Origin of the sequence: Nonomuraea sp. NPDC049486 (assembly GCF_040676925.1) — a bacterium.
In the GTDB taxonomy this organism is placed as follows: domain Bacteria; phylum Actinomycetota; class Actinomycetes; order Streptosporangiales; family Streptosporangiaceae; genus Nonomuraea; species Nonomuraea ferruginea.
Window position 1 is genome coordinate 110,810 of sequence record NZ_JBFAPV010000001.1, and the last position, 227,062, is coordinate 337,871.

Annotated in this window: 209 protein-coding genes and 1 pseudogene (2 of these 210 cut by a window edge); 114 read left to right on the forward strand and 96 right to left on the reverse strand. The window is 71.1% G+C overall.

Features of this window, described 5'->3' with window-relative positions; translation table 11 throughout:
* On the reverse strand, positions 1-313 hold the 5' portion of the coding sequence (locus tag AB0K05_RS00610) for a polysaccharide deacetylase family protein (protein WP_219545155.1). The gene continues 362 nt to the left of window position 1, outside the view; the window shows 313 of its 675 coding nt (coding positions 1-313); its start codon is at positions 311-313; its stop codon lies off the left edge, out of view.
* Between the two features lie 98 nt (positions 314-411).
* The gene (locus AB0K05_RS00615; RefSeq protein ID WP_364225294.1) at positions 412-1,593 is read right to left on the reverse strand and encodes an acyl-CoA reductase; all 1,182 of its coding nucleotides are present in this window, start codon (positions 1,591-1,593) and stop codon (positions 412-414) included.
* Between the two features lie 254 nt (positions 1,594-1,847).
* Between AB0K05_RS00615 and AB0K05_RS00620 the strand changes: the two genes are divergently transcribed.
* The 3 genes from AB0K05_RS00620 (at position 1,848) to AB0K05_RS00630 (ending at position 5,467) form a co-directional block, all read left to right on the forward strand.
* Positions 1,848-3,494, forward strand: coding sequence for a hypothetical protein (locus AB0K05_RS00620; RefSeq protein ID WP_364225297.1), 1,647 nt, complete (start codon positions 1,848-1,850; stop codon positions 3,492-3,494).
* A 98-nt stretch (positions 3,495-3,592) separates the two neighbouring features.
* Positions 3,593-4,399, forward strand: coding sequence for a CDP-alcohol phosphatidyltransferase family protein (locus AB0K05_RS00625; RefSeq protein WP_187281624.1), 807 nt, complete (start codon positions 3,593-3,595; stop codon positions 4,397-4,399).
* Positions 4,400-4,420: 21 nt separating this feature from the next.
* Positions 4,421-5,467: a sulfotransferase gene (locus tag AB0K05_RS00630; RefSeq protein ID WP_219545158.1), complete on the forward strand. Its 1,047-nt coding sequence runs from the start codon at positions 4,421-4,423 to the stop codon at positions 5,465-5,467.
* A gap of 80 nt (positions 5,468-5,547) precedes the next feature.
* On the opposite strand, the gene AB0K05_RS00635 is transcribed toward AB0K05_RS00630, so the two are convergent.
* The 8 genes from AB0K05_RS00635 to AB0K05_RS00670 form a co-directional block, all read right to left on the reverse strand.
* Complete coding sequence (locus tag AB0K05_RS00635) at positions 5,548-6,612, reverse strand: glycosyltransferase (RefSeq protein ID WP_364225301.1); 1,065 nt, start codon at positions 6,610-6,612, stop codon at positions 5,548-5,550.
* Positions 6,609-9,416, reverse strand: a complete 2,808-nt coding sequence (locus tag AB0K05_RS00640; RefSeq protein ID WP_364225304.1) for a CDP-glycerol glycerophosphotransferase family protein — start codon at positions 9,414-9,416, stop codon at positions 6,609-6,611. Before AB0K05_RS00640 ends, AB0K05_RS00635 begins: the two co-directional genes overlap by 4 nt.
* Positions 9,417-9,503: 87 nt before the next feature.
* The gene (locus tag AB0K05_RS00645) at positions 9,504-10,199 is read right to left on the reverse strand and encodes an SRPBCC family protein (protein ID WP_364225307.1); all 696 of its coding nucleotides are present in this window, start codon (positions 10,197-10,199) and stop codon (positions 9,504-9,506) included.
* A gap of 73 nt (positions 10,200-10,272) precedes the next feature.
* A complete protein-coding gene (locus AB0K05_RS00650; RefSeq protein WP_148036878.1) occupies positions 10,273-11,127 on the reverse strand; it encodes a xanthine dehydrogenase family protein subunit M in 855 nt (284 codons plus the stop codon).
* A complete protein-coding gene (locus AB0K05_RS00655; protein ID WP_364225311.1) occupies positions 11,124-13,451 on the reverse strand; it encodes a xanthine dehydrogenase family protein molybdopterin-binding subunit in 2,328 nt (775 codons plus the stop codon). The genes AB0K05_RS00650 and AB0K05_RS00655 overlap by 4 nt, the downstream gene beginning before the upstream one ends.
* Positions 13,448-13,930: a (2Fe-2S)-binding protein gene (locus AB0K05_RS00660; protein WP_148036880.1), complete on the reverse strand. Its 483-nt coding sequence runs from the start codon at positions 13,928-13,930 to the stop codon at positions 13,448-13,450. The genes AB0K05_RS00655 and AB0K05_RS00660 overlap by 4 nt, the downstream gene beginning before the upstream one ends.
* A gap of 75 nt (positions 13,931-14,005) precedes the next feature.
* Positions 14,006-14,209: a hypothetical protein gene (locus AB0K05_RS00665; protein ID WP_148036881.1), complete on the reverse strand. Its 204-nt coding sequence runs from the start codon at positions 14,207-14,209 to the stop codon at positions 14,006-14,008.
* Positions 14,199-16,367, reverse strand: a complete 2,169-nt coding sequence (locus AB0K05_RS00670; RefSeq protein ID WP_364225316.1) for a PspC domain-containing protein — start codon at positions 16,365-16,367, stop codon at positions 14,199-14,201. Before AB0K05_RS00670 ends, AB0K05_RS00665 begins: the two co-directional genes overlap by 11 nt.
* Positions 16,368-16,479: 112 nt before the next feature.
* Here AB0K05_RS00670 and AB0K05_RS00675 point away from each other — a divergent pair, with 112 nt between their 5' ends.
* From AB0K05_RS00675 to AB0K05_RS00715, 9 genes are all read left to right on the forward strand, one after another.
* A complete protein-coding gene (locus AB0K05_RS00675; RefSeq protein ID WP_148036883.1) occupies positions 16,480-17,688 on the forward strand; it encodes an ATP-binding protein in 1,209 nt (402 codons plus the stop codon).
* Complete coding sequence (locus tag AB0K05_RS00680; RefSeq protein WP_148036884.1) at positions 17,685-18,317, forward strand: response regulator transcription factor; 633 nt, start codon at positions 17,685-17,687, stop codon at positions 18,315-18,317. Before AB0K05_RS00675 ends, AB0K05_RS00680 begins: the two co-directional genes overlap by 4 nt.
* Positions 18,318-18,496: 179 nt before the next feature.
* On the forward strand, positions 18,497-19,960 hold the full coding sequence (locus AB0K05_RS00685; RefSeq protein ID WP_364225320.1) for a glutamate--cysteine ligase: 1,464 nt from the start codon (positions 18,497-18,499) through the stop codon (positions 19,958-19,960).
* 5 nt (positions 19,961-19,965) lie between these two features.
* Positions 19,966-20,619, forward strand: a complete 654-nt coding sequence (locus AB0K05_RS00690; protein WP_148036886.1) for a neutral zinc metallopeptidase — start codon at positions 19,966-19,968, stop codon at positions 20,617-20,619.
* 75 nt (positions 20,620-20,694) lie between these two features.
* On the forward strand, positions 20,695-20,952 hold the full coding sequence (locus AB0K05_RS00695; RefSeq protein ID WP_148036887.1) for a WhiB family transcriptional regulator: 258 nt from the start codon (positions 20,695-20,697) through the stop codon (positions 20,950-20,952).
* 43 nt (positions 20,953-20,995) lie between these two features.
* Entirely contained in the window at positions 20,996-21,706 is a 711-nt protein-coding gene (locus tag AB0K05_RS00700; protein ID WP_364225325.1) for a CPBP family intramembrane glutamic endopeptidase, read from the forward strand.
* A complete protein-coding gene (locus AB0K05_RS00705) occupies positions 21,706-22,692 on the forward strand; it encodes a DUF2804 domain-containing protein (RefSeq protein WP_148036889.1) in 987 nt (328 codons plus the stop codon). Before AB0K05_RS00700 ends, AB0K05_RS00705 begins: the two co-directional genes overlap by 1 nt.
* Positions 22,693-22,887: 195 nt before the next feature.
* Entirely contained in the window at positions 22,888-23,112 is a 225-nt protein-coding gene (locus AB0K05_RS00710) for a type II toxin-antitoxin system VapB family antitoxin (protein ID WP_148036890.1), read from the forward strand.
* The gene (locus tag AB0K05_RS00715; RefSeq protein WP_148036891.1) at positions 23,094-23,522 is read left to right on the forward strand and encodes a PIN domain nuclease; all 429 of its coding nucleotides are present in this window, start codon (positions 23,094-23,096) and stop codon (positions 23,520-23,522) included. The genes AB0K05_RS00710 and AB0K05_RS00715 overlap by 19 nt, the downstream gene beginning before the upstream one ends.
* 6 nt (positions 23,523-23,528) lie before the next feature.
* Here the strand turns inward: AB0K05_RS00715 and AB0K05_RS00720 are convergent, their stop codons facing one another.
* Positions 23,529-24,248 (reverse strand): PIG-L deacetylase family protein, encoded by a 720-nt coding sequence (locus AB0K05_RS00720; RefSeq protein WP_148036892.1) that lies wholly within the window; start codon positions 24,246-24,248, stop codon positions 23,529-23,531.
* Between the two features lie 124 nt (positions 24,249-24,372).
* On the opposite strand from AB0K05_RS00720, the gene pcrA reads away from it, so the two are divergent.
* Positions 24,373-26,595, forward strand: a complete 2,223-nt coding sequence (pcrA, locus tag AB0K05_RS00725) for a DNA helicase PcrA (protein WP_148037301.1) — start codon at positions 24,373-24,375, stop codon at positions 26,593-26,595.
* A gap of 9 nt (positions 26,596-26,604) precedes the next feature.
* On the opposite strand, the gene AB0K05_RS00730 is transcribed toward pcrA, so the two are convergent.
* Together AB0K05_RS00730 and AB0K05_RS00735 are read right to left on the reverse strand one after the other, a co-directional pair.
* Positions 26,605-27,564: a L,D-transpeptidase gene (locus tag AB0K05_RS00730; RefSeq protein ID WP_364225330.1), complete on the reverse strand. Its 960-nt coding sequence runs from the start codon at positions 27,562-27,564 to the stop codon at positions 26,605-26,607.
* A 350-nt stretch (positions 27,565-27,914) separates the two neighbouring features.
* Entirely contained in the window at positions 27,915-28,520 is a 606-nt protein-coding gene (locus AB0K05_RS00735) for a hypothetical protein (protein WP_271276623.1), read from the reverse strand.
* Positions 28,521-29,009: 489 nt separating this feature from the next.
* Here AB0K05_RS00735 and sucC point away from each other — a divergent pair, with 489 nt between their 5' ends.
* From sucC to AB0K05_RS00750, 3 genes are all read left to right on the forward strand, one after another.
* Positions 29,010-30,191: an ADP-forming succinate--CoA ligase subunit beta gene (gene sucC / locus AB0K05_RS00740; protein WP_148036896.1), complete on the forward strand. Its 1,182-nt coding sequence runs from the start codon at positions 29,010-29,012 to the stop codon at positions 30,189-30,191.
* 3 nt (positions 30,192-30,194) lie between these two features.
* Entirely contained in the window at positions 30,195-31,070 is an 876-nt protein-coding gene (gene sucD, locus AB0K05_RS00745; RefSeq protein ID WP_148036897.1) for a succinate--CoA ligase subunit alpha, read from the forward strand.
* A 163-nt stretch (positions 31,071-31,233) separates the two neighbouring features.
* On the forward strand, positions 31,234-32,859 hold the full coding sequence (locus AB0K05_RS00750; RefSeq protein WP_148036898.1) for a DUF6350 family protein: 1,626 nt from the start codon (positions 31,234-31,236) through the stop codon (positions 32,857-32,859).
* On the opposite strand, the gene AB0K05_RS00755 is transcribed toward AB0K05_RS00750, so the two are convergent.
* Positions 32,860-33,279: a hypothetical protein gene (locus AB0K05_RS00755; RefSeq protein ID WP_261809072.1), complete on the reverse strand. Its 420-nt coding sequence runs from the start codon at positions 33,277-33,279 to the stop codon at positions 32,860-32,862.
* Positions 33,280-33,355: 76 nt separating this feature from the next.
* On the opposite strand from AB0K05_RS00755, the gene purN reads away from it, so the two are divergent.
* The 3 genes from purN to AB0K05_RS00770 all read left to right on the forward strand — a co-directional run bounded on the left by purN (position 33,356) and on the right by AB0K05_RS00770 (position 35,824).
* Positions 33,356-33,985: a phosphoribosylglycinamide formyltransferase gene (purN, locus tag AB0K05_RS00760; RefSeq protein WP_261809073.1), complete on the forward strand. Its 630-nt coding sequence runs from the start codon at positions 33,356-33,358 to the stop codon at positions 33,983-33,985.
* The gene (gene purH, locus AB0K05_RS00765) at positions 33,982-35,523 is read left to right on the forward strand and encodes a bifunctional phosphoribosylaminoimidazolecarboxamide formyltransferase/IMP cyclohydrolase (RefSeq protein WP_148036900.1); all 1,542 of its coding nucleotides are present in this window, start codon (positions 33,982-33,984) and stop codon (positions 35,521-35,523) included. The genes purN and purH overlap by 4 nt, the downstream gene beginning before the upstream one ends.
* A gap of 118 nt (positions 35,524-35,641) precedes the next feature.
* Entirely contained in the window at positions 35,642-35,824 is a 183-nt protein-coding gene (locus AB0K05_RS00770) for a hypothetical protein (RefSeq protein WP_148036901.1), read from the forward strand.
* Here the strand turns inward: AB0K05_RS00770 and AB0K05_RS00775 are convergent.
* From AB0K05_RS00775 to AB0K05_RS00785, 3 genes are read right to left on the reverse strand one after another with little or no spacing between them, the layout of a single operon-like run.
* Positions 35,803-36,732 (reverse strand): ROK family protein, encoded by a 930-nt coding sequence (locus AB0K05_RS00775; RefSeq protein ID WP_364225338.1) that lies wholly within the window; start codon positions 36,730-36,732, stop codon positions 35,803-35,805. The two genes, AB0K05_RS00770 and AB0K05_RS00775, sit on opposite strands and share 22 nt — an antisense overlap.
* On the reverse strand, positions 36,729-37,517 hold the full coding sequence (locus AB0K05_RS00780) for a hypothetical protein (RefSeq protein ID WP_364225341.1): 789 nt from the start codon (positions 37,515-37,517) through the stop codon (positions 36,729-36,731). Before AB0K05_RS00780 ends, AB0K05_RS00775 begins: the two co-directional genes overlap by 4 nt.
* A complete protein-coding gene (locus AB0K05_RS00785; protein ID WP_364225344.1) occupies positions 37,514-41,905 on the reverse strand; it encodes a glycoside hydrolase family 38 C-terminal domain-containing protein in 4,392 nt (1,463 codons plus the stop codon). The genes AB0K05_RS00780 and AB0K05_RS00785 overlap by 4 nt, the downstream gene beginning before the upstream one ends.
* A gap of 115 nt (positions 41,906-42,020) precedes the next feature.
* Here AB0K05_RS00785 and AB0K05_RS00790 point away from each other — a divergent pair, with 115 nt between their 5' ends.
* The 3 genes from AB0K05_RS00790 to AB0K05_RS00800 all read left to right on the forward strand — a co-directional run bounded on the left by AB0K05_RS00790 (position 42,021) and on the right by AB0K05_RS00800 (position 44,856).
* The gene (locus tag AB0K05_RS00790; protein WP_148036905.1) at positions 42,021-42,872 is read left to right on the forward strand and encodes a bifunctional methylenetetrahydrofolate dehydrogenase/methenyltetrahydrofolate cyclohydrolase; all 852 of its coding nucleotides are present in this window, start codon (positions 42,021-42,023) and stop codon (positions 42,870-42,872) included.
* 129 nt (positions 42,873-43,001) lie between these two features.
* Positions 43,002-43,976, forward strand: a complete 975-nt coding sequence (locus tag AB0K05_RS00795) for a hypothetical protein (RefSeq protein ID WP_364225348.1) — start codon at positions 43,002-43,004, stop codon at positions 43,974-43,976.
* Positions 43,977-44,073: 97 nt separating this feature from the next.
* Complete coding sequence (locus AB0K05_RS00800; RefSeq protein ID WP_364225351.1) at positions 44,074-44,856, forward strand: IclR family transcriptional regulator; 783 nt, start codon at positions 44,074-44,076, stop codon at positions 44,854-44,856.
* A 20-nt stretch (positions 44,857-44,876) separates the two neighbouring features.
* Here AB0K05_RS00800 and AB0K05_RS00805 read toward each other — a convergent pair whose 3' ends face one another.
* On the reverse strand, positions 44,877-45,746 hold the full coding sequence (locus AB0K05_RS00805) for a MurR/RpiR family transcriptional regulator (protein WP_148036908.1): 870 nt from the start codon (positions 45,744-45,746) through the stop codon (positions 44,877-44,879).
* Entirely contained in the window at positions 45,743-47,173 is a 1,431-nt protein-coding gene (locus AB0K05_RS00810; RefSeq protein ID WP_364225355.1) for a glycoside hydrolase family 3 N-terminal domain-containing protein, read from the reverse strand. Before AB0K05_RS00810 ends, AB0K05_RS00805 begins: the two co-directional genes overlap by 4 nt.
* Before the next feature lie 88 nt (positions 47,174-47,261).
* Here AB0K05_RS00810 and AB0K05_RS00815 point away from each other — a divergent pair, with 88 nt between their 5' ends.
* Together AB0K05_RS00815 and AB0K05_RS00820 are read left to right on the forward strand one after the other, a co-directional pair.
* On the forward strand, positions 47,262-48,791 hold the full coding sequence (locus AB0K05_RS00815; RefSeq protein WP_364225358.1) for a family 10 glycosylhydrolase: 1,530 nt from the start codon (positions 47,262-47,264) through the stop codon (positions 48,789-48,791).
* Positions 48,792-48,795: 4 nt separating this feature from the next.
* A complete protein-coding gene (locus tag AB0K05_RS00820) occupies positions 48,796-49,917 on the forward strand; it encodes an anhydro-N-acetylmuramic acid kinase (RefSeq protein ID WP_364225361.1) in 1,122 nt (373 codons plus the stop codon).
* On the opposite strand, the gene AB0K05_RS00825 is transcribed toward AB0K05_RS00820, so the two are convergent.
* A complete protein-coding gene (locus tag AB0K05_RS00825) occupies positions 49,891-50,532 on the reverse strand; it encodes an FHA domain-containing protein (RefSeq protein ID WP_148036912.1) in 642 nt (213 codons plus the stop codon). The two genes, AB0K05_RS00820 and AB0K05_RS00825, sit on opposite strands and share 27 nt — an antisense overlap.
* Before the next feature lie 181 nt (positions 50,533-50,713).
* On the opposite strand from AB0K05_RS00825, the gene AB0K05_RS00830 reads away from it, so the two are divergent.
* From AB0K05_RS00830 to AB0K05_RS00845, 4 genes are all read left to right on the forward strand, one after another.
* Positions 50,714-51,835 (forward strand): citrate/2-methylcitrate synthase, encoded by a 1,122-nt coding sequence (locus AB0K05_RS00830; RefSeq protein ID WP_148036913.1) that lies wholly within the window; start codon positions 50,714-50,716, stop codon positions 51,833-51,835.
* Positions 51,832-52,137 carry a DUF3017 domain-containing protein gene (locus AB0K05_RS00835; RefSeq protein WP_148036914.1) on the forward strand — a complete coding sequence of 102 codons (306 nt, stop codon included), beginning with the start codon at positions 51,832-51,834 and terminating at the stop codon, positions 52,135-52,137. The genes AB0K05_RS00830 and AB0K05_RS00835 overlap by 4 nt, the downstream gene beginning before the upstream one ends.
* Positions 52,138-52,188: 51 nt before the next feature.
* Positions 52,189-53,403 carry an NADP-dependent isocitrate dehydrogenase gene (locus AB0K05_RS00840; RefSeq protein ID WP_148036915.1) on the forward strand — a complete coding sequence of 405 codons (1,215 nt, stop codon included), beginning with the start codon at positions 52,189-52,191 and terminating at the stop codon, positions 53,401-53,403.
* Between the two features lie 129 nt (positions 53,404-53,532).
* Positions 53,533-54,558, forward strand: coding sequence for a polysaccharide deacetylase family protein (locus tag AB0K05_RS00845; RefSeq protein ID WP_345483043.1), 1,026 nt, complete (start codon positions 53,533-53,535; stop codon positions 54,556-54,558).
* Here the strand turns inward: AB0K05_RS00845 and AB0K05_RS00850 are convergent.
* A complete protein-coding gene (locus AB0K05_RS00850) occupies positions 54,555-55,613 on the reverse strand; it encodes a hypothetical protein (RefSeq protein WP_364225367.1) in 1,059 nt (352 codons plus the stop codon). The genes AB0K05_RS00845 and AB0K05_RS00850 overlap by 4 nt on opposite strands.
* Positions 55,610-57,145, reverse strand: a complete 1,536-nt coding sequence (locus tag AB0K05_RS00855) for a hypothetical protein (protein ID WP_364225370.1) — start codon at positions 57,143-57,145, stop codon at positions 55,610-55,612. Before AB0K05_RS00855 ends, AB0K05_RS00850 begins: the two co-directional genes overlap by 4 nt.
* Positions 57,146-57,399: 254 nt before the next feature.
* Here AB0K05_RS00855 and AB0K05_RS00860 point away from each other — a divergent pair, with 254 nt between their 5' ends.
* The 3 genes from AB0K05_RS00860 to AB0K05_RS00870 all read left to right on the forward strand — a co-directional run bounded on the left by AB0K05_RS00860 (position 57,400) and on the right by AB0K05_RS00870 (position 61,153).
* Positions 57,400-57,942 carry a hypothetical protein gene (locus AB0K05_RS00860; protein ID WP_271276613.1) on the forward strand — a complete coding sequence of 181 codons (543 nt, stop codon included), beginning with the start codon at positions 57,400-57,402 and terminating at the stop codon, positions 57,940-57,942.
* Positions 57,943-58,050: 108 nt separating this feature from the next.
* A complete protein-coding gene (locus AB0K05_RS00865; protein ID WP_364225373.1) occupies positions 58,051-60,123 on the forward strand; it encodes a serine/threonine-protein kinase in 2,073 nt (690 codons plus the stop codon).
* Between the two features lie 55 nt (positions 60,124-60,178).
* The gene (locus tag AB0K05_RS00870) at positions 60,179-61,153 is read left to right on the forward strand and encodes a malate dehydrogenase (RefSeq protein ID WP_148036921.1); all 975 of its coding nucleotides are present in this window, start codon (positions 60,179-60,181) and stop codon (positions 61,151-61,153) included.
* 45 nt (positions 61,154-61,198) lie between these two features.
* Here the strand turns inward: AB0K05_RS00870 and AB0K05_RS00875 are convergent, their stop codons facing one another.
* Both AB0K05_RS00875 and galE read right to left on the reverse strand, forming a co-directional pair.
* Complete coding sequence (locus AB0K05_RS00875) at positions 61,199-61,336, reverse strand: hypothetical protein (RefSeq protein ID WP_364225377.1); 138 nt, start codon at positions 61,334-61,336, stop codon at positions 61,199-61,201.
* Between the two features lie 59 nt (positions 61,337-61,395).
* Complete coding sequence (galE, locus tag AB0K05_RS00880) at positions 61,396-62,343, reverse strand: UDP-glucose 4-epimerase GalE (RefSeq protein ID WP_271276610.1); 948 nt, start codon at positions 62,341-62,343, stop codon at positions 61,396-61,398.
* Between the two features lie 86 nt (positions 62,344-62,429).
* Here galE and AB0K05_RS00885 point away from each other — a divergent pair, with 86 nt between their 5' ends.
* On the forward strand, positions 62,430-63,743 hold the full coding sequence (locus AB0K05_RS00885) for a hemolysin family protein (protein WP_271276609.1): 1,314 nt from the start codon (positions 62,430-62,432) through the stop codon (positions 63,741-63,743).
* Between the two features lie 14 nt (positions 63,744-63,757).
* Positions 63,758-64,762 (forward strand): tryptophan--tRNA ligase, encoded by a 1,005-nt coding sequence (gene trpS / locus AB0K05_RS00890; RefSeq protein WP_364225382.1) that lies wholly within the window; start codon positions 63,758-63,760, stop codon positions 64,760-64,762.
* 482 nt (positions 64,763-65,244) lie between these two features.
* Here trpS and AB0K05_RS00895 read toward each other — a convergent pair whose 3' ends face one another.
* The 4 genes from AB0K05_RS00895 to AB0K05_RS00910 form a co-directional block, all read right to left on the reverse strand.
* Positions 65,245-65,385 (reverse strand): hypothetical protein, encoded by a 141-nt coding sequence (locus tag AB0K05_RS00895; protein ID WP_364225385.1) that lies wholly within the window; start codon positions 65,383-65,385, stop codon positions 65,245-65,247.
* A gap of 283 nt (positions 65,386-65,668) precedes the next feature.
* Positions 65,669-66,460, reverse strand: coding sequence for an SRPBCC domain-containing protein (locus AB0K05_RS00900; protein ID WP_271276607.1), 792 nt, complete (start codon positions 66,458-66,460; stop codon positions 65,669-65,671).
* On the reverse strand, positions 66,461-66,928 hold the full coding sequence (locus tag AB0K05_RS00905; protein ID WP_271276606.1) for an SRPBCC domain-containing protein: 468 nt from the start codon (positions 66,926-66,928) through the stop codon (positions 66,461-66,463). It lies immediately after the preceding gene.
* Positions 66,929-67,054: 126 nt separating this feature from the next.
* Positions 67,055-67,483 carry a MarR family winged helix-turn-helix transcriptional regulator gene (locus AB0K05_RS00910; protein WP_219545191.1) on the reverse strand — a complete coding sequence of 143 codons (429 nt, stop codon included), beginning with the start codon at positions 67,481-67,483 and terminating at the stop codon, positions 67,055-67,057.
* A gap of 279 nt (positions 67,484-67,762) precedes the next feature.
* Between AB0K05_RS00910 and AB0K05_RS00915 the strand changes: the two genes are divergently transcribed.
* The gene (locus AB0K05_RS00915; protein WP_364225390.1) at positions 67,763-68,713 is read left to right on the forward strand and encodes a YihY/virulence factor BrkB family protein; all 951 of its coding nucleotides are present in this window, start codon (positions 67,763-67,765) and stop codon (positions 68,711-68,713) included.
* Here the strand turns inward: AB0K05_RS00915 and AB0K05_RS00920 are convergent.
* Positions 68,708-69,829, reverse strand: a complete 1,122-nt coding sequence (locus tag AB0K05_RS00920; protein WP_261809075.1) for a D-alanyl-D-alanine carboxypeptidase — start codon at positions 69,827-69,829, stop codon at positions 68,708-68,710. The genes AB0K05_RS00915 and AB0K05_RS00920 overlap by 6 nt on opposite strands.
* An 89-nt stretch (positions 69,830-69,918) precedes the next feature.
* Here AB0K05_RS00920 and AB0K05_RS00925 point away from each other — a divergent pair, with 89 nt between their 5' ends.
* Positions 69,919-70,137 carry an SCO4848 family membrane protein gene (locus tag AB0K05_RS00925; protein WP_246639936.1) on the forward strand — a complete coding sequence of 73 codons (219 nt, stop codon included), beginning with the start codon at positions 69,919-69,921 and terminating at the stop codon, positions 70,135-70,137.
* Here the strand turns inward: AB0K05_RS00925 and AB0K05_RS00930 are convergent.
* Positions 70,114-71,460: a GAF domain-containing SpoIIE family protein phosphatase gene (locus AB0K05_RS00930; protein ID WP_364225394.1), complete on the reverse strand. Its 1,347-nt coding sequence runs from the start codon at positions 71,458-71,460 to the stop codon at positions 70,114-70,116. The two genes, AB0K05_RS00925 and AB0K05_RS00930, sit on opposite strands and share 24 nt — an antisense overlap.
* Positions 71,461-71,520: 60 nt before the next feature.
* The gene (locus AB0K05_RS00935; RefSeq protein WP_187281630.1) at positions 71,521-72,909 is read right to left on the reverse strand and encodes a peptide ligase PGM1-related protein; all 1,389 of its coding nucleotides are present in this window, start codon (positions 72,907-72,909) and stop codon (positions 71,521-71,523) included.
* Between the two features lie 506 nt (positions 72,910-73,415).
* On the opposite strand from AB0K05_RS00935, the gene AB0K05_RS00940 reads away from it, so the two are divergent.
* On the forward strand, positions 73,416-74,651 hold the full coding sequence (locus tag AB0K05_RS00940) for a M20 family metallopeptidase (RefSeq protein ID WP_148036932.1): 1,236 nt from the start codon (positions 73,416-73,418) through the stop codon (positions 74,649-74,651).
* A gap of 51 nt (positions 74,652-74,702) precedes the next feature.
* Here AB0K05_RS00940 and AB0K05_RS00945 read toward each other — a convergent pair whose 3' ends face one another.
* Entirely contained in the window at positions 74,703-76,589 is a 1,887-nt protein-coding gene (locus AB0K05_RS00945; RefSeq protein ID WP_364225398.1) for a Xaa-Pro dipeptidyl-peptidase, read from the reverse strand.
* Positions 76,590-76,866: 277 nt separating this feature from the next.
* Between AB0K05_RS00945 and AB0K05_RS00950 the strand changes: the two genes are divergently transcribed.
* The 6 genes from AB0K05_RS00950 to AB0K05_RS00975 all read left to right on the forward strand — a co-directional run bounded on the left by AB0K05_RS00950 (position 76,867) and on the right by AB0K05_RS00975 (position 83,636).
* On the forward strand, positions 76,867-77,940 hold the full coding sequence (locus AB0K05_RS00950; RefSeq protein WP_148036934.1) for a BMP family ABC transporter substrate-binding protein: 1,074 nt from the start codon (positions 76,867-76,869) through the stop codon (positions 77,938-77,940).
* Between the two features lie 87 nt (positions 77,941-78,027).
* Positions 78,028-79,572, forward strand: a complete 1,545-nt coding sequence (locus AB0K05_RS00955) for an ABC transporter ATP-binding protein (RefSeq protein ID WP_364225402.1) — start codon at positions 78,028-78,030, stop codon at positions 79,570-79,572.
* A complete protein-coding gene (locus AB0K05_RS00960; protein ID WP_148036936.1) occupies positions 79,572-80,711 on the forward strand; it encodes an ABC transporter permease in 1,140 nt (379 codons plus the stop codon). Before AB0K05_RS00955 ends, AB0K05_RS00960 begins: the two co-directional genes overlap by 1 nt.
* Positions 80,708-81,970, forward strand: coding sequence for an ABC transporter permease (locus AB0K05_RS00965; protein WP_364225406.1), 1,263 nt, complete (start codon positions 80,708-80,710; stop codon positions 81,968-81,970). The genes AB0K05_RS00960 and AB0K05_RS00965 overlap by 4 nt, the downstream gene beginning before the upstream one ends.
* The gene (locus tag AB0K05_RS00970; RefSeq protein WP_364225409.1) at positions 81,967-82,362 is read left to right on the forward strand and encodes a cytidine deaminase; all 396 of its coding nucleotides are present in this window, start codon (positions 81,967-81,969) and stop codon (positions 82,360-82,362) included. The genes AB0K05_RS00965 and AB0K05_RS00970 overlap by 4 nt, the downstream gene beginning before the upstream one ends.
* A complete protein-coding gene (locus AB0K05_RS00975) occupies positions 82,362-83,636 on the forward strand; it encodes a thymidine phosphorylase (RefSeq protein ID WP_364225412.1) in 1,275 nt (424 codons plus the stop codon). The genes AB0K05_RS00970 and AB0K05_RS00975 overlap by 1 nt, the downstream gene beginning before the upstream one ends.
* 78 nt (positions 83,637-83,714) lie before the next feature.
* Here AB0K05_RS00975 and AB0K05_RS00980 read toward each other — a convergent pair whose 3' ends face one another.
* Together AB0K05_RS00980 and AB0K05_RS00985 are read right to left on the reverse strand one after the other, a co-directional pair.
* A complete protein-coding gene (locus AB0K05_RS00980) occupies positions 83,715-84,713 on the reverse strand; it encodes a hypothetical protein (protein WP_148036940.1) in 999 nt (332 codons plus the stop codon).
* Positions 84,714-84,745: 32 nt separating this feature from the next.
* Complete coding sequence (locus tag AB0K05_RS00985; RefSeq protein WP_148036941.1) at positions 84,746-85,135, reverse strand: MarR family transcriptional regulator; 390 nt, start codon at positions 85,133-85,135, stop codon at positions 84,746-84,748.
* Between the two features lie 165 nt (positions 85,136-85,300).
* On the opposite strand from AB0K05_RS00985, the gene AB0K05_RS00990 reads away from it, so the two are divergent.
* From AB0K05_RS00990 to AB0K05_RS01025, 8 genes are all read left to right on the forward strand, one after another.
* The gene (locus AB0K05_RS00990; protein WP_364225417.1) at positions 85,301-85,876 is read left to right on the forward strand and encodes a hypothetical protein; all 576 of its coding nucleotides are present in this window, start codon (positions 85,301-85,303) and stop codon (positions 85,874-85,876) included.
* 4 nt (positions 85,877-85,880) lie between these two features.
* On the forward strand, positions 85,881-86,234 hold the full coding sequence (locus AB0K05_RS00995; RefSeq protein ID WP_148036943.1) for an AraC family ligand binding domain-containing protein: 354 nt from the start codon (positions 85,881-85,883) through the stop codon (positions 86,232-86,234).
* A gap of 16 nt (positions 86,235-86,250) precedes the next feature.
* On the forward strand, positions 86,251-87,324 hold the full coding sequence (locus tag AB0K05_RS01000) for an adenosine deaminase (RefSeq protein ID WP_271278908.1): 1,074 nt from the start codon (positions 86,251-86,253) through the stop codon (positions 87,322-87,324).
* Positions 87,321-87,932, forward strand: coding sequence for a hypothetical protein (locus tag AB0K05_RS01005; protein WP_271278907.1), 612 nt, complete (start codon positions 87,321-87,323; stop codon positions 87,930-87,932). Before AB0K05_RS01000 ends, AB0K05_RS01005 begins: the two co-directional genes overlap by 4 nt.
* 445 nt (positions 87,933-88,377) lie before the next feature.
* Positions 88,378-88,884, forward strand: a complete 507-nt coding sequence (locus AB0K05_RS01010; RefSeq protein ID WP_271278906.1) for a hypothetical protein — start codon at positions 88,378-88,380, stop codon at positions 88,882-88,884.
* 120 nt (positions 88,885-89,004) lie between these two features.
* Positions 89,005-89,850 carry a hypothetical protein gene (locus AB0K05_RS01015; protein ID WP_271278905.1) on the forward strand — a complete coding sequence of 282 codons (846 nt, stop codon included), beginning with the start codon at positions 89,005-89,007 and terminating at the stop codon, positions 89,848-89,850.
* 220 nt (positions 89,851-90,070) lie between these two features.
* Positions 90,071-90,739, forward strand: coding sequence for a DUF433 domain-containing protein (locus AB0K05_RS01020; RefSeq protein ID WP_148036948.1), 669 nt, complete (start codon positions 90,071-90,073; stop codon positions 90,737-90,739).
* Positions 90,672-91,160: a hypothetical protein gene (locus AB0K05_RS01025; protein ID WP_364225424.1), complete on the forward strand. Its 489-nt coding sequence runs from the start codon at positions 90,672-90,674 to the stop codon at positions 91,158-91,160. Before AB0K05_RS01020 ends, AB0K05_RS01025 begins: the two co-directional genes overlap by 68 nt.
* A gap of 97 nt (positions 91,161-91,257) precedes the next feature.
* On the opposite strand, the gene AB0K05_RS01030 is transcribed toward AB0K05_RS01025, so the two are convergent.
* The 6 genes from AB0K05_RS01030 to AB0K05_RS01055 all read right to left on the reverse strand — a co-directional run bounded on the left by AB0K05_RS01030 (position 91,258) and on the right by AB0K05_RS01055 (position 98,371).
* Positions 91,258-91,989: an enoyl-CoA hydratase/isomerase family protein gene (locus AB0K05_RS01030; RefSeq protein WP_271278904.1), complete on the reverse strand. Its 732-nt coding sequence runs from the start codon at positions 91,987-91,989 to the stop codon at positions 91,258-91,260.
* Positions 91,986-93,494, reverse strand: a complete 1,509-nt coding sequence (locus AB0K05_RS01035; protein ID WP_364225427.1) for an AMP-binding protein — start codon at positions 93,492-93,494, stop codon at positions 91,986-91,988. Before AB0K05_RS01035 ends, AB0K05_RS01030 begins: the two co-directional genes overlap by 4 nt.
* Positions 93,487-94,161, reverse strand: a complete 675-nt coding sequence (locus tag AB0K05_RS01040; protein ID WP_271278902.1) for a TetR/AcrR family transcriptional regulator — start codon at positions 94,159-94,161, stop codon at positions 93,487-93,489. The genes AB0K05_RS01035 and AB0K05_RS01040 overlap by 8 nt, the downstream gene beginning before the upstream one ends.
* Before the next feature lie 192 nt (positions 94,162-94,353).
* Entirely contained in the window at positions 94,354-95,763 is a 1,410-nt protein-coding gene (locus AB0K05_RS01045) for a DUF234 domain-containing protein (protein ID WP_364225430.1), read from the reverse strand.
* 173 nt (positions 95,764-95,936) lie between these two features.
* Positions 95,937-97,559 (reverse strand): phospho-sugar mutase, encoded by a 1,623-nt coding sequence (locus AB0K05_RS01050; RefSeq protein ID WP_271278900.1) that lies wholly within the window; start codon positions 97,557-97,559, stop codon positions 95,937-95,939.
* Between the two features lie 8 nt (positions 97,560-97,567).
* The gene (locus AB0K05_RS01055) at positions 97,568-98,371 is read right to left on the reverse strand and encodes a purine-nucleoside phosphorylase (RefSeq protein ID WP_364225433.1); all 804 of its coding nucleotides are present in this window, start codon (positions 98,369-98,371) and stop codon (positions 97,568-97,570) included.
* Between the two features lie 110 nt (positions 98,372-98,481).
* Between AB0K05_RS01055 and AB0K05_RS01060 the strand changes: the two genes are divergently transcribed.
* Positions 98,482-98,562 carry a helix-turn-helix domain-containing protein gene (locus AB0K05_RS01060; RefSeq protein ID WP_364226701.1) on the forward strand — a complete coding sequence of 27 codons (81 nt, stop codon included), beginning with the start codon at positions 98,482-98,484 and terminating at the stop codon, positions 98,560-98,562.
* A 72-nt stretch (positions 98,563-98,634) separates the two neighbouring features.
* A pseudogene (locus AB0K05_RS01065) lies at positions 98,635-99,675 on the forward strand (transposase); the annotation flags it as partial.
* Positions 99,676-99,719: 44 nt separating this feature from the next.
* Here AB0K05_RS01065 and AB0K05_RS01070 read toward each other — a convergent pair.
* A complete protein-coding gene (locus AB0K05_RS01070) occupies positions 99,720-101,024 on the reverse strand; it encodes a M20/M25/M40 family metallo-hydrolase (RefSeq protein ID WP_364225436.1) in 1,305 nt (434 codons plus the stop codon).
* 82 nt (positions 101,025-101,106) lie between these two features.
* Complete coding sequence (locus AB0K05_RS01075) at positions 101,107-101,559, reverse strand: gamma-glutamylcyclotransferase (RefSeq protein ID WP_148036953.1); 453 nt, start codon at positions 101,557-101,559, stop codon at positions 101,107-101,109.
* Between the two features lie 71 nt (positions 101,560-101,630).
* Between AB0K05_RS01075 and AB0K05_RS01080 the strand changes: the two genes are divergently transcribed.
* Together AB0K05_RS01080 and AB0K05_RS01085 are read left to right on the forward strand one after the other, a co-directional pair.
* The gene (locus tag AB0K05_RS01080; protein WP_148036954.1) at positions 101,631-103,025 is read left to right on the forward strand and encodes an NAD(P)H-quinone dehydrogenase; all 1,395 of its coding nucleotides are present in this window, start codon (positions 101,631-101,633) and stop codon (positions 103,023-103,025) included.
* A 52-nt stretch (positions 103,026-103,077) separates the two neighbouring features.
* Positions 103,078-103,650: a dihydrofolate reductase family protein gene (locus tag AB0K05_RS01085; protein ID WP_219543662.1), complete on the forward strand. Its 573-nt coding sequence runs from the start codon at positions 103,078-103,080 to the stop codon at positions 103,648-103,650.
* Here AB0K05_RS01085 and AB0K05_RS01090 read toward each other — a convergent pair.
* From AB0K05_RS01090 to AB0K05_RS01125, 8 genes are all read right to left on the reverse strand, one after another.
* On the reverse strand, positions 103,620-104,255 hold the full coding sequence (locus AB0K05_RS01090) for a methyltransferase domain-containing protein (protein ID WP_364225441.1): 636 nt from the start codon (positions 104,253-104,255) through the stop codon (positions 103,620-103,622). The two genes, AB0K05_RS01085 and AB0K05_RS01090, sit on opposite strands and share 31 nt — an antisense overlap.
* A gap of 17 nt (positions 104,256-104,272) precedes the next feature.
* Positions 104,273-105,247 carry an NAD(P)/FAD-dependent oxidoreductase gene (locus AB0K05_RS01095; protein WP_364225444.1) on the reverse strand — a complete coding sequence of 325 codons (975 nt, stop codon included), beginning with the start codon at positions 105,245-105,247 and terminating at the stop codon, positions 104,273-104,275.
* 90 nt (positions 105,248-105,337) lie between these two features.
* The gene (locus AB0K05_RS01100; protein ID WP_271278646.1) at positions 105,338-105,496 is read right to left on the reverse strand and encodes a hypothetical protein; all 159 of its coding nucleotides are present in this window, start codon (positions 105,494-105,496) and stop codon (positions 105,338-105,340) included.
* Positions 105,493-105,747, reverse strand: a complete 255-nt coding sequence (locus AB0K05_RS01105) for a dihydroxy-acid dehydratase (protein ID WP_148036958.1) — start codon at positions 105,745-105,747, stop codon at positions 105,493-105,495. The genes AB0K05_RS01100 and AB0K05_RS01105 overlap by 4 nt, the downstream gene beginning before the upstream one ends.
* Positions 105,650-107,137 (reverse strand): glucose-6-phosphate dehydrogenase, encoded by a 1,488-nt coding sequence (locus AB0K05_RS01110; RefSeq protein ID WP_271278647.1) that lies wholly within the window; start codon positions 107,135-107,137, stop codon positions 105,650-105,652. Before AB0K05_RS01110 ends, AB0K05_RS01105 begins: the two co-directional genes overlap by 98 nt.
* Positions 107,134-108,930 carry a glycoside hydrolase family 15 protein gene (locus tag AB0K05_RS01115; protein WP_271278648.1) on the reverse strand — a complete coding sequence of 599 codons (1,797 nt, stop codon included), beginning with the start codon at positions 108,928-108,930 and terminating at the stop codon, positions 107,134-107,136. Before AB0K05_RS01115 ends, AB0K05_RS01110 begins: the two co-directional genes overlap by 4 nt.
* 48 nt (positions 108,931-108,978) lie before the next feature.
* The gene (locus tag AB0K05_RS01120) at positions 108,979-109,989 is read right to left on the reverse strand and encodes an NAD(P)-dependent alcohol dehydrogenase (RefSeq protein WP_364225450.1); all 1,011 of its coding nucleotides are present in this window, start codon (positions 109,987-109,989) and stop codon (positions 108,979-108,981) included.
* A 392-nt stretch (positions 109,990-110,381) separates the two neighbouring features.
* Complete coding sequence (locus AB0K05_RS01125; RefSeq protein WP_364225453.1) at positions 110,382-111,383, reverse strand: hypothetical protein; 1,002 nt, start codon at positions 111,381-111,383, stop codon at positions 110,382-110,384.
* A gap of 102 nt (positions 111,384-111,485) precedes the next feature.
* Between AB0K05_RS01125 and AB0K05_RS01130 the strand changes: the two genes are divergently transcribed.
* Positions 111,486-112,100, forward strand: a complete 615-nt coding sequence (locus AB0K05_RS01130) for a TetR/AcrR family transcriptional regulator (RefSeq protein WP_308248813.1) — start codon at positions 111,486-111,488, stop codon at positions 112,098-112,100.
* Between the two features lie 20 nt (positions 112,101-112,120).
* Here the strand turns inward: AB0K05_RS01130 and AB0K05_RS01135 are convergent, their stop codons facing one another.
* Genes AB0K05_RS01135 through AB0K05_RS01145 form a run of 3 tightly spaced genes read right to left on the reverse strand, consistent with a single transcriptional unit; the run spans position 112,121 to position 113,540 of the window.
* The gene (locus AB0K05_RS01135) at positions 112,121-112,747 is read right to left on the reverse strand and encodes a dihydrofolate reductase family protein (protein WP_364225457.1); all 627 of its coding nucleotides are present in this window, start codon (positions 112,745-112,747) and stop codon (positions 112,121-112,123) included.
* Positions 112,744-113,214: an SRPBCC domain-containing protein gene (locus tag AB0K05_RS01140; protein WP_364225460.1), complete on the reverse strand. Its 471-nt coding sequence runs from the start codon at positions 113,212-113,214 to the stop codon at positions 112,744-112,746. Before AB0K05_RS01140 ends, AB0K05_RS01135 begins: the two co-directional genes overlap by 4 nt.
* Positions 113,211-113,540 carry a metalloregulator ArsR/SmtB family transcription factor gene (locus tag AB0K05_RS01145; protein ID WP_364225463.1) on the reverse strand — a complete coding sequence of 110 codons (330 nt, stop codon included), beginning with the start codon at positions 113,538-113,540 and terminating at the stop codon, positions 113,211-113,213. The genes AB0K05_RS01140 and AB0K05_RS01145 overlap by 4 nt, the downstream gene beginning before the upstream one ends.
* Positions 113,541-113,675: 135 nt before the next feature.
* On the opposite strand from AB0K05_RS01145, the gene AB0K05_RS01150 reads away from it, so the two are divergent.
* The 6 genes from AB0K05_RS01150 (at position 113,676) to AB0K05_RS01175 (ending at position 124,743) form a co-directional block, all read left to right on the forward strand.
* Entirely contained in the window at positions 113,676-115,973 is a 2,298-nt protein-coding gene (locus AB0K05_RS01150; protein ID WP_364225466.1) for a TIM-barrel domain-containing protein, read from the forward strand.
* Complete coding sequence (locus tag AB0K05_RS01155; RefSeq protein ID WP_219543654.1) at positions 115,970-117,271, forward strand: extracellular solute-binding protein; 1,302 nt, start codon at positions 115,970-115,972, stop codon at positions 117,269-117,271. The genes AB0K05_RS01150 and AB0K05_RS01155 overlap by 4 nt, the downstream gene beginning before the upstream one ends.
* Entirely contained in the window at positions 117,272-118,135 is an 864-nt protein-coding gene (locus AB0K05_RS01160; RefSeq protein WP_148036969.1) for a sugar ABC transporter permease, read from the forward strand.
* Positions 118,132-118,953, forward strand: a complete 822-nt coding sequence (locus tag AB0K05_RS01165; protein WP_364225470.1) for a carbohydrate ABC transporter permease — start codon at positions 118,132-118,134, stop codon at positions 118,951-118,953. Before AB0K05_RS01160 ends, AB0K05_RS01165 begins: the two co-directional genes overlap by 4 nt.
* Positions 118,954-118,977: 24 nt before the next feature.
* Positions 118,978-121,854 carry a glycoside hydrolase family 3 C-terminal domain-containing protein gene (locus AB0K05_RS01170; RefSeq protein WP_364225473.1) on the forward strand — a complete coding sequence of 959 codons (2,877 nt, stop codon included), beginning with the start codon at positions 118,978-118,980 and terminating at the stop codon, positions 121,852-121,854.
* Between the two features lie 222 nt (positions 121,855-122,076).
* Entirely contained in the window at positions 122,077-124,743 is a 2,667-nt protein-coding gene (locus AB0K05_RS01175; protein ID WP_364225476.1) for a cellulose binding domain-containing protein, read from the forward strand.
* 27 nt (positions 124,744-124,770) lie between these two features.
* Here the strand turns inward: AB0K05_RS01175 and AB0K05_RS01180 are convergent, their stop codons facing one another.
* From AB0K05_RS01180 to AB0K05_RS01190, 3 genes are read right to left on the reverse strand one after another with little or no spacing between them, the layout of a single operon-like run.
* A complete protein-coding gene (locus AB0K05_RS01180; protein ID WP_364225479.1) occupies positions 124,771-125,691 on the reverse strand; it encodes a carbohydrate ABC transporter permease in 921 nt (306 codons plus the stop codon).
* Positions 125,688-126,680: an ABC transporter permease subunit gene (locus AB0K05_RS01185; protein ID WP_261809080.1), complete on the reverse strand. Its 993-nt coding sequence runs from the start codon at positions 126,678-126,680 to the stop codon at positions 125,688-125,690. Before AB0K05_RS01185 ends, AB0K05_RS01180 begins: the two co-directional genes overlap by 4 nt.
* Complete coding sequence (locus AB0K05_RS01190; protein ID WP_364225482.1) at positions 126,677-128,317, reverse strand: extracellular solute-binding protein; 1,641 nt, start codon at positions 128,315-128,317, stop codon at positions 126,677-126,679. Before AB0K05_RS01190 ends, AB0K05_RS01185 begins: the two co-directional genes overlap by 4 nt.
* Positions 128,318-128,494: 177 nt before the next feature.
* Between AB0K05_RS01190 and AB0K05_RS01195 the strand changes: the two genes are divergently transcribed.
* The 3 genes from AB0K05_RS01195 (at position 128,495) to AB0K05_RS01205 (ending at position 133,579) form a co-directional block, all read left to right on the forward strand.
* Positions 128,495-129,709, forward strand: coding sequence for an ROK family transcriptional regulator (locus AB0K05_RS01195; RefSeq protein ID WP_148036976.1), 1,215 nt, complete (start codon positions 128,495-128,497; stop codon positions 129,707-129,709).
* Between the two features lie 106 nt (positions 129,710-129,815).
* Positions 129,816-132,578 carry a glycoside hydrolase family 3 C-terminal domain-containing protein gene (locus AB0K05_RS01200; RefSeq protein ID WP_364225486.1) on the forward strand — a complete coding sequence of 921 codons (2,763 nt, stop codon included), beginning with the start codon at positions 129,816-129,818 and terminating at the stop codon, positions 132,576-132,578.
* A complete protein-coding gene (locus AB0K05_RS01205; protein WP_219543646.1) occupies positions 132,575-133,579 on the forward strand; it encodes a LacI family DNA-binding transcriptional regulator in 1,005 nt (334 codons plus the stop codon). The genes AB0K05_RS01200 and AB0K05_RS01205 overlap by 4 nt, the downstream gene beginning before the upstream one ends.
* Before the next feature lie 2 nt (positions 133,580-133,581).
* Here the strand turns inward: AB0K05_RS01205 and AB0K05_RS01210 are convergent, their stop codons facing one another.
* From AB0K05_RS01210 to AB0K05_RS01220, 3 genes are all read right to left on the reverse strand, one after another.
* Positions 133,582-135,030 (reverse strand): serine hydrolase domain-containing protein, encoded by a 1,449-nt coding sequence (locus tag AB0K05_RS01210; RefSeq protein WP_364225490.1) that lies wholly within the window; start codon positions 135,028-135,030, stop codon positions 133,582-133,584.
* 105 nt (positions 135,031-135,135) lie between these two features.
* Positions 135,136-136,518 carry a hypothetical protein gene (locus AB0K05_RS01215; RefSeq protein WP_261809081.1) on the reverse strand — a complete coding sequence of 461 codons (1,383 nt, stop codon included), beginning with the start codon at positions 136,516-136,518 and terminating at the stop codon, positions 135,136-135,138.
* Between the two features lie 180 nt (positions 136,519-136,698).
* A complete protein-coding gene (locus tag AB0K05_RS01220; RefSeq protein ID WP_271279936.1) occupies positions 136,699-138,444 on the reverse strand; it encodes a biotin carboxylase N-terminal domain-containing protein in 1,746 nt (581 codons plus the stop codon).
* A 184-nt stretch (positions 138,445-138,628) separates the two neighbouring features.
* Here AB0K05_RS01220 and AB0K05_RS01225 point away from each other — a divergent pair, with 184 nt between their 5' ends.
* The 3 genes from AB0K05_RS01225 to AB0K05_RS01235 all read left to right on the forward strand — a co-directional run bounded on the left by AB0K05_RS01225 (position 138,629) and on the right by AB0K05_RS01235 (position 142,333).
* Positions 138,629-138,901 (forward strand): WXG100 family type VII secretion target, encoded by a 273-nt coding sequence (locus tag AB0K05_RS01225; protein WP_261809082.1) that lies wholly within the window; start codon positions 138,629-138,631, stop codon positions 138,899-138,901.
* 75 nt (positions 138,902-138,976) lie between these two features.
* Positions 138,977-140,122: a S8 family serine peptidase gene (locus tag AB0K05_RS01230; RefSeq protein WP_345482817.1), complete on the forward strand. Its 1,146-nt coding sequence runs from the start codon at positions 138,977-138,979 to the stop codon at positions 140,120-140,122.
* A gap of 102 nt (positions 140,123-140,224) precedes the next feature.
* Positions 140,225-142,333, forward strand: a complete 2,109-nt coding sequence (locus tag AB0K05_RS01235) for a serine/threonine protein kinase (protein WP_271279000.1) — start codon at positions 140,225-140,227, stop codon at positions 142,331-142,333.
* 171 nt (positions 142,334-142,504) lie between these two features.
* On the opposite strand, the gene AB0K05_RS01240 is transcribed toward AB0K05_RS01235, so the two are convergent.
* From AB0K05_RS01240 to eccCa, 5 genes are all read right to left on the reverse strand, one after another.
* Entirely contained in the window at positions 142,505-142,789 is a 285-nt protein-coding gene (locus AB0K05_RS01240) for a YbaB/EbfC family nucleoid-associated protein (RefSeq protein ID WP_246639401.1), read from the reverse strand.
* Positions 142,790-142,801: 12 nt separating this feature from the next.
* Complete coding sequence (locus tag AB0K05_RS01245) at positions 142,802-143,170, reverse strand: YbaB/EbfC family nucleoid-associated protein (RefSeq protein WP_271278999.1); 369 nt, start codon at positions 143,168-143,170, stop codon at positions 142,802-142,804.
* On the reverse strand, positions 143,170-144,006 hold the full coding sequence (locus tag AB0K05_RS01250; RefSeq protein WP_148036984.1) for a hypothetical protein: 837 nt from the start codon (positions 144,004-144,006) through the stop codon (positions 143,170-143,172). Before AB0K05_RS01250 ends, AB0K05_RS01245 begins: the two co-directional genes overlap by 1 nt.
* Before the next feature lie 6 nt (positions 144,007-144,012).
* The gene (locus AB0K05_RS01255) at positions 144,013-144,453 is read right to left on the reverse strand and encodes a hypothetical protein (RefSeq protein ID WP_148036985.1); all 441 of its coding nucleotides are present in this window, start codon (positions 144,451-144,453) and stop codon (positions 144,013-144,015) included.
* A 120-nt stretch (positions 144,454-144,573) separates the two neighbouring features.
* The gene (gene eccCa / locus AB0K05_RS01260) at positions 144,574-148,563 is read right to left on the reverse strand and encodes a type VII secretion protein EccCa (RefSeq protein ID WP_364225497.1); all 3,990 of its coding nucleotides are present in this window, start codon (positions 148,561-148,563) and stop codon (positions 144,574-144,576) included.
* Between the two features lie 149 nt (positions 148,564-148,712).
* Here eccCa and eccD point away from each other — a divergent pair, with 149 nt between their 5' ends.
* From eccD to AB0K05_RS01300, 8 genes are all read left to right on the forward strand, one after another.
* Positions 148,713-150,185, forward strand: a complete 1,473-nt coding sequence (gene eccD, locus AB0K05_RS01265) for a type VII secretion integral membrane protein EccD (RefSeq protein ID WP_148036987.1) — start codon at positions 148,713-148,715, stop codon at positions 150,183-150,185.
* Positions 150,186-150,207: 22 nt separating this feature from the next.
* On the forward strand, positions 150,208-150,651 hold the full coding sequence (locus AB0K05_RS01270) for a YbaB/EbfC family DNA-binding protein (RefSeq protein ID WP_148036988.1): 444 nt from the start codon (positions 150,208-150,210) through the stop codon (positions 150,649-150,651).
* 219 nt (positions 150,652-150,870) lie between these two features.
* Positions 150,871-151,218 carry a WXG100 family type VII secretion target gene (locus AB0K05_RS01275; protein WP_364225501.1) on the forward strand — a complete coding sequence of 116 codons (348 nt, stop codon included), beginning with the start codon at positions 150,871-150,873 and terminating at the stop codon, positions 151,216-151,218.
* A 17-nt stretch (positions 151,219-151,235) separates the two neighbouring features.
* Positions 151,236-151,541, forward strand: coding sequence for a WXG100 family type VII secretion target (locus tag AB0K05_RS01280; RefSeq protein ID WP_148036990.1), 306 nt, complete (start codon positions 151,236-151,238; stop codon positions 151,539-151,541).
* Between the two features lie 79 nt (positions 151,542-151,620).
* Positions 151,621-152,013: a hypothetical protein gene (locus AB0K05_RS01285; RefSeq protein WP_148036991.1), complete on the forward strand. Its 393-nt coding sequence runs from the start codon at positions 151,621-151,623 to the stop codon at positions 152,011-152,013.
* A 7-nt stretch (positions 152,014-152,020) separates the two neighbouring features.
* On the forward strand, positions 152,021-153,337 hold the full coding sequence (locus AB0K05_RS01290) for a hypothetical protein (protein ID WP_271278996.1): 1,317 nt from the start codon (positions 152,021-152,023) through the stop codon (positions 153,335-153,337).
* 4 nt (positions 153,338-153,341) lie between these two features.
* Positions 153,342-154,379, forward strand: coding sequence for a type VII secretion target (locus AB0K05_RS01295; protein WP_364225506.1), 1,038 nt, complete (start codon positions 153,342-153,344; stop codon positions 154,377-154,379).
* The gene (locus AB0K05_RS01300; protein ID WP_271278994.1) at positions 154,376-155,128 is read left to right on the forward strand and encodes a hypothetical protein; all 753 of its coding nucleotides are present in this window, start codon (positions 154,376-154,378) and stop codon (positions 155,126-155,128) included. The genes AB0K05_RS01295 and AB0K05_RS01300 overlap by 4 nt, the downstream gene beginning before the upstream one ends.
* A gap of 3 nt (positions 155,129-155,131) precedes the next feature.
* On the opposite strand, the gene eccB is transcribed toward AB0K05_RS01300, so the two are convergent.
* Positions 155,132-156,562 (reverse strand): type VII secretion protein EccB, encoded by a 1,431-nt coding sequence (gene eccB / locus AB0K05_RS01305; protein WP_219543635.1) that lies wholly within the window; start codon positions 156,560-156,562, stop codon positions 155,132-155,134.
* 98 nt (positions 156,563-156,660) lie between these two features.
* Between eccB and AB0K05_RS01310 the strand changes: the two genes are divergently transcribed.
* Both AB0K05_RS01310 and AB0K05_RS01315 read left to right on the forward strand, forming a co-directional pair.
* Positions 156,661-157,044, forward strand: a complete 384-nt coding sequence (locus AB0K05_RS01310; protein ID WP_148036996.1) for a hypothetical protein — start codon at positions 156,661-156,663, stop codon at positions 157,042-157,044.
* Between the two features lie 5 nt (positions 157,045-157,049).
* The gene (locus AB0K05_RS01315; protein WP_364225510.1) at positions 157,050-158,381 is read left to right on the forward strand and encodes a WXG100 family type VII secretion target; all 1,332 of its coding nucleotides are present in this window, start codon (positions 157,050-157,052) and stop codon (positions 158,379-158,381) included.
* 4 nt (positions 158,382-158,385) lie between these two features.
* Here the strand turns inward: AB0K05_RS01315 and AB0K05_RS01320 are convergent, their stop codons facing one another.
* Positions 158,386-163,047, reverse strand: a complete 4,662-nt coding sequence (locus AB0K05_RS01320) for an FtsK/SpoIIIE domain-containing protein (RefSeq protein WP_364225513.1) — start codon at positions 163,045-163,047, stop codon at positions 158,386-158,388.
* A gap of 1,189 nt (positions 163,048-164,236) precedes the next feature.
* On the opposite strand from AB0K05_RS01320, the gene AB0K05_RS01325 reads away from it, so the two are divergent.
* The 12 genes from AB0K05_RS01325 to AB0K05_RS01380 all read left to right on the forward strand — a co-directional run bounded on the left by AB0K05_RS01325 (position 164,237) and on the right by AB0K05_RS01380 (position 174,577).
* The gene (locus AB0K05_RS01325; RefSeq protein ID WP_219543632.1) at positions 164,237-164,899 is read left to right on the forward strand and encodes a hypothetical protein; all 663 of its coding nucleotides are present in this window, start codon (positions 164,237-164,239) and stop codon (positions 164,897-164,899) included.
* Position 164,900: 1 nt separating this feature from the next.
* Positions 164,901-165,614: a hypothetical protein gene (locus AB0K05_RS01330; protein ID WP_148036998.1), complete on the forward strand. Its 714-nt coding sequence runs from the start codon at positions 164,901-164,903 to the stop codon at positions 165,612-165,614.
* A complete protein-coding gene (locus AB0K05_RS01335; protein WP_148036999.1) occupies positions 165,611-166,906 on the forward strand; it encodes an ATPase, T2SS/T4P/T4SS family in 1,296 nt (431 codons plus the stop codon). Before AB0K05_RS01330 ends, AB0K05_RS01335 begins: the two co-directional genes overlap by 4 nt.
* Positions 166,907-166,908: 2 nt before the next feature.
* Complete coding sequence (locus AB0K05_RS01340) at positions 166,909-167,751, forward strand: type II secretion system F family protein (RefSeq protein ID WP_364226705.1); 843 nt, start codon at positions 166,909-166,911, stop codon at positions 167,749-167,751.
* Positions 167,744-168,664 (forward strand): type II secretion system protein, encoded by a 921-nt coding sequence (locus tag AB0K05_RS01345; protein ID WP_148037001.1) that lies wholly within the window; start codon positions 167,744-167,746, stop codon positions 168,662-168,664. The genes AB0K05_RS01340 and AB0K05_RS01345 overlap by 8 nt, the downstream gene beginning before the upstream one ends.
* Positions 168,665-168,901 carry a hypothetical protein gene (locus AB0K05_RS01350; protein WP_148037002.1) on the forward strand — a complete coding sequence of 79 codons (237 nt, stop codon included), beginning with the start codon at positions 168,665-168,667 and terminating at the stop codon, positions 168,899-168,901.
* Positions 168,898-169,320: a TadE/TadG family type IV pilus assembly protein gene (locus AB0K05_RS01355; protein ID WP_219543630.1), complete on the forward strand. Its 423-nt coding sequence runs from the start codon at positions 168,898-168,900 to the stop codon at positions 169,318-169,320. The genes AB0K05_RS01350 and AB0K05_RS01355 overlap by 4 nt, the downstream gene beginning before the upstream one ends.
* A complete protein-coding gene (locus tag AB0K05_RS01360) occupies positions 169,317-169,709 on the forward strand; it encodes a TadE family protein (protein WP_246639349.1) in 393 nt (130 codons plus the stop codon). Before AB0K05_RS01355 ends, AB0K05_RS01360 begins: the two co-directional genes overlap by 4 nt.
* Positions 169,706-170,116, forward strand: coding sequence for a pilus assembly protein TadG-related protein (locus tag AB0K05_RS01365; RefSeq protein WP_271280031.1), 411 nt, complete (start codon positions 169,706-169,708; stop codon positions 170,114-170,116). Before AB0K05_RS01360 ends, AB0K05_RS01365 begins: the two co-directional genes overlap by 4 nt.
* A 74-nt stretch (positions 170,117-170,190) precedes the next feature.
* Positions 170,191-173,031: a BTAD domain-containing putative transcriptional regulator gene (locus AB0K05_RS01370; protein ID WP_271280030.1), complete on the forward strand. Its 2,841-nt coding sequence runs from the start codon at positions 170,191-170,193 to the stop codon at positions 173,029-173,031.
* Positions 173,028-173,657, forward strand: a complete 630-nt coding sequence (locus tag AB0K05_RS01375; protein ID WP_345482815.1) for a hypothetical protein — start codon at positions 173,028-173,030, stop codon at positions 173,655-173,657. The genes AB0K05_RS01370 and AB0K05_RS01375 overlap by 4 nt, the downstream gene beginning before the upstream one ends.
* Positions 173,654-174,577 (forward strand): hypothetical protein, encoded by a 924-nt coding sequence (locus AB0K05_RS01380; RefSeq protein ID WP_271280474.1) that lies wholly within the window; start codon positions 173,654-173,656, stop codon positions 174,575-174,577. Before AB0K05_RS01375 ends, AB0K05_RS01380 begins: the two co-directional genes overlap by 4 nt.
* Positions 174,578-174,645: 68 nt before the next feature.
* Here AB0K05_RS01380 and AB0K05_RS01385 read toward each other — a convergent pair whose 3' ends face one another.
* The 5 genes from AB0K05_RS01385 to AB0K05_RS01405 all read right to left on the reverse strand — a co-directional run bounded on the left by AB0K05_RS01385 (position 174,646) and on the right by AB0K05_RS01405 (position 179,483).
* Positions 174,646-175,146, reverse strand: coding sequence for a methylated-DNA--[protein]-cysteine S-methyltransferase (locus tag AB0K05_RS01385; protein WP_364225523.1), 501 nt, complete (start codon positions 175,144-175,146; stop codon positions 174,646-174,648).
* Complete coding sequence (locus tag AB0K05_RS01390; RefSeq protein ID WP_364225526.1) at positions 175,143-176,567, reverse strand: DNA-3-methyladenine glycosylase 2 family protein; 1,425 nt, start codon at positions 176,565-176,567, stop codon at positions 175,143-175,145. Before AB0K05_RS01390 ends, AB0K05_RS01385 begins: the two co-directional genes overlap by 4 nt.
* Positions 176,568-176,638: 71 nt before the next feature.
* The gene (locus tag AB0K05_RS01395) at positions 176,639-177,580 is read right to left on the reverse strand and encodes an NYN domain-containing protein (protein ID WP_148037008.1); all 942 of its coding nucleotides are present in this window, start codon (positions 177,578-177,580) and stop codon (positions 176,639-176,641) included.
* A 107-nt stretch (positions 177,581-177,687) separates the two neighbouring features.
* Positions 177,688-177,900, reverse strand: coding sequence for an acyl-CoA carboxylase subunit epsilon (locus AB0K05_RS01400; RefSeq protein WP_148037009.1), 213 nt, complete (start codon positions 177,898-177,900; stop codon positions 177,688-177,690).
* Positions 177,897-179,483 carry an acyl-CoA carboxylase subunit beta gene (locus AB0K05_RS01405; RefSeq protein WP_271280399.1) on the reverse strand — a complete coding sequence of 529 codons (1,587 nt, stop codon included), beginning with the start codon at positions 179,481-179,483 and terminating at the stop codon, positions 177,897-177,899. Before AB0K05_RS01405 ends, AB0K05_RS01400 begins: the two co-directional genes overlap by 4 nt.
* Positions 179,484-179,519: 36 nt before the next feature.
* On the opposite strand from AB0K05_RS01405, the gene AB0K05_RS01410 reads away from it, so the two are divergent.
* The 3 genes from AB0K05_RS01410 to AB0K05_RS01420 all read left to right on the forward strand — a co-directional run bounded on the left by AB0K05_RS01410 (position 179,520) and on the right by AB0K05_RS01420 (position 184,533).
* Entirely contained in the window at positions 179,520-180,290 is a 771-nt protein-coding gene (locus tag AB0K05_RS01410) for an ABC transporter ATP-binding protein (RefSeq protein WP_148037011.1), read from the forward strand.
* Complete coding sequence (locus AB0K05_RS01415) at positions 180,287-181,849, forward strand: hypothetical protein (RefSeq protein WP_271280398.1); 1,563 nt, start codon at positions 180,287-180,289, stop codon at positions 181,847-181,849. The genes AB0K05_RS01410 and AB0K05_RS01415 overlap by 4 nt, the downstream gene beginning before the upstream one ends.
* Positions 181,850-181,917: 68 nt before the next feature.
* Positions 181,918-184,533 carry a phosphoenolpyruvate carboxylase gene (locus AB0K05_RS01420; RefSeq protein WP_148037013.1) on the forward strand — a complete coding sequence of 872 codons (2,616 nt, stop codon included), beginning with the start codon at positions 181,918-181,920 and terminating at the stop codon, positions 184,531-184,533.
* A 9-nt stretch (positions 184,534-184,542) separates the two neighbouring features.
* On the opposite strand, the gene AB0K05_RS01425 is transcribed toward AB0K05_RS01420, so the two are convergent.
* The 3 genes from AB0K05_RS01425 to AB0K05_RS01435 form a co-directional block, all read right to left on the reverse strand.
* Entirely contained in the window at positions 184,543-185,619 is a 1,077-nt protein-coding gene (locus tag AB0K05_RS01425; protein ID WP_364225533.1) for an epoxide hydrolase family protein, read from the reverse strand.
* 66 nt (positions 185,620-185,685) lie between these two features.
* Positions 185,686-186,525 (reverse strand): formate dehydrogenase accessory sulfurtransferase FdhD, encoded by an 840-nt coding sequence (gene fdhD, locus AB0K05_RS01430; RefSeq protein WP_271278365.1) that lies wholly within the window; start codon positions 186,523-186,525, stop codon positions 185,686-185,688.
* Positions 186,522-188,726 carry an FdhF/YdeP family oxidoreductase gene (locus AB0K05_RS01435; RefSeq protein WP_364225536.1) on the reverse strand — a complete coding sequence of 735 codons (2,205 nt, stop codon included), beginning with the start codon at positions 188,724-188,726 and terminating at the stop codon, positions 186,522-186,524. The genes fdhD and AB0K05_RS01435 overlap by 4 nt, the downstream gene beginning before the upstream one ends.
* An 81-nt stretch (positions 188,727-188,807) precedes the next feature.
* Here AB0K05_RS01435 and AB0K05_RS01440 point away from each other — a divergent pair, with 81 nt between their 5' ends.
* The 8 genes from AB0K05_RS01440 to AB0K05_RS01475 all read left to right on the forward strand — a co-directional run bounded on the left by AB0K05_RS01440 (position 188,808) and on the right by AB0K05_RS01475 (position 194,927).
* Positions 188,808-189,623, forward strand: a complete 816-nt coding sequence (locus tag AB0K05_RS01440; protein ID WP_364225539.1) for a biotin--[acetyl-CoA-carboxylase] ligase — start codon at positions 188,808-188,810, stop codon at positions 189,621-189,623.
* Between the two features lie 32 nt (positions 189,624-189,655).
* Complete coding sequence (locus AB0K05_RS01445; RefSeq protein ID WP_148037018.1) at positions 189,656-190,168, forward strand: PH domain-containing protein; 513 nt, start codon at positions 189,656-189,658, stop codon at positions 190,166-190,168.
* A gap of 97 nt (positions 190,169-190,265) precedes the next feature.
* Positions 190,266-191,351, forward strand: coding sequence for an S-(hydroxymethyl)mycothiol dehydrogenase (locus AB0K05_RS01450; protein WP_364225543.1), 1,086 nt, complete (start codon positions 190,266-190,268; stop codon positions 191,349-191,351).
* Positions 191,352-191,972, forward strand: a complete 621-nt coding sequence (locus AB0K05_RS01455) for an MBL fold metallo-hydrolase (protein ID WP_148037020.1) — start codon at positions 191,352-191,354, stop codon at positions 191,970-191,972. It begins immediately after the preceding gene.
* Between the two features lie 97 nt (positions 191,973-192,069).
* On the forward strand, positions 192,070-192,246 hold the full coding sequence (locus tag AB0K05_RS01460) for a (2Fe-2S)-binding protein (RefSeq protein ID WP_148037021.1): 177 nt from the start codon (positions 192,070-192,072) through the stop codon (positions 192,244-192,246).
* Between the two features lie 17 nt (positions 192,247-192,263).
* Positions 192,264-192,749, forward strand: a complete 486-nt coding sequence (gene bfr / locus AB0K05_RS01465; protein WP_148037022.1) for a bacterioferritin — start codon at positions 192,264-192,266, stop codon at positions 192,747-192,749.
* Between the two features lie 229 nt (positions 192,750-192,978).
* Positions 192,979-193,647, forward strand: coding sequence for a response regulator transcription factor (locus AB0K05_RS01470; RefSeq protein ID WP_012888073.1), 669 nt, complete (start codon positions 192,979-192,981; stop codon positions 193,645-193,647).
* Positions 193,648-193,649: 2 nt separating this feature from the next.
* On the forward strand, positions 193,650-194,927 hold the full coding sequence (locus AB0K05_RS01475) for an ATP-binding protein (RefSeq protein WP_148037023.1): 1,278 nt from the start codon (positions 193,650-193,652) through the stop codon (positions 194,925-194,927).
* Here the strand turns inward: AB0K05_RS01475 and AB0K05_RS01480 are convergent.
* On the reverse strand, positions 194,911-195,393 hold the full coding sequence (locus tag AB0K05_RS01480) for a GtrA family protein (RefSeq protein WP_148037024.1): 483 nt from the start codon (positions 195,391-195,393) through the stop codon (positions 194,911-194,913). The two genes, AB0K05_RS01475 and AB0K05_RS01480, sit on opposite strands and share 17 nt — an antisense overlap.
* A gap of 149 nt (positions 195,394-195,542) precedes the next feature.
* On the opposite strand from AB0K05_RS01480, the gene AB0K05_RS01485 reads away from it, so the two are divergent.
* Genes AB0K05_RS01485 through AB0K05_RS01495 form a run of 3 tightly spaced genes read left to right on the forward strand, consistent with a single transcriptional unit; the run spans position 195,543 to position 198,138 of the window.
* Positions 195,543-196,718, forward strand: a complete 1,176-nt coding sequence (locus AB0K05_RS01485) for a 5-(carboxyamino)imidazole ribonucleotide synthase (RefSeq protein ID WP_364225550.1) — start codon at positions 195,543-195,545, stop codon at positions 196,716-196,718.
* Positions 196,719-196,732: 14 nt separating this feature from the next.
* A complete protein-coding gene (gene purE, locus AB0K05_RS01490; protein WP_219543700.1) occupies positions 196,733-197,221 on the forward strand; it encodes a 5-(carboxyamino)imidazole ribonucleotide mutase in 489 nt (162 codons plus the stop codon).
* Between the two features lie 23 nt (positions 197,222-197,244).
* Positions 197,245-198,138: a GNAT family N-acetyltransferase gene (locus tag AB0K05_RS01495; protein ID WP_148037026.1), complete on the forward strand. Its 894-nt coding sequence runs from the start codon at positions 197,245-197,247 to the stop codon at positions 198,136-198,138.
* On the opposite strand, the gene AB0K05_RS01500 is transcribed toward AB0K05_RS01495, so the two are convergent.
* Positions 198,114-199,427, reverse strand: a complete 1,314-nt coding sequence (locus AB0K05_RS01500) for a UDP-glucose/GDP-mannose dehydrogenase family protein (protein WP_364225554.1) — start codon at positions 199,425-199,427, stop codon at positions 198,114-198,116. The genes AB0K05_RS01495 and AB0K05_RS01500 overlap by 25 nt on opposite strands.
* A gap of 126 nt (positions 199,428-199,553) precedes the next feature.
* Here AB0K05_RS01500 and AB0K05_RS01505 point away from each other — a divergent pair, with 126 nt between their 5' ends.
* Positions 199,554-200,717 (forward strand): acyl-CoA dehydrogenase family protein, encoded by a 1,164-nt coding sequence (locus AB0K05_RS01505; protein WP_148037028.1) that lies wholly within the window; start codon positions 199,554-199,556, stop codon positions 200,715-200,717.
* A gap of 79 nt (positions 200,718-200,796) precedes the next feature.
* Here the strand turns inward: AB0K05_RS01505 and AB0K05_RS01510 are convergent, their stop codons facing one another.
* The 4 genes from AB0K05_RS01510 to AB0K05_RS01525 form a co-directional block, all read right to left on the reverse strand.
* Positions 200,797-201,993 carry a hypothetical protein gene (locus tag AB0K05_RS01510; protein WP_364225558.1) on the reverse strand — a complete coding sequence of 399 codons (1,197 nt, stop codon included), beginning with the start codon at positions 201,991-201,993 and terminating at the stop codon, positions 200,797-200,799.
* Positions 201,990-202,511 (reverse strand): SigE family RNA polymerase sigma factor, encoded by a 522-nt coding sequence (locus AB0K05_RS01515; protein ID WP_148037030.1) that lies wholly within the window; start codon positions 202,509-202,511, stop codon positions 201,990-201,992. The genes AB0K05_RS01510 and AB0K05_RS01515 overlap by 4 nt, the downstream gene beginning before the upstream one ends.
* A 290-nt stretch (positions 202,512-202,801) precedes the next feature.
* On the reverse strand, positions 202,802-203,401 hold the full coding sequence (locus AB0K05_RS01520) for a hypothetical protein (RefSeq protein ID WP_364225562.1): 600 nt from the start codon (positions 203,399-203,401) through the stop codon (positions 202,802-202,804).
* A 170-nt stretch (positions 203,402-203,571) separates the two neighbouring features.
* On the reverse strand, positions 203,572-204,375 hold the full coding sequence (locus AB0K05_RS01525; RefSeq protein ID WP_364225565.1) for a hypothetical protein: 804 nt from the start codon (positions 204,373-204,375) through the stop codon (positions 203,572-203,574).
* Positions 204,376-204,751: 376 nt separating this feature from the next.
* On the opposite strand from AB0K05_RS01525, the gene AB0K05_RS01530 reads away from it, so the two are divergent.
* A complete protein-coding gene (locus AB0K05_RS01530; protein WP_364225568.1) occupies positions 204,752-206,128 on the forward strand; it encodes an IS1380 family transposase in 1,377 nt (458 codons plus the stop codon).
* Between the two features lie 463 nt (positions 206,129-206,591).
* On the opposite strand, the gene AB0K05_RS01535 is transcribed toward AB0K05_RS01530, so the two are convergent.
* Positions 206,592-207,854: an IS256 family transposase gene (locus tag AB0K05_RS01535; protein WP_364225571.1), complete on the reverse strand. Its 1,263-nt coding sequence runs from the start codon at positions 207,852-207,854 to the stop codon at positions 206,592-206,594.
* Between the two features lie 111 nt (positions 207,855-207,965).
* On the opposite strand from AB0K05_RS01535, the gene AB0K05_RS01540 reads away from it, so the two are divergent.
* Together AB0K05_RS01540 and AB0K05_RS01545 are read left to right on the forward strand one after the other, a co-directional pair.
* The gene (locus AB0K05_RS01540; RefSeq protein ID WP_364225574.1) at positions 207,966-208,634 is read left to right on the forward strand and encodes a hypothetical protein; all 669 of its coding nucleotides are present in this window, start codon (positions 207,966-207,968) and stop codon (positions 208,632-208,634) included.
* Positions 208,635-209,711: 1,077 nt separating this feature from the next.
* Positions 209,712-210,257, forward strand: coding sequence for a hypothetical protein (locus AB0K05_RS01545; RefSeq protein ID WP_364225577.1), 546 nt, complete (start codon positions 209,712-209,714; stop codon positions 210,255-210,257).
* A 248-nt stretch (positions 210,258-210,505) separates the two neighbouring features.
* Here the strand turns inward: AB0K05_RS01545 and AB0K05_RS01550 are convergent, their stop codons facing one another.
* Genes AB0K05_RS01550 through AB0K05_RS01560 form a run of 3 tightly spaced genes read right to left on the reverse strand, consistent with a single transcriptional unit; the run spans position 210,506 to position 212,655 of the window.
* Positions 210,506-211,153 carry a DivIVA domain-containing protein gene (locus AB0K05_RS01550; RefSeq protein WP_364225580.1) on the reverse strand — a complete coding sequence of 216 codons (648 nt, stop codon included), beginning with the start codon at positions 211,151-211,153 and terminating at the stop codon, positions 210,506-210,508.
* Positions 211,150-212,271 (reverse strand): globin domain-containing protein, encoded by a 1,122-nt coding sequence (locus tag AB0K05_RS01555; protein WP_148037035.1) that lies wholly within the window; start codon positions 212,269-212,271, stop codon positions 211,150-211,152. Before AB0K05_RS01555 ends, AB0K05_RS01550 begins: the two co-directional genes overlap by 4 nt.
* A complete protein-coding gene (locus AB0K05_RS01560; RefSeq protein WP_364225584.1) occupies positions 212,272-212,655 on the reverse strand; it encodes a group 1 truncated hemoglobin in 384 nt (127 codons plus the stop codon).
* A 519-nt stretch (positions 212,656-213,174) separates the two neighbouring features.
* Here AB0K05_RS01560 and AB0K05_RS01565 point away from each other — a divergent pair.
* The 3 genes from AB0K05_RS01565 (at position 213,175) to AB0K05_RS01575 (ending at position 215,829) form a co-directional block, all read left to right on the forward strand.
* Positions 213,175-214,188, forward strand: a complete 1,014-nt coding sequence (locus AB0K05_RS01565) for a DUF4331 family protein (protein WP_271278381.1) — start codon at positions 213,175-213,177, stop codon at positions 214,186-214,188.
* 63 nt (positions 214,189-214,251) lie between these two features.
* Entirely contained in the window at positions 214,252-215,229 is a 978-nt protein-coding gene (locus tag AB0K05_RS01570; RefSeq protein ID WP_271278382.1) for a YafY family protein, read from the forward strand.
* Positions 215,230-215,298: 69 nt separating this feature from the next.
* Positions 215,299-215,829 carry a VOC family protein gene (locus AB0K05_RS01575; RefSeq protein WP_364225589.1) on the forward strand — a complete coding sequence of 177 codons (531 nt, stop codon included), beginning with the start codon at positions 215,299-215,301 and terminating at the stop codon, positions 215,827-215,829.
* A 15-nt stretch (positions 215,830-215,844) separates the two neighbouring features.
* Here AB0K05_RS01575 and AB0K05_RS01580 read toward each other — a convergent pair whose 3' ends face one another.
* The 4 genes from AB0K05_RS01580 to AB0K05_RS01595 are packed head-to-tail and all read right to left on the reverse strand — an operon-like array spanning position 215,845 to position 218,537.
* The gene (locus AB0K05_RS01580) at positions 215,845-216,288 is read right to left on the reverse strand and encodes a hypothetical protein (protein ID WP_364225593.1); all 444 of its coding nucleotides are present in this window, start codon (positions 216,286-216,288) and stop codon (positions 215,845-215,847) included.
* Between the two features lie 21 nt (positions 216,289-216,309).
* Positions 216,310-216,576 (reverse strand): hypothetical protein, encoded by a 267-nt coding sequence (locus tag AB0K05_RS01585; protein ID WP_364225596.1) that lies wholly within the window; start codon positions 216,574-216,576, stop codon positions 216,310-216,312.
* A gap of 32 nt (positions 216,577-216,608) precedes the next feature.
* Positions 216,609-217,121, reverse strand: a complete 513-nt coding sequence (locus tag AB0K05_RS01590; RefSeq protein ID WP_364225599.1) for a pyridoxamine 5'-phosphate oxidase family protein — start codon at positions 217,119-217,121, stop codon at positions 216,609-216,611.
* Between the two features lie 3 nt (positions 217,122-217,124).
* Complete coding sequence (locus AB0K05_RS01595) at positions 217,125-218,537, reverse strand: MFS transporter (protein ID WP_364225602.1); 1,413 nt, start codon at positions 218,535-218,537, stop codon at positions 217,125-217,127.
* A 100-nt stretch (positions 218,538-218,637) separates the two neighbouring features.
* Here AB0K05_RS01595 and AB0K05_RS01600 point away from each other — a divergent pair, with 100 nt between their 5' ends.
* Positions 218,638-219,132 (forward strand): helix-turn-helix domain-containing protein, encoded by a 495-nt coding sequence (locus AB0K05_RS01600; protein WP_364225605.1) that lies wholly within the window; start codon positions 218,638-218,640, stop codon positions 219,130-219,132.
* A gap of 60 nt (positions 219,133-219,192) precedes the next feature.
* Positions 219,193-220,083: an aminoglycoside phosphotransferase family protein gene (locus AB0K05_RS01605; protein WP_364225608.1), complete on the forward strand. Its 891-nt coding sequence runs from the start codon at positions 219,193-219,195 to the stop codon at positions 220,081-220,083.
* Positions 220,084-220,087: 4 nt separating this feature from the next.
* On the opposite strand, the gene AB0K05_RS01610 is transcribed toward AB0K05_RS01605, so the two are convergent.
* Entirely contained in the window at positions 220,088-220,732 is a 645-nt protein-coding gene (locus AB0K05_RS01610) for a TetR/AcrR family transcriptional regulator (RefSeq protein ID WP_364225611.1), read from the reverse strand.
* Between the two features lie 95 nt (positions 220,733-220,827).
* Here AB0K05_RS01610 and AB0K05_RS01615 point away from each other — a divergent pair, with 95 nt between their 5' ends.
* On the forward strand, positions 220,828-221,631 hold the full coding sequence (locus tag AB0K05_RS01615) for an alpha/beta hydrolase (protein WP_364225614.1): 804 nt from the start codon (positions 220,828-220,830) through the stop codon (positions 221,629-221,631).
* Between the two features lie 11 nt (positions 221,632-221,642).
* Here the strand turns inward: AB0K05_RS01615 and AB0K05_RS01620 are convergent, their stop codons facing one another.
* Both AB0K05_RS01620 and AB0K05_RS01625 read right to left on the reverse strand, forming a co-directional pair.
* The gene (locus tag AB0K05_RS01620; RefSeq protein ID WP_148037048.1) at positions 221,643-222,080 is read right to left on the reverse strand and encodes a hotdog domain-containing protein; all 438 of its coding nucleotides are present in this window, start codon (positions 222,078-222,080) and stop codon (positions 221,643-221,645) included.
* Entirely contained in the window at positions 222,081-222,713 is a 633-nt protein-coding gene (locus AB0K05_RS01625; protein WP_271276925.1) for a TetR/AcrR family transcriptional regulator, read from the reverse strand.
* 118 nt (positions 222,714-222,831) lie between these two features.
* Here AB0K05_RS01625 and AB0K05_RS01630 point away from each other — a divergent pair, with 118 nt between their 5' ends.
* Positions 222,832-223,017: a hypothetical protein gene (locus AB0K05_RS01630; protein ID WP_148037050.1), complete on the forward strand. Its 186-nt coding sequence runs from the start codon at positions 222,832-222,834 to the stop codon at positions 223,015-223,017.
* A 28-nt stretch (positions 223,018-223,045) separates the two neighbouring features.
* Here AB0K05_RS01630 and AB0K05_RS01635 read toward each other — a convergent pair whose 3' ends face one another.
* The 5 genes from AB0K05_RS01635 to AB0K05_RS01655 form a co-directional block, all read right to left on the reverse strand.
* The gene (locus AB0K05_RS01635) at positions 223,046-223,780 is read right to left on the reverse strand and encodes a hypothetical protein (RefSeq protein ID WP_271276923.1); all 735 of its coding nucleotides are present in this window, start codon (positions 223,778-223,780) and stop codon (positions 223,046-223,048) included.
* Positions 223,781-223,867: 87 nt separating this feature from the next.
* Positions 223,868-224,701 carry an LLM class flavin-dependent oxidoreductase gene (locus tag AB0K05_RS01640; protein WP_364225619.1) on the reverse strand — a complete coding sequence of 278 codons (834 nt, stop codon included), beginning with the start codon at positions 224,699-224,701 and terminating at the stop codon, positions 223,868-223,870.
* Positions 224,698-225,558, reverse strand: a complete 861-nt coding sequence (locus AB0K05_RS01645; protein WP_364225622.1) for a GNAT family N-acetyltransferase — start codon at positions 225,556-225,558, stop codon at positions 224,698-224,700. The genes AB0K05_RS01640 and AB0K05_RS01645 overlap by 4 nt, the downstream gene beginning before the upstream one ends.
* A 47-nt stretch (positions 225,559-225,605) precedes the next feature.
* Positions 225,606-225,953 (reverse strand): STAS domain-containing protein, encoded by a 348-nt coding sequence (locus AB0K05_RS01650; RefSeq protein WP_271276920.1) that lies wholly within the window; start codon positions 225,951-225,953, stop codon positions 225,606-225,608.
* A 33-nt stretch (positions 225,954-225,986) separates the two neighbouring features.
* Positions 225,987-227,062, reverse strand: the 3' portion of a protein-coding gene (locus tag AB0K05_RS01655) for an LCP family protein (protein WP_271276919.1). Its footprint extends 367 nt past the window's final position; the window shows 1,076 of its 1,443 coding nt (coding positions 368-1,443); its start codon lies beyond the right edge, outside the window; it ends in the stop codon at positions 225,987-225,989.

The window sequence follows — 227,062 nt, forward strand, 5'->3', positions numbered from 1 at the left end:
CGAAGATCTCGTCGTCGAGCCGGGGCGTCAGGGAGAAGTGGGAGTAGGTGTGGTTGCCGATCGCGTGTCCTTCGGCGAGCGTCCGCTTCGCCAGCGCGGGGCGCTGGTCGACGTACTTGCCCGTCAGGAAGAACGTGGCCTTGGCGCGTTCCTTCTTGAGGATGCGCAGGAGCTTCGCCGTGCTCTTGCCCGGGCCGTCGTCGAAGGTCAGCGCCAGACACTTGACCTCGGCACAGTCGATCTTCGCCTGGGCGGTGGTGGCGGGGGTGCCGCTCAGCGCCAGCGACCCGGCGAGCAAGCCATGAATCAGCACAGCCAACACCCTACGGCCCGTGCCTCCACGTGTTCGATCATGCTCGGGAGAAGGCGCAGGTCGCGGACTCTTGGACCGTTTTTCGTTATCGACCCGTGTCAGGCGAACACCGTCACCAGACGGGTGAACTCGCTCGCGACGTCCATGCCGTCCCACACCCGGTGGAAGCTGAGCGCGTCGCCGAACGGCACCATGCGGTCGACGCCCCGCCCCGCCAGGGCGTGGGCCAGCTCCATCAGCTCCTCGCGGGAGAAGCCGAAGTGGGTCATCGTCTGGTCGCGCCGTCCCACCAGGGGGATCAGCTCGGCCAGGGAGCCGAGCCTGGCGTGCGCGAACGTGCCGGCGCCGAGCCAGCGCCGGGGCGCGGTGATCGCGGTGGCGAGCGCGAGGGCGTCGTCGTGGAGGTCGGCCGCCCGTTCGTAGGCGGCCACCCGCCGCTGCACCGCCACGGCCGCGTCGACCGCCCACCCGCGCCGCTCGACCGCGAGCGACAGGCAGGCGGCGAAGGCGGCGCGGGCCGCGTCGCAGTCGGCGCGCGACCCGACCCAGAACGCCGTGCGCGGCGAGGAGCAGGCCGCCTGGTCGAACCAGTAGGAGTCGTTCACGAACCCCTCCGCCACCGCCGCCCGCGTGGCGCGCGGCGCGCCCAGCCACGCCGAGGCCCGCACCACCGCGAACGACGACCGGTCGGGGAACGTCAGCTCCCGCGCGTGCGGGGCCAGCGGATGGCGGCGGATCTCGTGCGCCGCGCGGTCGCCGCCCCAGATGACGCGCAGGTCGCAGGCCGAGGAGAGGGCGGCCGTGATGGTGGGGGAGCGGTCGTAGCAGATGATCCGCTGGGTGGCGGCCACCACCGGGTCGGCGTCGTCGAGCGCCTCCTGCAGCGCGTCGACGATCGTGGCGGCCATGGGACCCGCGCGCGGGGACAGCCGCACGACGTTGCGGTTGCCGGTCAGCGCCGACAGCGCCCACGAGTAGACGAACACGGTGTCGACGTCGGCGGGCGGGACGTGGAACGCCAGGCCGCGCGGCATCCGTACATGATCACCGCGCAGCGCGTCGATCGTGCGCAGCAGCTCGCCGGGACGCAGGAAGGAGCCGAGCGTGCCGAGCTCGGGATGGCGGCGCGCGAGCGCCGGGCGCAGCAGCAGCCGGCCGAACGCGACCAGGAAGTCGAGGATCCGGTCGTCGCCCACGGACAGGCGGCTCCCGGCCATGACCTCGTCGAGCAGGTGGTCGACGGTGACGGGCGGACCGGCGGGGAACCTGACGTCGAGCATCACGTCACCGCCCGGCCGCTGACACCCACCACGTGCATGCACTCTCCGTGTTGAGAACGCAACAAAGTGTAGTTGAGCCAGGCGTCAACTGAAACCGCGTCCCCTGGGCGAGTAAGGGAAGCGTATAAGGACGCGTGGCGCTGATCGGCGACTGCGAAGGTTCGACGGGGCGCGCCAACCGCACGGAGGGACACCATGCACGATTCCAACCACTGGTACGGTCACTCCCGCGTTCCCGGCCGGAAGCGGGTCCGATGCGCGTGATCGACGGCGCCGAAGGCGTCGAGCTGAGGGCGGGCCCGGGTGAGGCGCCGGGCAACGTCCGGCTGATCGGCGGCGCGATGCTGCTGTGGTCGGACACGGGTGAGATCACCTGCTGGCGGGCCGCCGCGCTGGAGCTCCTGGACCGGTTGCTGCCCGCCGCCGCGCGGGTCCTGCTGGTCGGCCCGCACCCGATGGAGCTGGTCGACCGGGTGGCCGGGCGGGCCGTTTCGGTGGCGGCGGTGCTGCGTTCGTTCCCCGACGCGTGCGCGCTGGGCGAGCGGCATCCGGGCATCGACGTCCACTGCGGACGCCTGGATCTGCTCGACCCCGACGAGCCGTACGACCTGGTGCTGGCGCTGGACGGGCTGGCCCGCACGCACTCGGCCGAGGCGCCGGCCGTGCCGTGGCGACGGTCGCTGGCCGCGCTGGCCGGGCTCGCCGCCCCGGGCGGGCGGCTGGTGCTCGGGGTGCGCAACGACCTCGGGGTGGACCGGCTCCTCGACGCGCGCCCGCCGGACCGCGACGGCCAGTGGGAGCCGCACGGCTGCGACCCCACCTACCCGAGCGGGCCGGTCACCCTCGACGCCGCGCTGGCGTCGGCGGGGCTCCGCGCCGAACGCTGCTACGCGGCCTACCCCGACGGCCGGGCGCCCCGGGCCGTGCTCGCCCGCGAGCTGCTCGGCATGGAGCTGCCGGAGGCGCTCACCTTCCCGCTGAGCGGGAGCGAGGCGGAGCGGATGCCGGCGGCCGACCCGCTGCGGCTGACCCGGCTGGTGTTCCGCCACCGGCTGGGGGACGAGCTGGCCCCGCTCTGGCTGGCCGTGGCCACCCGGGGGGAGCCGTCGTCCGCGGACCTGCCGCTCGGCCTGGTCGAGGAGGGGGCGTCCGTGCACGAGCTGGTACGCGACGGCACGGGTCCGATGATCGCGCTGCGGCTGCCCGGCGGCGAGGCGCGGCCGGTGCCGGCGGGCCGGGTCGTGGAGGAGATGCTCGTGGAGGCCTGCGCCCGCGAGGACGTCCGGGCCGTCCGCGTGCTGCTCACCGCGCTCGCCCAGTGGGTGGAGGACGGCGGCGATGTCACCGCCACGGCCGACGCGCTGGTCTGGGACGGGGAGTCCTTCCATCCGGTCGCCCCCGGCCCCGTCCCGCCGCCCGGGGGCGCCGGGCCGCCGCCGGCCGTGGTGCTCTGCCGGATGCTGTGGCGGTTCGCGGTGCGGTTGCTGGCCGCCGGGCACCACCATCCGTGGCCGTGGCCGCTGGAGAGCGACCAGCTCACGCTCACGCTGTGCGGCATGGCGGGCAGGCCGTGCGACCGCGCCGAGCTGGAGCTGGCCCGCAGGCTCGACGCCGAGCTGGGCCCGCCCGCCGGGCCGGACGATCCGGCGCCGACGTACCGCGACCTGCTGCGCGCCAGGGACCGGCTCGCCGAGCAGCTCGCCGTCGCGCTGGCCAGGGTCTCCCGGCTGGAGAGCCGGCTCAAGCACCGCGAGCGCGCGCTGGCGAGGGCGCGTTCGCGCCTGCGGCGCAGCCGCCACAACGCCTCCGCCTACCGCAGGACGCTCGGCTACCGGCTGTCACGCGGGCTCTCCGGCCCCCGCCGGGCCGCTCGCCGGGTCATGCGCCTGTTGTACGGATGACGTCTGCGGCGGCAGATGGTCAAGAACAGGCATGGACATCCTCTAGTAGTAGCAGAGAGTAAAGATTCAAACACGGCAGGTCGTCATGCTGTTGGTCCATGAGGACCTATTCGCTCGATGACGTCCACGAGACACGCAAGCGGAGAGACTCCTGGTGGACGGTGTACTTCGTGGACCCGATCGCCTGCCGGGTCGCGCTCGTGGTCGCCAACCGTACCCAGATCACGCCCAACAACCTCACGGTGTTCTCGCTGGTCCTCGGCGCGGCGTCAGCCGTGTGCCTGGCGGCGGGCGAGCTGGCGGCCGGCGCGCTGCTCTTCTACCTGAGCTTCATGATCGACTGTGTCGACGGCAAGATCGCCAGGTTGAAGGGCACGGGGACGCCCTTCGGGCTCTGGCTCGACTACGTCGGCGACCGGGTGCGGGTGGTGCTGTGCGCCGCAGGGCTCGCCTACGGGCAGTACGAGCGCACGGGGGAGGTCGCGTACATCCTGCTCGGCGCCGCCGTGGCCGTGCTCGACCTGTTCAGGTACGTCAACGCGCCGCAGATGAAGCGGGTCCACGCCGCCATCAGGGGGGAGCGGAACGCCGAGGAGGCCCCGCCGGACCTGGTGCCGGCGCCGCGTGAGGAGGACGCCGAGGCGCCCGTGCCGACGGGCTTCCTGCAGCGGCTCAACGCGTTCCTGGCCCGCCACCGGGTGCGATCGCACCTGATCAGCGGGATCGAGTTCCACGCGGCCGTGTTCGTGATCGCGCCCCTGATCGGGGTGGTGGCGCTGATCCCGGTGGCGGCGGCGGCCAGTTTCCTGCTTCTCGCCAACGAGGTCTTCCTGGTTTACCGGATGTGGCTCTTCGCCCGCAGGCATGGAGCCGCTCAGGAGAGCCGAGAGCACGTTCTCGTCTAAGTTTTCGGGGGTTAGTACGAAATGTCTGACAGGCCGGTGTTCGTCATCGGGTGCCCGCGCTCCGGGACCACGATGCTCCAGCTCATGCTCCACTCCCACCCTCGGCTGGCGGTGGCGCCGGAGACGAAGTTCGTCCTTCCCGCCTACTACCGCCGCCGGGTCTTCGGCGACCTGCGGGACGCCGCCCGCCGCCGCCCGCTGGCCGAGTGGATCGCCGGCGACCGCAGCACCAAGTTCCGCGAGCTGAAGATCGCCAAGGCCGACTTCGTCCGCGAGGCCGTGGAAGGGCCGGGCTCGCTCGGCTCCGTCATCGGGACCGCCTTCCGCATGTACGCCGACCGCTTCGACAAGCCCCGCTGGGGCGACAAGCGGCCCAGCTACGTCAAGCACACCGACCTGCTGCTCAGGCTCTTCCCCGACGCCCAGTTCATCCACCTGATCAGGGACGGGCGCGACTGCGTCGCCTCGCTCAAGGAGATGCCCTGGTACACGGCCGACTCCTTTCACGCGATCGCCACCTGGGCCGAGGCCATGGACGCGGGGGAGCGGCTGCGCCGGACGCTGCCCGAGGACACCTACTTCGAGCTGCGGTACGAGGACCTCACCGACGATCCGGAGACCGAGCTCAAGAAGCTCTGCGTGTTCCTGGACGAGGACTTCTCGCCCGCCATGGTCTCGCCGCGCGAGGCGGCCAGCATGGCCGTGCCGGTGCACAAGGTCTGGCACAGCAACACGCACGGCGAGGTCACCCGCAGCAGGGTGGGGAGCTGGGCCAAGCGGCTGGACTCCTGGGAGATCTCGCTGTGCGAGCACGTGTTCGGCGAGCGCCTCGAAGCCAACGGCTACGAGCTGTCCGGCGCGCCCAGCGCGGCCAAGGAGCACGTGGCGGCCTGCAACAAGACGATGGCCAGGCGGCGTACCAGCCGGCTGCGCAAGGGCTTCCGCGACCGCATCAACAGGATGCGCGAGCCCAGCCCCGTGGCGGCCCTGCTCACCAGCGGCCAGCGGGTGCTGGCGGGCGTCCCGCAGCAGCGCAACGAGTCGCCCGAGCTGGCCGAGCACAACTGATCACCGACGGCGCCGGCGCGGGGGCGCGGCGCCGTCAGCACGAAGGGCCCGCCGGTCACCGCCGGCGGGCCCTGTGTGGTTCAGCGCTCCAGGTGCGCGAACAGGGACTCCCAGCGGTCCAGCACGCGGTCGAGGCGGAAGGCCTCGGCGCGCTCGCGGGCGGCGGCGCCCAGCCGGCGCCGCTCGCGGTCCGATCCGGTGAGCGAGCCCAGCCGCTCCGCCAGCGCGTCCACGTCACCGGGCGGCACGAGCACCGGTCGCGCCGAACGAACCCCGCCCGACACGTCGAACGCCACCGCCGGCACCCCGTGCGCGGCGGACTCCAGCAGCACGATCGGCAGCCCCTCGTGCTCGCTGCTCATCGCCAGGAGCGAGGCGGCGCGGTACTCGGCCGGCATCTCGCCGGCGGGCACCCGCCCGCGGAACACCACCCGGTCCGTCACCCCCTCCTGGGCGGCGTGCGCGCGCAACCGGTCCAGCTCCGCGCCGTCGCCGATCAGGTGCAGCTCCCACGGCGGCGGCGCGCCCGACCGGGCGAAGGCGGTGATCAGCCGGTCGAACCGCTTGACCCCTTCCAACCGTCCCACCCCCAGCACGCGCGGCGCCGAGAGCTCCGACACCCGGCGGGGCCAGTGCGCCAGCGGGTTCGGCAGCGTCCAGGCGTTGGGCAGCAGGGCCTGCTCCGAGAAGCGCCACGCGTCGTCCTCGCTGAGGAACGCCGCCTGCTCCAGCTCCGGGTAGTGCTTCTTGATCGAGCCCAGGTGCCAGCAGCCGCTCGCATGCTCGTACGAGCCGTGATACTGGCCGATCGCCCGCAGGCGCTCCGGCATCAGCCCGGCCGTCCTGGTGACCACTCCCGGCGAGGTGAGCACCGCGTAGCCGGGGCGCATCGTCCCCAGCAGCTCCCGCAGCCTGCGGCGGGACCGCCGGCGCGCGATCCCGCCCTCCTGCCCCACCTGCGCGCTGCTGACCAGGTGCCGGTGGTAGCGCGGGTGCTCGACGTAGGGGAAGGGCGACGCGGCCCGGTGCAGGCCGATGACGTGCACCTCGTGCCCGCGCCGCGCCAGGCCCTGGGCGAGGGTGTGCGTGACCTGCTGGATGCCGCCGAGCGTGTCGGCGTCCAGACACGCGAAGACGACGTTCATGCCGCGTTCCCCGCGGAATCCGCGTCCGGCGCGGGCCCGGCGTTCGCCGCGTCCGCGGGGGTGCCGAGGTTTCCGGATGAACTCGCGTACCCGGAGGAAGCGACGGGCCGGACGTTCCCGGACAGGCCCGCGTTCCCGGACGGGCTCGCGCTCCCGGACGGGCTCGCGTCCTTGGAAGGGCCCGCGGCGAAGAAGTCCGTGACGATTCTGGCGGCGGCGTCGCCGTGCTCGTCGGCGCACCACAGCTCGCGGAAGGCCGCGTACCGCGCGGCGTGGGCGGCGTGACCGGCGGGCAGGTCGCGGAGCCGGTCGACGAGCTCCTCCGTGGTGGTCACGCACGGTCCCGGCGCGATGGACGGCAGGTCGTGGTAGACGCCCCGTTCCGTGAGCCGGTACTCGTCCCAGTCGTCGATGAGGAAGAGCATCGGCTTGCCGGTGATCGCGTAGTCGCACATCACGGACGAGTAGTCCGTGAGCAGCGCGTCCGAGACCAGCATCAGGTCGTTGATCTCCGGGTACGTCGCGGCCGGCCGCACGAAGTGGAGCAGGTGCTCGGGCGGCCGGTACCGCTCGACCGGGTGGGTGCGCAGGATGACCACCCACTCGCCGGCCAGCTCCTCCGCCATGAGCTCCAGGTCCGCCCGGACCGAGCGGCCGCTGCTCTTGGCCCGGTCGCGGTACGTGGGCGCGTACAGCAGGACCTTCTTGCCGGCGGGCAGCTCCAGCCGCGTGCGCGGGTCACCGGCGAACTCGCCCCTGACCAGCGCGTCGCAGCGCGGCGTGCCGTGCCGGTAGACCGGGCCGGTGTAGCCGTTGGACGGGATGAAACGGCGGGAGAACTCGGCGCTGGGCGAGATCAGCGCGTCCCAGCGGGCGACCGCGGCCCGCCACCGCGCGCGCGGCCCGTCGAAGTCGCCGCGCAGGTCGGGCGCGTCGAAGCCGATGGACTTGATGCCCTGCCCGTGCCAGGTCTGCAGGTAGCGGGTGCCGCGCGGTTTGGGGTAGTCCAGCGGGAAGCCATGGCTGTCCACCCAGTAGCCGGCCCTGGCCAGCGTCCAGACGTACTTCCAGCCGCCGCGCCGGACCCCGCGCGCGCCGGTCGGCGCCTCGCCGCGGCCCTTGGCCACCGACCAGACCACCTCGACGGGCAGGCCGCGCCGGCGCAGCTCCTCGTACAGGGCCCTGGGGCTGCCGGTGCAACCCTTGCCGACGTCCGACTCGAACAGCGCGAGGTCGCGGCGCGGCCGCAGCACCTTGATCATCAGCTTGTACGCGCGCAGCTTCATCGCCGGGGTGCTGATCCTCCTGATGAGCGCCCGCTTGACCCGTCCGGGCAGCGCCCGCCGCCGGGCGGAGCGTCGCACGCGCAGGTAGGCGGCGTGGCCGTCGCAGCCGACCGTGGCTCCAGGCAGCTCGATCGGCGTCATCTTCGGGTCCACGATGAGCCGGTCGGTGGTGGTGAGGCCGTCGGCGAGCCGGGTGAAGCCGATGCGCGGCTCGCAGGAGCCGTCCGGGGTGAAGGTCACCTCGGTGACGTAGCCGCCGTCGCCGGACGGGTGCGGCCGGAGCGGGACCCGCCGCCCGCCGAGCTTCAGGAACGCCTCCCAGGCCACCGGCAGCACGCCGAAGGGATCGTACGTGCGCACGGTCATCCGCACCCGGCGGCCGTCGCCGGCGATCTCGGTGACCTCGTGCCGCAGCCGCGACGCCGAGAACGGCAGCTCGGCCAGGCGCAGCGGGGTGATGTCCAGGCCGGGTGAGACCGTGGTGCCCCAGTAGGTGCGCCCGCCGAGCTGCACGGCGGCGCGCGGCACGGCCCGCGGCCCGGTCAGGCATCCGGCGGCGACGCGCAGGTCCTCGGCCCGGTCGTCCATGATGAGCCGGCAGCACACCTTGACCAGCGGGTCCACCCGCTCGTACACCTCGGCCGGTATTCCCTCCAGGTACGGGCGGACGACGGCGGCGAACTCCTTGACCCACACCAGGTCCCTGGAGGGTAGCGGGTTGAGGTAGACGCACAGGTCCTGCCGGAGGAAGCGGTGCTGCCGCTCGGGCACCAGATCGGCGGCCCCGTGCCGGCGCAGCGCCTCGTCGCTCAGCCTGGCGGCGGTCACGCGGTGGCGGACGTTGTCCATCTCCTCGATCGACAGCGAGATGGACGAGGCGCCGCGGGCCCGGTGCCAGTGGTAGACCACCCACGGCACGATCGCGAACCGCCGCGCGTGCGCGTACAGCTCGGTGGCGAAGACGTGGTCCTCGTAGTGGATGTCCTCGGGGAAGCGCACCCCGCTCTCGCGCAGGAAGCGCACGTCGTACAGCTTGTTGGTGCTGAACGAGTCGAGGAACAGCTCCGGGTCCTCCCGGATGCCCTCGACCACGCGCCGCCGGGCGAACAGCGTCGGGTAGTACGGGCGCAGTCGCCCGTTCCACTCGTACAGCCGGGAGATCTGGCCGGACACGAAGTCGGCCCCGGTCCGCTCGATCTCGGCCAGCAGGCTCTTGCAGGCGTGCCGGGGCAGCTCGTCGTCGCTGTCGAGGAACATCACGTACGGGGCCGCGGCGGCGTCCAGGCCGTCGTTGCGCGGGGCGCCGCAGCCGCCGCTGTTGCGCTCTCTGCGCAGGTAGCGGACGCGCGGGTCGGACGCCGCCAGCCCGGCCGCGACCTCGGGGGTGTCGTCCGTGCTGGCGTCGTCGGAGATGATCACTTCGAGGTCGCGCAGTGTCTGGCCGAGCACCGAGCGGACCGCTCTGGGCAGCCGGGGGGCGTCGTTGTAGGTGATCACGACAACCGTGCAATCCGCCATGCCTACCCCCCGTGCGTCACGACGTGGGAGTAGGCATTCCCGGCACTTCAGGAGGTACGACCGAATGGCAGTGTTTTTTGCCCAAAATCATCGAATAAGGCGACGAATCACCCAAACAATGACAAGTAGCGCGGCGACTCCGCCCAGCACCGGCGCCAGCCGCTTGAGCAGCGGAGCGCCCGCGATGTCGAGCAGGTCGAGCGCCTCCTCGTCGGGCGTGCGGGACGTGCGCATGGTGCCCGCCGGATGGGCGTCCTCGCCGGGCGCCGGCACGGCGGCCAGGTGGCGCTCCGCCGGTTCCTCGGCGACGGCCTCCTGCTGCGACTCCTGCGCGGGCTCGGCGAACAGGTCGGCGAGGTTCGCCGCGAACCGGTCGATGAGCTTCGCCCCGACCTCGGCCATCACCCCGCGGCCGAACTGGGCGGGCCGCCCGGTCACGTTGAACGACGTCTCGACCGTCACGGACGTGCCGCCGTCGACCGGCGTCAGCCGCGCCTTGACCGTCGCGGCGGCGGTGCCGGAGCCGCGCGCCTCCTTGCCCGAGGCCTGGATGGTGAGCGTGTGGGAGTCCTTGTCGACGTCCTCGAACGCGGCCGAACCCCGATAGGTGACGGTGATCGGTCCGACCTTGACCTTCATCCTGCCCGTGAACTGCTGACCCTCGACGCTGTCGAGAGCCGCCCCCGGCAGGCACGGGGCCACTCGCTCGACATCCAGCAGGACCGCCCAGGCCTGCTCGATGGGGACCGGGACCGTGAACTCGTGCTCGAACCGCATCGCCATCGATTCGCTCCTTCCCGCTGCTGCGAGACTACGTGCCGCGGGGGCGCCCCGGAAGAGGGGCGCCCCCGCCTGATCAGGGCGCTCCGGCCGCGGTGCGGACCGCCCGGTGCGTCAGCACCCTGGCCAGATGCCGCCGGTAGTCCGGCTGCGCGTGCAGATCGGCGGGCGGCGAGGTGTCCGCCGCCGCCTCCTCGCACGCCTGCCGGAGCCCGTCACCCAGCTCCAGACCCTCCAGCGCGGTCTCGGCCGCCCGTGCCCGCACCGGTGTCGTCCCCATGTTGGTCAGCCCGATCCTGGCCTCCTGGATCGAGCCGTTGGAGCGCCTGACGGCCGCCGCCACGCCGACGATCGCCCACGCCTGAGCGGTGCGGTGGAACTTCTCGTAGTGGAAGCCCCAGCCGTCGCCCAGTTTCGGGATCTTCACGCCCACCAGGACCTCGCCCTGCCGCAGCGACGACTCCAGATAGTCGACGAAGAAGTCGGCCGCCGGGATCTCCCGCTCGCCCTGCGCAGAACGGGCCACCAGCACGCCCTCCAGCGCCAGCACCACCGCGGGCAGGTCGCCCGCCGGGTCGGCGTGCGCCAGCGACCCGCCGAACGTGCCCCGGTGCCGCACCGCCGGGTCCGCCACCATGGCGGTCGCCAGCGCGAGCAGCGGGGCGCCCGCGGCCACCACGCCGGAGCGCATCACCTCGTCGTGCGTGGTCATCGCGCCGATGAACACGTGGTCGCCGCGGTCGTGCACGCCTGCCAGCTCCGGCAGCCGCGCCACGTCGACCAGCTTCGTCGGGTACGCCAGCCGCAGCCGCAGCAGCGGCAGCAGCGACTGCCCGCCCGCGATCACCTTGGCGTCCTCGTCCGCCGCCAGCTCCTGGCAGGCCTCCGCCAGCGAGCCGGGGCGCACGTAGTCGAACGATGCCGGGATCATGCCCGCCCTCCTTCCAGCGCGCGCCACACCCGCTCGGGCGTGCACGGCATCTGCACGTCCCGCACGCCGTGCGGCCGGAGCGCGTCCACGATGGCGTTGACCACCGCGGGCGTCGAGGCGATGGTGCCCGCCTCGCCGACGCCCTTGGCGCCCAGCGGGTTGCTGGTGGCCGGCGTCTCGGTCCTGTCGGTCACGAAGTCCGGCAGGTCCGCCGCCGACGGCAGCAGGTAGTCGGCCAGCGTGGCGGTGAGCAGGTTGCCCTCCGCGTCGTAGACGGCCTCCTCGTACAGGGCCTGCCCGATGCCCTGCGCGATGCCGCCGTGCACCTGGCCCTCGACGATCAGCGGGTTGACCACCTTCCCCACGTCGTCGACCGCGACGTACGAGCGGATCTTGACGTGTCCGGTCTCCGTGTCCACCTCCACCGCCGTCAGGTGGGTGCCGTGCGGGAAGGAGTAGTTGACCGGGTCGAACGTGGCGTCCGAGTCCAGCCGGGCCTCCGCCCCCTCGGGCAGGTTGTGCGCGGCGAACGCGGCCAGCGCCAGCTCCTGGATCGTCGTCTGGGAGTCGGTGCCCTTCACCTTGAACGCGCCGTCGGCGAAGTCGAGGTCGTCCGGCGAGCACTCCAGGAGGTGCGCGGCCAGCTTGCGTGCCTTCTCGCGCACCTTCTCGCACGCCTGCAGCACCGCGACCCCGCCGACCACCAGCGAGCGCGAGCCGTAGGTGTCCATGCCCTTGTGCGAGATCGCGGTGTCGCCGTGCACCACCGTGACGTCCTCGAACGGGACGCCGAGCGCGTCGGCCGCGATCTGGCTCCACGACGTCACGTGGCCCTGCCCGTGCGGCGACGTGCCGGTGACGACCTCCACCTTGCCGGTCGGCAGCATCCGCACCGACGCGTGCTCCCAGCCGCCCGCGCCGTAGTTCGCCTCGCCCAGCATCCGCGACGGGGCCAGCCCGCACATCTCGGTGAACGTGCTGACGCCGATGCCGAGCTGCACCGGGTCGCCACGGTCACGCCGGTCGGCCTGTTCGGCGCGCAGCTTGTCGTAGCCGAACAACTGCAGCGCCTTGTCGGTCGCCGCCTCGTAGTTCCCCGAGTCGTAGGTCAGGCCCGCGATCGTGGTGTACGGGAACTCCTCGTGCTTGATCCAGTTGCGCCGCCGCACCTCGATCGGGTCGAGCCGCAGCTCCGCCGCGAGCTCGTCCATGATCCGCTCGATCGCGAACGTGGCCTCGGGACGGCCCGCGCCCCGGTAGGCGTCCGTCGGCATCTTGGTGGTGAACACGCCCTTGCAGGCGAACTCGTACGCGTCCATCTTGTAGATGCCGTTGAACATGGTCGCGCCGAGCATCGGGACGCCCGGGGTGACCAGCATCAGGTACGCGCCCATGTCGGCGAGCAGGTCGACCTGGAGCCCGCGGATGCGGCCGTCGGAGTCGGCCGCGAGCCTGATGTGCTGGAGCTGGCCGCGCCCCTGGTGGACGGCCAGGTTGCCCTCGGTGCGCGACTCGGCCCACTTGACGGGCTTGCCCAGCTTCCGGCAGAGCAGCAGGCAGAGCACCTCTTCGGCGGTGACCTGCAGCTTGGTGCCGAACCCGCCGCCGACGTCCGGCGCGATCACGCGGAGCTGGTGCTCGGGGACGCCGGTGACCATGGCCAGCATCACCCGCAGCACGTGCGGGATCTGCGTGGACGTCCACATCGTGAACGTGTCGCCGTCGGTGGAGACCAGCACCGCCCTGGGCTCCATGGCCGCGCCGATCAGGCGCTGCTGCACGTACGTCCGGTCGATGACCACTGGGGCGTCCCTGAAGGCCGCGTCGAGGTCACCCGAGGTGATCTTGACGGAGAACGCCTGGTTGCCCGTCTCGTGCACCTTCGGGCTGTCCGGCGAGAGCGCCGTCTCCAGGTCGATCACCGGCGGCAGCGGCTCGTAGTCGACCTCGATCGCCTCCAGGGCGTCGGCCGCCTTGAACCGGTCGGTGGCGACCACGCAGGCCACGATCTCGCCCGTGTACCGCACCTCCGTCACCGCCATCGGCGGGTGCTCGGGGATGACGATGTCGTCCGACACCGGCCACGCGCACGGCAGGCTGCCCTGCTCGCCGGCGACGTCCTGGCCGGCGAACACCGCGACCACGCCGGGCAGCTCGCGCGCCGCCGACACGTCCACCCCGGTGATCCGCGCGTGCGCCATCGGGCTGCGCAGGAAGGCCACGTGCAGCATCCCCGGCTGCTGCAGGTTGTCCGTCCACCGCGTGCGCCCGGTCAGCAGCCGGGCGTCCTCCTTGCGCCTTCTCGCCTTGCCCACCTCGGTCATGACGACTTCACCGCCTGACCCATCTCCTGGGCGCCCCGTTTCACCGCTCTGACGATGTTGCAGTAGCCGGTGCACCGGCAGAGGTTGCCTTCGAGCCCTTCCCTGATGGCCTCCTCCGACGGGTCCGGAGTGTCTCTCACCAGGTCGATCGCGGCCATGACCATGCCTGGCGTGCAGAATCCGCACTGCAGCGCGTGTTCCTCGTGGAAGGCCCGCTGCATCGGGTGCAGCGACCCGTTCGCGGCCAGGCCCTCGATGGTGACGATGTCGGAGCCGTCGGCCTGCACCGCGAGCACCGAGCAGCTCTTGACGGTCTTGCCGTCGAGCATCACGGTGCAGGCGCCGCAGTTGCTGGTGTCGCAGCCGGCGGGGGTGCCGGTCTTGCCCAGCCGTTCTCTTAGTAGGTGAACGAGAAGAAGTCGCGGTTCGACGTCCTCCTCGTAGGCGATTCCGTCCACTTTGACGGATATCCGGGGCATACGTCCTCCCTCACAGGAGCAGGGGAAAGGCGGACAAGGCCAACGTATGCCCGTGTTTGTCTCGGTAGTCAAGGGTTACTTACCACGAATAACCCTCGCCAGGATCGCCACCAGCCCCGCGAAGCCCAGGCCCGTCACCAGCACAGGCAACAGGACCAGCGGATCCGTGATCGACCGCGTCATGATCAGGATGCCCAGCACGACGAACAGGGTCCCGCTCAGCAGCGCCATCCAGTCGGTCCTGTGCAGGCGCCGCGGCCGGTCGACGTCACGCGGCACGCCGCACCTCCAGGTCTCCGACGCCGCCCCGGATGTGCAGCACGATCGTGGCCGGCTCGCCCTCGGGCGCGACCTCAGGCTCCATCACCCTGTCCAGCCGGACCTCCAGGCCGCCGCGGAGCGACTGGTCGACCTGGATGTCGCCGACCTTGTTGGTCGCGTGCACCTCCACCCGCGCGTCGGGCGGCACCACCACGTCCAGCATCCCCACCGAGACCGCGGCCCGCACCTCGACCGTCGAGCCCGGCTTCAGCGCCAGCTTCGACAGGTCCAGCTCGCCGTCTCCCACGCCCACGTCGAACACCTGGCGCGTCTCCTCCACGGTGAGGGGCTGCCACACGGCCGACCCCACCTTCGCCGGGAGCCCGCCGAACATCAGCCCGACGCCGATCAGCAGCGCCACCGTGGTGCCCGCGGCCACCAGCCCGGCGCCCTTGCCCCACCAGGCGGCGATCAGCAGCCCGGCCCCGATGGTGACGAGCACCGCGCCGCCGACGATCGTGGGCTGCACGCCCGAAGGCGATGCCGCCTGCACGGCCACGAGGATCCCTCCAATGATGGTTGCCAGCAGGATGGTGATGGCGCCGATGAACGACTTCGGCCGTTTCTTCCGCTTCGGCAGCGGCACCCCGTACAGCGCGGGGTCGTACGGCGAGTAACCTCCGCCGCGCTTGGCCGGGTCCAGCGGCTGGTACGGCCCGTGCGGCGCGAACGGCTCCCCGTACGAGCCGTACCGGGTCTCCCGGTGCCCGGCGAGCGGCCGGTACGCGGGCATCTCCCGCGTCTCACCCGCCGCGAACACCGACTCCTCCTGCACCCCATACGACCGAACCCGATCCCCCTCGGCCCCTTCGCCGGTCGCGGATTCGGTCCTGGAACCGGCCCCGGACCCGGTCCTGGAACCCATCCCGGACCCGATCCCGGCCCCTTCCCCGGTCCCGGACCTGGACCCGATCCCGGCCCCTTCCCCGGTCCCGGACCTGGACCCGATCCCGGTGCCTTCGTCGGTCCCGGTCCCGGTCCCGGTCCCGGCCTGGTCGCCGATCCTCGTACCGGTCTGATCGGTCCTCTCGCCTGTACCGGCCTCCGCCCGGAAGCCGGCCTCCGCCGGCTCCTGTCCCGGCGCACCCTGCCGCGGCAGATCAACGGCGGGCCGCGCCACCGTCTCATCGCCCCGGCCCTCCTGCGCCCGGTCGCCCTCGGCGGCCGGGTCCGTCCCCGCGTCGGCGTAAGCAGCGGCGTGTGCGGCTGCGGCGGGCGGCGCGGTCGCCTCGTCCCGCCCCGTTTCGGGCCACCCCGCCGCGTCGGGTGAGATGCTCGTGGGCGGTGCCGCCTGGTCCCGTACCGTTTCGGGCCGGCCGTCGGGCGTTGCCGCCGTGCCGGGGGAGGTGGCGGTCGCCTCGTCCTGGCTCCGTTCCGTCCGGTCGGCGTCTGCGGACGTCTTCGGCGAGACGCTGGCGTGGACCGCGGCGGGTCCGGCGCCGGTGAGCGGCACGGCACGAGGGCCCTTGCCGGGCTCGGGCGCCGCGTCAGCCGCCGGGTGGGAGGTCTCTTCCCGCGTACCGTTCTCGTCCGTACGGCGGGGCTGGTCCGGGGGGCCTCCGGCGTGGGACCCCGGGGGGCGGTGACCCATCGGGGGGGTCGCCTGCGCGTACGGAGGCACGCGGGGGGTCTCCTGGTACCCGTCCAGGTCCATCGCCCGGGGCCGCCGGTTGAGGCGTTCGGGCATCGAGCGCACCAGCCCCAGCAGGTCGACCCCGTGCGCGTGCGCCGCCAGCAGCGCGACGGCCAGGAACAGCCCCGCCACCAGCGTCCCGGTGTCCAGCCACACGGTCGACAGGTTGATGCCCAGCCCCAGCGCCAGCACCGCCGTCAGCAGCGCCATCACCGTGTCGGCGTCGAAGTCGCGGTGGGTCCACTGCTCGATGAGCCCCGGCCGCCCACTGGGCTCCTTCATCAGCAGAAAAGCCGCGATGTACAGAAACAGCCCGATACCGGACCCGAACAGCAGGATCACGAACCCCACGCGGAACACCACGGGGTCGATGCCGGTGTGCCTGCCGAGCCCGGCGCACACCCCCATGAGGAATCGTCCCTCGCTGCTGCGGCGCAGCACGCTCGGGGGCGCGGCCGGTTCCCTGGGCGGTGCTTCTGTCATGGAACCATCGTGACCCACCCCCAGGGGGGCACGCATCGGGGAGACCCCTGACCCGACCCGGGGGTTGTTCCCTGATGCCCCCAACGCTGCGACATGTGACGATGGCGGTGTTATGACAGACCAGAAGACACTCGCCGAGCCCGAGACCAGCGGGCCGTACCGCCGCATGATGCGCCCCATGGAGGGCCGGCTCGTCGGCGGCGTCGCGCAGGGCCTGGCCGCGCAGCTCAAGCTCGACCCCGTCGTGATCAGGCTGGTGTTCGTGCTGCTCAGCGTGGTCGGCGGGGTCGGCGGTGTGGCGTACGCGGTGCTGTGGATGATCACGCCGCGCGAGCCGTACAGGGGAGAGCCGCCCGCCCGCGACTGGAGCCAGCTCGCCGCGTTCACGGCGATCGGGGTGGCGCTGCTCGCGTTCGGGTTCCTGACGGGAGCCTCGCGGGGCGGCATCGGCATGCTGCCGTTCGCGGTGGGCGGCATCGGCGGGCTGATCCTGTGGCAGCAGGCCGACCCCGACCGCCGCAAGAACTGGGTGAGCGGCGCGACCAAGAGCATCAGGAAGAACCGGGTGCGCACGCTCCTCGGCGTGATGCTCGTGGTGGCGGGCGGGATCGGCTTCCTGGTGGTCGAGGGCCAGCTCCAGGAGGCGGGCCAGGGCCTGCTGTTCACCACGGTCGTGGTCGGCGGGCTGGCGGTCATCGCCGCCCCGTGGCTGGCCGGCCTGTGGAAGGAGCTGCAGCTCGAACGGCGCGAGCGCATCCGCCAGGAGGAGCGCGCCGAGGTCGCCGCGATGGTGCACGACTCCGTTTTGCACACGTTGACGCTCATCCAGCGCGTCGCGCACGACTCGCGCGAGGTCACCCGCCTGGCCCGCTCCCAGGAGCGCGAGCTGCGCAACTGGCTCTACCAGCCGGCCCAGGACGCCGACGCCACCCTCGCCGCCGCCGTACGGCGCATCGCGGCCGAGGAGGAGGACGCGCACGGCGTGCCGATCGAGGTGGTCTGCGTCGGCGACATCGACCTCGACTCCGGCGGCAGGCTCGGGGCCATGCTCAAGGCGGCCCGGCAGTCGATGGTCAACGCCGCGAAATACTCTGAGAGTCCGTCCATTTCCGTGTACGCGGAAGTAGAGGGTGAAGAGGTCACGATTTTCGTGAAGGATCGGGGCAAGGGGTTCGACCTCGACGCGGTGCCGGTCGACAGGATGGGGATCAGGGAGTCCATCATCGGAAGGATGGAACGTCACGGCGGCGCCGCCAGGGTGCGTACCGAGCCTGGCGAGGGCACTGAAGTGATGCTGACGATGAAGGTGGAAAAGCAATGACGCGGGTGCTGATCGTGGACGACCACCGGCTCTTCCGCTCCGGCGTGCGGGCCGAGCTGGGCGACTCGATCGAGGTCGTGGGCGAGGCGGAGGACGTCGACTCGGCGGTCAAGGCCATCGCCGAGCTGCAGCCGGACGTCGTCCTGCTCGACGTCCACATGCCCGGCGGCGGCGGCCAGGAGGTGCTGCGCCGCGTGCTCGGCGCCGGCTCGCAGGTGCGCTTCCTCGCCCTGTCGGTGTCGGACGCGGCCGAGGACGTGATCGGCGTCATCCGCGGCGGCGCCCGCGGCTACGTCACCAAGAACATCAGCGGCAAGGAGCTGACCGACGCCATCAGCCGGGTCGCCGACGGCGACGCGGTCTTCTCGCCGCGTCTGGCCGGCTTCGTCCTCGACGCCTTCGCCTCCTCCGAGGCGCCTCCGATCGACCCCGAGCTCGACTCGCTGACGCAGCGCGAGCGCGAGGTGCTGCGGCTGATCGCCCGCGGTTACGCGTACAAGGAGATCGCCAAGGAGCTGTTCATCTCGGTCAAGACGGTGGAGACCCACGTCTCGTCGGTGCTGCGCAAGCTCCAGCTCTCCAACCGCCACGAGCTCTCCCGCTGGGCCACCGCCCGCCGCCTCGTCTGACCGCCGGGGAGAAAGTCGTCCATGAACGACTCCGGCTGGGCGTGGGCGGGGCTGGCGGTCCACGTCCTGGGTGCGCGGCGGTACGGGGAAGTCGGAGCGTAGGCGCCTTGCCTCAGCCCAGGACGAAGGCTGGGCGTGGTGGGGTGGTCTAACAAGGGACGGCGTGCGACATTCCAGGTATGGGCAGGGATGTGCCGATCGTCGTGTTCAGCCGGGACGACCGACGGAAGTACCGCGAGAAGGTCCACCGTTGCCTCGACGTCTTCGCGGAGCTGCTCCGGGAGTCGAAGTTCGAGGTCGACCGGTCGCTCGCCGGTCTGGAGATCGAGCTCAACATCGTGGACGGCGCGGGCGAGGCGTGCATGCGCAACGCCGAGGTGCTCGCCGCCATCGCGCGGCCTGACTGGGCCACCGAGCTGGGTCAGTTCAACGTCGAGATCAACATCGAGCCGCAGGAGCTCGGCGACGGCGGGGCCCGGCGGCTGGAGGACGACGTGCGCGCCCGGCTCAACCACGCCGAGGAGCGCGCCCGGTCGCAGGGCGCCCGTCTGATGCTGGTCGGCATCCTGCCCACGCTGCGCGAGCGGGACATCGGCGAGGGCACGCTCTCCGCCAACCCCCGCTACAAGCTGCTGAACGAGCAGATCTTCGCAGCCAGGGGCGAGGACCTGCACCTGCGGATCGAGGGCGTCGAGCTGCTGGACACGCGCGCCGACAGCATCACCCCCGAGGCCGCCTGCACCAGTGTCCAGCTGCACCTGCAGGTCAGCCCGCCGGCGTTCGCCGCGCACTGGAACGCCGCCCAGGCCATCGCCGGCCCCCAGGTCGCCGTCGCCGCGAACTCCCCGTACCTGTTCGGCAAGGAGCTGCACCGCGAGACCAGGATCGCGCTCTTCGAGCAGGCCACCGACACCCGTCCGGACGAGCTGAAAGCACAGGGCGTGCGGCCCCGGGTGTGGTTCGGCGAGCGCTGGATCACCAGCGTCTTCGACCTGTTCGAGGAGAACGTCCGCTACTACCCGGCCCTGCTGCCCATCTGCGAGGACGAGGACCCGAGGGCCGAGCTGGAACAGGGCCGCGTCCCGCAGCTGCACGAGCTGACCCTGCACAACGGCACCGTCTACCGGTGGAACCGTCCCGTGTACGCGGTGGTGGACGGCCGCCCGCACCTGCGCGTGGAGAACCGGGTGCTCCCGGCCGGCCCGTCCGTGCTCGACATCGCGGCCAACGCCGCCTTCTACTACGGCCTGATGAGCGTGCTGCCGCACGCGGAGCGGCCGGTCTGGAGCCAGATGTCGTTCGCCGCCGCCGAGGAGAACCTCTACAACGCCGCCCGCCACGGCCTGGAGGCCCGGCTGTACTGGCCAGGGCTCGGCGAGGTGCCTGCGGACGAACTGATCCTGCGCCGCCTGCTGCCCATGGCGTACGAGGGACTGAACCTGCGGGGTGTGGACCACGACGTCTCCGCCCGCCTGCTGGGCGTCATCGAGGGCCGCTGCCTGACGGGCCGCACGGGCGCCACCTGGCAGGTCGAGAAGGTACGGGCGATCGGCGGCGACCGCCACGAGGCGCTGCGGGCGATGACGCTGGAGTACCTCGACCGTATGCACGCGAATGAACCCGTACATACCTGGGCAGTCTGAGGCATGTGACGCCTCCCCTCGTCGTGCGCCTCCTGCTCGTCGTGCTGTTGCTGGCCCCCGTCTCCGCCTGTGGTGTGATCGACGTGCCGTCGAGGGACCGGCGCGGGCTCGACTCGTTCGAGGACGACGTGTGGGGCGCCAGGACGCTGTCGGAGGAGTTCTGGAAGCAGCAGTTCGCGGCCTCCGGGATGACCTATCGCCCGGTCAACCGGTTCATCCCCTACTCGGGGACGAACGGGCCGCGTTGCGGCGGGCAGCCGTCCGTGCCGAACAACGCCTTCTACTGCTCGGCGGGACATTTCATCGCCTACGACGAGGAGTGGATGCGGGCGCTGTGGAGCCGGATGGGCGACGGCTCCGTCTATCTGATCATCCCGCACGAGTTCGGCCACGCCGTGCAGGCCCAGCTCCGCACCAGTTTCCGCCTCAACGTGGAGATGGAGCTGCAGGCCGACTGCTACGCGGGCGGCACGCTGCGCGCCCTGATCGACTCGGGGGCGCTGGTGGCCGAGCCGGGCGACGAGGACGAGCTCCTGCTCAACCTCGCCGCCGCCGGCGACCCGACCGACGACTGGCTCGACCCGGCGGCCCACGGTACGGCCGAGCAGCGCCAGCGGTCGTTCGCCGTCGGCTACACCCGCGGCGTGAGCGCCTGCTGACACCTCCCGCGATGTAGTCGCGTGTCAATCCCCAGGATGATGCGACTGATCTTGTACACGTCATAGCGTTAGCCCATGCCATTGGAGGAGATCGGCTGGCTGCGCAGGGGGGCCTGCAGATCCAGCGACCCGGAGCTCTTCTTCCCCCTCGCCCCCTCACCCGTCCAGGAGGCGCGGGCCAAGGCCGTCTGCGCGACGTGCCAGGTCCTCGCCGAGTGTCGTTCGTACGCGTTGAAGGCGGGCGAGGCCGATGGCATCTGGGGTGGGCTCACCCCGGAGGAGCGCCGCCGCTCCCGCGTTCCCGAAGGTGTGCGCCGCCCCGCGGCCTCATGACCCTCCGGCGCGGGTTAAGAGTGAGCGCGACTAATCTTCAAGGGTGCTGCTTCGCTCGATCGCCGTGCTGACCGCGGCCAACGTGCTCAACAACCGCGTCGCACCACGGCTCGGCCCCCTCACCTCCGCCGCGGCCACGGCGGCGCTGGTGGCGATGGCCCGCCGGTCCGGGGTCACGTGGGAGGAGCTCGGGTTCGAGCACGGGCGCCGGGGGGCCGTCATCGGCGGGGTGCTGGTGACGGGCGTGGCCGCGGTCTACACCGTCGGCATCACCCTCCCTCGCACCCGCCCGCTCTTCCACGACGAGCGGGCGCTGTCGCTCACCCGCGCCCGCGTCCTGGAGGAGGCCCTGCTCCAGGTCCCGTTCGGTACGGTGCTGCTGGAGGAGGTCGGGTTCCGCGGGGCGCTGCACGCGATGCTCCGCCGGGCCCACGGGCAGGCCACCGCCACGGCGGTGTCGTCGGCGCTGTTCGGCCTCTGGCACATCCTGCCGGCCGTCGACATGGCGCGCGCCAACCCGGCGCTGGGAGCCGTCGTCGCGGGCGAGTCCCCCGGGCGGCTCGACACGGCGCGGGTCGTGGCGGGCAGCGTGCTCTCGACGGCCGCCGCCGGGGTCCTGTTCACCGAGCTGCGCCGCCGGGGCGGGCTCCTCGCGCCCTCGATGCTGCATCTGGCGACCAACTCGCTGGGCTACCTCTTCGCCCGCCTCGCCGCTACCAAGACCGAGCCCGTCCAGCAGGAGGCCTCCCTCTGATGACGACGCGCGAACGGGAGATCACCGAGCCCGTGGACCTCTGCCTGCCCGACGGACGGCTCAACCCGGCCGCCGTCGGCTGGACGCGACGGCCGCTCCACCGGGCCAACCTGCGCGGCTGGGGCCGCACCAAGCGCTGGGAATACTGGGGGATCGTCACCCCGTCCCACATCATCGGCGTCGTGGCGTCCTCGCTCGACTACGCGGGCGTGCACGGCCTCTACGTCCTCGACCGCGCCGCCGGCGAGGAGATCAGCAGGGACGTCGTGGTGCCGTTCGCCCGCGGCACCGTCATGCCCGACCGCAGCGGGGAGGGCACCGCCGTCGCGAAGGGCGGCGGCGGGCTGGACATCCGGATCACCCAGACCCCCGGCGCCACCGCGCTGCGCGCCCGCGCCGAGGGCATCGAGGTCGACCTGGAGATGCCGTCGCGCGAGGGCCACGAGTCGCTCGGCGTGGTGGTGCCGTGGGGCCCGCGGCGCTTCCAGTACACGGTCAAGGACGTCGGCCGCCCGGTCCGGGGCAGGCTCGTGCTCGGCTCGGTCCCGTACGAGGTGCGCGAGGAAGACTCGTTCGCCGTGCTCGACCACGGGCGGGGGCGCTGGCCGTACTCGATCGCCTGGAACTGGGCGGCGGGCAGCGCGCCCGGGAAGGCGATCCAGCTCGGCGGGCGGTGGACGGCCGGCACCGGGATGACGGAGAACGCCCTGTTCATCGGCGGCCGGCTGCACAAGATCGGCGAGGAGCTGGCGTGGAGCTACGACCGCGCCGACTGGATGCGGCCGTGGCGGATCACCGGTCCCCGGGTGCAGGTGGAGTTCACGCCGTTCTACGAGCGGGTGGCCCGCACCGAGCTGGTGGTGGTGGGCTCCGAGACCCACCAGTGCTTCGGCCACTTCGCCGGCCGCGCCCAGGCCGACGACGGCACCTGGGTGGAGCTCGACGGGCTGACGGGGTGGGCGGAGGAGGCCCGGCAGCGCTGGTGATGTTCTCCCGGTGGTGAGGGTGCTTTCCGCCCCGGGGTGAGGATCCTTCACCTCGCGGCCCTGGCCTGCGTTCATCCTCTTTGCCGCTGCTTTAAAGTCACTTCCGCGCCTCAACGTGTTCGATCAAACACGGAGAGTGCGTATATCAAGATCACACTTCGTGATATACGCTGGAGGTAACGGAGGTGGTGTTCCATGCGAACGGTCATCGACATCGACAAGGAACTCGTCCAGGCGGTCCAGGACAGGCTGGGGACGAGCAGCATGAAGGAAACGGTCCACTCGGCCCTGCAGGCGGTGCTCGACCGGGACGAGGAGACGGCGGACGCGATCGAGGCGTTCGAGTTCTGGCGGACGGAGGGGAGCCCGGATCTGCTGGATCCGGAGGTAATGAAGCACGCGTGGCGGCGACAGGAGTGATCTACCTGCTCGACACGAGCGCGCTGGCGCGCATCAGGACCAGCGACGTCGTCGCCAAGGCGCTCCACCCGCTCTACGCGGCTCGTGTCGTGGCCACGTGCGACATCATCGACCTGGAGGTCGGCTACAGCGCCCGTAACCACGCGCACTACAAGCGCATCATCCGCGCACAGCACCAGGTCATCAGGCTGTCCGCCGGACCGGAAGTCTGGGCGCGCGCCCGCGAGGTCCAGCTGAAGCTGATCGAGGCCTCGCAGCATCGCGGCGTCAGCCCGCCGGACCTGCTCATCGCCGCCTGCGCCGAGGTGTACGGCGCTACGGTGCTCCACTACGACCGCGACTACGACCGGATCGCGGAGGTCACCGGGCAGCCGTCGCTGTGGGTGGTGCCGCCCGGTTCGGTGCCGTAAGCCGGCCTATGTCGTGTTGACGACCTGGAAGCCCTCGGCGTAGTGCCCGTCGGGGAAGCCGGCCTGCCGCGCCCAGGCGGCGAAACGGTCCCTGACGATCTCCGCGAACCCCTCGATGTGACCCACCTGACTGGCGTGCGACTGCAGCGCCGCCAGTTTGCGGTCGACGACCGGCGTGATGTCCACCCAGTGGTTGCGGGTGGGCCCGCCCATGAGCCACACCTCACGCACCGTCCACGCCTCCAGGCCCTCCTCCTCGACGAGCTCGGGGAAGGCGTACGGGTTGCGCGCGTCGGGATAGACGGCGTCCAGGGTGGCGCCGCCGACCGCCCGGTGGTCGGGGTGGCTGGGGGCGATGAACTCGTAGTTGCGCTCGGGGTGATGGGTGATCACCAGCTCGGGCCGTACCTGCCTGATGACGCGCGCGATGTCCCTGCGCAGATCCAGCGACGGGACGACGGTCCCGTCGGCGCGGCCGAGGGAGCGCAGGTCGGTCACGCCGACGCACTTGGCCGCCTCGGCCTGCTCGGCGCGGCGCAGTTCGGCCATGCCGGAGTGGTCCAGGGAGCGGTCGTTGCCGCCCGCGTCGCCGTCGGTGACCAGCAGGTAGGTCACCTCCACGCCCTTGTCGGCGAACAGCGCCACGCTGCCGGCCGCGCCGAAGTCGGCGTCGTCCGGGTGCGCAGTCACGACGAGGACCCTGGTGATCTCACTCTCCGGCAGCATGGCTCCCCTTTCTGAGGCGTCTGTCCGCACAACGGGAGCCCGGTCCCCGGCATTCCGGGCGCCGATTGTCGGTGAGGGGGCCTAACCTAGGGGCGTGCCCACCCAAGTCTCTGTTGACCACCCTTTGCTCGACGGCCTCAACCCTCAGCAGCGCGAGGCCGTGCTCCACCACGGCAGCCCGCTGCTGATCGTCGCGGGCGCCGGGTCCGGCAAGACGCGGGTGCTCACCCACCGCATCGCCTACCTCCTGGCCGAGCGCGACGTCCATCCGGGCGAGATCCTGGCCATCACGTTCACCAACAAGGCCGCCCGCGAGATGAAGGAGCGCATCGACAAGCTCGTCGGCCCGCGCTCGCGGGCGATGTGGGTGATGACCTTCCACAGCGCGTGCATGCGCATCCTGCGCCGCGAGGCCAAGCGGCTCGGCTTCCCTTCGAGCTTCTCCATCTACGACCAGGCCGACTCCCAGCGCCTCATGGCCATGGTCTGCCGCGAGATGGAGCTCGACCCCAAGCGCTATCCGCCCCGGTCGTTCTCCGCCCAGGTCAGCAACTTCAAGAACGAGCTGATCGACTACGAGACCGCGATCGAGCGGGCGGGCTCCCACCTGGAGAAGACGCTCGCCCAGGCCTACAAGAGCTACCAGCTCAAGCTCACCGAGGCCGGCGCGATGGACTTCGACGACATCATCATGAACACGGTGACGCTCTTCCAGCTCTTCCCCGAGGTGGCGGAGCACTACCGGATGCGCTTCCGCCACGTCCTCGTCGACGAATACCAGGACACCAACCACGCGCAGTACATCCTGATCAGGGAGCTGGTCGGGTTCCCCGAGCTGCGCACCGCCGACGGCGACCAGGTGCGCTCCGGCACCAGCCAGTCGGAGCTGTGCGTGGTCGGCGACGCCGACCAGTCGATCTACGCCTTCCGCGGCGCGACGATCCGCAACATCCTCGAGTTCGAGCGCGACTACCCCGACGCCCGCACGATCCTGCTGGAGCAGAACTACCGCTCCACCCAGAACATCCTGGCCGCCGCCAACGCGGTCATCTCCCGCAACGAGTCGCGCAAGCCGAAGAACCTCTGGTCCGACCAGGGCGACGGGCCCAAGATCGTGGGATACGTCGCCGACAACGAGCACGACGAGGCCGTGTTCGTGGCCCAGGAGGTCGACCGGCTGGCCGACGAGGAGGATGTCAGGCCGGGCGACGTCGCGGTCTTCTACCGCACCAACGCCGCCTCCCGCGTGTTCGAGGAGATCTTCATCCGCACCGGCCTGCCCTACAAGGTCGTCGGCGGGGTGCGCTTCTACGAGCGCAAGGAGGTCAAGGACCTGCTGGCCTACCTCCGGGTGCTGGCCAACCCGCTCGACGTGGTGTCGCTGCGCCGCATACTCAACGTGCCCAAGCGCGGCATCGGCGACCGGGCCGAGGCGATGGTGGAGGCGTTCGCGGCGCGCGAGCGGATCCCGTTCTGGGAGGGCCTGCGCCGGGCCGACGAGGCGCCGGGCATGGCCACCCGCTCGCTCAACGCGATCAGGGAGTTCGTCGCGATGATCGATGAGCTGATCGCCAAGGGCGAGGGCGTGCCGCCGTCCGCGCTGGCCGAGGAGGTGCTGGTGGCCACCGGCTACCGCGCCGAGCTGGAGGCGTCCGAAGATCCTCAGGACGAGTCCCGCCTGGAGAACCTCCAGGAGCTGGTCTCGGTGGCCGGCGAGTTCGAGGAGGCCAACCCCGAGGGCACGCTCGTGGAGTTCCTGGAGCAGGTGTCGCTGGTGGCCGACGCCGACCAGATCCCCGAGCAGGACGGCGGCCAGGGCGTGGTGACGCTGATGACGCTCCACACCGCCAAGGGCCTGGAGTTCCCCGTGGTGTTCCTGACCGCCATGGAAGACGGCGTCTTCCCCCACATCCGCTCCATCGGCGAGCCGAAGGAGCTGGAGGAGGAGCGCCGCCTGGCCTACGTCGGCATCACCCGCGCCCAGCAGCGGCTCTACCTGACGCGGGCGGCGGTGCGCAGCTCGTGGGGCGCGCCGTCGTTCAACCCGGCCTCGCGGTTCGTCAACGAGGTGCCGGCCAAGCTGGTCGAGTGGCGCACCGACCCCGACAAGTCGGCGTGGAGCGCCGCCACCCGCCGCGAGCCCGCCCCGGCCGCGGCCCCGAAGAAGACCGGCGGCCGGGCCGTCCCGTCGCTGACGCCGGGCGACCGGGTCACCCACGACGCGTTCGGTCTCGGCACCGTGGTGTCGGTCGATGGCGTGGCCGAGAAGACCAAGGTCAAGATCGACTTCGGCTCGGGCGGTGAGAAGACGCTCCTGCTCGCGTACGCGCCGCTGGAGAAGCTCTGACCCCGTACGTCAGCTCTGGGCGGTGCGCAGGGCGCTGCCCTTCTTCCACTGGGTCCAGTTGAGCTGCCAGTAGCTCCAGCCGTTGTTCCACTGGAGCTTGCGCTTGGTGCCGACGATCTTGACGACGTCGCCGCGCTGGCTGATCTGGTAGAACCACTTGGCCCCGGCAGGGGTGGCGCGCACGCAGCCGTGGCTCTGGTTGGACCGGCCGAGATACTGGTAGTCGCCGAAACTCTGGTGGACGTACTCGCCGCTGTCGGAGATGCGCACCGCCCACGGGATCTCCTCCTTGTAGTAGCGGGGGTCCTTCGGGTCGGTCACCCCCATCCACGACGAGGTCATGGTCTCCACGGCCTTCTTGCCCATGGTCAGGTGGACGCCGCTGGTGGTCAGGTAGACGTCGACGCCGTTCCTGACCAGCCCGCCGCGGCCGGCGCTGATCGGGATCTTCTTGGCCAGCTTGCCGTTGCGGTAGACCTTCATGACGTGCTTGCGGGTGTCGACCAGCGACACGTGCTTGGCGCCGACGGCGAAGCGGCGGCTGACGTTCTTCGCCTTCTCGTTGCCGGGGATCTCGCTGAGCAGGGCCTTGAACAGCACCTTCTGGTAGGGCTTCCAGTAGGTCTTGGTGCGGTAGATGACCTTGCGCGGCGACACCCACCGCCAGGCGCCCTCGACGGGCTGCTCCGCCTCGACCTGGAGCACGGACTCGACGGCGGCCTTGTCGGGCACGTCGCGGTCGAAGGTGACGATGATGGGGAAGCCGACGCCCACCTTCTCCGTCTTCTCGCCCATGGGGGTGATGTCGTCGATGCCTATCTTGAACTTCTTCTTCGCCTTCGTGACGGTTTGAGCCGCCTGCACCGTCTGCGGCCGGGCGGCCTGCTGAGCGACGGGGGCGCCCTCCACCGCGCAGGCCACCGCCGTCACCAGCGCGGCGGCGGCGAGAATCCGGGGGAAGACATTCACGGGTCGTACTCCTGAGCTATGGTTCTCCGCGTTACGCGTCTGTACGTGTGACAATTGGGACGCGTGTTTCGACGGCGGATGGCTCGTCACGATGTTGTAACGGTCCAAAGGAGCACGAAACCGGCCTCCGTGGATCAGCGTTTGACCTTAGCGGCCCGCCGCTCTGACGGTCCCGCTTCTTCATGGCGGCCAGCGGATCCTTGGGCGCGGCCTGCGCGGGGACGGCCTGGACGAAGGTCGAGGCGAGGGCCGCGGTGAGACGCTTCATGCGATGTCTCGGTCTTGTGGGACTGGGAAGACCCCCATGCCCGAGGGCATGAGGGTCCTCATTCGTACGGAAGAGGAGAAAGCTAGCCGCCGACCCCGAGTGAGCTGATGGCGTCTTCCGGGATCTCCGACGGGATGTCGGCGTCCGGCGTCTCGGCGAACAGGTCGGCGATGTCGAGCCACTGCGACTTCGCCGGGGCCTTGATCGTGACCTTGGAGCCCCAGCCGGTGTAGCGGGTGTCGGTGACGGTGCGGCTGCTGCCCATGAGGCCGAAGTCGAGTGTCCACTCGCTCACCACGCGGGTCACCAGTCCTCTGGCGTTGGTGTCGAGGAGATACTTGACCTTGATCTTCCCGAGCTTGCCGGGGATCTTCGTGTCCTGGAACGCCGCGAGCTGCTTGAGGGTGACCGTGCCCTTGTAGTCGCCCTTGACGTTCTCGGCCTTGGCGACCAGGCCCTTGAGCACCTTCGGGTTGAAGATGTCGACCATTTGGTTCGACTGGTGGGAGAAGCCGGGGTAACGCAGCCACTTCTTGCCCTCGGGCAGCATGTCCGTGAAGATGCCGCCCTGCAGGTACCTGTGGTCGCCCGTGCTGATGGTGCGGTTGGAGCCCAGCGCCGACAGGGAGGTGCGCGTATTGCCCTTACCGCTGGACTTCGCGCGGCTGGTCAGGTCGGCCGCGATCACTCCCTTCTTACCGAAGGCGAGTTTTCCTGTCGTACGAAGGGTTTCGGCGGCCTTTCCGTCGACGTAACTACGCGCAGTTTCGGAAACGCGCACTCCGTGTCCGGGCTTGAACTGCTGCTTCAGCGTTTTGACCGGATTCGCCGGTGCGGCCTGCGCTGGCGCCACCGTGACCAGCGTCGCCGCGGTGGCCAATGCCAGTCCGGCAATGACTCTTCTCATCGTTGTCCTCGGTTGAAAAGGAAGGGGAAAAAGGTATCTTGCCGATCGAAGATCACAGCGATATCTCAATAGGCGGACAAGAGCTGATGATTCGGTGCACATTTCGTGCAGGCGGAGTGAGATCACCGTCACATCCAGGCACAACCGCGACCCGGTGACCGGGAAGGGTCAAGTCTGGGGCTAGGCTTCACTGGCGGAAACGCCCGGCACGGACGTACGGGGTGGCCCGGGCCGTCGAACATTCAGTCGGAGAAGCAAGGACGGACCCTCGTGGACCTGTTCGAACATCAGGCGAAGGAACTCTTCGCCGACTACGGCATCCCGGTGCCACGCGGCATCGTCGCCCACACCGTGGAGGAGGCACGCGCGGCCGCCGAGGAGCTCACCGGTCGCGTCGTCGTCAAGGCGCAGGTGAAGACCGGTGGCCGCGGCAAGGCCGGCGGCGTCAAGGTGGCCGACGACGCCGCCGACGCCGTCGAGAAGGCCCAGGCCATCCTGGGCATGGACATCAAGGGCCACACGGTGCACAAGGTGCTCGTGGAGGAGGCCAGCGCGATCGCGGAGGAGTACTACTTCTCCTTCCTGCTCGACCGCGCCAACCGCACCTTCCTGGCCATCTGCTCCGCCGCGGGCGGAATGGACATCGAAGAGGTCGCCCACTCGACCCCCGAGAAGGTCGCCAAGGTGCCGGTCTCGCCGCTGACCGGCGTCGACCGCGCCACGGCCCGCGAGATCGCGGCGGCCGGCGGGCTGCCGGAGAAGGCGCTCGACGGCGCGGCCGAGCTCATCGAGAAGCTCTGGTGCGCGTTCGTCGACGAGGACGCCAGCCTCGTCGAGGTCAACCCGATGATCCTGTCGGCCGACGGCCAGGTGAAGGCCCTCGACGGCAAGGTCACGCTCGACGACAACGCCTCCTTCCGCCAGCCCGACCACGAGGCCTTCGTCGACCAGGCAGCCGAGGACCCGCTGGAGGCCGCGGCCAAGGCCAAGGACCTCAACTACGTCAAGCTCGACGGCACCGTCGGCATCATCGGCAACGGCGCCGGCCTGGTCATGTCCACGCTCGACGTGGTCGCCTACGCGGGCGAGGCCTTCCCCGGCAAGCCCGCCCCGGCCAACTTCCTCGACATCGGCGGCGGCGCGTCCGCCGAGGTCATGGCGGCCGGCCTGGAGATCATCATGTCCGACCCGTCGGTCAAGTCGATCTTCGTCAACGTGTTCGGCGGCATCACCGCCTGCGACGCCGTGGCCAACGGCATCGTCTCGGCGTTCAAGCTGCTGGAGAGCCGCGGCGAGTCGGTCAACCACCCGCTGGTGGTCCGCCTCGACGGCAACAACGCCCAGCTCGGGCGACAGATCCTGGCCGACGCCGCGCTCCCGCGCGTCGAGCTGGTCGACACGATGGACGACGCGGCCAAGCGGGCCGCCGAGCTCGCTGCGGTAGGTGCGTGACACATGGCTATCTGGCTGACCGAGAACAGCAAGATCATCGTTCAGGGCATGACCGGTTCGGAGGGCACCAAGCACACCCGCCGCATGCTCGCCGCCGGCTCCCGCGTCGTAGGCGGCGTCAACGCCCGCAAGGCCGGCACCACCCACGAGGGCCTGCCCGTGTTCGGCACGGTCAAGGAGGCGATGGAGAAGACGCGCGCCGACGTGTCCGTCGTCTTCGTCCCCCCGGCGTTCACCAAGGACGCCGTCAAGGAGGCCGTCGACGCCGAGATCCCGCTCTGCGTGGTGATCACCGAAGGCGTGCCGGTCCACGACACCACCGAGTTCTGGGCGTACGCGACCGAGAAGGGCAACAAGACCCGCATCATCGGCCCCAACTGCCCCGGCATCGCCTCTCCCGGCGCCTCCAACGCCGGCATCATCCCCGCCGACATCACCACCGCGGGCCGCATCGGCCTGGTGTCGAAGTCCGGCACGCTGACCTACCAGCTCATGTACGAGCTGCGCGACTTCGGCTTCTCCACCGCCGTGGGCATCGGCGGCGACCCGGTCATCGGCACCACGCACATCGACTGCCTCCAGGCGTTCCAGGACGACCCCGGCACCGACGCGATCGTGATGATCGGCGAGATCGGCGGCGACGCCGAGGAGCGCGCGGCCGCCTACATCGAGAAGCACGTCACCAAGCCGGTCGTCGCCTACGTCGCGGGCTTCACCGCGCCCGAGGGCAAGACCATGGGCCACGCCGGCGCCATCGTCTCCGGCTCGGCCGGCACCGCCCAGGCGAAGAAGGAGGCCCTGGAGAAGGTCGGCGTGCGCGTCGGCAAGACCCCCTCCGAGACCGCCCGCCTGATGCGGGAGATCATGCAGTCACGCTAGACAGCGGCGAAGGCCCCCACGGACGGCTCGTTCGTCCGGGCGGGGCCTTCCGCGTGTCCGGGGCTCGGAAAGCCCGTGCCCGTCGCGGAAACACCGTATAAACCGGGCGGGTGCGGCGCGTCAACCAAGCGCCGGTCGGAAAAGATTGAGAAAATCACTTGTTGTGACGGCGATACTCGACCAGCTCCGCACCGCCCCCCGGTCGGTTCTCGGCAAGCTGCCGGGGGTCTCGGGTGACGACGAGTCCCGCCGGCCCCTGCCCGTGTCCGGCATGCTCGCCGCCGCCATCGCGCTGGGTGCCGGGCTCGCCGTCCTCACCACGCTCACCATCGTCGGCTGGATGGCCGCCCCGCGCGGCGCGCTCGGCCAGGGGCTGCCCGGCGTGTTCCGCACGGCCGCGCAGATCTGGCTGGCCGCCCACCACGCGGGCTTCGACATCCCCGGCGGCCGGGTCGGGCTTCTGCCCCTGGGCCTGATGGTGCTGCCCGCCCTGCTGCTCTACAAGGCGGGGCGGTGGATGGCCCGCGACGCCGACCTGCGGCTGCGGCTGCCGGCCCGGCTGCCGAAGAACAGCCCGAAGGAGAAGGCCAACGCGCGGCGCCGGGCCCAGCTCGTGCTGGTCGTGCAGGCGGGCGTCTCGCTCGCGGCCCCCTATGCCATGCTGGCCGGCGGCATCGCGCTGGCCACCACCAACGACCTCACCAAGCCGTCCATCGGCGAGGCGCTGATCAGCCACTTCCTCCTGGCCTTCCTGGCCGGCACGCTCGCCGTCGCGCGAACGATCGGGCCGTGGCGGGTGATGCCGAGGCTGCTGCCCGAGCGGGTGCGGGCGGTGACCGTCGGCACGGCGGTGGCCACCGCGATCATGCTCGCGGCCGGGCTGGTGCTCGTGCTGGTCGCCATCGTGCTCAACTTCGACCAGGTGCGGGAGCTGTCCGACGTGCTCGCGCCGGGGTTCGTGGGCGGCGTGCTGCTCCTGCTGGTGCAGCTGCTCTACCTGTTCAACGTGGTCATCTGGGGGCTGTCCTACATCGCCGGGCCGGGGTTCGCGGTCGGCGCGGACACGCTGGTCGCGCCGACGGGCGTGCAGCTCGGCACGGTGCCGAGCCTGCCGATGCTGGGCGCACTGCCCGACAGCGGCCCGGCGCCCGTCTGGATGATGGCGGTGATCGCGCTGCCGTTCGCGGCGGGCGCGGTGGCGGGCGTCGTGGTCGCCAGGATCTCGCCCTCTCCCGCGTACGAGGCCGCGCCGCTCTGGGGTTTCCTCACCGGCGTCACGACCGGGCTGGTGGCGGCGGCGCTGGCCGCGTTGTCCGGCGGGCCGATCGGCGGCGGCAGGCTGACGGTCGTCGGGCCGCCGGCGTGGGAGGTGGCCCTGTCGGTCGGGCTGGAGGTGGGCGTGGCCGCCGGCATCTCCGCCGGCGTGACCAACCTGCTGCTGCTCAGCCGCAAGGCCCGCGCGCCGCTCGACAAGGCCGCCGCGCCGGTGCGGAAGGCGGGGGCGGCGATCGCCAGGGCGGCCAGCAAGGTCGGGCTGGCCGAGTCGGACGCCCGCCCGCTGCCCGGCCACTGGATGGACGCCACCGAGGCCGACACGCAGCCCATCCCGGTCATCAGGGACGACTGGCAGGACGAGCACGCGTCGGCCGCCGCCGAGACCCTGGCCCAGGCGCGCCCGCGCGCCCCGCTGGACGAGGCGCCGCGGAGCCGCAAGGACATCGTGGACGAGTCAGACGACAAGGGCGGCCACGTGATCTACGTGGACCCGTACGCCTGGGACCGCGACTGATCAGGGCTGCGCCGCGCCGAGCAGCTCCAGCACGTCGGGCGGCAGCTTCTTCTCGGCCGCCTCCCTGAACTGCACGAAGCACTCGCCCTGCGACTGAACCGTGCCGGCGCCCTTCATGCACTCCTGGTAGGCGGAGTTCTCGTCCATCAGGTAGACCTGCATGCCGGTGGCCCCGGCGGAGAGCAGCAGCGCGGCCGTCGCCACGGCGATGCCGCCCGACGCCACGCCGGTGGGTTTGCCCGCGCCTCTCAGCAGCGGGAGCGCGCGGATGCCGGCCACGAGCGCGAACACCGCCATGACCAGCCCGGCCAGCGGCAGCATGAACGTCATGGCCAGCGCTGCGATGGACAACCAGATCGCTCGGCGGCCCGCGGACTCCGCGGGCTGCTGACCGGCCGGTGCTTGCACCGGTGTCGACACCTGACCTCCTCTGCGTCACCGGGCGAGTAACGGATACGCTTGCAGCCCCACCCCACGATTGTCCATGGGAGAGTGCGTGTCTAAGGCTGGGCGGCTCGTCGTCCTCGTCTCCGGCTCTGGAACAAACCTACAGGCCCTGCTGGACGCTTCCGCCGATCCTTCGTACGGGGCCCGCGTGGTGGCCGTCGGCGCCGACCGCGATGGGATCGAAGGTTTGGCCAGGGCGTCACGCGCAGGCGTACCCACTTTTGTGCGAAATTTGCGTGATTATCCGAATCGTGAGGATTGGGATGCCGCGATCGCCGCGGAGATCGCGGCCCACAAGCCCGATCTGGTGATCTCGGCCGGCTTCATGAAGATTCTCGGCGCTCCGACGCTGGACTCGTTCCCGGTCGTCAACACCCACCCCGCGCTGCTGCCGTCGTTCCCGGGGGCTCACGGCGTGCGCGACGCGCTCGCGTACGGGGTCCAAGTGACGGGCTGCACCGTGATGCTGGCCGACGCCGGCGTCGACACCGGGCCGATCATCGCCCAGGAGGCCGTGCGCGTGCTGCCGGGCGACGACGAGTCCGAGCTGCACGAGCGCATCAAGACCGTCGAGCGCCGGCTGCTCGTCGACACTGTCGGCCGGATGGTCCGCGAGGGCTGGACGGTCAGCGGACGCGTCGTCCGCATCGGCAACAACATTGGAGGGGAAAACTCGTGACCCGCATCGCCATCCGGCGTGCCTTGATCGCCGTGTACGACAAGTCGGGGCTGGAAGAGCTGGCCAGGGCTCTCGACGGTGCGGGGGTGGAGATCGTGTCGACGGGCGGCACGGCCGCCGCCATCGCGTCCTACGGCATCCCGGTGACCAAGGTCGAGCAGCTCACCGGCTTCCCCGAGTGTCTCGACGGGCGCGTCAAGACGCTCCACCCGAGGGTGCACGCCGGGCTGCTCGCCGACCTCGGCAAGCCGCACCACGTGCAGCAGCTGGAGGAGCTGGAGATCGACCCGTTCCAGCTCGTGGTGGTCAACCTCTACCCGTTCGAGCAGACGGTGGCCTCGGGGGCATCGCCGGAGGAGTGCGTCGAGCAGATCGACATCGGCGGCCCCGCCATGATCCGCGGCGCCGCCAAGAACCACAACACCTGCGCGGTCGTGGTCGACCCCGGCTTCTACGGCGAGGTGTCCGCCGCGCTGGAGCAGGGCGGGTTCAGCAAGGCCGAGCGCAAGCGGCTGGCGGGCATCGCCTACGCCCACACCGCCGCCTACGACGTGGCCGTGGCCTCGTGGTTCGGCAGCGCGTACGCGGCCGAGGAGGAGTGGCCCGCGTTCATGGGCGCGACCTGGCGGCGCAAGGCCGAGCTGCGCTACGGCGAGAACCCCCACCAGGGCGCCGCCCTCTACACCTCGGGAGCGGACGGGCTGGCCAACGCCGAGCAACTGCACGGCAAGGAGATGTCCTACAACAACTACCTCGACGCCGACGCCGCCTGGCGGGCCGCGTGGGACTTCACCGACCCGTGCGTGGCCATCATCAAGCACCAGAACCCGTGCGGCATCGCCGTCGGCGCCGACGTGGCCGAGGCGCACCGCAAGGCCCACGCGTGCGACCCGGTCTCCGCCTACGGCGGCGTGATCGCCGTCAACGGGCCGGTCACGGCGTCCCTGGCCCGGCAGATCGCCGAGGTGTTCACCGAGGTCGTGGTGGCGCCCGCGTTCGAGCCCGAGGCGCTGGAGATCCTCACCAGGAAGAAGAACCTTCGCCTGCTGGTCTGCCCCGCTGGCCCGGCCAACGCGGCCGAGTTCCGCCGGATCGACGGCGGCCTGCTCGTCCAGCAGGTCGACCGGGTCGACGCGGCCGGCGACGACCCGTCCACCTGGCAGCTCAAGGCGGGCGAGCCGGCCTCTCCGGAGATGCTGGCCGACCTGGCGTTCGCCTGGCGGGCCGCGCGCTCGGTCAAGTCCAACGCGATCCTGCTGGCCAGCGACGGCGCCACCGTGGGCGTGGGCATGGGGCAGGTCAACCGGGTCGACTCCTGCCGCCTCGCGGTCAGCCGGGCGGGCGAGCGCGCGACGGGCGCGGTTGCCGCGTCCGACGCGTTCTTCCCGTTCCCCGACGGGCCGCAGGTGCTCATCGAGGGCGGCGTGAAGGCCATCGTCGAGCCCGGCGGCTCCGTACGCGACCAGGAGGTCATCGACGCGGTGGAGAAGGCGGGCGTCACGCTCTACTTCACCGGCACGCGGCACTTCTTCCACTGATCGACGGCTCGGCGGCCCGGACCCCGGGCCGCCGATTTGCCGGAAAAGTGCGGCGGCATGCCGCTTTTCCGGTTAATCTGATGCGCGTTGCGTGTCTCATTCCCCTCGGAGTGTCTCCATGACGCTGCTCGACGCATCCCTGAACGTCCTCCTGGCCGTGAACGGATTCGCCACCAGCCCTTTCGTGCTCATCCTGCTGGCCTTCATCGGCGCCTACCTCGGCGGCCGGGCCATGGAGCTGATCCCGTTCACCCGCAGGATCATCGAGCGCCGTGAGGCTCAGCTCGCCGAGCGGGAGTAGTCCCAGGCCAGCTTGGCCGCCCCGGCGAGGCCGGCCCGCACCCCCAGCGTGGTCGGCCACACCTCGACGGCCCTGACGAACCCCAGCCCGCCGACGTCGTCCAGCGCCGCCTCCAACGGGCCGAACAGCACCGGCCCCGCCTGGGAGACGCCCCCGCCGACGACCACGGTGGTGATCTCGACCGCGGCGGCCGTCGAGGCGATCATCCCGGCCAGCGCCCGCGCCCCCCGCTCGAACGCGGCCACCGCCACGCGATCACCCGCGGCGGCATCCCCCGCCAACGTCCGCGCGTCCGCGACCACGGGGTCGCCGGTCGATGCCCGGCCGGGGGTCCAGCCGTTCTCCAGCGCCCAGCGGGCCATGTTGGGGCCGCTCGCGTACCTCTCGACGCAGCCGCGTCCGCCGCACTCGCAGCGCTCGCCGTACGGGTCCACGCTCATGTGGCCGACGTGTCCGGCGTTCCCGGTGGGGCCGAGCAGTGGCGTGCCGTCGACGACCAGGCCGCCGCCGATGCCGGTGGAGACCACGATGCCCAGCAGCGCGCGGGTCTCCTGGCCCGCGCCCAGCCAGTGCTCGCCCAGCGCCATGCACTGCGCGTCGCCGGCGAGCACGGTGGGCAGGCCGGTCAGCTTCCGCACCTCGTCCCGGAGCGGGAAGCCGCGCCAGCTCGGCATGTTCACCGGGCTCACGGTCCCGGCGGCGAGGTCCAGCGGCCCGGCGCACCCGATCCCGACGGCACCGGGCTCCGGCCCGCCCTCGGTCACCTCCTCGATCAGGCCGCGCAGCGCGGCCATGACCTCCTGCCCCGGCGTGGGCCGGGTGCCGGAACGCAGCACGGATCCGCTCGCGTCCACGAGCGCGGCGGCGAGCTTGGTCCCGCCGATGTCAATGGCAAGTACGTGATTCATGAGTGTTTGTGGTGGTTGTCGGGCTGGCGAGGGTCGCCAGGATGCTCAAGTCCGGGCACGAGCCGCACCGTCGCGGCCCGCTTCTCATCGATCCACCGCGCGAAGGCGAGCCGCCGCGCCGCGTCGAGCCGGGGTGCCCCGGCGCCGCTCTCCGAAGCGGGCGTCTCGCCGTCGAGGGCCGCGACGTCCAGCTCCGAGCGCTCCGCCACCGCGACATGCCAGCCCAGGGCATCTCGTACGGGGTCGGTGATCTCTCCGGGAGGCCGGGAGCGCAGGGCAGCGGCGAGGGCGGCGGGCAGCGACTCCAGGGTGACCGCGCCCAGCGGTTCCAGGTCGGCCGGGGTGGCCGTCCGGGCGGTCTCCCGGTCCTCGAACAGCCCGTGCAGCACCAGGTAGCGGGTCTCCCGCTCGTCCCGTACGGGGGAGGGACGCCAGGCGGCGGGCACCTCGGCGGTGGCGGTCACGTGCCGGTACATCGCGCGCACCCACGGGCTGCCGTGATAGGCGGCGGCGTTGACGGAGCCCAGCTCGACGGCGGCGATCCGGTCGAGCGGCGGCCCGTCCACGGGGGCCAGCCCGAGGCGCGCGGCCTCGTCCTCGCACAGCGCCTCGGTGAGGATCACCTGGGTCAGCCACCGGGCCAGCTGGCGGTCCTCGGCGCTGCCGGGCGTGGGCAGCGCGGCGCGTGACGGCCCGGCCCGCAGCTCGGCGATCCGCCGGTCGAGCGCCTCCCGCCCCACGGGCCTGTCACCGATGTACCCGATCTCCGCAGGAACGGCGGTCACCGGGTCACCTCCAGGCGGACGGTGGCGGCGTACTGGCAGCGGCCGAACCACATGACCTTGGGCAGCGCCCAGAAGTGCCCGGCCGCCGCGTCCGGCGGGACCTCCACGGGGAACGTCACGTCACAGGTCCCTCCGGCGGCCACCGTGAACCCCCTGATGACCGAGGGGAGCAGCTCCCACGTCCCCCACGGGGCGGCGAGCTGGCCCTCGCCCCGGATCTCTCCGTGGGTGCCGTTCGCGAGCCGTACGGTCAGAGCGGCGCGGTCGCCGGGGCGGAGGGTGAGCGCGTCCGCGAGCGTCGTCACCGACAGGCCGGTGGGCCGGGCCCCGTCGGCCGTGGTGCCCCGGACGGCGTCGACGGGGGCGGGCGCGGGGCCGGGCACGGGCAGCTCGGGGGCGTCGCCGAGCGCCACCGTGACCACGTCCTCGATCACCTGCCCGCCGACGCCCGTCCGCGCGGACACGAAGTGCAGGCCTCTTCCGGGTGCTGGGGTGACGGTGGCGGGGAACCGGACGTGCCCGCCTGGCTCGACGCGGAACGGCCGCCGCGCCGGCAGCACCGTCCACCCATCGGGTACGTGCAGCTCCACGACGCCTTCGTGCGCCGCGTCGGTCAGCTGCGACGACACGACGACGTCCACCTCGAACGGCCCGTCCGGGGTGACCAGGCCGGGAGTCAGGGTGACCGACACCGGCAGATAGCCGAGCGGCGCCGGGCCCTTGTTGTGCAGCCAGTAACGCGCGTACACCGGCTGCGCGGTCTCTCTCACCGCGCCCAGCTCGGGCCCCGTCTCCATGGGCTCGGCGGCGACCAGAAACGTGCCCACCTCGGCCCCGCCCAGCCTCACGGCCCCCGGGTGGTTCCCCTCGGGATCGAAGAGCGGCCGGCGCGTCCTCGAACCTCCCACCCGCTTCGGCAGCACCGACCCGTCGAAGCCTCCCGCGGCGGGATGGGGCGCTGTCGGCGGGAGAGGACGTTCGAGCAGGTCGGCGGGCGTCAGAGCGGAGGGCAGAAGAGGGGAGTGGACCTTGGCCTCAGAGCCGAGCCCAGTGGCCTCCACCAGGCGCAGGGTGACCGTCTCGGCGGCGAGACGGGCGCGCCCGTGGGCGTGCGGGTTGCCGGTGGCCTTGAGCGTGCCCAGGAGCACGTCACGAGCAGGCTCCACGCGCAGCAACGAGCACACCTGCGGTAGCACCGGACCACTCGCCCCCATCAGCGGCCCGTCCGTGGCGTGCGGCGGGGACGCGCCCGCGTGTGGCGCCACTCCCGCCGGACCGGTCGCGCCCATCAGCAGCCTGTCCGTCGCGTGCGGTGGCTCGCTTGCTGGGTTGGTCGTGTGAGTCGGAGGTCTGTTCGCCGGGGCGACCACGCGGGGCAGCAGTGGGGTGGTGAACTCCTGGCCCGAGGAGGGGAGCCGGTTCGCCCGCCAGTCGCCGGGTCCGGCCACGAGGGCGTACGAGAACTCGTGGGTCCAGTGCTGGAGCTGGAACGCCGACCCGTCGGGGCCGGTGCGGCGCGGGGGGTCGAGCCAGACGCCGGAGGGCCAGCCCGTGCAGGACCGCATGAGCGACAGGTGCAGAGCCCCCGACGGGTCCACCGCGAAGCCCGGCAGCCCGTACGCCAGCAGCGCCACCGTCCGGTCGTCGAGCCGTTCGGAACCGGCCGGGCAGACGGCCGGGATGACGGCGCCGGCCAGGTCGTCCACCAGCTCGTCCACCGGCCCGGCGACGATGAGGGCGGGCAGGGAACGCAGGTCGCGCAGGTCCGCGCTGGGCCGCCACACCTCGGCCAGCGGCCGTTCGGCGGGCACCCACACGCGCCGCGCGCCCGACGTGAGCGCCTCGGAGAAGACCGGGTCGCAGCGGGACAGCAGCTCGGCGGCGACCGGGTTGGTGTCCGGCCCGCCGAGGACGATGCGCGTGTCCGGCAGGTTCGAGTCCACGTGCAGCCACCCGTACCGGGTGCCCGAGGCGGTGGAGGTGGTGGCGGTGACGCCCACCCGGGCCAGCGCCGCGACGAGCTCGCGGGCCCGCGGCGCGTCCGAAGGGCCGGGCACCACGATCTCGGCCACGCCGATCGCCCGCGCGCCGGCCGGGCCGAGGTCCACCCGGGCGGTGGAGGACAGGCCGAACCAGGTGTTGGCCGGGTTGTCGAGCGTCCACGGGTGCTCGGCCGAGTCCACGTCCGGCAGCGCGAAGCCGCGCCCCACGACGGCGCCCGCCACGTCCGACACCGGCAGCGCGCCCTCGACGTGCGCCGGGAACCGGACCCTGAGCAGGCGGTCGGCGCCGGTGTAGTCGACCACGCGGGTGGTGAGGTCCACCCGGTCGGAGCCCGCCAGGAGGGTGACGACCTGCTCGTACGCGACCTCGCCCACCTGCCCGGTGACGATGATCCGCTGCCCGACGGGGGAGGTCTCGGCCCGTACGGAATCCGCCGGGGCGTCGCCTGACCCGAGGGAGCTGCCGGTGGGCATGAGGTGCCACGGCCCCTCGCCCATGTCCGGGTGCTGCGGGTACTCCTCGTACAGGCGCAGCTCGTTGCCCAGGCCGGTGAGCAGTTCGCGGCCGGTGGCCAGGTCGGTGACGGAGGCCAGCGCGCCGCCCCTGGCGGGGTCGGCGACGACCCGCCAGCGCTCGTTCTCGATGGTCGTGCCGGGCAGGTCCTGCCACGGGTCGGCCCGGCCCTCGACGACCCGGTACGTGCGCCAGCCCGTCGCGGGCACGTCCCTGGCCGTGAACGTCAGCGTGCCGTGCTCTGAGACCGCCGGGATCTCCACGCCCGCCGGGTCGGCGACGCGCAGTCCGGGCCCGAGGCGCACGCGCACCAGGCCGTCGCGGGCGAACGGCAGCGTGTTCGTCACCACGACGCTGCGCCCGTCCACCGCCACCCGGCCCATCAGCGCGTCGAGCGCCCGGTCGCGGGCGTCCGCCGCCAGGTCGTACGCCTCGCGCCAGCCGGTCAGCAGGTCGATGTAGACCTGGTCGGACTCGGAGCCGGTGATCGCGTCGTGGTGCGCCCCGTACGCGAGCTGCCGCCACACCTTGTCCAGCGCGGTGTGCGGGTAGCGGCCCAGCCCCAGCAGCGCGGCGAGCGCCGAGAGCCGCTCGGCGTCCAGCGCCGCCACCTCGGCGGCCCGCTGGGCCTGCTTGGTGTCGATGTAGGAGACGTCCTTGCCGGTATAGATCGGGTTCATGTCCCGTGATTGCGGGCTTAAGGCCGAAATTTCGGTACGAACCGCGTCCAGGAAGTCCCGAGGCGTCCCGCACACGAACCGCGGCCACACGTACCGCGCGTTCCAGGCACGGTGGATCTCGGTCACCCACTTGTTCGGCGGGGTGTAGTCGGTGCCGACAGGCAGCAGGATGTTCCGGGTGGCGGCGACGGGCTTGAGCGACCGGTACAACTCGTACACCGCCGCCATGGCGGCCTCCAGCGTCGGCGCCGAGTCCATCCACCAGCCGGCCGAGTAGTGGGCGGGCATGTAGTGCGTCAGCACCCCCAGCCCGGACGGCGCGATCCACTCGAACTCGCTGGGGAACTGCATCAGGGTGGCGTCGTTCCCGGCCGCGCCGAAGTTCTTGTCGATCGGCCCCCACTGGTGGAACGGCCCGCGCGCCCACGCGCTCCCGGTCAGCCCGGCCGCCGCCAGGTAGCCGGGGAACTGCGGGTCGTGCCCGAACGCGTCGAGCTGCCAGGCGGTGCGCGGGTCGCCGCCGAGGATGTCGCGCTGGTAGCCGATGCCGTGGACGAGGTTCCTGATGGTGGTCTCGGCTCCGGTCAGGTTGGTGTTGGGCTCGTTGTACGTGCCGCCGACCAGTTCGGCCCGGCCCTCGGCGAGCAGGGCGCGCAGGTCGGCGCGGCGCTCGGGGTGGGTGTCGAGGAACGGCTTCAGATAGTCGACCTCGGCCAGCACGAACCGGTAGTCCGGGTCCCGCAGGGCCAGCTCGATGTGCGCCTCGACCAGCGCGAACGCGTTGAACTCCCAGAGCGGTCTGGTGGTCGCGTCGGCGGCCAGCAGCTCCCACGGGCTGGTGTAGGCGGCCTGGGTGTTCCACCAGACCGGGTCGTAGTGGAAGTGGGAGACCATGAACATGGTCCAGCCGGGAGACTCGGCCGTCACGGTCACGTCCAGCGTCTCGCCCTCCAGGGTCACCACGCACGGCACCACCGCGCCCGGCGGCGTCTCGGCGTCGAGCGGCACCTCCAGCGTGACCGGTCCGTCCCCGGCGGGCACGGTCGCGTGCCCGCGCACGCCGTCGCCGCGCACCTCCAGCGCGGCCTCGCGTCCGTCCCGCGCGACGGTGACCTTCAGCACCTGGCGTGGCCGGTCCGCCGGCCCCACGAACAGATCGGTCGGCTCCGCGGACAGCAGGCGAACAGACAAATCAACCCCTAACACCCAGACCGGCGACGGCCACACTATGCCTTCCGTGGGTCCATGACAACGATGTCATCGGCCGGGAAACGCGCGCCGGCGGAGCCATGGAAGGATTGGAAGCATGAGCGCAGTCAGACTCGACGGCAAGGCCACCGCGGCGAAGATCAAGGCAGACCTCACGGCCCGGGTGTCCGCCCTCAGAGAGCGCGGCATCACCCCCGGGCTCGGCACGGTCCTCGTCGGCGACGACCCCGGCAGCCAGATCTACGTCGCGGGCAAGCACCGCGACTGCGCCGAGGTCGGCATCGCCTCCATCCGCGTCGACCTGCCGGCCACCGCCACCCAGGCCGAGGTCGAGGCCGCCGTCGACGAGCTCAACGCCTCACCCGAGTGCACCGGCTACATCGTCCAGCTCCCGCTGCCCAAACACCTCGACACCATGGCCCTGCTGGAGCGCATGGACCCGGCCAAGGACGCCGACGGCCTCCACCCGGTCAACCTCGGCCGCCTGGTCCACATGGTCGACGCGCCGCTGCCCTGCACGCCGCACGGCATCGTGCTGCTCCTCCAGGAGTACGGGGTCCCGATCAAGGGCGCCGAGGTGGCCCTGGTCGGCCGGGGCATCACCGTGGGCCGCTCGCTCGGCCTCCTGCTGACCCGGCGCAGCGAGAACGCCACCGTGACCCTCTGCCACACCGGCACCCAGGACCTGGCCGGCCACGTGCGCCGCGCCGACATCGTGGTGGCGGCCGCGGGCGTGCCCGGCCTGATCACCAAGGACATGGTCAAGCCGGGCGCCGCCGTGCTCGACGTCGGCGTCTCCCGGGTCAACGGCAAGATCGCCGGCGACGTGGCGCCCGACGTGGCCGAGGTCGCGGGCTTCCTCACCCCCAACCCCGGCGGCGTGGGCCCGATGACCCGCGCCCTCCTGCTGGCCAACGTCGTGGAGGCGGCCGAGCGGCTGCACGCCTAGGGGCTCGTACGGGGTCCGAGGCTGGGTTCTTCGTACGTTCGACAACCGCTGTTGATATCTTTGGCCGCTTTAGTCCAGAAATATCGTGAGGCGGTTTAGATGCGGAGATTTGTGTGGATGGTCGGGTGCTTGGCTCTGGCAGGATGCTCCGTCCTGCCGGGGGCGGGCTCGGAGCAGGCGCCGTCCACGGCGGCCACCGGCACCCCGACACCCGCGGCCGCGCCCGTCACCGCCCAGGAGGTGGCCTCGGTCCTGGAGGACTACGTCAAGCGCAACAACGCCGCCAACAAGGCCGTGAGCGACAAGCTGCTCGCGGGCTACGAAGGCGGCTCCAGCCTGGCCATCGACAAGGCGGGCTACGCCTCCGTCCGCAAGCTGGGCGGTCGCCAGGCCGCCTACCAGCCGTTCGGCTACACCGAACCGGTCCACACCGTGCCCGTCGGCCAGGAGGGACGCTGGTTCCTGGCCACGACGCACTGGAAGGGCAAGACCGGGACCGCCAAGGAGCCGACCTACCTGCTGTTCACCCGTGACGGAGAGTCCTGGAAGCAGGTGTACGCCCCCGACGTCTTCGAGGGCAAGGCCGCCGAACTCCCCGAGATCGTCGCGGACGCCTCGGGAACGGCCGAGGAGGTGGCCCACTCCGACGCCGCCGGGCTGATGATGTCGCCCGCCGCGTTCGCCAAGAGCTACGCCGCCCACCTGGTGAACAAGGGCACCGCGGCGTCCAGGACCCGCTTCGCGGCCGACCGGCTCACCACCGGCGCCGCGTCCAACCGCGTCAAGATGAAGGAGTACGCCAAGGTCGTCGAGAGCGCCCGCCCGGCCACGGCGTATCCCTCCTACGCCCTGCGCACGGCTGACGGCGGGGCGCTCGCCTTCACCACCCTCCAACGGACCATCCGCTACGACGTGCACCAGGGGCCGGGGCGCAAGTACGTCTTCCAGAAGAACAACGGGTTCCTGCGCGGCAAGTTCTACACCTACATGAAGTCCACCGCGCTGATCCAGGTCGTCGCGCACATCCCGCCGAAGACCGCCGAACCCGCCCAGGTCGAGGTGCTCGGCTCCTACAGCGGCATCATCTCCGGCAGCGGACGCTAGCCCGCCACCGTGAGGCGTGTTCGGCATGCGTACACTTATTCACTAGCCGAACATTTCGGAGAGCTGCGCCTCTGCCCGCCGGTGTCAAGGGAACCTCATGGTCGAACACGTGCAGTCGCTGGCCCGCGGCCTGGCCGTGATCCGCGCCTTCAGCGCCACCGCCCCCCGGCTGACGCTGAGCGAGGTGGCCCGCGCGACCGGCCTCACCCGCGCCGCAGCGCGCCGTTTCCTCCTCACGCTCGCCGACCTCGGCTACGTGCGCACCGACGGGCGGCTGTTCTCCCTCACGCCGCGTGTCCTGGAGCTCGGGTACGCCTACCTGTCCAGCCTGTCGTTGCCCGAGGTCGCCGCGCCCCACCTGGAACGCCTGGCCGCCGAGGTGCACGAGTCCGCCTCCGTCGCGGTGCTGGACGGCGAGGACGTCGTGTACGTGGCCCGCGTCGCCACGGCCCGGATCATGCGCGTGTCGATCAGCATCGGCACCCGCTTCCCCGCCTACTGCACCTCCATGGGCCGTGTCCTCCTGGCCGGTCTACCCCCGGCGGACCTCGACGCCTACCTGGACCAGGCCGACCTGCGCCGCCTGACCTCCCGCACCATCACCGTCCCGTCGGCGCTGCGCGACGAGCTGGACGGCATCCGCGAGCAGGGCTGGGCCATGGTCGACCAGGAGATGGAGGAGGGCCTCCGCTCGATCGCCGCCCCGATCCGGGACCGCTCCGGGGCGGTCGTCGCGGCCGTCAACGTCTCCACCCACGCCAGCCGCACCACCCTCCAGCAGGCCAGACGCACGCTCCTCCCGCCGCTGCTGGCCACGGCCGCCAAGATCGAAGGCGACCTGTCCTCGCTCGCCTCTCCGGCGAAAAGGGACACGAGCTGACCAGCGGGCCGGCAGACGGGTCACGTGCGTTGACGGTAGCGGTCGGTGGCCTGGCGGGTGGCGCGGATGGCCGCGTCCGCCTTGTCGTAGGTCCGCTGCGCCAGCCCCACGAAGATGCAGTCCACGATCAGCAGCTGGCTGATCCGGCTGGCCAGCGCGCCGGGCCGGAACGCGGTCTCCCTGCCCGCCGACACCAGGGTGTGGTGGGCGAGCGCGGCCAGGGAGGAGCGCGGGTTGTTGGTGATGGCGACCAGCAGCGCCCCCGTCTCGGCCGCCGTGCGGGCCGGGACGAGGACGTCCGGCGTCTCGCCGCTGCAGCTGATCGCCACCGCCACGTCCCCGGGTTTGAGCAGGGCGGCGCTCGTCAACGCCAGGTGGGCGTCGCTGAACGGGTGGCTCGACAGCCCGATCCGCAGGAGTTTCTGCGACATGTCGGCGGCCACCAGGCCGGAGGCGGCGACGCCGTAGACGTCGACCCGGCGGGCGCCGACGATGGCGGTGACGACCTCGTCGAGCCGGTCCGGGTCGAGCTGGGCGGCGGTGTCGGCGAGGGCTTCGGACTCGGCGCGGGCGACCTTGGCGATGACGTCGGTGAGCGGGTCGTCGGGGGCGAGGTCGCCGGGGACGAGCCGTTCGGGCTCCTTGGCGACGGCGGCGGCCAGCGCGAAGCGCAGCTGCGAGTAGCCGGTGAAGCCGAGCGCTCTGGCGGTACGGACGATCGTCGCCTCGCTGGTGCCCGACACCGTGCTGAACTCGGTGATGGTGCTGCGCACGACGAGGCCGGGGTCGTCCAGGATGATGCGGGCGATGGCCTGGGCCGCGGGGGTGAGCGACGGCAGGACGGCGCGGACCGCGGCGACCGGGTTGGCCGGTTCGGTGGTGCCGGTCACGAGGTCAGCCGTTCGGCCGCCGCCTGGGCGGAGACGCGGGAGATGCCGTGGGTGGCGAGGTGGGCGGCGCCGGCGGGTTCGGCCGGGATGCCGGTGTCGATGACGACGATGTCGGGACGCTCCCGTACGGCCTGCTCGATGCGCTCGCGTACCCAGGCGTGGCGGGCGGCGTCGTGCACGACGAGGACGGCGGGGCCGGTGCCGAGGGGCGGGAGCGCGGCGCCGGGCTCCAGCGGGACGCGGCGGGTGCCGGGCAGCGCGGCGGCCAGGGCGGCGGTGACGCCGGTCGGGTTGACCTGGTCGACGGCCTGGCTGTGACGGGTGTTGACCTCGACCACGAGCGGCGGGCCGGTGAGCCGGGCGGCGCCGGTGACGGTGAGGGCGGCGCGGGCGGCTTCGAGACCGGCGGGGTCGTCCGGTTCGGCGAGTGCCTGGGCGCGGAGCGCGGCCTGGCCGGCGTACCAGGCGGAGACGGCGCGGACGCGGGCGGCGGCCTCGGCGAGGCGTTCCTCGGGCAGCGCGCCGGAGCGGACGGCCTCGACGATGGCGTCGCGTAGCGCGTACAGGCCGTCCTCGGTGACGTGGCCGGCGCAGACGGCGTCGGCGCCGGCGGCGAGGGCGCGTACGGCGATCTCGCCGGGCTCGAGCATGGCGGCGACCGCCCGCATCTCGATGGCGTCCGTGACCAGCATGCCGTCGAAGCCGAGCTCGCCCCGCAGGAGCTCGGTGAGGGCGGCGCGGCTGAGTGTCGCGGGCAGGTCCGGGTCGAGGGCGGGCACGAGCAGGTGGCCGCACATGATCGACCGCACGCCGGCCTCGACGGCGGCGCGGAACGGCGGCAGGTCGCGTTCGGCGAGCAGGTCGCGGGAGGCGTGCACGGTGGGCAGCGCCAGGTGGGAGTCGGTGGTGGTGTCGCCGTGGCCGGGGAAGTGCTTGGCGCAGGCGGCCACGCCGGCGCCCTGGACTCCGGCCACGTAGGCGGCGGTGTGGCGGGCCACCAGGTCCGGGTCCGGGCCGAAGGAGCGGACGCCGATGACGGGATTGGCCGGGTTGGCGTTCACGTCGGCGGTCGGCGCGTAGTCGAGGGTGACGCCGGCGCCGGCGAGCATGCGGCCGAGCTGCCGGCCGACGCGTTCGGTCAGCTTCACGTCGTCGACCACGCCGAGCGCCCGGTTGCCGGGGACGGAGCTGCCGTGCTCGACTTCGAAGCGGGTGATGGTGCCGCCTTCCTCGTCGACGGCGACGATCGCGTCCGGGCTGTGCGCGCGGATCTGCCGGGCGGCCCGGTCGAGCGGGTGGTTGCGCGCGAACAGCACGACGCCGCCGAGCCCTTGATCGAGCGCCCCGCGCATCCAGTCGGGAAGCGAGGCTCCCGCGTACCCCGGCTGGAGCACGGTCATGGCCAGGCGGGACAGGTCTGGGGTCATGCGGCATTTTCCTTCACGGTTGTTGAACTGAAGGTAATTTTCTGTCATCGTCGCCCTCGACACAACCGCTTCCGGGAGGCCACCCCCCATGCCCAGCCGAAGGACTCTCCTGAAGGGTCTCGCCCTTGCCGCCGCCGCCACGGCGGTTCCCCTGCCCGCTTTCGCGTCCGCCGAGTACGTTCCCCCGCTCCGCCAGATGCGCGGCATGTGGATCGCGTCCGTGGTGAACATCAACTGGCCCTCCACGCAGGGCCTGAGCGTCGAGGAGCAGAAGGCCGAGTATCTGGCCTGGCTCGACCTGGCCGAGCAGCGCAAGCTCAACTCGGTGTTCATGCAGATCAGGCCGACCGCCGACGCGTTCTGGCCGTCGCCGTTCGAGCCGTGGTCGCACTGGATCACCGGCGTGCAGGGGCAGGACCCCGGCTACGACCCGCTCGGGTTCGCCGTCGAGGAGACGCACAAGCGCGGCCTGGCCTTCCACGCCTGGTTCAACCCGTACCGCGTGTCGATGCAGGACGACCCGAACCAGCTGCACCCCGACCACCCCGGACGCAAGAACCCCGACTGGATCCTCCCGTTCGGCGGCAAGCTCTACTACAACCCCGGCATGCCGGAGGTGCGGAAGTTCTGCCAGGACGCGATGCTCGACGCGCTGGCCCGCTACGACATCGACGGCCTGCACTTCGACGACTACTTCTACCCGACCAACAGCACGGCCTTCGACGACGCCGAGGAGTTCGCCAAGTACGGCGCGGGCTTCCCCGATCTGGCGGCCTGGCGGCGCAACAACGTCGACCTGATGGTCTCCGAGATGCAGCAGCGGGTCCGCGAGGTCAAGCCGGAGGCCGCCTGGGGCATCAGCCCGTCGGGCATCTGGCGCAACAAGGGCACCGACCCGCTCGGCTCCGAGACCAACGGCGGCCAGTCGTACGACAACCTGCACGCCGACACCCGCGGCTGGGTCAAGAAGGGCTGGCTCGACTACATCGCGCCGCAGCTCTACTGGTACATCGGCCAGCCGCCGGCCGACTACTCCAAGCTCGTGCCCTGGTGGTCCGACGTGGCCGACGGCACGAAGACGATGCTGTGGATCGGGCAGGCCGCGTACAAGGCGGGCGACCCCGCGCAGGCGCCCGAGTGGCAGGACCCGAAGGAGCTGTCCGACCACCTCACGCTCAACCGCGACCACCCGCAGATCAGCGGCGACATCTGGTACAACGCCAACGACCTGCGCCAGGACCGGATCGCGTCGGTGAGCACCGCCGTCGCCGACCACTACGTCCGGCCCGCGCTCGCCCCGGTGCTGCCGAGGCTGGCGACGGGCAAGGCGCCGAACCGTCCCGTGCTCGCCTACGCGCTGCGCAAGCGCGGCGGGGTCGAGGTGCGCGCGGTGGCGACCGGTAGGCAGGAGCCGTTCCAGTTCGCCATCTTCCGCTTCCCCGGCAGGGCGCGGGACGCGCAGTTCGCCGACGCCCGCCACCTGGTCGCGGTCGTCCCCGGCGACCGGCAGGTGGTCTGGCAGGACCCCGACGGCAAGCGCGGCGACCACTACCACGTGGTGGCGGTCGACCGGGCCAACCGGACCAGCAAGCCCAGCAACGGGTTCCCGGTGATCTGAGATCATGCGGGTTCTCGGCCTCATCTCGGGCACGTCCCACGACGGCATCGACAGCGCCGTCGTGGACTGGACGCTCGACGCCGGCGTGCTCACCGGCAGGATCGAGCACACGGGCGAACGGCCGTACGAGCCGGAGCTGAGAGCCCGCATCCGGGCCGCGCTGCCGCCCCACCGCGTCGACCTGGGCGAGGTGTGCGCCCTGGACACGCTGATCGGGCAGGCGTTCGCCGGCGCCGCCGCCGGAGCGCCGCCCTGCGAGCTGGTCTGCTCGCACGGCCAGACCCTGTTCCACTGGGTGGAGGACGGCCGGGTGCGCGGCACGCTGCAGCTCGGCCAGCCGGCCTGGATCGCCGAGCGCACCGGCGTTCCTGTCGTGTCGGACGTACGGGCGCGCGACGTGGCCGCCGGAGGCCAGGGCGCGCCCCTGGTGTCGTATCTCGACCTGCTGCTCATGGCGGGGCTGCCGGGTCGCACCGGCGCGCTCAACCTGGGCGGCATCGCCAACCTGACCGTGCGCGAGCCTCCGCTGGCCTACGACACCGGGCCGGGCTGCGCCCTGATCGACGCCGCCGCGCCGCCGTACGACAGGGACGGCGCGCTGGCGTCGGCGGGCACGGTCGACCGGGACCTGCTCGACCGGCTGCTCGCGGACCCCTACTACCTCCAGGAGCCGCCGAAGTCCACCGGCAAGGAGTTGTTCACGCCGGACTACGTGAAGGCGGAGCTGCCCCTGACGGACCTGGTGGCGACGCTGACGGCGCTGACCGCCGAGACGGTCACCGCGGAGATCCGCAGGCACCGGCTCGACACCGTGATCGTGTCGGGCGGAGGCGCCCGCAACCCCGCGCTGATGAGCATGCTCCGCCTGCGCGCGACGCCGGTCAGGTTTCTGACCAGCGACGAACTCGGGGTGCCGGCCGACAGCAAGGAGGCGATCGCCTTCTCGCTGTTCGGCTGGCTCACCGCACACGGCCTGGCGGCGACCGTGCCCGGGTGCACGGGCGCGTCGGGCGCCCGGATCCTGGGCACGATCACGCCGGGTTCCGGTCCGTTGACGCTGCCGGAACCCCTCGCCGAAGCCCCGGTCGCGATCCGCTTCTCAGGAAGCCCTGCGGCCCGCCGCTGACGGCTCCGCGGTGGTGCCCGCCCGCTGCGGGGGAACCACGGGGGTCGGACGCACCAGGCCGAGCGCGACGACCTCGTTGGCCAGTCGCGTGCGCCGGTTGGTGCCTTCGGGGATCCTGAACTTCTGATAAAGCCGCAGCAGGTGCTGCTTGACCGCGGCCTCGGTCACGACCAGGTCGTCGGCGATCTCCCGCGCGGTGGCCGGAGCGACGAACGCCTCATCCGACAGGGCCGGCCGGCAGAGCGAGGTGAGCACGTCGACCTCGCGCCTGGTCAGCTCGGGCGCCGCCGCCCTGCGGAGCTCCACTTCGGGCGCGAAGTCCTCACGGGGGACTCCGCCGACCCGTCCTCGCGCGGCCCCGAACGAGACGACGTCGCCGTCGTCGAGCACCCTCCGGGCGATCGGCCTGCCGTTCACCCGTGTGCCGTTGCGGGACAGGCCCAGGTCAACGACGTACAGGTAAGGCCCTCGCCTGACGAATTCGGCATGGAGCCGAGAGACGCTGGGATCGGTGAGCCGGATGTCGACACCGCGGCCCCTTCCCACCGTCGTGATCTCGGGGCGCAACGGGATCACCTCGCCTGTGTCCTCGATGCGTATGAACGGCCCCTCCACGGCAGTTCCTCCCCAGGTAGCCCGCCGTAACTCTTACTACAGCTCCGGCTTACCCAAACGTGGGGATGCGGAATCGCCTTTGCCGAAAGCAGAATCGCGCGTGAAATTGGTCTGGACCTCTGCGGACGGTTTTGCCTGCTCACGGGTAGACTTCGGGCGAAGATAAGCGGAGGAAACACTCATGGCGGACAAGCCCACCAAAGGCCTGGCTGACGTCGTCGCCGCGTCCACAGCGCTCAGCGACATCGACGGAAAAGCAGGTCGGCTGTTCTACCGGGGATACGACATCCACGATCTGGCCGGCCGCGCGACCTTCGAGGAGACCGCGTACCTGTTGCAACGAGGCAAGCTGCCCGACCGCGCCGAGCTCCAGGAGTACGGCGACGACCTCGTGCGCGGCCGTGACCTCGGCGAGCTGGTCTCGGCGAACATCTCCGAGATCGCCGAGAAACAGAAACCGATGGAGGCGCTGCGCAGCTACGTGTCGCTGTCCGGCGCGGACGACCCTGACAAGGACTCGAACGCCCCCGACGCCAACCTGCGCAAGGCCGCCCGCCTGACCGCCCAGCAGCCCCTGCTGGTGGCCCGCTACCACGCGGCCCGCACCGGCGCGACCGCCCCCGATCCCGACCCCTCCCTGAGCACCGCGGCGAACTTCCTGTTCCAGATCACCGGGCGCGTCCCCTCCCAGCGCGAGGTGGAGATCTTCGACACCTGCCTGGTGCTGCACGCCGACCACACGATGAACGCCTCCACGTTCGCCGCCCGCGTCTGCGCCGCTACCCTCTCGGACATGCACTCCGCCATCGTCGCGGCCATCGGCACGCTCAAGGGCCCGCTGCACGGCGGCGCCAACGAGCAGGTCATGAAGACCCTGGAGTCGATCTCGCCGACCGGCGTCGCCCAGGCGGTCCGTGACAAGCTCGGTGCCGGCGAGAAGATCATGGGCTTCGGCCACCGGGTCTACAAGACCGAAGACCCGCGCGCCACCCATCTGCGCCGCATGTCGCAGGAGCTGGCCGAGTCGGCCGGCGACGACACCTACTACCGGATGTCCAAGGAGATGGAGGAGGTCGTCTTCGAGGAGAAGGGCCTCTATCCGAACGTCGACTTCTACGCGGCCTCGGTTTACCACTACCTTGGCATCCCGACCGACCTGTTCACTCCCGTGTTCTCGATCAGCCGCATGTCCGGCTGGACGGCGCACGTGATCGAGCAGCACGCCGACAACAGGCTGATCCGCCCGGACAGCGAGTACATCGGCGAGACCGACCAGAAGTGGAAGCCGATCGACGAGCGATGAGCCTGCGTGACGACGTCGAACGCGAGGGCTGGGGGCCGTACCCGCTGATTCTGGCGGGTGCGGCCGTCGCCGTGGGATTGGTGTTCCTGATCGACCCGCGCTGGGGCGGATTCGCCCTGGGCGGTGTCATCATGATCGGTGCCGCACTGCGCTTCTCCGGATTCGGCGGGCCCCTCGCGGTGCGCGGCCGGAAGGCGGACGCGGTCACGCTCGGGCTGGCCGGGTTCATGCTGGTGCTGACTTCGCTGCTGCTCGACAACCCGGCCGCGAAGGCCCTGATCGAGTCCCTTTTCTCTCGCTGACGAGGCGTCCGATAGCCTCAACGCATTCATTCATGAAGGGGAACCGTTCGCATGCCCAAGATCAAGGTGGAGGGCCCGGTCGTCGAACTCGACGGCGACGAGATGACCCGGATCATCTGGCAGTTCATCAAGGACCAGCTGATCCTTCCCTACCTGGACATCGACCTTAAGTACTACGACCTCGGCATCGAGCACCGTGACGCCACCGACGACCAGGTGACCATCGATGCCGCCAACGCCATCAGGAAGCACGGCGTGGGCGTCAAGTGCGCCACCATCACCCCGGACGAGGCGCGGGTCGAGGAGTTCGGCCTCAAGCAGATGTGGAAGTCCCCCAACGGGACGATCCGCAACATCCTCGGCGGCGTCATCTTCCGCGAGCCGATCATCATGTCCAACGTGCCGCGGCTCGTGCCGGGCTGGACCAAGCCGATCGTCGTCGGCCGTCACGCCTTCGGCGACCAGTACCGCGCCACCGACCTGAAGGTGCCGGGCGAGGGCACCCTCACCCTCACCTTCACCCCGAAGGACGGCTCCGAGCCGATCGAGCTCGACGTGTACGACTTCCCGGGCTCGGGCGTCGCGATGGCGATGTACAACCTGGACGAGTCGATCCGCGACTTCGCCCGCGCCTCCATGCGCTACGGCCTGGACCGCAACTACCCGGTCTACCTGTCGACCAAGAACACGATCATGAAGGCCTACGACGGGCGCTTCAAGGACATCTTCGCCGAGGTGTTCGAGAGCGAGTTCAAGGACGACTTCGCGAAGGCCGGCATCACCTACGAGCACCGCCTGATCGACGACATGGTCGCCGCCGCGCTCAAGTGGGAGGGCGGCTACGTCTGGGCGTGCAAGAACTACGACGGCGACGTCCAGTCCGACACGGTGGCGCAGGGCTTCGGCTCGCTCGGCCTGATGACCTCCGTGCTCATGACCCCCGACGGCCGCACCGTCGAGGCCGAGGCGGCGCACGGCACCGTGACCCGCCACTACCGCCAGCACCAGCAGGGCAAGCCCACCTCCACCAACCCGATCGCCTCGATCTTCGCGTGGACCCGTGGCCTCGCCCACCGCGGCAAGCTCGACAACACCCCCGCGGTGACCGAGTTCGCCGACACGCTGGAGCGGGTCTGCATCGAGACGGTCGAGGGCGGCCAGATGACCAAGGACCTCGCGCTCCTGGTCGGCGGCGACGCCGCGTGGCTCACGACCCAGGACTTCCTCGCGGCCCTGGACGAGAACCTGAAGAAGAAGATGGCCTGACCGCCGTCTCACGTGAAGGGCCGCCTCCGGGCGGCCCTTTCCGCTTCCCGGACGATCCCTTGGTGCGCCGCGGTTGATCAGCTGGGTAAGAGCCCTCCATAACAGTCGTGCGCGTCTCGGGGGGTTCGAATGCGACTGCGTTTCATCGGTGGCGTGGGTGCGGTCGCGGTCGCCGTGATCGTGTCGGGGTGCGGCTCCGAGCCGGTCACCCAGGTGAAGGACGCCAAGGCCGACAGCGCCGCCAAGCAGCAGCTGTTCAAGGCCGCCCAGGCGAAGGCGGCCGCGGCCGTCAAGGCCAACGAGCTGGGCCAGGTCCCGGTTCTCATGTACCACCGGATCGTCGACAAGCCGGGGACCACCGACGACCGCACGCCCGCCCAGTTCCGCACCGAGCTCGAACGGCTGGCCAAGGAGAACTACGTGCCGGTCACCGCGGCCGAGTTCGTCACCGGGAAGATCGACATCCCGGCCGGCAAGCACCCGGTGGTGCTCACCTTCGACGACTCCTCCCCGTCCCAGCTCACGCTGGACGCGATGGGCACGCCCAAGGCGAACACCGCCGTCGCCATCATGCGCGAGGTGGCCGCCAAGCACTCCGGGTTCCGCCCGGTCGCGACCTTCTACATCACCCGCGACATGTTCGGCAAGCACGTGCGCGAGGAGCAGGCGCAGACGCTGCTGTGGCTCAAGTCGAACGGCTTCGACCTGGGCAACCACACCCGCGACCACTACAACCTGCGCGCCCGCACGCACGACCAGGTGGAGGAGCAGATCGGCTCGATCGGCAAGGAGATCAACGAGCTGGCCGGGGTCAAGCCGGTGACGATCGCGCTCCCGTACGGGGTGCAGCCGCGCAAGAAGGAGTGGGCGGCGCGCGGCAAGTCGTACCACCACCAGGGCGTCTTCCTGGCCGGTTACACGCCTGCGGCGTCGCCGTTCAGCAAGTCGTTCGACGCGCTGGGCATCCCGCGCATCAGGGCGATGGACAAGAAGGGCGACTGCGCGCAGTTCTGCTCGACGGCCTGGCTCGACTGGCTGAAGGCCAACCCCGACATGCGCTACACCTCCGACGGCGACCCGTCGACGATCGCGTACCCGAAGTTCAAGAACCCGTTCCTGCGCGCCTCGTACAAGGCGAAGGCGCTGGCCTACTAGCGGACCGACCCGATCAGCACCGAGAGCTCAGCCGGGGCGAGCAGGTAGTCGGAGACGGCTGCCATGGCGACGCGGAGGTCCCGTGCGGCCCCGGTGGCGAGGTCCACGACGTGGTAGGAGATCTTGCCGTGTCGGTCTTCGGCGCGGACGAGCAGGGCGTCCTCACCTTCCCAGCGGATGAGGGCGTCGGCCCGCAGGCCCTCCGGGAGTCGCGGCACGACCGTGCGGAGGGTCTTTCCGTTTCCGGTGCCGGTCAGCAGGATGCCGGTGCTGACCACGTCGTGCGGGGCGATCTCCTTCGCGAGCGTCGCCAGCGTGCGGGCCGACGGTGACGGCAGGCCGTGGGCCAGGTTGCCGGGTACGGTGAAGCGCCGCACCACCCGGCCGCCGGGGGAGCGGATCACGTACGCGGCAGAGGTGGCATAGCCGGGCAGGTCGCGGGCGGGGTGGTCGGTCACCAGGGCGAGCCCCTCGGTGGTCCAGCCGGCGACCCGCTCGCCCTTCGGCAGGCGGCGCACGGTGCCGCGCCGGATGTCGACGATCATCGGGCGCTCCAGCACGACCTCGACGTCCTCGTCCAGGTGGTCGTGCTGGACGAGCAGGTGGCGGCCGTCGAGGGAGAGCAGCGGCTGCTGGGAGCCGAAGATCTCCCCGACCGATTCCTCCGTTTTGACGGGCAGTTTCGTGACCGTGCCGGTGGTCAGGTCCCTGGCGACGAACCGGTCACCCAACGGGTGGACGACCAGGGTGCCGTCGGAGGAGAGCGCGAACGGGGCGTCGTCGTGGGCGCCCTCCAGCCACCACTGCTGACCCGTCGCCGACACCAGGATGTGGTGCCGGCAGCCGTCGGTCCCGTCGTTGCAGTGCGGCTCGTACGCGTACCGGACGGGGGCGGGCGCGGGCCCGGTCAGCTTCACCGCGGCCGGGGCGGGGGTGGCCGGCGGGGCCGGCTCCGGGCTCAGGAACTCCACCGGCGGCGGGCCGCCGCCGTTGATCAGCCACGCCGCGGCGAGCGCCGCCGCCGCGGCCACGCACAGCCGCCAGAACGCGCTCACGGGATCAGCCCGAACACGCCGTGGTCGAGCTTGTCCATGACACCCTTCATCGGGCTCGACCTGCCGGTGCCCGGGTCGACCAGGTGGTAGTGGCCGTCGTCGCCGTCGGGCTCGATCAGCACGGCGAGCCTGCCCTCCGCCGACCAGCCCAGCGGCTCCGGCGGGCCGTGGTGACGGGGCAGCTTCAACGCCGCCCGATCGGTCACCCGGCCCGTGCGCGCGTCCATGGTGACGGCCTCGTCGTCCGTGAACACGATCAGGGAGCGTCCGTCCCGCGTGGCCAGGGCTGGGAGGGTGGGGTCGAAGGGCGCCCGGCTGCGCACCCGGCCCCGCGGGTCCAGGGTGACCAGCTCGGTGCCGGGCGCGCCGGGCAGGGCGCGGTGGCCGGTGGTGCCGACCACGCCGTACGGGCCGAGGCCGAGCACGCGCCTGACGCCGGGCAGGGCGGTCCTGTCACCCGTGGCGGTGTCAACCAGTTCGGTCCCGGTGCCGGAGACCAGCGCCGCGAGGCGGCCGTCGTGGGAGAGGAGCGGCCGGGGGACGGCGTGGGCGGGCAGCGGCCCCGTGAGGTCGCGCCGGGTGGCCTCTGACAGGTGCTGGACGACCAGGCGGTCCGTGACGGAGTCGAGGTAGACGACGTGGTGGCCGTCGCCGCTGAGCGCCAGCGGCCCCTCCTGCCTGCCCCCGTCGCCGGTGGCGAGCCGGGTGACGGCCCTGTCCAGCGAGAACCCGCCGAAGTCCCAGGTGCTCTCGTCCCACTCGTCGTCCGGTTCGCGTCCCTTCGGAATCGTGGCCAGCTCCCACTGGCCGCTTACCTCGGCGACGTACGCGAACAGGGCCGCGTTGGCGTGGGGCTCGGTGAGAGGCGACTGCGGCTGCTCGTCCGGCTCGGCGACGGCGGCGTTCCAGCCGGCCGCGAGGACGGGCGTGAGCAGCACGGCGGCGACCACCTGCCACCGGAGCGGCCGGCCCGCCTGGGTGAGGCGTTCGGGCGAAAGTGTCATGTACCAGGCCAGCAGCGACACGACGAGACCGAGAAGCGAGCGGATGCTCTCCGCCTGGGAGGACCAGCCGCCACCCGGCGCGGACCAGATCGCCACGATCGTCCCGCCGGCCAGCAGCAGGCGCGCGGACCGGGACCGCATGGCCCACTCGGCGGACACCAGGTCGGCGGGCCCCGCCCGGAGCGGCCGCCGCCGCAGCCCCATGACGAGCAGGTTCACCGTCAGCACCACGGCGAGCGTGAACACCGCCCAGCCGCGCTCGGCGAGATCCACCTCGGTCCGGAACGAGCGCAGCACGGAGGCCAGCGCGATCGCGCCGGACACCATGGCGGCGAACACCCACAGCCCGGTCGCCTGCGGCGGCGCCAGCCGCAGGCCGAGCGGACGCCCCAGAGGCCCGCCCCGGCGAGCCAGCACCATTTCGGCCGCGGCGAAACCGCAGAACCATCCGGCGATCGGCCAGAAAGGGCTGACGGTGAACGATTCTCCGGGGGCCTGCGCGAACATGACGGCGAATCCGACGCCCATTCCGGCCCACATCAGACTCTGCGTGACATGCAGATAACGCAGAATCGCCGTGCCGTTGTAGGGAGTGACTTCAACCTGGTGTACGCGGGAGAAACGGTTCATCGCCTCCCGGGTCACCGGCCCGGATTGGGCACGGAGTGTGAGCGGGACCGCGACCGCCAGGAACACCAGAAAAAGAATTAACCCCACGAAATACCCCTCGTCACCCCGGGAGAAAGTAGCAGAATGCCCATCGAGGTGACAGGGGTGCATGAGTGATATCCGACGACGTGTGGGACCGGCTGGATCACAGCGCGGGGACGGCCGGTAAGCGCGAGGTCCGGCGGATGAGTGCCGCGTTCGGCGCCCTCGCTGCCGTGGTGCTGCTGGTGCTGGGCGCGTCGGTCAGCGGGCTGGCCGTGCCCAGGCTGACGCACGGCGCACCTGACCCCCACATCTCCGTGCTCAGCGACGACGCCGACCGGATCCGGTACACGAGCATGCGGCTGCGGCACACGGTCGTCAACGACGGCTGGTTCCCCGTCACCGTCACCGGTGTGGGCCTGCGCGCGGACGGGATCCGGCTCGCCGAGGTCGAGAGCCCCGCCTTTCCCGTGACCGTCGGCTCCGGGGAGAAGCTCTCGATGACGCTCGGCCTGGAGGTCGTCGACTGCGACCGGGCCCAGGCGACGGTCCCCGAACTGGTGCTGCGGGTGGAGCGCTGGTGGGGGAGCCAGACCACGAGTTCCTCCGGTGAAGACCCGCTCTTCGGCGAGTCCAGCTGGGAGTTCCACCTCCGGTCGGCCTGCGACAGGTGAATGTGTCCGCGAAACGTGACGTCACGAACGGTTAACGGTTCTCTGGGAAGTTCCGCAACGTCGTAAAGTTTGCCTCGTCGGGCTTCATTGGACACGTGGGGAAGTGGAATGCCGCAGATCTCGCCGCTCGTGGCCGGCGATCCCACCCAGCTGGGTTCGTTCCGGCTGACCGGAAGGATCGGCGAGGGCGGGCAGGGCATCGTCTTTCTCGGAGTCGACCAGCACGGCGAGCGGGCCGCCGTCAAATTGCTGCACGTGAAATTCACCGGCGACAAGAGCGCACGCTCCCGCTTCGCCCGTGAGTTGAAGGCGGCCAAGCGGGTGGCGTCGTTCTGCACCGCCAGGGTGATGGAGGCCGACCTCGACGGCGACACTCCATACATCGCCAGCGAGTACATCGACGGGCGGGCGCTGCGCGAGATCGTCGAGACCGACGGGCCGCTCACCGGCACCGTGCTCGACCGGCTGGCCATCGGCACCGCCACCGCGCTGACCGCCATCCACCACGCCTCGATCATCCACCGCGACCTCAAGCCCGACAACGTCCTCATCGCCGCCGACGGGCCGAGGGTGGTCGACTTCGGCATCGCCCGCATCATCGACTCGACCGGGACGATCACCAGCCGGGCCATCGGCACCCCCGCCTACATGGCTCCCGAGCAGATCGCCGGCGAGGAGATCGGGCCGTTCACCGACGTGTTCGCGTGGGGGGCGACGATCGCGTTCGCGGCCACCGGGGTCGCCGTCTTCGAGGGCAACTCGATCGCGACCGTGCTCAACCGGATCCTCACCCACGAGGTGGACGTGGGGATGATGCCGGAGCCGCTGCGCGGCGTGGTGCGGGGGGCGCTGTCCAAGTCCGCCGCCGACCGGCCGTCCGCCGACCAGATCCTGCTGCGGCTGCTCGGGCAGCCCGAGACGGTGGGGGCGTCCACGGCGCTGCTGACCCGGGGGGTGCAGGTGGCAGGCGACGACACCACCCCGTTCAGCCGCGTCTCGGTCCCCGCCCCGGGCACGGCCTCGGCCGTCACCGGCTTCCCCGCCGTCTCCGGCCGCACGGGCGCGCAGGACCCGCCCGGCCACGCCGCCGCCGGCGCGGTCCAGGGTCACGACAGCTCCGGTACGGGCGCGTACGGAACTCCGGGGGGTACGGGGACGTACGGACCGGCGCAAGGCACGGGCGCGCACGGAGCTCAGGGGAGCACGGGCGCGCAGGGTCTTCCGGCCCATGGCGGCACGGGCGCGCAGGGCGCCGGGGTCCCGACGCGGGAGGCCGGAGGCGGTCAGGCGCCCGCGCCGCCCAGGAAGCGGGGACGGGCGAAGTGGTGGGTGGCGTTCGCCGCCGCGCTGGCCGTGGTCGCGACGATCGCCGCGATGACGGTGGTCAAGGGCTGGCCGCTGAACGCCCTCGGCCCGGATCCCGGCCCCACGGAGGACCCGCTGCCGCCCTCGTACGCGAGCGTCGCCGAGAAGGTGGCCGCGACCGGGAAGATCGTCATCGGGGTCAAGGCCGACCTGCCCGGCGTCGGGCTGCGGCGCGGCGACGCGTTCGAGGGCTTCGACGTCGACGTGGCCCGCCGCGTCGCAGAAGGGCTGGGGGCCCGGGACGTCGAGTTCGTCGCCGTCTCCCCGGCGACCAGGGTCCGCGCGCTGGCCGAGGGCAGCGTGGACCTCGTGGTGGCCACCTACTCGATCGTCGACGACCCCGAGGTCGCCTTCGCCGGCCCTTACTACCTGGCCCACCGGGACGTGCTGGTCCACCGGGGCCCCATCGACTCGCTCGGCGACCTGAAGGGCAAGAAGATCTGCGCGGTCAACAGTCCGTCGGTGGGCGCCGTGCAGGACAAGGTGAAGGTCCACCCGGTGCCCGCAGGCAACTACGCCGAATGCATGAACATGCTGCTCGACGGCACCGTGGACGCGGTGCCCGGCGACGACCTCATCCTGGCCGGGTTCGCCGGCCGGGAGAACGTGCGCTTCCGCCTGCTCGGCGCCGGGCTCAGCGACGAGCGCTACGGCGTCGGCCTGCGCAAGGGCGACGCGCGGACGTGCAAGGCGATCTCCGGCGTGCTGGCCGACCTCTACCGCAAGGGCGTGGTCAAGGAGCTGCTCGCGAAACACTTCGGCAACGTGGAGTTCGAGCCGGAGACGAAGGTGCCCGCGATGGAAGCCTGCGAATGACGACCGGGTAACATCCGAAAGTCAACGCATCAGCTTGCGAGTTAGGGGAAAGGCCATGGCCACGCCCGTCAAGGTGACCGTCACCGGTGCTGCCGGACAGATCGGCTACGCGCTGCTGTTCCGCATCGCGTCGGGCCAGCTACTCGGGCCTGACGTCCCGGTCAAGCTGAGCCTGCTGGAGATCCCGCAGGCGGTCAAGGCCGCCGAGGGCACCGCCATGGAGCTCGACGACTGCGCCTTCCCGCTGCTGTCCGGCATCGAGATCACCGACGATCCCAACGTGGCGTTCAACGGCACCAGCGTCGGCCTCCTGGTCGGCGCCATGCCGCGGAAGGCCGGCATGGAGCGCGGCGACCTGCTCGGCGCCAACGGCGGCATCTTCGGGCCGCAGGGCAAGGCCATCAACGACCACGCCGCCGACGACATCCGGGTGCTCGTCGTCGGCAACCCCGCCAACACCAACGCGCTCATCGCCCAGCAGCACGCCCCCGACGTGCCGGCCGACCGGTTCACCGCGATGACCCGCCTCGACCACAACCGCGCGATCTCGCAGCTGGCCGCCAAGCTCCAGGTGCCGGTCACCGAGATCAAGCACATGACCATCTGGGGCAACCACTCCGCCACCCAGTACCCCGACCTGTTCCACACCGAGGTGGGCGGCAAGGTCGCCGCCGAGCAGGTCGACCAGGAGTGGCTGCGCGACACGTTCATCCCGACCGTCGCCAAGCGCGGCGCGGCCATCATCGAGGCCCGCGGCGCGTCCTCCGCGGCCTCGGCCGCCAACGCCGCCATCGACCACGTCTACGACTGGGTCAACGGCACCGAGTGGACCTCGGCCGCGATCGTCTCCGACGGCTCCTACGGGGTGCCCGAGGGCCTGGTGTCGTCGTTCCCGGTGCGGGCGGCCGGCGGCAGGTTCGAGATCATCCAGGGGCTGGAGATCGACGCGTTCTCCCGTGAGCGCATCGATGCCTCGGTGCGGGAGCTCGCCGAGGAGCGCGACGCGGTCAAGTCGCTGGGCCTGATCTGATCCGTACCACGAGAAGGCGCGCGTCCGTGCGGGCGCGCGCCCGGGTCACTCTCCGGTAGGCGCCGGGCAGCTCGCCGAGGACGCCGGTATGGCCGGCACGGGCTTCGGCGTGGCGAACACCACTCCGGCCGCGGCCGTCGCGCAACCCGCCACGAGCACGGCGCCGAAGAGCACCTTCGTCACCCTTGGTGAAAAGCTCCTCACATTTCGGTATCACAGCACATATCGACCGCCGATAGGGGTCAAATCCCGGAAAGCGCCTCCCAGGCGTCCGCGACGATGTCCCGCAGCTCGGTGCGCTCCGGCTTCCAGCCCAGCTCACGCTGGAGCCGCTCCGACGAGGCCACCAGGACGGCCGGGTCGCCGGCCCGGCGCGGGCCGACGACGGCGGGGATCTCGTGGCCGGTGACCTCGCGGCAGACCTCGATCACCTCCAGCACCGAGAACCCCGTGCCGTTGCCCAGGTTGTAGATCTGGTGCTCGCCCTCTCGGCAGGCGCCGAGCGCCAGCAGATGGGCCCTGGCCAGGTCGGCGACGTGCACGTAGTCGCGCACGCAACTGCCGTCGGGCGTCGGGTAGTCGGTGCCGAACACGCTGACCGACTCGCGCTCGCCGGTGGCCACCTTGAGCACGTTCGGGATGAGGTGGGTCTCCACCGCGTGACGCTCGCGGTAGCGGCCGTAGGCGCCGGCCACGTTGAAGTAGCGCAGGCTGACCGCGCCCAGCCCGCGCAGCCCGGCGAAGGCCGTCAGCGCGGTGTCGACGGCCAGCTTGGAGGCGCCGTACGGGTTGGTCGGGCGCGTGGGGTCGCTCTCCCTGATCGGCGACTGCTCCGGCTCGCCGTACGTGGCCGCGGTCGAGGAGAACACGATCTTGCGGACGCCGCGCTCGTGCATCGCCTCCAGCAGCGCCAGCGTGCCGCCGAGGTTGTGGGCCCAGTAGAGTCCGGGCTTCTCCACCGACTCGCCGACCAGCGACCTGGCGGCGAAGTGGAGCACCGCGTCGACGCCGTCGAGCGCCGGCCCCGCGTTCTCGATCGAGGCCCGCACGAACGTCGCGCCGTCCGGCACCGCGTCCGCGTGGCCGGTGGACAGGTCGTCGAGCACGACGACCTCGTGGCCCGCCTCCACGAGCTGCGCCGCGACGACGCTGCCGACGTATCCTGCCCCTCCGGTGACCAGCAGCCTCATGTTGACTCCAGTTCGAATATGTTTGATTTTGTACGGCTTGCCGTTCAGCATACGCGGCAAGAGGCCCGTATACGCTGCCAACCACCATGTTTGACACCGTCGCGGCCAACATCGCCGTGGTCCTGCTGTTCATCCTGATCGGCGGGTTCTTCGCCGCCGCCGAGATAGCCATGGTCTCGCTACGCGAGAGCCAGGTGCGCAAGCTCTCCCAACAAGGCCGCCGCGGCGAACGCGTGGCCAAGCTCGCCCGCGACCCGAACCGCTTCCTGTCGGCCGTGCAGATCGGCGTCACCGTCGCCACCATGCTCTCGGCCGCGTTCGGCGCCGACCGGCTCAGCGGGCAGCTCAGCCCCTTGCTCGAACGCTGGGGCGTGCCCGTCGCCATCGCCGGCGTGCTCGCCCTGGTGCTCGTCACCCTGGCCATCTCGTACGTCTCCCTCGTGCTCGGAGAACTCGCCCCCAAACGACTCGCGCTCCAGCGGGCCGAAGGACTGTCGCTGGTCGTCGCCCCGTTCCTCGACCGCCTCGCCGCCCTGTCGCGGCCCGTCATCTGGGCGCTGTCCAAGTCCACCGACGGCGTCGTCCGGCTGCTCGGCGGCAACCCGCAGGCCGACCGCGAGGAGGTCACCACCGAGGAACTGCGCGACATGGTCGTCGGCCACGCCGAGCTGACCCCCGACGAGCGCAACCTGATCGCCGAGGTGTTCGCCGCAGGCAAGCGCCAGCTCCGCGAGCTCATGCTGCCGCGCACCGAGGTCGAGTTCATGGAGGCCGACACGCCGCTGGCCGAGGCGGCGGTGCTGGCCGCCGCGCTGCCCCACTCGCGCTTCCCCGTCTACCGCGAGTCCTACGACGAGGTCATCGGCTTCGTGCACGTCAGGGACCTGCTCGACCCCGTGCTCACCGGCCGCACCGAGCCGCTCAGCGAGCTGGTGCCGATCCGGCCGGCCAAGTTCGTGCCCGCGTCCAAGCGGCTGCTCAACACGCTCTCCGAGATGCGCGACGAGGGCCAGCACATGTGCATCGTCATCGACGAGTACGGCGGCACCGCGGGCATCGTCACCATGGAGGACCTGGTCGAGGAGCTCATCGGCGACATCAGGGACGAGTACGACGTCGAGGACCAGTCCGTGATCCTGCCCGCCGGAGTGATGGAGATCGACGGGCTCACCAACCTCAACGACTTCGCCGACGAGACCGGCATCCGCCTGCCCGACGGCCCGTACGAGACGCTGGCCGGCTTCGTCATGGCGATGCTCGGGCACGTGCCCGAGGTGAACGACGTCGTCGAGGCGAGCGGCTTCGACCTGACCGTCATCGAGCTCGACGGCCGCCGGATCGCCAAGGTGCGGGTGAAACGCCGCCCTGTCGTGGAGTCGCCGCCCGAAGCCGATACCTGACACAATTACGTGTCATGGCCAGACCTCGTGTTCTCTCCGGCATCCAGCCCACCGCGGACTCCTTCCACCTGGGCAACTACCTGGGTGCGGTTCGTCAATGGGTCACGTTGCAGGAGACCCACGACGCCTTCTACTGCGTGGTGGACCTGCACGCGATCACCGTGCCCACCGAGCCCGCCGCGCTGCGCCGCCGCACCCGCGTCGCCGCGGCCCAGCTCTTCGCCGCCGGGCTCGATCCGGAACGCTCCACCGTGTTCGTGCAGTCCCACGTCCGCGAGCACTCCGAGCTGGCCTGGATACTCAACTGCCAGACCGGCATGGGCGAGGCCGCGCGGATGACGCAGTTCAAGGACAAGTCGGCCAAGTTCGGGGAGAGCGCGGCCAGTGTCGGCCTGTTCACCTACCCGATCCTGCAGGCCGCCGACATCCTGCTCTACCAGGCCAACAGCGTGCCCGTCGGCGCCGACCAGAAGCAGCACCTGGAGCTCACCCGCGACCTCGGCCAGCGCTTCAACCACCGCTTCGGCGACACCTTCACGATCCCCGAGCCGTTCATTCTCAAAGAGGTCGAGAAGATCACCGACCTGCAGGACCCGTCGGCCAAGATGTCCAAGTCCTCCTCCAGCCCCGCGGGCATCCTGGACGTCCTGGAGCAGCCGGGGCCGCTGCGCAAGAAGATCATGCGGGCGGTCACCGACACCGAGACCGAGGTCCGCTTCGACGAGGAGGCCAAGCCGGGGATCTCCAACCTGCTGCGCATCCAGTCCGCGCTGACCGGCACGCCGATCCCCGACCTGGTGGCCCGCTACGCCGGGCAGGGTTACGGGACCTTCAAGAAGGACGTCGCCGAAGCGGTCATCGACGCCTTCGCCCCGATCCGCGAGCGCACCGAGAAGCTGCTGGCCGACGAGGCCGAGCTGGACCGGATGCTGGCTTCGGGCGCGGAGCGCGCCCGTGCGGTGGCCCGGCGCACCATGGCCGAAGTCCGCGACCGGGTCGGCTTCCTCCCGGGCGCCTAGCCGGCACCCCACCGCTCTTCCCGGGGCGCCTCCGGCGCTTCACCCCCGGTCGCTCCGCGACGCCCCGGCTCAAACCATCAAGCGCCTCCGGCGCGACAAGGGCTTCGCCAGCAGCCGCTTCGCGGCGACCAGCTCAGGCTGTCCTTCCCAAGCGCGCCTCCGGCGCGCGAAAGGTCCGCGCCTCCACAGCTCGGGCGTCCTCCCAGGAGCTGACGCCCTTCCCTGCCCAGAGGCGTTGGGATCGGGGTTTCCTGGCAGGGGACGGGCAGCAGAAGTCGGTTGATGTCCTGAGGCCGGAAGTGAACCTGCGCTCACGGCCGAGAGATACGTCACCAGGCGCGTGTCATCGCCGGGCATGGACGACCGGTGCCGTCTGCTTCGCGGACGTCGACGCGGATCGGTCACTGCCGCAGGTTCAGGAGTTGGTCGATGAGCACGGCGAACGCTTCCTGACTCCACGGCGGCGCATACGGCTCCAGCTCTTACGTCTGCCCATCGACCGTCACGGTCATGGCTCCGTCGTCGGCGATCGTCATCACGACGTGCGGGAGCACCACGGGCACCTCACGCTCGCGGTGCGCAGGCGGCTGGTCGGGGGTGCGCTTGTATCGGTGGCGACCCATCAGGGGTCTCTCCGTTCGTGCGGGCACAGCACAGATGCACGAACGACGCCCCTCCGGCAGATACGCGAAGGGGGCGCGCACCCCGTGGGAGTGCCGCGCACTCCTCAGGCGGGAATCCAAGCCCCTGACGGGTCCATCGAGGGAGAACGACGTCGACGACCTGCCTGACCCGGAACTTCAGACGGCTGCACACGTAGCCGGGGAGGAAGGCCCGAGCTTGGAGCCGAGTGCGCGAACGTCGTCGATCGTCGCCACGTCACACCTCCTCGACCGTACCGAGCCGTCAACGTGCGGCGAGCGAGCGTCGCAGACCGTCGAGCAGTTGGTTCCACCCCGGCTCAAGGCCTGCGGTCATCGGGGCCGCCTCAGCGCGGACCTCGGACACCACGATACGGAGGCGGACCGTCGTCATCCCGTCCTCCTCTGTCAGCGACACTGTGTGACGGGCCGAGAAGAGCGGCACTCCGGTGGCGTCGACCGGGGCGAGCGTGAACACCAGTTGCCGGCGCGGCCGCACCTCCACGACTCGGCCCACGGACTCGTAAGTCGCCCCATCCCCCTCGTGCAGCACGAAGCGGATCGGCGTGCCCTCCTGCGGCGCGATGTCGAACACGTCGACGTGGAAATGACGAGGCGCCCACCACTGTGCGGCCTGCTCGGCGTCGGTCCAGGCATCCCACACCACCGCCGCGGGAAACGGCAGCTTCCGCTCGAAGGTGAGGACACGGGCACCGTCGTCGCCAGGCCGGCGAGCCTCCTCCCGCCCGATCGACGCCTCGTAGCTCTCAAGCACGGCGTCATCCGGGTCGGGCACGGCGAGCCGCCCGAAGAACGACGAGAGCATGGACATGGATGCGCGGTCGAGTCGAGCGACCCGCCTGCGCCCGAGCTTGTGCACCCGGATGACGCCGGCAGCCTCGAGCGCCTGGATGTGCTTGGTCGTCTGAGGCTGCAGCGCGCCGATGCCCTCGGCGACTTCGCCGACCGTACACGCGCGCGTCGACAGCAGCTCCACGATGCGGAACCGTGTGGGCTCGGCGATCGCCGCGAGCATGGGCTGGATGCCCTCGCTCATTCAGCTCTCCGCGACGTGGGCCGCCAGATTGTCCAGCTCGTTGGCGCGCCCCGCGAGTAGCCGCTGCGTCCACACCTCGTCATGCATCCGCTCGACCTGCATGACGATACGCGTGCCGCCCTCGACGGACGAGAGCTCGACGACCGTCAGATGCTCGTACGGCTCATGGTCGGGCACGAAGTCGACAACCGACTGGTAGGCGAGACGGTGAGGTTCGGCGATCTCGGTGAAGTACTTGCGGGACTCGGTTGAGAGCGGCATCCCGTGCTGCTCCATGAAGGCGATCTGCTCCGGCGCCACCGCCGTCATGGTGTAGACCAGCTCACCGCCCGGCGTGAGGTCAAGCTTCGTGACGTCAGTGCGGAAGCCCTCTGGCGCCCACCACGACGAGATGCCCTCCGCGGTCGTCCAGAGCTCCCAGACGCGGGCAGGCGATGCGGCAACGATTCGTTCGATGTTCTCGGTCATGCCATGGAGAATACATTCGTCTAGGCGAATATTTCAGGCGACCTTCGCACGTACCGACTCATCTCTCGTCGCAGCCGAGCGCGACCGCCGCACGGACCCCGCCATCGACCAGCGGCATAACGCGCGTCAGGAGGCGAAGGCGGCGCGGATGGCGGCGGCGAGCTGCCGCTGGATCGGGTCCGCCGAGGACCCGAACAGCAGGTCGTCGACGTCGCCGATGGCCTGCTCGGCCGCCGCCAGGAGCCGCCGCCCCTCGGGGGTCAGCTCGATCGTGGACGCCGAGCCGGCGCGGGCGTTGCTGTCGCGTACGAGACCGGCGGCGACCAGGGCCTTCACCGCGGAGTGCACGCTCTGCACGGCGGTGCCCGACATGCGCGCCAGGTCGCTGAACGACACGCCCGGCACGGCGGCGATGTGCCCGAGCAGCCCGAGCCGGGTGACGGTGAGGTCGAGCGGCGCGAGAGCGGCGCCGAGCTCGGTCTCGACCCGGCGCGCCAGCGTCAGCACGATGATGGAGGGGCTGATGGGCGGCGGAGAGCCCTTCTCGGTGGTCACCCTTCCAGTTTCCCGCCCTGCGTCCCGTGTCAAGCCGGAGTGGTCCACAGCGCGGAGACGGGCAGGCAGGCCATGCCGTCACCGAAGCTCAGCGATCCAGTGCCTCATGGACGAGCGAAACAGCACGTCGGGCCAGGTACTCGCCATAGTGCGGCTTTCAATCTGCCGAAGATCACCAAAGGCTTGCCAGATCCTTGGGAGGCCCGTCCAACGGGAATCCCCCGGCGCGGAATGATCGCCGAAAGGATACGAACGTCGCCTCCAGGGCAGGTCTGGGGCGTGAGCGTGAGCCTGACCGAGCGGATCCGGTCCATCAAGAACCGGGCCAGGCGGATGGTGGAAGGCTGGCGCGTGCGCAGGCCGTCCGTCGACCACCTCATCAAGACCGTCCAGCGCTATCAGGCGCAGTCCGGCGACCGGCTGGCGGGCGGGGTGACGTACTTCGCGTTCCTGTCCTTCTTCCCGCTGATCGCGCTGGCGTTCGCGCTGCTGGGGTACGTGGTGACGGTCAGCGCGACGGTGGCGGGGGCGCTGGAGACGGCGATCACGGAGCGGCTGCCCGGCCTGGCGGGGCAGCTCGACCTGACGGCGGTCAAGGACGCCAAGACGACCGCGGGCGTCATCGGGCTCCTGGGCCTGCTGTACGCGGGGCTCGGGGCGGTGGACGCGCTGCGCGGGGCGCTGCGCGAGATCTCCATGACCACCTCTCCGGCGTTCTCGTTCGTCAGGGCCAAGCTGCGCGACCTGGCGTCGCTGCTCATGCTGGGCGTGACGCTCATCGTGTCGGTGCTGGTCGGCGGGCTGGCGACGCAGGCCACCACGATGGTGGCGAACTTCCTGTTCGGCGGCAGCTCGCCGGTGGTGACGGTGCTGACGGGGCTCGTCGGCCTGGCGGGCAGCGTCGCCGCCGACTGGGTGCTGTTCATGATCGCGCTGGGCTGGGTGGCCAGGCCCGTCCAGCCGTTCCGGGTGCTCGCCCGGGGCGCGCTGCTCGGCGCGATCGGGTTCGGCGTGCTCAAGCAGGTCGCCTCGCTGCTGCTCGCCGGGACGCTGTCGAACCCGATCTACGGCGCGTTCGCGGTCATGGTCGGCCTGCTGCTGTGGATCAACTTCTCCACCCGGCTCATCCTGTACGTGGCCGCGTGGACCGCCACGGCCGGAGGCGCCCCGCCGCCCGCGCCCTCGCCCGTGCCCTCGGCGGGCACGCCGGAGCCGGCCGGGCCGTCATAGCCTCCTGCGCCTGCGGCGGATGCCGTAGCCGAGCCAGACCAGCCCGAACAGCAGCCCGCCGCCGATCACCACGGAACCCATCGTGCGCGTGCTCGCGTCCTGCTCGGACGCGGCCGCGTCCATCATCGGCTTCCGGCTGGGCGACGGAGTGGCGTGGGACGTGGCGACCGGCGCCGCCTGCTGGGCCGGCTCGTCCGGCAGCGGGTCGACGAGCCGGCCGACCGGCGTCACCTTGCCCCGGGCGGCGAAGCCCCAGTCGAGCAGGTCGGCCACCTCTTCCCAGAAGTAGCCCTCGTGCTTCATGATCGACACGATGATCGTGTGGCCGTCGCGGGTGGCCGCGCCGACGAACGTGCTCTGCGCCTTCGTCGTCCAGCCGTTCTTGACCCCGATCATGCCCTTGTAGCGCCAGAGCAGCTTGTTGTGGTTGCTGATCTCGTACCACTTCTTCGGCGCGGGGAACTTGGCCGTCTTGGTGCTCACGTACCGCCGGAAATCCTTGTCGGACAGGCCGGACCTGGCGATGAGCGCCAGGTCGTAGGCGGAGCTGCTCTGACCGGGCTTGTCCAGGCCGCTGGGCGTCTTGGCCACGGTGTCGTTGGCCTGCAGCCGCTTGGCCTCGTCGTTCATGTCGCGCATGGTCTTGTCGAGGCCGCCGTTCGCCTCGGCCAGCGCCATCGCCGCGTCGTTGCCGGACGACATCATCAGGGCCTTGAACAGGTCGTCCACCGTGTAGATGGGCCTGGTCTGCAGGCCGACGGCGCTGCCCTCCTGGTTGACGGCGTTGCGGCTCGGCCTGACCTTGAGGGTCTTGTCGAGCTTGGGGATCAGCGTGGCCGCGGTGAGCATCTTGAGCGTGCTGGCCGGGCGGTAGCGGCCGTGCGGGTCCTTCGCCGCCAGCACCTGCCCCGTCTCGTGATCGGCGATCACGTACGCGGTCGCCTTGGTCTTCGGGGGCGCCTTGAACCCGACGGGCTTGATCAGGCCACGTCCGGCCAGCAGGTCACCGCCGACCGGCGGCGGCGGGGTCGGGGTCTGGGTCGGGGCCGGGGACGCCTGGGCCGCCCCGGTGAAGGTCACCGCCACGAGGAGTGCCGTGACTGGCACCAGTTTCATCCACATCGCGAACTCAGCGTAGCTTCGTGTTGTCGCTCATGTGCCGACACATCCCCTGAAGATCCGCTTCAGACGCTAGAGAGATGGTCATGTCACGAAAGATCGCTGGATTCCTCATCGCGCTCGCCGCGTTCATGATCTTCGAGTGGATCAACCTGGGATTCAACCTCCAGGACGGGCACGACACCGGCTTCTACGTGGTGCACGGCATCCTGATCGCCGTCAACATCGTGCTGGCGATCGTGCTGGGCGTCATCGGGTGGCGCGGCCTGCGCGGGCGGCGATCAGGAGGCCTTGGCGAGCAGTAGCGCGATGTCGTCGCGCTTGTCCGTCGGCCGCTGCGCGTTGATGATCAGGTCACAGATCCGCTCGATCCCCCGGGGCGGACCGCTGAGCAGCGTGCACAGGCCCGACAGGCCCTGGTCGATGCTCTGCTCCCTGCTCTCCACCACGCCGTCGGTGTAGAGGGCGAGCAGGCCGCCCGGAGGCAGGTCGACGGTGCAGGTCTCCCACGTCTCGACGTCGACGCCGAGCGGCAGTCCCGGGACGACGGGCACCGTCGCGGCCTGCCCGGCGGGTTCCACCAGCACCGGCGGCAGGTGTCCCGCGCTGGCCATGGCGATCTTGCCGGACGTGCGGTCGTACGTCGCGTACAGGCAGGTCGCGATCTGGTCGGAGCTGAGCTGCTGGGCCACGTGGTTGAGCCGGAAGAGCAGCTCGGACGGGTCGAGGTCCAGGCTGGCCAGCGTCTGGGTGGCGGTGCGGAGCTGGCCCATGGTCGCCGCGGCGCGGATGCCGTGGCCCATCACGTCGCCGACCACCAGCGCGGTGCGCTCCGGGGTCACCGGGATCACGTCGAACCAGTCGCCGCCCACCTCGGCCAGGTCGCTCGCCGGCAGGTAGCGGTAGGCGATCTCCAGGCCGGGGGACCGCTGCAGGCCGGTCGGCAGGAGGGAGCGCTGCAGCATGAGCGCGGTGCGCCGCTCGCGCTCGTAGAGCCGGGCGTTGTCGATGCAGATCGCGGTCCGCGCGGCCAGTTCCTCGGCCAGCGGGACGTCCGACTCCTGGAAGGGCTCGCTGCAGTCGTGGCGCAGCAGCACCAGGAACCCGAGCACGTTGCCCCTGGCGAGCAGCGGCGCCACGAGGAAGGAGCTCCCGGGCAGCAGCCTGGCGATGACCGGCCGCTGGAACGCCTGTGCGTTCTCCTCGCCTACGGTGCGGTCCAGCCTGGGCACGAGCACGGTCTCGCCCGTGGCCATGGCCTGCCCCTGCGGCAGGTACGGGGGATAGACGCAGACCTCGTCGACCGGGAACGCGTCGTCCCACTCCCACGGGTTGTGCGTCGCCACCGCCGTGGACACGCGTCTGACCAGGGCCGAGCCGTCCTTCGCGCGGGCCGGGAACTCGCCTTCGGTGATGAGCCGCTCCTGCACCATGACGCCGCCGGTGTCGGCCAGCCGGGGGATCGCGACGTCCATCAGCTCGCGGCACGTCTGCTGGAGGTCGAGCGTGCTGCCGATGCGGCTGCTCGCCTCGTTGAGGAAGGCCAGCCGCTCCTGGGACGTGGCGGACGCGCTCAGACGCAGACCGGCGCGGCTGCGCGGGTCTTTGATGACGAAGTACGGATTCACCGGAGCGCCCCTCCAGCCCATACGTGACTTCGTTTATTAATGCACAGAATCGGTGCGGAATCAGCCACAGAGGGCGCGTCGGGTCCGGCGGTGCAGCTCGTCCGCCTGCTCGCGGGAGTCGGCGATCGAGGTGAAGCCGAGCTTGCCGTGCTCGGGGATGGCGCCGAGCAGGTGGAAGACGTTGCCGGTGCGGCTGTCGTGGTCGAAGCCGAGGCCGAGCCGCTCGGCCTGGCGCAGCACCTGCCCGGGGGTGCGCCCGCGCAGGCAGTCGGCCGCGCAGTTGTCCGTGGCCGTGTAGTACTTGGGCCGGCCCTCGGCCATCAGCAGCCCGGTGCCGGGGTCGTACGTGGCCCCGGTCGTCAGCAGCGCGGCCCCGTACGGGTGGGTAGTGCCGCCGATGCGCAGGTTGATCTCGCACAGCAGCGCCGCGTAGCCGGCGTCGGTCTTCATGGCGAAGAAGTCCATGCCGAACAGGCCGATCACGCCTTTGGCCGCCAGCGCTCCGGCTATGCGCCCGGCGCAGTCGCCGACCTCGGAGCGGTACTCCGGCGCGGCCGGGAACATGCAGCCCTGGTAGACGTGGTTGTTCGGGCCGCCGAGCACCTGGTCGTGGGTGGCGACCACCTCGTAGTCGCCGCCGGGGGAGATGCGGGCCAGCGCGCTCGGGTGGTAGAGCGGGCGGTGCTCGATGAACTCCTCGACGACCGCGCCGCGCTCGCGCACCTTGGCGGCGAAGGTGGCCCAGGTCTCGCCCTCGGCCGCGAAGCTGGTGCCCCGCAGGTCGCCCCTGGGCACGATGGCGTTGCCGAGGCCGGAGTAGGCGTCGTTCAGCTTGACGATCAGACGCTCGCCCGGCAGCGACTCGATCGCGTCCTCGATCTCGGCGAGCGTGTAGAGGTCGCGGAAGCCGCGGGCCATCGGCACGCCCGCCTCGGTGCCGATCTCCCGGGAGCCGCTCTTGGAGCCGTAGTAGGCCAGTGACGTGGCCGGGCCGTAGAGGGGAACGCTGAGTAGCGAGGCGAGCCGTTCCTCCAGCTCGCTCAGCACGAAGGGGACCAGCCAGGCGTCGCCGTCGATCGCGGCGCGCAGCCGCTCCAGGACATCGGGACGGGAGAGTAACGTCCGGGTGAGGGGCTGCGCGTCCGGGGTGTCGAGGCTGATCAGCGTGAGCCGTTTGGCGGCTTCCTCCGGATCGGGCAGGAATCCCAAGTAGTAGTCGACGATGGCCGGATCGATCGGCGCGGACGACAGGTAGATCACGTCGACCCCGGGCTCGCGCAGCGTCAGCAACAAGAAGAGCAGACGCTCCTCGTAGCATCGCGCGCCCGTGATGCGGCGGAGCTCATCCTGGGGCAGGGAGAGCGAAGGTACGACCACCAGGGTGCCCTGGCCCGGCTCGAAGATGCTCAACCCGGCATACTTCTCCCCGAACGGGATGTTAGTGATCATATAGCGAGTGAAACACGCAATTCTCCCAAATGCAGCCAGCGCGGTAGTGTTATCGCCATGGCTGAAGGTGACGCGATTCGGAATCGGTCACCACGTTTGGGAGTGGCGGCCGCGGGTCATGATCTAGTGATCCCTTGTGACTATTTTCAGGTCAGTTGACCTGTCACTCTCCGTGACCGTCCATGGTTACGGGCATGCCGTCGGCTAACTTTTGGTGTAGTCGTCAGCGCGAAGCCTCGTGAGAGGGATAAAGTCGGAGCATCGCCAGGTTCCACGGCCGACCGCTGTGATCCGGGCTGTGGCGGTTGTCCTCAACAGGCGACCGAGAGTCGTGCCCCGCGCTGACGATCCCCGAAGACCTCCGGGTGTGCGGCAATCTCGATTCGCCGGACGGCTGCTCCGATCGAACAGCCGACCACAGTTGGGACAAGTACTAGATACGGCGCTATTGGCCGTGTGATTTCCGGGTAGTCGACGGCGCACGGCACGGGACGGGATGGTGACTGATGCAGGGGCGTGAGCTTCGAGGGGAACTCGACGCGTTCCTGGTGGAGACCGAGCAGGATCTCGTGGCGTTCCGCCGCGACCTGCACATGCATCCTGAGCTGGCCTTCGCCGAATACCGCACGACCCAGCGGGTCGCGGAGCGGCTCGTGGCCGCAGGGCTGACCCCGACGGTGCTCCCGCGCGGCACGGGTCTCATCTGTGACGTGGGAAGCGGCGACGGCCCCACCATCGCACTGCGCGCCGACATCGACGCGCTGCCCCTGCAGGACGAGAAGGGCGTGTCCTACCGTTCGACCGTCCCTGGTGCCTGCCACGCGTGCGGCCACGACGTGCACACCACGATCCTGCTCGGCGCCTCGCTCTTCCTCGCCCAGCAGGCCGCCGCGGGGCTGCTGCCCGGCCGGGTGCGGCTGATCTTCCAGCCCGCCGAGGAGCTTCCCGGCGGCGCGCTCGAGGTCATGGCCCAGGGCGGCATCAGCGGCGTCGACCGCATCTTCGGCCTCCACTGCGACCCTCGCGTCGACGTCGGCCAGCTCGGTCTCAAGAGCGGCCCGATCACCTCCGCCTGCGACAAGGTCGTCATCCGGGTGTCCGGCCCGGGCGGCCACACCGCCCGCCCGCACCTCACGGCCGACCTGGTCTTCGCGCTGGCCAAGGTGCTCACCGAGCTGCCCGCCGCGCTGTCGCGCCGGATCGACCCGCGCTCCTCGCTCAGCCTCGTCTGGGGCCGCGTCGAGGCCGGCACGGCCGCCAACGCGATCCCCGACGGCGGCGTGGCCGAGGGCACGGTCCGCTGCCTCGACGAGGACGCCTGGCACGCCGCCCCTGACCTGATCAAGACGCTGCTGGAGTCGGTGGCGGGCGCGTACGGCATCGAGGCCACGATGGAATACACCCGCGGCGTGCCGCCGGTGGTCAACGACGAGGGCTGCGTGCAGATGCTGTCGGAGGCCGCCGAGCGCGCCCTGGGCGCGGGCGCCGTGGTGTCCACCCACCAGTCGCTCGGCGGCGAGGACTTCGCTTGGTACCTCGAGTCGATCCCGGGCGCCTTCGCCCGGCTCGGCACCCGGTCCCCGGAGAGCGGCGTCACCTACGACATCCACCAGGGCACGTTCGACATCGACGAGCGGGCGATCGCGATGGGCGTGCGGGTCATGGCCACGACCGCGCTGACCGCGCTGTTCGAGAGCACCCACGTGCCGGCCGCTGACGAGATCACCTCGGCGCTGGCCTGACGAGACACGGTCCGGCGGCGGGAGACTCCGGTCTCCCGCCGCCGTCCCATGTCAGGAGATCCGGCCGAAGACCACCGGCAGCCGCAGCGACGAGCGGCCGGGCGACAGCGTCACCTCGGTGCCCGCCGGGTAGCGCAGGGTGTAGTCGTGGTCGGTCGAGATGATCACGACGCCGATCCTGTGCCCCTTCTTGAACAGGTAGTCCTGGGGCTGGAAGTCCCAGGTGAAGCTGTACTCCTTGCCCGCGCGGACCGGCTCCGTCCGGTCGGCCCGGTTCCGGTTGCGCACGTCCAGCCAGCCCCGGGTGACGATCTTGTACGCGGTCTCGGCCGTGCCCAGCCGGCGCAGCACCGTACAGCCGGTGTCACCCGGCACGCCCTGGCCGTAGCAGTACTCCTCGCCGGTCGACAGCAGCCTGCCGTCGGGCCGCGTGTCGGTGCCGTAGTCCACGAGCAGCGCGGTCAGGAACGGCGAGGAGCCGTTCTTCAGCGAGGCCCGCACGGTGACCTCCGGCGTGCCGGAGATCCGCACGTCCGTCGGCAGCGTCCCGGTGAGGTAGGCCAGCCGGTTCGGGTCGGCGGCCGGGGCGTTCTCCACCAGCTGCTCCGCCGTGCGGGCCTTCTGGTCGACGAACGACTCGCGCGCCGAGAGCGGTCGCGGCAGCAGGCCCAGCTTCGCGTCCGAGCCCATCCACAGCCGCACCGGCGCGGTGCCCGGCAGCGGCCACGACCTGTGCTGACCCCACTGGCCGGCCGCGATCTCCACGTCGGCCTGCGGCTCACGCATGATCCCGCTGTCGATCCCGTACAGCCAGTGGTCGAACCAGCCGTGCAGCTGGCGCAGCCACTCGGCGGTGCGCAGGCTGAACGGGTTCATGTGGGTGCCCTGGTGCAGCCAGATCTTGCGCGGCACCTTCCGCTCGGCCAGGGCGTACCACCACTGGGCGGCCTGCTTGGTCTTGACGTTCCAGTCGTTGAGCCCGTGCACGAGGAAGACGCTGGCCCGCACCTTGCGCACGTCGTTGAGGTAGTTGCGGTCGTCCCAGAAGTCGCTGTAGTCACCGGTGACCCGGTCCTGGGCGGCGGTCAGGTGGTCCATGACCGGGCCGCACACCTCCTGGCCGTTCTCCCTGGTGAGCACGTACTTGGCCAGCACGTCCGCGTCCTCGCCCTGGAACCCGCCGGGCGCGACCACGCCTCCGTTGGCCCGGTAGTAGTCGTACCAGGAGGAGATCGCGGCGATCGGCACGATCGTCTCCAGGCCCTTGACGCCGGTCGCGGCCACCGCGTTCGGCAGGGTCCCGTTGTACGAGACGCCGATCATGCCGACCTTGCCGGTGGACCAGGTGGCCTCGACCGGGTTGCCGGCGGCGTCGAAGCCCTTGGCGCGGCCGTTGAGCCAGTCGATGGCGGCCTTGGGCCCGGCCGTCTCGTTGCGGTCGCCGGTGGTCGGGCAGCCGGTGGCGCGGCCGCTGCCCAGGTTCTCGACCAGGGCGACGGCGTAGCCGCGGGGCACGAAGTAGTTGTCGTAGTAGGAGTCGAACGGCTCGCTCGACAGCTTGGACTGCCCGCGCAGGGTGCTGGGCAGCGGGTTGCCGTGCTCGTCGACGTCCACGACGTGGTTGGCGACGTCGTTGCCGCCGGCGTAGTACGGGCTGGCCTCCATGATGACCGGGACCTTGAGTCCCTGGTCGGTCTCCTTGGGCCGCAGGATGTCGACGGCGACCCGGTCGGGGCTGCCGTCGTCGTCGCTGTCGGTGCCGGCCACCTCGACGAAGACCGTCTGTTTGATCGCGTCGGCGCGGGAGAAGACCGGTTGGGTCGCGCCTCCTTCGACCTTGACGGCGGGGGTGTCCGCCGATGCCGCGGGCGGCGCGGACGCCATGGTGAGCACCATGGCCGCGGCCAGCGGCACGGCGATTGCCTTCCAGGGGTGCATGCAGGACTCCTGAGTGGTTGCCCCGGTTGGGGGAATGCCCTGTCATGATCGATCCCCTCGGACCGGATGGCGAGGCCCAAAATTGGGCAAAGCTTCCGGACGTGGGTGAGGGCGCGGCCAGGTCACAGTCCCGCTTGAGGTCGATAACGGAGCGGTTGCGACCCTGTGTGCCGGTTTGGTATGGCCTGGTCAACCAACTATCTTCCGTGCAGGGTTGCCGTGCATTTCTTCGCGCCTGCGATGAAGTTTGACGGCCGGGGAAATGGAAGGAGTCGCCTTGCTCAGCAAGCGATTCGGCAGGTTGGCGACCGGCACGCTGGCCGGTGCCATGCTCATGGCGGCCGCGGCTTGTGGCGGCAGCGGCAGCGGCGGGGAGACGACGGCGAGCACCGCGCCGTCCGCGGACAGCAGCAGCGCCCCCGCGGGTGGCGCGCTCAAGGTCGGTCTCGCGTTCGACATCGGCGGACGCGGCGACAAGTCGTTCAACGACGCCGCCTACGCGGGCCTGGAGAAGGCGAAGGCCGAGCTCGGCGCGGAGATCAAGGAACTCAGCCCGGCGTCCGACGGCTCCAACCGCGGCGAGCTGCTGACCCAGCTGGCCGACGCGGGCTACAACCCGATCATCGGCGTCGGCTTCGCCTACGGCGAGGACATCAAGAAGGCCGCCGAGGAGTACCCGGAGATCCAGTTCGCGGTCGTCGACTCGGCCTCCAACGCCACCAACGTGACGGGTCTGCTCTTCGCCGAGGAGCAGGGCTCCTACCTGGCGGGCGTCGCGGCGGCGCTCAAGGCCGAGAGCGGCCACGTGGGCTTCGTCGGCGGTGTCGAGAACGACCTGATCAAGAAGTTCCAGGCGGGCTTCGAGGCCGGCGTGAAGTCGGTCAAGAGCGACGCCAAGATCGACGTGACCTACCTCACGCCCGACGGTGACTTCACCGGCTTCCGCGCCCCCGACAAGGGCAAGGTCGCAGCCGAGAAGATGTACCAGGACGGCGCGGAGATCGTCTACCACGCCTCCGGCGACTCCGGCCTCGGCGTGTTCCAGGCGGCGGCCGCGGCCAAGAAGAAGGCCATCGGCGTCGACTCCGACCAGCGCCAGACGGTCAAGGAGACCAACCTCCAGGAGGTCATCATGACCTCCATGCTCAAGCGCGTCGACGTGGGCGTGTTCGAGTTCGTCAAGGCCTTCCAGGGTGGCGCCAAGGGCGGCACCGACGTGATCTACGACCTCAAGGTGGACGGCGTCGGCCTGTCCACCACCGGCGGTGAGATCGACGACATCGCGGACAAGATCGAAGCCGCTCAGAAGGACATCGTCGACGGCAAGATCACGGTCCCGACCAAGCCGTGATCTGAGGAATGCCTCCCCGAGGGCCCGGCGTCCCCTGACCCGGGCCTTCGGCCTGTATCTGCCAAGGAGAGATCGAATGAGCGGCCGATGAACGCCGAGACCGTCGCCGCGGTTCCACCAGCCGTCCAGCTGGAGGGCATCACCAAGCGCTTCCCCGGTGTCGTGGCCAACCACGACGTCAGCCTCACCGTCGACGCCGGAACGGTGCACGCGATCGTGGGGGAGAACGGCGCCGGCAAGTCGACGCTGATGAAGATCCTCTACGGCATGCAGAAGCCGGACGAGGGCACGATCAGGGTCAACGGCGAAGAGGTCGCCTTCCGCACCCCGAGCGACGCCATCGCCGTCGGCATCGGCATGGTCCACCAGCACTTCATGCTCGCCGACAACTTCACGGTGCTGGAGAACATCGTGCTGGGGGCCGAGCCCGGCAGGGCCGGCGTGCTCGACAAGGCCGGCGCCCGCCGCCGCATCAACGAGCTGGCCGAGCGCCACGGGCTGCGGGTGGACCCCGACCGGCTCGTGGAGGACCTGGGCGTCGGCGACCGCCAGCGGGTGGAGATCCTCAAGGTCCTCTACCGCGGCGCGCGGATCCTCATCCTGGACGAGCCGACCGCGGTGCTCGTGCCGCAGGAGGTCGACGAGCTCTTCGACAACCTGCGCGAGCTCAAGGCCGGCGGCCTCACCGTCATCTTCATCTCGCACAAGCTCGACGAGGTGCTCAGCATCGCCGACGCGATCACCGTGATCCGGCGCGGCACCACGGTCGCCGGCGTCGACCCCGCGGGCACCACCGCCCGCCAGCTCGCCGAGCTCATGGTCGGCAGCGAGCTGCCCACCCCGGAGACCCGCGAGTCCACGGTGACCGACACCGTCATGCTCAAGGTGTCCGGCCTGACCCTGGAGGCGCAGGGCGGGCGGCGCCTGCTGGACGAGGTGTCGTTCGAGATCCGCAAGGGCGAGATCGTCGGCATCGCGGGCGTCGAGGGCAACGGGCAGTCCGAGCTGATCGAGGCCATCATGGGCATCCGCCAGGCGCGCGGCGGGCTCACGCTCGGCGCCGAGGACATCTCCGCCTGGCCCACGTTGCGCCGCCGCGAGGCGGGCATCGGCTACATCCCCGAGGACCGCCACCGCCAGGGCCTGCTGCTGGAGGCGTCCCTCTGGGAGAACCGCGTGCTCGGCCACCAGACCAGGCCCCCGGCCCGCCGCGGGTTCTGGATCAACCGGCGCGCGTCCAGGGCCGACACCCAGCGCATCGTCGAGGCGTACGACGTCCGCACGCCCGGCGTCGACACGCTGGCCCTGGCCCTGTCGGGCGGCAACCAGCAGAAGCTCATCGTCGGCCGCGAGATGAGCGGCGAGCCGAAGGTGCTCATCGCCGCCCACCCGACCAGAGGCGTCGACGTGGGCGCGCAGGCCGCCATCTGGGAGCACCTGCGCAACGCCCGCGCGGCCGGGCTGGCCGTGCTGCTGATCTCGGCGGACCTCGACGAGCTGATCGGCCTGTCCGACACGTTGTACGTGATCTACCGAGGGCGGCTCGCCGCCCGGCTCGACCCGTCCGGCGTCACGCCAGAGCGGCTGGGCGGATACATGACCGGTGCCATCACCGGCACTGAGGAGGCGTGATGCCCGCGGGGCTCTTCAGGGCGCTGCTCACCGTCGCCGGCGCCGTCGCGGCCATCGTGCTGGCCATCGGCATCTCCAGTGTGGCGATCGTCGCCGTGGGCGCCAGCCCGGCGGACGCGTTCGCCGCTTTCCTGAACTTCGGCGCCACCGAGAAGGCCGTGTCGACCAGCATCGCCGACATGCTCAACCGGGCGGTGACGCTGTTCATCGCCGGGCTGGCGGTGGCCATCGGCTTCCGGATGAACCTCTTCAACATCGGCGTCGAGGGCCAGTACCGCATCGCGGCCATCTGCGCCGCCTTCGTCGGCTCGACGTTCGTCGCGCCCGCGCCGATCCAGATCACGGTGATCATCATCGTGGCGGCGGCCGCCGGCGGCCTGTACGCGCTGATCCCGGCCGTGATGAAGGTGACCCGGGGGGTGAACGAGGTCATCTCCACGATCATGCTGAACTACATCGCGATCAACCTGGCCGCGTTCCTCGTCCGCGGCCCGTTCGCCGGCGAGCGGGCGGAGGGCCAGCTCACCACGAGCACGCCCGTGCTGCCCGAGTCGGCGTGGTTCCCCAACGTGAACGTGCTGCTGGAGATGTTCGGCCTGCCCGCGCCGCGCGGCGACGGCCTGTGGGGCTTCCTGATCGTGGCGATCCTGCTCGGCGTCGGGATCTGGCTGGTGCTCGAGCGCACCAGGTTCGGCTTCGAGGTCAAGGCCAGCGGTCTCAACGCGCCGGCCGCGCTCGCCTCCGGCGTCGACCCGAAGCGGATGGTCATCTCCGCGATGGTGCTCTCCGGGGCGGTCGCGGGACTGATCGGCCTGCCCGAGATCCTCGGCGACGAGCACGCGTTCGGCTCCAACTTCACCCCGGGCCTCGGCTTCCTCGGCATCGCCGTGGCCCTGCTGGGCCGCAACAAGCCCGCGGGCATCGCGGTGGCCGCGCTGCTGTTCGGCTTCCTCGACCGGGCGCAGGGGCCGCTGCAGTTCGCGGACGTGCCGCCCTCGGTCATCACGATCATGCAGGGCACCATCGTCCTCCTCGTGGTCATCGCCAACGAGATCACCAGCAGGATCGCGCTGCGGCGCGAGGAACGGCGGGCCGCCCAGGCGCTCGGCAGGAACACTCCCGTTGAGGTGGCAGCATGACCAGGACCCGCAAGTACCATCTGGCGCTCGTCGGCGTCGCCGCGGCGATCCTGCTCGTGGCGCTGATCCGCCTGATCACCGGAGCCAACGAGATCACCTCGTCCGGCACGTTCGCGGCCGCGCTCATGCTGGCGGTGCCGATCGGGCTGGCCGGGCTCGGCGGCCTGTGGGCCGAGCGCGCGGGCGTGGTCAACATCGGCCTCGAAGGCATGATGGTGCTCGGCACATGGTTCGCCGGCTGGGCCGGCTACCAGTGGGGCCCCTACGCGGCGCTCGTCGCCGGGCTGCTCGCGGGCGCGATCGGCGGCCTCATCCACGCCATCGCCACCGTCACCTTCGGCGTCGACCACATCATCAGCGGCGTGGCGATCAACCTGCTCGGTCCTGGCGTCACCCGGTTCCTGTCCGAGGTGCTCTACAAGGAGGGCAGCCCCGCCAACCAGGCGGGCGCGGGCATCACCACCTCGCCCGCGATGTCGTCCGCGGCGCCCGAGCTGAGCCTGCCGCTGCTGTCGGCCGGGCCCGACTGGCTGGGCAGCCTGGAGAGCACCAGGTGGTTCCTGATCGGCGACGTGGCGGGCATCCTGCGCGGGCTCACGCACAACGTGAACGTGCTGGTCATCCTGGCCGTGCTGATGCTGCCGCTGACGTTCTTCGTGCTCTGGCACACCTCCTTCGGGCTGCGGCTGCGCTCCGCGGGCGAGAACCCGTGGGCGGCCGAGTCGCTGGGCGTGAACGTCTACCGGATCAAGTACATCGCGGTGGTCATCTCCGGCGCGTTCGCCGGGCTGGGCGGCGTGTTCCTGGTCTTCGTCAGCACGAAGTACGTCGAGGGGCAGACGGCCGGGCGCGGCTTCATCGGCCTCGCCGCGATGATTTTCGGTAACTGGCGGCCCGGCGGGCTCGCGGCCGGCGCCGCGCTCTTCGGGTACGCCGACGGCCTGCAACTGCGCAGCCAGGGGGCGATCACGTCCTTCCTGCTCCTGGGCGCGATCCTGCTGCTGATCTACCTCGGCGTCAGGGCCCGCCGGGCGGACGGGCTGTCGGCGCTGACCGTCAAGGACTACACGGCGATGGGCGCCGCCGTGGTGGGCGCGGCCGTGCTCTTCTGGCTCTGGCTGACCGTCGACCGGCTGCCGAACGAGTTCGTCTTCATCACGCCGCACGTGCTCACGCTGCTGGTGCTCCTCGTCGCGTCGCAGCGGCTGCGGATGCCCAAGGCCGACGGCGTACGCTACCGACGGGGGGAACAGCATTGAGCATCGACTGGGACTCACTGCGCGCCGAGGCCGCGGAGGCCATGCACCACGCCTACGCTCCATACTCCAAATTCCCGGTCGGCGCCGCCGCGCTGGTCGACGACGGGCGCGTGGTGACCGGCTGCAACGTGGAGAACGCCTCCTACGGCGTGGGGCTGTGCGCCGAGTGCGGGCTGGTGTCCGCGCTGCAGGCGTCCGGCGGCGGCCGACTGGTGGCCTTCACCTGCGTCGACGGCCACGGTGAGCTGCTCATGCCGTGCGGGCGCTGCCGTCAGCTGCTGTGGGAGTTCGGCGGCGCCGACCTGCAGGTCGAGACCGTCGACGGGCCCAAGCGGATGGCCGAGATCCTGCCGTACGCCTTCGGCCCCGACGACCTGTCCCGGATGGCGTGATGGACGCCATCGAGGTCATCGTCGCCAAGCGCGACGGCGGCGAGCTGACGGCCGCCCAGATCGACTGGGTGATCGACGCCTACACCCGGGGCGCGGTCGCCGACGAGCAGATGGCCGCGCTGGCCATGGCGATCCTGCTCAACGGCATGAACCGGCGCGAGATCGCCGGCTGGACCGAGGCGATGATCCGCTCCGGCGAGCGCATGGACTGGTCGGCGCTCGACCGGCCGACCGCCGACAAGCACTCCACCGGCGGCGTCGGCGACAAGATCACGCTGCCGCTGGCGCCGCTGGTCGCCGCCTGCGGGGCCTACGTGCCGCAGCTCTCCGGGCGCGGCCTCGGCCACACCGGGGGCACGCTCGACAAGCTGGAGTCGATCCCCGGCTGGCGGGCCTCGCTGTCCAACGACGAGATGCTCGGCGTGCTCCGCGAGGCGGGCGCGGTGGTCTGCGCCGCCGGGTCCGGGCTCGCGCCCGCCGACAAGAAGCTGTACGCGCTGCGCGACGTCACCGGCACCGTCGAGTCCATCCCGCTCATCGCCTCGTCGATCATGTCCAAGAAGATCGCCGAAGGCACGGGCGCGCTGGTGCTCGACGTGAAGGTCGGCTCCGGGGCGTTCATGAAGACCCCGGAGCGCGCCCGCGAACTGGCCGAGACCATGGTGGCGCTCGGCACCGACGCGGGCGTGCGCACGGTCGCGCTGCTCACCGCCATGGACCGGCCGCTGGGCCGGGCCGTGGGCAACGCCCTGGAGGTCGAGGAGTCGGTCGAGGTCCTCGCGGGCGGCGGGCCTTCCGACGTGGTGGAGCTGACCGTACGGCTCGCGCGGGAGATGCTGGAGGCGGCCGGGATCTCCGGCAAGGACCCCGCCGACGCGCTGGGCGACGGGTCGGCGATGGACGCCTGGCGGCGCATGATCGCGGCCCAGGGCGGCGATCCGGACGCGCCGCTGCCCCGGGCGGGCGAGACGATGACCGTCGAGGCGCCGGCGTCCGGGGTGCTGTCCCGGCTCGACGCCTACGCGGTGGGCCTGGCGGCCTGGCGGCTCGGCGCGGGCCGGGCGCGCAAGGAGGACCCGGTGTCGGCGGGCGCGGGCATCACCCTGCACGCCAAGCCCGGCGATCCGGTGCGCCAAGGGCAGCCGCTGATGACGCTGCACGCCGACGAGGCGGCGCGGTTCGAGCGGGCGCTCGCGGCCCTGGACGGCGGTTACGAGGTGGGCGAGACCGCGGGGGAGCAGTTGCCCCTCGTGATCGGCCGCGTCACCGCGTAACGGCAGGGTGGTCCGCCGCGTCGGCGTTCGACCGCTGGCGCGGCCGGGTTCGGTGATCCGTCCAGGGCTCGGGTGGGTTCAGACCGTGATGAACGCGTACAGGGCCAGGTGGTTGGACTTCGTGCTGTTCACCGTGTGGTCGACGGGTGACGGCCGCACGGCGCCCTTGACGAACAGGTGGTCGATCTTCCTGGTGCCCATGGTGGCCTTCGCCCCGTAGCCGGTCATGCCGAAGCCGCCGAGGGTGGTGCGGGCGATGCCGGTGCGGTTCGCGTCGATCCCGATCACGCGGACGGCCGAGGCGTTCATCAGTCTCGTGGCGTCCGCGCCGACCTTGATGCCGGAGTTCGCGATGCCCGGGTCGCCGGGCCCCGCGCAGGCGTTCTTGCCGTTCTGCTCCGGCAGGTGCATGGAGGCGGCGAAGACCGACGTCCCCGTCCCCTTGATCGTGAACCTCGCGGCGATGGCGCTGGTGCGCTTCCACTTGTGCTTGTTGGCAGCGGCGTCGTCGTTGCTCGGCGGCTTGTAGAGCGTGCACCCGGCCCCGCCGGAGTAGGACGTGCCGGGCTTCAGCCAGCCCGCGCTCCAGTACTTGGAGGTCTCGGCGAGGCCCAGCGTCCTGGTGTTGTAGATGATCCCGTTGGTCTGGCGCTTCTTCAGGTCGCCCAGCGACTGCTGGCTGCAGTGGTGGGAGCCGCCCCACTGCTCGGGGTCGTCCCAGGCCACGATCGCCCTGTAGGTGCCCGCCGGATAGCCGAACTTGGCCGAGAGCTGGTCGGCGTAGGCCGTGGCCTGGCCGGTGCCGCGCACCTGCTGCACGATCAGGAGATCGGGAGCCCGCACGCCGGACGTGCCGGTCTTGCCGTTGTCGTCGACCAGCATCGAGGTGAGGTGGTCGGGGCCCGAGATCCGGGTGCAGGAGCCGTCGGCGTTGTTCCTCACCAGGTTCTCGATGTTGTTGGTGTAGACCCGCAAGACCTGGTCCGCGGTCCTGGTCGCTTCGTGCGCCGTCGTGGCCGGGGCCACGGTGAGCGCGGCGGCCACCGCGAGCGTCAATGATCCGTGAATGAGGAGCATCGCCGTAGAGTAGCGACGATTGACAGCCGGAGTCAGGTGCTCAGTGGCGTGGCGGCGTCGTCGAAGATCTCGGCCAGGACGGCGCGCTGGGTGGGGAGCGCCGCCGCGTGACGGGCCCGGCCCTCCTCCGTGATGCGCACGAACACGCCCCGCCGGTCGGAGTCGCACACGCCGCGCGACACGAGCGCGGCCTTCTCCAGGCGGGCCACCACCCGCGAGAGCGCGCTCTGGCTCAGGTGGACCTCGTCGCAGAGCTCCTGGATGCGCAGCTTCCTGTCATGGCTGACCATCCGGTCGAGCACCTCGAACTCGCTGGGCCCCAGCCCGTGCTTGTCGCCCAGCTCGCGCTCCAGCGCGCACATGGCCCTGGCGTGTTTGGAGAGGACGTCATGCCAGGTGTCGACCACGAACCGCTCGTCCATGCGCGGAGGTTACCACGCCGTAAAGATCATGGTTAGATGCACGCGCATCCAGGCGGGAGGTCGGGAAACCGCCGAACCTATCGTGCCCGGCGGTTCCCGGGCGTCCCCCGATGCCGATCAGGTCGACGGCGCATCGGACGCGCGGTCGCCGGGCATCCAGTGCACATGACCCCGTTCGTACGGGCCGCCGTCGCGTTCCTCGCGTGTGGCGCGGTCCTGATTTCCTGCGGCACGGCGCCTCCCGCGGACACCCCGGCGGAGAGCGCCGCGTCCCCCGGGCCCGCCACCGAGCCGCACACGGCCACGCCCGTCCCCGGCCCCACCGCCACCGCCCCCGTCCGGGTCGAGCGGAACGACGCCGAACCCGCCCTGGTCACCGGGGTGCGGTTCGGCCGGCATCCCTCGTTCGACCGGGTGGTCGTCGACTTCCAGGGCGGCGTCCCCGGCTACACCGTGCGCTGGGTCCGCGAATTGCACGAGGAGGGCTCGGGCCGGCCGATCGACCTGAAGGGCGGCCGCGCCCTGCACATCCGGCTCGTGCCCGCCAACGCCCACACCGAGGACGGCACCCCCACCTGGAACGGCACCACCGTGCCCGCGTCCGGGGGCATCACCGGCATCGCCAAGACCGGCGACTTCGAAGGCCTCGTCGGCATCGCCCTGCTGGCGCCCGGCGTCACGGGCTTCAAGGTCAGCGAGCTCACCACCCCGCCCAGACTGGTGGTCGACGTGGCACACTGACCGGGTGGTGAGAAAGATCGAAGGACCTTCACGCATCCCGGTGCCGGGCGGCAAGCTCATCGACGAGCACGTGGGCCGCGTCAACAGCGGCGACGAGGCGATCTCGATCGCCCACATGGTCGCCCCGCCCGGCTGGGACGAGCCCGCCCAGGCCCCGGCCTTCACCGAATACACGCTCGTGCTGCGCGGCACCGTCCTGGTCGAGCACGCCGGCGGCACCACCGAGGTGTCCGCCGGTCAGACCGTCGTCACCGAGCCCGGCGAGAAGGTCCGCTACCGGGTGGGCGACGAAGGCGCCGAGTACGTCGCGGTGTGCCTGCCCGCCTTCAGCCCTGATTCGGCCAACCGCGACGAGTGACTCGTATCATGGGCGGATGAGCCCCACGATTGACGAGATCCGGCGCGCGCCCAAGGTGTTGCTGCACGACCATCTCGACGGTGGTCTCCGCGCCGAGACCATCGTGGACCTGGCCCGCGACACCGGCTACGACCGGCTGCCCACCACCGACCCGGACAACCTGCGCCAGTGGTTCGAGGAGGCGTCCGACTCCGGCTCGCTGGAGCGCTACCTGGAGACGTTCCAGCACACCGTCGGCGTCATGCAGACCCCCGAGTCGCTCGCCCGCGTCGCCGCCGAGTGCGCCGAGGACCTGGCCGCCGACGGCGTCGTCTACGCCGAGGTGCGTTTCGCCCCCGAGCAGCACACCACCAACGGGCTGAGCCTCGACGAGGTGGTGCAGGCCGTCCTGGAGGGCTTCCGCAAGGGGTCCGAGAGGCGCGGCATCCGCGTCGGCACGCTCCTGACCGCCATGCGCCACCAGGCCCGCTCGATGGAGATCGCCGAGCTGTCCGTACGCTACCGCGACGTCGGCGTCGTCGGCTTCGACATCGCCGGCGCCGAGGCGGGCTACCCTCCCACCCGCCACCTCGACGCCTTCGAGTACCTCCAGCGGGAGAACGCCCACTTCACCATCCACGCCGGCGAGGCCTTCGGCCTGCCGTCCATCTGGCAGGCCATCCAGTGGTGCGGCGCCGACCGGCTCGGCCACGGCGTACGCATCATCGACGACATCTCCGTCTCCGGCGACGGCACCGCCAAGCTCGGCCGGCTGGCCGCGTACGTGCGCGACAAGCGCATCCCGCTGGAGATGTGCCCCACCTCCAACCTGCAGACCGGCGCCGCCGCGTCCATCGCCGACCACCCGATCGGGCTGCTGCGCCGCCTCCACTTCCGGGTCACGGTCAACACCGACAACCGGCTGATGAGCTCCACCACCGTGTCGCAGGAGTTCGCCAAGCTCATCGAGGCGTTCGACTACGGCTGGGACGACCTGCAGTGGTTCACGGTCAACGCGATGAAGTCGGCCTTCCTGCCGTTCGACGAACGCCTCGCGCTGATCAACGGCGTCATCAAGCCCGGATTCGCGCAACTCAAGTGGCAGCCGTGAAACAGGTCTTCCGTTCCAAAACCGCCTTCGTCTTCGGCTGGATCTGGGTGGCGTTCGTCGCGGCCAACGTCATCGACCTGACCCTCCGCTACAGCGGCAAGCCGTCCATGGTCGCGCTCGCCGTGCTGGGCGTGCTCACCGCCGTCGTCTACGTCGTCGCCATCCGCCCGGCCACCGTCCTCACCGAGCCCGGTCTCGTGGGCCGCACCCCGCTGCGGTCCACGTTCGTGCCGTGGGCCTCGGTCGAGGACGTCACCGTGTCCCACTCGATCAACGTCTCCCACTCCGGCTCGCAACTGCTGCGCCTGTGGACCCCGATGACCTCGGCCCGCGAACGCGCCAAGGCCGTGCGCCGCGGCGCCGCCCCGGTCCGTCACGGCCGCTACCAGACCGAGCCCGTGCTCACCAAGGGCGAGCAGGCGGCGGCCGAGGCGATGGCGGGCAAGACCCACGCCGACTGGGTGGGGGAGCAGATCACCTCCCGGGCCGAGCAGGCGAGACTCCGCAAGGACGAGGTGGGCCAGGTCCGTGTGACCTGGGCGTACGACTCGATCGTGGCTTTCGTCGTGGCGGTGGGGTTGATCGTCGCCGCCGTGCTCGTGCCCTGAGTGCCTTTCCCGGGGGCGCGTTGTGGCAGGTGGGTCCCGCGTTCAACGGCATCCTTCTCGTGGTGTGTTGTGGCGGGCTGGCCCCGGCGTTCAACGGCATCGTCCTCGTGGTGTGTTGTGGCGGGCTGGCCCCCGCGTACAACGGCATCGGCCTCGCGGTCGGACGCGCTTCGCGCGACGCGGCTCGGGCTGTGCTGTGCGGGGGCAGGCCCCCGCGCCCCCGGGCGAGGGAGCTACCGCCCCCTCGCGCACCCCGGTCCCTGCCCGCTTGCCCAGGAACTCAGCTGATTCGAACTCCGGGTCAACCCCTGTCAGGAGCCCTCGGCTGCCACCACGGAAGGTCTTTGCGACCTGCCAACAGCCCGGGAGACACGGCCTGGCGGGTGAGCAGCGCAGCCGGCTTTCGGGCAGCTTTCCGCGCCGCCCGATGTGCCAAGGTGGAGGGGTGACAACAGTCTCCCAGTTCCGCAAGGCTGCGCTTTCCAACCCTGATGTGGTCGAAAGTGCTGTCGACGGCGCGCCGGTGTTCGCCGTGGACGGCAAGGAGTTCGCCTTGCTGGATGCGGATGCCCTCGTGTGCCTTAGGTTGCCGGGAGCCGAGGCTGAGGACCTGGTGTCCCAGCACGCGACGGCCGAGCGGGCGGGTGACTTCGTGCGCCTGCCTGTCAAAGACATCAACGGCCAGGCTCTCAACTACTGGGTGCGACGTGCCTGGCTCGCGTGCGCGCCGCGGAAGGTCGCGGCCCGTGCGTCCGCTGCCGACAAGGCCGGCGCGGGCGAGGTCGGTGACCTGCCCAAGGCGATCGGGCGGCCGGCCACCCGGGCGCTGGCGAACGTCGGCATCACCACGCTCGACCAGGTGGCCGGGCTTTCGGATACGGAGCTCAACGCGCTGCACGGGGTCGGGCCGAAGGCCGTGCGGATTCTCCGGGAGACGCTCGGGTCCCTGTGATGGCCACGTGGTGAGATCCGGATCGTCGATCTTCAGCGACCTGGCGCCACTACCGATGACCGGACAGAGCCGAAACCGTACGGTTCCGAACCTCGCATAGCACCCGTACGTCTGAAGAGCATGCGGTTCCTCGTCTTGCTCGCCCTCATCGCGTTGACCGGCTGCGGCAGCGAAGTGGCGGCCGACAATCCGGTCACGTACGCGGCCGACGCCGTCTCCGTCCTGGAGAGCCCCGAGCACGGGCCGCAGCTGTGCGCTGAGATGGCCACGTCGCTGCCACCCCAGTGCGGCGGGCCGGACATCGTCGGCTGGGACTGGTCCAAGGTGCGGCACGAGAGCGTCCGGGGTACGAAGTGGGGCTGGTATCGGGTGGTCGGCACCTGGGACGGCTCCCGGCTGACCCTGACCGAACCACCAGGGGCGGCGGTCGAGCGCGCATCGGAGGAGCACAGCCTGGACAGCCCGTGCCCCGTCCCGGAGGGTGGCTGGCGGCCGGCCGATCCCGCCAAGGCCACCCGGGAAGCGCTCCAGGTGACTAAGCAGCGGCTGGATAACGAGGAAGCCGTGGGCGGGGTGTGGCTCGACCAGAGCTATCTGGACTCGATCCCCGGCTACGACGGCAGTAAGCGGGAGTGGTCGGAGAAGTACGCCAACGACCCGGCCAAGCTGGTGCTGAACGTGAAGTTCACGGGCGACCTGACCGGCCGGGAGGCGTGGGTCCGGGAGAGCTGGGGCGGCGCACTCTGCGTCAGCCAGGCCCAGCGCAGCGAGGAAACGCTCCGGCAGATCCAGGAGTTCATCGGCGACGATCTTGGTCAGCGCTTCACCTCGACCTCCGTCGACATCATGAAGGAGCAGGTGGTCGTGGGCGTCTGGGTGGCCGACGAGGAACTGCAGCAACGGCTGGACGACAAGTACGGCGAGGGCGTCGTGCATCTCCAGGCGGCGCTGAAGCCGGTGCGATAGCCAGTTTCAGGAGCTGTGGCGGTGTCCAGGAGGGCGCCGGTGCCTTCGTGTTCCCTACGGAAAGTGATGCCGTGCGCGCACTGGATAACCACAATCGCCATCGGTGCCCTCGAAAGTGCGGCTAATGTTGCGGCCCTGAACGAGTTCAACCGGCGGGCCCTTGTGCGCCCACCGAGTCGGTGAGAGAAGATGACTGCGAGCAAAAGAGGAGGTGCGCGGCATGGACGACATCAGGACTCGGACCGGTCTGCTCAACCAGAGCGACGCCGCCCGCTTCCTCGGCATCCCCCAGCAGACGTTCAACCACTGGGCGCGCGGCTACGAAAGAGGCCGTCCCCTGCTGCACGTTCTTCCGCAGCCGATCGAGCATCGCATGGCCACCGTTCCCTTCGTGGCCATGGCAGAGGCATACGTCCTGGATGCGCTGCGGGCCGCAGGAGTGAAGCCACGCAAGATCCGCCCTGCGCTGGAGCGGCTCCAGCGAGAGTTCGGGCAGTACGTTCTCGTCGCCCCGGAGCTGGCCACGGACGGCATCGACGTTCTCTGGGACTTTTCGAAGACTTCGCCGGAAGGGGAAGGGCTGATCGAGGGCACCACGGGGCAGCGGGTGATCCGCGAGATCGTGACCGACTATCTGCAGTACATCGTGCGAGCGGAAGACGGCTACCCTGCGATGCTCCGTCTGCGGCACTGGGCGCCTTCGAAGATCGTCGTCGATCCGCTGAGATCTTTCGGGCAACCTATTTTCGAGGAGTCTCGTACCCGAGTGTCGGATGTCGCCGCGATGGTCAGGGCCGGGGAGGACTTCGAGGTGATAGCCGATGAGCTCGGAGTCACCGTTGAGGACGTCCGAACCGCCGCCCGCATCTTCGTGGGCCACGCCGCCTGAGTTCTACCTCGACGAGAACAGTGTCAGCCGAACCATCCGCAGGCTGCTCACCGGACTCGGCTATCGCGTTCACAGTCCTGCGGAGTTGTACGGGTCGAGGGATCAGGCGCTGGGGGCCGATGATGATGACTGGCTGCCGAAGGTAGGTCAGCGAGGCTGGACTGTGCTCGCGACGGATTTCCGGATATTCGAGCGTCCGCACGAGTACGAGGCGTATCTCAAGGCCGGTGTGTCGGTCTTCTTGATGCCGGCGGAGTCGAAAATCGATGAGCGCGTCGAGCTGATAGCAGCGTGTTTGCCGTCGATGTGCAGCGCTGCCAGTCAGAGAGGGGCCGGTGTATGGCGACTCACCACGCGCGGCGCGGAGCCGTACACCGCGCCGGCAGCTCGTAAGAAGCGAGGTAGGAGCCGCGACACGTGAGGCATGGCGAACCATGCTGTTGCGCACGATGGCCCGGGGAGGCGGCCAAGAGAGCCTCTTACGGGCCATGTGCAGCGGGGACGTGGTTCTGTTGAGGTCAGCGGTCGCGGTTGACGAAGCGGTCCATGCCGGCCTTGGCGATGCCGGAGCCTTCGACCTCCTTGGCCGCCTCCGTCTCCGCCGCGAAGGCGCGCTCCACCTCCTCCAGGGACGGGCGCAGGAGGCGGAGGTGGACTCCGGTGGCCGTGCCGGGGAGGGTCCAGCGGTGGACGAGGCCGATGGCGGTGTCCAGGAGGGCGTCGGGGGCGACGATCTCATCGAGGATGCCGAGCCGCTGTGCCTCCTCCGCGCTGATCCGGGACGAGTCCAGCACCAGCCGGAGCGCCCGCCCGCCGCCGACGAGGCGGCTCAGCAGCAGGCTCGACGCGTTGGAGACCGACAGGCCGATGTGGTTCTCCGGCCAGAAGTACTCGGCGCCGGGGGTGCCGACGCGGGCGTCGAAGCAGAGCGTCCACTCGGCGGCGCCGCCCACGGACAGGCCGTTGACCGCGGCCACCACGGGCACCCGGGCCTCCAGGACGGCCCTGGTCAGGTCGTGGAACAGTTCGACCTCGTCGAGCAGCGACCGGTCGACGGCCTGGTTGATGTCCTCGCCGGACGAGAACGCCCGCCCGGTGCCCGTCACCACGATGCCCCGGGCCGAGCCGTCGCCGTGGGCGCGTACGGCCGCCGCGAGGTCCCGGCGCATGCCTTCGGTGAGGGCGTTGAGCTTCTCGGGACGGTTCAGGGTGATGACGGCGACCTCGTCGCGGACCGTGATGTCAATCATGATCTCTCCTCTTCGACGGCTTCGACGGCTTCGACGGCTTCGACGGCTTCGACGGCGAACGCTCCGGCACGCTGGTCGGGGCGGAGCAGGTGGCGCTTCTCGACGCGGGCGGACGGGGTGAGCCGGAAGCCGTCCACGAACTCCACAAAAGCGGGGACCTTGAAGCGGGCCAGGCGTTCCCGCGCGTGTTCGGCCAGGCTCACGGCCGTCTCCCTGGAGGCCGGATGGTCCGGCCTGAGCTGGACGAACGCCTTGGGCAGCTCGCCCCACAGGTCGTCGGGCACGGGCACGACGGCGGTGTTCAGGACGGCGGGGTGCTCGCCGAGCACGCGTTCGACCTCGGCGCAGGAGATGTTCTCGCCGCCCCTGCGCACCATGTCCTTCAGCCGGCCGGAGTGGTGGATGTAGCCGTGCTCGTCCTGGAAGCCCAGGTCGCCGGTGTGGTACCAGCCGCCGCGGAGGGCCTCGGCGGTGGCTTCCGGGTGGTTCCAGTAGCCCTTCATCATCGGCGTGCCGCGGACCAGGATCTCGCCCGTACTCTCGTCGATCTTGACCTCCTTGCCGTCCGGGGGCAGGCCCATGGCGCCGGTGCCCACCGTGTCGGCGGCGTCCACGGCGGCGAGCAGGTCGGGGCCGCTCTCGGTGGACCCGTACAGCTCCCGCCAGGGCGCGCCCCACCGTTCCTCGAACGTGCGGTGCAGGTTTGGGGCGATGCCGGAGCACAGGACCAGGCGCATGCGGTTCTCCCGGTCGAGCGGGTACGGCGGCTGCTTGTGCAGGAGCAGCGGCATCGTGCCGAGCACGTACGTGAGCGTCGCGCCGTGCTCGCGGACGGCGGGCCAGAAGCCGGAGGCGGAGAAGCGGGGGAGCACCACGTGCGGGATGCCGCCGATCAGGCACATCAGCGTGGTCCACTGCGGGTCCATGTAGGAGTACGCCTGCGCGATGATCATGACGTCGTCGTCGCGGAGCCGTACGTGGTCGGCGACGATCCGGGCGCAGCGGATCCAGTAGTCGTGGGTGAGCAGGCAGGCCTTGGGGAAGCCGGTGGTCCCCGAGGTGTACTGAAAATTCGCGATATCGTCCGCGCCCGGCGAGATGTCGGGCGGGACGGCCGGGCCGGCCAGCGCGTCCAGCGTGTACGCGGGACCGGGGATGTGCGGGACGTGCTCCGGCGTCGTCAGCGTCACCACCGCGCCCGAGTCGCGCAGCACGTGCTCCAGGTCGGCGGCCCGGTAGCGGACGTTGACCGGCACGGTGATCGCCCCCGCCTTGAGCACGGCCAGCCAGCTGAGGGGCCAGCCGGGGACGTTCTCCATCATGATCGCCACCCGGTCGCCCGGGCGGACGCCCTTCGCGGCCAGCGCCCCGGCCAGCCGGTCGGACTCGGCGTCCGCCTCGGCGAAGCTGAGTGACGCCTCGGGGAAACGCAGGAACTCGCGTCCGCCGTACCGCTGCGCGGCGTGGCGGACCAGCTCGGGGATCGTTCGGTACGGATCAGTCACGGGGCGGCTCCCAGGGCAGTTCGGGCAACAGGGAGAAGTCGGCGATCGGCAGTGGGCGGGCCGGGGCGCGGACGGCCGCCAGCCCGATGGCCACGAACTCCGCGCACACCTGCTCCAGCGTCGAGTCGCCGTCCGGGCGGTACCACTCGCTGGTGCCGGTGCACATGGTCATGAGCGCGAGCCGGGTCAGCTTCTGGTCGGCGACGTGGAAGACGCCCTCGCCGACCCCGTCGGCCACCGCCCCCCGCCAGAGATCCTCGTACGCGTCGCGCAGCGCGATGACCTCGGCCAGGGCTGCGGAGCCGGGGGTGAGGGCGCGCAGCTCGCCGTCCATGACGCGGGTGGTCATCGGGTTCAGCGCGTGGATGGCGGTGAGCGAGCTGATCAGCAGGGCCAGCCGCTCGGCGGCGTCCTTCACCCCGTCGAGCACCCGCTCCGCGGCCTCGATGAGCCCGCGGTGCCCGGATAAGAGCAGGTCGGCGAGGAGGGCTTCCTTGCTGGTGACGTGGTGGTAGATGCCGGCGTTCGTCATGCCGACGGTACGGGCGAGGTCGCGGATGGTCGTGGCCGCGTACCCCTGGCGGGCGAACAGCAGCACCGCCGCCGTCCTGATGCGCAGGCCGGCGTCGGCGTGGCGATCGGTGAGATAGGTGGAGAGGGTGGTCATGTAGCCTACCGAACGTTCGGTGGATCCGATGTTCCGCACGATAAAGGACAAAAGCCTTATTGCCTAGAGTGGCAGCGCGGGTGCCCGCGGTTTGATCTCACGGATGAGACCAACGAAAAATTTGGTCTCACGAAGTGAATCCGTGAGACCTCGCGCCGACTTTGGTCTCACGGATGAGACCAAAGTCCAAGCTCAGCGCCACGCCTCGATGAGCTCTTCCGGTGTGACGTGCCGGACCCCGTCCACGGTGCACCCCGCCCGGGAGACCGCGTACAGCGGTGTGTCGGCGTCGGCGCCGGGCATCTTCGACCGGTGCACGATCAGTTCAGTCAGGTCGTGGTGGTCGAACGGCCGGTTCTCCAGCCACTTGATCGACCCCAGCAGGGTGACCCGCTTGGCCACCGGCTCCCGGTCGGCGCCGACCAGATCGATCTCCGGGTCATTGGTCCGCGTCCAGTAACCGCCCACGGCGCCCGTCTCCTCGGGCAGGCCGTCCATGCGCCGCAGCGACTCCCGGACGACGGGCTCCACGGCCATCCCCCGCCAGGACGTCCAGCACCGGCGGATGTGCTCCAGCACCTGGTCACCCCGGCCCCGCTCGATGACCGTCAGCCGGGTCCCGATGAACGGGATCCAGAAGCGCAGATGTGAGTCGACCACGTGGTAACGCGTTTCCCGTGACGGGCGTGTGGACAGCGGGCGCTCGACGGCGATCATCCGTTTCTCCAGCAGCACCTGGAGGGCGCGGTTCATGGTGGCACGGGACATGCCCTGAGCGGCGGCGGCGATGTTCGCGTGCGTACGCTGCCCGGACCCGATCGCGGTGAGGACCTGACGGGCATGCGCCTCCGGCGGGAACTCCGCGTCCAGAGCCCGCTCCCCGCTGACGATCAGAGCGGAGAGCGGGTCGTTGACCGCCTCCCGCAGGTAGTCCCAGAGCGAGCCGCCCTCGGGCCACTCCTCGCAGACCAGGGGCAGGCCGCCGGACACCAGATGGGCGTCGAACGCCTCCGCCGCCGGCAGCCCCAGAGCCTTCCCGACGTCGCGGGGAGTGAGGGGATCGACCAGGAAATCGGCCGCCCGCTGATAGAAGGGCCGGTCGTAGGTGTTGATCGCCTCCATCATCGACAGGTCGGAGCCGATGAGGAGCAGCAGCACCGGCCGCCGGGAGAACTCCCGGTCGAAGACCTTCTGCAGCACGCCCTCCAGCGTGGGATCCGCCTTGATGAGGTACGGAAGCTCGTCGATGACGACGATGCTCGGCGCGTCCTCGGGCAGGGCACGGGCCAGCAGGATCAGGGCGTCGTGCCAGGACTCCGGCTCGCGCTCGTCGAAGACCGAGGCGGCGGGGAGGTCGCTCGCCCGCACCTCGTCGGTGAAGGTGCGCAGTTCGGTGCTCAGGGTCTGGCCGGTCGCCGTGTAGAACACGTACGGCACGCCGGCCTGCCGGATGAACTCCTCCGCCAGTCGCGACTTGCCCACCCGGCGGCGGCCCCGGACGAGCAGCGCGCGACCGGGGCGTCCGGTCCTGCTGGCGCGGCACTTCTCCAGCGCACGCCCGAGAACGGCGAGTTCCCGCTGTCTGCCGATGAAGGGCTCCACTGCGCCTCCTGTTGGTCTCATCGGTGAGACTAACAAGAAGTTTGGTCTCAAGAAGTGAATCGATGAGCCCATGCCGGAGATTGGTCTCACGGATGAGACCAACTGAGTCGACAGGACCAAATCTGGTAGGTCCACATCTGGTAGGTCCAGATTTGGTCCTGTCGGTGGTGGAGTCAGAGCCGCAGGACGGTGGTCAGGTCGGCTTTCAGGGTTTCCAGGTCCTGGGAGGCGCGGGCGCGGGCGGGCGTGACCTCGTCCGTGACCGGGACGACCACCTCCAGGTAGCACTTGAGCTTGGGTTCGGTGCCGGAGGGCCGGACCACCACGCGGGCGTCGCCCGACAGCAGGAAGCGCAGGCCGTCCGTCGGGGGTAGGCCGCCGTCGCCGCGGCTCAGGTCGTCGATCCGGGTCACCTCACGGCCGCCGAGCCGGGACGGCGGGGTGGCGCGGAGGCGGGTCATGGCCTCCGTGATGAGGGCCAGGTCGCTCACCCGGAAGGACAACTGGGCCGTGGCGTGCAGGCCGTAGCGGCGGGCCTGGTCGTCGAGGAGGTCCAGCAGCGTGCGGCCGGCGCGCTTGGCGCCGGCGGCGATGGCCGCCACAGTGAGGGCGGCGCCGATGCCGTCCTTGTCGTGCACCGGCAGCCCCGCGACGCCGCCGACGCTGTAGCCGATGGCTTCCTCGTAGCCGAAGACCAGGCCGGGACCGGCCTTGATGATCCACTTGAAGCCGGTCAGGGTCTCGCCGTAACCGACGCCGTGCGTGCTGGCGATCTTGCCGAGCAGCGTCGAGGAGACGATCGTGGTGGCCACCATGCGCTCGCCCGAGGTGTGGGTGATGACGTGTTCGGCGAGCAGGCCGCCCACCTCGTCGCCGGTGAGCATGCGGCAGCCGCCGCCGGGCAGCGGGACGCCCACCGCGCACCGGTCGGCGTCGGGGTCGTTGGCCAGCACCAGGTCGGCGCCGGTCTTGGCGGCCAGGGCGACGGCGAGGTCCATCGCGCCCGGCTCCTCCGGGTTGGGGAAGGCCACGGTCGGGAAGTCGGGGTCGGGCTCGCGCTGCTCCTCCACGGGCAGCGGAGGCTCGAACCCGGCGGCCTCGAAGGCCCGCGCGAGCGTGGCCGCGCCGACGCCGTGCAGCGGCGTGTAGGCGACCCGCAGGTCACGGGCGTCGCCCAGCGGCAGCGCGGTGACGGCCTCGATGTAGGCGTCGACGATGGAATCGTCCAGAAGGGTCCCCGGGCCGCCGAGCGGCAGCTCGGAGACGGACTCCACGGCGTCGATCGCGGCCGAGATCTCGGCGTCGATCGGCGGCACGATCTGCGAGCCGTCGCCCCAGTAGACCTTGTAGCCGTTGTCGCGGGGCGGGTTGTGGCTGGCCGTGACCGTCACGCCCGCGTCGGCGCCCAGACGGCGGACCGCGAAGGCGAGCACCGGGGTCGGCAGCGGGCGCGGCAGCACGGAGGCGCGCAGCCCGGCGCCCTCCAGCACGGCGGCCGTGTCGCGGGCGAACACGTCGGACTTGTGGCGGGCGTCGTAACCGATCACCACGTGCCTGCCGGGGCCGAGCACCCGGGCCAGCCCGGCGGCGGCGCGCATGACGGTGACGCGGTTCATCCGGTTGGGCCCGGCGCCCAGCTCGCCGCGGAGCCCCGCGGTGCCGAACTCCAGCTTGGCCCCGAACCGGTCGCGCAGCCCCTCGGCGTCGCCGCGCTCCAGCATCGCGGCCAGCTCGGCGCGGGTGTCGGGGTCGGGGTCCTGCGCCAGCCAGGCGCGGGCGCGATCCTCGATGCTCACGACAGAGGTCAAAGCCGGTCGACCACCTTCGCGAGCAGCACCCCCATGCGGGCGGCGGTGGCGCGCCCGACCTGGAGCACCTCCTCGTGGTCGAGCGGGTCGCCCGCCAGGCCCGCGCCCGGGTTGGTGACCAGCGACACGCCCAGCACGTCCAGCCCGGACTCGCGGGCCGCGATGGCCTCCAGCACGGTGGACATGCCGATCAGGTCGCCGCCGAGCGTGCGCAGCATCCGGATCTCGGCGGGCGTCTCGTAGGTGGGGCCGCGGAAGGCGACGTAGACGCCCTCGGACAGGCTCGGGTCGATCTCCCGTACGAGGTCGCGCAGCCGCTTGGAGTAGACCTCGGTCAGGTCGAGGAACGTGGTGCCGGTGATCGGGTTGGCGCCGGTCAGGTTGATGTGGTCGCTGATCAGCACCGGGTCGCCGACCTGCTGCGTCTCGGGCCGCAGCCCGCCGGCCGCGTTGGTCAGCACGATCGTGCGGATCCCGGCGGCCGCGGCGGTGCGGACGCCGTGGACCACCGAGTCGACGCCGCGCCCCTCGTACAGGTGACTGCGCCCGAGGAAGATCAGCGCGTGGCGGCCGGCGTCGGTGCGGACGACGCGGATGCGGCCGCCGTGGCCCGCCACGGCGGGGGCGGCGAACCCGGGCAGGTCGGTGAACGGGACCTCGGCCACCACCTGCCCGATCGCGTCGGCGGCCGGGACCCAGCCCGACCCCATCACGAGGGCCACGTCGAAGGTGTCGAGACCGGCGGCCGCCTTCAGAGCGGCGGCCGCCTCGCCGGCGAGGGAATAGGGGTCGTTGTTCACCGGATACCTAGAGGCTGGAGGCCTCGTCCTTCAGGGCACGGAGGAAAGCCGGAACGGCCGGACATCATGGTCTCCCGGTTTTGTCGGTGGCGGTCGGTAGTTTGATCGGCGTGTCCCGCTACCGGCTCCAGCCTTCGCCTGCCCAGGAGCAGGCGCTGCTGGAGCATTGCGGGCACGCCCGGTATGTGTGAAATCTCGCGGTTGAGCAGCACGCTTGCTGGAAACCGGGACGCAGGTCCGCGCCGGGGTTCGCCGAGCAGTGCCGCCAGTTGACCGAGGCGCGGGCGGAGTCCGCGTGGTTGCGCGTCGGGTCGATCATCGTCCAGCAGCAGGCGCTCAAGGACTTCGCGCAAGCCATGGCCAACTACTTCGGCGGAACCCACAGGCGTCCGACATGGCGCAGGCGCGGGCGGGGTGAGGGGTTCCGGATCGTCGCCGTCAAAGCGGATGACGTGCGCCGCCTGTCCCGGCACGTGGGCGAGGTGAAGGTCCCGAAGGTGGGCTGGATCCGTTTCCGCTGGTCCCGCGCCGTCCCTGACGGGGTGAAGTCGTATCGGGTCACCCGCGACCGCGCGGGTCGCTGGCATGTGGCGTTCGCCGCCGTCCCCGCACCCGTCCCGGCGCCGGGTACGGGTCAGGTCGTCGGCGTGGACCGGGGTGTGGCCGTGTCGGCCGCCCTGTCGACCGGGGAGACGCTGCACGCTCCCGGCCTGCGTGAGGCGGAGAGGGCGCGCCTGCGGCGGCTGCTGCGCAAGCTCGCCAGGGCCACGCGCGGATCGAACCGGCGCGCCAAGGTCAAGGCCGCCATCGCCCGCGTGAAGGCGCGCGAGAGCGACCGGCGCAAGGACTGGGTGGAGAAGGTCAGCACCGATGTGGCGCGCCGGTTCGACGTGATCGCCGTCGAAGACCTGAAGATTCGTAACATGACCCGGTCGGCGCGCGGCACCGTCGAGGCGCCCGGCCGGAACGTTCGCGCCAAAGCCGGACTGAATCGGTCGATCATGGCCGCCGCATGGGGCGGTCTCGTCCGACGGCTCGAGGACAAGGCGCCCGGACGGGTGGTGAAGGTCAACCCCGCGTACACGAGCCAGCGGTGCTCGGCGTGCGGGATCGTGGACCGGCAAGCGCGCGAGAGCCAAGCGCGTTACCGGTGCCGATCGTGTGGATACGCCTGCAACGCTGACGTGAACGCGGCCAGGAACATCGCACACGCGGCAGGGCATGCCGTGTCTGCGCGGGAAGGGCCACGGGTTGCCGGGCCGGTGCACCGCGAACCTCAACGCGACCTCCTCCTCGTGGGGTGATTGCGGCTGGAATCCCCGTGCTTCAGCACGGGGAGGATGTCAAGTCAGTAGTCTAGGAGGAGGCGCTCCAGCACCCGCACGCCGAACTGGAGGGCGTCGACCGGCACCCGCTCGTCGACGCCGTGGAACATCGAGGCGAAGTCCATGCCGGCCGGCAGCCGCAGCGGCACGAACCCGAACCCGCGGATGTCGAGATCGGCGAAGAACGTCTTGTTGTCGGTGCCGCCCGACATGCAGTACGGGATCGCGCGCGCGGCGGGGTCCTCGGCCTTGAGCGCCGCGATCATCGACTCGACCAGGGCGCCGTCGAACGTCGTCTCCAGCGCGATGTCGTGGTGCACGAACTCGCGGCGCACCTTCGGCCCGATCAGCGAGTCGATCGTCTTGAAGAAGTCGTCCTCGAAGCCCGGCAGGAAACGGCCGTCGATGACGGCGCTGGCCTGGCCGGGGATGACGTTGGACTTGTAGCCGGCGTCGAGCTGGGTCGGGTTGGCGGTGTGGCGGAGCGTGGCGCCGACGAACCGCACCAGCGGGCCGAGCCGGTCGAGCAGCACCGACGGGTCGTCCTCGTCGAACGGCAGACCGTACGCGTCGGCGATCTCGACGAGGAAGCGCCGCACGGTCGGGGTGTAGGCGAGCGGCCAGTCGTGCGAGCCGATCCTGGCCACCGCCTTGGCGACCTCGGTGACGGCGTTGTCGGAGTTGAGCATGGAGCCGTGGCCGGCGGTGCCGTCGGCCACCAGCTTCATCCAGGCCAGCCCCTTCTGGGCCGTCTCGATGAGGTAGAGCCGCAGCGACGGGGCGACCTCCAGCGAGTAGCCGCCGACCTCGCTGATCGCCTCCGTCACGCCCTCGAACAGGCCGGGGTGGTGCTTGGTGAGGTACTTGGCGCCGAAGGTGCCGCCGGCCTCCTCGTCGGCCAGCCAGGCGAACACCAGGTCGCGGCGGGGCCTGCGGCCGTCGCGGGTGAGCTGGCGCAGCACGGCCAGCATCATGGCGTCCATGTCCTTCATGTCGACCGCGCCGCGGCCCCAGATGTAGCCGTCGCGCACCTCGCCGGAGAACGGGTCGACCGTCCAGTCTGCGGCGTTGGCCGGGACCACGTCCAGGTGGCCGTGCACGAGCAGGGCGGGCAGCGACGGGTCAGTGCCCTCGACGCGGGTGATCACGTTGCCCCTGCCGGGCGCGCTCTCCAGGTAGGTGGCTTCGATGCCGACCTCCGCGAGCCTGGCCATGACGACCTCGGCGGCGGCCCGCTCGCCCGGGCCGCTGCCGTCGCCGTAGTTGCTGCTGTCGACCCGGATCAGCTCCACGCACAGGTCGGCGACTTCGAGTTCGGCAGGGGTCATGATCTCTTCTCCAGGGTTGAACGGGCCGGTACGACCTGGATGAGAGTCTGCACTACCCGGGCGGGTCGGGGTATGCGCCGGGTCAGTCGCCGAGTGACTTGCAGGGGCGTCCGCGCAGCTCCTTGACGTAGTCGTCGGGGGCTCCCGCGCGCTCGGCGGCGTCGGCCAGGATGCCGAGATAGCGGGCCGAGGGCAGGCCGCCCTCGTAGCCGTCGAGGACGTAGAACCAGGCCACCACCTCGCCGTCGAGCGTCTGCACCCGCAGGCGGACCTTGTGGTAGAGGCCGCGGGCCGCGCCCTCCCACTGGTCGAGGGACTGCTCGTCGAACTCCGGCACGTCGTAGAGGGCGACGAAGACGTGATCCGTCGGGTCTTCCACGATGGTGGCGAGCGCGCCCTCCCAGCCCAGGGTCTCCCCGCCGAAGGTCAGGCGCCAGCCGGGCAGCCAGCCCACGCCCCGCACGGGAGAGTGAGGGGCCCGCATGGCCATCTGCTCCGGGTCCATGTTGCTGCCGTAGGCGGCGTAAACAGGCACAGCATGCAAGAGTAGCGTGACCGTGGCCGCCCCGTTCGTCAGCAGCTCAGAGGATGCGGGACAATAGGTACGTGACGAGGATCGTGATCATCGGTGGCGGACCCGGCGGCTACGAGGCGGCGCTGGTGGCCGCCCAGCTAGGCGCGCAGACCACGATGATCGAGCGCGACGGTCCCGGCGGGGCGTGCGTGCTGACCGACTGCGTGCCGTCCAAGACGCTGATCACCACCTCGGTCCGCAAGCAGGCGCTGCTCGACGCGCCGTCGCTGGGCGTCGGCTTCGACGGCGGGCTCGACGGCGAGGTCGGTGTGGCCCACGTCGACCTGCCCCTCGTCAACAAGCGGGTCAAGGAGCTGGCCCAGGCCCAGTCCGCCGACATCGGGGCCAGGGTCGAGGCCGAGGGCGTGGAGATCATCAAGGGGCAGGGCCGGCTGGTCGACCCGCAGGTGGTCAAGGCCGGCGACCGCACGATCCGGGCCGACGTGGTGCTGGTGGCCACCGGCGCGACCCCCCGCATCCTGCCCGGCGCCGAGCCCGACGGCGAGCGCATCCTCACCTGGCGGCAGCTCTACGACCTCGACAAGCTGCCCGAGCACCTCATCGTGATCGGCTCCGGCGTCACCGGCGCCGAGTTCGCCGGCGCCTACCGCTCGCTGGGCGCCGAGGTCACGCTGGTCTCCAGCCGCGACCGCATGATGCCCAACGAGGACGCCGACGGCGCCGAGGTGCTCGAAGAGGTCTACCGCCGCCGCGGCATGAACGTCATGGGCCGCAGCCGCGCCGCCTCCGTCAAACGCACCGCCGACGGCGTGGTCGTGACCCTGGAGGACGGCCGCACCGCCGAGGGCTCCCACGCGCTGATGACGGTCGGCATGATCCCCAACACCTCCGGCATCGGCCTGGAGGAGGCCGGGGTCCAGCTCGACGACCACGGGTTCATCAAGGTCGACAAGGTCTCGCGCACGTCCGCGCCCGGCGTCTACGCGGCCGGCGACTGCACCGGCGTGCTCATGCTCGCGTCCGTCGCCGCCATGCAGGGCCGCATCGCCGTCTGGCACGCGCTCGGCGAGGCCGTGCAGCCGCTGCGGCTGGCCACCGTAGCGTCCAACATCTTCACCGATCCGGAGATCGCCGCCGTCGGCGTGGCGCAGCGGGCCATCGAGGCGGGCGAGATCGAGGCCAAGGTGGTCAAGCTGCCGCTGGCCACCAACGCGCGGGCCAAGATGCAGGGCTTCAACGACGGCTTCGTCAAGTTGTTCTGCCGCCCCAACACGCAGATCGTGCTCGGCGGCGTGGTGGTGGCGCCGCGGGCGTCGGAGCTGATCCTGGCGGTGTCGGTGGCGGTGCAGCAGCGGCTTACCGTCGACCAGCTCGCCCACACGTTCGCGGTCTACCCATCGCTGTCCGGCTCCATCACCGAGGCCGCCCGCCGCCTCATGCAGCCCGAGACCTCCCTCGACATCTGACTCTCCTCCGCCCGGCCGATGATTTCGGTCGGCTGGTGTGGTCTGATCAAACGTGCGCAAACTCATCATCCAAGAGCTCGTCTCGGTCGACGGCTACGTGGCCGGGCCCGACGGGGACCTCGGCTTCTTCGAGTCCGTGACCGACTACAGCCAGGTGGACCAGGACAACCTCCGGATCCTGGCGGACGTGGACACCGTCCTGCTGGGGGCAGAGACGTACCGGATGTTCGTCCAATACTGGCCCACCGCCGACGAGACGGTCGCCAAGACGGTGAACACCCTGCCCAAGGTGGTCTTCTCCGCCACCCTGGACGAGGCGCCGTGGGGTGACTGGGAGGCGGCGCGGGTGGTGCGCGGCGACGCGGCCGAGGAGGTCGCCGCGCTCAAGCGGCAGCCGGGCGGGGACATGATGCTCTGGGGCAGCCTGTCTCTCGCCCGCTCGCTGATCCGCGCCGGCCTGCTCGACGAGCTCCAGCTCCGCGTGATCCCCGTTGCCGTCGGCGAGGGCCGCAAGCTCTTCCCCGGCGACCTGAACCGGCTGGACCTGGAACTGACCGAGGCCAGGCCCTACGCCTCGGGCATCGTCTCCCTGCACTACCGTCCGAGGCGCCCGCCCGCCGCCTGACCGCGCCTGCGGGCCTGGAGGACGGTGTCGTGGAGGGGGATCTCGCGGCCGCCGTGGGACATGACGCGGGACCGGTCCCCGGCGACGGCGATGTCCCATCGGCCGGGGTCGAGGACGGCGGCGAGCTCTCCGATCTCGACGTGGGCCTCAGGGGTGGTGGCGGTGTGGTGGTCCGACGGGTGGTGGCCGACGAGGAGCAGCGTGCCGCCGGGCGCGACCGCTGCCGCCAGCCGCCGGAACAGGTCGCCGGGTGCCGCCGCCGGGTGCACGTAGTGGGAGCAGACGAGGCCGAAGCGCTCTTCGGCGGGCGTCCACGTGGTCAGGTCGGCCTGGATCCAGTCGATCCCGGTCGTGACGCCGGCGGCCGCGGCGTGCTCGCGCGCCCGGTGCAGGGCGGTGTCGGCGATGTCCACCGCCGTCACCTGCCAGCCGTGCGCGGCGAGCCAGATGGCCTCGGCTCCCTCGCCGCAGCCCGCGTCCAGGGCCGTGCCGGGCGTGAGGTCCCGGGCCGCCGCCAGCAGGTAGGGGTTGGGCCCGCCGGCCCCGGCCGGGGCGTGACCGTCGTAGTGCTCGTCCCAGTACGCCTTGTCGAAGGTTTCGGACACAGTCGTTCCTTTCGGTGTCAGCGGGATCCGGCCGAGGTGAGCTCGCGGTGGGCGGCCACCGCCTCGCGGGTCTCCTCGGCGACGAGGTCGGCGTTGATCTGGGCCGCCGCGCCGGCGCCCGCCGCCGCCACGGTGCCGACCTGGGCGACCAGGTCGGTGACGTTGCCCGCGACCCACACCCCCGGCACCTCGGTGCGGCCGGTCGCGTCGGCGGGGATGTGCTCACCGGCGCCGCCCGGGTGTTCGACGGGCCGCAGCCCGAGCGTGGCCAGGAAACCGGCCCGCGCCTCCATGCGGGACGCCACCGCCAGGACCTCACGGCTCACCAGGGTGCGGTCGCTCAGCCGTACTCCCACCAGGCGGTCCTCGACGACCTCCAGGGACGCGACCTCGCCCTCCACCACCCTGATGCCGCGCGCGGTCAGGCGCTCCGCGTCCTCGCCGGTGGGGGCGGGCATGGTGTGCGTGAAGTACGTGACGTCGTCGCTCCACTGCCGGAACAGCAGCGCCTGGTGCACGGACATCGGCCCGCTCGCCAGCACGCCGATGGCCCGGTCGCGGACCTCCCAGCCGTGGCAGTACGGGCAGTGCACGACATCCCGGCCCCATCTGGCCCGCAGCCCCGCCACGTCGGGCAGTTCGTCCACCACCCCGGTGGTGACCAGCAGGCGGCGCGCCCGGACCGTCCGGCCGTCGGTCAGCGTCACCCCGAACCCGTCGTCGTCGCGGACCGCGGCCTCGACCTCGCCGGTCACCACCTGGCCGCCGTAGTGGCGTACCTCCGCCCGGCCGCGCTCCAGCAGCTCACCCGGCGGCATGCCGTCACGGGCCAGCAGCCCGTGCACGCCTTCGGCCGGGGCGTTGCGCGGGCTGCCCGCGTCGACCACCAGCACCCTCCGCCGGGCCCGCGCCAGCATCAGCGCCCCGTTGAGCCCCGCGGCGCCGCCGCCGACCACCACCACGTCATAGCTGTCGTTCAGCTGCTCGGTCATCGTGACCACCTCCGCGCACACTATGCGGGCGGTCACGTCGTCGTGGCAAATGCCTTTGCTGATCCGGCAAATCGCGGTGAGGGCCGCCCGCTATGGACTCTTCGGGGAGTGGGAGCCCACGGTCACGTCGTTGACCGGGAAACGCGCCGGTTGCCCCGTCAGGACCCGTACGGCCTCTTCGGCGGCGATGCGGCGCACCGTCCCGATGGCTTCCTCGGAGTAGTAGGCGGCATGAGGTGTGACGATCACATGGGGCAGCTCGAAGAGGGGGTTGCCCGGACGTTGCCGGTTTCCTGCAGGGGATGGACGGGGAACTCGAGCGGGATGCCGCCGCTGTCACGGATTCCGGCCTTGACCCGGTCGGCGAGGGCGAGATGGTGCCGGTCGCAGGGAACCAGGTCGTTACCCGTCTGGGCGATGCCGATGATCGGCCGGCCCGACTGGAGCTCCGCCGAGGTGAGGCCGTAGTTGAGAAAACGCTCCAGGTAGAGAGCGGTCATCGCCGGATTGCCCGTGTTGTCCCACCAGGCCTGGCTGCTTCGGGGGCCCGTCGGATCCCGCCGGATACTCCTGGAGCGGAACGAGGTCCTTCGACCAGGCTGACAGCACGGGTGTGAGGACACGCCAAGCCTCTTCGGCCTCGTCGCCGCGGATGGACAGGGTGGCGTTCCCGCTCAGGATGTCGAGCAGCACCTGACCGTAGGCCGGCAGGCTGGGTGCGTCCATCTGGGCGGCCAGGGTGAGCGGGACAAGGGTCTGGGCGTGGGAACCGACGCCCGTGACATCCAGCGCGAAACCCTCCGGGTCGAGCCCGAACCGCAGCATGTTGGGCAGTGCCTCGCCGTGGCCGAAGGGCAGGTGAGGCACGGGCCGGAAGCGTACCGCGATCTCCTTGCGGTCATTCCTGAGCGCTTTGCCGCTGCGAAGCCGGAAGGTCGTGCCCGACCAGCGCCAGCTGTCGAGCTCCAGCTCCACCTCGGCGAAGGTCTCGGTGCGGTGCCCCGGGTCCACGCCTTCCTCGTCGGTGTAGGTGGGCACGACGCGATCACCGACCCGGCCGGCCGTGTAGCGCGCGCGGCGGGTGCGGCGGAGCACGTCCTGCTCGGTGAAGGGCCGCACCGAGCGCAGCACATCGACCTTCCGGTCACGCAGCTCACGCTCGCCGATGCTGATCGGTGGTTCCATGGCCACCAGGCACAGCAACTGCAGCAGGTGATTCTGCACCATGTCCTTGAGCGCGCCGACACCGTCGTAGTAGCCCGCTCTGCCTTCCAGCGTGAGGCACTCGTCCCAGACGATCTCCACCTCGTCGATGTGCGCGCTGTTCCAGATGGGCTCCAGCACGCGGTTGGCCAGCCGGCCGCCGAGCACGTTCTGGACGGTGGTCATGGCCAGGAAGTGGTCGATCCGGAACACCGCCTGCTCTGGCACGACCGCCTCCAGCAGGCGGTTCAGCTCCGCCGCGCTGTCCAGGTCCTCGCCGAAGGGCTTCTCCAGCGCGATCCGGCTGCCGGGCGGCAGGTTCGCGTCGCGCAGGGCGGCGACCGTGCCAGGGAAGATCGCCGGTGGGAGGGCGAGATAGAGGGCGACGGGCCCTTCACCGGCGATGAGCGAGGCGAGGTCGGCGGGGTCGGTGGCGTCCGCCTGCCGGTACCGGACGGACCCGGCGATCGCCCGCACGCCCTCGCCGGGCTGGTCCGCGGCGTGCCGGGCGAGCTGGTCGGACGCCCAGTCACGGAACTCCTCGACGGACCAGTCCGACCGGTCGGCGCAGGTCAGCTCGAACCCGTCGCCGAGGTGCCCGGCGGAGCGCAGGGCGACCAGGGCCGGCAGGAGGTAGCGGGCGTTGAGGTCGCCGGTCGCGCCGAGGACGACGAGTCGGTTGATCATGTGGTTCCTGCTCTCATGCGTGCGAGGTTGACGCCGCTGGCGATGATCCCGATGTGGCTGAACGCCTGCGGGAAGTTGCCCATGAACGCGCCCGTGGACGGGTCGATCTGCTCGGGCAGCAGCCCGACCGGGCTGGCGCGGGCGCACAGTGACGCGTACAGGTCCTCGGCCCGGTCCTGGTGGCCTTGCAGGATCAGGTTGTCGACCAGCCAGAAGCTGCACAGCAAGAAGGCGCCCTCATCGCCGGGCAGGCCGTCGGGGGAGTGCTCGTGCAGGTAGCGGTAGAGCAGCCCGTCACCGGCCGACAGGCGCTCGGCGATGGCCTCGGTCGTGGCCGTCATGCGGGGATGGCAGGCCGGGATGACCTTGCGCAGCGGCAGCGCCAGCAGGCTGGCGTCCAGGCCGCCGCCACCGTCGAGGTGCTCGCCCAGGCACTGCGTGTCCTCGTTCCACGCCTGGTCCAGGATGAGCCGGCGGAGCTTCTCGGCGGTGGCGCGCCAGGTGGCGATCGGCCCGGACAGGCCGAGCCGCTCACCGATGGCCGCGGCCCGGTCCAGGGCCACCTGGCACATCCCGGTCGAATAGGTGAAGACCCGGCCTTCGCTGCGTACCTCCCAGATGCCCTGGTCCGGCTGCCACCACGTGTGCGCGGCGGCCTCGGCCAGCTCCGACAGGCCGGACCACAGTGCCGGTTCGAGATCGCGGCCGGGGAGCAGCCACTGGTCGGCGCAGTCCAGCACCTCGCCGTAGACGTCGTGCTGGCGCTGGTCGGCGGCGCCGTTGCCCCACCGCACCGGCGCCGAGCGACGGTAGCCCTCCAGGTCGGCGTCGTGGATCTCCTCCGGTACGGGGTCGCCGCCGAGGGTGTACATGATGCGTGGACGGCGGCTCTGCTCGAAGGCGTCGAGTATCCAGCCGAGAAAGGCGTCGGCCTCCTCCCCGATGCCGACGCGCCGCAGCGCGAACACGGCGTAGGCGGCGTCGCGGATCCAGGTGTAGCGGTAGTCCCAGTTGCGCACCCCGCCGATCGGCGCGGGCAAGGAGGACGTGGGCGCGGCGACCAGCGAGCCGTTGGCCCAGTCGTCGCACAGCTTCAGCGTGATCACCGAGCGCCGGACCAGCGCTTCCTGGGGGCCTCGGTAGCTGCACTTGCGCATCCAGCGCCGCCAGGCCTCGGCGGTCTGCCGCAGCATCGTCCCGGCGTCGAACCGGTGGTGGCGGTGCACGCGTCCCCAGGAGAGCACCAGGTCGAGGCGGTCACCCTCCTGAAGGTCGTACGCGGTGCGCATGCCGGTCAGCGGACGGTTGGACCGCAGGTGCAGCCGCAGGCCGGGGTGCCGGGAGGCGCGCACCTCCAGACCGCTGTGAGAGCTTCGCGCCTGCCCGCCACCGCGCGGCTCCAGCTCCGCCCGCAGGCGCACGGTCCCGGACCGGACGACCGCGGACCGGACGAGCTCGGACCGGCCGCTGCCCGCGTCGTCGCTGAGGTCGGCGCCGGCCCGCAGGGCCAGCGCGTCGGTGATCCGGACCAGGCCGGTCGGACCGCGCAGCTCGGTCACCAGCACCGCGGTGTCCGGCTCGTAGAACTGCCGGGCCTCGCGCAGGTCGTCCACGGTCAGCGTGAAGTGGCCGCCGCGCGCGTGATCCAGCAGGCCGCACAGCAGGGGCTCGCTGTCGAAGCGGGGCAGGCACAGCCACGGGATCGAACCGTCGACGCCGACCAGCGCCGCCGTCGTGCCGTCGCCGATGAGGCCCAGGTCCTCCAGCGCCAGGTAGCCGTCGCGGTGGTGCACCGGGCGAAAGGGTGGATCGAGATCGAGCATGTCCGGGACCGGCTTCCGTCACGCGAAGGTGATCAGCACTTTCACCACGTTGTCGAGTTTCTTGTCCGAGACCTCGAAGCCACGCTCCATCTCGTCGAAGCGGAACGTGTGGGTGGTCAGGTGGGTCGGATCGAGCCGTTTGTTCGCCAGGATGCGCAGCAACCGTTCCATGCGCAGCCGGCCGCCCGGGCACAGACCGGTCGCGATCGTCTTGTCGGCCATCCCGACGCCCCACTCGACGCGGGGGATGCGCACGAACTCGCCTTCCCCGTAGTAGCCGGTGTTGGATACGGTCCCGCCCGGCCTGGTGATCTTGACGGCGGTCTGGAAGGTGCCGTCCGCGCCGAGGGCTTCGATGGCGGTGTCCACGCCCTGCCCCCCGGTCAGGTCGAGGACGCGCTCGACGACGTCCTCGGTGGTGAAGTCGACGATCTCGTCGGCGCCGTAGTAGCGGGCGAGCTTCTGCCGGCCGGGCACCGATTCGACCCCGATGACCAGGCCGGCGCCGCGCAGCCTGGCGCCCGCGGTGGCCATGAGGCCCACCGGGCCCTGGGCGAGCACGGCGACGGTCCCGCCTATGGGGATGTCGCCGTTCTCCGCGCCCATGAACCCGGTGGAGAGCATGTCGGCGCAGTAGACGGCCATCTCGTCGGGGACGTCGTCGGGGATCTTCGCCAGGTTGGCGTCGGCCTCGTTGACGTGGAAGTACTCGGCGAACACGCCGTCCTTGGAATTGGCGAACTTGAACCCGCCGAGCGGTCCGCCGGACTGTGACGGGTGACCGTTCTGGGAGGCGACATCGCCCCAGTCGGGGGTGATGGCGCCGGCCAGGACGCGGTCGCCCGGCCGGAAGATCTTCACCTCGCTGCCCACCTCGTGCACCACGCCGACGCCCTCGTGGCCGAGGGTGAGGTTCTCCCGTGGCCCGATGCCGCCGGCGACGGTGTGGGAGTCAGAGGTGCAGATGAGGGCGGTGGTGGTCCTGACGACGGCGTCGAGGGGACCGGCTCGCGGGACGGGTTTGTCCATGAAGCCGACCTGTCCGATCCCCTTCATCACGAACGCTTGCATCGTGCCCCCGATTGCTCCCCCGTGTCGGCGTCGCGTAGAACGCCGGAAACACGCAACGGCGTACCCTGCGAACTTCGGGGTTTAACCGGGCCTCACCTGCGGACGGACGCGTGGAGATCGTCCGCGGCCGTGTCACTTCGTCCAGATGGCGGCGATGCGGGCGCAGTCGCCGGGATGACGGCGGTCAGCGCGAGCGCCCCCCACGGTCACGGTCGAGATCCTGCGGCTGCTCACGGAAGGTCCCTCTCGTCCCGGAGGACGGGTGCGCGGTGGGGACCAGGGACACCGCGCACCCGCCGACGCAGGGTTGACTAGATGCACGATGCATTTAGTCAATGTGCGCCCGTGGGTCAGTGCCCGCCGTAGTAACCGGCGAGGGCGGCGAAGGCGGCCTTGGGCTCCCAGGGCAGGCCGGGGTAGGTCTCGCCGGAGCCGTGGTCCAGGACCTTGACCACGCCCCAGCTCCCCAGGTCGAGGTCCTTGCGGGGGTCGGGGCGGTGCGGCAGGCCGTAGCAGACGAAGGTGCAGGCGAAGGCGGCGTCGACGCCCTCCGCGGTGAAGACGTCCAGCAGTTCGCGGAGGTAGGTGGCCTGCTCCTCCTCGTCGCGGACGTAGTCGCCGTTGATCCCCACCGGGACGACGCCGTCGTACTCGATGATCTCCCCGCTGCGGGCGCCGAGGTCGGCCGCGCCGCGGTAGGCGGTGCAGCCGAACTCGGTGATCGCGACCGGCTTGTCCTGGGCGACCAGCGAGCGGATGCCCTGCTGGTAGAGGTGGGCGACCTCCTTCGAGCGGTGGGCGTCCACCGACACGATGTCGAACGGCGTCCAGTCGACGTTCTCCAGGGGGACCGAGGCGTAGGTGACCTTGCCGCCGAACCGCTCGCGCACCACGGACACGGCCTCGCCGAGGAAGTCGTTGACCTGGGCGGACAGCCGGCCCAGCTCCGGTCCCCGGGCGAGGAGGGCGCCCACGCGCTCCTGGATGGTGTCACCGGGCACGAACCCGCGGTTGAACAGGCTCACCTCCGCCCCGGCGACGAACACCACCTCGGCGCCCCCAAGGCGGACCCGCTCGGCGCGCTCGGCCGCGTCGGCGAGCAGGTCGAGGAGCTCTCCCCGGTCGAGGTGATGCGGGAACGGCGAGAACCAGACCTCCAGGCCCAGGCCGGCCGCGTGGTGGGCGGCGAACTCGATCCGGTCCGGCTCGGTGCCGAAGATGCGCACGGCGGTGCAGTGGAGGTCGTCGCGGATGATCTGGAGCTCCCGTTCCATGATCGTCCGGTCGAACGGCCTGTTCTCGACGCCGTCGAGAATGATCCCGGTGTCGTAACCGATGCCCTTGGCTCGCATGCCGGTATGTCCTTTCCCTCGATAGGGTACGCAACGTACCGTAAAGTTCTCCCGAGAGTCCAGACATTTCCGAGAATGGGGTACGTGCGGTACCCTACGCGGGTGAGTGCGGCCGGAGAGTCAGCGGCGAAGCCCGCGAGCAGGCGTCGTGGCGCCGAGCTGGAGAGCGCCATCCTGCGCGCGGCCGTGGAGGAGCTCTCCGAGTCGGGCTATCCGGGGCTGACCATGGACCGGGTCGCCCGCCGGGCCGGCACCAACAAGAACGCGATCTACCGCCGCTGGCCCAACCGGGCCGCGCTGGGCGTCGCCGCCTACCAGCGGCTCGCCACGGAGAAGCTGCGGCCGCCGGACACCGGAGCGCTCCGTGACGACGCGCTGGCGCTGCTGCGCCGCGTCAACTGCGACCTGTCCTCGCCGCAGGCCGAGATCCTCCGCGGCCTGCTCGCGGGCGTCGGCGACGAGCCGGAGCTGCTGGCGCGGCTGCACGACGCCGTCGCCGACGGCGGGTCCGGCGTCTGGCTGACGATCGTGGGCCGTGCGGTGGCGCGCGGCGAGGTGCCGCCCGAGGCCCTGCATCCGAGGGTCGTCACCGTGGCCCTCGCGCTGCTGCGCAACGAGTACGTCACGCGAGGGCTCACGACCGTGCCCGACGACGTCCTGGTCGAGATCGTCGACGAGGTCTATCTGCCCCTCCTGCGGAGCCGCGGCCCCGCCTGATGAGGGGCGGCCGCGTCCTCCTAGATGAAGGCCGTGACGCCGGCGTACTCGGCCCGGGGCGCCTGGCCTGTCGTCCGGTATTCGAGGAGCAGCAGGCCGTTCGGCGTCGCCTCGTGATGGGTCAGGCGGAAACCGGACGCGTCGCCGTCACCGGTCAGGAGGCGGCGGCCGGTCCTGAGCACCGTGGGGGCGACCACGAGACGGAGCGTGTCGACCAGCCCGGCCGACAGCAGCGCGTCGCCCAGGCGGGCGCTGCCGTGGATCTGGAGTTCCCGTCCCGGGCGTGACTTGAGCGCGGCGACCGTCCGGACCGGGTCGCCGGCCAGCACGGTCGTGGGGTCCCAACTGCCCTCGGTGAGGGTGTTCGAGACCACGTACTTCGGCAGCGCGTTCATCCGTCCGGCGAACGGGTCGGCGGGGTCGGTGATCTTCGGCCAGTCGCGCGCGAACGCCTCGTAGGTGCGCCGGCCGAGCAGCAGGCCGTCGGCGAGGTCGAGCCAGTCGGAGGCGCGGCGGACGAACGTCCCGTCGATGTGCGGCACCAGCCAGCCGCCGCGGGTGAAGCCGTCGCTGGTGTCCTCGTCGGGCGAGCCGGGGCCCTGGCTGACGCCGTCGAGCGTGACGAACTCGGTGAGGGTGATCTTCATTGCGGTGCCTCCGTGAAAGCGGCCAGCTGGCCGGCGACGGTGCCCCAGCCGGCGGCGAAGCCGATCTTCTCGTGATGGGCGCGGGACGCCGGGTCGCCGTGCCGGACGAGCATCCGGTAGCGGGTCCCGTCAGGGTGGTCGTCCAGCGTGATCGTGGCCGTCATCGCGACCGGGTCGGGGTTCGCGGGACGCCACGCGCTGGTGATCGCGTTGGTGAACACGATCCGCTCCAGGTCGTCCACGGCGAGGAAGCACGCGTCCAGATGCGGTACGAAAACGGCGCCGTCGTCGCTGAGCCGTGTCACGAACGCCCCGCCGGGCCGTAGGTCCAGGCGGTCCACGCGGCAGCGGGACGGGGCCGGGACCCACCAGCGGGCGAGCTTGGCCGGGTCGGTCCAGGCGCTCCACACGGTCGCGCGCGGGGCCCGGATGATCCGTTCCAGGGCGAGGTCGAGATCGGGGTTCACTGGTCGTCCTCCGTGACGAACTGTTCGAGGCGGTCGGTGCGCTCCTCCCAGACGCGGCGCTGCTCGGCGAGCCAGTCGTCGACGAGGGCGAGCCGCTCGCGGTTGAGCACGCACGTGCGCACCCGGCCGGACTTGACCGTGCGGATGAGTCCGTTCGACTCGAGCGTCCGCACGTGCTTCATGAACGAGGGGAGGGTCATCGGGAACTCGCGGGCGAGGTCGCCGACGCTCGTGGGCCCGTGGCCGAGGCGCCGGACGACGGCACGCCTGGTCGGGTCGGCCAGGGCGACGAAAACGCCGTCCAGTTGTGCCGAATACTGTGCCATGCGGCTAAGTATTGCGGAGGCTGATAGTTAGCGCAAGGGCTAAGTGTTCATCGCGCTCACGAATACCGTTGACGTTTGTTGGTATGGGCACCAAACTAATTCACGAGTTTTGCGCTGTCTGGAAGAGGAGCGTCCATGCCCTACCGCCCCCCACTCGTCGCGCACGAGTACTTCGTCGCCGACCCGCCCGAGCTGCCGGTGCGCGCCCACGGCGAGGGTGGACTGTCCGCGCTGACCGCCGCCGAGCTGGTCGCCGCCGACGGCGCGGGAGTGATGCTGAAGGCCGTCACCACGGCGGAGGAGACCCTGGTCGTGCAGATCGGCGTCGCGGGCGAGGGCGTGATCCGGGTCCGGCTGAGCGAGGACGCCGACGCCCGGCCCCGCTCGGAGCGGGCCATCGCGATGGTGACGCCGGGCTCGTACGCGGGAGCGCGGGCCGAGGTGGCGCCCGGGGAGCCGATCGTGATCGACGCCGGCTCGCTGCGGGCCGAGATCAGGCTGGCGCCGTGGCACCTGCGCTTCACCGACGCCACCGGCGCCCCGCTGCTGGAGCAGGACCGGGGGCACACCGACATCAGCGGCCGGCTGCGTACGCTGCCGTTCGGCCGGTCGTCGGCGGGCGGCGCGCACGTGGCCTTCCACGAGAGCTTCGAGGTCGCGCCCGACGAGGCGTTCGCCGGGTTCGGGGAGTCGTTCGCGCCGCTCGACAAGCGCGGCCAGCGGCCCCTGATGTGGAACTTCGACGCCTTCGGCGCCGAGTCGCAGCGCGCGTACAAGAACATCCCGCTGTACGTGTCGAGCAAGGGGTACGGGGTGCTGGTCGACAGCGGCGCGCCCACCGAGTTCGACGTGTGCCAGTCGACGCACAGCGCGGTGCAGATCGTGGTGCCCGACGACGTCATGGACTACTACGTGCTGGCCGGGCCGACCCCGGCCGAGGTGCTGGAGCGCTACAACGGGCTGACCTGCCGGCCGGTGCTGCCGCCGAAGTGGGCGTTCGGCACCTGGATCTCCTCCGGCTTCTGCGTCGACAGCCAGGAGCGGGTGCTGGCCAGGGCGCGCACGATCAGGGAGCGCGGCATCCCGTGCGACGTGCTGCACCTGGACACCTACTGGCAGACCGACGGCCACTGGTCGGACCTGCGCTGGGACCCGGTCAACTTCCCCGAGCCGGAGGCGATGCTGGCGGAGCTGGACGGGATGGGGTTCAAGGTCTGCCTGTGGATGAACCCGTACATCTCCCATCAGAGCCCGGCGTTCCAGGAAGCAGCCGATGCCGGATATTTCCTGAAGAAACCCGATGGTGAGCCGTACGTGGCCGACACCTGGCACGGCTCCTACCCCGCCTGCGGCATCCTCGACCTCACCCACCCCGACGCCGTCCGCTGGTTCCAGGACCGGCTCAGGGCGCTGCTGCACCAGGGCGTGCAGGCGTTCAAGACCGACTTCGCCGAAGGCGTGCCGCACGACGCGGTCGCGGCCAACGGGATGACCGGCACCGACCTGCACAACGTCTACACGCTGCTGTTCAACGACGCCGTCGCCGAGGTCACCAGGGAGGTGCACGGGCACAGCCTGGTGTGGGCGCGCTCGTCGTTCCTCGGCGGGCAGCGGCACAGCGCCCAGTGGAGCGGCGACACCTACACGAGCTACGCCGCGATGGGCAGCACGATCCGGGGCGGGCTGGCGCACGGCCTGTCCGGGGTGCCGTTCTGGAGCCACGACGCGGGCGGCTTCACCGGCAGGCCCAGCGACGACCTGTTCGTCCGGTGGACCCAGTTCGGCGCGCTGTCGCCGCTGCTGCGGCTGCACGGCACCACCAGCAGGGAGCCGTGGGAGTTCCCGGCGGTGGAGGAGCACGCGGTGGCCGCGCTCCGGCTGCGCTACCGGCTGATGCCCTACATCTACTCGGCGGCCGTGGACGCCGCCAGGACGGGCGCCCCGATGATGCGCGCGCTCTGCGTCGACCACCCGGGCGACCCGGTCGCCTGGCAGGCGGACCTGCAGTACCTGCTCGGCCGCGACCTGCTGGTGGCGCCGATGACCTCGCCGGAGGGCGCGCGGGAGGTCTACCTGCCGGAGGGCGAGTGGGTGGACTACTGGACGGGCGAGGTGCACGCCGGCTCCCGCTACGTCCGCGTGGTCAAGCCGCTCGCCGAGCTCCCGCTGTTCGTCCGGTACGGTGCCTTGATCCCTGTCGCCGAGCCGGGGGACACCGTGCGGACGCCGGACCGGATCACGCTGGTCGCCTTCGGGAGCGGCGACCGCCGCATGCGGATCCACGACACCGACGGAGAGACCGCCGTCACGGCCACCCTGGAGGGCGACACGCTGCGCGTGACCGTCACCGGGCCGAAGCGGGTCGCCGCCGTCGAGTTCGCCCCGGTGCCGGGCGCGCCCGGCCGGGCCGTCATCACCCAGGAGGAAATATGATCAAAAAGTCTGGCGTGGCGGCGCTGGCAGCCATGGTGCTGGCCCTCTCGGCCTGCGGTTCCGGCTCGGAGAGCCCGCCCGCGCAGAGCGACGGGCCCCGCGTGCTCAAGCTCTGGCACTACGAGGCCGCCGAGTCCGCCATGGGCAAGGCCTGGGCCGAGGCGATCAAGAAGTTCGAGGCCTCCCACCCGAACGTCAAGGTGGAGTTCGAGGAGAAGAGCTTCGAGCAGATCCAGAAGACGGCGAGCATGGTGCTCAACTCCGACGAGGCGCCCGACCTCATGGAGTACAACAAGGGCAACGCCACCGCCGGCCTGCTGTCCAAGCAGGGCCTGCTCGCCGACCTGAGCGCCGAGGTCACCGGGCGCGGCTGGGACAAGCTGCTGCCGGGCGGCCTGCAGACCACGGCCAAGTACGACGAGCGGGGCGTCATGGGCGCCGGCAAGTGGTACGGCATCCCGAACTACGGCGAGTTCGTCATGGTCTATTACAACAAGGACCTGTTCGAGAAGCACAAGGTCGAGGTGCCGACGACCTTCGAGGAGTTCACCGCCGCGCTCGACACCTTCGTCAAGGCCGGGGTGACCCCGATCGGCACCGCCGGGGCCGAGTATCCAGCGCAGCAGATCTTCTACCAGCTCGCGCTCAGCAAGGCCGACCGGGCCTGGGTGGACGCCTTCCAGGCGTACCAGGGCAAGGTCGACTTCCACGGCCCCCAGTTCACCTACGGCGCGCAGACGTTCGCCGACTGGGTCGGCAAGGGCTACCTCGACAAGAAGTCCTCCGGTATCAAGGCCGAGGACATGGGCGTGTCGTTCATGAAGGGCGAGCACCCGATGATGGTCAGCGGAAGCTGGTGGTACGGCCGGTTCGCCTCGGAGATCAAGGACTTCGAGTGGGGTCACTTCCTGTGGCCCGGGGCCACGATGGCGCCCGGCTCCAGCGGCAACCTCTGGGTCGTGCCGGAGAAGTCCGAGAACAAGGACCTGGCCTACGACTTCATCGACATCACGATGAGCAAGGACGTCCAGAACCTGCTGGGCAACTCCGGCGGCGTGCCGGTCGCGGCCGACCCGGCGGCGATCACGGACGCCAAGAGCAAGGAGCTGATCGAGAGCTTCAACACGCTGACCGCCAGGGACGGGCTGGCGTTCTACCCCGACTGGCCGGCGCCCGGCTACTACGACGTCATGGTCGCCGCCACGCAGAACCTCATCAACGGCAGCAAGCAGCCCGCCGCGATGCTGGACGAGCTCGCGCAGCCGTACGAGGACAACCTCGCCGACCTCGGCAACTAGATGCGCGTCCGTAAGAAGGGCTACTGGCTCTACCTGGTGCCGAGCCTGGTGCTGTTCCTGGCCGTCATCGTGGTGCCGTTCCTGATGAACCTGGGCGTGAGCTTCACCCGCTGGTCGGGGGTGGGCACGCCCAGGTGGGTCGGGCTGGAGAACTACGCCCGGTTACTGGAGGACGAGCGGTTCTGGCTGTCTTTCCAGAACAACGTGGCGCTGATCTTCGCGATGGCGATCGTGCCCACGGTGCTCGGCCTGGTCCTGGCGGCGGCGCTGTTCGACTACATCGGCAGGCGGTTCGGCCCGCGCACCGCCTCGGCGCTGCGCGCCATGTACTACCTGCCGCAGGTGCTGCCCGTGGCGGTGGCCGGGGTGGTGTGGGGCTGGATGCTGCACCCGTCGTACGGCGCGGTCAACCAGGCGTTCGGCCTGGAGCTCGACTGGCTGGGCGACCCCGACCTGGCGCTGGCCACCGTGATGGCGGTGATGGTGTGGTTCCAGCTCGGCTACCCGGTGGTGATCTTCATGGCGGGGCTGCAGCGGGTGGACCCGGCCTACTACGAGGCGGCCGAGCTGGACGGGGCGTCGTGGTGGCGCAAGGTGTGGCACATCACGATCCCGCAGATCCGGCCGGAGATCTTCGTGGTGCTGCTCACCTGCACGATCGCCGCGCTCAAGGTGTTCGGGCCGATCTTCGTGCTCACTCGCGGTGGGCCCGGCAACGCCACGCTGGTGCCGTCGTACTTCTCGTACCTGAACTTCTTCCAGAAGAGCAACGTCGGGTACGGGTCCGCGATCGCGACCGTGCTGGCCCTGATCATCGTCGTGGTGACGTTCCTGTTCCTGCGGGTGCAGGAGCGTGAGTCATGAGAGGGCCGGGCCGGTGGGCCGTCCTGGCGTCGATGACGGTGGCGGCGCTGGTGATGGTGTTCCCGTTCGCCCTCGTGGCGCTCAACGCGGTCAAGACGCCCGAGGAGTACGCGTCGGAGGGGCCGCTCGGCCTGCCCGGCGGGCTCTACCTCCAGGGCATCGTGGACTTCTGGAACCGGGTGGACTTCGGCGAGAAGCTCTGGAACAGCCTGCTCATCAGCGGCTCCGTCGCGGTGCTGGCGGTCGTGCTGTCGGTGCTCAACGCGTACGCGCTCGGCATCGGGCGGGTGCGCGGGCGGCTGTCGATCCTGGTGCTGTTCCTGGTGGCCAACACGCTGCCGCAGGAGGCGCTGGCCTACCCGCTGTACTACCTGGCCAAGGAAGCCGGGTTGTACGACACCAGGCTGTCGATGATCATCATCTTCACCGTGATCCAGGCGGCGTTCGGCACGTACCTGCTCAGCGCGGTGCTCGGCCAGTTCCCGAAGGAGATCATGGAGGCGGCCGAGATCGACGGGGCCGGCCGGTTCAGGGCGCTGGTCCGGGTCGTGGTGCCGATCAGCCGGCCGACGATCAGCGTCCTGATGATCTTCTTCTTCATCTGGACCTGGAACGAGTTCTTCCTGCCGCTGATCTTCCTCATCTCCAACGACAACCAGACCGTGCCGGTCGCGCTGGGCGTGCTCCAGGGCGAGCGGTACATGGACGCGACCATGTCCAGCGCCTCCGCCCTGCTCGGCATCGTCCCGGCGGTGGCGTTCTTCCTGATCTTCCAGCGCACGCTCACCCGAGGCATCACGGTCGGCGCCGTGAAGTGAGCCTCCCTCCCGAGGAGAACCCCCATGAAGAAACCGATCCTGATCGCCTTAACCCTGGTCGCGTCGCTGCTCGCGGCACCGGCCGCGGCGCAGGCGGAGTTACCGTTCCGCGACCCGTCGCTGCCGGTGGAGCAGCGGGTCGCCGACCTGCTGGGCCGGCTCACCTTGCAGGAGAAGCTGGGTCTGCTGCACCAGTCGCAGGAGGCCATCCCGCGCCTGGGCGTCCCGTACCACAAGAACGGCACCGAGGCGCTGCACGGCGTCGCCTGGTCCAACGCGCTCGACGACAACTGGAACCAGAAGCTGGCCAAGGGCACCGTGTTCCCGCAGGCGGTCGGCCTGGCCAGCACCTGGGACCCGGAGCTGATCAAGCGGGTCGGCTCGGCCGTCGGCGACGAGGCGCGCGGCTACAACGCGACCGACCCGACGCTGTGGGGCCTGCAGGTCTGGGCGCCGGTGGTGGACCCGCTGCGCGACCCCCGGGCGGGCCGCAACGAGGAGGGCTACTCCGAGGACCCGCTGCTGACCGGCGCCATCGCGACCGCGTACGGCAAGGGCCTGCAGGGCGACGACCCGTTCTACCTGAAGACCGCGCCGGTGCTGAAGCACTACCTGGCCTACAACAACGAGGTGAACCGCAGCCTCACCTCGTCCAACCTGACGCCCAGGCTCAAGCACGAGTACTACGAGCAGGCGTTCAGGTCGGCGATCTCGGCTGACGCCGCGACCGGGGTCATGGCCTCGTACAACCTGGTGAACGGCCGGCCCAACCACGTCAACTCCGACCTGGAGGAGGTCGTCAGGTCCTGGACGGACAAGACGCTCTACAACGTCAGCGACGCCTGGGGCCCGCACGCGCTCACCGACCTGGAGCGGTACTACGACGACAAGGCCGAGGCGTTCGCCGCGGTGCTCAAGTCGGGCCAGGACAGCTTCACCATCGACGGCAGCGACAAGGGCCCGATGGTGCAGCACCTCACCACGGCCCTGGAGCGCGGCCTGATCACCGAGGCCGACGTCGACCGGTCCGTCAGCCGGGCGCTGACCATCCGGTTCCGCCTGGGCCACTTCGACCCGGACGGCGGCCCGTACAAGGGCATCGGCGCGAGCGTGATCGACAGCCCCGCGCACCGCGCGCTCAACCGTGAGACCGCGGCCAAGGCGGCCGTGCTGCTGAAGAACTCCGGCACGCTCCCGCTCAGGTCGCCGAAGTCGGCGGCCGTGGTCGGCCCGCTGGCGGACGAGCTCTACAGCGACTGGTACGCGGGCACGATGCCGTACGAGGTCACCCCGCTGGACGGGATCAAGGAGCGGGTCGCCGACGTGACCACCGGGGCGGGCCTGGAGCGCGTCGCGCTCAAGCACGTCGAGTCCGGCAAGTACGTCACGGCCACCGGAACCGGGCCCGACGCCAACGCCGCGCTCGTGGACACCGCGCCGACGCCCGCCTCGCAGTGGGACGTGACCGACTGGGTGAGCGACATCTCGACGCTGCGCAACGTGGGCAACGGCAAGCTGCTCGGCGGCGACTGGCGCTCGCTCGACACCGACGACGACGACCCCAACGGCTGGTACGTGTCGCAGCAGTTCTCGCTGGAGAAGCAGGGCGACGGGACCTTCCTGATCCGGTACGCCGGGTTCGAGGCGGTCGAGGGTTGGTACGCGCTGCCCGACCCGTACGTGACCGTGACCGCAGACGGCGCGCTCGCGCTGGCCCCGAAGGCGGAGGCGGCGAGGTTCGCCAAGGAGGTCGTCTCCGACGGCATCGCCGCGGCGGCCGAGCAGGCCCGGAAGGCCGAGGTCGCGGTCGTGGTCGTCGGCAGCCACCCGTGGGTGCACGGCCGTGAGTTCCACGACCGTGACGACCTGCGGCTGGGCGACGGGCAGAAGCGGCTGATCGAGGCCGTGCGCAAGGCGAACCCGAGGACCGTGGTGGTGCTGGAGACCAGCTATCCCGTGATCGTGGACGCCCCGGCGCTGCTGTGGACCACGCACGCGGGCGCGGAGACCGGGCACGCGGTCGCCGACGTGCTCTTCGGCGAGGTGAACCCGGCCGGGCGGCTCACCCAGACCTGGTATGCCGGTGGCGAGCTGCCGAGCATCCTGGACTACGACCTGGCCAAGACCGGGATGACGTACCTGTACCACGAGGGCCGGCCGCAGTTCGCGTTCGGTCACGGGCTCAGCTACACCACGTTCGGCTACCAGGGGCTGAAGGCGCAGGGCGAGCAGGTGAGCGTCAAGGTCACCAACACCGGCCGCGTGGCGGGCGAGGAGGTCGTGCAGCTCTACACCCACCAGCGGCAGTCCCGCTTCGACCAGCCGGTCAAGCGGTTGCGCGGCTTCCAGCGGATCGCGCTGGCGCCGGGCGAGTCGAAGACGGTGACGTTCCCGCTGAAGAAGTCCGACCTGGCCGTGTGGGACCACACGCGGGACACGTGGGTGGTCGAGGACGCCGCGCACGACGTGCTCGTGGGCTCCGCCTCGGACAAGATCAGGCAGCGCACGACGCTGAAGGTGAGCGGGGAGAAGGTGCCGCCGCGCGACCTGACGAAGCCGACCAGGGCGATGAACTTCGACGACTACGCGGGCGTCACGTTCGCCGACGAGAACAAGGTGCGCGGCGACGTGGTGGCCGGGTCGGACGGCGGCTGGATCTCGTTCACCGACGCCGTCTACGGGGGTGAGCTCAGCGCCGGGGTGGCCTCGGTCGCGGGCGGCTCGATCGAGCTCCGCCGCGGCTCTCCGAAGGGCGCTCTGCTGGCCTCCGTCCAGGTGCCGGCCACGGGCGGGGTGTACGAGTACGCCACGGTCACGGCGCGGCTCAAGCCCGGCAAGGGCGACCTGTACGTGCTCTTCAAGGGCGGGATCCGGCTCAGGGATCTGACCCTGGCCCGGTGACGGAGCGTCGGCCCGGCACGGGGAGCATGGCTCCGTGCCGGGCCGACTTATTTGGTTGTACGTCCAAACTATTGACGGGCCGTTGAGGCGTGTGTGAGCCTCTAATTGCTCATGCGCGAGGGCGCGGCGATGGTCAGGGTCCTGCAACCTGGTCGTGCATGGCGGTCATCTGTTTGTCCTCAGGTGCGCTCTTTCGGCGTGCCAGGAAAGGGAGAGCCGCTCATGCGAAAGGCATTACTCAGCCTGCTCGCGATCACCGCAGTCCTGCTGGCCACAGCAGTGGTGCGGATGACTCCGGTCGCCGCCGTCGCGGCGGACCCGTACACCTACAAGAACGTGCGGATCGACGGCGGCGGGTTCGTGCCCGGCATCGTCTTCAACCCCACGGAGCGCAACCTGATCTACGCCCGCACCGACATCGGCGGCGCGTACCGCTGGAACCAGTCGTCGAAGTCCTGGACGCCGCTGCTCGACTGGGTGGGCTGGGACAAGTGGGGCTGGAACGGCGTGATCAGCCTCGCCACCGACCCCGTGCAGACCAACCGCCTGTACGCGGCCGTCGGCATGTACACCAACGACTGGGACCCGAACAACGGCGCCATCCTGCGCTCCACCGACAAGGGCGCCACCTGGCAGGCCACCCAGCTGCCGTTCAAGCTCGGCGGCAACATGCCCGGCCGAGGCATGGGCGAGGCGCTGTCGGTCGACCCCAACCGCAACAGCGTGCTCTACTTCGGCGCCCCCAACGGCAACGGCCTGTGGCGCAGCACGGACTACGGCGCCACCTGGGCGAAGGTGACGAGCTTCCCCAACCCCGGCAACCACGCCGACGACCCGAGCGACCCCAACGGCTACCAGAGCCACCGCCCCGGCGTCGTCTGGGTGACCTACGACCCGCGCTCGTCCTCCTCGGGCACCGCCACCAGGACCATCTACGTGGGCGTGGCCGACAAGCAGAACACCGTCTACCGCACCACGGACGCAGGGGCCACCTGGCAGCGGGTGGCGGGCCAGCCGACCGGCTACATCGCGCACAAGGGCGTGCTGGACGCCCAGAACGGCCACCTGTTCATCGCCACCAGCGACACCAGCGGCCCGTACGACGGCGCCAAGGGTGACGTGTGGCGGCTCGACACCGCGACAGGCACGTGGACCCAGGTCAGCCCGGTCCCGTCGTCCAGCTCCGACGACTACTTCGGCTACAGCGGCCTCACCCTGGACCGGCAGGACCCCGGCACGCTGATGGTCGCCACCCAGATCTCCTGGTGGCCCGACGTGATCTTCTTCAGGTCGACCGACTCCGGCGCCACCTGGACCCGGGTCTGGGACTGGACCTCGTACCCGAACCGCAGCTTCCGCTACCAGATGAACGTCTCCGAGGTGCCCTGGCTGACCTTCGGCACCAACCCGCAGCCGCCCGAGGTCACGCCCAAGCTCGGCTGGATGACCGAGTCGCTGGAGATCGACCCGTTCGACTCCAACCGGATGATGTACGGGACCGGCGCCACGATCTACGGCACCGAGAACCTCACCCAGTGGGACTCCGGCGGCACGTTCACGATCAAACCCATGGTTCGCGGGCTGGAGGAGACCGCGGTGCTCGACCTGATCAGCCCGCCCAGCGGCGCCCCGCTGATCAGCGGCCTGGGTGACATCGCCGGGTTCCGGCACACGAACCTGGACGCGGTGCCGCCGATGATGTTCACCTCGCCGAACTTCACCTCCACGACCAGCCTCGACTACGCCGAGCGGAACCCGTCCGTGATGGTGCGGGCCGGCAACTTCACCGACGCCGACCGGCCGAACGACAGCCACGTGGCCTTCTCCACCGACGGCGGCGCCAACTGGTTCCAGGGCAGCGAGCCCGGCGGCATCAACGAGGGCGGCACGGTCGCGGCGGCGGCCGACGGCTCCCGCTTCGTGTGGGCGCCGCGCGGCGTCACCCCGCACTACTCGGTCGGCTTCGGCAACTCCTGGACCCAGGTGCAGGGCCTGCCCACGGGCGCGATCGTCGAGTCCGACCGGGTCAACGCCTCGAAGTTCTACGGGTTCGACGGCGGCCGGTTCTACGCCAGCACGAACGGCGGCGCGTCGTTCACCGCCACCGCCGCCTCCGGGCTGCCCGCGACCGGCAAGTTCAAGGCCGTGCCCGGCGTCGAGGGCCACATCTGGCTGGCGGGCGAGGGCGGCCTGTGGCGCTCGACCAACGGCGGCGCGTCCTTCACCAAGATCTCCGGGATCACCGGCTCGGTGAACGTCGGCTTCGGCAAGGCCGCGCCCGGCGCCACCTACATGGCGATCTTCGCGGTGGCCACGATCGACGGCGTCACCGGCCTCTACCGCTCGGACGACACCGGCGCGAACTGGCTCCGGATCAACGACGACCAGCACCAGTGGGGCAACATGGGCGAGGCCCTCACGGGCGACCCGCGCGTGTACGGCCGCGTCTACCTGGGCACCAACGGCCGCGGCATCATCTACGGCGACCGCACCGGCCCGCCGGTCACCGTGACGCCCACGGTCACGCCCACCGTCACTCCGACGGTCACTCCGACTGTGACCCCCACGGTCACGCCGACCACCGGGACCGGCTGCACGGCCACCTACCAGGCGGGCAACCAGTGGCCCGGCGGCTTCCAGGCCGAGGTCACGGTACGCAACACCGGCGGCTCGGCCATCACCGGCTGGCGGGTGACCTGGACCTGGCCGGGTGACCAGAGGATCAGCCAGCTCTGGAGCGGCTCGCACACCCAGTCGGGCGCGAACGTGAGCGTGACCAACGTCGGCTACAACGGCAACCTGGCGCCGAACGCGGCCACGTCGTTCGGCTTCAACGGCAGCCAGACCAGCGCCGGCTCCACGCCGGCCCTCACCTGCACGCCCGTCTAGCCTGAGGGCGCCCCTCCGGGGGCGCCCTCACCCCTTGACGGCCCCGATCAGCACGCCCTTGGTGAAGTGGCGCTGCACGAACGGGTAGATGACCAGCGCGGGGACCACGGCGACCACCACGATCGCCATCTTGATGGCCAGCGTCGGCGGCATGTCGCCCGCGCCGGTGACCCCCACGGTCGCCGTGGGCAGCGGGTTGGAGTCCACCACGTACTGCCGCAGCACCAGCGCCAGCGGCCACTTGCGGGTGTCCTCGAGGTAGAGCATCGCGTTGAACCAGGCGTTCCAGTAGCCGACCGCGTAGAACAGGCCGACGACGGCGGTGACGGCCTTCGACATGGGCAGCACGATCCGCCACAGGATGCGGAACTCGCCCGCCCCGTCGATCCTGGCGCTGTCCATGATCTCGCCGGGGATGTTCATGAAGAACGCCCGCATCACCACCACGTTGAACGCCGACACCGCCGTCGGCAGGATCAGCGACCAGTAGGTGTCCTTCAGCCCGAGCCCGCTGACCATCAGGTAGACGGGGATGAGGCCGGGGAAGAACACGAACATCAGCAGCACCGCGAAGAGCAGCGGCCGGTGCAGGAACGAGCCGGGCCGGGCCAGCGAGTACGCGCCGAGGATGCTCACGCCCAGGCTGATGGCGGTGCCGACGACGGTGACGCCGGTGGCGACCAGCACGGCCCGCCGCACCACCGTGTCCGAAAATATCTGGATATAGGCGTCGAAAGTGATGCCCTCCGGGATCAGCACCAGCCCGCCCACCCGGTTCACCGTGGCCTTGGAGCTCAGGCTCGTCAGCACGATCGTGTAGAGCGGCAGGAGCACGGCCAGCACGATGACCGTCAGCACCGCGCCCTTGCCGACCCGCCCGGCCGGTGAGGGCGGCTCCTCCCACGCCGCCAGGCCCGACGGCTTCTTCCTCGTCGCCAGCAGAGTCATGATCTCGAATACACCCCTCGCTCGCCGAACGCGTGCGCCACCCGGTTGGCCGCGACGATCAGCAGCAGCCCGACCAGGCCCTTGAACAGCCCGGCGGCCGCGCCGTAGCCGAGATCCCCGGTGCGCAGGCCCGAGTAGAAGACGAACGTGTCGAACACCTCCGACACCTCGCTGCCGACCGCGCCGCGCTGCAGCATGAACTGTTCGAAGCCGACGTTCAGCGCGTCGCCCAGCCGGAGGATCAGCAGCAGGATGATCACCGGCCGCAGCCCCGGGAGCGTGATGTGCCACATCCGGCGCCACCGCTTGGCGCCGTCGACCGCCGCGGCCTCGTACAGGCTGGGGTTGATCGTGCTCAGCGCGGCCAGGAAGATGATCGCCCCCCAGCCGGCGTCCTTCCAGATCGTCTGCGTGGTGAGCAGCAGGATGAACGTGTCGGAGTTCGTCATCCAGTCGACGCCCTCGTGCCCGCGCTCGCGCAGCAGCTGCGCCAGCAGGCCGGCGCCGCCGAACATCTGCTGGAAGATGGCCACCACCAGCACCCAGGAGAAGAAGTACGGCAGGTAGACGACGCCCTGCACGAACGCCCGCAGCCTGGCCGAGACCACGCTGTTGAGCAGCAGCGCCAGCATGATGGGCACCGGGAAGTAGAAGATCAGCTGGAAGGCGGTGATCGACAGCGTGTTGACGATCGCGCGCAGGAACTGCGGGTCCTGGAAGAGCAGCGCGAAGTTGGTGAAGCCGATGACCGGGCTGCCCAGGATGCCGCCCGAGTAGGGGCTGTAGTCCTGGAAGGCGATGATGTTGCCGAGCCCGGGGATCCACCAGAACGCCACCACGAGCAGCAGCATCGGCAGGTTCATCAGCAGCAGCGGCCAGTCGCGGCGCAGCTTGGCGCGCCAGTCCGCGGTCCTGCCGCGTTTCCTGCCGCGTTTCCCGCCGGCCCGGCGCCGGGCCGGCTTCTCGGCGGTCACGGCGGGGGAGCTCACAGGCGGCCGTTCTCCTTGGCGACCTTGCTGTAGAACTCGCGTGCCTCGTTGCCGCCCTGCTCCTGCCATTCCTTCACGATCGTCTTCCACTCGGAGACCGGCCGCTTGCCGCGGTAGATCTCGTTGAGCTTGTCCTCCGTCGGCTGGACCAGGCCCGCCATCTTCGACGGCACCTCCACCCGGATCCCCACGAACGGGTCGTTCTCCAGATACTTGGCCGCGCCGGTCTGCCAGTCCCACAGCGACTGGACGAGGCCGTCGTACTGGCTCATGGAGTTCGCCGGCGGCCGTCCCGACAGGAACATGTACGTGGGCGCGACCTCCTTGCGGCCCAGGGCGGTCTGCGCCACCTTGCCGTCCTCGACCTTGTAGTGCTCGCCCTCGACGCCGTTGTTGACCAGCTCGTACTCCTGGGTCCCGAACGGGGCCGAGCACCAGTCGGCGATGGCCAGCAGCTCGCGGGTGCGGGCGTCGCCCAGGCCCTTCTTGACGAAGCAGAACATGCTGGCGGGCTCGTTGCGCCAGACGATGGGGGCCTGTCCGGCGGTGGCCGCGAACGGCGCCACGGGCTGCTGGTCGAACTTCGGGTTGTCCGGCAGGAAGCGGCCGAGGTTCTCGTGCCAGGAGCCGAGCCCGTCCTTCAGCATCATGAGCTGGCCGCTGCCGAACGGCGCCTTCTGGTCGGCGAACGCGTTGGCCACGATGTCGGGGTGCACCCAGCCGTTCTCGAAGAGCTTGGTCAGGAACTCTACCGCCGCCGCGAACTCGTCGGTCTCATACTTGTGGACCAGCGTGCCCTGGGCCGTCTTACGCCACTCGCGGGGAGCGCCGAAGGCGCGCTGGAGCTCCTGGTCGACGCCGCCGAAGGCCCAGCGCTTCTTCTTCGCGTCGGTCAGCTCCTTGCCCAGGGTGAGCAGGTCGTCGGTGCTCTTGGGGTGCGGCAGGCCCAGCTCGTCGAGGATGTCCTGGCGGACGAAGAGGGCGAACGGGAAGGGCTCGTTCTGCCAGGGGATGCCCTGCAGCACGCCGCCGAACACGCCGAACTGCCAGGCGGCCGTGTCGTAGTTGGCCAGCAGCGGGAACTCCTTGGCCTTGTCGCCGGCGAGATAGGGCGACAGGTCGGCGAAGAGCTTGTTGGCCGCCTCGGTGAATCGGGCGATCTTGATCAGCTCCCAGCCGGGGATCTGCATCAGCTCGGGGACGTCGCCGCTGGCCAGGAGGGTGGAGACCTTCTGCACGTAGGTGTTGCCGTCGGAGATGTTGAACCGGACGGTGCCGCCGAGCCGCTCGTTGACGGCCGCGTAGTAGGAGTTGTCGCCGAGGCCGGGAGGCACCGTGCCCCACAGCGGGGTCATCGCGGTCACCTCCTTGCCGCTGGTGATCGGCTTGGTGGTGACCGCCTGCACCATCTGGGCGGGCCGGGTGAGGAAGCCGGGGGCGACGAACTCGTTGCCGGGCAGGTCGGGCCGCAGGCCGGGGATCTCGTACGGCATACGGGTCGGCACCAGGCCCGCCAGCTTGTCGGCGGCGACCGCGGTGCCCTGGGCGGGCCCCCGCTTCTCGGCGCAGCCGGTCGCCGCCGCCAGGACGCCCGCGCCGACCAGGCCGAGGAACCCTCGGCGAGTCGTCGGATTCATCGCTCGCACCCTTCTCCGAGTGGGAATGGCCAACTAGGATTAATTAGTTGGTATTACGCCCAAACAAATTAGTAGACTGTGACCGCTACCACAAGGGAGCGGCACGGTCACAGGTTGGTGAAGGGAGCCCGCGATGCGGCATGCTGGGGTCACTTCTCGGTGGGAACGGGGCTGATATTGATCACATCCACGACCGGCCCGCAGCCGGCCGACTTCGCGGACGTCCGGGCCACCAATCTCGCGGTCGTGCTCCGGTTCGTACGCGAGCACGCGCCGTGCTCCCGCGCTGACATCGCCGCCAACACGGGGCTCAACAAGGCGACCGTCTCCAGCCTGGTCGCCGACCTGATCGACCGCCGCCTGGTGCGCGAGACCGGGCTCACCGAGAACCGCGTCGGCAGGCCGGCCACCATGCTCGTCCTCGACGGCTCCCCGTACGCCGCGATCGGCGTCGAGATCAACGTCGACTACGTCGCCGCGGTCGCCACCGACCTGGCGGGGCAGCGGCTGCTGGCCTGGCGGCGCTCCTTCAGCGCGGGGGAGTCGGTCAACCAGGGCGTGGCCAACGTCGCGGCCGTCGTCCGGCGGGTGGTCAACCGCATGGCCAAGGAGGAGCGGCAGGTCCTCGGCCTGGCCGTGGCCGTGCCCGGCCTGGTCGACGTGCAGGGCACGGTGCGCATCGCGCCCAACCTCGGCTGGCGCGACGCCGACATCGGCGGCGACCTGGCCAAGGCGCTGCGCGACCCCGGCTTCTCGATCCAGGTCGACAACGACGCCAACCTGGCGGCGCTGGCCGAGCAGCGCTTCGGCGGCAACGCGGGGGCCGACGACCTGGTCTACCTGACCGGGCAGATGGGCGTCGGGGCGGGCGTCATCCTCGACGGGCGGCTGCGCCGCGGCGGCCTGGGCTACAGCGGAGAGCTCGGCCACGTCCAGCTCGACCCCGAGGGCCCCGCCTGCCGCTGCGGGCGGCGCGGGTGCCTGGAGGCGATGGCCGGCATCGGCGCCGTGCTCCGCCGCGCCGACCCGTCACCGGCCGAGATCGAGATCGAGCTGGAGGAGGTCGTCAGGTCCGCGCGGGCCGGCGACGAGGCCACGCTGGCGACGCTCGCCGCCGTGGGCGCCGGCCTGGGCAGGGGCGTGTCGATCATCGCCAACCTGCTCAACCCCCAGGTGGTCATCCTGGGCGGCTACTACGTGGCGCTGGCCCCGTGGCTGCTGCCGCCGGTGCGCGCCGCGGTGCGCGACGGCTCCATCGCGCCGCAGGCCGGGGGCTGCGAGGTGGTGGCCTCCACGCTCGGTCACGACGCGGCGGCGCTGGGCGGGGCGGCGCGGGTGCTCGACTCGCTCGATTCGGGAAGATTGCCCGGCGGAATCTCACGAACCACTTGACCTAGCTTCACAGACGCGTGCACCCTTCATGAAACCCCCAGAAACACCGACGTAACTCCACCGGCCGGTCATCGAAGCGCTTCGACACTCCCCCCAGAGGATGGCCATGCACGAACCCTTCCGCGACCCCGAGATCCCCCTTCCCGACCGGATCGCCGACCTGTCGCGCAGGCTCACGCTCGAGGAGAAGATCGGCCTGCTCCACCAGTACCAGGCGCCGATCGACCGGCTGGGCGTGGCGGCGTTCCGCACCGGCACCGAGGCCCTGCACGGCCTGGCCTGGCTCGGCCCCGCCACGGTGTTCCCGCAGGCCGTCGGGCTGGCCTCCACCTGGGACCCGGAGCTGCTGCGCCGCGTCGGCGAGGCCACCTCCGACGAGGTGCTGGCCTTCCACCACAAGGACCCGACGGGCGCCGGGCGCAACGTGTGGGCCCCCGTCGTCAACCCGCTGCGCGACCCGCGCTGGGGACGCAACGAGGAGGGTTACTCCGAGGACCCGTGGCTCACCGGGCTGCTGGCCGCGGCGTACGCGTGGGGCCTTCGTGGGAGCGATCCCAACGTGCTGAAGACCGCGCCCACGCTCAAGCACTTCCTCGCCTACAACAACGAGACCGACCGCTGCGTCACCTCCAGCAACGTTCCGCCCCGGGTGCTGCACGAGTACGAGCTGCCCGCCTTCAGGCCCGCCATCGAGCAGGGCGCCGCGGTGGCCGTCATGCCCTCCTACAACCTGGTCAACGGCCGGCCCGCGCACCTCAGCCCGCTCATCGGCGAGGCGCTGCGCGCCTGGGCTCCGGACGACCTCCTGGTGGTCAGCGACGCCTACGCGCCCGGCAACCTGGTCACGCTGCAGGGCTACCACGACAGCGCCGCCGAGGCGTACGCGCACGCGATCAGAGCGGGGCTGGACAGCTTCACCCAGGACGACGACCGGGCCGAGGCCACGCTCGGGCACGTCAGGGAGGCCCTGGATCGCGGCCTGCTGGCCGAGGACGACATCGACGCCGCCGTGCGTCACCTGCTGTCGATCCGCTTCCGGCTCGGCGAGTTCGACCCCGCGACCCCGTACGACGACGTCACCGAGGAAGTCGTCAACTGCCCGCGCCACCAGGACCTGGCCCGCGAGGCGGCGCGGCGCTCGTTCGTGCTGCTGGAGAACGACGGGCTGCTGCCGCTGCGTGACGTCGCCACCGTCGCGGTCATCGGCCAGCTCGGCGACACGCTCATGGAGGACTGGTACAGCGGGACGCTCCCGTACGCCGTCACCGCACGCGCCGGGCTGGCCGAGCGGTGCGCGACCGTCTTCTGCGAGGGCGTCGACCGGGTGACGATGACCGCCGAGGCGGGCTGCGTGACGGCCGACCCGGCGGGCGGGCCGCTCAGCCTCGGCTCCGAGCCCGGCACGTTCGACGTGTTCGACTGGGGTGGCGGCGCCTACGCGCTGCGCGCCGTGGCCACCGGCCGGTTCGTGTCCGTGGACGACGGCGTGCTGGTCAACGACCAGCCGGGGCCGAACGGCTGGGAGGTGCGCCAGACGTTCCGGATGGAGGAGCGGCCGCGCGGGGCCGTGGCGCTGCGGCACATCTCCACCGGCTGTTACGTCGGCGCCGCGGCCGACGGGAGGCTCCGCCTGGTCGACGACGCCGACCAGGCGCTCTGGCTGGTGCCCGAGGTGGTCAGGAGCGGCGCGCGGCAGGCCGCCGAGCTGGCCGCCACCGCCGACGTGGCCGTCGTGGTCGTGGGCGACCATCCGCTGGTGAACGGCCGCGAGACCGAGGACCGCAGCACGCTCGCGCTCGCCCCCGCCCAGGACGCGGTGGTCCAGGCCGTGCTCGCCGCCAACCCGCGCACGGTCATGGTGATCAGCAGCGGCTACCCGCTCACCTGGGGCGCCTCCGGGGTGCCGGCCGTGCTCTGGTCGTCGCACGGCGGGCAGGAGTACGGGCACGCGCTGGCCGAGGTGCTGCTCGGCGACGCGGACCCGGAGGGTCGCCTCACCCAGACCTGGTACCGCTCCGAGCAGGAGCTGCCCGACCTGCTCGACTACGACATCATCACCGCCGACGCCACCTACATGTACTTCCGGGGCATCCCGCGCTACCCGTTCGGGCACGGGCTCGGTTACACCGAGTTCGGCTACTCCGGCCTGACGGTCGAGGTGGACCCCGGGGGCATGGTGCGCGCCTCGGTGACCGTGACCAACACCGGGCCGCGCGAGGGCGTCGAGGTCGTCCAGTTCTACACCCACCAGCAGCGCTCCCGCGTCAAGCAGCCGCTGCGCCGGCTGCGCGGCTTCGAGAAGGTGCGGCTCGCGCCGGGCGAGAGCCGCGTCGTCCGCCTCGACCTGCCCGTGCGCGAGCTGGCCTGCTGGGACGTGACCAGCGGCCGGTTCGTCGTGGAGCGCGCGCCGCACCGGCTCATGGCCGGCCGCAGCGCCACCGACCTGCGCGTCACCGCCCGCTTCGAGGTCGACGGCGAGGCCATCCCGCCGCGCCGCGGGCTGCTGCGCGCCGTCGACCACGACGAGTACGACGCGGTCACGTTCACCGAGGCGAGCCGCGAGAACGGCGACGCCGTCCGCGCCGACGCCGAGGGCGCCTGGATCCTGTTCCGGCAGGTGGACCTCAACGGCGCCGCCTCCTGCCTGGCCGTGCTCGGCAGCACCGAAGGCGGCATGATCACGCTGCGGATCGGCGACCCCCTCTACGGGCAGCCGATCGCCACCCTGCCCGTGCCCCGCACCGGACGGTACGACCTGCACGCCATCGTCACCTCCCTTGCGGCCACGCGGGGAGTGCACGATCTTTATGTGGTGTTCGAGAACGAGGGCGTCACGCTGAGCCAGATCGACTTCGGAGCGGCGACTTGAGCGGGCGCACGGTCACCATCACGGAGGTCGCCCGGCACGCCGGCGTGGCCGTCAGCACCGTCTCGTACGTGCTCAGCGGCAAGCGCACGATCTCGGCCGGCACGAGGCGCCGGGTGCTCGACAGCATCGACGCGCTCGGTTACCACCCGCACGCCGGCGCCCGTGCGCTGGCCAGCAAGCGGTCCAACGTGATCGCCCTGGTGCTGCCGCTGCGCGCCGGCATGCACGTGCCGGTGCTGATGCGCTTCGCCAGCGCCGTCGTCACCGCCGCCCGCCGCTTCGACCATGATGTGCTGCTGCTGACCGCCGACGAGGGCACCGACGGCATCAGGCGGGTGGCGGCCAGCGCGCTGGTCGACGCGTTCGTGCTGATGGACGTCGAGCTGGACGACAGCAGGGTGCCGCTGCTGCGCGAGCTGGCCGAGCCCAGCGTGCTCATCGGCTTCCCGGCCGAACCCGCCGGCCTGACCTGCGTCGACCTCGACTTCGCCGCCGCCGGCGCGCAGTGCGTCGCCCACCTGGCCGAGCGCGGCCACTCCCGGATCGCCCTGCTGGGCGCGCCCGCCGTCGTCTACGAGCGCGGCACCGGCTTCGCCCGCCGCACCCGCGAGGGCTTCGTCGCGGCCGTCGCCGCGCACCGGGTGACCGGGGTGGCGCTGCCGTGCGAGGAGACGTTCGACGAGGTGTACTCGACGTTGAGCAGGCTGCTCAGGGACCAGCCGGACCTTTCCGGGCTCGTCGTGCACAACGAGGCCGCGGTCGGCCACGTGCTCAGCGCCCTGCGCCAGCTCGGCAGGCGCGTCCCCGAGGACGTCGCGGTGGTCGCCATCTGCCCCGACGACGTGGCGGAACGTGCCAGCCCTCCGCTCACCTCGGTCCTGATCCCGGCCGAGGAGGTGGGCCGGGAGGCGGTCCGGCTGGTGATGGACAAGCTCGACGGCAAGCCCGCCCCCGACGCCACCCTGCTCACCCCCCACCTGGCCCTGCGCGCCAGCACCTGACCTCAGGTCACGAGGACGACCGCGAAACCGATCAGCAGGGCGGCCGGGATCGCGGGGGACAGCCAGGTGTGCCACCTCACCGGCTTCGCGCTGAGCGGCAGACCGGGCCAGCGGGTCAGCGCGGCGGCCGTGGCCGCGCCCAGGACCCCCGCCCCCAGGGCCCACACGAACGGCGGGACGACCCCCCAGGCGCCCGCCGTGTGCCCCAGCCCGAGGAACAGCATCCCGTACAGGACGCGGCTCACCACCGACACCCGGTCCAGCCCCGGCGTGCGGAACGCCGAGTAGAGCAGGCCCAGCCCTGCGAACGGGAAGGTCAGGGCGAAGACCAGCGGCCGGATCTCCAGGCTGTCGTCGTCCGGCGCCTCGACCCCGAGCAGGCGCAGGCCCACGCCGTCCACCGGTGTGCCGGTGTTGCCCATGACCACCACGCCCCGGCCGGACGCCCGGTCGAAGCCCGCGTAGGTGCGGAACCCGCCGGTCCCGCCGTTGTGCCAGGTGATCTCCCGCTCGCCGTGCCGGGTGGTGAACCAGCCGTAGCCGATCCGTTCGTCCCGGCCGGCGTCGAAGCGCGGCGTCGCGGCGTCCGCGCCCGGCGCGGAGCCCGCCATCACGCCCTGGACGAGCCGGGCCACGTCGTGGGAGGTGGACCAGACGGCGCCGCCCGCGCCCGCGTGGCCGTGGTCGCGCCACGGCTCCATGGGCAGCCCGTTCTTCTCCTCGCCGTGCGCGTGACCGGCGGGCAGCGGCTCGTCCGGCCCGAGCACGACGGTCGAGTCCATGCCGAGCGGGGCGAGGATCCGCCCGCGCAGCAGGTCCTCGTAGCCGGTGCCCGCGTGCTCGGCCAGGGCCTGGCCGAGCAGCGCCACGCCGAGGTTGGAGTACGCGACCTCGCCCCGGCCCTCGGCGGAGACGGCCGCGGCGTCGTCCAGCATGCTCCGCGTCCCCGCCGCGCCGTACGGGTCCTGGCCGGCGAAGACGTACAGGTACGAGCGGAGGAACGAGAGCGGCGTCACGCGGACGCTGGGCACCCCCGCGCGGTGCGAGGAGAGCTCGGCGAGGGTGGCCGACCCGACGGCGGGATCGGAGAAGCGGACGCCCGGCAGCTTCTCGCGCACCGGCGTGCCGGGGGAGAGCCCTTCCTCGGCCAGGCTCGCCAGCAGCATCCCGGTCATCGGCTTGGCGATCGACCCGAGCTCGTAGGACGTGTGCTCGTCCACCGGGCGCGGGTCGGGGCCGCCGGTGTCGCCCACCCCGGCGTGGCGGATCCGGCCGTCCTCGACGAGGGCGACCGACAGCCCTCGGTATCCGCCCTCTCCGGCGGCGCTCCGTACCAGCTTCGCCAGGGCGGGGTCGCCGGTCGTCGCCCGGCCCAGCACGGGCGGGCTCGGGGCCGGGAACAGGGCGAGGGCGGCCACGACGAGGGCGGCCAGGGCTGCTGCTCGCTTCATAACTCCGATATTACGTAATTTCGGAGTATCCCCAAAATGCCGCGACGGACAGCGAAAAGCGCGCCCCCCGAAGGGAGCGCGCTCATGCTGGTGAGTGAGGGTGGGCTACCAGTCGCCGCCACCGAAGTCGCCGCCGCCGAAGTCGCCCCAGCCGCCACCGCCGCCGAAGTCTCCGCCACCGCCGAAGTCGCCACCGCCGCCGAAGTCACCGCCGGCACCGGCGTCGTAGCCGCCGCCCATCATGCCGCCCATCATCATGCCGCCCATGCCCCAGCCCATCATGGAGCCCATCATGGTGCCGATGAACATGCCGGTCATGATGTCGCCGAAGCCGCCGTAGTAGCCGTAGGCGTACGGCTGGTAGGCCGGGCCCGCGTCGTAGTAGGGACGGCGCTGACCGTCGACCATGACCTCGCGCATCTGCGGGTCGAAGCCGCGCTCCACCGCCTCGGCGTCGGCCTTGCAGGCGGGCACGTCGCGGACCACGCCACCGGGCGGGGCCCAGCGCACGTCGCGCAGGGAGGGGCCGTGCTGCGGGTTGAAGAAGCAGGGGGCGCGCCGCTCGGGCACCGGCTGGTTGTCGACCCTGGCCTTCACCACGGCGAGGGCGTAGCGGCCCTCCTCGAGCGTCCCGGTGACCTCGCGGACCTGGTCGGCCCGCTCGATCGCGGCGAGCTGGGTCTTGGCCTTCTCGTAGGAGTCGAGGGCCTGCGCCCACTCGTCGATGTGCTTGCCGCCCTCGCCGGAGAGCACGACGTCGGTGTCGAGCGCGGTGATCTCCTCACCGAACTTGGTGACGTCCTCCTCGACGGTCTGCTTGACCGCGGCCAGGTCCTTGGCGTCCTGGATGGCCTGCTTCTTCTTCTTGTTGCGCGAGTAGAGGAAGTAGCCGCCACCGCCGGCCACCGCGAGCACGCCCAGCGTGGCCAGCGCGCCGAAGCCGCTGCCGTCGTTGACCGGGCCGGAGTCGAGCGCGGAGCGCGTCTTGCCCTCGGCCATGAGGTTGACCCGGGCGATGAAGTCCTCCATGCCGGAGACGACGTCGTCGTTGTTGCGCACGGCGAGCTTCGACAGCTGGTCGGTCATGCCGGCCTTGCCGAAGTTGGACGCGGCGAACAGCGTCGGGCCGTCGAGCACGGCGACGGTCCACTGGCCGCCCGACGAGGACTTCTTGGCCTCGGACACCGCGTCGCCGAGCTGCTTGATGTAGCCGGCGGGGTCGGTCACCGTGTCGTCGGGCAGCGCGGCCAGATAGATGTCGTTCTTGGAGTCCTTGAGCGCGTCGCGGATCTCGGACTGCTGGTCAGAGCTCAGCGCGGACCCGGACTGCACATAGAGTGGGTCGCCGCCCTTCCAATGGGAGAGCACCGTCTGGGCATCGGGCGGCGCCGCCGCGGCTATGGCCGCAGGGGACAGCGCAAGAGTGACGAATAGACCGGCGACGAGAACCGCGATCGCGGCCCCTGCGCGGCGCAGCGGATGTGTCATTGGCAGCAAGCCTCCTTCGCCCATGAGGACGAACGGGCGGTCGGCAAAGTTCCTCACTGGGCACGTTACCCGCCAGAAGCCCTCCCGGCGCGCGAGCCCCCCGGCGGATCTGGGGAACGCCGGGCGGTCCTCACTTCCGGCATCGCCGATATCGGGCCCGCCTGGGGCCCGATATCGCCGTCACGTGTCCTTGATCTCGCAGATCGTCGCCCCGGACGTGACCGTCTGGCCGACGTCCGCGGAGAGACCGGTGATGACGCCGGACTTGTGCGCCGTCAGCGGCTGCTCCATCTTCATGGCCTCCAGCACCACCACGGTGTCGCCCTCGGCGACCGTGGCGCCGTCGCCGGCCACGACCTTGACGATCGTGCCCTGCATCGGGGAGACCAGCGCGTCGCCGCTCGCGGCCGCCTTCTTCGCGCCGCCCGCCGCGCGCCGGGGCTTCTTCGCGCCCGCCGCGGCCGGGGCGGCCGCGCCGAGGCCCGCGGGCAGCACGACCTCCAGCCGCTTGCCGCCGACCTCGACCGTGACCGTCTCGCGCGGCTCGGGCTCGTCGGCGTGGGTCTCTCCCGCGTACGGGGGGATGGTGTTGTCGAACTCGGTCTCGATCCACCGCGTGTGGACGGTGAACGGGTCGGAGGTGAACGCCGGGTCCGACACGATCGCCCGGTGGAAAGGCAGCACCGTCGGCATGCCGTCGATCTCGAACTCGGCCAGCGCCCGCCGCGACCGCTCCAGGGCCTCCAGGCGGGTGCGGCCGGTCACGATCAGCTTGGCCACGAGCGAGTCGAACGCGCCCGGCACGGTCATGCCGGTCTCGTAGCCGGCGTCGAGCCGCACGCCGGGACCCGACGGCGCCCGCATGGCGGTGAGGGTGCCCGGCGCGGGCAGGAAGTTGCGGCCCGCGTCCTCGGCGTTGATGCGGAACTCGATCGAGTGGCCGCGCAGCTCGGGGTCGCCGTAGCCGAGCGGCTCGCCGTCGGCGATCCGGAACATCTCGCGTACGAGGTCGACCCCCGCGACCTCCTCGGTCACCGGGTGCTCGACCTGGAGGCGGGTGTTGACCTCCAGGAAGGAGATCGTGCCGTCCTGGCCGACGAGGAACTCGCAGGTGCCGGCCCCCACGTAGCCGGCCTCCTTGAGAATGGCCTTGGAGCTGGTGTAGAGGATGTCGAGCTGCTCCTGGTCGAGGAAGGGCGCGGGGGCCTCCTCCACGAGCTTCTGGTGGCGGCGCTGCAGGGAGCAGTCGCGGGTGCTGACCACGACGACGTCGCCGTGGCTGTCGGCCAGGCACTGGGTCTCGACGTGCCGCGGCCGGTCGAGGTAGCGCTCGACGAAGCACTCGCCCCGGCCGAAGGCGGCCACCGCCTCGCGCACCGCCGACTCGTACAGCTCGGCGACCTCCTCCAGCCGGCGGGCGACCTTGATGCCGCGCCCGCCGCCGCCGTAGGCGGCCTTGATCGCGATCGGCAGGCCGTGCTCCTCGGCGAACGCGACGACCTCGTCGGCCCCGGACACGGGGTCCTTGGTGCCGGCGACCAGCGGCGCGCCCACCTTCTGGGCGATGTGCCTGGCCTGCACCTTGTCGCCGAGCGCGGCGATGGCGGAGGGCGGCGGGCCGATCCAGATCAGGCCCGCGTCGATGACCGCCTGGGCGAAGCCGGCGTTCTCGGCCAGGAAGCCGTAACCGGGGTGCACCGCGTCGGCGCCCGACCGCGCCGCGACGTCGAGCAGCTTGCCGAAGTCGAGGTAGGTCTCCGCGGGCGACTGACCGCCCAGCGCGTAAGCCTCGTCGGCGACTTTCACGTGGAGGGCGTCCCGGTCCTGCTCGGCGTAGACGGCCACGCTCCCGATCCCGGCGTCCTTGCACGCGCGAGCCACCCGTACGGCGATCTCGCCGCGATTGGCGATGAGAACCTTCTGCACCGACATCCATCCTTCCTCGGCGAGCACTGAGGGGAGTGTAAGTGCTGCAAATCGATCATCCGCAGGTGGGTCGGGTCGTAGGGGGCCATAGCCGCTCGGTATGGAGGCCGACGAGGCGGTGGGGGCGCATCTAGGGTGAGGGCGCTTCCCCGTCCGACTCAGCGTCCCCAACCAGGAGGTTTGCGTGAGCCAGAGCATGCTCGGCGGCGACCCTGCAGAGATGCAGGCGATGTCCGCTCAGTTCAAGCAGCAGTCCGAGGCGGTGCGCGCCACGATGGCGGCGCTGGACAAGGAGGCCGCCAAGGTCGGTACGGCCTGGACCGGCCCGGGAGCCCAGAAGTTCCAGGGCGCCTGGCAGAACTACCGGACCGCCTTCCAGCGCATGACCGAGGAGCTCGTCGAGGCGTCCCGGGTCATCGACACCTACCGGGGCAACATCGAGTCCGCGACCCGCTGACGGCGGCGCCGCGGAGGCCCCGGTCCGGGGTCGGGGCCTCCGCGCGCCGGCCCGGGCGCGCTACGCTTTCCCGACATGATCGGTCGCGCCCTCCTGGCGAGCCTGCTCGCCCTGCACCTCGCCGCGGTTCCCGCGGCGGCCGCGCCCGACGACTGCAGACCGGAGAAGGGCACGCTCCAGCTGCCCGCCGGCGAGCCGTGGGCGCAGAAACGTCTCGACGTCAAGAACGCCTGGCGGCTGACCAGGGGCGCCGGGGTGACGGTCGCCGTCATCGACAGCGGCGTCGACTACGGCCACCCGCAGCTGCGCGTCTCCAAGATCGTCGACGAGACGCACACCGGCCACCACGACTGCGTCGGCCACGGCACCGCCGTCTCCGGCATCATCGCCGCCCGCTACGTGGCCGGCGTCCCCTTCCACGGCGTCGCGCCCGACGCCAGGCTCGTCGTGCTCAAGCAGAGCAACAAGAGAGACGGCGACATCCGCAAGCTGGTCGACGCCATCAACCACGCGGTCGACGCCGGGGCCGACGTGATCAACGTCTCCGTGCGCGCCTCCGACCACACGTCCCTGCGGGCCGCGGTGCAGCGGGCGCTGGCCAGCGACATCGTCGTGGTGGCCGCCGCCGGGAACGTCACCGGCCCCGACGACGAGAGCGTGCCCGCCTATCCCGCGGCCTACGACGGCGTGCTGTCCGTGGGCGGGGCCGCGCCCGACGGCCGCCGCGTCGACTCCTCCAACGCCGCCACCCCGGTCGGCGTGGTCGGCCCCGGCACGGACATCACCGCCCCCTGGCCGGGCAAGGCCTACAAGCGCGGCCTGGAGGGCACCAGCTACGCCACCCCGTACGTGGCCGGCACCGCCGCCCTGGTCCGGGCCCGCTTCCCGGGGCTCAACCAGGAGCAGGTGCGCCGGCGCATCATCGCCACCGCCGACGGCACGGCCGGCGCGGGCACCGGCGCGGGCATGGTGAACCCGGTGCTCGCGGTCACGGCCGTGCTGCCGTACGAGGCCGCCAACGCGCCCGTGGTGGCCGATCCGCCGCCGACCGCGCTGCCGGCCGACGCCATCGCCAAGGTCCCGCCCCGCGACGAGACCGCCATCGGCATCGCCACGGCGGTGGGGGGCGGGGCGCTGCTCGCCGCCATGGTGGCGGTGGCGCTGGCGCTGCTCGTGCCGCTGGGCCGGCGCCGGGGCTGGCGGCCCGGCCGGACGTCTTGAGGCTGTCCTGTGGGTGAATTGTCAATTCGTCGGTGAAACTACTGATGCAAAAGTGGTAGATGCGGTTGAATGTCCCTTCGAGATCATGGTTTTACTGAAGGGATGGAGATGCACCCCCTGCTGCCGGGTGATCCCGAAAAGCTGGGCGCGTACGTCATCTCAGGACGGTTGGCTGACGGGCCGCGCGGAGCGGTGTTCCTCGGCAAGGAGTCCGATGACGCGCCGCTGACAGTGATCAAGTTATTGCCTCCAGTGCCGGAGGGCGGCGACGACGGCGTCGCGAGGCTCACCGGGGTGCAGCGCGTGTCCAGCGCGTACGTCGCCAGGACTTTGGAGGCCGGCGAGCACGGCGACCACCTCTATGTGGCCCGTGAGTACGTCGAGGGCCGTACGCTCGCCGAGGTGGTGGCCGAGGACGGCCCGCTCGACGGCGACGGCCTGGAACGGGTGGCCGTGGGTGTGCTCACCGCGCTGACCGCGGTCCACCTGGCCGGCATCACCCACCGGGGTCTCACCCCGCACAACGTCATCATCGGCGCCGACGGCCCCCGTGTGACCGACCTGGACCAGGGCGAGCCGGTGGGCGAGCTGGGCTTCCGGGCTCCGGAGCAGGTCAGGGGCCTGGCGTACGGGCCCTACGCCGACGTGTTCGCCTGGGCGGCGACCGTGGTGTTCGCCGCGACCGGGCAGCCGCCGTTCGGCCATGACGAGGACGCGCTGCTGAACGCGCAGCCCGAGCTCGGCGACCTGGCCGAGCCGCTGCGCCGGGTGGTGATGTCGGCGCTGTCCAAGGACGTCGCGCAGCGGCCGACCACGTACATGGCGCTGCTGCAGCTCCTCGGCGACAAGCGCGGCGGGGTCGTCGCCCAGAAGGGCGCCCAGGCCGACGGAGAGCCTCTGCAGGGCGTGCCCGTGCAGGGGGTGCCGCTCGACGGCGTGCCGACGCAGATGATGCCTCCTCAGGGCGTGCCTCCGCAGCAGTCCTGGGGGCCGCCGCCCGTGCCTCAGCAAGGCGGGCACCCCGGCGTGCCTCCGCAGGGAGCGCTGCAGGGGAGCGCCGAGCCGATGCAGGGCGTGCCGATGCCGCCGCCGGCCCCGGCCTGGGAGCCTCCGCGCGAGCAGACGCGGCAGGCGCCCGTGGCGGGGCAGACGGTGTCCTCCAGCCCGCGGCGCAAGTTCCCGGCGGGTCTGGTCGCCGCGGTGGGCGCGCTGGCGCTGCTGTCCGGTGTGGGGCTCTGGGGCGCCAACCAGTACGCCTCGACCCAGCGCTTCGAGCCGGTGGCGGCGGCCGGGGACCAGGCCGACGGGCGGGGCTCCGGCAGCGAGAAGGTGGAGAACGGCGTCGCGCAGGCGGAGCAGAACCCGCCGCCGCAGGGTGAGCCTCAGCAGAGCCAGCCCGAGGTGACGGTGCCGTGGGCCAGCCCGACCAACGGCAACCCGAACGACGTCGGCCCCATGGTGCTGCCCAACGACTGGGAGTCGCAGTCGCCCGCGCCGCCGGAGCTGAGCACCGTGCCGACGCCCGTGCAGATCGCCACCCAGTCGGTCACCCAGCCGACCCAGGCGCAGCCGACGGTGACCGTGACGGAGTCCTCCGACGCGACCCAGACGGAGAGGTCGAGGCCGCGCCCGTCGAAGTCGGAGGACATGGTCCATCCGACGCCGACGGTCACCGTCACGCAGACCCCGACCCCGACCCCGACGCCGTCCCCGACGGTCACGGTGACGGTCACGCCGACGCCGACCGTCACGGAGACCGCCACGCCCGAGCCGCCCCCGGCGGACACCGCGCCGCCCACGGCGAAGCCCACGGCCACGGCGAAGCCCACGGCGACGGTCAAGCCGACCGCGACGCCGACCAAGAAGCCGACCGCGACGCCCTCGGCGAAGAACCCGTACACGGCCGTCCAGGTCTGCGGTTCCGGCTTCGTCGTGCAGCGCCAGCAGGCGTTCAAGGGCGGCGAGACCTACCAGCTCTGGAACAACGCCACCGGTGAGAACTGCGCGGTCACCCTGAAGCGGGTGAACGTCGGCAAGGCCTCCGAGGTGAGCGTCACGCTGGAGGTGCAGGGCGGCGAGGCCAAGACCGCTCTGGGCAACTACGAGTACTACGCCGGACCGATCAAGCTGCCCGCCAAGGGCAAGTGCGTCCGGTTCGCCGGCAGCGTCGGCGACGAAGGCATGAGGACCGGCTGGGGCAACTGCGGCTGATCCAGGAGCGAGAACCCCTCCGGGTGACCCCCGGAGGGGACTCGTACTCGAAACCCCACCGGCTGACGCCCGAGGGGGACAGGTACGCGAAATCCCCCACCGGCGATGCCGGAGGGGGATGAGTACTCAGAAACCCCTCCAGGAGGCCCTGGAGGGGGTTTTTCTTTCCTGTCAGTGGAGGCCGGGCAGGAGACGGGATCTGGCGGTCTCGGCTTCTTCCTCCGCACGGGTGATGGCGGCGAGGATCTCGTCGGCGAGCCGGCGGGCGTCCAGCCGGCTCCGGCTCACCGGATGGATCCGCAGGTCGAGCAGGACACCGAGGGCGTCCGTCGTCGCGACGACGCGGCCTTCGTCGGCCCGCCCGGTGAACCGGCGCGCGCTCCACTCGGCCGCCGCCTCCTCGGCCCGCCGGGCCGTGGAGACCAGCTCGTCCAGGCGCGCCATCGCCTCTTCCATCTCCCGCACCGCTCAGCCCTCCCGCATGACACGCTCGACGTGGGGCGCCAGAGGATCGGCGGCCGAGGCAGGATCGCCGGTCAGCTCCGCCAGCCGGTCGCCCATGGCGGTCCGCGCCGCCCCGACGGCCTCCTTGACGGCCTCGGCCAGCCGCTCGTGGTCCAGGTCGCGCAGGCCCCTGGCGTCGATGTCGAGCCCGAGCAGCCGCCCCGTGCCGGAGACCCGGGCCCGGACAATGCCGCTCGCGTCGGCGCCCTCCAGCCGCTCCCTCGACAGCTCCTCCAACATGCCGGTGACCCTGGCGGTCCAGCCGTCCATCTCGCGCAGCAGAGCGGCGAGGTCGCCCTCCCGGCCCGCGGCGAACGCGTCGATCTCGCCCATCAGTCCTGCACCGCCGGCACCCACATGTCGTCCACCGTGGCGTCCTCGATCGTGTCCGACAGGTTCAGCTCGCGCGCCCCGAGGTTCGGGTCGCCGGAGTTGTAGAAGGCGCCCCTGAGGTCGTTGAGCTTCAGCTCCAGCTTGTTGAGATCGCCCTCGTACGAGTTGTAGATGTCGGCGAACTGCTTGACGAGGTTGCCGAGCGCGGTCGTGAACACGCCGACCTGGGTCGCGAGGGCGACCTTGGCGACGGGGTGCGCGCTCATGGCGGCCAGGGTCCGCAGGATCGGCGCCGAGGCGGCGTACAGCCCCATGACCGACAGGTCGTACTCCAGGACCTCCTTGTACTGGCCGTGCATCGTGCCGCTCATCTCGTCGCTGACCTTGCCGAGCTGGCTGAACAGGCCGTTGACGTTGAACCGGACGTACTGCTGCAGCATGCCCGCGGCCTGGCCGTTCCAGTTCGGGGAGATGTCGTCGAAGTAGCCACGCCACAGGTTGGACCGGTTGCCCTCCAGCGACCCGGACATCTCCTTCCAGGTCTCGCGCCGGTCGTAGAACAGGAACGGGTTGCCCAGGTTGGCCGTGGCCGCGACGTCCATGGCGAGCGCGCCCAGGCCGAGGCCGGAGAGCATCATCGCGCCCCTGGTCGTCTGCCTCAGCGGGTTGAGCTGGGTGACCAGGCGCTTGAAGAAGCCGGGGTCGGTGCGCGTGGCGGCGGGCGGCACCTGGACGGTCCTGGTGACGTTGCCGTGGTTGTTGGCGAGGTGGAGCTGCTGGGTGCCCTGCGGGGGAGTGGTCTGGCCGGGCAGGATCAGCCGGGGGTCAGGCGCCATGATCTCTCAGTTCTCCCCGCCGGGGTTCTCCGCCTGCCGGTAGTTGGCGGCCGCCCTGCTGACCTTGGCGGCGTCCGTACGGAGCACGTCGCGCAGGATGCCCGCGCTGTCGCGCCAGGTGTCGGAGATGGTGTTGAGGCGGTTGACGAACATCAGGCCGATGACGGGGACGCCGGCCAGGGGGACCAGGTTCCAGCCTTCGAAGCGCGGGGTCCGCTCCCTGACCAGGCCCACGCCGTCGGCGGTGCCGCTCATGGTGCCGGCGAACCCGTCGATGTGGCCGGTCCGGGTCTCGTAGCCTGGCAGGTTCGTGCCGCCCGCGGGGTCGTGGCGGACCGGCGTCGCCGTCGCCGCCGTGGGCCGCAGCGACGGCGGCAGGCAGACGGGCGGCGGGCACGCGGGGTTGTGCGGGCACGGGCTCAGCGGGGATGCCTCTTCGGTCGACACGTGATCTTTGTACCACCCGAATAAGCCTGAAAAATCGGCATTCGCCCAGGTGAAGGGCAATAGGCGCTCGCCGTTCACGATCATGTAACCGGGCGTTTCCCGGCCCCCGCCGTCAGGGCGTCACCGCTGCTCCTGCTCCAGGTACGCGGTCTGGATCAGGCGCGAGCCGTTCCGCCGGTCGACGTAGAAGCCGCGCCCCACGGGCAGCTGCTGCGGCCGGACGTTGCCGAAGAGCTGGCCCTCCTCCCGGTTGCCCGACATGATCAGCGCCGGGCTGGCCATCTCCTTCAGGCGCTGCACGGCCTGGTCGAACATGGCCCGGCTGGCGCCGCCGCTCTGACGGGCCAGCACCAGGTGCAGGCCGATGTCCCGGGCCTGCGGCAGCAGGTCGGCCAGGTGCGCCAGCGGGTTGGCGTTGGCGGTCGCCACGAGGTCGTAGTCGTCCACCACGATGTACAGGTCCGCGCCCTGCCACCAGCTCCGCGACCGGAGCTGCTCGGGCGTGAGATCGGCGGGCGGCAGGCGCTTGAGCAGGGCCGAGCGGGCGTCCTTGATCAGGTCGTTGGCCGCGGTGCTGGAGGCGGCGTAGCCGATGCGGTGGTCGGTCACCGCCGTGTCCAGCAGCGACCGCCGGTAGTCGATCACGATCATCATGGCCTCGCCCGGCGTCTGCCGCGCGACCACGCCCTCCATGATCAGCTTGAGCACGTTGGACTTGCCGCACTCGTTGTCGCCGAACACCACGAAGTGCGGGTCGGTCTCGAAGTCGAGCGCGACGGGCGCCAGCGCGTCCTCGTCGATGCCGATCGCGATCCGGCGCGGGCCCGTCAGCTCCGGCCCCGGCAGGTCGGCCGCGGGCAGCAGCGACGGCAGCAGGCGCACCGGCGGCGCCGACGGCCCCTGCCACGCCTTGCGTACGTTCTCGACCAGCGAACGCATGCCGTCGGAGACGTCGTCCGCCCCGCGCCGCCCGTCGATCCGCGGCAGCGCCGCGAGGAAGTGCATGCCGTCCCTGGTCAGGCCGCGTCCCGGCGACTCTTCGGGCACGGCGAGCGACGCCTTCCTGCTGATCTCCGACTCGTACGCGTCACCCAGCTTGAACTCGATCCTGGTGCCGAACAGGTCCCTGATGGCCGGCCGGAACTCCGACCACTTGTTGGTCGTGGCCACGACGTGGATGCCGTAACCCAGCCCGCGGGCCGCCAGGTCGGTGATCACGGCCTCCAGGCTCTCGAACTCCTGTCTGATCGTCAGCCATCCGTCGATGACCAGGAACACGTCGCCGAAGCCGTCGCTCTGGGCGCTGCCCTCGCCGACCATCTTGCGGTAGGTGGCGATGGACTCGATGCCGCGCTCGGCGAACCCCCGCTCCCGCTGCCGCAGGATCCCCGACACCTCGGCCACGGTCCTGCGCACCCGGTCGGCGTCGAGCCTGGTGGCCACGCCGCCCACGTGCGGCAGCCCCTCCAGCGTGCCCAGGCCGCCGCCGCCGAAGTCCAGGCAGTAGAACTGCACCTCGGCCGGCGTGTGGGTGAGCGCCATGCCGGTGACGAGCGTGCGCAGCACGTTGCTCTTGCCGCTCTGCGGGCCGCCGGCCACGCCGACGTGCCCGGCGGCGCCGGACAGGTCCAGCCAGTACGGGTCGCGCCGCTGCTCGAACGGCTTGTCGATGATGCCGATGACGGCGTGCAGCGTCCCCCTGCCGTTCCAGCCCGGCGTGGACAGCCCGAGCTCGGGGGTCACCGAGAGCGGCGGCAGCAGGTGCGCCAGCGTGGGCGGCTCGCCGAGCGGCGGCAGCCAGATGCGGTGGGCCGCGGGTCCGTGCCCCTGCAGGCGCCGCACCAGGATGTCGAGCAGGCTGGTCTGCGAAGGGGAGCGCTCGTCCACCTCCGCCGCCGGGGCCTCCTTGGGCTTCGGCTTGACGGGCAGCGGCACGTACGCCGGGCCGTACTCGACGACCTGGCGCAGGATCGTGTGGCCGTCGTCGCCGCTCACGCGCCGGCCGTCCGGCTGGTAGGCGCCCGACACGTACGCGGCCTTGAACCTGGTCATGCCGGTGGTGTCGAACTTGAGGTAGCCGTTGCCCGGCGCGGAGGGCAGCTCGTAGGCGTCGGCCACGCCGAGCACGACCCGGCTCTCCATGGCGGAGAACGTCCGCAGGCCGATCCGGTACGACAGGTGGGTGTCCAGGCCGCGCAGCCGCCCTTCCTCCAGGCGCTGCGAGGCCAGCAGCAGGTGCACGCCGAGCGAGCGGCCCAACCGGCCGATCATGACGAACAGCTCGACGAACTCCGGCTTGGCCGACAGCAGCTCGCTGAACTCGTCCAGCACCACGAAGAGCGTCGGCATCGGCGCCAGGTCCGCTCCCTGCTCCCTGGCCCGCTCGTAGTCGCGCAGCGAGGCGTAGTTGCCCGCCGACCGCAGCAGTTCCTGGCGGCGCACCATCTCGCCGTGCAGGGCGTCGTACATGCGGTCGACCAGCGGGAGCTCGTCCTCCAGGTTGGTGATGACCGCCGAGACGTGGGAGAGGGAGTCGAGCCCGAGGAAGGTCGCGCCGCCCTTGAAGTCGACCAGGACGAAGTTGAGGATCTCGGACGAGTGCGTCACCGCCAGGCCCAGCACCAGCGTGCGCAGCAGCTCCGACTTGCCGGAGCCGGTGGCCCCGATGACCAGCCCGTGCGGCCCCATGCCGCCCTGCGCGGACTCCTTGATGTCCAGCTCCACGACCCGGCCGTCGGCGCCGAGCCCGATCGGCACCCGCAGCCTGTTGCGGCCGGCCCGCGGCCGCCAGGCGACCGCCGGGTCCAGCAGGCCGGGATCGCCCACGCCCAGCAGGTCGGTCAGCGTGGTGTTGGCCGCCAGCACGTCCTCGGCGTCGCCGCCGCCGGACGCCGAGGTGCGTAACGGCGCGAGCTGCCTGGCCAGGCCCTCGGCCCGCAGGTAGTCGAGGCCGTCGGGATCGCCGAGCCGGGTCCTGTGCTCCTTGCCCGCGTGGTCGAGCTTCACCATGTGGAACCCGTCAGGCTGGACGTCCAGCCGCAGCGTGCTCTTCTCCTCCACGTCGGCGGACGAGCCCGACAGGTCGATGACCGTCACGCCCTGGATGGCGTCGCTGCCGAGCTGCGAGTCCTGCGGCACGTGCCCGCCGTCCAGGATGAGCACGTGGTACGGGAGCGACTCGGCCGCCGCGCCGGGCCGGAACCGGGCGCGTTCCTTGAGCTCGCCGCCGACCAGCCGGTCCAGCTCGCCCAGGTTGTCGGTCATCAGGCGCACCTGGCCGGCCGCGTCCGTCTCCTCGGGATGCAGCGCGTGCGGCAGCCACTTGACCCATTCCCAGTACGTCATCCACTCGCTCCCGGCGCACACCATGATCCGCATGTCGTCGGGCGAGTGGAACACGGTCAGCTGGGCGATCATGGCGCGCACCAGGTCGCGCACGGTCCCGGGGTCGCCGCCGATCCGGATCCTGGCGAACGACCCGAGCGCCACGGCGACCGGCAGCCCGGCCACGGTGGAGTGCGCCCTGATGAACCTGCGCAGCGCGCCGGCCGCCAGCGCGTCCAGGTCCTCGACGGGCTTGGAGTCCGGCGGGATGAGCTGGATGGCCAGCTTCTGGACGCCGGTGCCCAGCCGCACGGTGGCGAAGTCCTCGTCGCGCGGGCGGCGCTCCCACAGCCGGGGTCCCATGGCGATCCACCACAGGGCGTCGGGCTCGGGCCCGCTCCACTCCAGGGCCTCGCGCTGCTGCCTGGCCGCGCGCCGGGTCTTCTTGCGCACCTGGCCCAGATAGCGGAAGTAGTCGCGGCGGGCGCCGTTGAGCTTGTACTTGCGCTCGCCGAGCTGGCGGGTGAGCTGGCCCGCCGTCATGCCGACCATGGACAGCGCGAACAGGCCGCTGGCCACGTACATGATCGGGTTGGCGTTGCCGAAGGCGGTGAACATGAGCGCCATCGCCGCCGCGCCCGCCAGCATCGGCAGGTAGGTGAGGGCCATCGAGAAGCCCTGCGGCTGGACCTCGGGAATCTCGGGCGGAGATTCGAGCAGGACCTCGCCGCGCGGCGGTTTGGGTCCCGGGCGGCGTTCTGGTCGGCGTACGACGACGATGCTCATCGAGACGTTCTTACCAGAAGAGACCCGATATGTTCTCTGTTGTCCGTGACCATTGGTGGGGACGGAGAGTAGAGATGGGACAGATCGTTCAGGGACCTCTGCCCGGCCCGCCGGCTTCGATCCCAGGGCCACCACCTGGACAGCCGCCGATGCACGGGCCACCACCCGGTGCGCGGGGGCCCGCCGGATACGCCGGGCCGCCGGGGCCGCCGCGCGGGCCGATCCAGCAGGGCGCCCTGTCGCAGGTTCCGGTGCCGCTGCCGGCCCAGTGCCACGTGACGATCGTCGGCCCCCGGCGCAAGGCGGACCTGGCCCTGCCCGCCGACATCCCGCTGCCGAACGTGCTGCCCAGCCTGCTGCGCGCGCTGGGCGAGGTGAACGGCGACTCCGCCGCCGCGCCCGGCTGGACGCTGCAGCGGCTCGGCGGCCAGCCGTTCGACCTGGGGCAGAGCCTCGGCTCGCTGGGCGTGCTCGACGGCGAGATCCTCTATCTCAGGCCGCGTGAGGCGATCCTGCCGCCGGCCCTGTTCGACGACGTGGCGGACGTGGTCGCCACCGGCGTGCGCGAGGGCCGCGGCGCCTGGTCGGCCACGCAGACCAGGGTCATGGGCGCGAGCGGCGCGACGGCCCTGCTCGTGCTGGGCGCGGTCGGCCTGGCGCTGTCCGGCATGCCGGCGCTGACCGTCACCATCGTGGCCGGGCTGCTGGCGCTGCTGCTGATCGTCACCGGCACGCTGCTGTCCAGGGCGGTCGGCGACTCGATGGCCGGGGCGCTGATCGGGCACTCGGCGCTGCCGTACGGGTTCGTCGCCGGCCTGTTCGCGCCGGGGACCTCGGCCGGGTTCGGCGCGCCGCACCTGCTGGCGGCGCTGGCCTGCCTGGCCCTGGTGGCCGCCGTGGGCGGCGCGCTGATCTCCGACGGCGTGCCCGGCTTCCTCGGCACGGCCGGCGTGGCCACGGTGGGCGGGATCTGCTCGGCGGTCGTGATGGTGTGGTCGCCGCCGCCGGCAGGGGTGGCGGCGGTGGCCATCGCGCTGCTGCTGGCGCTCAGCCCGCTGGTGCCCACGCTGTCGTTCCGGCTGGCCAAGGTGCCGCTGCCGGCCATGCCGACCACCGCGGAGGAGCTCCGCAACGACAACCAGCGCCTGGACGCGCCGGCCATCCAGGAGCGCACGCGGATCGCGCAGGGCTACGCCACCGGCATGGTCGCCGCGATCGCGCTCTCGGCGTTGATCGCCCTGGCGTTGCTGGTGCTCGCCGACGGCTGGGTGGCGGACGTCATGACGGTGTCGCTGTCGCTCACGCTCATCATGCGGGCCCGGGTGTTCCGCGGGCTCGGCCAGCGCGTCTGGCTGATCAGCACGGGCCTGGCGGGCCTGGCCATGCTGGCGATGTCGATGGTCGGCCAGGGCGAGATCGTCGGCTCGGTGGCCGTGGCCACCGGGATCCTGTGGCTGGCGCTGATGACGGTGGGCATCGGGTTGTGGCTGGCGACGGGCAGGCCGTCGCCGTTCTGGGGGCGCGCGGCCGACATCCTCGACGTGGCGCTGATCGTCCAGCTCTTCCCGCTCGCGCTGGGGGTCCTGGAGGTCTACACGTGGGTGCGCGGACTGTCCGGCTGATCTCGTACGGGAGGTTGAAGGCATGCAGGAGTTCGGCGACTTCGCCAACATCGACATCGAGAAGCTGCTCAAGGGCATGGACGACCAGATCGCCCGCCTGGAGAAGTTCCAGCGCGGCGCCGGCGACTGCGTGGGCCGGGCCGAGGACGAGGACGGCCTGGTCACGGTGGAGTACGACCAGACCGGCCTGCGCGAGCTGAACCTGCACCCCAAGGCCATGCGGCTGGCGTCGGGCGAGCTGGCCGACCTGATCAAGGTCGTGCTGGCCGAGGCCGTGGCCGACTTCCAGGTGAAGTTCACCGAGATGGCCGGCGAGGCGTTCGGCGAGCGGGGCAACCCCATGAAGCTCGCCACCGACCCGAGCTCGGCGCTGAACGACATCAAGAATGCGGAGGCGGCCTACGACCGGGCGTTCACCGACGTCATGGGCGAACTCGACCGCATCCGCCGCCGGCTGGAGATCTGACCCCGATCACCACAGCCGCACGTCCTCCTGGTCAGAAAGCCGCGGTTCCGCCACCAGGGCGTTCACTCGAACGTCGCTACAGCGCGACCAATCCGTAATCTGATATTTCTGGGAATCCTGGGGTTGATGTTGACTAACATGGCATTTGATGTTGTTCATGGGGGTCAGTTGCATGCTGTGCCCACGTGACGGACAACGCCATGTCGACTTGGAGGTCCAGTGTCTCTGTACGGGGCAAGTCCGACTCAGCTGACCAACGCGGCGGGTTACTGCCAGGACACCGCGCAGTACATCGAGGGCATGCGCCAGCGCGTGCAGCAGATCAAGGCCGACCTGACCAGCCAGGGCTGGCAGGGTGGCGCCGCGCAGCGGTTCGGCGCGGCGCTGGACCAGTGGGACGGGGAGTTCAAGGGCGTCATCAAGATCCTTGAGGACATCTACGACCGGCTCAACATCGGTGCCGGCGTCTACCGCAACGCGGCCGACCAGAACATGGACATCGCGGGCGGTTTCGTCGGCGACGGCGGCGCCGGTCGCATCGACTCCCTCATCAACGCCAACCGCTGAGCAGGACGGACAACGCCATGACCATGCCTGACGACTACACCTTTGTCCGGTTCGGCTCCATGGAGCAGGCCTACGAAGAGCTCAAGAAGGTCATCACCGAGCTCGACAGGGCCACCGACGACCTCTACGCCGACATCCAGCGGGAGCTCGGGGCGAGCTGGCAGGGTGACGCCGAAACCTACTTCGAGACCAAGCGCCAGCAGTGGAACCAGCACGAGAAGGCCATGGGCGAGCAGCTGTTCAAGGCCGCCGAGGCCGTCAACGTCGCCAAGGGCAACTACCAGTCCGCCGAGCAGCGCAACATCAGCATCTGGATGGACTAGCCCGGCTCGTACCCCCTCTCGGTCATCGTCGCGGAGCGGTGGCCGGGAGGACTGCTGCTAGCGGAAAGGAATGACGGGTATGGCCCTGCCGGACGAACGCGGTGCCGAGCTGCCGGTCGACCCCAACCTGTTCGACGCGAGGGAGAACTCGCCGGCCAGCATGCGAGTCATCGCCCAGGAGCTGCGGGCCAGCCTCGAAGCCATGCTGGGCAACGGCGAGCGGCCGAACGGCAACGTCAACCAGATCGCGACCGGCGACCGTCCGGCGGACGAGGAGATCCCGCTGACCACCTCCCAGATCGGTCAGTGGAACGACGCCTCGGCCCTCGCCGCGACCGTGGGCTCGCAGAACGCGGGCCAGAAGTTCGCCGAGGTCTACCAGAAGTTCATCGACGCGTACCGGGACGTGGTCGAAGCGGTGGAGGCCAGCGCCGCGAACCACGACGGCGCGCGCCAGGCCAACGAGGGATGATCGCCTGGTGAGCAAGCAGGAAATCGTCACCATCACGTCCTACGCCAGCGCGCCTTTCGGCGATCGGCCCTGCTCCACCAGCCAGGAGATCAACTCCTGGCTGAACAGCACCGATCCGGCCTACGTCCGGGGCGCCGGTCAGACGTACACCTTCGCGTCGAGCAAGGTCGAGCAGGCGATCAGCTCCCTGGAGGAGCACGCCGGCCGGATCGCCCAGATCTGGAAGGGCCCGGACGCCTCCAAGGCCCGCCAGGCGCTACAGCTCCTGCACGCCTCCGGCCAGGAGCTGTCGACCAAGATGCAGCAGATGGGCACCGCGCTGCAGTCGTACGCGGGCCACCTGGAGACCGCCAGGGAGGAGGCCAAGCGCGCGCCGACGGACGCGGAGATCGACGGCAACCATCTGCAGGGGACCGGCGCCGAGAAGCCCGACATCGAGCAGGCCGCCAAGAACATGATCGCGCAGGACGCGATCCACAAGCTGAACACGGAGATCGTCACGATCTTCGACAGCGAAGTCCCCGACTACATCATGTACGAGCTCCCGACGGTCAGCCTCCCCGGCACGGGCGGCGGGTACGAGAACCCCGGCTACCCGACCGGCTCCGGCACGCGGGGGCCCACCTTCGGCTCGACGGCGTACGACAGCTCCGGCGGCTGGGCAGGAGCCCCGGGCGGGACGAACCCGGGCGGCACCAACCCGGGCGGCACCAACCCCGGCGGGACGAACCCCGGCGGCTCCGACCCCGGAGGCACCAACCCGGACGGCTCCACCCCCGGCGGGACGGACCCGAACGACCCCGGCAACCCGAACAACCCGGACCCCGGCTCCCCTGACCCCGGCGCCCCGGGGAACCAGGACCCGAGCCGGAACCCCGGCTCCGGCACCGGCGACGGCACCGCGCCGTCGGTCATCGGCAACGAGGACCGTACGACCACCGACGGCGGGACCCGCACGGACCCGCGCCAGACCGACCTCGCGACCGTCACGCCGCAGACCCTGACGTTCACGCCCACCACGCTCGCGCCCGTGACCACCACGGTGGCCCCGCCCTCGGTCCTCACTCCCGTGGGCTCGACCCCGGGCGTCCCCTCGGTGATCGGCTCCCCGGGCATGCTCGGCGGCCAGTCCGCGCTGGGCGCCGCCGGGCGCGGAATCGGCGGGCCGATGGGCGGCATGCCGCTCATGCCGTTCATGGGCGGCGCGGGGGGCGCGGGCGGCGGCGGTGGTGACTACGGCGACGTCGAGCGCACCACGTACCTCTCCGAGGATCCCAACTCCTGGACGACCGGCCATGACACGACGGAACCCGTGATCGGATGAGCTGATGGGCAACACCTGGCCTACCTTCCCCACGCCCGGCTCCGACGGCCCGCCGTCGTCCGGGGTCTCCTTCACGAAGGGGGAGCTCGACCGCGCCGGGGGGCAGATCGGCGGCCATGTCACCTATCTCGAGACCCTCGGGGGCAGGACCGGCGACCTGAGCGTGCCCTGGCCCCACTTCGGCGTGCTCGGCATGGGCGTGCACGGCGCGCACGAATCGGCCATCGAGTCCCAGCGCGAGGCGCTGCAGCGGGCCAGGGAGGCGCTGGCGAGCTGGGAGCCCGCGCTCAGGGCGGCCGACGACAACTACAAGGAAGCCGACGACAACAGCGGCGGTCCCGACCTCCCCGGCGGCCCCGGCCCGGTCTCCGCCCCCAAGATGCCGGGACTCGACGGCCCTCAGCCCGAGATCCCGGGCGCCGACGTGCCCGGCCTCGACGTTCCCGGCGCCGACCTCCCCGGCACCGATCTCCCCGGTACGGACCTGCCGGGGACGGACCTGCCGGGCACCGATCTCCCCGGCACTGATCTCCCAGGGACCGACCTGCCGGGAACCCAGGACCCGTCGGCCGGCCTGCCGGGCACGGATCTGCCGGGAACCGGCCTGCCGAACACCGGCCTGCCCAACACCGACCAGGTGGACACGCGGGTCCCCGACCTCGACTCGGCCCTGAACAACCCCAACAAGACCGACCTGTCGTCCTACCAGCCCACGACGCCGAACGTGCCGTCCCTCGACCCCAACGCGACCGGCCTGGGCACCCGTACGGGGAACCAGCTCGGCGGCGTGCCCGGCACCGGCACCGGCATGGGCGCGGGCTCCGGCGGGGGCGGGCTCGCCCCGGGCGCCGCGGCCGGGCTGCGCGGCGGAGCGGGCACCCCGGGCATGCCGATGATGCCCATGATGCCGATGGGCGGCGGGGGCGCGGGCAGCGGCGAGGAACGCGACCGCGACAAGACCGTCGGGCTGTCCGAGGACGAGGGCGTCTGGGGCGGCGACGAGGACATCGCGCCTCAGGTGATCGGCCAGGAGGAGCTGTGAACGGGAAGGACGCCTTCAGCGCCGCCGCCATGATGTCCCTGACGGCGGCGGTCATGATCGCCCAACCGTGGGCCTTCTACGTCGCGGCCGCCTTCGGCACGCTGGTCTCCAACCCCGAAGGCATGGACGACTCCGCCACGAACTGGCGCTCCACGGACCAGAACGGGGTGACCACCGAGCTCGACAACCTGGTGACGGAGCTGGAGGCGCTGAAGACGCAGCTGAAGGAGGAGGGCAAGTGGGAGGGGGGCGCCTTCCAGTCGTTCTCGGGCGTCCACGGCAGCTTCGTCGAGTCGATCGGGCAGCTCAAGAACATCCGCGACGAGACCGGTAACGCCGTCTCCTCGACCGCCGACTTCATGAAGATCGTCTCCTACATCGTGCTCGCCATCGCCGGCGTCATGCTCGCCTGGGGCATCTTCTGCTTCGCGACCCGCTGGCATCCGGTCTCCGCCGTGACCGTGTACGGGATGAGCGCCGCTCTGGGTAAGGCCATCCTCGCCGCGACCAAGAAGATCGTGGCGAGCAACTGGAAGAAGACGGCGGTCCTGGCCGGGATCATGTTCCTGGCGGTCCAGTACACGCAGATGACCGGCCAGATGTTCCCCACCGTCGACCCCATCCCGTCGGAGATGTCCGTCCTCAACACCGGGGACCCGACGAGCATGCGGCAGCCGTTCACCAACGACGGCCTGGTCTACGACGAGGACACCGGTCAGCTCCGCCCGGACACCAACCTGCAGGTCTAGCCGTCACTGGCTGGCCTGCTGGATGGGCTGCACGTCCTGCACCGGCGTGCGGGCCGCCGCCTCGTCCAGGGCGGGGCCGTCCGGGATCAGCCGCAGCAGGTGGGCGGGCACCGGCGCGACGTCCGCGGCCTCGTACCCGAGCTTGCCCACCGTGTCCGCCGAGGTGAGCTGGAACCGCTTGCCCTGGTCGGTGACGAGCCAGTACTGCTGCACCGACGACAGCTGCCCCTCGCCCGGCAGGGTCCCCGCCAGCACGGCGCTGCCCGGCGGCAGCAGCACCTGGTCGACCTTGTCCGCGCCGGCGCTCGTCCCCGGGGTCGGGAGGCCCATCCGGCTGCCCGTGGTCAGCACCGCCTTGGTCGAGCCCTTCACGGTGTCCTCGTACACCGCGCAGAGCGGGGCCGACATGCCGGGCGAGCGGAAGCTCGGCATGGTGGCCGGGAGCCCGCTGTCCAGCAGGCGGCGCGCGGACGCCCTGGCCGCGTTGGCGGTCGCCGCGTCGATCACCGTCTCGCGGACCGGGAGCCTGCCGTAGGCGGGCTTGCTGGCCGGGTCCAGGAGCAGGAGCATGGCCTGCGTGTGGTCGATCGGCGCGAGGCCGTCGGCGAGCAGCACGTACCACCGCTCGGCCGCGCCCGCCACCGACTCCACCTTGTACACCCGCCCCACCCTGGACGCCCTGCCGTCAGGCCCGCGGACCTTGTCGCCGCGCTGGGCGATCTTCGGCGCGGCGAAGTCCACCCCCGCCGGGATGGCGTTGATCCACGAGGCCGGCACGCGGCGCGGCGTCTGGTCGGTGAGCCGGGCCACGTTCGCCACCCGCATGCGGTGGTTGGCCCAGAGCACCCAGTTCTGCTGCCCGTCGCTGACGACCAGCGCCTCGTCGCCCACCGGCGTCCCGCCGAGGTCGGTGCCGGCCACGAGCGTCACGAACGGCTTGCGCGTCCCGGCCGCGTCGGTCCCCTCCGCGACGCACGCCGACCACGGGGCCTTGACCAGCCGCTCCTTGTCCGGCAGCGAGTCCGGCGCCCCCTGGATGCCGACCTTCTGCCCGCGGGCGAAACCGGCCAGGGACTCGGCCGAGACCGTCCTGACCTTGATCTCGTCGTTGCCGAGCAGCAGCCGCGCGGACACGTAGTTGGCCACCGGCTGCAGCTTGCGGCTCTGCTGGTTGTAGACGTAGGAGGCGCCGGTCTCCTCCTCGATCAGCAGTTGCCCTGCGTCGGTCAGCTTGGTGGCGTTCCCCGGGCTGAGCAGCCCCCAGATCCCGAACGCGGCCACGACCAGGATCGCGATCAGGATCCCTCCGAACGTCGCCACGGTCTGCCGGCGCATCGGCGACTCGGGCAGATCGGGCTCCCCCTGCATCAGCGCCAGACCCAGGCGCAGTGTCATGAGGCGATGCGCTTGATAGAGATCCTTCTGGGTCTGCATAGCGCCATATGTTACGCAAGTTGACTCTGTGTCTTCTGTACGGAAAAGGAACTGTTCGAGTAAGGTGCATGATCGAGTGCCCTAAGGGGGGAGGTCTCGTGGGAGCAGCAAAACCGCCCGAGGACTGGCCGGGCCTGGTCGCCGAACGGGACGGCGTCGGGTACGACGCCACGAAGATCACGAACGTCGCCGAGGCGTTGCGAGAGATCATGAAGCCGATCAACGGTGGCGGCTACGGCGAGCACCAGGGCTCGATCCAGGACCTCAGCATCAACGGCTCGCTCTCCGACGTGCGCACCCAGTTGCGCAGCATCGACCGCAACCAGGGCACCGAGTCGTTCGCCACGACGCTGGAGACGGCACACCGGGAGTTCCTCGACGTCTACGAGGACGTCCTGGAGAACTTCTCCACCGCGATCGCGCTGGTGGAAGCCGGAGCCGGCACCTACAGAGTGACGGACATCGTCAACCAGGGGGTGTGAGGGGCATGGGTGGGACCAAGCACGAGATCCACCTGATCAAGCCCTCCTGCGGCAGCTGGGCCGTCGAGACCGGAGGCCGCAGCGTCGAGCAGGTCGTGACCTTCATCAAGGGCTTCAACCTCACGAGCATCACGCAGGCGGCGAGTTCGTACGAGGACGCCAAGACGGCGGTCGAGACGGCCAGGGAGGCCATCAAGACCCAGGCCATCAAGCTCGCCGAGGTGTGGGAGGGCGAGGCGTCGGTCGAGGCGCAGACGGCCCTCGGCATCCTCTACGTGACGATGGGCGAGCTGGCCACCAAGCTCGGCGCGATGCACACGCCCGTCGACAACCTCGCCAGCGTGGTCCGCGAGCACCAGGCGTTCATGGAGGACCACAGCAAGGGCATCCTGAACACCTGGACGAACAGGGGAGGAACCGGCGCCACCTGGGACGACAGCATCCCCGACATCTACAGCGCCTACGCGGGCTACTACGGCGGCGACGGCAAGGTCCTGAACGAGGCCAAGACCGACTTCGGCTCCCCGGACGAACTGGCCGGACTCCACCTGCAGACGTTCACCAACGACCTCGTCGTCGTCCACCAGGCCATCCCGGACACCGTGGACAAGAGCCTGCGCGACATCAAGCCTCCCGGCATGCCGCAGGACGATCCCACGCAGGTCGACTACCCCACGGGCCTGCCCACCGGCAACCCCTCGCCGTACTCGAACACCGGCCTGGGCCTGAACGGCGGCACTGACGGCACGGGCAACCCCGGCGGCCCCTCCTTCGCCGATTACGACCCGAGCACCGGCCTCCCGAACCCGAACGGCGTGGACCCGAACGGCACGAACCCCAACGGCTATGACCCGAACGGCAACTATCCCCCCGGAACCAGCGTCCCGGGAGGCACCGTCCCCATCGGCTCCACCACCGGCCCCGACAACGGCACGCAGCCGTCGGTCGACACGGCCGGCCTGAACCGGAACCCGCCCGGCACCGACGGCACCACCAGCCTGGCGGACTACAACCCGACCACGTCCGGCTACTCCCCGACGGGCACCACGCCCACGACGGCGACCACCCCCGGATACACCACGCCCACCACGTCGGCCACGCCCGTCACCTACGGCGGCACCGGCATCGGCACCGGTGGAGCCCTCGGCCCCGGCCAGGGCACCAGCCTCGGCACCCGCTCCGGCACCGGCGCCGGGATGCCCTTCCTCCCGATGGGCGGCATGGGCGGAGGGGGCGGCGGCGGCGACTCCCGGGACCGGGAGTCCACCACGTGGCTGCACGAGGACGACGACGTGTGGGGCGACGACACCGGCTCGGTGAACAGCAGGATCGGCTGACCCCTCAGGCGTCGCCCGGCAGAGCGGCCTGGACAGGTGTGATGGTGCCGGTCGTCACGAGGAACCCCCGACCGGGCGGCCCGCCCACCGTGCCGCGTGGCAGCCGGATGGTGAAGAGGTCGCCGTCGGCCTGGCCCTGCACCGCCAGCAGCAGCCCCGTACGGGACTTCCGGGTCTCGGCCGCGAACCCGCGGTAGGCGACCGCCAGATCCCCGGTCGTGCCGGCGATGAGCAGGCCGTGGTCACCGTCCCTCCCGGACCGGAGCACCTCCTCCAGGGCGGTGCCCAGCGGGGAGTCAGGGTTGACCAGCTCGGCGTCGTCCACCAGCACGACGTAGTGACGCTGGTCGGCGACCACCTCGGCGAGGTTGTCCGCGTTCCCGTCGAGCACCGCCAGCGCCCCCTCCAGCTCCCGCAGCGGGCTGCGCCGCGGTGCCACGGCGACGACAGGGGTGCCGCGCGCGATCAGGGACCGCGCCGCCGTCAGGAGCGCCGACGAACGGCCGGAACGGGCCGGGCCCGCGATCACCGCGCCCGGGCCGTGCGCCAGCAGGTCGAGCCCCAGCGGCGCGAGCGCGTCGCCGCCCGCCCCGACCAGCGCCCACAGCGGCGACGGCGGGCTGAACGACGGGTCGAGCTCCAGGGCCTCCGCCGCGGTGATGCGCATCGGCAGCGCGTCCACACGCAGCGGCCCCTGCCCTGCGGCACGGGACTGCCCCGCCCCTGGCGGGCCGCCCGCCGGCATCCGGTCACCGACGGTACGGGCGAGCGCCTGCAACGCCGCCACCTGCGCAGGACCGGCCGGATCGGGGGAGAGCAGGGCGATGTGGTGCTCGACGATGCCGTGGTCTCCGAGGGACAACGCCCGGCCCGGCGGTATCGACGCGGGCAGGCCCTTGATCGGGAAACCGGCCAGCCCGTAGTCGGAGGGGTCGGACAGACGCAGGAGCAGCCGGTCGTCGAACACCGTCGACACCTGGCCCAGCAGCCCTGACCGGTCACTGGTGATCACCGCCCGGAACCCCACGGCCGGTCCCTCACGCAGGAGCTGGAGCAGCGCCTCGATCAGGCGGCCGTAGTCGTAGCCCTCGAACGCGGCCACGAAGCCCTCCCAGCGATCGAGCATGAACACCATCCAGGGGAGCCGGTGGCCCGCCTGCCGGTACTCGGCCAGGGAGGCGTGCCCGGCCTCGGCGAGGAGCTGCTGGCGGCGGCCGATCTCGGCCCTGAGCCTGGCGAGCAGGCGCTCGACCCGGTCGAGCTGGTCACGGGTCACCACCGCCCCGCAGTGCGGCATCGCGACCAGCGGCAGCAGCGCCCCCGACCCGCAGTCGATCGCGTGCACGTGCGCGTCGGCGGGGGACACGTGCGCCGCGATGGACCCGGCGATCGTCCGCAACGCCGTCGACCTGCCGCTCCGCGCGGCGCCCGCGATCAGCAGATGCCCGCCGTGCGCCAGGTCCAGCGCCAGCGGCTGCCGATCCTGCGCCCACGGCCGATCGGTGATCCCGAACGCCACCGGCGCCACCTCGGCGGCCACCCCGTCCCCCTTCACCCGGCCAGGACTGAACTCCCGGAACGGAACCCCCGAAGCCTGCAACGGAACCCCCCGCCCACCGCCCGAGGAAGCCGCCACCTCCCGGTCACCGGCACCGCGACCCCGAGCGGCGTCCCTGTCGCCCGCACCGGGACCGCGAGCGTCCCCGCTCCCCGCGAGGTGGGAGGCCGCCGTCTGGCGGCCACCCGGACTCTGGGCACCCCCTCCTTCCGTGAGGGAGACCGGTCCCGCACTTCCGGACGCTCCAGGGCCGCGAGCGGTGTCCGCTCCGCTCCTCGGGTAGAGGGCCGCAGTGCCGTCACCCGTACCGAGGTCACGAGCGCTGTCTGTCGGCAGGGGAAGGACGAACTGGCTGGGGAGAGGTTCGAGCCACGGGCTGGGCTGGGGTGGGACGCCCGCCAGGCGGGCCGCCTCGATCAGGGCGTCGGCCAGCAGCGTGAGGTCGGTGACGGTCGATTCCTCCTCGGGCTCCGGAGGCCGGGGCAGCGGCCGCCCCACCATGCGCCAGCCGACGTCGATCACCCGGACGGCGGCCGCCTGCCTGTCGTGGGGGCCCGTGACCGACGCGGGGGCACGGCCGCCGACCCGGGCCGTCTGGACGGCGCTCGCCGCCCCCATCCCCGAACGCACGTAGCAACGGCCCGGCGTGGTCTTCGAGATGTGCGCCGCGTCGGGCAGGTCGATCACGTCGGAGGACTCGGCCGGCTCGGTCACCCGCAGCGCGATCCGGAGCGAGGTGTTGGCCTGGATGTCGGCCGTTACCACACCCGCCGGCCGCTGGGTGGCGAGGATCAGGTGGATGCCCAGCGACCGGCCACGACGAGCGATGTCGACCAGGCCGGTGACGAAGTCCGGCAACTCGGCCACCAGCGCGGCGAACTCGTCGATGATGAGCACCAGGCGGGGCAGCGGCTCGGAGCCCGCGTAGTCCTCGATGTCCTTGGCGCCGGAGGTGAACAGGAGACGCTCGCGCCGACGGAGCTCGGCGGCCAGCGAGTCGAGGGCGCGCTGCGTCAGGTGGCCGTCGAGGTCGCTCACCATGCCGACCGTGTGCGGCAGGCGGATGCACTCCTTGAAGGCGGCGCCGCCCTTGTAGTCGATCAGCACGAACGTGAGCTGGTCGGGCCGGTTGGCGGCGGCCAGCGCGCAGATGAGCGTCTGCAGAAGCTCCGACTTGCCCGCGCCGGTGGTGCCGGCGATCAGCGCGTGCGGCCCGTCCAGCCGCAGGTCGACCGCGAACGGGCCCTCGGAGTCCATGCCGATCACCACCTCGGTGGAGCCCCGGCCGCGCCATCGGGCGGCCAGCTCCCGGCCCGTGGCGGAGCGCAGGCCCAGCAGGTCGAGCAGGCGCACCGCGTCGGGGAGGTTGCCCTCGGTGTCCTGTCTGCTCACGTCGCGGATCGGGGCGAGCGACCTGGCCAGGCGGTCGCACCAGGACGCCGACACCAGATCGGTCAGCACCGGCCCGATGACGTCGAGACCGCCGCCCCGCAGCACCACCCGGCCGTCGGAACCGCAGGCCGCGACCGTGGCGCACTCCTCGGGCAGCAGCCGCTGGTCCTCGTCGACGGCCACCGTGTAGACGCCCGCCCGGGGCCCCTGCCGCAGCACCTGGGGCATGCCCGGCAGGCCACGCAGCGCCTGGGCGCCGTCGACCACGACCAGCACGTCGTACGGGCGGGTGTCGAACGCGGCGAACGCCGGAGGCTCCGGCCCGCCCAGGTCGTCCCAGCCCGTCGGGACCTTGCCGAGCTCGGGGATCGAGGTGTTCTGGCGTTCGTCGATGAGGGCGGCCAGCTCCCCCACCCGCTTGGCCGCCGACTCCGGATCGGCGCCGATCAGCGCGACGCACTCCTCGCCGCCGCGCGGGGCGCAGTGGGGCAGCCAGCGCGCCCAGCTCCAGCGGCGCTCGCCGTCGGGGTGCGCGGAGAGGATCACGATGGCCAGGTCGCGCGGGCTGTGCAGGGTCGCGGCCTGGCCCACCAGCCATCCGGCCAGGCCGGTGGCGGCGTCGCGCGGGCCGGTGACGCCCGCGACCCCGAGCCTGCGCATCGGCAGGCAGACCGGCACCGCACGGCAGACCGGCGGGTCGATCGGGCCGCCCTGCTCCTCGCTCAGCTCCAGGTTCGCGGGCAGGTCGGCGAGCCCGATCCGCAGCCTGAGCGCGTCCTCGTCATGGATCCTGCGCTCCCACAGCCGCCTGCGCGGGCCGATGGCGGTCAGCAGCACCTGGGCCGGATCGGGCGAGTCGGACCGGCGCCGCCGCTCGTCGTCCGCCCTGGCCGCCTCCACCTCCTCGTCGTGGGCGGCCAGCAGCGCGCGGTACTCCTTCATGGCCTTCCGGTGCTGCTTCTTGCCGTGGCGGCGGTCGCTCCACCACTGGCCGACCATGATGACCGGCGTCATCAGCGCGAACAGCAGGAAGTACCACTGGTCGAGCACGTACGCGAGCGTGACCCCGATCACGGCGGGCAGGAACGCGGCGAGCAACTGCAGCCGCATGCCCTCCGCGCGGGTGGGCTCCTTGGGCTTCTTGAACGTGCGGCGGCCCTCGGGGCGGCGCAGCCTGGGCGGGCGGTTGTAGGCGACGCCGCCCTCCAGCCGGGGCGTCAGGTGGGCGTCGCGCGGCTCGATGGCGGTCAGCGTGAACAGCGACGAGCCGCAGGCCAGCAGCGTGTCCTCCGGCCACTCGACGGCCTCGCCGAGCGGCAGGGAGCCCAGCTCGGGCGCCGGCCGCCCGGCCTCGGCGGCGAACTCGGCGGCCTCACGCTCCGCCACCCGGGCCGACAGCTCGGCGACCTCGTCGGCCCAGCGGCCCTTGAGCTTGAGCCGCGCCTGTTCGGGAGCCGCGCGCAGGGCTCGCTCCACCGTGATGGCGTCGGGCGTCACCCGGACGGTCACCGCCTCGGGGGCGAGCTCGGGATCGGCCACGGCGATGGCGCACAACGGGTCGGCGCCGATGACATGGGCGCCCAGGCCGAGCCGGTGCACCGCCCCGGCGGCCGGCCCGCCGACCACGCGCACCTCGGCGACCCCCGCGGGCTCCTCGACGATCGTCGTACGGGCCAGCCGCGCATCGAGCGTGACCTTGTCACCGTCCCGCAGCACGGCCCGCGCCGGAGCTCGAGGATCAAGAGGCCGCCCATTGCGCCACAACACCAAGGGCCCCGACGAGACAGCCCCCGCACCGGAAACATCCGCCGGACGCGACCTCTCGCCCGGTCCATAGGGAAAGTCCGGCGGAAACGCGGCACCATCCGGCGGAGGCGAACCCCTGTCCGGCCAGTAGGGCAGGCCCGTCGAGGACGCGGCCCCGTCCGGCGCGTGGGGACGCTCCGGCGAACGCGAGGCCCTGTCCGGTCCGTACGGGAAGCCCGGCGGGGGCGTGGCATCGTCCGGCCGTCGGGGGAAGCCCGGCGGGGACGCACTGTCCGGCCGTTGGGGGTTCGGCGGGGGTGCGCCGCCTGAACCGTTGCGGGAGCCGGAGTAGGGAGGGGAGGTGCCGGGGCGACGGTGCCCGGGAGGACGGCCGGGACTGCCGGAGGCCGCTCCGGCGGCTCTCCCGTACGGGTCCCCAGGAGACCTGCCGGGTGGGTCCGCAGAAGACCTGCCGGGATCGCCCGGGAACGGGGTCCCAGTGCCGGAATCTCCGGGGAAGGGGTTTCCGGGGAAGTGGCCCGGGGCGCCTGGGGGCCAGTCGGGGGTGGGTGGGCGGTGGTGGTCGTCGTGGGCGGGACGTCGCTGCCCGGGGACCTGGCCCAGTGGATCCTCGGCGGGCGACATGCCGTAGGGGGCGCGGGCTCGGGGCAGGCGGACGACGGGGGCGAGCGGCCCCCGGTCGCCGAGGGCTTCGCTCACCGTGGCCACGGTGGCGTCGTCGTCGCCGTCGATCACGACGTCACGGTCGCCCTGCTCGCCGAGCACGGTGAGCATGATCCGCATGGGCCGTCTCCTCGGTCGGATTCGGGCGCCAAGGTAACGCCCGGAGCGAGGCTAGACCCCCGGGTTGACGGCAATGGCATGGATTCCCGCCCCTGTGGACAACCGCCGCCGACGCCAGAGCACGTTGTAGGGATAAAACACAAAAAATCCCGCAATAAAGCACCGATCAATACCTTCGCGTCCCATAGCCAGATCAATCACAGCCGTCAACCCGGTAGAAACAATAGGCATTGATTATGACTGGTTGACACACCTACTCCTGCGAAACCAGCATGGTTCCTCGCATTCACCCCCCGCTTCCCCAACCCAATGCACATAATGGCGGACATTCGACAATTCACCCGTGGGAGCCCGATTGAGGACCAGTGAAAAGCCCGCCGCCACCACGGCCGGTTTGTCAGGCCCGGCCTCGCGCAAGCTTCCCGTGCCGCCGCGCGAGCGCAAGCCCGCCCTGGCCGCCCTCGCCGTGCTCCTCATCCTGGGCGGCGCGCTGGCCACCACTCTCCTCGTGCTGCGCAGCGGCGACCGCGTCTCCGCGATCCGCGTCACCCAGCAGATCGGCGCCGGCCAGCAGTTCACCGCCGACGCGCTGGAAGAGGTCCAGGTCGCCGAGACCGGCGTCGACTTCGTCAGCTGGTCGCAGCGCGAGCAGGTGCTCGACAGCTTCGCGGCCGTCACGATCCTGCCCGGCACGCTCCTGACGAACGCGATGGGCGTCAAGGAGAGCGCCGAGCTGGGCCCCGGCAAGGCCGTGGTGGGCCTGGCGCTCAAGCCCGGCCAGATGCCCACGGGCCTGCGCGAGGGCGACCGCGTCCAGGTGGTGTACGTGCCCGCCCGCGGCTCGGCCGACGAGAGCCGCGTCCTCGTACAGAACGCCCTGGTCCACAGCGTCGGCGACCGCGGCCGCACCGGCGCCGGGCAGATCACCGTGATCGTCGACACGCAGGTGTCGCCGGTGGTGCTCCGCTTCGCCTCCAGCGGCGAGGTCGCCGTGGCCGAGCTGCCGGGAGAACGCTGAGGTGGCCCTGATCGTGCTGGCCGCCGACAAGGGCGCGCCCGGCGTGACGACCGCCGCCACGGCGCTGGCCGCAGTGTGGCCGCGCCCGGTGCTGCTGGCCGAGTGCGATCCGGCGGGCGGCGACCTGGCCTACCGGCTGCCGGCCGTCGACGGCGGCGTGCTCAACCCGGGCAAGGGCCTGCTCACGCTGGGCGCGACGGCCCGGCGCGGCCTGGACCCCGCGCAGATCCCCGCACACACGCAGAAGGTGATCGGAGGGCTGGACGTGCTGGTCGGTCTCACCCATGGCGAGCAGGCGGCCGGGCTCACCTGGCTGTGGGGCCCGCTGGGCCGGGCGCTGGCCGGCATCCCCGAGGCCGACGTGATCGCCGACTGCGGCCGGCTGGGCGCCCACCCGCAGCTCGGCGACCTGATGGCCGAGGCCGACCAGGTGGTGCTGCTCGCCCGCGCCACCCTCGACCACGTCGCCCACCTGCGCGAGCGCCTGTCGATCAGCAAGGCCCACGGCGTCGTGGTGATCGCCGACCCGCGCAGCTACCGCGCCTCGATCGAGGAGGTGCGCCGCATCGTCGGCCCGTACGTCGGCTTCGTGCACGGCCTGGCCCACGACCCGAAGGGCGCCGAGCTGCTGCGCGGCCAGTGGGGCGGCAGGCTCGACCGCTCGCTGCTCATCCGCACCGCACGCGACCTCGCCGGACGGCTGGTGACCCGATGATCGACCACGCCCTCGTCAAGCGGTTCCGCCAGGAGGTCGGCGACCGGCTGGCCCACCAGCGCAGGCTCGACCAGGCCAACGGCATGCCCCCGATGACCGGGGAGGACGAGCGCCAGTTCGCCCGCGCGCTGATCTCCCAGGTGCTGGAGGAGCACGCGCGCGGTGAGATCGGCCTCGGCCGCACCCCGCCCACCGTCGAGGAGGAGGAGGCGCTCGCGGCCGGCATCCACGCCGCGCTGTTCGGCGTGGGCCGCCTGCAGCCGCTGCTCGACGACCCCGAGGTGGAGAACATCGACATCAACGGCTGCGACCGCGTGTTCGTCAGCTACGCCGACGGCCAGGAGCTGATGCACGACCCGGTGGCCGAGTCCGACGAGGAGCTGACCGAGCTCATCCAGATCCTCGCGGCCTATTCGGGGCTGTCGAGCCGGCCGTTCGACACCGCCAACCCGCAACTCGACCTGCGCCTGCCCGACGGGTCCCGGTTGAGCGCGGTGATGGACGTGACGGTACGGCCCGCGGTGTCGATCAGGCGTGCCCGGCTCGGCAAAGTCTTTCTTTCCGACTTAGTCGGAAATAACACAATAAGCCCGGAGATCGGGCGTTTCTTGACGGCCGCCGTCGCCGCGAGGAAAAACATCATGATCGCCGGCTCCACCAATGCCGGAAAGACCACCCTGCTGCGCGCGCTGGCCAACGAGATCCCGGCGGGCGAGCGCCTCATCACCGTCGAGCGCGCCCTGGAGCTCGGCCTCGACCAGTTCGCCGAGCTCCACCCGAACGTGGTCGCCTTCGAGCAGCGCCTGCCCAACTCCGAGGGCCAGGGCGAGATCACCATGGCCGAGCTCGTCCGCAGGTCCCTGCGGATGAACCCGAGCCGCGTCATCGTCGGCGAGGTCCTCGGCGACGAGATCGTCACCATGCTCAACGCGATGACCCAGGGCAACGACGGCAGCCTGTCGACCATCCACGCGAACTCCAGCATGGAGGTCTTCAACCGCATCGCCACCTACGCCCTCCAGGCGAGCGAGCGGCTGCCGATCGACGCCACCCACATGCTCATCGCCGGGGCGATCGACTTCGTGGTCTTCATCGAGAAGCGCAACGACTACCACCGCGGCGGCACCCTGCGCCGCTACGTGTCCAGCATCCGCGAGGTCAACGGCTGCGACGGCCGCGTGCTGTCCAGCGAGATCTTCGTCCCCGGCCCCGACGGCGCCGGGCTGCCGCACGCGCCGGTCTCCTGCCTGGAGGAGCTCATGGCGCACGGCTACCACCCGGGAGGCTGGTGACCATGCCGGGGCTCGACCCGCTCGCCCTGCTGACCGGCGCCGCCGCCGGGGGAGGCCTGTTCCTGCTCATCGTCTCCCTGTACGGGATGCGCCCCCGGCCCGCGCAGCCCAAGCGCCACCTCGTACAGAAGCTGACCACCCGCACGGCCGTGGCCGCGATCGCCGCCCTCGTGGTCCTGGTGGTCACCGGCTGGCCCGTGGTGGCCGTCGGCACGGTCCTGCTGGTGTTCGCCTGGCGCGGCCTGTCCGGCGGCGCCGCCGAGGAGCGGGCCGCCATGCGCCGCCTGGAGGCGCTGGCAGCCTGGACCGAGTCGCTGCGCGACACCATCGCCGGCGCTGCGGGGCTGGAGCAGGCCATCCCGGCCTCCATCAGGGCCGCCGCGCCCTCGCTCCGCCCTCATCTGCGCGCGCTGATCGACCGCCTGCACATCAGGATGGCGCTGCCCGAAGCGCTCAGCCGGTTCGCCGACGACCTCGACGACCCGTCCGCCGACCTGGTCGTCGCCGCGCTCGTGCTCAACTCCAAGCTGCGCGGCCCCGGCCTGCGCGACGTGCTCGGCGCGCTCGCCGTGTCGGCCCGCGAGGAGCTCGACATGCGCCGCCGGGTCGAGGCCGAACGCCGAGCCACCCGCCGCAGCGTGCAGATCGTGGTGGGCACCGCGCTCGCCTTCGCGGCCCTGCTCGTCGTCTTCAACCCCTCGTACGTGAACGAGTACGACAACGCCCTCGGCCAGGCCGTGCTCGTGGTGGTCGCCGGCCTGTTCGGCGCCGGGTTCGCCTGGATGCGGCGGCTGGCCAGGTTCGACAAACCCAGCCGGCTGCTGATGGGAGGCGACCATGGTTGAGGGCGTGCTGGCCGGCGGCCTGGCGGGCCTCGGCCTCTTCCTGCTCGTACGGGCCATCTTCCCGGCCCGGCCTGGGCTGGTGGCGCGGCTGCTGGCGCTGGACGCGGTCCGCGAGAGCACCGACGCCCCGCGCATCAGCCTGCTGCTCCCCGAGGAGTCGGTCGGCGCGTTCCGCCGCGGGCTCGGCGCGCGGCTGGCGGCGCTGTACGCGGCGCGCGGCTGGGAGGCCCGGTCGGTCAGGGCGGACCTGGCGCTGGTGGGCCGCTCGTTCGAGGGCTTCCTGGCGACCAAGGCGCTGCTGGCGGCCAGCGGGCTGCTGGCGTTCCCGCTGCTGTTCGGCTGGCTGCTGCTCATGGGGTGGGGCGCGTCTCCCGCCGTCCCGTTCTGGGTGGCGGTGCTGGCGGCGGCCGTCTTCTTCTTCCTGCCCGACCTGCAGGTCCGCAAGGAGGCCGCGGCGCGGCGGCGCGACTTCCGCCACGTCGTCGGCGCGTTCCTCGACCTGGTGTCGATGAACCTCGCCGGCGGCCGCGGCGTGCCCGAGGCGCTCATGATGGCGGTCTCTGTCAGTGGCGACCAGCCCAACTGGGCCATGGCCCGCATCCGCGACGCGCTCAGCGGCGCCAGGATCGTCGGCATCACCCCCTGGCAGGCGCTCGGCCAGCTCGGCGAGGAGATCAACATCGACGAGCTGCGCGACCTGTCGGCGGCGCTCGGCCTGGTCGCCGACGACGGCGCCAAGGTGCGCTCCTCCCTGACGGCGCGGGCGGCCACGCTGCGCCGCCGCGAGCTGGCGGAGATCGAGGGCCGGGCCGGCGAGCGCTCCCAGTCGATGCTGGTCGCCCAGCTCCTGCTCTGCGCCGGCTTCGTGATCTTTCTCAGTTTCCCGGCCGCTATGAAGATGTTGGGGTCATAAATGAACCATCCGTGGATCGTCTACACCGTCGCGCTGCTGCACGTGCGGATCCACCGCGCCCGCACCGCCCCGAGCCGCGGCGCCTCCGCCGTGGAGTGGGTCATCATCACGGCCATCGTCGCCGGGGTCGCGCTCGGCCTCGCCACGCTGATCAGGTCACTCGTCGAGAGCAAGCAGGCCGAGATCGAGGGCTCCTTCGGCGGGGGCGGCGGTGGCGGTGGCGGTGGCGACGAGTGAGCCGGCGGCGCGACGGCGGCGCGAGCGTGATCGAGCTCGCCCTGCTGATGCCCGTCGTGCTCGCCGTGGTGCTGCTGATCGTGCAGGTGGCGCTCTGGTTCCACGGCCGCCAGGTCGCCGAGGCGGCCGCGCGGGAGGGCGCCCGTGTGGCGCGCGCCGCCCCCGCCGACTCGGACGGCTGGGAGGAGCAGGCCAGGGCCCAGGCCAGGGACGTGGTCGCGGCCATCGGCCCGCGGTTGCTGTCCGGCGCCGAGATCACCACCGCCGAACGCGAGCCCGACGAGCGCCACGTCACCGTGACCGGCAGCGCCGTCCAGGTCATCCCGCTGCTGCCGGAGCTGGCCTTCACGATCACCGCCACCGCCGGCGGGCCTGTCGAGTGCTTCCGGCCCGACGACGGTGGAGAGGACTGCGGTTGAGCGGCGGGGACCACGGCTCGATGGCGGTCGAGACCGTGTTGCTGGCCCCGATCTTCGTGCTGTTCCTGCTGTTCCTGGCCGGGGCCGGGCGGTTGGTCGAGGCCCAGGGCGAGGTGAACGGCGCGGCCAGGGACGCCGCCAGGGCCGCCTCCGTCCAGCGGACGCTCGACGAGGCCCGCTCGGCGGCCGAGGAGATCGCCACCGCCGCGCTCGAAGGGCAGTGCGCGGGCCCCGCCGTCTCTCTCGACGGCTCCCGCTGGGAGGAGGGCGGCGAGGTGCGCGCCGAGGTCACCTGCGAGCTGGACCTGGGCTTCCTCGGGTTCGGCGCGGCCAAGACCATGACCGGCACCGCGGTGGTGCCGCTGGAGCAGTTCAGGAGGGTCGATTGAGGCGGCGCGAGCGCGGGTCGATGTCGGTGTTCACCGTGCTCTTCTCCGTGGTGGTGTTCCTGCTGGCCGGGCTGCTCGTGGACGGCGGGGCGGCGATCAACGCCCGGCTGCGCGCCGCCGACATCGCCGAGCAGGCGGCCAGGGCCGCCGCCGACCAGGTCGACGTCGACCAGTTGCGGGAGGGCGGCCAGGTCCGATTGCTCGGCGAGGCCGAGGTGTGCGCCAGGGCCGGCGAGGTGCTCGACGCGCACGGCGACGACGGCATCGCGCTGGCGAGCTGCACCGTCGACGGCGACCAGGCCGTGGTCGCCGTCCGGGTGCCCTGGACGGCTTTCTTCCTGGGAGCCGTCGGCTTTCCTGGCTCCGAGATGGAGGCCGAGGCCGCCGCAGCTCCTGAGGCGCGGTGAGCCAGACCGATTCGGGCCGGTCGGTGGAGAAGAAACCGGCGAGTCGGGACGCTGGACGTGAAAGGGGAGTGACGATGTCAGGTCCGGCCCAGCATGCGCGCAGGCGGACGCCCGCGCGCATACCCCGCAGGCGCCGCCTGGGCGACGTGCTGGCCGGGCTCGGCGCGCTCGCGTCACTGCTGGCGCTCGTCGGCGGCGTCCCGTACGCGCTGCTGCTCTTCGTCGGCCCGCCGATCGGCCCCGAGCTGCTCGACCTGGACCTGCTCACCACCCGCATCGGGCCCAGCACGATCACGGCGGTGCTGATCCTGCTCGTCTGGCTGGCCTGGCTGCAGCTGTTCGCGTGCGTGGTGGTCGAGGTGTACGCGGGCGTGCGCCGGGTCGGGATGCCGGCCAGGGTGCCGCTGTCGGGCGGCACGCAGGCGCTGGTGAACAAGCTGGTCACGGCCGCGCTGGTGCTGTTCACCACGGGCGCCGCGATGGCGCCGATCGCCAGGCTGGCCACCCCGCCGCCCACCATGCCGCCGGTGACGGCGGTCGCGTTCACGGCCCCGGTCGTCGAGCAGCAGGTGGTCGACAACCAGCGGACGAAGAAGGTGTACGTGGTGCAGCCCCCGCACGGCCGTCACCACGAGAGCCTGTGGGAGATCGCCGAGAAGTGCCTCGGCGACGGCCGGCGCTATCCCGAGATCTTCCGGCTCAACCAGCACAAGGAGCAGCCCGACGGGGCGCGCCTGCGGATGGCCGACCTCATCAGGCCCGGATGGGTGCTCGACATGCCCGACGACGCGCGCAACACGCACATCGTCCCCGCCGGCCAGGCCAGGGCGCAGACCCTCAAGGAGCACCCCGGCCCGCCCAAGAAGTCCGCCACCGAGGGCGACCAGCGCGGCTCCGGCGACGAGCGTGCGGGCAAGGGAGGGTCCACGGACGCGCGGAAGGGCGAACGCGGCTCGGCCGGCGAACGGCCGGGCGAGCGGGGCTCGGGCGACCAGCGCTCGGGTGACCAGGGCACGGGCGACCAGCGCTCGAGTGAGCAGGGCGCGCGTGACGAGCGTTCGAACGACCAGCGCTCCGGCGAGCAGGGCGCGGCCGACGCGCAGGCGGGCGGGTCGGCGCTGCTCGACGTGCTGTCCGGGGCGTCGCTGGCCGCCGCCGGCCTGCTGGCCCTGCTCGCCGTGCGGCGGCGCGAGCAGCTCTGGCGCCGGCTGACCGGCCGCCGGGTGGCCCGCCCGCAGGGCGACGCCGCCGACGCCGAGGTGGCGCTCAGGATGGGCGCGGACATGCCCGGCGCCCGCATCCTCGACCTCGGGCTCCGGCTGCTCGGCGCCGAGCTGGGCGCCCAGGGCCGCACCCCGCCCACCGTCTACGCCGCCCACCTGTCGGCCCGTTCACTCGACCTGTGGATCCACCCCAAGGATGACCACCCGCCCGCCCCATGGACGGCCGACGACGGCGGCCAGGTCTGGCGGCTGCCCGCACGGGAGGGTCGCCTGCTGCCCGACCACGGGAGCCCGGCCGGAGACGATCCCGCGAACAGGCACACACACCTGGGCGGCGCACCGTACCCCGGACTGGTGTCGATCGGCACCGACCGGAGCGGCCGGGTGCTGGTCGACCTGGAGGCGGCGCAGGGCCTGATCAACATCCGCGGCCCGCAGACCACGGCCGCGCTCGCCGCGCTCGCCGTGGAGCTGGCCACCAACCGGTGGTCCGACCGCATGCGGGTCACGCTCGTCGGGTTCGGCGAGGAGCTGACCGCGATCGCCCCCGACCGGATCAGAGCCGTCGGGGGCCTGGCCGAGGTGCTGCCGGAGCTGGAGGCGACCGCCGCCCCCCGCGAGGCGGTGCTCACCGGTCGCGTCACCGGACGCCCCGGCGTCGCCCACTACCTGCTGTCGGCGGTGGCGCCCACCCACGACGAGGCCCGCCGCCTGGCCCTGCTCGCCAGGAACGACCTGGCCGGATACGTGGTCGCGGGCGACGTGCCGCACGCCACCTGGACCTGGGAGATCACCGAGGACGGCACGGCCAGGCTGCCGGAGCTGGGCTTCGAGGTGAAGGCCCAGCTGCTGCCGCGCCGCCACTACCGGGCGCTGGTCGACCTGTTCCGCACCGCCGACCGGGTCGACGGCGAGCCCATCCCCGGCCCCGAGCCGCTGGCCGACCTCCGCCCGCCCGCGGTCGAGATCAGGATCCTCGGCCCCGTCCAGGTCACCGGCCCGCAGCCGCTCGAAGAAGGACGGATGGCGCTCGCCGCCGAGCTGCTCGTCTACCTGGCCACCCACCCGGGCGGCGTGCACCCCGTCGTGCTCGGCGGCGTGCTGTGGCCGCGCGGCGTGCAGCCCTCGGTCAGGGACGCCACGATCGCCCGCGTCGCGTCCTGGCTCGGCCGCGAGCACCTGCGCGCCGACGAGTCCGGCCGGCTCTCGCTCGGGCCCGGCGTGCGCACCGACTGGGCGCTCTTCCGCGAGCTGGTACGCCGCTCGCACGGCGACCAGATGGCCAGGACCGTCCTGCTGGAGAAGGCGCTCGGCCTGGTCAGGGGCCCGCTGCTGAGGGACCGCCCGCGGGGCCGGTACGCGTGGCTGGCGGCGGACGAGCTGGAGTACGACGTGGCCGCGGAAGTCGCCGATGCGGCCCGCCGGCTGTGTGAGCTCCGGCTCGCCGAAGGGGAGCCGGAGGCCGCGATCGCCGCCGTGCGGGCCGCGCTGCTGCTCGCCCCCGACGACCAGAGTCTCTGGCGCGACCTGCTGCGCGCCGCCCACGCCACCGGCGACCTGGTCCGGCTGCGGGCCGTCATCGAGGGGCTGACCAGGCGCGCCGCCGGCAGCTTCGCCCCGGAAACCGAGGCGCTCATCGACGAGCTGCTGCCGTCGTGGCGCGTCCACCTCGTCAGGGAGTCCACGGCATGAAAAGGATCACGGCCGCGCTCGTACTCCTGCTGCTGGCAGGTTGCGGGCAGCCCGCCGAGCGGCCCTACCAGCCGCGCGAAGAACCCGCGCCCGCCACCGGTGCGGCGCGGGCGGAGCCCGGCGCGACGCGGCCGGAACCCACCCCGTCGCAGGCGGCGCCCACCGGGGCGCGGCCTGCGACCGCCGAGGTCGGCGACCTGCGGGTGCGGTTCGACTGGCCCGCCAAGGACACCGCGCTGCTGCGGCTGTTCCCCGCGTTCTACCTCGGCAAGTACGAGGCGGTGATCTCCGGTGACGACGGCTTCCTCGACCACGTCGAGCTCGAGTACCGGGTCAACGCGATCAAATGGGCGCGGGCCTTCACCGACAAGAAGCTCGAAGTGGCGGGCCGGTCGCGGCTCTACCGCATGAAGGTGAACGCGGTCGTCGGCCGGGGCGCCGAGGTCGACGTCTGCGTGGACGAGACGGACATGAAGGTCGTCTCCGCGGAGACGGGCGAGCCGGTCAAGCCGCAGCCCACCTCCATCCGCACGCCGTACCTGCAGAGGGTGCTCGCCCGCAAGGGCGACGACGGCGTGTGGCGCGTCAAGCAGATCGGTTACGGCAAAGAAGGGTGCGGGAGATGAAACCGCTGGTCGCCGTGGTCGTCGCGGGGTCGCTGCTGTTCGGCGCTCTCGACCCGCCGAGCGAGGACGTCAGGGTCGGAGGCTCGCAGAAGGACCGCACGTCCACGGTCGTCCTCGAACATTCCAAGATCACTATCTCCGGTGACGTGCGAAACGGCCGCAACGACGGCTACCAGATGAGAAGCCCTTGCTGGTACGAGCCGGGCCTGGACGCGGAGAAGATGTTCGAGCAGATGTCCGACCCGGTGGCCAACCGCGGCAGGGCGCAGACCGACGAGGAGGGCTTCCGCGCCTTCATCCAGCAGTTCAAGGACAAGCTGGGGCAACCCGGGCTGTGGTGGTCTCCCGCGTACAACAGCGGCGACCGGAGGGGCGCCGCCTGCTGGGCAGGGCTGGAGCAGTTCGTGTTCGTGCCGCCGGGGGAGACGCCGCCGAGCGGCATCACGTTCCAGGAGCTGGCCGAGATCGCCAGGGCCGCGCTGACGGTGCCGGAGGGCAAGGTCGAGCTGAACCCGGACGCCAAGAGCTACGTCAACCTGCCGACGTTCGTCTGGCTGGAGGGCGTGGGCGACACCACCCGGTCGGTGACCGCGACCCTGCCCGGCGTCATGAGCGCCACGGTGACCGCGACCCTGAGCGACATCAGGATCGACGCCGGCACCGGCTCCGACCGGGCCGAGGTGCGCGAGGACGGTTGCGGCGCGGCCGGCCGGCCGTACGCGCGGGGAGCGGAGTTCACCTGCGGCGTGCGCTACCTGCGGGCCTCGATCGACCGGCCGCGCGAGGTGTACGAGCTGACGGTGACCAGCGTGTGGCCGGTGACGGTGACGGGCGGGGCCGACATCCAGTTCGACCCGGTCCAGGTGGAGGCTACCAGGGACGTTCCGGTCGGCGAGGTGCAGAGCAACGTCCGGCCCTAGGACGCGGTCCGGCGGCGCCGCCGGGAATCGGCGCCGCCGGGCCGGCTGCCCGGTAATCAGTCACGCGGTCAGTTACGTCCGGACTCGTGGGCGAGCAGCCACGCCTTGACGGCGACGCCGTAGTAGTAGCCGCCGAAGCCGCCCGTGCTGGGCAGGACGCGGTGGCAGGGCACGAACGGGGCGATCAGGTTCTGGGCGCAGGCTCCGCCCGCCGCCCTGGCCGCCGACCTGGGCATCCCCGCCCGTTCGGCCAGCTCCGCGTAGGTGACCGTGGTGCCCGCCTTGACCTCGCGCAGGGCCTGGTGGAGCGCCTTGCGCCGGAGCGAGCCCGGCTGCTCGACCGGGACCGCGTCCAGGGCGTCGAGGTCGCCGGCGAAGTAGTCGCGCACCGCCCGCGACACCGGGCCGAGGTCGTCGACCACGGTCATGCCCTCGGCCTGGAGGGCGGGGGCGAGCCTGACGAACATCTCCTTGGGCTCGCCGGTGAAGCCGCCCGCGACGAGCACGCCGTCGCGAACCAGCACGGACAGTTCGCCCGCCGGGGTGGGCAGGACCTGAGCGTCGATCATCGATGACTCCAGAGGTGCAGGGCGGCGTAGGCCCGCCAGGGCCGCCACCGCTCAAGGTGATCCTTCGGGATGCCCAGCTCGGCCATGCGCCGGTCCAGCACCAGGTCTCCGGTGGGCCAGGCGTCGGGGTCGCGCAGCGCGCGCAGGGCGATGTAGCCGGCGGTCCACGGGCCGATGCCGGGGACCGCGAGCAGTTCCTTGACCGCCTCGGCGGGCTCCTGCGCGCCGTCGAGGTCGATCAGTCCGCCGGCCACGCGGGCGGCCAGCTCTTTCAGGGTGGTGACGCGCCTGCCGGTCAGCCCGAGGCCGGTCAGGTCGGCGTCGGCCAGCTCGGCGGCGGTGGGGAACAGCCGCCCGTCCGAGCCCGCCCGCGCCACGACGCGGCCCAGCAGGGTCCGGGCGCCCGCCACGGAGATCTGCTGGCCGACGACGGCGCGCACGGCCAGCTCGAACCCGTCGAACGTGCCCGGCACCCGGAGCCCCGGCCTGGCCTCGACGAGCGGGGCCAGCGAGGTCCGGCCGAGCGCGTCGCGGATGGCCTCCGGGTCGGCGTCCAGGTCCAGCAGCCGCCGGCAGCGTGCCACGATGCGGGCGAGCTGCCGGGTGTCGTCCACCGTCACGTCCAGCGCCAGATGGCCGGGGTGCGCGGTGAGCGTGATCGTCCCACCGGGCATGTTGCGGCTGTAGGCGGTGGCGTCCGCCACCTCCAGCCCCGGCACGGCACGCGCGGCGAGGAAGCCGAAGACCGCTGCCACCTCGTACGGCTCCCGCCGGTGCAGCCGCAACCGCAACGACGCGGCCCCGGGGACGGGATCGGCGGTGGGCACGGGCGCGGACACCCTGGCCCAGCCGCCGGCCGTCGCGCGCAGCTCGCTCGGCGTGAACCCGTACGTCTCCCGCATCGTCGCGTTGAACTGCCGGACGCTGCCGAACCCGGCGGCGAACGCGACGTCGGTGACCGGGAGCGCCGTCTCCGTCAGCAACTGCTTGGCCAGCAGCAGCCGCCGGGTCCTGGCCACCGCGAGCGGCCCGGCGCCGAGCTCGGCGACGAACAGCCGGTGCAGGTGGCGCTCGGTGATGTGCAGCCGCCTGGCCAGGCCGGCGACGCCGTCCTCGTCCGCGGCCCCGTCGTCGATCAGTCGCAGCGCCCTGCCGATGAGGTCGCCGCGGGTGTCCCAGCCGGGGTCGCCGGGCGAGAGCTCGGGCCGGCAGCGCTTGCACGGCCGGTACCCGGCGGCCTCCGCCGAGGCGGCATGCCGGTAGAAGCGCACGTTACGGGCGGCCGGCGTGCGCGCCGGGCAGATCGGACGGCAGTAGATCCGCGTCGTCTTCACCGCCGTGTAGAACCGCCCGTCGAACCGGGCGTCCCGCGCCGAGACGGCTCGGTAGCAGGCGTCGAAGTCGAGCTCCAAAGGCGACATGCTTCGAGACTATGCCTGCTCACCGGCACCGACTGGCGGGAATCGGACCTGACCGCGAAGGCCCAGGTCAGCTACTTGGACGAGACGCCCACCCCGAGATCGAACTCGCGGTAGACGCGCGCCCAGAACCCGTCGCGCAGCCACACCCGGGCCTCAGGATAGGGCCGCAGCGAGTGGCCCAGCTCCTTCTCCGCCTCGATCAGCAGCTCGGTGTCGATCACGGTGGGCAGGATGGGGCCGGGCAGCAGGTCGCGGATGTTGTCGCGGCCCCGCGTCAGGATCCACTTCTGCGCGACGTGCTCGCCGACGTCCTCCACCCGGGGCCGGCTCGGCCCGAGCTTGGCCACCTGGCCGGGCTTGACGTGCGGCTTGACCGGCGAGCGGCCCGCGAACACCTGGGCGGGCGACGGCGCCGCCGCCGGCGGGGCGACCGCCACGGGCTGCGGAGCACGGCTGAAAAAGGGCCTCAGGAAATCAGCGCTGATCACTTCCACGGTGTCGGACTCCCACACCAGGCGCTCGGCCTGGTTGGTGCCGTAGGGCGGCTCCACCCCCCAGAGGTGGATGCGCACCCCGTACGCCTGCGCGGCCTCCACGGCGGGGACCATGTCCTCGTCGCCGGCCAGCAGGATGGTGTCGGTCACCGCGTGGTGCCTGGCCAGCGCCTCCAGATCGCTCCTGATCTGCGCGTCGACGCCTTTCTGCTGGCCGCGCGCGTTCAGGTTGCCCAGCCGCACCTTCACCCAGGGCAGCTGGGCGATGACCCGCTGGTCGACGGTGGGCACGCGGTCACGGGCGGCGTCATACCAATAGATCCGCAACAGCTCACCAGAAATACGTTCCTCTGCATGTTTCTGAAGGCTCTGGATGAGCTCATCGGCGGCCACACGATATTCCTTGCGTTCCTTGGCGCCAAGGAGCACTTCACCCGCGGCAGCGTAGAGATAACCGACGTCCACCAGGACGGCGTACTTCGCTGCCACAGGGTGCGGCACCAGGTCTGGGATGGCCATGATGTCCTCCAGGCCGGAGCATTAGTTGATCGGCCGACTATATACGCCTACTTTCTCTAGATAGTCCCAACTACCGGAGAACTTGACACCCGATTCTCGGGATCGATCTAGGGCAGGGCACTCATCCGCCAAGCCGTCTTCCCCGGTGTGAGTGGGTTACGCATGCTTCGCGCAGGGTTTCGCCAAGATTGCGTCCGGGGCCGCGCCGGAGGTTCCGGCGCGGCGGGGCGGGCGGCGAGCACGGCGACCAGCGCCGCGAGTTCCTCGGGCGTGGCGTCGCCGCGCACGATGCGCAGGTGGGGACGTGACTGCTCGGTCATAGCGGGATGTTCCCATGCTTCTTGGGCGGGAGGGAGGCGCGCTTGTTGCGCAGCGCGCGCAGCGCCTTGACGACCTGGGCGCGGGTCTCGGAGGGGCGGATCACCGCGTCCACGTAGCCGCGTTCGGCGGCGATGTAGGGGTTGGCCAGCGTGTCCTCGTACTCGGTGACGCGCCTGGCGCGCTCGCTGTCGGGCTCGTCGGCGGCGGCCAGCTCGCGGCGGTAGAGGATGTTGACCGCGCCCTGCGCGCCCATGACCGCGATCTGCGCGGTGGGCCAGGCGAGGTTCACGTCGGCGCCGAGGTGCTTGGAGCCCATGACGTCGTAGGCGCCGCCGTACGCCTTGCGGGTGATGACGGTGACCAGCGGGACGGTCGCCTCGGCGTAGGCGTACAGCAGCTTGGCGCCGCGGCGGATGATTCCGTTCCATTCCTGATCAGTGCCGGGGAGGAAACCCGGGACATCAACAAAAGTCAGGATCGGAATATTGAAGGCATCACATGTTCGAATAAAGCGGGCGGCCTTCTCGGATGCGTTGATATCCAGACATCCGGCGAAATGCATGGGCTGGTTGGCGACGACGCCGACCGGCCGCCCGTCCACCCGGCCGAACCCGACGACGATGTTCTGCGCGAAGAGCTCCTGCACCTCCAGGAACTCCCCGTCGTCGAGCACGTGCTCGATCGCCCGGCGCATGTCGTACGGCTGGTTGGCCGAGTCCGGGATCAGCTCGTCCAGCTCCTGGTCGGGCTCCAGGTCCTCGGCGGCCTCGTACGCGGGAGCCTCGTCCAGGTTGTTGGTCGGCAGGTAGGACAGCAGCGCCTTGACGTACTCCAGCGCGTCGGTCTCGTCCGACGCCTGGTAGTGGGCCACGCCCGACCTGGAGTTGTGCGCGTGCGCCCCGCCCAGCTCCTCGAACGTGACCTCCTCGCCGGTGACCGTCTTGATGACGTCGGGGCCCGTGATGAACATGTGGGAGGTCTGGTCGACCATGACCACGAAGTCGGTCAGCGCGGGGGAGTAGACGTGGCCGCCGGCGGCGGCGCCCATGATGAGGGAGATCTGCGGGATCACGCCCGAGGCGTGCACGTTGCGCTTGAAGATCTCGGCGTACAGGCCGAGCGCGACCACGCCCTCCTGGATACGGGCCCCGCCGCCCTCGTTGATGCCGATGATCGGGCAGCCGGTCTTCAGCGCCATGTCGAGCACCTTGACGATCTTCTCGCCGTAGACCTCGCCGAGCGAGCCGCCGAACACGGCGACGTCCTGTGAGAAGACGCACACCTGCCGGCCGTCGACGGTGCCGTAACCGGTGATCACCCCGTCGCCGTAGGGACGCTTCTTCTCCAGGCCGAACATGCTCGACCGGTGCCTGGCGAACTCGTCGAACTCCACGAACGAGTCCTCGTCCAGCAGCGCGAGCACCCGCTCGCGCGCGGTCATCTTGCCCTTGGCGTGCTGTTTCTCGACAGCGGCGGCGGACCCGGCGTGCAGCGCCTCGTCCCGCCGCCGTTCCAGGTCAGCGATCTTCCCAGCCGTGGTGTGGATGTCCGGCATGGCCGGCACAGGTTCAGCAGCGCTCATGCGCGCAAGAGTAAACCCTGCTCATAGAGTGGCTTCATGAAGGATGCCGTTCGGACCAGCGGCCTGTTCAAAAGATACGGGCCGCAGATCGCAGTCGCGGGCGTCGACCTGGTCGTGCCGGCGGGCAGTTTCGCCGGTCTGGTCGGGCCCAACGGGGCCGGCAAGACCACCACCCTCAGCATGATCACCGGCCTGCTCCGGCCCGACGGCGGCCACGCCGAGATCGACGGCTTCCACGTCTGGCGCGACCCCGTCGCGGTCAAGGCACGCATCGGCGTGCTGCCCGAGGGGCTGCGCCTGTTCGAGCGGCTGTCCGGCCGTGAGCTGCTCCTCTACAACGGCAGGCTGCGCGGCATCCCCAAGGCGGAGGTCGAGCGGCGCGCCACCGACCTGCTGCAGCTGATGGACCTGGCCGGCGCGGCCGACAAGCTCGTCGTCGACTACTCCACCGGCATGCGCAAGAAGATCGGCCTGGCGGCGGCGCTGCTCCACAACCCGTCCGTGCTCTTCCTCGACGAGCCGTTCGAGGGCGTCGACCCGGTCAGCGCCAACACCCTCACCGAGGTGCTGCGCGCCTTCACCGCCTCCGGCTCCACCGTGATCTTCTCCAGCCACGTCATGGACCTGGTCGAGCGGCTGTGCGACTGGGTGTCGGTGATGAACGGCGGCCACATCGTCGCCCAGGGCCCGCTGGAGCGGGTGCGCGACGGGCGCAGTCTCAACCAGGCGTTCCTGGAGCTCGTCGGCGGCCCGCAGACCGGCGGCGGCACCGGGCTGACCTGGCTCGGGCAGCGGGACACGCCGTGACCACCGTCCGCCTCTTCGCCGAGCTCAAGCTCCGCCTGCTGGCCGGCAACCTGCGCGGAGACCTCGCGCGCAAGCTCGGCTTCGTCTTCACCCTCGTCATGGCCGCGTTCCTGGCCGCGCTCGGCTTCTTCCTGATGAGCCTGGTCCGGCTGGCGCAGCCGGAGATCGCCGCCGACATCGTCATCGTGGTGTTCACCCTGTTCCTGGTGAGCTGGATGATCGTGCCACTGCTGGCGTTCGGCCTGGACGACACGCTCGACCCGGCGCGGCTTGCGCTGTTCCCGCTGCCGACCGCGCGGCTGGCCGTGGGCATGTTCACCGCCTCGGCCACCGGCGTGTGGCCGGCGGCGACGCTGATCGTCACGGCCGGCGCGCTGGCCGGGCTGGCCTCCGGCGCCGGCGGGTTCCTGATCGGCGTGCCGGCCGTGCTGCTGCAGTTCGCGCTCTGCCTGGTCGCCTCCCGGCTGGTGACCACCTCGCTGTCCAGCGCGCTGCGCACCCGGCGCGGGCGCGACGTGCTCGCGGTGGCCGCGATCGGCGCGGTGCTGCTCTTCCAGCTGCCCAACCTGCTGATCAACAGCGACCTGGGCGACCCGCTGTCGCTGTTGCACGGCACCGCCGCCGTGCTGCGCTGGACGCCCTCCGGCATGGCCGCGCACGCGATCGCCGACGGCGGCCTGGTGGGCGTGGCCGAGCTGGCCGTCGTGGCGCTCGTGGTGGTCGCCGCCGCCTGGCTGTGGATCAAGGCGCTGAGCCGCGCCCTGGTCACGCCCGACGTGTCGAACGAGGCCGCCACCGTACGCCGTGACAGCGGTCTCGTCGACCGGATCGTGCCCGACGGGCCGCTGGCGGCCGTGGTGACCAAGGAGCTCAAGTACATCCGGCGCGAGCCCCGCTACCGCGTCGTCTGGTTCACCGCGGTGGTGGTGACCGCCGTGCTGGCGATCTCGTTCGGCCGGGGTGACGGCCCCAGCGGGCCCGGTGTGCCGATCATGCTCACCGCGGCCGGCGGGCTGATGGTGTCGCTGCAGCTGTGCAACGCGTTCGGCATCGACGGCCGCTCCCTGTGGATGAACGCCGTGGCGATCGGCTCCGAGCGCGGTCTCAGCGTCGACCTGGCGGGCCGCCACCTGGCCAACGCGCTGGTCGCGGCGCCGATGCTGGTGGCGATCGCGGTCGTCACCGGGGTGCTGACCGGCAGTCCGGGCGCGATCGTCTGGGCGGTCTTCGCGGGCCTGGGCGCGCTGGGCATCGGGTGCGGCGTCGGCGCCGTGACCAGCGTCGTCATCCCGTACACGATCCCCGAGCGGCTCAACGCCTTCACCGGCGCCGCGCCCGGCCAGGGCGGGCAGGCGTTCGCCTCGTCCATGGGCGCGATGGTCGGCATCTCCCTGCTGACGCTGCCGTTCATCGTGCCGATGCTCTTCGGCCTGCTCTGGGTGTGCGCGCTCGCGCCCTTCTACGGCCTGGCCGCGGAGGTGCTCGGCCGCAGGCTCGGCGCGCGTATCGGCTTCGCCAGGATGCCCGAGCTGCTGGCCGCCGTCTCGAAGCCCGCCTGACCAGTGGTCTAGTCCAATAAGTGAGACCCCTCTGCGGCGTCCAGGAAGCGGTGTATACGCTTCGAAGCATGATTGACCAGGGGCTGGAGCATCGCAGTGCCGCAGTGACCGAGATGCCCGACGAGCTGCGCAGAGACGTGCGGTTGCTCGGCAGCCTGCTCGGGGAGGTGATCGCCGAGCAGGGCGGCGAAGATCTGCTGGCCGACGTCGAACGCCTGCGCAAGGCCGTCATCGCCGCCCGCAGAGGCGAGGTGTCCGGCGACGAGATCGTCGAGATGGTGTCCGGGTGGGAGATCGACCGGGCGGTGGAGATCGCCCGCGCGTTCACGTGTTACTTCCACCTGGCCAACCTGGCCGAGGAGCACTACCGCATCCGCTCCCTGCGCCGCCGCGACACCGAGGACGGGGTGCAGCGCGAGTCGCTGGCGCACGCCGTGCAGGAGCTGGGCGCCGAGCGCGTCGCCGAGCTCGTCCGCGACCTGGAGCTGCACCCCGTGCTGACCGCCCACCCGACCGAGGCGCGCAGGCGCGCCGTCGCCACCGCCATCCAGCGCGTCAGCCACCAGCTCACCGAGTACGACGCGCCCGAGCGGGGCGCCTCCGAGCGGGCCGAGTCCAGGCGCCGCCTGCTGGAGGAGATCGACCTGCTCTGGCGTACGGCGCAGCTCCGCAACACCCGGCTGGACCCGCTCGACGAGGTCCGCACCGCCATGGCGGCCTTCGACGAGACCCTGTTCAGGGTGGTGCCGCAGGTCTACCGGTCGCTGGACGCGGCGCTGCACGACAGCGTCGGCGAGCCGCTCGCCCGGCCGTTCATCCGCTTCGGCAGCTGGATCGGCGGCGACCGCGACGGCAACCCCAACGTCACCGCCAAGGTCACCCGCGAGGCCATCCAGATCCAGGCCGAGCACGTGCTCACCGCCCTGGAGAACGCCTGCCTGCGGATCGGCCGCACGCTCACCGCCTCGGCCCAGTTCGCCCCCGCCTCGCCCGAGCTGCGCGCCGCGCTGGCCGCCGCCGTCGACCACCACCCCGACCTGGTCTCCGAGCTGGCCACCCGGTCGCCGCGGGAGCCGCACCGGCAGTGGCTGCTGTTCGTCGCCGCCCGCGTCGCCGCCACCCGCAGCCGCGACCTCGACCTCGCCTACCGCGGCCCCGCCGAGCTGCTCGCCGACCTGCGCCTCGCGCAGGACTCGCTCGCCAAGACCGCGGTACGCCAGGCGTACGGGGAGCTGCAGCACCTGATCTGGCAGGTGGAGACGTTCGGCTTCCACCTGGCCGAGCTGGAGGTCCGCCAGCACTCCCAGGTGCACGCGGCGGCCCTGGAGGAGATCCGCGCGGGCGGCGAGCTGTCGGAGCGCACCGAGGAGGTGCTGGCCACGATCCGGGTCATCGCCTGGATCCAGGACCGGTTCGGCGTCGAGGCCTGCTCCCGCTACGTGGTCTCGTTCACCCGCTCCGCCGACGACGTCGCCGCCGTGCACGAGCTGGTGTCGCACGCCCTCGGCGCGCGCCCGCTGGCGCTGGACGTGGTGCCGCTGTTCGAGTCGGGCGAGGACCTGGTCAACTCGCCCCGCGTGCTCACGGGCATGCTCGACATCCCGCAGGTCCAGCAGCGGCTGGCCGACACCGGGCGGCGCATGGAGATCATGCTGGGTTACTCCGACTCGGCCAAGGAGCTCGGCCCGGCCGCCGCGACCCTCCGCCTGTACGAGGCGCAGGAGCAGCTCACGGCGTGGGCCGCCGCGCACGACGTCAAGCTGCGGATGTTCCACGGCCGCGGCGGCGCGCTCGGCCGGGGAGGCGGCCCGGCCAACCGCGCCGTGCTCGCCCAGGCGCCCGGCTCGGTCGCCGGCCGATTCAAGGTCACCGAGCAGGGCGAGGTCATCTTCGCCCGCTACGCCCACATGGCGATCGCCCGCCGCCACCTGGAGCAGGTCGCCAACGCCGTCCTGCTGGCCTCCTCCCCGGCGGTCGGCGCCCGCACCGCCGCCGCCGCCGAACGCTTCCGCCCGCTCGCCGAGCGGGTCGCCCGCGCGTCCGAGGAGGCGTACCGCGCGCTCACCGAGGCCCCCGGCTTCCCTGAATGGTTCGCCCTGGTCAGCCCGCTGGAGGAGATCGGCTCCCTGCGCCTCGGCTCCCGCCCGGCCCGCCGGGGCCTGGGCGCCCCGCGCTCGCTGGACGACCTGCGGGCCATCCCGTGGGTGTTCGCCTGGGCCCAGACCCGCGTCAACCTGCCGGGCTGGTACGGCATCGGCACCGGCCTGGCGGCCGCCGACTCCCTGGAGGAGCTGCAGGCCGCCTACGCCGAGTGGCCGCTGTTCAACTCGCTGCTCGACAACGCCGAGATGTCGCTGGCCAAGACCGACCGCTCCATCGCGGCCCGCTACCTGGCGCTCGGCGGCAGGGACGACTTCGCCGAGCAGGTCCTGGAGGAGTACGACCGCACCCGCAGGCTGGTGCTGAAGGTCACCGGCCACAAGCGCCTCCTGGAGAACCGCAAGGTCCTCTCGCGCGCCGTCCAGCTCCGCGACCCGTACGTCGACGCCCTGTCACACCTGCAACTGCGTGCCCTGACGGTGCTGCGCACCGGCGACCCGTCCGACCACGAACGCGACCGCCTGTCCACGCTCCTCCTGCTGTCCGTCAACGGGGTGGCGGCAGGTCTGCAGAACACGGGCTGATGCCGGGGGTCAGGTCAGGCTGAGGAAGAAGTCGCGGACGTCCGAGGTGAGGGCGTCCGTGGCGGTGTGGGCCGTGTAGTGGCCGCGGGCCGGGGCCGGCAGCGTCTTCCAGGAGACGATCCGGGCGTGGTCGCGGTCCGCGAACGGCCGGATCGACTTGAAGTCGCCCTCGCCCATCGCCAGCGCGATCGGCACCGTCGTGGGCTCCTTGGGCTGCTCGGCGCGGGCGTTCTCCCAGTAGAGCCGGAGCGCCGACGCGGCGGTGCCGGTGAACCAGTGGATGGCGGCGTGGGTCAGCACGAAGTCGTCGTCCAGGTCCTCGTCGAAGAGCTGGGCCAGCCAGCCGACCAGGCCCGAGGGGGAGTCCATGAGGGCGTGGGCCAGGGTCTGCGGCTGCTGCGAGTGCAGGACGTTGAAGGCGCCCTTCTCCTTCCAGAACCAGTCGAGGACGGCCAGGCCCTGCTGGTCCTCCTCCGAGAGGCCGGCGAACTCGGCCGGGTCGCCCGACGGGAAGGAGAAGAGCTGGGTCACGTGGACGCCGACGCAGTGGCCGGGGTCCACCCGGCCGATCTCGGGAGAGATCATCGAGCCGGCGTCGTTGCCCACCGCGCCGTAGCGGGTGTAGCCGAGGCGGGCCATCAGCTCGGCCCAGGCGCGGGCGATGCGCACGTTGTTCCAGCCCAGCTCCCTGGTCGGGCCGGAGAAGCCGTAGCCGGGCAGCGACGGGACGACCAGGTGGAAGTGGCGCGACAAGGGCTCGATGGCGTCGAGATACTCGGCGAAGCTGCCCGGCCAGCCGTGGGTGAGGATCAGCGGCAGCGCGTCCGGGTTGTCGGAGCGGACGTGGACGAAGTGGATGTCCTGCCCGTCGATCTCGGTGACGAACTGCGGGTGGGCGTTGAGGCGGGCCTCGACGGCCCGCCAGTCGAAACCGTCGCGCCAGTACGAGACCAGCCGCTGGACCCGCGAGACCGGGACGCCCTGGTCGGCGCCGGGGATCTCGTCGGCGAAGCGGGTCAGGGCCAGGCGGGCCCGCAGGTCGTCGAGGTCGGCCTGGGGGATCTCGATGCGGAAGGGACGGATCACGGGAGGCTCCTCGGAAGAGAACGGAACGGCTTGTTCTGTTCCCCAACTATAGCAGAACGGAATGCTTCATTCCATAAGAATCCGCTCATGGCCGGCATAGACGTTGCACCGCTCCCCCCGCAGGAAGCCCACCAGCGTCAGCCCGAACTCCATGGCCAGGTCGACCGCCAGCGACGAGGGCGCCGACACCGCGCACACCACCGGCACCCCGGCCGCCAGCGCCTTCTGCATGATCTCGTAGCCGGCCCGGCCGCTCACCATGAGCACGTGCCCGGCCAGCGGCAGCCGGTCGTTCATGGCCGACCAGCCGACGAGCTTGTCGACGGCGTTGTGCCGGCCGACGTCCTCCCGTACCGCCAGAAGGGCGCCGTCGGCGGTGAACAGGCCGGCCGCGTGCAGCCCGCCGGTCTTGCCGAACACGCCCTGGCCCGCGCGCAACGCGTCCGGCAGCCCGTACAGGACCTCGGGGTCGATGGGCGGCCCGCCCGGCGGGAGCGGGGCGCACCGCTCGTGCAGCCGGTCCAGGCTCGCCGAGCCGCACACGCCGCACGCGCTGGAGGTCACGAAGTGACGCTCCAGGGCGGGCAGGTCGGGGATCGGCCCGCGCAGCCGCACGGTGACGGTGTTGTAGCGCTCCTCCGGCGGCAGGTCCTCGTCGGTGCAGTACGCGATGGACGCGATCTCCCCGGGCCCGGCCAGGCCCTCGCCGTGCAGGAACCCGGCGGCCAGCTCGAAGTCGTGCCCCGGCGTGCGCATGGTGATCGCCACCGTCTTGCGCGCCCCGCCGAGCCCGACGAGCCGTATCTCCAGCGGCTCCTCGGTGGCCAGGTTGTCGCGGCGCTCGCGGGCCGTGCGCCCGTTCAGCTCGCGGATCCGGGCGCGGCTGGTGGGGCCGGGCCTGCTCACAGCGCCCGCACGGTGACGACGGCGTTGTAGTCGGGGATCCGCGCCTGCGGTGACCGGCGCGCCTCGTCCAGCAGCACGTTGCCCTCGGGCCAGTGGACCTGCAGGTTTCCGGGGACGAGCGGGGCGCGCAGCACCTTGCCCCGGTACGAGCGCTCGCCCGCGCGCAGCTCGACCGGGGTGCCGTCGGGCAGGCCGAGCCGGTCGGCGTCGTACGGGCTCATCAGCACGGCTTCGCGCATCGCGCCGTTGAAGCCGTCCATGCGCTCGTGGACCATGCTGTTGAACTGCTTGCCGCGCCGGGTGGCGACGGAGAACGCGCCGTCGGGCCGCTCCAGCGCCGGTGGATCGACCGCCGAGAACCCGCCCCGCCCGTCGGGGGTGGGGAAGCGGCCGTCGGGGCAGAGGTGGCGGCCGCCATACTGGACGCTGTCGCCGAACCGCCGCAGCCCGGCGATGCCTTCGTAGAAGGGCACCGCGCGCTCGATCTCCTCGCGGATCGCGGGCGTGCCGGTGAACCTCACGAGTCTTGAAATTTCGGGACGTGTGGTGGCGGCCAGCTCGGTGAAGATCTTCCACTCCGGCCACGCCTCGCCGATCCGCGGCCCCTCCACCTCCGGCGAGAAGATCACCCGCCGCTCGGTCGACGTCTCGGTCACCCCGCCCGCCATCTCGTAGCGCGTCTGCGCGGGCAGCAGCAGCACGTCGCCCTCGGCAGGCACGAGCATCTGCGACGACAGCACGATGTCGATGTGCACCCGCAGCTTGAGCCGGGACAGCGCCTCCCGGCAGTAGTCAGGGTCGGGCAGCACCTCCAGGAAGTTGCCGCCGGAGGAGACCAGCGCGTCCAGCTCCCGCGCGTGCGCCGCGTCGATCATGTCAGTCGCCGTCAGCCCCGGCGAAGAAGGCACCTCGAACCCCCACATCCCGGAGAACTTCGCCGCGTTCTCCGGCGTGACGGGCAGCCCGCCCGGCAGCCCGGTCGCGTACGCCCCCATCTCGGCACCGCCCTGCACGCCGCTGTGGCCGCGGATCGGCATCAGCCCGCACCCGTCGCGCCCCACGAAGCCTCTGGCCAGCGCCAGGTTGACGATCGCGCGTACGTTGTCCTCGCCGTGGGTGTGCTGGGTGATGCCCATCGACCACACCAGCACGGCGGAGCGGGCCTCGCCCAGCATCCTGGCCAGGCGCAGCATCTCGTCCCTGGTCGACCCCGACAGCGCCTCCAGCACCTCCCACGACTGCTCCGACACGGCCCGGCGGGCCTCCTCGAAGCCGGTGGTGTGCCCGGCGACGAACTTCTCGTCGATCCAGTCGTTCTCGATCAGGTGCTTGAGCACCCCGTTGAGGAAGCCGATGTCGCCGCCCTGGTGAACCCCGAAGAACTCATCGGTGATCTTCGTGCCGAACAGGGCCGACTCGGCGTTGGACGGCACCCAGTAGCGTTCCATGCCGGGCTCGCGGTAGGCGTTGACCATCGCGATCCGGGTGCCGGCCTTCTTGGCGTGGTAGAGATACTTCATCGCCACCGGCTGGTTGTTCGACGGGTTCGACCCGATGAACACGATCAGGTCGGAGCCGATCCAGTCCTGATACGAGCAGGTCGTGGCCGCCGCCCCGATGGTGTCCTTGAGCGCCACCGTCGACGGCGAGTGGCAGATGCGGGCGGCGTTGTCGACGTTGTTGGTGCCGAGCGCCCGCACCGCCTTCTGGGCCGCGTAGTAGTTCTCGTTCGGCATGCCGCGGCTGGTCAGGTAGGCGCCGAAGCGCGCGTCGCGCAGCCCGCCGGCCGCCACCCGCAGCGCCTCGTCCCACGACACGCGGGTGAAGCCGGGCTCGCCGGCGCGCCGCAGCATCGGGTACGGCAGCCGCCCCAGCTCCCGGAGCTCGGCGCTCCTCTTCCCGGCGAGCCGGTCGGCGTCCGCCAGCACCGACACGTCGAGCGCGGGCATCGTGTTGAGCGGCAGCAGCCGCAGCCTGATGTTGCACAGGTGGACCTCCCGCATGGTCCAGTCGCGCATGCCCTTGGTGCCGAGCGCGCACCCGTCGCACGTCCCCCGGGTGAGGATCCGCCACGCGTAGCGCCTGTTGCCCTTGACCGACCGGAAGGCCTTGATCAGCTCCAGGTAGTTGTTCGGCTTGCGCAGCCCGAGGCCGAACGGCCGCCACGAGGCCCAGTTGCGCGGATCCAGTCGCTTGCTCATGCGTCCATCTTGCTCCTGGCCGATCCGTGGTTCCGCCCGGCCCTTCCGGAGTCCGGCAGGCGGATGCGACAGGATGGGGGGATGTCTCGCTACCACGACCTCGACCGGCCACCCCTGTCCGAGGCGGCGCTCAACCGCGCCCTGGTCCGCCCCGGCTCGCTGTGGACGGGCATCAGGGTCGTCGACAGCACCGGCTCCACCAACGCCGACCTCGCCAAGGCCGCCAGGGACGGCGCGCCCGAGGGCGCGGTGCTGGCCGCCGAGGAGCAGGTGGCGGGCCGCGGCAGGCTGGGCCGCCCCTGGACCGCTCCGGCGTACGCGGGGCTGACGTTCTCGGTCCTGCTCAGGCCCGAGGCGCCGGTCACCGCGTACGGGTGGCTGCCGCTGCTGTTCGGCGTGGCCGCCGCGTCCGCGGTGCGCCGCCTGGCCGAGGTGGACGTGCGCCTGAAGTGGCCCAACGACCTGCTGATCGGCGAGCGGAAGCTGGCCGGGGTGCTAGCCGAGCGGGTCGAGGGCGGGGTGGTGATCGGCATCGGGCTGAACGTGCTGCTGAGCGAGGACGAGTTGCCCGTCGCCACCGCGACCTCGCTGGCCGTGGAGAAGGCCGCCTGCGTCGACCGCGACCCGCTGCTGCGGGCCGTGCTGCGGGAGGTCGAGACCCACTACCGCGAGTGGGACGAGGCGGGCGGCGACGCCGACGCCTGCGGGCTGCGCGCCGCCTACCTGGCCCGCTCCGCCACCGTCGGCCGCGACGTGCGGGTGGAGCTGCCCGGCGGCAGCGTGCTCACCGGACGCGCCACCGGCGTCGACCGGTCGGGCCACCTTCAGGTGAGCGCCGAGGACCGGGCCTACGCGCTGAGCGCGGGCGACGTCGTGCATGTTCGGGCCACGACGTAGCCGCCGATCGGCCGAGGTGGCACCATTTGCCCATGACCATTCCCGACCACCACCTGACACAAGGTGAGCGCCGCGTCCGGTCCTTCAACCCGCACTGGAAGCGGCTGGTCGTCCCCTTCATCGCGCTCCTCCTGATCGCCGCGGCCTCCGGCGCGGCGATCTACTTCGTCCCGGACACCTGGGAGTACGCCTCCTACGCCCGCATCGCGGTCGTCGTCATCGGGCTGATCCTCATGACGATCTGGTCGTTCGTCCCGTACCTGCAGTGGAAGAACACCGGTTACGTCCTCACCACCCACCGGTTCTCGATCAGCACCGGCGTGCTCAACAAGTCGACCGACGAGATCCCGATGGCGAAGGTCAACACCGTCAGCTCCGACCAGACGCTCTTCGAGCGGCTGCTGGGCTGCGGCACCCTCACCGTCGAGTCCGCCGGCGAGCGGGGTGAGATCGTGCTGCGCGACATCCCGCGGATCCAGGAGGTCCGCACCGAGCTGTTCCGGCTCCTGGAGGACGCCTCCGACGGCGAGATCGACGGCCGGTAGCCTGTGCAGCGGCTCGGGCAGCGGCCGGTGAGAGGTCTCGGCGTGGTGCGGCCCCATGTCTTGCGGAGATCACCCTCCTGGACACAAGATGGCTGGCATGCCGTACGAAGTTCAGGGTGTCATCGCCCGAGGTAAGGGCCAGGAAGTCTCACTTGAAACGGTGCTCGTCCCCGACCCGGGCCCGGGCGAGGCGGTGGTGACCGTGCAGGCGTGCGGGGTCTGCCACACCGACCTCCACTATCGCGAGGGCGGCATCAGCGACGACTACCCGTTCCTGCTCGGGCACGAGGCGGCCGGCGTCGTGGAGGCGGTCGGGGAGGGCGTCACCGGCCTGGAGCCCGGCGACTTCGTCATCCTCAACTGGCGGGCCGTGTGCGGCCAGTGCCGGGCGTGCCTGCGCGGCCGGCCGTGGTACTGCTTCAACACCCACAACGCCACCCAGAAGATGACCCTGACCGACGGCACCGAGCTGTCGCCCGCGCTCGGCATCGGCGCCTTCCTCGGCAAGACGCTGGTCGCCGCCGGGCAGTGCACGAAGGTCTCGGCCGAGGCGCCCGCGTCCGTGGCCGGGCTGCTGGGCTGCGGCGTGATGGCCGGCCTCGGCGCCGCCATCAACACCGGCGGCGTCACCCGCGGCGACACGGTCGCGGTCATCGGCTGCGGCGGCGTCGGCGACGCGGCCATCCTCGGCGCGTCCCTGGCCGGCGCATCCAAGATCATCGCGGTGGACGTCGACGAGCGCAAGCTGGAGTGGGCGCGCGGCTTCGGCGCCACCGACACCGTCAACTCCCGCGAGAACGACCCGGTCGAGGCGATCCGCGACCTCATCGGCGGCTTCGGCGCCGACGTGGTGGTCGAGGCGGTCGGCAGGCCCGAGACGTACGAGCAGGCCTTCTACGCCCGCGACCTGGCCGGCACCGTGGTGCTGGTCGGCGTGCCCACCCCCGAGATGCGCATCGACCTGCCGCTGCTGGACGTGTTCGGCAGGGGCGGCGCGCTGAAGTCGTCGTGGTACGGCGACTGCCTGCCGACCCGCGACTTCCCGATGCTCATCGACCTGTTCCTGCAGCACCGGCTGCCGCTCGACAAGTTCGTCACCGAGACGATCGCGCTCGACCAGGTCGAAGAGGCCTTCCACAAGATGGAGCGCGGCGACGTGCTGCGGTCGGTGGTGATCCTCTAAATGCTCGACAAGGTCATCACCTCCGGCACCTTCTCGCTCGACGGCGGCACCTGGGACGTCGACAACAACGTCTGGCTGGTCGGCGACGCCCGTGAGGTCGTCGTCATCGACGCCGCCCACGACGCCGAGGCCATCGCCCAGCGGGTCGGCGGGCGCAGCGTGCGGGCCATCGTCTGCACCCACGCGCACAACGACCACATCAACGCCGCCGCCGACCTGGCCCGCCGCACCGGCGCGCCGATCCGGCTGCACCCCGCCGACCAGGTGCTCTGGGAGCAGGTCTACGGGGACGAGGTCGCGTACGAACCGCTCGCCGACGGCGACAAGTTCGAGGCCGGCGGGATCGAGCTGCAGGTCCTGCACACCCCCGGCCACGCGCCCGGCGCGGTCTGCCTGTACGCGCCCGAGGTGGGCGCGCTGTTCAGCGGCGACACGTTGTTCAAGGGCGGGCCGGGGGCGACCGGGCGGTCCTACTCGTCCTTCGACACGATCATCGAGTCGATCCGCGAGCGGCTGCTCACGCTGCCTCCCGAGACCGTCGTGCACACCGGTCACGGCGACTCGACCTCGATCGGCGCGGAGGCGCCGCACCTGGAGGAGTGGATCACCCGAGGTCACTGAATCCGCCTTATGGCGGACCTCACATAGGCAAGCCTTACCTCAGTGGGCTACCTTAGGTGTGCCTTACCTGAGTTGTTCCCCTGAGAGGCTGCCCCGGATGTACGTGTGTGTCTGTCGTGCCGTGACCGAGAACGAGGTTCACGACTGCATCGCCGCGGGCGCCAAGAGCGCGAAGCAGGTACGCGACACCACGGGCGCCGGGGGCGACTGCGCCCGGTGTGTACGAAAGATCTGTGCGATGCTGAAAAGGTCGGAGGAACTCACGACCGCATAGCACAAGGGGCTTGTTTCATGCAGGGTGACAGGCAGATCATCGAGCTGCTCAACGAGCAGTTGACCGCGGAGCTCACGGCGATCAACCAGTACTTCCTGCACGCCAAGATGCAGGAGAACTGGGGCTACACGAAACTCGCCGAGCACACCCGCGCGGAGTCGTTCGACGAGATGCGACACGCCGAGCGGCTCACCGATCGCATCCTGTTCCTGGAGGGACTGCCCAACTACCAGCGGCTGGGCACGCTCCACATCGGGCAGACGGTGCCCGAGCAGCTCCGGGCCGACCTGGACGTCGAGCTGGGCGTCGTGGAACGGCTGCGGCCCGCCATCGCGCTGATGCGCGAGAAGGGCGACATCACCTCCGCCCGCATCTTCGAGGAGATCCTCGAGGACGAGGAGGAGCACATCGACTACCTGGAGACCGAGCTCGAACTCATCCAGACGCTCGGTGAGCAGCTCTACCTCGCCCGCTACGCCGAGCCGCCGTCCAGCGACGACTGAGCCCGCCGCCCGCGCCCGAACTTCCGTCATGCGACCCCCGCCCGCCGGTTTTCCCGGCGGGTGCGCGCGTTTCTGGGGGACGTAAGGGTTTAGCCCCGAGTATCGCGGTAATTTAATCACGACTAACCGACATTTAGTCGCGTTTGCCCAGGTCAATAGATAGGTCAACTACGAGTCAAACCGCGCGCTGTGCCCGGGAAACGATCGCCTAAGGACCTACGATCGCCTCATGACCTGCGTACTTCTCGCCGAGGATGACACCTCGATTTCCGAGCCGCTCGCGCGCGCCCTGCGCCGCGAGGGCTACCAGGTTGAGGTGAGCCCCGACGGCCCGCAGGCCCTGGAGAGGGCACTGTCGGGTGGCATCGACCTCATCGTCCTGGACCTGGGCCTTCCGGAGATGGACGGCCTGGAGGTGGCGCGCCGCATACGTGCGGAGGGGCACGGCACTCCGGTGCTGATCCTCACCGCACGCGTTGACGAAGTGGACACGGTGGTCGGCCTCGACGCCGGCGCCGACGACTACGTCACCAAACCGTTCCGGCTCGCCGAACTGCTCGCCCGGGTGCGGGCACTGCTGCGGCGCGGCACGTCCGAGACCCCGGTGGTCCAGGGCGTCCGCATCGACGCCGACTCACGCCGCGCCTGGATGGGCGACAAGGAGCTCCACCTCACCACCAAGGAGTTCGACCTGCTGCGCGTGCTGGTGCGCGACGCGGGCAAGGTCGTCACCCGCGAGCAGATCATGCGCGAGGTGTGGGACACCAACTGGTGGGGCTCGACCAAGACGCTCGACATGCACATCTCCTGGCTGCGCCGCAAGCTGGGGGACGACGCGGCGAAGCCTCGTTACATCACCACCGTCCGGGGAGTCGGCTTCCGCTTCGAACGCGAGTAGGCATGCGCCGACGCCTGCTCACTTCAACCCTCCTCGTCGCGGGCATCGCCGTCCTTCTGCTCGGAGTGCCCCTGGGCGTCGTCGTCAGCCGGCTGATCGTCGATGATGCCGCCCAGCAGCTCAGAGCGGAGGCGACACGCCTGGTGGGCGAGGTCGAGTACGCCCGGATCCAGGAGACGCCGCTCGACCCGCAGCAACTGGAGCAGAAATATCCGGATCGCTACATCCAGATATTCGAACGCGGGAACCCCCCGAAGGCCACCGTCGTCGGCACGCCACCGCCGTCCGGTCAGCAGATGACCGAGGACGCGGAGTCCGACAGCGGCATCTTCGTCCGGGTGAGCCGCGACAGGGCACAGGTCGAGCAGGACGTGTACGCGCGCCTGCTGCTGATCGTCGCCCTGGCCGTCGCGGCTCTCGCCGTCGCCGTCGGCCTGGCCATCGTGCAGACACGCCGGCTCACGCTGCCCCTGCGCGACCTCGCCATGATCGCCGAGCGGCTCGGCTCCGGGGACGCCCGGCCGAGCAAGCACCGCTACGGCATCCCCGAACTCGACAGGGTGGCCCAGGTACTCGACCGCAGCGCCACCCGCATCTCCGACCTGCTCACCCGTGAGCGCGAGTTCGCCACCGACGCCTCACACCAGCTGCGCACCCCGCTGACCGGCCTCACCATGCGCCTGGAGGAGATCGTCGCCGCCTCCAACCACCCGGAGGTCGTGCGCGAGGAGGGCGAGGCGGCCATCGTGCAGGCCGAGCGGCTCACGGCGGTGATCGACGAACTGCTCGCCGCGGCCCGCCGCCAGCGTCACTCCCAGGCCGAGCCGACCTCGATCGACCAGGTGCTGGTCCAGCAGGTGACGGAGTGGGACCCCGTCTTCCGCGGCGTGGGACGCAGGCTCGTGCTCGAAGGCACCCGCGACCTCAAGGCGCTGGCCACCACCGGCGGCTTCGGCCAGGTCATCGCCACGCTGCTGGAGAACTCCCTGCGCCACGGCGGCGGCACCGTCACCGTCACCACGACGAGTGGCGACAACTACGTGGTGACCGAGGTGACCGACGAGGGGCCGGGCATCGACGACGAGATCGCACCCAAGATCTTCGACAGGAACGTGAGCGGGGGCGGCGGCACCGGTCTCGGGCTGACGCTCGCCCGCGCGCTGGCCGCCGCCGACGGCGGACGGCTGGAGCTCGTACGGAGGAGGCCGGCGACGTTCGCCGTCTTCCTGCGCCCGGCCGACGCCCCGGGCAGGAACCGCGTGGTCAGCGGTCCTGCCTGAGCTCGATCGCGGGCAGCTCGGCCGGGATCGGCGTGGTCGCCTCCAGGAACACCCACTTCTTGTAGGACCAGTAGCGGAAGAGGGTGCCGAGGCCGACGCCGACGATGTTGGCGATGTTGAGGCTGACCGGGTCGTCGAACTTGAGCGTGTAGGTGGTGAACCCGATCACCAGCACGCCGAACAGCAGCGCGATGCCGTTCATCAGGAAGAACAGGAAGTATTCGCGCCCCAGCCCGCTCTGCTCGCGGTGGCGGAACGTCCAGAAGCGGTTGCCCGCGTACGCGAAGGTGGTCGAGATCGTCGTGGCGAAGACCTTCGAGGTCATCGGCCCGATGCCGACGACCAGGTGGAAGAAGTTGAGCGCGCCCAGGTCGATCAGGAAGGCGAGCCCTCCGACGATGCCGAACTTCGTCAGCTCATGCAGAAGGGCGGCGAACCGCTGGTACAAGCTCTTGACGAACCGCACGTGTCTGCTCGGCCCTTCCGCCTCGTCACGCCATGACCACTTCAGCGTACCGGGGTACCTTACCGTGGCGTGTCAGCATCTTCTTTCCTGAAGACTGCCCGTTATAACGCGGTTCGTACCGAGGGCGCTCTACCTGCGAGCGCTCCGGAATGCGGCCGGTATGCTCACCTCACGTGAACGCATACAGTCCCATCGGCCCCGTCGTCGGCATCGTCGGCGCCGGACAGCTCGCCCGGATGTCGCAGCCCCCCGCCATCGCTCTCGGCGTCGAACTGCGCGTGCTGGCCGGGTCCTCTGACGAGAGCGCCGCCCGGGTCATCGTCGACACCCGCGTCGGCGACTACCGCTCCCTCGACGACCTGCGCGCGTTCGCCGAAGGCTGTCACGCGATCACGTTCGACCACGAGCACGTCCCCGGCGAGCACATCCGCGCGCTCATCGACGACGGCCACGCCGTCCACCCCGGCGCCGACGCCCTCGTCCACGCCCAGGACAAGGCCGTCATGCGTGAGCGGCTGACCGCGATCGGCGCCCCGTGCCCGGCCTGGGCCCGCGTCTCCGGCCCCGGCGAGGCGGCCGCGTTCGCCGCCGGGCACGGCTGGCCGGTGGTGCTCAAGGCGATCACCGGCGGCTACGACGGCCGCGGCGTGTGGGTGTGCGACTCGGAGGAGGCCGCGGCCGAGGCGTTCGCCGCCGCCGGCGGCCCGCTGCTCGCGGAGGCGTTCGTGCCGTTCGAGCGCGAGCTCGCCGTGCTCGTCGCCCGTTCCCCGCACGGCCAGGGCGTCAGCTACCCGGTCGTGGAGACCGTGCAGCGCGACGGCATCTGCGTCGAGGTGCTCGCCCCCGCCCCCGGGCTCGACCCCGAGGAGGCCGCCGAGGCGCAGCGCGTCGCCCTGCGGATCGCCGACGAGCTGGGCGTCACCGGCCTGCTGGCCGTCGAGATGTTCCAGACCCGGCAGGGGCTGCTCGTCAACGAGCTGGCCATGCGCCCGCACAACAGCGGCCACTGGACCATCGAGGGCTCCCGCACCTCCCAGTTCGAGCAGCACCTGCGGGCCGTGCTCGACCTGCCGCTCGGCACGCCCGCCATGACCGCGCCGGTGGTCGTCATGGCCAACCTGCTCGGCGGCGACGACCCCGACCTGTTCAAGCGGTACGAGCACGTCATGGCCCACGATCCGGCCGTCAAGGTGCACTTCTACGGCAAGCAGGTGCGCCCCGGCCGTAAGATCGGCCATGTCACCGCCGTCGGTGACGACCTCGACGAGGTCAGGGCCCGCGCCCGCCACGCCGCCGTCTACCTGATGACCGGGGAGTACACGTGAGCATCGGCATCGTCATGGGCAGCGACTCCGACTGGCCGGTGATGAAGGCCGCCGCCGAGGCGGTCGCCGAGTTCGGGATCCCGTTCGAGGCCGACGTCGTCTCCGCCCACCGGATGCCCGCCGAGATGATCGAGTACGGCAGGCAGGCGGCCGGCCGCGGCGTCGAGGTCATCATCGCGGGCGCGGGCGGCGCCGCCCACCTGCCCGGCATGCTCGCCTCCGTCACGCCGCTGCCGGTGATCGGTGTGCCGGTGCCGCTGAAGTACCTCGACGGCATGGACTCCCTGCTGTCGATCGTCCAGATGCCGGCCGGGGTGCCCGTCGCGACCGTCGCGGTCGGCGGCGCCCGCAACGCCGGCCTGCTCGCCGTACGCATCCTCGCCGCCACCGACGCCACCCTGCGCGCCCGCATGGTCGAGTTCCAGGAGCGGCTCAAGGAGCAGGCGCACGCCAAGGGCGAACGGCTGCGCGCCGAGGCGGCGGCGCTGAAGCCGGCCGATTGATCCGCCCGCCCCGGGAGAGGGCCGTGCTGGACGTGCTCGCGGGCCACGCCGCCCGGGTCCGCGCCGCCGACCCACTGGCCGGCGGTCAGGACCGGCTGCCCAAGCCCGGCCTCGGGGAGCAGCTCGTCGAGGTGCCCGGCGCCGTCGGCCTGGCCTCGATGGACCGTTCCGGCCTCGACACACTCAACGCCACCTGGGGCCCGCTCGTCGTCCACCGGCTGCACGCCCGCGTCGGCGGCCCCGACCCGGAGGCGGCGCTCGGCGCGCTGCTGGACGCGTGGACGGCCGCGCCCCGGCGGGAGCCCGGCCCGCTCGCGGTGCTGTGGCCCAGCCGCGACACCGCCGCCGTCCGCGCCCTGGCCGTCCGCGGCTTCGCCCCGACGGTCACCGTCGCCGCCCGCCCCCGCAGGCTCCCGGCCGGGCAGGCCACGGACCCGCGCGTACGGCCCGCCACCGCTGACGACCTGGACGGGATCGCGCGCCTGTACGAGGCGCTGGTGGCGTACGACGCGCAGTTCGGCTGGGTCACGCCGCGGCCGTCGACGCCCGCCAGGATCAGGGAGCATCTCACCGGCACGCTGCCCCGCTCGTGGGCCTGGGTGGCCGAGCACGACGGCGCGGTGACCGGCGTCGTCATCGTCGACCCGCCGCCCCGGTCGCGGTGGATCGCCTCCATGGTGACCCGGATGCCGGCCGCCTACCTGGGCGTCATGTACGCCGATCCCGCCGTACGGGGCCGGGGTGTCGGCGCGGCGCTGGCCGCCGCCGCGCACGCCCGGCTGGACGCGTGGGGCGTCGCCACGACGCTGCTGCACCACGCGGTGGCGAACCCGCTGTCAGGCCCGTTCTGGGCGCGCCAGGGCTACCGGCCGGTGCACACCCAGTGGGTGCGTCAGGGGCGGCCCAGCGCCCGGTAGTGCCACCCGGCGGAGCGCCACGCCTCGGCGTTGAGCGCGTTGCGCCCGTCGACGATCTTGCGGGTGGCCACGACCTCGCCCAGCGCCTCCGGGTCCAGGTCCAGGAACTCCTGCCACTCCGTCAGCAGCAGCACGACGTGCGCGCCCCGTACCGCGTCGAGGGCAGACTCGCCGTAGGCGAGCTGGGGGTGTGCCTTGCGGACGTTGTCGAGCGCGATCGGGTCGTAGATCGTGACCCGCCCGCCCTGCCGCCCGATCGTCACCGCCACGTCGAGGGCGGGGGAGTCGCGTATGTCGTCGGAGTTGGGCTTGAAGGCGGCGCCGAGCACGCCCACCGTGCAGCCGTGGAAGGAACCCCCGGCCAGCTCGCGGGCCAGGTCGACCATGCGGGCGCGGCGGCGCATGTTGATCGCGTCCACCTCGCGCAGGAACGTCAGCGCCTGGTCGGCGCCGAGCTCGCCGGCCCTCGCCATGAACGCCCTGATGTCCTTCGGCAGGCAGCCGCCGCCGAACCCGAGCCCCGGGTTCAGGTAGCGCCCGCCGATGCGGTCGTCGTACGAGAGCGCGAGCGAGAGCTGCTGCACGTCGGCGTGCGCCGCCTCGCACACCTCGGCCATCGCGTTGATGAAGGAGATCTTGGTGGCCAGGAAGGAGTTGGCGGCGGTCTTGACCAGCTCGGCCGTCGGGAAGTCGGTCACCACCATCGGCACGTCGCCGAGCGGCTCGTAGACCTCACGCAGCACCTTCTCGGCCCGCTCGGAGCGCACGCCCAGCACGATGCGGTCGGGGTGGAGCGTGTCCTGCACGGCGAAGCCCTCGCGCAGGAACTCGGGGTTCCACGCCAGCTCGGCCTGCTCGCCCGCCGGAGCCAGCGTGGCCAGCCGGTCGGCCAGCCGGGACGCGGTGCCGACCGGGACCGTCGACTTGCCGACGACCAGGGACGCGCGGTCGAGATGGGGGGCCAGCGAGTCGATCGCGGCGTCGATGTAGGACACGTCGGCGGCGTACTCGCCCTTCTTCTGCGGCGTGCCCACGCAGACGAAGTGGACGTCGCCGAGCTCGCCGGCCTCCTCGTAGGAGGTGGTGAAGCGCAGGCGGCCGGACTCGAGGCCGCGGCGGAGCACGGGTTCGAGCCCTGGCTCGTGGATGGGGAGCTCGCCGTTGTTGAGGCAGCGGACCTTGTCGGCGTCGATGTCAAGGCCGAGCACCTCATAGCCGAGATCCGCCATGCAGGCCGCATGCGTGATGCCCAGGTAGCCGGTCCCGATCACCGTCAGGCGATATGGCACGAGTGAGCTCCTTTCCATTGCGGAGGAATGCTACAGGCCCGCGCCCACCCTTCTTCGTGCCACCTCTTCTCAAGCACAAACCGTACCGGTTGGTAGCAAGATGCTCGGACGTCCTACTATCTGTGCATGAGCTTTCCTCTGTACGCGCCCGCCGAAGAGCACGACATGCTCCGGGAGACGGTCAGGGCCCTCGCCGACGAGAAGATCGCCCCCCGCGCCGCGGAGGCGGACGAGGCCGAGGAGTTCCCCTGGGACGTCTACAAGGCCCTGGTCGCATCCGACCTGCACGCCATTCACGTCCCGGAGGAGTACGGAGGAGCCGGCGGCGACGCGCTGGCCGCCGTCATCGTCATCGAGGAGGTCGCCCGCGCCTGCGCCTCCTCCTCGCTGATCCCCGCCGTCAACAAGCTCGGCACCGTGCCGATCATGCTGTCGGCCTCCGAGGAGCTCAAGCAGCAGTACCTGCCCGCCGTGGCCCGCGGCGACGCCATGTTCTCGTACGCGCTCTCCGAGCCGGAGGCGGGCTCCGACGCCGCCGCCATGAAGACCCGCGCCGTCCTCGACGGCGACCACTACGTGCTCAACGGCACCAAGATGTGGATCACCAACGCGGGCGTGTCCGAGTACTACACGGTCATGGCCGTCACGGACCCGTCGGCCGGGGCGCGCGGCATCTCCGCCTTCGTGGTGGAGAAGTCGGACGAGGGCGTCTCGTTCGGGCCCAAGGAGCGCAAGCTCGGCATCAAGGCGTCCCCGACGCGTCAGGTGATCCTGGAGGACGTGCGCATCCCCGAGTCGCGGATGATCGGCGCGCCCGGGACCGGGTTCAAGACCGCGCTGGCCACCCTGGACCACACCCGGGTGACCATCGCCGCGCAGGCCCTCGGCATCGCGCAGGGAGCGCTGGACTACGCGGTCGGGTACGTCAAGGAGCGCAAGCAGTTCGGCAAGGCCGTCGCCGACTTCCAGGGCGTGCAGTTCATGCTCGCGGACATGGCGATGAAGCTGGAGGCGGCGCGGCAGCTCACCTATCACGCGGCGGCCAAGTCGGAGCGGGCCATGAAGGGTGAGCCGCAGAAGGACCTCACGTTCCTGTCGAGCGCGGCCAAGTGCGCTGCTTCCGATGCGGCTATGGAGATCACCGTGGACGCGGTGCAGATGCTGGGCGGGTACGGGTACACCAAGGACTTCCCGGTGGAGCGCATGATGCGCGATGCCAAGATCACGCAGATCTACGAGGGCACCAACCAGATCCAGCGCATGGTGATGGCCCGGCAGCTCCTCAAGTAGTCGTTGACGTGCACGAACCCCGCCTGCCTCGCTGGGCGGGCGGGGTTCGTCGTCCCGGGATCCCGGTTCACACCTGAGGTCATAGCGCCCCGGGAGGGCCGGGCAGGACGATCTCGAAGAAGCCATGCGCTCTGTACGTGGCGAGCTTCCTGGCCTTGCCGGTCCTGACGTTCACCGCGTACGCGGTCATGGTCCGGTACGGCTGGTCGATCACCGCGGGCTCGTCGTCCGGCACGTCGGACGCCGGCCTGCACCGCACGGACATGGTGAGAGCGGTGACCTCCTCGGCGCTGAGCCAGGTGCGCAGCGAGATCTGGGAGACATCGGCGGGCAGGCCGCTGATGACGGTCGGCTTCCGCTTCTCGCCGGTGAGCGTGTCCATGAGGGCCAGGTCGCCGCGGCGGCACGGCCGCTCGGCGGTGCTGAGGTTCTCGATCACCGCGACGGTTCTGCCATCGGGGGCAAGAGGGCTGAAGTGGTAGTCCACCGGCAGGATGACCGACGTGGTGTCGCCCTTGGAAGAACTGGGCCACAGGTTGGAGATCGTCCGCAGCCGTGATCGCGGCGAGTACTCCGCGAGGGTGATGGTCGCGCCGTCCGGGGACAGACCGATGGGGACCCAGCGGTTGGGCAACTCGCGGACGGCCCCGCCACGCATGTCGATGAGCAGCGCGGGATCCTTGAAGTCCGGAACCTTGCTGAAGGCGACGAACCGCCCGTCGTCCGACAGCATCAGTCGCGAGACGCTGCCCAGCAGGCTCTTGGGCACCTTCTGCGCGGCCGTCGTCTTCCGGCCCGAGGCCAGGTCGCGGACCTGGAAGGTGCCTTCATCGGCGCTGTAGTAGGCGATCTTGCGGCCGTCGCGGCTGATCGCCAGCGGGCTGTCGCGCAGGCCGGTGCGGCCGGGAGCGAGGCTGCGCAGCGCGTCCGGCACGTGGTAGGTCTCGCCGCTCCGGGTGACCACCCGCCAGCCTCCGTCTCTGCAGCCCTTCGGCGCCTCCCCGCGGGCCGGCTCGCAGAAGGTCTTGTACGCGTGGCTCAGCGGCCCCACCCCGCGCGCCGGCAGGTCACCTGTGGAAGCGGCCTCCTGCCGCCTGTCGGGCAACAGCCGGACGGCGGCCGTCGCACCAAGCGCGACGACCACGACCATGCCCGCCGCGAGGAGCGAGACGACCGTACGCCGCCTGCGGTGATGTGTCGCGATCGTACGTTCGGCCAGGTCCACCTGCGGAGAGTCGTCGGCCAGATCGACGAGCACGTCCCGTAGCCAGGTCATCGGCGGGCCTCCTCTGCTTCCAGGTCTGAGAGTTTCGGCGCCAGTTCGGGTGCCAGCTCGCGTAAACGGGCCAGCGCGTAGTGGGCCTGGCTCTTCACCGTGCCGACCGAGCAGTTCAGCAACTCGGCCGTCTCGCGTTCGGTCCGGTCCTCGTAGTAACGCAGCACGATCACCGCCCGCTGCCGGGGCGGCAGCCGCATGAGAGCCCGGCGCATGACGAGCCGCACGATGGTGGAGTCCTCGCTCGAGTACAGCCGGTCGGGCGGGTCGGCGGTCGGAAGCTCGGCCCTGACCCGGCGCCGTCGCCACGAGATGTACTGATTCAGCAGCACCTTGCGCGCGTACGCCTCGGGATACTCGACGCGCGACAGCCTGAACCAGCGGCCGAACACCTTCAGCAGGGCGCTCTGCAGCAGGTCCTCGGCCTGGTGGGCGTCTCCCGTGAGCAGGTACGCGGTGCGCATCAGCGCCTGCTGATGGGCGGCGACGAACTCGCGGAAGCTGTCATTGCGATCCAAAATGACTCCTCTCGACCGTTACGGACGCCGGTGACGCGTCGAAAGGTTCGGTCCCGTCAGGGTCGCGTGCGAGTACGCTGCCGGCCACCACAGGCCGAGAGCGCTGCTCGACAACGGATATATCCGCCAGGCTCGCCCACAGCGGCACCTGTCATCGGTGTCTTGGGACTCCCGCGTCAAGCATGTCCCGGGACAACACATCTTTTGTCAGGTCTCAGGACCCGTGTGACAGATCCGGCTCGGGAGGTGGGTGACACTCCGGCTAGATGATCTGTCGTTCTCTTGGTGCCCTATTGAACCGGGAATTGGTGGCCGTGTCCCGGTGACGGGGGCGGAAGTTCTTCGATGTGCAGGTCGGAGAAGACCAGGGTGAGGTCGTGCACGTTGGTCTCGATCCGGACTTCATGGAAGTCGATGCCGATGGCTGTGGCCCAGCTGCGGGCGGTGGGTGAGTCGGCGATGAGCGTGGCGCCGGGATAAAGCGCCTGCCAGTTGACGCCCCAGATGTATCCGTCGTACTCCACCCCGGTTTCCCAGGTGGTGAGCCGGTCATCGAGCGAGACCCGCCAGGTTCGGGCCGGTAGCGCGGTGGTGCAGGTGGCCTGCACGCAGTACCGGAACAGGTAACGCAGCGGCGGCGGTGTGGTTCCGGTCCGGGGATCGGGCATCGGGAGGACCACGAGCTGGTAGTCGCGCGAGTAGTCCACGAAGCCGTGCCGCAGCAGGGACAGGTCGAAGAGGTCGTCTAACGCCTGCTGCAGCTTGATCATGTCCATGGACGCAGTTCTACCCTCCGCGAGGTGACCTTTCGTTGGTGCTGGGGCTTCGGCGATGACTTGCCCGGCCTGCATGGTGATGCGGAAGGTGCCGTCGGTGTCCTCGATGGTCACGGTCGTGGCGGCGTGGCCGATATCTGCACGGATGCGCTGGCCGGCGGGCTGCCGGCGTCCCTCGGGTGCCGGATCGGGGGATGGTTCGCAGGCGTCCGCCGTATTCGCGGATACGCTGAGGGCTCTAGAACGTTCCGAGCGCAGGCTGCGGCTTGACGATGGTGGTGGGCCTACCGGAGCCGCCGCGAGATCAAGTTCTTGGTTCGCTCGGTCAGCTGGGTAGCGATGAAGGTATCCAGCCGCTCAGGATCTGGCTCGACACGTCGAGCCTCCACTCGTTCCTCCCAGGTCTCGTAATCCTCAGCGTCGCCCGCCGTGATGAGGCCGATGCCGTGGGAACGCGCCACTTCAGCGATATCGCCGACGATGTCCTCCATCGCCACAGCCTCGGCGACAGGTATGTGTGCCAGGACGTAGGAACGGGTGGCGGACCTGCGGTGGGCCAAGGCCTCGAATACCGCCTGCACATTCAAAGCGGCGGCCAACTTGATCTCAAAGGTGGCCAGTTCCAGGTGCTTGCCCGGCACGTAGGCGAAGGTCCGGATCTCCACGCTGACGATGTCCGGGCGGGACCAGGTACCCCCCGTACTCCGACGTCCCTGTAACGCGGTCACCTCGACCGCCAAAGGATCGGCACGGTGATCTCTGGCCCAATCGCCGGCGATCACCTTGCGCATCGGCTCGTAGAGCGCGAGCTCGCTTTGGATGACCGCCTCGACCTCCCGCGCCGGATCCATCACGCCTACGGGTACCGACACCACATCAGCAGGCGGCCCTACGTCCACAAACCGGCGGATCGTGCCGCCCCTGCCTTTGCCACGGATGACCATCCCGGCATCCACTAACGCATCGCGCGCCGCCCAGTAACGATCGGTCTCCCACCCGAGACGCTTTTGCACAGTGAGATTGCTGATCGCGGAACCGTCATGAGGCACACATTCCAACAGGGCCTGTTGATCGGGCGCCAGATCCATGGACACCATTATCCACTGCCCCCCAACAGCTATAACTACGCCGGTTCCAGGGCGCCAACCGTGGAGGCACACCCGCATCTGAGGAGCGGGAACGCCTTGCGTACCTCCTGCCACGATCAGGGTGTTGGCCAGGCCGGATACCCGTCAAGCGATGAGCGTCGGGAGATCCTCGCCGAGGAGCCAAACACGTGTGATCAGCCATACATTGCCCATTGATGGACAAATTGGACTAGAAATGCCTCGTGCTCTCCTAACCTGCGGCTTTCACAGCGAATTTGAGCCGACCTGATAGTTCACATAAGAAAAGTGCCCTTGAGCTGGGAGGATCGGGCTTGTCTAAGGCCCCGTCCATCCCAGATCAGAAGGCACTTTCCGAGTGAACTCTACCGCTTCTCGCCGCAAGATCACCGTGTCCGCCGACGGCCGCGGGCTGGTCTCCCATGGCGGTGCTCTGCTGCTGATGCAGACACTGCGCATCACCGGACTGGACAAGAACCTGTCCCAGCAGCTGGAACGGTGGCGACCCGGCCGAGCGGTGCACGACCCTGCAAAGATCATCACCGACCTGGCTCTCACCCTGGCGCTCGGCGGGGATTGCCTGGCCGACATCGCCGTGCTGCGCTCCCAGCCTGAGCTGTTCGGCCCGGTTGCCTCCGACCCGACCGTCTCGCGCCTGATCGACCGGCTCGCCGCCGATGATGCCCGCGCGCTGAAGGCCATCCGCGCCGCCCGCGCCACCGCCCGCCAGCGCGCCTGGCACCTGGCCGGTGCTCGCGCCCCCGGAACCGACGGCCAGCCCGTGATCGTCGACCTCGACGCCACCATCGTCGTCTCGCACTCCGACAAGCAGCACGCGGCCCCGACCTGGAAGAAGAGCTACGGCTTCCACCCGATGACCGCCTTCGCCGACCACCAGGGCGACGGCGCCGGCGAGTCCCTGGCCCTGATGCTGCGACCCGGCAACGCGGGCTCCAACACCGCCGCCGACCACATCGAGACCACCCGCCTCGCCCTGGCCCAGCTGCCCAAGCACCTGCGACGCAACGTCCTTGTCCGCACCGACTCCGGCGGCGGCACCCACGAGTTCCTCGCCTGGCTCACCCGCCCAGGACGATGGCTGAAGTACTCCATCGGCTTCACCATCACTGACGACATCGCGCAGGCAATTCTCAAGCTCCCGGCCACCGCCTGGACCCCCGCCTACAATGCCGACCGCCAGCCACGCCCCGGCGCGTGGGTCGCCGAGCTCACCGGCCTGCTGGAGATGACCGGATGGCCGAAGGGCATGCGTGTCATCGTCCGCAAGGAACGCCCGCACCCCGGCGCCCAACTGCGCTTCACCGATCTGGACGGACACCGCTTCACCTGCTTCGTCACCGGCACCCCCGGCGGCCAGCTCGCCGACCTGGAACTACGCCACCGCCGCCGAGCCCGCGCCGAAGACCGCATCCGCACCGCCAAAGACACCGGCCTGCGCAACCTGCCCCTGCACGACTTCACCCAGAACCAGATCTGGCTCGAAATCGTCGCCCTGGCCTGCGAACTGCTCGCCTGGATGCAGATGCTCGCCCTGTATGACACCGACGCCCGCCGCTACGAGCCCAAACGCCTGCGCCTGCGCCTGTTCGCCGTGGCTGGCCGGCTGGTGCACGGCGGCCGGCGCCTGCACCTGCGCATCACCGCGCGATGGCCCTGGGCCCGCCAGATCATCGCTGCCCTGGCCCGCCTGCACGCCCTGCCAGCACCACCCTGACCAGCACCAACCCGTCCCACGATTAGGAAAGGAGACCCGCGGGCCCGTGGAACCCCGCCCACCCGGCGCGACAGCCGGGCACCCACGCTGACCACAGCGAGGAAATCGACCTCCAGCCGAAGACTTCAGCCGACCAACTCAAGGTCGAGAAAGATCGAGGCTAAATCGGGTGCCGCGGGTTCGAATCCTGCGGAGGCACTCTCTTCGGCCAGAGTTTCCGCCCGTTGACCCGCGGTTTCTCAGCCGCAGGTCTTTTGCTTTCTTGATCCTTCGTAGGCCGCCGAGGGTACCCGGGTCGCGTCCTCGGAGCGGTGTAAAAAGCTCGACGAGGTAGGTGCCGTGAGTGGATCTTAGGCGGCCTCGGTGGCGGGTGCCAAGGCCGGGTCGTCGGCCGGGTGGAGCTGAGTGGGCGGGTGGAGCAGGGCCCGGCGGAGGTCTTGCAGGATGCGCAGGCCCTGGCTGGTCATGGTGAAGCCGCGCCAGCCGCGGGAGGCACGATCCAGCACTGCCCAGACCAGGGACACGCAGCTGCTCTCGCCGGGGAAGCGGCCGATGACCTTGACCCGGCGGCGGGTCTCGCCGAAGGGCGCTCGATGAAGTTGGAATGCCGTACGCGCTTGTGATGCTCGATCGGGGAGGGCAGGTATGTGGTCAGGCTCTGCCGATCGGCGAGCAGGCACTTGACCGCCGCCGGGTAGCGGCCGCCCCAGGCCTCGGCGAAGGCGTCGATGCGCCGCTGCACCCAGTCCACGAGCTGCTGGCCGGGCTTAACGTCATCGCCCAGCTCGCCCAGCTCGCCCAGCTCGCTGAGGTCGAAGATCTGCCAGTAGGCGGCCTTCACCTCGGCCTGGTCGCCGGCGCTGACCTTGGCCAGCACATTGCGGGCGCGATGCACCAGACATCTTTGGCGCAGCGAGCGGGACAAGACCTGCTCGGCCGCTGCGATGAGACCGGGCGCGCCGTCGGAGACGACGAGCAGCGGCGCTCGCAGGCCGCGGCTGGCCAGGTCGGTCAGGAAGTCGTGCCAGGCGTCGGTGGATTCGGATCCGGCGGCGGCCAGGCCGACGAAGACGGGCTTGCCGGCGGTGGTGATGCCCCAGGCGGCCAGGATCGGCTCGGCCCTGCTGCCGTCGTGCATCTTGAAGTGCGAGGCGTCCAGGAACAGGTAGTCCAGCTCCACCGTGCTGAGGTCGCGGCGGCACCAGGCGTCGTACTCGGCCACGATCGCCTGGCAGATGGTCGAGACCGTGGACTTGGACAGCGCGGCCTCGGGGCCGAGCGCATCAGCCAGTGCGCCCTCGACGTCACGCGTCGACAGGCCGCGCACGAAGGAGGCGATCACGAGCGTCTCCAGCGCGTGGGTGCGGGTGACGCCGGCGCCGAACAGGCGGGAGGCGAACTTGTCGGTGGTGCCGCGCAGCTTCGGCCGGGCGATGGTGATCGGCCCGGTGGTGGTCTTGACGGTGGTCGGGCAGTGCCCGTTGCGGTAACCGGGCCGCACCGTGCTCTGCTGGTCGTTCCCGCCGGCACCGGTGGCGGTGGCGGCGCGCTGGTAGCGGGCTCGGCCGAGGAACGCGTCCACCTCGGCTTCGACGGCGGTCTGGATGATCAGCCGGGCGCCGAGCCGGGCGACCTCCTCGATGACCTCGACCAGGTCACGACCTTCGGTGAACAGGGCGTCGATCTCGGCGCGGATGGCCTGAACGGGCGGTAGTGTGCGTGCCACGAGCGTAGGTCCTTGCGTAGTGCGAACTTTGGTCGGTTCCGCACGGCAACCTACGCTCGTTCACTTTTACACCGCATCTCGGACGCGACCGCATCCGCTTGGATGAGGCTCATGACTGCTCACGATGTGGCCCGCCTGCTGCCTGATATTCCGGTGCTTCGCGATCTATGCCGATCCATGGCGGTGCTGGAGGCCATCTTGAGCCCGGAATGGTCCAGTCGCTACCACTCCTTCGATGCGGGCTGGGCCCCTGGGGAGGAGATGGCCTCAATGCGTAACGGCTCGGGAGACGAGTACTCCATCGTCTTCTCCGCGGCGGGTGCGTATGTCCGCGGCTTCGGCCACGAGGCGGTGATGAGCCCGTACGGCAACGATGGGCCGTGGCCGGGCGTGCTCGACTTCGTGCCCGAGGTCTTCCGCCACTGTGTGGAGGAGCCGGCGTTCTGTGACGAGGACGGAATGCCGGTCGTGACTGTCTGCCTATGGCGGGAGGTTGGCGATGGTCGTTGGCGGGTGGGTGAGATTGGCTACCCAGACGGCGTGAGCGATCCCGATGGGGCGATGTGCCTGTTCGCGCGGCTCGTCGATTCGTCTCCGGAGGTGTTCCGGCGGTTCGCGGAGGACTACTACGAGGTACCCGTGGATCTCGATGCGGTGCGGCAGGTCTATGCTCTTCGTCCGCTGACGCAGGCGGTGGTCACCGCGCTGAACGCTGATCTTGCCGTGAAAGATCTCGCCGATGACCTTGCGGCAGCCCGGTATCCGTCCGTCGCCGGCTGACAAGCTGGAAGGACGACGTGGCCCTTGCCTAGCGGCGGAACTGGGTGGCAACAACGCCGAACTATGTTGGGCATGGCGGTGCTGTACAGCACCGCCATGCAGCAACACCGCCATACGCGACCGCGTGCTACCGATCGGCATGCACCGCTTGACCAGGGCGGGACGCTGCTGACAGGGCGTCTGCCTTTCCCTACGGATCAGAAGGTTAGGGGTTCGAGTCCTCTCGGCCGCGCACATCACAGAAGGCCCGTGACTAGGGGAAAACCTGGTGACGAGCCTGTGAGCTTCCTAGATCATCCGGATCACCTGCTAACACCGTTGCCAACAGGCGGCTTCGACACGGGATAGCGCAACTCACGTGTCCGCGAGCAAGGAGAGGCCGTTACCGTCTCCATCACAGCCGGGACCCAGGTAATCGCCCGCATGCCAACCGAACCCGAGCGCCGGCAACGCGGCATCGCCGAAGGCGTCCCCATCCTGGCCGCCACCGAGTCAGACAGCGGGGTCCGTAAGCTCTCGGCAGACAGGACCCTCCTCGAGGCCGGAAAGAAGTAGCAGTGTTAACACGCCAACCGGATAGCGCAGTGCGGCGTGGACGAGAAAGGGGATCGGACGCAGGGCCCTTTCGACACAGGGAGGCTCAACGGCTTCGACCACGCTGGTCTGGGCTGTCGGCCGGATGATCTAATACCGAGAGGCCGAACCCGATCTACGGGTCGCCCGCGGCTGATGCGCCGCGCGTTGGACTCGTACACGCTGAGCTGGACGCTGATGCGTGCGGCTGGCGTAGGCGCCTGTTAACGATCGGATCTCTTCGGGGTGGGCCGGTAATCCCTCTAGCTGGTCTGCCCGTCTTCGGAACGTTCCCGCGTCAATCACTTCGGAGTGCCGACGATGGCGTACCAGCAAGGCCCCCAGGATCCACGGCAGTGGCACACTCAACCGAGGCAGCAGCAGCCGTACTTCCAGCAGCCTCACGGCCAACCGCCGCCCGGATACGGTTACCCGCCCCCACCCCTGCCTCCGCGGAGGAAGTCCAATGCTGGGCTGATCCTTGTCATCATCGGAGCCGCCGCGTTGCTGCTGTTCGGTGGATGCGCGGCGTTGGTCGGCCTTGTCGGCGAGTCGCCGCAGGGCGCTGACACGATCGCCGCTACAGGGACGGATGCTGGACCGGCCGAGACATCTGGAGAAAAAGCGGAAAAACCGACCTCTACGCCAACCACGGCGTCGAGCAAGAAGAAGTTCGCGCCCGGTGACTACGAGGTTCTCTCACCGCGTGGGTTCGCCAAACTCGTAAAGAATCCCGACGCGTACACGGGTGAGAAATTCATCATCTACGGGGAAGTCACGCAGTTTGACGCTGCTACAGGCAACGACGTTTTCCGCGCAAATTCGGGTGAGAAGAAACTGCAGCCAGAGTACGGTTTTACAAGTTACGACCAAAACTCTCTGTTCGCTGGTTCCAAGGACCGGCTTAGTGACGTGGTCGAAGGCGACGTCTTTCAGGCATACGCGACTGTTCTTGGCAGCTATAGCTATGACACTCAAATTGGCGGAAATACCACAGTCCCGAGCTTTCGGGTAGACAAGATCAAAGTCTATGCAAGCACTAAGCAGTAGTGGTGTGCAACTGACGTTGATCGTTTACGCCTGGGCCGTGGTCTTCTGCTTGAGGCGTTCGTAGGGAGTCTGGCCACCGAGGCCACCATGGGGCATCGACCTCCGGTCGACGGGCCGCCTGGCCGACGAGCTGGACGAAGTCACCGAGCCCCCCGTCCAGCTCCGACGTCTCCCACGCGTACCGCACGTCCGCCCTCTCCCTTCTTCGGTGAGGTCGCGGCGCTTCCCCGGCGCCATGCCCGGACCGGTCAGCGGTGGACCGGTGAGGGGCCGTGGAGGAGCTGCCCGTCCTGGTCAGGGATGGTGCCGAGCTTGTCGACCTCCTGCGCCAGCCCCGCCAGCACCGCCCGCAACTGCACCCGGGTGACGTCGGCGAAGGTGCGCAGGTAGGCGATCTGCCGCTCCAGTTCCTCGGCCTCGGCGCCGTGCTCGCCGCCGCGCGAGCGGTAGGCGCCGACCGCCTGGTCGGCGGCCTCCTCCGCCTGCCGCTGCGCCTCTGTGAGAATCACCTCGTACTGCTGGCGGGCTTCCCCCAGGATCCGCCGGGCGTAGTCCTCCGCCTCCGCGATCTGGACGTCGGCGGTCTGCTGGGCGCGGGAGAGGATGTTGATCGCGTCGACGCTCAGGGCCTGCTGGGGAGCGGCGTGCTCGACGCTGACGCCGTGGTCCTTGTACCACTGCTTCAGACGGTCGATGTACGCCCGGAGGTCCGCCTTCTCCTTGTCCCCGGCCGCCATGTCCTCCGCGACCCGGTACAGGAACGAGCGCACCTCGTCCTCGCTGTAGCCGCGGCGTCCGAGCGGTGTGCGCGAGAACTCCTGCTTGCGTACCCGATCCGGGGTGAGAGGCTGGCGTTCGCGCTCCGGGTGATCTCCCCAAGGCATCTCTGCCGTCATGACTCCCCGCCTTTGTCGCTCGTGAACTCGTCGAAGTGGATCCGCTCGGAGGGCACGCCCGCGTCCAGCAGTCGTCCGACGGTGCTCTGAGCCATCTCCGTGGAGCCGCAGACGAAGACCTGCTGGCCACGCCATGCCTGGAGCGCGACGTCCACGGCGTTGCCGCGGACGCCCCGGTAGAAGGGGTCGTTGGAGACGGCCGGGACAACGGTCAGCCAGGGGTGCTCCGCGGCCATCTTGGACAGCGCTTCGAGGTCGTACAGCTCCCGGGACGTCCGGGCGCCGACGACGACGTCGACCTTCCGTGACGGGCCTTCGTACATCACCTGTTCCACCAGCGCCTTCAGCGGCGCGAGGCCGGTGCCGCCCGCGATGAGGAGCAGGTCGCCGGTGATCTCGGGGGTGAGGCTCAGCCGGTCGCCCACGGGTGCTCCCACGCGCAGGACGTCGCCGCGCCGCGCGCCCATGACCAGGGCGGCGCTGAGCACGCCGCCGTCGACCATGCGGACGTGCAGGTCGATGGTGTTGTCCTGGCGCGGCGCGTTGGCGAAGGAGTAGAAACGCCAGACGCGCGGCCGCATGGGATGCGCGATCGACGCCGACTGGCCGGGACGGTAGCCGTACTGGTAGTTCAGCCGCGCCCTGATCACCGCGATGCCGAGGGCGGGGGTCTCGTGACTGATGATCTCGCCCTCCCACCAGGGCGGGGTGGTCCTGGACGCGTCCGCGGCGGCGTCCGTCATCACCTGGGCCACCAGGCTGTACGCCTTCGTCCAGTCCTCGGCGAGGGCGGGCGTCCACCGGTCGCCTATGAAGTGCTCCAGGGTGGCGAGCAGCGCCCTGCCGACGGCGGGGTAGTGCTCCGTCACCACGGCGAACTTGCGGTGGTCCCGGCCGAGCTGCTGCAGGAACGGGACCAGCTCCTCCACCCGGTCGACGTTGCTGACGATGTGCCCGAGCGCGCTGACGAGCCGGTCGCGCTGGCTCGCCATCGACACCGGGAACAGGTCCCTCGTCTCCGGGTTCATCAGGAACAGGGCCGAGTAGAAGTACAGCGGCACCTGGTCGCCTGACCGGGCGACGAGGCGCCAGCTGTCCTTCAGAGCTTGCGCGTCCACTCAGTCGGCCGTCTCTACAGGTTCGGCCACGATGGACGACTCCACCTTGTTCAGGGTCAGCACGACGTGCTGCAGGATCTCGTCCCCCACGCTGGCCCCCTGCAGCACCGACAGCAGGATCTCGCCGACCTTCGCGTAGTGGTCGGCGGTGATACCCATGCCGCGGTGCGCCTCTCCCAGGTCGCGGCCCTCGTACGGCTCGGGGCCGCCGAGGACGGAACACAGCAGCACCACCATGTGCCGCTTCAGCCTCGGCATGTCGATGCCGGCGAAGTAGGGCTTGAGGTCGGCGTCGTCGAGGACCCGCACGTAGAACAGGTCGACGACGTCGCGAACAGCCGGCGCGCCGCCGATCTGGTCATAGTAGGACGTCGAGGTTGTCACAGATCCTCCAAGGGGGCCAATGCGTCGCAGGACGCGGTCACGACTCGGGGCATGGTGAATAGACGCGCCCTGGCGCTCGGGGACACCGGAAGCCCGGGTGCCCGCGAGAAGGTGAGTGATGGTCGTGGGCTTCCTGCCGTCACCCTTCTTCGGAGCCAGAGCATCGGCGTCGAGACGGATACCGTGACACGGGGCACGGCGGGGGCATCGCCTCAGACGCCTGGCCTATCTAAGCATGTCCCATACGCCACATGAACCCAGTTAGAGGCATTTTTGACTGCTGTCCCTCACGGACAGGCAACCTCCGGTGTCCGACGGTGGAGGCGCCGATGAGCGTCCCGACCTCGGTGAACTCTCTCTCGCGACACACCGCGACGGAACCCTCACAGCGCACTCGCCGACGCTTAATCTGCAGAAACAGATTCATGTACGACGACCGCTGGATGTGGCGGCGGGCACCGAACGAAGGTTCGAGTGTCCTGGTGGCTTCCCGGCGAGCGAGCGATCGAAGGGCCTGACATGTCGAACCACTTCACCGGCCTCAGCCTCGGGCCACCACTGGGCGACCAGCGCCTCGATCTGTGCGACCTGTACGCCTTCCAGGCGCCCGGCGATCCGGGCAGGACCGTTCTCATCCTCAACGCCAATCCCAACGCGGACGCCCTGCACCCCGACGCCGTGTACCGCCTGAACATCGACAACGACGGCGACTACCTGACCGACGTCGCCTTCAGCTGGGTCTTCAGCCGGTCGGCGTCCGACGGCTCCCAGACCTACAGCGTCTTCATGGCGACCGGTGCGGAGTCCCGCGACTTCGGGGCGGTGGGCACCAAGATCGTGTCGGGCGCCGCCGTCTCCTTCGGCCCCCGGGCCAACGTGGTCAGCAGCGGCGACTACCTGGTGGCCGCCGGCAGCCGCAGTGACGCCTTCTTCTTCGACTTCGACGGCATCAAGAACCTGTTCGACACCAGCGGCAAGCGGAACTTCACCGCACCGCATCTGGGCGGGAAGTCCCCGTGGACCGGCGTCGACTCCAACACCAGGGCCAACGTCTTCTCCATGGCCATCGAGCTGCCGACCGCGGAGCTGGCGCCCGAGCCCACGTTGCGCGTCTGGGGCCGGTGCAGCGTCCTGCGCGACGGCGAACTCGTCCACGCGGACCGGGCGGGACACCCGTCCATGAGCAGCTTCTTCAACACCGACGACACGAAGGAGGAGTACAACGCCGGCGAGCCGGTCGACGACCGGGAGAAGTGGACGGACCAGTTCGTCCACCTGCTGGGCCACACCGGCGGCTACTCCCGTGAGGAGGCGATCGCCGCGATCGACGAGCACGGCCTCCTGCCGGACGTGCTGCACTTCGACCCGGCCAAGCCGGCCGCGTACCCCAACGGGCGGACGTTCACCGAAGACGTCATCGACATCCGCGTCGCGTTCCTCACCAAGAACGAAGCGCCGCCCACCGGGCTGACGCCGCACACCGACACCCTGGACCGGTTCCCGTACCTCGGCGACCCGCACCCTTCCTCCTGACCGATCCCGCGCGCCCTCCGAACGCGGACACGAACCGTCCGCGTTCGGCGGCAAGCTGGCGGTATGCCGGACACCACCGCACGCGCCCTCGCGCTCCTCAACCTGCTGCAGACGCATCGGCACTGGACGGGCCCCGAGCTGGCGGACCGGCTCGGGGTCTCGCGGCGTACGGTGCGCCGGGACGTCGAACGCCTGCGTGACCTCGGCTACCGGATCGAGTCGGTTCCGGGGATGGCCGGCGGCTACCGTCTGGAGCCCGGCGGTGTGATGCCGCCGCTGCTGCTCACCGACGAAGAGGCCGTCGCCATGGCGGCGGGCCTGCGCCTGGCGGCGACGCGGCAGCTCACCGACGGCGCGGACACGACGATCCGGGCCCTCGCCAAGCTCGAAAGGGTCCTGCCCGCCGCACTGCGCGAACGGGTCAACGCGCTCGCCGCCGCGGTGCGACCGGCCGGGACCGGACCCGGGTCCGGGGTGTCCCCGGCCGTGCTCACCGAACTGGCGCTGGCCTGCCGGGACCACGAGCGTGTCCGCTTCGCCCACGTGTCGAGGCCGGGGCCGTCGTCGCGCCAGGTGGAGCCGCACCACCTCGCGCCGTCCGAGCGGCACTGGTACCTGCTCTGCTGGGACCTCGATCGCGACGGCTGGCGTACGTTCCGCATCGACCGGATCGCCGGCGTGCGGCGCACCGGGGCGTTCTTCGAGCCGCGGCCGCTCTCGCACCGGCAGGTCGCGGAGTTCGTGGCCGTCGCGTCGTCATGGGGCAAGCAGGCGACCGACGCGACCGCGACGATGCGGATGCCGATCGAGCGGCTGCGTGATCTCTTCGGCGAGTGGGCGCAGGGCGCCGAGCCGGGGGACGCCGGCACCACGGTCTGGCCGGTGGGCGGCGCCGACTTCCGGGACACGATGTACGCCCTGTCGTGGATTCCGGCCGGCGTCGCGTACACCGTCGACCTCCCCGATCCCGCGCGCTCGGAGCTTCGCGAGGCGCTCGGACGGATGCTGCGCGCCCTGGAGACGCCGCCGGAGGCACCCTGACGAACGCGGACGGGATGTGACCTCATCTGCTGCGAGAGTGCGAGCACCGCTCATCAGGAAAGGAACCTCATGACCGCACGACCTCACGCGCCCGCCGGCTCGAACACGGTGAACCCGTTCGTCATCGCCGACGGGACCGCCGAGCTGATCGACTTCCTCATCGACGTGTTCGGCGCGACCGACGTGCCGGAGGCCCGCACGATCGACGAGGACGGGCTCATCCTGCACGCCGAGCTCCGTCTGGGCGACTCGCTGCTGTCGCTCGCCGACCGCAAGCCCGACTGGCCGTTCACCCCGGCGCTCACGCGGGTGTACGTGGACGACGTGGAGGAGACCCTGGCCCGCGCGGAGGCTCGCGGGGCGCGGATCGTCACGCGTCCGACCGATTTCTTCGGTGACACGCTCGCGCGGTTCCAGGACCGGTCGGGGAATCTCTGGTGGGTGTACCAGCACGATCCCGCGGCCGGCCAGGACTGGGCCGCCGAGGCCGAGTCGTCGGACGCCGACGACTGGACGAGCTTCTCCACGCCCGGGCTGGAGTACATCCACGGGAGCCTGGTGGAGGCGATGCGCTCGCTCCGCGACCCGAGAACCCCGTAAGGGGCCCACTGCGGATCAAGAAGACCGGTCCCGGCTCCAGATCTGAGTGCATCGCGGAAGATCCCCGATGCCGCCGCCCTCCGGGATCATGCCCCAGAGGAAAGGGACCAGGTATCGGGGCGGCTCGCCGAGAAGCCCGGCCAGTTCGTCCTCGGCGACGTCGAGGACGAACGCCGGGCCTGAGCGGCCCGGCCGCCATCCTCGCTCGACGGCCCGCCGCACGCACGCGCCGACGAGGATCGGCCGGACGGCGACCGTCCGTTCCCCCCGCCAGTTGTCCGGCCGGGCACAGGGGAGCGTCACCACGAGCACGCTCCCCGGCTCCTCGGCCCGCTCCACGGTGAAACGGAGCGGCGTCCAGCCGTCACCCTGACGGCGGCCCGGCTTGCGGCGGACCCGCCAGCGGTAGACGGCGTCACCGACCGTGATGAGCCGCGACCCCTTCTCCGGCATCGCCACAGCCGCCTCCAAGATCTGCTGTCACTGTCCCAGGGTGGGCGGAAAGACACTGTCTCGCGCGCGTACGGTCACCTCCGCAGGTGATGCGCGGAAAGCCAGGAACAGCGTGAAGGTGTACGGGCCGAACAGGTCGGCGCCGTCCCAGTCGAAGAGGTCGACCTGCTCCACCGCGAACGCCATTGGGCCCCAGCCGTTCCCTTGGCAGTATGTGGGCTTACGGCGAACACGCCACCGGAACGCGGTGCCGTCGACGGTGACGGGCCTCGCGTACTTCTTCGGGATCGCCATAGGACCAACCTGCCTCGGGAGAGGGCTGAGGATCAGGCGCGACCGTAGCCCGCGCCCAGGCTCCCGGTCGACGGGTTTCGCCAGATCCTGCTCTGCAGGTCGGTGCCACGGATGACCTGGACGCGCCAGGGGACCAGCCGGAGGACGTGCAGCCGGGGATCGGCGGGGCCGCTCCAGAAGTCGCCCAGTTCGTACCCCGCGCCGGGCGGGCTCCCTTGCCGGTAGAGGTCCCACACCCGCCGCGTGAGCTCCGGGTCGTCGGCCCATTCGGCCACGGTGTCCAGGCTCACCGCGTTCTGCCTGGGGCTCCAGTACGAGAACGTGGCGTGCGGGTTGCCGGCCAGGTGCGCCGTCTTCACCGGGGTCTTGTAGGTGGCCAGCCAGCCGATCGGGCGGCCGTCGACCACCTCCCAGACCGGTATCAGGACGCGCGCCCGGGGGCGGCCCCGGGCGTCCACGGTGGTCATGGTGGCGTACACGATGTCGCCGACGTAGGCGGCGAACTGCTGCTCGATCTCACCGAACGAGGTCACTCTGGTCGTCATCAGTCACACCGAGGCCGGGACGGACACGCGGTCGGCGGTGCGGCGGCGGAGGCCGAAGGCGGTGATCAGGGCGCCGGCGGCGGCGGCCGCGACCGGGACGACGAGGGCGAGCCGCAGGGAGTCCAGCATCGCCTCGGGCGTGCCGGCGTCGCCGAGCGCCGCGACGCTCACCGCGGTCACCGCCGACAGCCCGAGTGCGGTGCCGAACTGGATGGAGGTGTAGAGCAGCCCGCTGGCCAGGCCGTGCTCGTGCTCGTCGATCCCTTCGGTGGCGGCCATGGTCAGCGGGCCGTACGCCAGGGAGAACGCCACGCCGAGCAGGAGCATGGTCGGCAGCATGGCCGCGTACGTCCAGTCCATCCCGAGCGGCAGGAAGAGCGCGTAGGCCAGGGCGGCGACCACCAGTCCGCCGAAGAGCACGCGGGCGTTGCCGAACCGGTTCACCAGCCGCGGGGTGACCGTCGGCGCGAGGATCGTGTCGATGCCGATCACCAGCATGGCCAGACCGGTCTGCAGGCTGCTCCAGCCGCGCACCTCCTGCAGGTAGATGGTGACCACGAACTGGAAGCCGGCGAACGAGGCGAGGAACAGCAGCGCGCCCAGGTTGGCCCGCACCAGCGGGTGGGAGCGCAGGATGCCGAGCCGTACCAGGGGATGGGCCGTGCGTCGTTCGATCAGGACGAAGACGGCCAGCAGGGCGAGGCCCGCGGCGAACACGCCGATCGTGCCCGCGAGGCCGTCGCCGGGGTGCTCAAGCCGGACCACGCCGTACACCAGCAGCAGCATCGCGCCGGTGATGCTGAACGCGCCGGCCAGGTCGAAGCCGCCTGGAGGCCGCTCGGGCGCCTCGCTCTCCTTGAGCAGGACCAGCGCCGCGACGAGGATCACCGCCGCCAGGATCACCGGCGCGAAGAACACCCATCGCCAGCCGACGGAGGCCAGCAGACCGCCGGCGACCAGGCCGAGCACGTAGCCGCCCGAGGCCGTGCCGGCGTACACCCCGAGCGCCTTGGTGCGCTGCGGCCCTTCGGGGAAGTTGCCGGTGATCAGGGAGAGCCCGGCGGGCGTCATGAACGCGGCCGCGACCCCGGTCACGAAGCGGGCCGTCAACAGCGTCCATCCTTCGGTCGCGAAGCCCCCCAGACCTGAGAAGAGCAGGAAGACGATCAGCCAGAACAGGAACATCCGGCGGCGTCCCAGCAGGTCGGCGGCCCGGCCGCCCAGCAGCATGAAGCCGCCGTAGCCGAGCACGTAGGCGCTGACCACGCCGCTGAGCATGCCGGTGGACAGGCCGAGATCCGCCCGGATCGCCGGCAGGGCCACGTTCAGCATGGCCACGTCGATCCCTTCCAGGAAGATGGCGCCGGCGAGCACGAAGAGCACGCCCCACGAGCGTGGGGACATCGAGGTGGGCACGGTGCGGTCCTTTCACGAAAGCGGAACCGGCCCACAGTTCCTCGACCGCCTGCCGGTTCCTTCTTGTAACCAGCAGAATCGTCGAGCATCATGAAATGTCATGGAAGACGGCACTTCTGAGTCCCTCGGTCACTGCGGGGATACCGGCGACGACTACGACGTTCTCCAGTGGGACACCCGGGAGGACTGCGAGGTCCGGCAGATCCTCGACCGCGTCGCGGACAAATGGTCGCTGTTGGTGATCGCCCTGCTCGACCGGCGCAGCCTGCGCTTCACCGAGCTGCGCCGCATGATCGACGGGGTCAGCCAGCGCATGCTCACCCGTACGCTGCGGCACCTGGAACGCGACGGACTGGTCAGCAGGACCGTCCACCCGACCGTCCCGCCGCGCGTCGACTACGAGCTCACCTCGCTCGGCACGACCCTGCACTCCACCATCCGCGAGCTGGTCACCTGGACCGAGACGCACCAGAACGAGATCGCCGCCGCCCGCACCGCCTACGACGCCCGCGTGCTCGCCGAGAAGCGGGCGGCCGAGGCGGAGGCCGCCGAACGTGCCGAGATCGCCCGCACCGCCCTGGCCAGCACCCGCTGACGGCGCGGACGCCAGGAAAAGAGGTTGCGGGCCGGCATAGGCGCGGGGAGGCTTCCTCGGATGAGGATGCACGCCGGCCAGCTGACGGTGACGACCGAGACGGTGCGCGCGTTGATCGACGCGCAGTTCCCCCAGTGGCGCGGCCTGGACGTCAGGAGCGTCGCCTCCGAGGGGACGGTCAACGCCGTCTTCCGCGTCGGCGACCGGCTGGCCGCCCGGTTCCCGCTGGAGCCCGGGGACGTCGACCGGACGCGGCGATGGCTGCGGGCGGAAGCGGAGGCGGGCCGGGAGCTGGCGGGCCGGACGCGGTTCCGTACGCCCGAGCCCGTCGCGCTGGGTGAGCCGGGGGCGGGCTATCCGCTGCCGTGGGCGGTGCAGACGTGGCTGCCCGGTGTCGTGGCCACGGACGAGGACCCGGGGAAGTCGGCGGCGTTCGCGCGCGACCTGGCGGAGCTGATCGAGGGCCTGCGTGCCGTCGGCACGCGGGGCCGCACGTTCGCGGGCGGAGGCCGGGGAGGCGACCTGAAGTCCCACGACGCGTGGATGGAGACCTGCTTCCGGAATAGTGAAGGGTTGCTCGACGTCCCCAGGCTGCGGCGGCTGTGGGACTCCATGAGGAGCCTGCCGCGCGAGGCGGACGACGTGATGACCCACGGCGATCTGATCCCCGGCAACGTGCTCGTGGCGGACGGGCGGCTGGCGGGGATCCTGGACGTCGGCGGGTTCGGGCCGGCCGACCCCGCGCTGGATCTCGTGAGCGCGTGGCACCTGCTCGATCCGGGCCCTCGGCGGGTGCTCCGCGACGAGCTCGGTTGCGACGACCTCGAATGGGAGCGGGGCCGGGCGTGGGCGTTCCAGCAGGCGATGGGCGCGGTCTGGTACTACGCGGAGAGCAACCGGGCCATGAGCCGGATGGGCCGCCGCACCCTGGACCGCATCCTGGGCGGCTGAACCGTCAGCCGTAGGCCGCGAGGAACACCTCCACCGCCTGGCCGGCGATGCTCTCCAGCTCCTCGGCCGCGGGACCGGCGGGGGTGCCGGCGAACATCACCTGGTTCATCGGCTTGTACATGACCAGTCCGGCGAACTGGTAGGCGGCCAGCGTCTGGTCAGGCAGGTTCCGCAGCAGCCCGCGGTCCTCCAGGCGGCGCAGCGTCTCGCCCAGCATCACCAGCGACTGGTGGAAACCGTGCTCGAACCACGCCCCGGAGATGTCGGGGAACCGGTCGGCCTCGGCGATGACCAGGCGGCGCAGCCGCAGGACGTCCGGCTGGGTGAGGTTGGCGAGGAGGGCGCGGGCCAGGTCGTGCAGGGCCTGGCGCGCGTCGGTGGCCCGGTCGAGGTCGGTCGCGACCTGCCTGAAGCCGTCCATGAGCTGGGCTGTGGTGCCGAGGATGATCTCGGTGAAGAGGTGCTTCTTGTCCGCGAACTGCTTGTAGACGGTCTGCTTGGACACCGCGGCCTTGGCAGCCACCTCGTCCATGCTCGCTCCGAGGTAGCCGTTCTGCAGGAACACCTCGGTGGCCGCGTCCAGGATCGCGCGCCGCTTCCTGGCCGTGCGACCGGTCTCGGGCCCGGCGCCGCTCTGCTGTGGGTCCACAACACCTCCTTAAGGCTAGGCAGGGATAGTACTGGACAGTTCCGTACGGAAGCCAGTACTGTACCGTCCAGTTCCGGAGATGAAGGAGAGTAACCATGGGCACGGTCCGCTCGAAGGACGGCACCATCATCGCTTTCGACGCCGTGGGCGAGGGTCAGCCGCTGGTCATGGTCGACGGCGCCACCTCCCACCGCGCCGTCAACCCGCTGGGCGCCGAGGTCGGGGAGCTGCTGCGCGACGGGTTCCGCACCTACACCTACGACCGGCGCGGGCGCGGCCAGAGCACCGACACCGCCCCGTACGCGACGGAGCGCGAGATCGAGGACCTCGCGGCGATCATCGCCGACGCCGGAGGGCCCGCCATCGTCTGCGGGTTCTCCTCAGGCGCGGCCCTGGCCCTCGACGCCGCGGTGGCCGGGCTGCCGATCAGCCGGCTGGTGGTGTGGGAGCCGCCGTTCATCATCGACGACACCCGCCCGCCCCTGCCGCCGGACTATGTCGAGCGGCTCGACGAGGCGATCGCCCAGGGCCGGCCCGGCGACGCGGCGGCGCTGTTCTTCACCGCGGCGGTCGGCATGCCCGCCGAGGTCGTCGACGGTTTCCGGCAGAGCCCGTTCTGGGCGGCCGTCGAGGAGGTCGCGCACACGATCGCCTACGACGGCCGGTTCGTGGCGTCTGCGATGGCGGGCAATCCGCTGGACGAGGACCGCTGGGCCGCGGTCGACGTCCCCGTCCTGGCCATGCACGGCGACGGCACCGATCCGTCGCTGATGGTCGGCGCCCGCGCCGTCGCCGAGCTGCTGCCGACCGCCACGCTGCAGGTCGTCAAGGGGGAGCGGCACGGCGTGGCCGCCGACGTGCTCGCCCCGGTGCTCAGGCGGTTCGCCGAGACCGGCTGACGCGGCGGACGTCAGCCCGCCGCCACGGGCAGGAACAGGGGCCCGGCGGCGGCGCGGCTCTCGTCGCTGATGGGCGTGGGGCGGAACGTGACCGGGTCGAGGTTGACGTTGGCGCGGTAGCCCTCGGCGTGGGTGATCTCATGATCGGGGGACAGCACGAGGAAGCCGTACACCACGCTGCTGCGCCCCATGCGCTCGATCCAGAGACGCACCGCCAGCTCGCCCGCCCCCATGACCGGCGCCTCATAGGAGATCTTGAACTCGCGCACGGCGAAGGACACGTCCTTGAACGCCGACGTGGCAGGATCGGGCGACCAGCCGAGCCTGGTCCAGTAGGCGCCGATCGCCCGCTCCACCAGCAGGGCGTAGCGCGAGTTGTGCAACAGGCCCATGACGTCGAGGTCGTCGAAGTGGACGTGGACGGACTCGTAGTGTCCTTCGTCGGTCATTCAATCCTCCGGTAGCAGTGCGGGGTCGGGGCAGAGGGCGCGCAGCCTCTGCAGGACGGCGCGGCGGGCGTGCTCGACGGCCCGGTGGTCGTCGAGCAGGCGGGTGTGGGTGACGGCCAGCTCGCCGAGGGCCTCGATCTCGTACGCGAGCTGCCCGGGATCGACGTCGGGCCGGAGCTCGCCCAGCGAGATCGCTTCGGCGACGAGCCTCCGGATGAACGCCAGCCAGTCGCGCAGCGCCTGGGAGACGCGTTCGCGCACCTCTCCCGGCCGGTCGTCGAACTCGGTCTGCGCCGCCAGGAAGAAGCACCCGCCGGGCAGCACCCGGTCGGCGTAGAAGCGCAGCCGCAGCTCGTGCAGCGCGAACAGCCTCCGGACGCCCGCCGGCGCGCGCAGCGCGGGAGAGATGATCTGCTCGGTCCACTGGCGGGCCGCCCAGTCGACGGCGTCGAGCTGGAGCTGCTCCTTGTCGCGCCAGTGGGCGAAGAAGCCCGACTTGCTGATGCCGAGCGTGGTGGCCAGCCGGCCGAGCGAGAGCCCGTCGAGGCCCTCCACGGAGGCCAGGCTCACGGCCTGATCGAGGATCGCCTCCCGGCTCCGCTGGCCGCGCAGCCGGCGGCCGTCGTGTGTCATACCGGCAGACTATATGAACGACCGGTCGTTTACCTAATCAGGTCTTCCTCCTGTTAAACCGGGCTGATGGTGGATAAGGAGGAAACGACGGTAAAGACACTGATCAAGGGAGATGCGCATGCTGCGTCGGAGGAGTCACAGGTCGATGCTCGCGGCCGCCGCGATGGTGGCCGTGCTCGGGTTGACCGGCGCCTGCGGAGGCGGTGGCGACGACGGCGACGACGACCCGGATGTCGTCAACACCAACCAGCAGAACGACGACCAGGACGACGGCCAGGACGACAACGACCAGGACGGCGACTGACCCGGGAGCCGGGAGCACGGCCGCCGGATCAACCAACCCCCTTGATCCGGATATTTCCGGATTCGCTTCTGGCGACGATCGTCCGATCGCTCCTGGCGCTCTTCAGCTCGGAGCGTTCGGACCCCTCGGCGGACTCGGCGGTGATCGCGTACTTCTCGCGCGGCACCGCCACCGTCACCCCGCCCTCCCGCGACCGGGCGTCCAGCTTGACGGGCGCGACGGCGAAGGCCAGCGCGATCGAGCCGCTCACCGTCCGGGCCCGCACGTCGGCCGACTTGAGGCCCGAGCCCTTGATCGGCTCCTCGCCGCCCAGGAGGCGCAGCCTGCCCGACGTCCCTTCGGCCGTGATGGGACCGCGGGTCGAGACGTCCGCGTCCTGGTCGAGGTTCTTCAGGATGACGCCGTCGTCGGAGCCGTCGACCACGAGCCTCGTCCCCGGCGGCACCCGTACGTGGTAGCGGGCGCCGCAGGTGCCGAACACCATGGTGCAGTCGGCGCTCAGCCGGAGCACGCCCCCTCGGAACGACCAGGAGGCGTTGCCGTCCCTGGCCGCCTTCCCCTCCAGCCACCGGTCGACCCGGACCTCGCCGGCCGTGCCCGGCAGGAAGCGCAGGCCGCCCACGGAGGACTTGACGACCAGCGTCGCCCCTGAGTGGGCGAACGCCCGCGCGGAGTGCGTCTCGGTGTCGTCGAAGGTCGCGCCGCAACCGGCGAGCCCGGCCATCCCGGCGATCACCGCTGCCACTGTCAAGGTCCGCTTCATGCTTCCGATCGTGGCCGGGGCGCCGGTGGGCGCGGATCGGCCGTCCGGCCGATCGCCGTCCGCCTTTCGGCCAGATCCCGGTACGGGTCAGAGCGCGGTGAGGAGGGCCTCCACGTGGGGGACCGGGTCGGCGGCGACCGGGCGGACCAGCACGGTGCCGGCGCCCGCCGACCACAGGGCCCTGACGTGCGCCGCGGCCTCCTCGGCGGTGCCGACGGCGCTCGCCACCTCCTCCGGCGGCACGCCCAGGAACTCGGCCTGGCCCTCGGCCACGTGGGCGGGGAAGCCCGGCCCGACGTGCAGGTAGGTGAAGGCGGCGAGCTCGTGATCACCGGTGGGGGAGATCTGGCCGAGCGCCTGCCTGACCTGGTCGGGACCGAGGCCCTCGGGCAGGATCGTGCCCTGCGCCACCCGTCCGGACAGGGCCAGCGAGCGGGGACCCTTGACGCCCGCCAGCACCGGCGGGACCTCACGCGGCGGGTGCACCAGCGACAGCCCGTCCAACTGGACCGACCGGCCCGCCATGGTGACCGTCTCGCCCCTCAGCAGCGCCCGTACGGAGGTGATCGTCTCCTCCAGGAGGGCCAGCGGCGACGGCGGCGCGGCCCCCGCCTGGGCCATCCACGCCGGCACCCCGTGGCCGATCCCGGCGGCCAGTCTGCCGGGGTGCAGCCGGGCCAGGTTGGCCAGCTCCATGGCCAGCAGCATCGGGTTGCGCAGCGGCGCCGGGGCGATGCCGATGCCCACGCGCAGCCGGGAGGTGACGGCCAGGGCGGTGGCGGCGGAGGAGACGCCGCCGGTCCAGCCCAGGTCCTCGACCACCCACAGGTCGTCCACCCGGTCCAGGGCGTCGAGCGCCCGCGCCACCGGCACGAGCCGCTCCGGCGGCAGATCCCGGTCGAAGATCACACCAAGTCTCACGAGGACATCCCATCACGGAGTCGCCAGTAGTAGCGGTGCAGGCGGCCGGCCTCGGAGTATCCGGCCCGCAGGAACGCCGCCGCGGTCGGGGCGTTGGCCACGTCGGTGGCGGCCACGACGCGCTGGACCCCGGCCTCGGCGAGCGTGCGGGTGCCGTGGGCCAGCAGGTCGTCGACGTAGCCGTGGCCGCGATGATCCGGCACCACCCCGATGTAGGCGATCGAGTGGTCGTCGGGCGCGACCAGGCCGACCGGCTCGCCGTCCAGACAGCCGATCACGAACCAGCCGGGCTTGCCCTTGCGGTTCATCAGGTCGTCGTACATCCAGCGCGCCTCGTGCTCGGCCCCCACCGTCGCCAGCTCCACCCGGGTGTCGTGGTCGAGCGACCCGTACGAGATGCGCACCAGCAGGTCGAGCACCTCGGCCGGGTCGAGCTCCCTGGCCGGGCGGTAGGTCAGCCGGCCGGGGTCGGCGGGCAGGTCGCCGCCTGGCCGCCATTCGAGCAGCAGCCGCTCGACCTCCAGCGCGAACCCGGCGCCGGTCAGCGACTCGTGCTCGACCGCACGGTCGATGAGCGGCGACAGGCCGGACGGCAGCGAGATGTCATGGATGACCTTCGGGACGCCGGCGGCGGCGAGGGCGCGGCGCAGCAGGCGCGAGGCGGCGGCCGGGTCGGGGCCGGCCGTGAACTGCCAGACGATCATCGGCTCCGCGCCGGCGAAGGGCGCCCAGAACGCCAGCCGGACGGGCCCGTCAGTGAAACACCACTCCGGCCGGGTCCTGCCCTCGTCGTGGGCGGCCACGAGCTGGGACCGCGCGGGCTCGGGGAACTCCTCGAACAACGCCAATGCCTCCACAGGAGAACCGCAGGGACGATGACATCGTCTCGCATCCCTGGGCAGGGCTACGCCGCGGCGGCGAGCGCCGCCTGGGCGTCCGTGAGCGAGGGGCTCGTCTCGAAGTGGCGGTCGAGGTTGGTGATCGTCAGCAGGTGGCTGATCATGCCCTCCTGGAGGACCAGGATCAGCCTGCCGCCGGTGCGCCGCGCGTGGTTGTGCGTCGAGACCAGCACGCCCAGCCCCACCGAGTCGCAGAACGGCACCTCGCTCAGATCCATCACGAGCATGAGCGGGCCGGGGGAGGACAGGACCGGCTCCAGCTCGGCGCGCAGCCGGGGAGCGCCCGCCACGTCGAGCTCCCCGGAGACGCGCAGGACCGTGCAGAGTTCCTCCTGCCAAGACCTGACAATCATGGGGAAAGGGTGCCCCCTTGGCTGATTGTTAACCTATTTCTTGCAGATGTTCTGCGTTGCCGTTTCCGCAGATGGGGAAGCGCTCGGCCGCGCCGACGGCGTCGTGGAGGCCTTGGGCTTGGCCACCTTCGGCTGGTCGGCGCCGATGACGACCTCGATCTCCTTGACGTCCGCCTTCCGCAGGTCGGACCCGGGGATGGCGGCGGCGACCGTGCGGGCGGCGGCCTCCTGGCCGGGGCCGTAGCGCACCACGGTCTTCTTGTGGTCCTTGCGCGCGGTGTTGCCGGCGTCCTCGGGCACCTGGAAGCCGTACGCGACCAGCGCGGTGCGCGTCCGGGCGCCGAGCCCGGTGATCAGCGTGCCGTTGAGCACCTTGACCGAGATCTGCTGCGGCGGGACGGACGTCGGCCCGGCCGAGGCCTTGGCCGAGGGACTCGCCTTGGGGGTGGGCTTGATCAGGTCCTGGTCGGCCTCGATGGCCCGGAACAGCTCACGCGCCTTCTGCTTGTCCCACAGCACCGCCGACTCGCCCGTGGAGGTGCGGAAGTCGACGTCCTCCAGCGGCACGTCGGCGAACTGCACGTTGTCGAGCTTGACGTCCCGCAGCTGGGTGGCCAGCCCGAGCAGCCCGTCGTCGGGGTCGACCTTGATCGTGCCGAGCGTGGTGTTGACGAACGAGGCCAGCTTGGCCGGGTTGGCCAGCGTGTCGGCGCTCAGCGCCCGGTTGAGCAGGGCCGAGATCACCTGCTGCTGCCGGTCGATCCGGTCGAGGTCGGAGCGGGCGGTGGCGCGGGTGCGGGCGTAACCCAGCGCCTGCGCGCCCTGCAGCTCGTGGGTGCCGGCGGCGAGGTTGAGACCGGTCTTCGGGTCGTTGATCGGCACGGGCGTGCAGACGGTGACGCCGCCGAGCGAGTCGACCACGTCGATGAAGCCCAGCACGTTGACCTCGATGTACCGGTTGATCTTCAGGCCGGTGGCCTGCTGCACGGCCTGCACGGTGAGCTTCGGGCCGCCGAACTGGTAGGCCGAGTTGATCTTGTGATCGCCCTTGCCGGGGATCGTCGTCCAGGTGTCGCGCGGCAGGCTCACCACGGTGATCCGGCTGTGGT

Excerpts from the sequence above, each read along its gene's own strand:
- AB0K05_RS01345 (WP_148037001.1), top strand. The coding sequence starts at position 167,744 with ATGGTTGAGGGCGTGCTGGCCGGCGGCCTGGCGGGCCTCGGCCTCTTC.
- AB0K05_RS01110 (WP_271278647.1), bottom strand. The coding sequence starts at position 107,137 with ATGATCAACCGACTCGTCGTCCTCGGCGCGACCGGCGACCTCAACGCC.
- AB0K05_RS00720 (WP_148036892.1), bottom strand. The coding sequence starts at position 24,248 with ATGCTGCCGGAGAGTGAGATCACCAGGGTCCTCGTCGTGACTGCGCAC.
- AB0K05_RS01215 (WP_261809081.1), bottom strand. The coding sequence starts at position 136,518 with ATGACACATCCGCTGCGCCGCGCAGGGGCCGCGATCGCGGTTCTCGTC.
- AB0K05_RS00895 (WP_364225385.1), bottom strand. The coding sequence starts at position 65,385 with ATGGGTCGCCACCGATACAAGCGCACCCCCGACCAGCCGCCTGCGCAC.
- AB0K05_RS01020 (WP_148036948.1), top strand. The coding sequence starts at position 90,071 with ATGGACGACATCAGGACTCGGACCGGTCTGCTCAACCAGAGCGACGCC.
- AB0K05_RS00845 (WP_345483043.1), top strand. The coding sequence starts at position 53,533 with ATGCGACTGCGTTTCATCGGTGGCGTGGGTGCGGTCGCGGTCGCCGTG.
- AB0K05_RS01350 (WP_148037002.1), top strand. The coding sequence starts at position 168,665 with ATGAACCATCCGTGGATCGTCTACACCGTCGCGCTGCTGCACGTGCGG.
- AB0K05_RS01630 (WP_148037050.1), top strand. The coding sequence starts at position 222,832 with ATGCTGCGTCGGAGGAGTCACAGGTCGATGCTCGCGGCCGCCGCGATG.
- AB0K05_RS01170 (WP_364225473.1), top strand. The coding sequence starts at position 118,978 with ATGAAGAAACCGATCCTGATCGCCTTAACCCTGGTCGCGTCGCTGCTC.
- eccB (WP_219543635.1), bottom strand. The coding sequence starts at position 156,562 with ATGCAGACCCAGAAGGATCTCTATCAAGCGCATCGCCTCATGACACTG.
- AB0K05_RS01635 (WP_271276923.1), bottom strand. The coding sequence starts at position 223,780 with ATGAAGCGGACCTTGACAGTGGCAGCGGTGATCGCCGGGATGGCCGGG.
- AB0K05_RS01155 (WP_219543654.1), top strand. The coding sequence starts at position 115,970 with ATGATCAAAAAGTCTGGCGTGGCGGCGCTGGCAGCCATGGTGCTGGCC.
- AB0K05_RS01160 (WP_148036969.1), top strand. The coding sequence starts at position 117,272 with ATGCGCGTCCGTAAGAAGGGCTACTGGCTCTACCTGGTGCCGAGCCTG.
- AB0K05_RS00635 (WP_364225301.1), bottom strand. The coding sequence starts at position 6,612 with ATGAACGTCGTCTTCGCGTGTCTGGACGCCGACACGCTCGGCGGCATC.
- AB0K05_RS00920 (WP_261809075.1), bottom strand. The coding sequence starts at position 69,829 with ATGAAACTGGTGCCAGTCACGGCACTCCTCGTGGCGGTGACCTTCACC.
- AB0K05_RS01565 (WP_271278381.1), top strand. The coding sequence starts at position 213,175 with ATGTCGAACCACTTCACCGGCCTCAGCCTCGGGCCACCACTGGGCGAC.
- AB0K05_RS01485 (WP_364225550.1), top strand. The coding sequence starts at position 195,543 with ATGCGGCCGGTATGCTCACCTCACGTGAACGCATACAGTCCCATCGGC.
- AB0K05_RS00705 (WP_148036889.1), top strand. The coding sequence starts at position 21,706 with ATGACGACGCGCGAACGGGAGATCACCGAGCCCGTGGACCTCTGCCTG.
- AB0K05_RS00975 (WP_364225412.1), top strand. The coding sequence starts at position 82,362 with ATGGACGCCATCGAGGTCATCGTCGCCAAGCGCGACGGCGGCGAGCTG.
- AB0K05_RS00645 (WP_364225307.1), bottom strand. The coding sequence starts at position 10,199 with ATGGCGATGCGGTTCGAGCACGAGTTCACGGTCCCGGTCCCCATCGAG.
- AB0K05_RS01380 (WP_271280474.1), top strand. The coding sequence starts at position 173,654 with ATGAAACCGCTGGTCGCCGTGGTCGTCGCGGGGTCGCTGCTGTTCGGC.
- AB0K05_RS01285 (WP_148036991.1), top strand. The coding sequence starts at position 151,621 with ATGGCCCTGCCGGACGAACGCGGTGCCGAGCTGCCGGTCGACCCCAAC.
- AB0K05_RS01210 (WP_364225490.1), bottom strand. The coding sequence starts at position 135,030 with ATGAAGCGAGCAGCAGCCCTGGCCGCCCTCGTCGTGGCCGCCCTCGCC.
- AB0K05_RS00655 (WP_364225311.1), bottom strand. The coding sequence starts at position 13,451 with ATGACCGAGGTGGGCAAGGCGAGAAGGCGCAAGGAGGACGCCCGGCTG.
- AB0K05_RS00960 (WP_148036936.1), top strand. The coding sequence starts at position 79,572 with ATGCCCGCGGGGCTCTTCAGGGCGCTGCTCACCGTCGCCGGCGCCGTC.
- AB0K05_RS01235 (WP_271279000.1), top strand. The coding sequence starts at position 140,225 with ATGGAGATGCACCCCCTGCTGCCGGGTGATCCCGAAAAGCTGGGCGCG.
- AB0K05_RS00640 (WP_364225304.1), bottom strand. The coding sequence starts at position 9,416 with ATGGCGGATTGCACGGTTGTCGTGATCACCTACAACGACGCCCCCCGG.
- AB0K05_RS00815 (WP_364225358.1), top strand. The coding sequence starts at position 47,262 with ATGCCCAGCCGAAGGACTCTCCTGAAGGGTCTCGCCCTTGCCGCCGCC.
- AB0K05_RS01025 (WP_364225424.1), top strand. The coding sequence starts at position 90,672 with ATGAGCTCGGAGTCACCGTTGAGGACGTCCGAACCGCCGCCCGCATCT.
- AB0K05_RS01175 (WP_364225476.1), top strand. The coding sequence starts at position 122,077 with ATGCGAAAGGCATTACTCAGCCTGCTCGCGATCACCGCAGTCCTGCTG.
- AB0K05_RS01540 (WP_364225574.1), top strand. The coding sequence starts at position 207,966 with ATGACTGCTCACGATGTGGCCCGCCTGCTGCCTGATATTCCGGTGCTT.
- AB0K05_RS00670 (WP_364225316.1), bottom strand. The coding sequence starts at position 16,367 with ATGACAGAAGCACCGCCCAGGGAACCGGCCGCGCCCCCGAGCGTGCTG.
- AB0K05_RS00800 (WP_364225351.1), top strand. The coding sequence starts at position 44,074 with ATGGTCGAACACGTGCAGTCGCTGGCCCGCGGCCTGGCCGTGATCCGC.
- purE (WP_219543700.1), top strand. The coding sequence starts at position 196,733 with ATGGGCAGCGACTCCGACTGGCCGGTGATGAAGGCCGCCGCCGAGGCG.
- AB0K05_RS01435 (WP_364225536.1), bottom strand. The coding sequence starts at position 188,726 with ATGAGCAAGCGACTGGATCCGCGCAACTGGGCCTCGTGGCGGCCGTTC.
- AB0K05_RS01335 (WP_148036999.1), top strand. The coding sequence starts at position 165,611 with ATGATCGACCACGCCCTCGTCAAGCGGTTCCGCCAGGAGGTCGGCGAC.
- AB0K05_RS01165 (WP_364225470.1), top strand. The coding sequence starts at position 118,132 with ATGAGAGGGCCGGGCCGGTGGGCCGTCCTGGCGTCGATGACGGTGGCG.
- AB0K05_RS01015 (WP_271278905.1), top strand. The coding sequence starts at position 89,005 with ATGCGGTTCCTCGTCTTGCTCGCCCTCATCGCGTTGACCGGCTGCGGC.
- AB0K05_RS00615 (WP_364225294.1), bottom strand. The coding sequence starts at position 1,593 with ATGCTCGACGTCAGGTTCCCCGCCGGTCCGCCCGTCACCGTCGACCAC.
- AB0K05_RS01395 (WP_148037008.1), bottom strand. The coding sequence starts at position 177,580 with ATGGCCATCCCAGACCTGGTGCCGCACCCTGTGGCAGCGAAGTACGCC.
- AB0K05_RS01620 (WP_148037048.1), bottom strand. The coding sequence starts at position 222,080 with ATGACCGACGAAGGACACTACGAGTCCGTCCACGTCCACTTCGACGAC.
- AB0K05_RS00685 (WP_364225320.1), top strand. The coding sequence starts at position 18,497 with ATGGGCAGGGATGTGCCGATCGTCGTGTTCAGCCGGGACGACCGACGG.
- AB0K05_RS00905 (WP_271276606.1), bottom strand. The coding sequence starts at position 66,928 with ATGACCGAGAACATCGAACGAATCGTTGCCGCATCGCCTGCCCGCGTC.
- bfr (WP_148037022.1), top strand. The coding sequence starts at position 192,264 with ATGCAGGGTGACAGGCAGATCATCGAGCTGCTCAACGAGCAGTTGACC.
- AB0K05_RS01600 (WP_364225605.1), top strand. The coding sequence starts at position 218,638 with ATGGAAGACGGCACTTCTGAGTCCCTCGGTCACTGCGGGGATACCGGC.
- AB0K05_RS01125 (WP_364225453.1), bottom strand. The coding sequence starts at position 111,383 with ATGCGAGCCAAGGGCATCGGTTACGACACCGGGATCATTCTCGACGGC.
- AB0K05_RS00630 (WP_219545158.1), top strand. The coding sequence starts at position 4,421 with ATGTCTGACAGGCCGGTGTTCGTCATCGGGTGCCCGCGCTCCGGGACC.
- AB0K05_RS00790 (WP_148036905.1), top strand. The coding sequence starts at position 42,021 with ATGAGCGCAGTCAGACTCGACGGCAAGGCCACCGCGGCGAAGATCAAG.
- AB0K05_RS00885 (WP_271276609.1), top strand. The coding sequence starts at position 62,430 with ATGTTTGACACCGTCGCGGCCAACATCGCCGTGGTCCTGCTGTTCATC.
- AB0K05_RS01230 (WP_345482817.1), top strand. The coding sequence starts at position 138,977 with ATGATCGGTCGCGCCCTCCTGGCGAGCCTGCTCGCCCTGCACCTCGCC.
- AB0K05_RS00620 (WP_364225297.1), top strand. The coding sequence starts at position 1,848 with ATGCGCGTGATCGACGGCGCCGAAGGCGTCGAGCTGAGGGCGGGCCCG.
- AB0K05_RS00695 (WP_148036887.1), top strand. The coding sequence starts at position 20,695 with ATGCCATTGGAGGAGATCGGCTGGCTGCGCAGGGGGGCCTGCAGATCC.
- AB0K05_RS00955 (WP_364225402.1), top strand. The coding sequence starts at position 78,028 with ATGAACGCCGAGACCGTCGCCGCGGTTCCACCAGCCGTCCAGCTGGAG.
- AB0K05_RS01570 (WP_271278382.1), top strand. The coding sequence starts at position 214,252 with ATGCCGGACACCACCGCACGCGCCCTCGCGCTCCTCAACCTGCTGCAG.
- AB0K05_RS01400 (WP_148037009.1), bottom strand. The coding sequence starts at position 177,900 with ATGACCGAGCAGTCACGTCCCCACCTGCGCATCGTGCGCGGCGACGCC.
- AB0K05_RS00775 (WP_364225338.1), bottom strand. The coding sequence starts at position 36,732 with ATGAATCACGTACTTGCCATTGACATCGGCGGGACCAAGCTCGCCGCC.
- AB0K05_RS00625 (WP_187281624.1), top strand. The coding sequence starts at position 3,593 with ATGAGGACCTATTCGCTCGATGACGTCCACGAGACACGCAAGCGGAGA.
- AB0K05_RS01615 (WP_364225614.1), top strand. The coding sequence starts at position 220,828 with ATGGGCACGGTCCGCTCGAAGGACGGCACCATCATCGCTTTCGACGCC.
- AB0K05_RS01340 (WP_364226705.1), top strand. The coding sequence starts at position 166,909 with ATGCCGGGGCTCGACCCGCTCGCCCTGCTGACCGGCGCCGCCGCCGGG.
- AB0K05_RS00985 (WP_148036941.1), bottom strand. The coding sequence starts at position 85,135 with ATGGACGAGCGGTTCGTGGTCGACACCTGGCATGACGTCCTCTCCAAA.
- AB0K05_RS01145 (WP_364225463.1), bottom strand. The coding sequence starts at position 113,540 with ATGGCACAGTATTCGGCACAACTGGACGGCGTTTTCGTCGCCCTGGCC.
- AB0K05_RS01270 (WP_148036988.1), top strand. The coding sequence starts at position 150,208 with ATGCAGGAGTTCGGCGACTTCGCCAACATCGACATCGAGAAGCTGCTC.
- eccD (WP_148036987.1), top strand. The coding sequence starts at position 148,713 with ATGCACGGGCCACCACCCGGTGCGCGGGGGCCCGCCGGATACGCCGGG.
- AB0K05_RS01105 (WP_148036958.1), bottom strand. The coding sequence starts at position 105,747 with ATGACCGCTCTCTACCTGGAGCGTTTTCTCAACTACGGCCTCACCTCG.
- AB0K05_RS00840 (WP_148036915.1), top strand. The coding sequence starts at position 52,189 with ATGCCCAAGATCAAGGTGGAGGGCCCGGTCGTCGAACTCGACGGCGAC.
- AB0K05_RS01410 (WP_148037011.1), top strand. The coding sequence starts at position 179,520 with ATGAAGGATGCCGTTCGGACCAGCGGCCTGTTCAAAAGATACGGGCCG.
- AB0K05_RS01510 (WP_364225558.1), bottom strand. The coding sequence starts at position 201,993 with ATGACCTGGCTACGGGACGTGCTCGTCGATCTGGCCGACGACTCTCCG.
- AB0K05_RS01370 (WP_271280030.1), top strand. The coding sequence starts at position 170,191 with ATGTCAGGTCCGGCCCAGCATGCGCGCAGGCGGACGCCCGCGCGCATA.
- AB0K05_RS01585 (WP_364225596.1), bottom strand. The coding sequence starts at position 216,576 with ATGGCGATCCCGAAGAAGTACGCGAGGCCCGTCACCGTCGACGGCACC.
- AB0K05_RS01250 (WP_148036984.1), bottom strand. The coding sequence starts at position 144,006 with ATGGCGCCTGACCCCCGGCTGATCCTGCCCGGCCAGACCACTCCCCCG.
- AB0K05_RS00900 (WP_271276607.1), bottom strand. The coding sequence starts at position 66,460 with ATGAGCGAGGGCATCCAGCCCATGCTCGCGGCGATCGCCGAGCCCACA.
- AB0K05_RS01240 (WP_246639401.1), bottom strand. The coding sequence starts at position 142,789 with ATGGAAGAGGCGATGGCGCGCCTGGACGAGCTGGTCTCCACGGCCCGG.
- AB0K05_RS01475 (WP_148037023.1), top strand. The coding sequence starts at position 193,650 with ATGCGCCGACGCCTGCTCACTTCAACCCTCCTCGTCGCGGGCATCGCC.
- AB0K05_RS01590 (WP_364225599.1), bottom strand. The coding sequence starts at position 217,121 with ATGACGACCAGAGTGACCTCGTTCGGTGAGATCGAGCAGCAGTTCGCC.
- AB0K05_RS01200 (WP_364225486.1), top strand. The coding sequence starts at position 129,816 with ATGCACGAACCCTTCCGCGACCCCGAGATCCCCCTTCCCGACCGGATC.
- AB0K05_RS01095 (WP_364225444.1), bottom strand. The coding sequence starts at position 105,247 with ATGACCGAGCAGCTGAACGACAGCTATGACGTGGTGGTGGTCGGCGGC.
- AB0K05_RS01245 (WP_271278999.1), bottom strand. The coding sequence starts at position 143,170 with ATGGGCGAGATCGACGCGTTCGCCGCGGGCCGGGAGGGCGACCTCGCC.
- AB0K05_RS01295 (WP_364225506.1), top strand. The coding sequence starts at position 153,342 with ATGGGCAACACCTGGCCTACCTTCCCCACGCCCGGCTCCGACGGCCCG.
- AB0K05_RS00770 (WP_148036901.1), top strand. The coding sequence starts at position 35,642 with ATGACGCTGCTCGACGCATCCCTGAACGTCCTCCTGGCCGTGAACGGA.
- AB0K05_RS01550 (WP_364225580.1), bottom strand. The coding sequence starts at position 211,153 with ATGACGGCAGAGATGCCTTGGGGAGATCACCCGGAGCGCGAACGCCAG.
- AB0K05_RS01040 (WP_271278902.1), bottom strand. The coding sequence starts at position 94,161 with ATGACCACCCTCTCCACCTATCTCACCGATCGCCACGCCGACGCCGGC.
- AB0K05_RS01315 (WP_364225510.1), top strand. The coding sequence starts at position 157,050 with ATGGGTGGGACCAAGCACGAGATCCACCTGATCAAGCCCTCCTGCGGC.
- eccCa (WP_364225497.1), bottom strand. The coding sequence starts at position 148,563 with ATGAGCATCGTCGTCGTACGCCGACCAGAACGCCGCCCGGGACCCAAA.
- AB0K05_RS01120 (WP_364225450.1), bottom strand. The coding sequence starts at position 109,989 with ATGGACAAACCCGTCCCGCGAGCCGGTCCCCTCGACGCCGTCGTCAGG.
- AB0K05_RS00990 (WP_364225417.1), top strand. The coding sequence starts at position 85,301 with ATGACCCCGTTCGTACGGGCCGCCGTCGCGTTCCTCGCGTGTGGCGCG.
- AB0K05_RS00810 (WP_364225355.1), bottom strand. The coding sequence starts at position 47,173 with ATGACCCCAGACCTGTCCCGCCTGGCCATGACCGTGCTCCAGCCGGGG.
- AB0K05_RS01605 (WP_364225608.1), top strand. The coding sequence starts at position 219,193 with ATGAGGATGCACGCCGGCCAGCTGACGGTGACGACCGAGACGGTGCGC.
- AB0K05_RS01460 (WP_148037021.1), top strand. The coding sequence starts at position 192,070 with ATGTACGTGTGTGTCTGTCGTGCCGTGACCGAGAACGAGGTTCACGAC.
- AB0K05_RS00870 (WP_148036921.1), top strand. The coding sequence starts at position 60,179 with ATGGCCACGCCCGTCAAGGTGACCGTCACCGGTGCTGCCGGACAGATC.
- AB0K05_RS01445 (WP_148037018.1), top strand. The coding sequence starts at position 189,656 with ATGACCATTCCCGACCACCACCTGACACAAGGTGAGCGCCGCGTCCGG.
- AB0K05_RS01575 (WP_364225589.1), top strand. The coding sequence starts at position 215,299 with ATGACCGCACGACCTCACGCGCCCGCCGGCTCGAACACGGTGAACCCG.
- AB0K05_RS00650 (WP_148036878.1), bottom strand. The coding sequence starts at position 11,127 with ATGATCCCGGCATCGTTCGACTACGTGCGCCCCGGCTCGCTGGCGGAG.
- AB0K05_RS00940 (WP_148036932.1), top strand. The coding sequence starts at position 73,416 with ATGCAGGGGCGTGAGCTTCGAGGGGAACTCGACGCGTTCCTGGTGGAG.
- AB0K05_RS00675 (WP_148036883.1), top strand. The coding sequence starts at position 16,480 with ATGACAGACCAGAAGACACTCGCCGAGCCCGAGACCAGCGGGCCGTAC.
- AB0K05_RS00945 (WP_364225398.1), bottom strand. The coding sequence starts at position 76,589 with ATGCACCCCTGGAAGGCAATCGCCGTGCCGCTGGCCGCGGCCATGGTG.
- AB0K05_RS01420 (WP_148037013.1), top strand. The coding sequence starts at position 181,918 with ATGATTGACCAGGGGCTGGAGCATCGCAGTGCCGCAGTGACCGAGATG.
- AB0K05_RS00935 (WP_187281630.1), bottom strand. The coding sequence starts at position 72,909 with ATGATCACTAACATCCCGTTCGGGGAGAAGTATGCCGGGTTGAGCATC.
- AB0K05_RS00980 (WP_148036940.1), bottom strand. The coding sequence starts at position 84,713 with ATGCTCCTCATTCACGGATCATTGACGCTCGCGGTGGCCGCCGCGCTC.
- AB0K05_RS01135 (WP_364225457.1), bottom strand. The coding sequence starts at position 112,747 with ATGAAGATCACCCTCACCGAGTTCGTCACGCTCGACGGCGTCAGCCAG.
- AB0K05_RS00830 (WP_148036913.1), top strand. The coding sequence starts at position 50,714 with ATGGCGGACAAGCCCACCAAAGGCCTGGCTGACGTCGTCGCCGCGTCC.
- AB0K05_RS01150 (WP_364225466.1), top strand. The coding sequence starts at position 113,676 with ATGCCCTACCGCCCCCCACTCGTCGCGCACGAGTACTTCGTCGCCGAC.
- AB0K05_RS01385 (WP_364225523.1), bottom strand. The coding sequence starts at position 175,146 with ATGATCGACGCTCAGGTCCTGCCCACCCCGGCGGGCGAACTGTCCGTG.
- AB0K05_RS00835 (WP_148036914.1), top strand. The coding sequence starts at position 51,832 with ATGAGCCTGCGTGACGACGTCGAACGCGAGGGCTGGGGGCCGTACCCG.
- AB0K05_RS01525 (WP_364225565.1), bottom strand. The coding sequence starts at position 204,375 with ATGGATCTGGCGCCCGATCAACAGGCCCTGTTGGAATGTGTGCCTCAT.
- AB0K05_RS01405 (WP_271280399.1), bottom strand. The coding sequence starts at position 179,483 with ATGAGCGCTGCTGAACCTGTGCCGGCCATGCCGGACATCCACACCACG.
- AB0K05_RS00925 (WP_246639936.1), top strand. The coding sequence starts at position 69,919 with ATGTCACGAAAGATCGCTGGATTCCTCATCGCGCTCGCCGCGTTCATG.
- AB0K05_RS01190 (WP_364225482.1), bottom strand. The coding sequence starts at position 128,317 with ATGAATCCGACGACTCGCCGAGGGTTCCTCGGCCTGGTCGGCGCGGGC.
- AB0K05_RS00680 (WP_148036884.1), top strand. The coding sequence starts at position 17,685 with ATGACGCGGGTGCTGATCGTGGACGACCACCGGCTCTTCCGCTCCGGC.
- AB0K05_RS01180 (WP_364225479.1), bottom strand. The coding sequence starts at position 125,691 with ATGACTCTGCTGGCGACGAGGAAGAAGCCGTCGGGCCTGGCGGCGTGG.
- AB0K05_RS00855 (WP_364225370.1), bottom strand. The coding sequence starts at position 57,145 with ATGGGCGTCGGATTCGCCGTCATGTTCGCGCAGGCCCCCGGAGAATCG.
- galE (WP_271276610.1), bottom strand. The coding sequence starts at position 62,343 with ATGAGGCTGCTGGTCACCGGAGGGGCAGGATACGTCGGCAGCGTCGTC.
- sucD (WP_148036897.1), top strand. The coding sequence starts at position 30,195 with ATGGCTATCTGGCTGACCGAGAACAGCAAGATCATCGTTCAGGGCATG.
- AB0K05_RS00965 (WP_364225406.1), top strand. The coding sequence starts at position 80,708 with ATGACCAGGACCCGCAAGTACCATCTGGCGCTCGTCGGCGTCGCCGCG.
- AB0K05_RS01280 (WP_148036990.1), top strand. The coding sequence starts at position 151,236 with ATGACCATGCCTGACGACTACACCTTTGTCCGGTTCGGCTCCATGGAG.
- AB0K05_RS00820 (WP_364225361.1), top strand. The coding sequence starts at position 48,796 with ATGCGGGTTCTCGGCCTCATCTCGGGCACGTCCCACGACGGCATCGAC.
- AB0K05_RS01000 (WP_271278908.1), top strand. The coding sequence starts at position 86,251 with ATGAGCCCCACGATTGACGAGATCCGGCGCGCGCCCAAGGTGTTGCTG.
- AB0K05_RS01505 (WP_148037028.1), top strand. The coding sequence starts at position 199,554 with ATGAGCTTTCCTCTGTACGCGCCCGCCGAAGAGCACGACATGCTCCGG.
- AB0K05_RS01470 (WP_012888073.1), top strand. The coding sequence starts at position 192,979 with ATGACCTGCGTACTTCTCGCCGAGGATGACACCTCGATTTCCGAGCCG.
- AB0K05_RS00710 (WP_148036890.1), top strand. The coding sequence starts at position 22,888 with ATGCGAACGGTCATCGACATCGACAAGGAACTCGTCCAGGCGGTCCAG.
- AB0K05_RS01625 (WP_271276925.1), bottom strand. The coding sequence starts at position 222,713 with ATGACACACGACGGCCGCCGGCTGCGCGGCCAGCGGAGCCGGGAGGCG.
- AB0K05_RS01390 (WP_364225526.1), bottom strand. The coding sequence starts at position 176,567 with ATGTCGCCTTTGGAGCTCGACTTCGACGCCTGCTACCGAGCCGTCTCG.
- AB0K05_RS01030 (WP_271278904.1), bottom strand. The coding sequence starts at position 91,989 with ATGATTGACATCACGGTCCGCGACGAGGTCGCCGTCATCACCCTGAAC.
- AB0K05_RS00865 (WP_364225373.1), top strand. The coding sequence starts at position 58,051 with ATGCCGCAGATCTCGCCGCTCGTGGCCGGCGATCCCACCCAGCTGGGT.
- AB0K05_RS01440 (WP_364225539.1), top strand. The coding sequence starts at position 188,808 with ATGTCTCGCTACCACGACCTCGACCGGCCACCCCTGTCCGAGGCGGCG.
- AB0K05_RS01650 (WP_271276920.1), bottom strand. The coding sequence starts at position 225,953 with ATGATTGTCAGGTCTTGGCAGGAGGAACTCTGCACGGTCCTGCGCGTC.
- AB0K05_RS01455 (WP_148037020.1), top strand. The coding sequence starts at position 191,352 with ATGCTCGACAAGGTCATCACCTCCGGCACCTTCTCGCTCGACGGCGGC.
- trpS (WP_364225382.1), top strand. The coding sequence starts at position 63,758 with ATGGCCAGACCTCGTGTTCTCTCCGGCATCCAGCCCACCGCGGACTCC.
- AB0K05_RS01070 (WP_364225436.1), bottom strand. The coding sequence starts at position 101,024 with ATGACCCCTGCCGAACTCGAAGTCGCCGACCTGTGCGTGGAGCTGATC.
- AB0K05_RS01450 (WP_364225543.1), top strand. The coding sequence starts at position 190,266 with ATGCCGTACGAAGTTCAGGGTGTCATCGCCCGAGGTAAGGGCCAGGAA.
- AB0K05_RS01375 (WP_345482815.1), top strand. The coding sequence starts at position 173,028 with ATGAAAAGGATCACGGCCGCGCTCGTACTCCTGCTGCTGGCAGGTTGC.
- AB0K05_RS00660 (WP_148036880.1), bottom strand. The coding sequence starts at position 13,930 with ATGCCCCGGATATCCGTCAAAGTGGACGGAATCGCCTACGAGGAGGAC.